Raw genomic sequence first — 222346 nt, forward strand, 5'->3', positions numbered from 1 at the left:
CGCGTCACTCAGGGTATATCCCACCCGCAACACACGGTGTCTTGAAATGACTCGTCCGCGCCGTTCCCCGGGCACCGGTCTGCCCCGCCGCGGATGACCTGATCAGAGGACTGTCCACCTTTGGTGTGACTCGTTACAGATGCGTCTCCGAAGCGACCCAGGCAGGCCACCTGCCACCTGTCCGGTTCAATAGAAAAGGAGAACGCAGCATGGCAATAATTGCCGAGGAATTCGAGTTCGTCGTCGGAGTCGACACGCACGCCCGCACCCAACTTTCACCGCTGTTCATGCCTCAACCGGTGCAGTGGTCGACACCGCCGTGCTCCCGGCCACCTCTGCCGGAATGGACCTTGCGATCAACTGGATCCGGCGGCGCACAGGCGGGGAGAGGGTCTTCGCAGCCGTCGAGGGCACGTCCTCCTACGGTGCCCGGCTCACCCAGGTCTTGCTTACCGCTGACATCGACGTGGGCGAGGTTAGACCACCTACCCGCTCATCGCGGGCCCTCACCGGCAAGTCGGATCCGATCGACGCGGAAGCCGCAGCCCGTTCAGTCCTGGGGCGACCGCGCGATCAGGTGATGGAGCCGCGTGCTGCAGGCACCAGGGCCGCGATCAGGATACTGCTGGCCTCATGGTCCCTGCTGGATCACCAACGCACCGCGAACCGAAACGCCCTCACGGCCCTGCTGCGCGGCACAGATCTCTTAGTTGACGCCCGGGCATCCCTGCGGGACGCACAGATCACCGCCATCGCAGCCTGGCGGACCTCAAACAGTACCGAACCCGTGATCCGAATCGCCCGCGCCGAAGCCAAACGCCTCGCCCTGGCCGCAGGGCCGGCCCCGGATTCCTTACGTTCGGCGATGGCAATCCAGCGCTTGAGCGTCGTGGCCGACAGCCCGAAATCCTTCGCAATCTGCGGCAAAGGCGCCTCGCCCTTGCCGGCCACATCAGTAACATCTTGGAGGAACTCTGGCCCCATAAGCCGTGGGCATGGTCAACATCCTTCCACGAGTACAAGCTCGCTAGGTCAAGGAGTCAATAAAACCGGGGGCAGTCCCGATTAATCGCCTGGGTTCCTTTTACTTGCGATAGTTCGATCAATTGGGCCCAAGATGCCACCTAGCGGCGATTTAGCAGGAAGACATTGAACTGTTCCGTCAAGTCCGCATCACGTTTAATCTCTACGCCGTCCACATGAGTGATGGGAACGCTCATCCGTACACTGGATACGAGCCAAGCGGCGTCGCCGTTGCGTAGCGCGTCCAGTCCGATACGTTCATAAACGCCTCGCAGCCCGAGCTCTTCCGCGTAACCAAAGATGTCACGTTGAGTGGTTCCGTGCAGGATCCCCAGGGCCGGATCAGGAGTCAGCAATTGGTCGCCGCGGCGGACTATGAGAGTCGAGGTCGGGCCTTCAAGCAAGAACCCGTCCGTCGTTGTGAAAACAACTTCTTCGGCATCGCGGCGGTGGGCTTCCCGCAGTGCCGCCATGTGCTGGGCGTAGGAAAGGTGCTTGGCGCCGAACAGTAGCCAAGGTTCTTCCGTGACAAGTGAGCTATGGTAACCCTTGTTCAGAAGGATCACGCGCAGGCCTTCTGTCCGGGCTGTATGGTAGTCCGGCATTTCTGACAGGACAATCCACGCTGCTGGCCGTTCGTGGGTTCCGGGGCCGCCCCGCGTCAGAACCAGCTTGAGCGAGTACTCGCCAGTTGAGCCGGTCATGGCGGCGGTCGCCCTAACAATGCGCCGGAGTTCGTCGATGTTGGGTTTCGGTAAGTCGAGCAGGCGCGCACTCGTCAAAAGGCGATCCAAGTGAGGCTCCAGTGCTTGAGCTTTTTGTCCAACCACACCAAACGTCTCAAATACACCGTCTCCTCGTTCAGCAGCGGAGTTCAGTACCGAGATGGTAGGGGCGGAAACTGGCTGCTGCTGGATTAATGGCGAGGTAGGGGATTGTTCGAGCAACGGACACTCAAAGAAAAATGTGTTTGCTTCCACCGGGAACTCCTAGGGATTAATTCGACGCGTCGATACCACTGGCCAGCGTGCCAGGGTGCCAAGGGCAAGGTTTAGAGCAGGGCTGGTCCTTCCGTCGCAATAGTGGCGGACGAATCCCAACGAGCCAACTAACTCACGCTGCTGCCAATTAGGCTTCCTGCCCCGAAGAAGGCCGAAAAACTCGGCATCTGAAGGCCGCAGCCTGGTGTCTGCATCAATTAGTCGGGAAGCGGTGCGAATTCCGCCTCTCCTGCCTCCGCAATGACTTGTTCCATCGTCTGACCGCGGCGAGCAATGCTCCAGCAGCGTTGTCCGGCATCATTTGTGGAAACGGCATAGACGACCGGACGTGCCAGGGAGTTGTAGGAGAAGTGGCTCGAGAAGTAGTAGCCACCAGTTTCAGCCATCGCGATCAGGTCGGAGGATACGATCTGAGGCAGGTCCCGTCCCACCGCGAGCATGTCGCCGGAAAAACAGGCTGGCCCGGCGATGTCCTGCAGCCTTTTGTCCCCAACACGGGGAAGCCCCGCAGCGTCAAAGATTTCGATGCGCAATGGCCAGTGCTCTGGCATGAACACAGTGCGCGTTGCTACCTGAACTCCTGCATGAGTGATGGCGATGGGCCGCCCCCCGGTCGACTTTGCATATTCGACCCTAGCGACGAGCGTGCCGGCCTTGGCAGTTAGCGCACGCCCAAACTCGGTGATGAGAGTAAAGCGACCACTGAACAGCTCAGGTACCGCATTCTCGAGCGCAGAGCGGTGGTCTTGAAAAGTAGGAGTAACTTCATCCGATAAGAAGTTCACTGAAAGTCCGCCCCCCACGTCGATCCGCCGGACTTGGTCGCGACCGACCTTGTCGGAGATGGCCTCTGCCAGGTCGAGGATCAAGCGAACGCCTTGAGCATTGTGCTCCAATTCAAGACCTTGTGATCCGCTGTGCACGTGCAGCTGATCCAGCCATGGGCGGGCTGCAAACGCTTCGATGAGTTCCTGTCGGTGATCCCGGAGTCCTATTCCAAACTTGGAGGTCTCAGTAGCGGTGCTCATCGCGTCTATCGTCCCCGCTCCCGTCTGCGGGTTAATTCGCACACCGATGTGAGGCTTCGGGCCCTCATGAGCGGCAATGAGCTCGTCGACGCGGGCGAGTTCTTCGAAGTTGTCAACGTTGAAGGACACACCGAGACGGAGCGCCATTTTGATTTCGCGACGGGTCTTAGCAGGCGAATCAAATATGATCCGCTGTGGGGTAAAGCCCGCCGCCAAGGCGAGTTCGAGTTCTCCAGGGCTGGCGACTTCACACCCCAGACCCGCTTTCGCGTAGCGAGCCAGGACGGGCCTCAGGGCAATAGCTTTGGCCGCAATGGTGTGCAGTGCCGGGAGGGACTCCGGATAGGTGGCCTTAAGCGCGCCGACAAGCTCATCCACCGTATCAAGATCAATCACGCCGCAAAGCGGCTCCTCATCAGTTATCAGACCTCGAAGAGCGAGCTCGCCCACAACCTCCTTCCGCCGAAGAGCCAGCGTCTCTGCGGTGGGGAGAACTTCGCTGTCAACGGGAGGGAAGTGTGTCATGGAATTAATCTGTCCGTTCCTTATGTGCTGGGTGATCGTAGGTCTCTGCGGTGTTGGCTCGGTTTCCGACTTGTATTCGATCCAAACGTCGTAACCGTCTGCGCGTTCGAAAAGGCGACGAGGCTCAGCGCCGTCTCCATCGAGCCACAGGATCTGGTCATCGCCCGTCACGGCGTAAACGACCCCACGTCTGATCTCTTCATCCTTGTACTTGACGACGACTTGCTGTCCTGTCAGTGGCTGCCATGTAGGTTGTAGGTGAAATGCCATTTTGTGCCGCCTCCCTGCCGCGCCGTCCTTGAGTGCCCTGTCATTGGGGGCCTGGCAGGCCACCCCGAAGCTTAGATTGTGGCAAGTTCTTGCCATGCCGTTAGCGCATGGCCGTGCGCCTCACTGACCGATTTGTTTGTCACTTTTCCTGCCGCCACATTGAGGCCTGCTGCCAGGGCTGGATAGCGGTCGAAGGCTACCTTGACTCCTAGATTCGCCAAAGCTACGGCGTACCGCAAAGTGACGTTGGTCAGGGCATATGTGGAGGTATTTGGGACGGCGCCGGGCATGTTGGCTACACAATAGAAGGTTGTGTTGTGGACTTTATATGTAGGCTCCTTGTGGGTTGTAGGGCGGGTATCTTCGAAGCAACCGCCTTGATCCACAGCGATATCAACCAGGACTGATCCAGGCTTCATCCGAGCCACGAGCTCGTTGGTGACCAGTTTGGGGGCCTTGGCTCCGGGGATCAGGACAGATCCGATGACGAGATCTGCGTCGATGACTGCCTTTTCGATCTCATAGGAATTGGAAGCAAGCGTCTTTAGGCGCCCCTGGTATTGAGCATCGAGTTCGCGGAGACGGTTGATGTTGATGTCCAAGATAGTGACGTCGGCACCGAGCCCCAGCGCCATGGCTGCGGCGTTGGTACCGGCTACGCCTGCCCCGAGGACTACGACCTTGGCGGGACGGACACCTGGGACGCCTCCAATTATCACGCCCTTACCGCCGGCGGGTGCCATAAGGGAAGTTGCTCCCACCTGCACGGAGAGCCGTCCAGCCACCTCCGACATAGGTGCCAGGAGGGGCAGCGACCGCCCCTCCTGAACAGTTTCATAGGCGATGGCCGTAACGCCGGACTCAACGAGAGCCTGAGTCAGCTCCGGTTCGGCCGCGAGGTGAAGGTAAGTGAAGAGAAGAAGCCCCTCGCGGAAGTGACAGTACTCTGACGCCGTGGGCTCCTTGACCTTCAAGACCAAATCGGCCCGGGCCCAAGTTTCAGCGGCAGTCTTGACGATGTCAGCCCCGGAGAGGGCGTACTCCTGGTCGCTGATGCCGGAACCAATACCAGCGCCAGATTCCACGAGCACCCTATGGCCGTTTGCCTTGAGTTCATGGACCCCGGCAGCCGTGATGGCCACACGGAACTCATTGTCTTTGACTTCCTTGGGAACTGAGATGATCATGACAGGTCCTTACTGAAGATGTTGAGGTCTTTCCTAGAAAGACTGGCAGAAAATGCCAAGAAACCTCGTTGATTCGCAGGATCTGCAAGAATAGATTGATATCTGATCAGAAACTACAAAGAACGGACCGACGCCCATGCCTCCCTCGCAGAAACTGCATCCCTTGGCCTTGGATGAGACGGACCGGAGCCTTCTGAATCTGCTGTCCGACAACTCACGACAAACCAACCAGTCGTTGTCAGAAGCCCTAGGACTTGCTCCGTCCACGTGCCTGGCTCGACTGAAAGCCCTAAGGGACGCCGGGGTGATCAAGCGATTCACGATTGACGTTGATCCTGAAGCATTGGGAATGCCCCTGCAGGCATTGGTAAGCGTGCGCCTACGACCTGGGGCCCGACATCTAATGAATGCCTTCGGCAAGGAACTAAGGGGCCTACCTGAAATCAAACAATTTTTCGTCCTCGGGGGAGCTGATGATTTCCTCATTCACATAACGGCCAGAAACACTGAGCACATCCGACAGTTTGTCCTGGAGCATTTGTCCGCAAATCCTGCTGTGGCCGGAACCCAAACCAATCTGGTTTTCGAGCACGGGAGAGGCGGGGCGGCAGGTCTATGACGGTAAGCCAAGGTCAAAATGGTCAAAAATCCATGGGCGCAGGAGGCGACGCCTCTTTCTACAGGAATGGGTTCGCGCTTCGGAGCGAAACCAGACCGGTTCGATGATGATGATCCACCAGCGGTTAGAGCCGCACTGGCATCACCTGGGGCCGAAGACGAGGACGCTACGTGCGTAGCGACCATCAGCCAAGAGGTTTACGCGTATTCACCATGTAACGTCCGGACTGAGGTCAAAGTGTGGTCGAGCCGCGGACCGTGAGTGATGGCGCAAACGTGAGGCGTCGGCCTTCCCCAGGCTCGTCAAGGATGACCTGAGTGGCCGTAGCCCCCATTTTAATGGTCGGTTGAACGATCACAGACAGGGAGGGAGACAGATACTCTGCCCAGGCAAAATCATCGAGTCCGAGAATGGCGACATCCTCAGGTACCCGGAGCCCTGACTTCGAAAGGGCTTCGTAGGCCCGGAAAGTTGAAATTCCTGTCGTGGCAAAGATCGAGTTTATCTCTCCGTCCTTCCAGCCTTCAAGGATTCGCTGGCGCAGCTCATCACTCGGAGAATTCAAATCGGCCAGCTTGAAGATGTTCCGGTCATCGAGCGTGACTCCGGACCGTCGGGCTGACGCGATCAGACCTTCGGTTCTTTCATTGATTGTCAGCTGACTCCGACCTTGATTGACGATGAGCACACGGGTACGGCCGATTTCCGATAAGTGCTGCCAAGCCAACTGCCCCGCGGCGATATCATCCAAACGTATGCTATGCATTCTAGGATGCATAACGCTCGGAACTTGCGTGATGTAGACACACTCGGTGCCGGCCTCTGCCATCGCCTGAATGACGTCCTCATGGTTGTCGGCCACTGTGGTGATCAAACCGCGTACGCGATGCGAGTCCATCAGTGACAGAATTCCTCGTTCGGTAGAAGTATCCCGATTGCCGGCTGCGAGATAGGCAAGTGTCTGCGCAGCGTTCGCGACTCCAGATATGCCGTCAATCAGGTCGATGTAATACGGGTTCCTCATGTCCGCCAGGAGCACGCCTATGGTGTTGGATCTCCCCATGAAGACCGCACGGGTGAGATCGCTCGGTCTGTAGCTGAGCGATTCAATGGCGGCCTGGACGCGTTCTCGTGTACTTTCACTTACCGGCGCGACGCCGCTAAGCACCCGCGATACCGTCGCCGTGGAGACGCCAGCAGTCTTAGCAACGTTGATGATGGTGGCTCGGCGTGGTGCATTCACACTAGTACCCTACATGGCGTCCAAGTGGGTCTTCCGCCGGAAGTGCGAACTCGAAAAGCGCGCTCACTCCACCTCGCTGCAGCGGAAAGTGACAGTGCGCTCTCGGGCGCCTCGAGCACCACCAGTCGAGTCATACTCTTCGAATAACTCATGCCCTACCCCTTGCGGTTCATAATCGGTTGCTGCATGATGTAACTAGTTACATGATGCAGGTCACAGGTGGCGGTTGCTTGTGAAGGACAAAATTTGTGCAGGCCCCTTAATGCGAATCGAGCGGGAGACCGTCGTGTACTTGCACAATCAACGCTCCCACGTCTGCACCGGTCGGCGAAGCAGCGGTTCGCTTGCAGCATACTGACAATTAGAGCGCCCCTGAGAGGCAGGCAGGGTTACAACTGGCTAGGGCGTCCGCTTCCTCGCCGACGGCAAGTAAGAGCTAAGGACATGAATACCTTATGAAGGAAAATTTGCGAATGGACTCAGACGGCCTGGCCGAGAAGGCATTACTGTCGGTGCGAGATCTATCAGTTCGATTCGGCAGCGGTAACTCCGGGATGGCAGCCGTAAAGGGAGTTTCTTTCGAAGTACCCCGAGGGAGCATTGTGGGGGTGGTGGGGGAAAGCGGCTCCGGAAAATCCGTAACCTCCCTTGCCCTGACCAGGCTCTTCCCGAAATCTGCTAACGCCACTATTGGCGGCGTTATCGAATTCCAAGGACGGGATCTTACGAAGGTGCCTGATGCGAAGTTGCGTTCCATCCGCGGTGCCGGCATCTCCTACGTGTTCCAAGATCCGCTTTCATCCCTGAACCCTGTCCGCCGTTGCGGAGAGCAGGTCGCTGAAGCCATCGAAATCCACGAACCGCGGACTCCTAAAGCACAGCTGAACGAGCGCGTCATTGAGCTCTTCGAGCGCTTGGGATTGCCTCGCACGAAAGAGGTGGCACGTAAATACCCTCATGAGCTTTCCGGCGGAATGCGGCAACGCGTCATGATCGCTATGGCGTTAGCTTGTAAGCCTGCTCTGTTGATCGCCGATGAACCAACGACAGCACTCGACGTCATCGTCCAGAAGCAGATTGTTGACTTGCTCGGCGAGATCGTAGGGGAGTTCGAGACTTCGATCCTGTTCATCAGTCACGATCTGGCCCTGGTCTCAAGCATTGCCGACGATGTCGTGGTCATGCGCAACGGCGAGGTAGTCGAGTCCGGCAAAACCAAAGCTGTATCGCAAAATCCCCAGCACCCTTATACTCAACAACTTTGGCGCTCGACACCGACTCTTTTCGGGCCGACGCGGACAAGACCTGGTCTGGGTTGGGCGGGATCGTCAGAACCCTCCGCACCTCTATTGGAAGTTAGCGGGTTGTCCCATTCCTTCGCGAGCCGACGTCGCGGAACGCCCAGCTATCGGGCCCTTGATGATGTGTCAGTCATCGCCCGGCAAGGTGAGACTGTCTGTGTCGTTGGCGAATCTGGAAGTGGAAAGTCCACCCTGGCCCGCTGCGTCGTCGGCCTCCTTGCCCCCAACGGGGGCCACATAAATTTCAACGGCAAGGAACTCGTCGGAGCCGACCACAAGACCTGGGGCAGCGTCCGACGCGACATCCAGATGGTATTTCAAGACCCCTATGCCTCTCTCAATCCCCGGATGAAGATTTCGGAACTAGTGGCTGAGGGTTTGGTCATCAACAAAGAGACGACGTCGGCCGAGGACGCTCGGCGTAAGGCCACTGAGTTGCTTGAAATGGTGGGCCTGCCGGCACATTTTCGTGACCGCTACCCACACCAATTCTCCGGAGGGCAACGACAACGCATTGCCATTGCCCGGGCACTGGCACTCAAGCCCAAGCTCCTCGTTTGCGATGAGCCGGTAACGTCGCTCGACGTGTCTGTCCGCGCTCAGATCGTTGACCTTCTGGTCGACGTTCAAAAAAAGGAAGGACTCACCTATCTCTTCATCACGCATGACATCGCGCTTGCCCGCCAGATCGGCAACCACGCGGTTGTTATGAGCCAGGGACGGGTTGTTGAATCGGGTCTCGTTATGGACGTTATCGACAATCCGACGCATCCATACACCCGCGCGCTCCGGGCCGCGGTCCCCGAACCCCCCGGCATCGTCCAAGAAACCCTGCGCTCCGCGCCTAATAGTCGAAGCTAAGGGAGCAGGGCCCAATACCGATTCCAACTTCCCCTTGTTCCAACCATCATCCTTAGACCTCCAGAAGAGGAGCATTTAATGTCCCGAACAAGATGGCTCGCAGCCCTCAGCGTCGCTGGCCTCGCCATAAGCACCTCTGCCTGTACCGGTGGGCCCGGTGGTCAATCAGCCGGCCAAACTGGCTGCGGATCAGGAGAGGCCATCACGGTCAATCTTTCGAACTCAACGCAACCAGTTAGCTTGGATGGCAACTACGATACGATCATCCCGTTTCAGCAGATTAGTCGAAACCTATACGACGGCTTGTTTCAGCTCGATGACGAGATGAAGGTTCAACCGTCGCTCGCAACTGACTACTCCCAAGTGAACGACCTCACCTACGAGATCAGCCTGCGTGATGACGTGGTTTTCCACGACGGTTCCTCATTTTCGGCTGCCGACGTAACCTCTACCTTTGATCGAATCGCTAATGATCCAAAACTTGCTTCCAGGCAGCGCACCTACGTAAGCAATGTGGAATCCGTAACCGCGGTCGACGACCATAAGGTGAAGTTCGTCCTTAAACAGCCAGATGCAACATTCATCAAGACACTCGCAAGCACTATCTACATCACCCCTAAGTCAGCAATAGACAAGGTCGGAGACGCTCAATACGGCCAGAGCCCTGTTGGCAGCGGGCCTTTCGTCTTCGACTCGTGGACGCAAGGGGACAACGTCGTGCTCAAAGCGAACTGCAACTATTGGGGGAACAAGCCCATTCCCAGTTCCGTCGAGTTCCGATTCATCTCAGAGCCGGCAACGCAAATCAGTTCACTGCAGAGCGGCGAGATCGACATTGCTACGGGCGTTACACCCGATCTTGCCGCCGGGCTAAAGAACTCAAGCGAAATTTCCGTCAAATCGATTGACGGCAACAACACCATCTGGCTCTCGTTGAACACGCTAGATGGCCCATTCGCTGATCCCCGAGTCCGACAGGCACTAAATTACGCGATTGATAAGAAAGCTCTTACAGGTCAACTCCTGGGTGGATTTGCGACTCCCGTGGGTCAACCTTATGGGCAAAGCATCTTCGGGCACTCAGCAGGAGTCGATCCCTACCCCTTTGACCCTGACCGTGCCCGCAGCTTGCTCAAAGAGGCCGGCTACGGCGACGGGAAACTCAAGGTCGAGTTTGTCCTTTATTACGAGTACCTAAGCGCGGTACAGCAGAGCGTGGCATCCTACTTGACCGATGTAGGCATCGAGGTCACGTCCCGGTCTGACCCTAACTTCTTCAGCGATACCTGGCTCAAGGAGAAAATGTCGCCCAACCAGGTCTTCCTGGCCTCGAATACGAATATCCTGATGGATGCAGATTATCCCCTGGGGCTTTGGTTCGACGGGAAACGGCGTGGTTTGTACTTCCACACGCCAGAGATCGACGCTGCGATCGCTAAAGCCCGGGCTACAGCCGACACCAATGCGCGTCAGGGCATCTACGACTCACTAAATTCCGACTTGCACGAAGCTGCTCCTGTGGGGTTCCTGTACAGCACGGACGCAATCTACGGCACGAGCAATCGTATTGATTGGAAGCCCCGACCCGACGGAGCCATCTACTTGGCCGGGGTCACTAAGACGCGCTAATTGGCGTGTGCGTTGAAACATCATCACATAGAGAGAGGAGGACGGTATGCCCAGACAGTTTATCAATCGTTTTGTGCACAGCATCCTCGTAATTTTAGGTATCTCCGCGTTGACGTTCCTGTTGCTATACCTAGCGGGTGACCCGGCGGTTCTCCTCGCAGGGGACGACGCCACGCCAGCAGAGATCGAAGCAGTACGGGTAGCCCACGGGCTGGATCGACCGATCATAATCCAGTTCTTTGACTGGCTGATTCATGCAGTCCAAGGGGACTTGGGCACCTCATATCGGAGTGGCCGGCCAGCGTTGGCGGTAGTCCTCCAAGCCTTGCCCAATTCCCTTCTGCTGATATTTTCCGCGTTGGCGATTTCGACCGTGCTGGGGATAGTCATCGGGATGCTGGCCGCGGTTTTCCGCGGCGGGTGGTACGACCGGTTCGTCATTGCAGGCTCCGTGTTTTTCCAGTCGCTGCCGACCTTCTGGCTTGGTATTGTCATGATTCTCATCTTTAGCGCAACACTCCGCCTACTACCGACATCCGGGTTCCGGGGACCCGAATACCTCATATTGCCCGCGGTTACACTCGCCGCTTTCCAAGTCGGCACATTTGCTCGGATTGTCCGGTCTTCAATGCTTGAGGTGCTTGATTCGGACTTCGTCCGCACGGCCCGCGCCAAGGGCGCTTCCCCCTCCGTAATCGTTTTTGGTCATGCGTTCCGCAATGCCGCTTTGCCTGTAATCACGATCATTGGCCTGGAACTGGGAGGTCTTTTTGGTGGTGCCATCGTCACCGAGACTGTCTTCGGATGGCCGGGAATCAGCGGTCTTGCGCTGGCCGCAATCAAAGCCCGTGACATGCCAGTAGTTCAAGCCTTTGTACTTATCGTGGGCGTGTTGGTCATCCTGACCAACCTGGTTATAGACATCCTCTACAACCGACTCGATCCCCGAACCAGAGTGGGAGCACACTAATGGTCAACACCTCGCCTGAAGTCGCGTCCGGGACAGCAACGCTACCGATTCCCAAGAGGAGGAAGATCGGATGGGGACTCCTCATACCGGCAATCCCCCTGGCAATAATCGTCATCGCCGCATGTCTTGCTCCGCTAATTGCCCCATACGAACCGAATGCGCAGGATCTATCAGCCAGATTGTTGCCGCCAGTGTGGCAGAGCGGAGGCGGTCCGGCACACCTGCTGGGAACCGATGAGCTTGGTCGTGACATCTTTACAAGAATCCTATACGGAGCCCAGGTATCCCTTGGCGTCGGATCGATTGCTGTATTGTGCCGACTGGTTTCCGGGGTACTAATTGGTCTGGTCGCCGGCTATTTCGGCGGCCCAGTCCAGACCTTCTTTATGCGGCTAGGGGACGTACAGCTCGCGCTGCCTGCCCTGGTGCTTGCAATCGGCATTATCGCGGCACTGGGCCCCAGCCTGACGAACGTCATCATCGTGCTCGCGATCACCGGGTGGATCCTATATGCCCGCCTGGTTATCAGCCAGGTCCTCGTCATCCGCCAACAGGAGTTTGTACACAGCGCACGACTGTTAGGCGCATCCCACTTGCGGATCATCCTGAAGCACATTTTGCCGAACATCCTGCCAACGGTGATCGTCTTCGCCAGCCTCGACCTCGGAATGATGATGCTCACCGAAGGATCACTTTCGTTCCTCGGGCTAGGAGTTCAACCGCCGCAACCGTCATGGGGTGGCATGGCAGCAGAAGGCCGGGCCTTGATAGGTACAGGATGGTGGATCGCGACGCTACCGGGAGCCGCCCTGGTAATCACCGTCGCCCTTGTGAACATATTGGGCGAACGTTTGCGCGATCACCTCGACCCCAGACTTGACACAGCCCGAACCCAATAAGAAAAGGAGCCGCTAGGTCCGGTTCCGGGTCAAGGCTCGGCTCTCTCACCTACAGCAGAAGCCACACGCTGCTCTCGGGCCGGCCATCCCCGGCGATTACCCGCTTAGTGCAGTCCCGCAGCGGAAACGCCCTTCTGGTCCAGAAGAAGCTGCGGGACCCATGCGCCGCTGATTTTCACGGAAAATCGCATGCCTTGCTTTATGTAACTAGTTACATCATACTGTTTGATAACGAATGCAGTACGGATTTGCTGCTTGCCGTAGCTCTTTGCGCGTGACACGGCCTCTCAGACGTAAACCGTATCTCCACAAGCACTGACCTGTGCAGGCAGGCCGACGTGTGTACTGCAAGTACCTGAAAGAAGGAAACGCGTGCTTGTCCTAAAAAATGCCCAGATCATCGTCGGCGATGGCCGCACCAAACCTTTCTCCGGATCGATCCTGATTGAGGAGGGCATGATCGCCGCCGTCACCCCAGGAGATCTGACCGGCGGATCCAACGATTCCGTAATCGATCTTGGAGGCCGCATCGCGGTTCCCGGAGCGATCAACGCCCACGCACACGCGACTGCCCCCGGACCACGCTTCGCCAGCGGCACTCCAGGAGTGTCCCTGGCTGAATCGCTGGGAAACCTGAAAAGGCATCTAATCCAAGGGCACACCACCGTCGTGGACCTTGACGGCTTCAAGGTCCCCCACGAGAACGAGCAGGTCAGGTCCCAGCAGCCGGTAAAGGTCGAAATGACTACGGTACATTTCGAGCCTATGTTCGCCGCTGCAGATGCATCCGATGGTGCCGGGCTAACTGAGCAGCACCGAGTAACGACCGCACGCGACATGGCGGACCAAGGAGCGGTCCTCATCGGCGAAGTCGGGGCAGGTATGACCCTCGGCGGCGGCGGCCAAGACTACCTCTATATCCCGGCTGCAGTGGAGAAAGCCACCGGAACGCAGATCAATCAAGGCCAGGCTAAAGCCTTGAAGTATGCGGTTCTTGGACGTCATATCCGTGTTGGCAACCCGGACCGCACGGCCCTTGCCCGGCTGATCAATGAGTACGGCCTGCAAAAGCTTTCCGTCGGCGAGATGATCTGTCTTATCGAGGAATCCGTCCTCCCCTCGTTCCAGATCGCACTTGACGGTCTGGTCCGTTCGGCCACCCTGGCGGTAGAACTGGGCATTCCTACCTTGGTGCACAACTCGGCGGCCTCAGATGAGGCCGCCCGTGAGGCTGCGAAGATCGCCGGCGAACTCTTCATTGGTGGACACACCAACCACCCAACGTTCAGTGCGGAGGAGTCAGTAGCCAATGCCCGATGGATCCGGGATCAGGGTGGCCACGTAGAAATCGACACTTTTGACGCCTGGGGCCGGCGCGAGCTCAATGAAACTCCAACTCACGTCATCGAGTTGATCAAAGAAGGACTCGTCGACATCATCGCCACAGACTATGCGGCCGGTCACTGGGACGGCATCTGGGAGATGATCGCGGGAATTGTCCAGGTAGGGCTCCTTCCGATTGAGAAGGCCGTGGCCCTGGGAACTGGAAACGTGGGAAGAGCGATCCCCCGCATCGGCGCGGATCGAGGACTCCTCAAAGCCGGTCTCGCCGCAGACATTGTCATCACGTCCCCGAAAACGCTGGCTGACATCGAGCTTGTCCTGATCGACGGTGTGCCCGCCTACTCGAGTACAAGGCAGTCCTTGCTTACGGCCCAGTGAAATCCAGCTTCGCAACATTGACCGGACGCAATGCGCTCCCCAAAGATCACGTCAAATCAAAAGACCCAACCCACGGCTCACACAACATGACGTGTGGTCGTTCGAAGAGGAGGAATAATAATGAAAGCTATCGTAATCGGAGCAGGCGTCCTGGGGGTATCGATAACCTACCAGCTCGCAAAACGAGGCGTCGAAGTAACCGTAATTGACAAAGGCATCCCTGGAGACGCGGCCAGCGCGGCGAGTTTCGCATGGTTGAACTCCAATACTAAGGAGCTCCGTCCCTACCACGACCTGAACGTGATGTCGATGAGCGAGTGGAACGTCATCGAGCGGGAGTTGCCCAAATCATCATGGCTGCACCGGGACGGCAACGTACACGTCGCCAACAATGCAGCAGACGCCGAAGAGCTGATGGCCCGAGTTGACCGCTTGCACTCTTACGGCTACGCGGCAATCCCAATGCTGCCGCGCGAACTCTCTCGGATCGACCCCGTAATCCGCGTGAGGGACGAATACGAGCTTGCAGTATTTTTCCCCGGGGAAGGGCACATCACCGTACCCCTGCTCATTCACGACATGCTCGACGCGGCGAAGTCCATGGGTGCCAAGGTGCTGCACAGTACGACCGTTTCTGAACTGCTTACCCGCGGTGATCGCATCACTGGTGTGGTGTTGGAAAACGGGGAGCGGCTGGAAAGCGACGTGGTCGTAGTCGCCGCGGGCGCCGGCATCGGCCGTCTCCTGGCAACCCAGGGAGTAGACGTCCAGACCGAAGGTAAGCCGGGAATCACGGTCACCACATCACCGGGATCCTCGAACGTGTCCACGATTCTGCATCTCCCCGGGCTGAGCGTGCGCCCAGACACCAGCGGGCGAATCATTGTTCGCTCATCTGCCGCTGATGAGCAGATTGATCAGTCATCATGGACGTTGCCGGACCACGCCGTCCGTCAGCTGTTCGAGCAGACCGCTGCGGGTGTGCTCGACGTCGATCCCGCAACTATGCGGGCAGAACGAATCCAAATCGCAAAGCGGCCATACCCCTTCGATGGGCTCCCCGTCGTCGGCAATTGGGATGGGCTGCCGGGGCTGTACGTCACCACGATGCACAGCGGGGTGACGCTGGGCGCGCTTGTCGGGCGCCTGGCGGCCGAGGAAATCACGAGCGGTGAAAAGGCGAAGTTGCTCGAAGGATTCCGCCCGTCGCGCATCATCGAACCTATTGCCGATGACAGTGCTGAATTTGATCCTTTGGCACTCGAAGGTGAAAAGCGCCTGTCAATCTAGCAGTAGCTTCGGTGTCCTTGTATTGGGGCCGACATTGCCTTCGGCCCCAATACCAGCTTCCGCCGCGACGGCTTTGAGGCCATAAACGGCCTCATAAGTTCAACCGGGAACCACGTGCGACTGCTTTCGAACCAAGAGCAGCGCAACGGATGGATGCAGCCCTTCCTCGGGTTCCCCTGTGCCGTATTCGACTTTTATCGCAGCCGCTGGACAAGTCCAGTGAATCTAGGAGACACGCCAATGACAAGAGGAACAATCGAGGCCGTGCCAGCGCTGCTGGGACCATTGCCCGTCCTGGCAAACGGAATGGGGGAGTAGCCCGTGCTGTCTGTTATCGGCGACGCCCAGGCGATAGCCCACGCAATCTATGCCTCATCCAGCTCAGGTGAGGCTGTGGGGATAAGTACCCCCTCACTCACACATGATGGACCGAAAATACTTGACTACACAGGCGTATCAGGAACGGTTCGGCTTCAACTTGGAATACCTGACGACACGGATCTCTTTGTTATCGTTTCCGAGCATGCCTCGCTTAAAAAAGTGCTGCATAACTTCCGAGAGAAAATCGCGGGGAAACGCGTGTTGTTGGCGCCTGGAGGATTCGCAGGTGTCCTGCGCGTTGAGGCGTGGTTCAGAGAGTGGGAACTCCCCGTCCCGCAGATCGCAGAAGTTACCGGCTTTATAGCTGGAGGCCGACGCTCTCCGGATGGACAGAGTTTTCGGCTAGGAGCGGTTAAAGGAGACCTGCCTTTTGCTTCTTTTGATGATGACCTGACGCGCAAAATGCTGCGCGACTACGTTGCCTATTTTCCGAATATCGAAGCAAGTGACCTTATTACGACATCCTTGTCCAATACCAACCACATGATTCACCCCGGACTGGTTGTGCTTAACGCGGCGCGCATCGAGAATGGGGAGCCATTTCTTTTCTACAGACAGGGCGTGTCCGAAGGCGCCGGGAAGTTCCTCCAGGGGTTGGATGACGAACGAGTTGAGATTGCAAAGGCTCTCGGCGCAACTAGGCTAGGTCTTCGTGAGTGGATGTTGCGCTTCTACGGTGGACAGGGCATGCACGGGACCACGATCGCCGAGTGTCTAACGAATTTTCCGTCCTTTGCTAAGACACAGTCCCCGCCGTCCTTGAACTACCGATACTTCCGGGATGACGTTTGGCTCGGTGCCGCACAGTACCTGGCACTAGCACTCAGGTTGGGTACTCCGAGTGAAAACCTTCAAACCCTCGTTCAGGCCACCGCATGCCTTGCCGGCGACTCCACGGGTAAAATTGATGACGAAGCTAGGCAACTTTTTCAGAGCTTCCTAGAAGCCAAGGGTATTCTGCCAACAGCAGACCGTTCAACCCCCGTAGCCATCGGTCGAGCTTCCTAACAGAGGCAGATTCTCACGCGACTGGATGCTGCCGGATAAGGCTAAAGTTCATGCATGGGCCGCCACTTGAACAGTCGGGCATGATTATCGCAGGCAATGAAATTTGCCTGCTGAGGAGCTGTCAGCGATGGTCGAAAAGTGACCCATTTCGCTGGCGGCGGAATCACAGTTGCAACAATATGGTTCTACCGCGGATGAAGACAGTCTAGCCAGACGTTCTAGAGGACTCTGCCAGCCTAGGATCTCGCGTGGGCGGCGGTTGAGTGAGCTCAGCAGCAACCTTGAAAAGATGTTCTGAGCTGTGGACACTCAAGTCTGTGCCTTTCGGGAAGTACTGCCGGAGCAGGCCGTTGGTGTTCTCGTTCGAACCTCGCTGCCAGGGACTGGCGGGGTCGCAGAAGTAGATGGGAATGAGTGTGCGCCGGGTGAAATCTTGATGGCAGGCCATTTCAGTGCCCTAGTCCCACGTCAAGGAACGCCGGAGATGGGCGGGAAGTGAACCCATTGTGGCTGCCAGCCGGTCGCGGAGATTTTCTGCACCGCGGTTGCCCGCCAGATGCACGAGGACAATAAAACGGGTTGTCCGCTCGACTAAGGTGCCAATGGCAGACCGGCCACCTTTTCCAATGATTAAATCCCCCTCCTTACGGTGTTGTTGTGGTGATTTCGGAGCTGTCGTAGTGTTTCGATCACCCTCGGGTGGCGGGTATGACTCGACCGCTGATTGAGAATTACGACATTGATCGTTGGGTAAGGACGTGTCGGCAGAGTTATCGACAGGGCTAACCGAAATTGGAGCTGATCGAAGGGGACTGAATATGCCGGCTTACTGGGCAGGAATCGACTCGGGCAAAAGAGACTCATCATTGTGTAGTGATCGATCAGACAGGTGCGGTGCTGTTCTCGAAACGGGTCGAGAACGACGAAAATGCACTGCTCGATCTCATAGCCACGGTCGCGGAGATCTCGGCCGGTCGTGCAGCTTCATGGTGGACGTCGACTATCTGGGTTCGGCCAAGTTTGGGGCTGACTGGGGGATCCCCGGGCCGCTCAAAAACGGCCCACAAGCGAAGGTCATCGCCGTGCCGGGAGGCGAAGGTAACCCCGTCGACCGCTGTTGTTTCGTAGAGCCATGCTGCGATGGCCTGGGTCAGCTGCCGAGGTCTGGCATCCTTCAACGCCGCGGTATCAAAGTCAGCCAGCCCGAGACTCAAAGCCGTGGCGATGAAATGCGGATACAGGGCGGCCACGGTTTGCGAGGCGGTGACGGCGCAGTAACCCCCGGAGAGCTCGGCGCGGGTCGCGGCGCGTGCCTCCAGCCATTCACGCGGAACTTCGCCTGGTGGGATGGTCGGGTACAGCACCTGGTCTTCGGCGTCATCGACGATTTCGTCCAGTTCCGCGGCGAGCCGGGCATCGCGCCGGAAACCGGCCAGGACCTCCAGGAGGCATGCTTTCAGGCTGGAGCCGGCGTAGACAGTGCGGAAGTTGCCGTGCAGGTCGTCCCAACGGCCGGGGAAGCGGCCGTCCGTGGCCCATTCCCAGCCGCTCCACGCCCAGGGTTCGGGGCGGAACCCGATGCGCCATACAGTGCCGGCCGCCGGAATGATGGCTAGTTCGTTCTGCTCCATCCGTCAGCCGGCGGCCGCGAAGGCCCGGGCAGCGGCAAGGACAGATTGTGCGGCTTCGTCGATAAGGCCTTCACGCAGCAGCCTCGCCGGCGGTACGTCGTCCAGCTGCGGGTTCATGCCCTGGAACCAGGCCTGAACCACGGTCCGGGAGTCGCGCTCGGCCAGCAACGCCGCGACATGATACGCGTGCCGCAGCCGGGTCATGACTTCTGCGGAGGGCTTCCGCTCACCGTCGGCCCACTGGCGTACGGCGCGGGTTTCTTTCACCGAGCCGATGTAGGCGACCAGTTTCGCTCCCAGGATGTCCCTGAGGTCGCGGACCAGCTCGGCCTCGGGCAACCTGATGGAATCCTGGTGGGCTTTCAGACCTCCGCGAGCTCCTGCAACTGCTGTCATGTCTCCATGCTGCCACGGATGACACATTGTTTCAACGGTTAGAACGCACAACAAATCACACCCGCAATAACAGGTGACCGAACGCCGATAATGGAGATTCTGTAAAGCTAGCGAGGTTCCACTTCAGGAAGCCGTAAGGTGACTGACTGCACTGCCTCAGCCACTGGATGAGCGTAGCTCTTCTCGATCCTCGCTCGGCGCTGAATCGAGAGAGACCTTTTGCAACTCTTTGGATTCGATTCGGGCAGCTAGCCGTCGTTCAGCCGGCGCGAGCCACTGGGTCACAGTGCCTTGCCCGAGCGAGTCGAGAATGGCTAGAACTGCAGCAACCACAGCTGCAACACCTATGGCCCATCCAAGCCAGTCCGGCATGTCCTTGAGCCAGGGAGGATCTATAAGTTTGAGGGCGACCAACGCTATCAAGGGACCCGAGATACACCAGAGAATGACCTTAGTCAGGAGCTTGGCGCGTCCTTCGGCATGCTTTTTGAGAGCCGCCCGGCGCCCGGACTCCATCCTGCGCCGGTTCTCTAGTTCTATCTCGAGGGATTCATTGGTTTCCTTTTGCTTCTGAAGTTCGCCAGCGAGACGATCGACTTCTTCACTGGTCTTCATCCAGGCTGCGGCGGCATTATCGGCTGACGTCGTAGCGAGTGCTTCACTACTTTGACGAGCTCGGAGCTGTTCCAGGACCGGCTCCTTAATCTCGCTGCGGATGCGTTCGAGCACCGCGAGCGGCGATTCAGAGGTCATTTCTGCGTCGATGCCGAGCGTTTCCTCCATGAGAGCGTTGCGCCCAACTGAGGTGGAGCGAAGGACGATGGCATCGTCAGCACTGACACCGCCTCTCCCTTCCAAAACTCCTACTTCATCGACGTAACGCGACCATAGGTGCGCGTCTGGCTGCATACCGGCGTATGCGGCAGCAAGGACCATCTGTCGAGGAAGATCTGTCGCGACTGCCGGGCTACGGGCCCAGAGGATGCCAGCCAAAGCGGAGTCTGTCATTGCTAGCGGCCAGTCGTGACGTTCGTCTTCCAAAAGTTGAACGGCTCGGACCAATTCAGCGTTATCCGTCAGCAGCACGGCCCCGCAACGATCAAGGGTTCCGCGAGAGCTTCCCTTTCGAAGGCGATGGATGGCGGAGAGGCTCTCGACGTCATATCGGCGAGTATTTTCAGATTTGTAATGGACTACGTCCTGAAGAGACTTTTCAAGCTTTTCTTCATCTAAGCCGTATTGACGGTAGTTGTCCGGCTTTGTGAGCGTCTCTATGCCGATGGCTTTGATGGCATCAGGTACAGATTGACGAGCTAGGACGATGTCGGCCGCGTTCCAACCTTGTTCCTGAAAGTGAAGATCAATCCGACGCGCCTCCCGTCGTCCGGCGCTGCGCGAGTAGTTTTCGGCGCTTTGGAGGACTCCGTCCAGTTCCCTCAGAGAGTGCTCGAAGACTTTCAACGAAGCTCCCTGAGCCTGCGCGAGTTCGATCAACTGACTTGTTGCGCGCATAGAGGCTGCGCCGGAATAGCCAAGCAGGTCAATCAGCACTGGCGTATCGAGGTATATCGAAAGGGAGCCGAGGGAGTTCCGGAAGGAAGACGTGTCCAGCATGACGACCGCCGCCAGGATGGCTCCCTTTGCGGATTCCTCGATGTACGAAAACCCCACATCATCTCGTTCATGGAGGTGAGCAACAAAGCGCGCGATCACATACTCAAAACCCGGAGTTTGATGATCAAGCAGCGGCTTGGCGATACCCCTCCCTTTGACCGAGCTAGCTATCAGGGGAACCGCATGACGTTCCAGATACTTGCCAAGCTCCTCGGCCACAGGGGCGGCCAATATGTCTCGATGTTCCGGGAATTCGGAGTTCACGAATTTGACAAAACGATCCTCGAGTTCTCGCTGCTGGCGGAGGTACTTATCTCGCAGGCCTCGAACGGCAGGGGCAGTTTTAAGTCCCAGTTTCGTGAGAACGTACCCAGTTTCGTCACCATCGATATGCTTGGTGTGTTTTGCTCGTTTGAGAATCTTTCCGACTACTAGGTCTGGGATACGAATGCCGAAACTCTCGCTTATTTCGGAGGCGACAGCCTCGCGAGTTAGTGGCTTCGGTTCATTTTCGGCAAGAACACCAAGAACAAAGCCTCGGAAGTTGTCAACGTAACTCGGTGCTTCAGCATTGTAGTTGGCTCTAAGAACGGCAAAACCGACTAGTGCACTCGAGTATTCACCCATGCCATCCCCCTTGCGGCGTCAGATTCTGACACCCGCCACTCATTACTTGGCGCTCCCGCCAAACTTATCCAATCCTAATCCCGACAGTTCTCGTCGCCCTATAAACGCGCCTATGGGGCAAGGGGAGGGACAAACCAGGCCAGGATCGTCTGTGCCCGGGTAGCAGGCCTGAATTCTGAGCTTGGAAAGGTCCGTCTGCGTCTTGCCAGATGGATGACGTGTTCCATCGCGCGGGCGCTATACGTGCCTCCCTGACCACAGTAAAACTTGAGCACTGTTCCGGCAGTCCCTTGGTCCTTTCCTAGCCTTAGCAAAACGCCGATACCGGGCGTTTTATAAGGCCGGCGATCTGAGGAATACCCCTGCATTCGGACAGCAGCGGCGCCGGCACGTCTTGTGTCGGTCGTAGCGGGATCATGACTTGATTTGAGAATTTATGTCTTAGGTCCTGCACATGGGGGAGGGGTTCGCGGGCCTGAGCCTGAAGCAGTTAGAGTCGAGCCGCGGCTGGAGGAGTTTGCCGCTCTTCGTGCACTGAACCAGCCAGCTAGAGCGGAATTGCATTATGCCCTGTGGAGGCCGGCAAAGACCGGGGACTTCACTCTGTCCAGCCGGAGCGCCAGAAAATGCCGAAACCCCGGCCAAATAGCGGGTGGCCGAAGTCCCGGCAACCCTGCAGGGTGAAACTTGGGGTTGGCCGGGAGCGCCTGCCTTAACGTCCGGCGCCCCATAAGTGGGCGCAGGTCAACGCTGTGCCCCAGGGTAGTGGACGGGGTCATTCCTGTGTGGCGTGGCGGATGTACTGGTAGACCGTTTCCCTGCTGATGCCGTAATCGCGGGCGAGAACGACCTTCGGAATGCCATTGCCGGCGCGCTCCACCAGCTCGGCGGCGCGCTCGGGTGTCAGGGTCTTCTTTCTGCCTTTGTAGGCGCCGCGTTGCTGGGCCACGGCGATGCCTTCGCGTTGCCGTTCCCGAATCAAGGAACGCTCGAATTCGGCGAAGGCACCCATGACGGAGAGCATGAGGTTGGCCATAGGGGAGTCTTCGCCGGTGAATACGAGCTGTTCTTTGAGGAACTCCACCCGCACTCCGCGCTTGGTGAGTCCCTGCACCAGGGCGCGCAAGTCATCGAGGTTTCGGGCGAGCCGGTCCATGCTGTGAACGACGACAGCGTCGCCCTCCCGGACGAACCTGAGCATCTCGGTCAGCTGCGGCCGCGCGGTGTCCCTGCCGGAAGCCTTGTCGGTGAAAACCCGGTCAAGGGCAAGCCCCTCGAGCTGGCGCTGCTCGTTCTGGTCAAGGGTGCTGACCCGCACGTAGCCGATACGCTGACCATTCACGGCAGGCTCCAAACTGTGGGCGTGTGAGAACGAGTGTCAGGCCTACCCGCGGACACGTCAAGACCCGCCCGAAGCGGGAACAGGCCCGCCCCGGGGGAAGGGTGGCTGGATTCTTGGACGGGAATACCGTCAGGGTGGTGTAGGTTGCTCTCTGGTCAGGAAACACCCGCCGAATAACTGAAATGAGGACCACCGAGTGGCAGCCGATTACGACGAAGTCCGTTCCGACGTCAAGGAATCCCAGGACAGCTCCCTGGAGGCTCTGAAATCCGCCAGCGCTCCGGATGCCCGCAGCGTCGTCACCGAACTCGACGAAGCCGACGCCCTCGATGAAGGGCTGACTCCCGGCGGGGAAATCGTCTCCGAGGAACTCATCGTCCAAGTGATCCCGCAAGGTGCGGACGAGTTCACCTGCTCATCCTGCTTTCTCGTCCGCCACCGGTCACAGCTCGCACGCGAAGCCAATGGCCAGTCGTACTGCATCGAGTGCGAAGGCTAAATTTATGGGAGCCTGACCCGGGCGGCGGCAGTCCGGTGAGAAGACCGAATGATGCATCCGATGCAATACGCAGCCATCAGCTTTACATAAGGCCAAATATCGGCTTTCTAGAGCCGGGTCTGGCAAGCTGAGTCGAAATTTGGTGCGGCGGGCCAACGTGAATGCGGTACACCGTCGCCGTTCCCGTCGCGCAAGGTCTGACATCTATAGGGAGAAGCTCATGACAACCACTGTGGCCGTCCTGGGAACCGGGATAATGGGCGCCGGCATGGCGCGCAACCTCGCCAACGCGGACTTCGATGTGCGGGTCTGGAACCGCAACAGGGACCGGGCCGAGCCGCTGGCAGATGCAGGGGCCACGATTGCAGGCTCTGCCGCCCAGGCCGTCCAAGGGGCGGATGTTGTCCTGACCATGCTCTTCGACGAGAACGCGGTCACAGAGGTCATGGGGGAGGCGTTGCCCGCCATGCCGAAAGGATCAGTATGGGTGCAGAGCGGGACACTCGGCCTGGAGGCAACGGAGCGGCTCGCCGCCCAGGCAGCTGCTGCCGGCATCGAGTTCGTCGACGCGCCCGTCATGGGCACCAAGCAGCCCGCGGAGGAGGGCAAGCTCATCATTTTTGCGGCCGGGCCAGGCCGGGTACGCGCCGCTCTTGAACCGGTCTTCGAGGCCATCGCTGCACGCACCGTCTGGGTAGGTGAGCGCCCGGGCGACGGGCACCGGCTCAAGCTGGTGGCGAACGCCTGGGTGGTCTCCCTCGTCGCGGCCGCAGCGCAGTCCATCGACCTCGCCGCACGCCTCGGCCTGGACCCCCAGCTCTTCCTGGACACCATCGCCGGCGGTGCCTCGGACAGCCAGTACGCGCAGACGAAGGGCCGGGCCATGCTCGGCGGCAACCTCGCCGCCAGCTTCCCCCTCGAAGGTGCCGCGAAGGACACCCAGCTCATCCTCGAAGCGATGGAGCAGTCCGGAGCCCGCCCGGACCTCATGCAGGCAGTCTCGGGACTGTATGCCGATGCGCTCGCTGCCGGGCACGGCGGGGACGACCTCGCCGCCGTCGTGGCGGCGTTCCGCCGCGGCCACGAAGCGGGGTAGCCTACTTCTTCGTCAGCCGGTACCGCTCGATCTGCCGCAGCCGCCGCAGGAGGCTGTCGCGCCGCGGGTGCGGGACGGCGTCGGCCGGTTCGGCGGTGAGGTCGATGTGCTTGGTGCCGTACTGCCACAGCAGCAGGTCATCCATCAGCCGGTCCGGGCCGGGGGAGTAGCGGTGGTCCAGGGCTTTGCGAACCTCTGTGATGCGGTTGGCGCTGAGCAAACCGGCCAGCTGTACCGTCTGGTTGAGCCCGTGGGCGGCCAGGAGTTCGGCGGCCCAGCCCCAGTCGTCGTCCACCTTGCGGTCCACGTGCGGGAGCAGTGTGCGCCACACGTCCCGGATCCGGTTCGGCGTGAGAGGGGCCGCGCCCTCACCCTCCGTATCCCAGAAGCTTCGCACTTCCTCGTACCGTTCGTGCAGGTCCGCGAACGCTGACTCCACCGTCTCCAGCATTGCCGCGGTGGCAGTGAACTGCCGGTCGAAGTGCGGCGTCCAGGCCCTGGGGTCCTCGGCCTTGAAGCGGATGTCGTGCTCAATTTCGCTCCACGCGTGGGCGAAGATGGTGCGGATCTGGCACTCGAAAAAGTAGCTGCCGTTGGGCTGCAGGTCCGGGTTAAAGACCTGCTGGTACTCCTTCACGGCCTCGTTCTGGATGGTCCGCAGGATCAGGTGCCGGCTCGAGTACCCGTACGTGCCGGACTCGATGGACCCAATGTCCTTCTCCCGGTCGCCGCGGCAGTCGAACAGCTGCCGCTGGCGCTTGATGATGTTGGCCACCGCGGCATTCTCCGCCGGCAGCTTGGTGATCACGCGGATGCCCACCATGTCATTGAGCGTCCGGAACGGATCCGGGAACTTCAGCAGCCGCGGCCCGCCCGGCTCCAGCGGCTCCTCGGTGCGGGAAATCTTCTCCTTGAAAGATTCCACCGTCTTGGTCCGTCCGGTGACGAACAGCGGCGTCACCTCGGTGTCCTTGAGCATGTCGCGCAGGACCAGCAGGACATCCCGGGTAACCAGCTTCAGGGCAGGCCGGACGCGCTCGTAGATCTCCACGTTGTGCTGCACCGACTCGCGCAGCGTCGCATCCAGACTTTCCCAGTTACTCGGCATGATCCCAGCTTACGGCGGGGGTCCGACAGGAGGCCTTACGTTTCGGCCGCCACCGTGGATCCGCGCACCACCAGCGAGCTCTCCAAGGTCAATTCTTCCTGCGCCAGTGCCTGCCCCTCCATCAGCCGGCGCAGCTGCTCCCCGGCCTTCAGTCCCAGCAGCTCTGCGGGCAGGTGCACGCTGGTCAGGCCCGGGCTGCTGGTGGCCGAGTAGGGCAGGTCATCAAAGCCCGCCACGGCCAGCTCCTCGGGAATGCGGAGCCCCTCCACGCGCGCTTCCTGCAGCACACCGTAGGCATGGGTGTCGGTGGCGCAGACGACGGCGGTCACCCCCGCGCGCTGCCAGTCCGGCCAGGCGTCGGCGAAGGCAGCCGCGGCAGCACCGACGTCGATGGTGGTGGCGGGGACGTGTCCGGGGTCCACGGCCATGCCGCGCTCGGCGGCCTCCGCCAGGAAGGCCTCCCGGCGGATGGTGAAGGTCTCCGTTCCCGTGATGCTGTCCAGATACGCCACGCGGCTGTGCCCGGCGTCGGCCAGGTGCGCTGCCAGCTCCCGCGCCCCGTGCGCAACGTCCAGGTTCACCGCCGGCGCGTACTTCTCCAGGCCCGGGGCGTCCAGCAGGACCAGCGGCCCGGCCACGGAGAGGTCGGCCAGAAAGCCGGCGTTCGGCGCGTCCACCAGCAGCCCTGCCGGCCGCAGGGACATGAGCTTGCGCACGTCGTCGGCCTTGGGGAACTCGCCGGAATCCGTGACGGACAGCAACAGCTGGTAGTCCGGGCCCAGCGACTCCCGCACGCCGCCGATCACCTTGGCGAAGAACGGGTTGGAAATGTCCGGCGCCACCAGGATGACAATGGAACTCACCCCGCGGGCCAGCGAACTGCCGATGCCGTCCACCACGTAGCCGAGCTCGGCGATGGCCTCCCGCACCCGGGAGATGTTGTCCTCGGACACCCGGCCCGCGGTCTTGCCGTTGGCCACCAGGGACACCGTGGCCACCGAAACGCCTGCCCGGGCCGCCACCATGGCCGCGGTGATCCGGCGGGGCCGGGCCCGCTGCTGCACCTGTTCCCCGGAATCCATACTTCGATCCTAGTCGCCCCGCGGCTGTCCAGGAGCGGCAGTGCATCAAGCGTTTGACGTGCAGCAACGCCAGGAGCGCGTTAAGCGTTTGACGTAGAGCACAAAACCCTGCCATGATCGCTTCCGGAATACTGAACCCCTGCCGCCCGGGCAGGCCCCAATGACGTGGAGAACCATCGTGGAACCAAATCCGCAGCCGCCAAAAAGCCAAGAGCCCCGGAAGATCATCCTGGACTGCGACCCCGGCCACGACGACGCCGTGGCCCTCCTGCTCGCGCACGGCAACCCCGACATCGAACTGCTGGCCGTCACCACCGTGGTGGGCAACCAGACCCTCGAAAAAGTCACCCGCAACGCCGTGGCCGTCGGCACCATCGCCGGCATCACCGGTGTCCCCTTTGCCGCCGGTTGCCAGCGCCCCCTGGTCCGCAGCATCGAAACCGCGCCGGACATCCACGGCGACAGCGGCATGGACGGCCCCGAACTCCCGCCGTCGAAAATCACGCTGGACCCGCGCCACGCCGTCGACCTCATCATCGACACCGTCATGGCCCACGAACCCGGCACCGTCACGCTCGTCCCCACCGCCGGCCTCACCAACATCGCCATGGCCGCCCGCAAGGAACCGCGCATCGTGGAACGCGTCAAGGAAGTCGTCCTCATGGGCGGCGGCTACCACGTGGGCAACTGGAGCGCCGTGGCCGAATTCAACATCATCATCGACCCCGAGGCCGCGCACATCGTCTTCAACGAGAAGTGGCCCGTGGTCATGGTCGGACTGGACCTCACCCACCAGGCGCTGGCCACCCCTGACGTCGTGGAGAGGATCGCCTCCATCGGCACCACGCCGGCTAAGTTCGTCACCGAGCTGATGGATTTCTTCGCCCACACGTACAAGGACGCCCAGGGCTTCGACTTCCCGCCCGTCCACGACCCCTGCGCCGTCGCCTACGTCATCGACCCCAGCATTGTCAGCACCCGCAAGGTCCCCGTGAACATTGAACTGCAGGGCACACTGACCCTCGGCATGACCGTGGCCGACTTCCGCGCCCCGGCGCCGGCCGACTGCCACACCAGCGTGGCGGTGGACCTGGACCACGCACGGTTCTGGAACCTGGTCACGGACGCGCTGGTCCGCATCGGTGAGCCGGGAACCCAAGGCAGCGCGGCCGACGTCGTACGCCCCGAAAGTGCCCAGCTCACCGCCGGAGGGGTCAAGTAAATGACGACCGCAACCATGGCTGAAACCAAGACCGGCCGCGGCAACATCGCCGCCCTCATGACTGCCCTGCTGGCGGCCTGCGTGGCGTTCCAGCTCAACGCCTCCATGCTCAGCCCCGCCCTGGTGACCATGGGCGAGGAACTCAACACCGACCAGGCCGTCATCGGCCTTTCCCAGACCTGGTTCTTCACGGCCGCCGCCCTGTTCTCCCTGTTCCTGCCCCGGCTGAGCGACATCGTGGGCCGCAAGAAGGTCCTGGTCGGCATGATGGTGCTGATGGCGGCCGGCTCCGTCATCGCGGCCGTCGCCCCGGACGTCACGTGGCTGTTCGTGGGCCGCATCATCCAGGGCGTCAGCGGCCCCACCGTCCCGCTCTGCCTGATCATGCTGCGTTCCGCGGTCAGCAGCCCCCGCAAGTACGGGACCCTGATGGGCCTGATCACGGCTGTCAACGGCGGCGTGGCCGGCGTGGACTCCTTCGTGGGCGGCTACTTCGCCGAGCACTTCGGCTTCCGCAGCATCTTCTGGCTGATGGTGGTGCTGGCCGCCGCGGCGACCGCCCTCATCATGTTCCTCGCCGCCGAAAGCAGGCCAGCCGCCGGAACCCGCATGGACTGGCTGGGCGTGTTCTTCATCGTGGTGGCCGTCGGCGCGCTGCTGACCGCCCTGAACGAGGCCGCCAAGCTCGTTGCAGGATTTAACCCAGGCGTGCTGCTGCTCAGCCTGGCGCTGGTACTGGTGTCCGCAGTGGCCTTCTTCGCCTTCTGGCGGACCGAACAGCGCGCCGCCCAGCCGATGGTGGAGACCGTGCACCTGCGCCAGCGCTCCACCTGGGCGCCGCTGCTGACCACCACCCTCACCATGACCGGCATTTTCGCCGTGATCAACGGCATCGTCCCCGCCTACGTCCAGGCCGCCGTTCCCGGGTTCGGCGTGGGCCCCACCGAGATGTCGCTGGTCATCCTCACCCCGTACGCCCTGCTTGGCTGGGTGGTGGGCCCGCTGAGCGGCAAGCTGGCGCCCGTCCTCGGCTACACCAAGGTGCTGCGCATCGGCCTGCTGGGCAGCATCGCCGCACTCGCCGTGATCGCGTTCCTGGGCCTGGACAGCCTGCCGATGATGATCGCCGGCACGGTCTTGCTGGGCATCATGTACGCCGGTACGGTCAACATCATGCTCAACGGACTCGGCGTTGTCCTCTCGCCCGCCGGCAACCCCGGCTTCCTGCCCGGCATGAACGCCGGCGCCTTCAACCTCGGCGCGGGCCTGAGCTTCCTCATCCTGCCCGCCGTGCTGGTGGCGACGGCGGCACTCGGCGATGCCAGGGCCTCCTACCTCACCGTCGTACTCGTCGGGCTCGCCCTGACCGTCGCTGCGTTCGCGGCCTCGCTGCTGATCCCCAAGCCGGTTGAGGCTGAGGTAGCCCCATGAGCGCCGCCACTGCCGGCGCCGGCCGGATCGTCGTCGTCGGCTCCCTGAACGCCGACCTGACCATCTACTGCGAACGCCTCCCGCATCCGGGCGAGACGGTGCACGGCAACGGGTTCGCCGTGAACCCCGGCGGCAAGAGCGCCAACCAGGCCGTGGCTGCGGGCCGGCTGGGCGGGCACGTCAGCCTGGTGGGCGCCGTAGGCGACGACCCCAACGGCGACATGCTGCTGACCTCCGTGGCCGGCGCGGGCGTGGACGTGGGGCATGTGCGCACGTCCATCGAGCCCACGGGTGTTGCCGTGATCGCCGTCGATGCCAGCGGGGAGAACAACATCATCATCTCCGCCGGCGCCAACGGGACGCTGTCCCCGGCCGATGTGGCCGAGGCGGCGGACGTCCTGGAGGCCGCCGCCGTGGTGAGCCTCTGCCTGGAGGTCGGCATGGAGACGGTGCTGGCGGCGGCGCAGGCAGGGCACGACGCCGGCGCGCAGGTTTTGCTGAATCTCTCGCCGTACGCGGAGATCCCCGACGCCCTGGCCGGCTTGGCGGATGTCCTGCTGGTGAACGCCCACGAGGCCGCGCTGTTCCTGGATTCTACGGTTCCGGGGGCGGACGCGCCCGCCGACGACTGGGATGCCGTACGCGAGCGGTTCGCCGGGCGCGGGATCCAGCAGGTGTTGGTCACCCTGGGTTCGAAGGGTTCCGTGGTGCTGGACTCGGTTGAACGGCTCGTCACCTTCGTCCAGCCCACGCAGGTGCACGCGGTGGACACCACCGGCGCGGGAGATGCCTTCACCGGAGCGGTGGCCGTCCGGCTGGCCGCAGGCGATGCGCTCGCCGATGCCGCCGCGTTCGCTTCCGTGGCCGCGGCGCTGGCGACCACCCGCAAAGGCACCCAGGCGGCATACCCGGAAGCGGCCGACGTCGAACGCCACCTCCGCACGTCCTAGCCAACGCACTCGATGAGCGGGAGCCAGGGCTAAGCGTGCGTGCGCACCTGCACTGAGGCGCGCTCCACCGGCGGGCAGTGGATGCGGGCCGGCCCGTCGGTGGCAGCATCGATGCCCAGGAGCATCCGTACCCCCGCGGCGCCGAGCTCATAGTGCGGCAACGCCACCGTGGACAGCGGCGGGCGGAGGTGCGCGGCGATGACCTCCTGGTTGTCGAAGCCCACCACCGCCATGTCGCCCGGGATGGACAGACCCTGTTCGCGCAGGCCGTCGTACAGGCCCATCGCCATCCGGTCGTTGTAGCAGTACACGGCGGAGGCTCCCCGCTTGAGCAGCGCGGCTGTCGCCAGGTAGCCGCCCTCCTGGTCCGGGTACGCCTCCATCACCAGGTCCGGATCGAACGGGATGCCCGCATTCTCCAGCGCCTCCCGGTACCCCTGCAGCCGCCCGTCCTTGGCCGGGGCCGGAATGGTGGCGTTGATGAAGGCGATCCGTCGGTGGCCGTGGGCCAGCAGGATCTCCGTGGCAGAGCGGCCGCCCTGGACTTCGTCCGGGACCACCGCGCGTGCCCCCTGCTCGCTGGAGAAGCAGTTCACGAGGACAAAGTCCGCTTCCCGCAGCGGCGCGGGGACATCGGCCTGGCGGTGGAACCAGGTGGAGTAGAGGATGCCGCGCACCTTGTACTCCAGCATCATGCTGATGGCGTCCCGCTCCAGCTCGCTGTTCCCCTCGGTGTTGGCGATCAGGAGCGCGTAGCCATGCTTCCACGCTTCATCCTGGGCGCCGTGGATGATCTGCCCGGCGAAAGGGGTGGTGGCGACGCCGTCGGCCACCAGCCCAATGAACTTCGAGGTTCCGCTGACCAGTGTCTTCGCCATGGCGTTGGGCCGGTAGCCCAGCGCCCGGATGGCGTCCTTGACCCGCTGCCGGGTTTCCTCGGCGATCCGCGCGTCCTTCTTCTTGTTGACCACCAGGGACACGGTGGCGGTGGAAACTCCGGCGGCTTCCGCCACCTCGCGGAGGGTGACAGGGTGTGCCCGCTCCGGCGCTTTCGGCGAGGGGCTGCCCGGCCCGGCCGCGGACTTATCCGCGGCATTCTCCTTTGAACTCATCTGCCCTCCTTCAGGAGTATATCCAGCGGCCGGCCTGTCATCCCTTGGTCGCCCCGCTTTCAAGGCCCTGGATCATGGCCTTGTTGAGCACCAGGAACACCAGCAGCAGCGGGGTGATGGTCACGCAGACGGCGGCGAACGTGGCCGTCCAGTCCACCTTGCCCATGGCGCCGATGTAGTTCTGCAGGCCCAAGGGAATGGTCTTCAGCTCCTCTGAGAGGACGAACGTGTTGGCGAAGATGAAGTCGTTCCAGATGAAGATGCTGTTGACCAGCACCACTGTGACAACGGTGTTCAGGGACAGCGGCAGCGTGATCAGCCCGAAGATCCGGTACGGTCCCGCGCCGTCCAGCGACGCGGCCTCGTACGTTTCCTTGGGAATGTATTCGTAGAACGAGGAGAACAGGTAGACGGACATCGGCAGCGAGAACCCGGCCAGCGGGATGATCATTGACTGGTAGGTGTCCAGCAGGTCCACCTTCGAGTAGTCGATGAACAGTGGGACAAGGGCGATCTGGACCGGCACGATAATGCCGATCAGGAACAGCCCGCGGACCAGTTTGCTGAACCGGAACCCCAGCACCTGGATGGCGTAGGCGGCCATCATGCCCAGCAGGACGATGAGGACGTTGGCGCCCATGGTCACCACGAAGCTGTTGAGGATGTTCTGTCCCAGGTTGCCGGTCTCAAACGCCCTGGCGTAGTTCTCCCACGTGAGCGAACTGGGCAGGGCGAACGGGTCCCCGGTGGCGAAGTCGTGCTCGCTGCGCAGGCTGGTGAGGAACAGCCATGCGAGCGGGTACACCTGCACGATCACGATCAGCATGACCAGCACACGGGAGAGGGTGCGGAACAGGTCCGGTCGGCGCTTGCGGCGCTGCGGGGCAGGCCTGGAAGGTACGACGGCGGGCGGCCGGGTGGGCGGGGCTGCCTGGATGGTCATGCGTCTGCCTTCCGCTTAAGCAGGAACAGGATGAGGCCGACGGCCACGAGGCACTCGATCACGATGAACACCGAAATGGTGCTCGCGTACCCGAAGTCCGTGCTGGTGAAGGCCGTCTTGTACATGTAGGTGGTGAGCAGTTCGGAGGACTGGCCCGGGCCGCCGTTGGTCATCAGGTAGGGGATGTCGAAGCCCCGCAGGCCGTAGGTGGTGGCCATGATGGTGGTGGTGATCCAGACCGGGCGGATGTAGGGAAAGCGGATCTTGGTGAACAGGGTCCACCGGGAGGCGCCGTCCAGCACCGCCGCCTCCTCCAGTTCCCTGGGCACCGCGAGCAGCGCCGCGTAGATGATGAGCATGTAGAGCCCGGTGAAGCGCCAGCCCTCAGGCGCCGAGACGGCGGCCAGCACCGTGTTCACGTCCGAAAGCCAGGGGCGTTCCAGGCTGCCCAGGCCAACCCAGGCGAACAGCTGGTTGAGCAGGCCCACCGGTTCCAGCGAGTAGATCCGCACGAACAGGAAGGCGATGGCCACCGTGGAGATCACCGCAGGCAGCAGGTAGAGGGTCTTGACCAGTTCCCGGCCGCGGCGGAGCGAGGTGAGGAGGCTGGCCACCACCAGGGCGCCGCCGAGCTGCAGGACCAGGCAGATGGCGAGGTAGACCAGGGCGTTCGCGAAGGCCCGCCAGAAGATGTCGTCACCGGTGAACATCCGGGCATAGTTCGCCAGGCCGACGAATTCCATATCGCTGATGCCGTTCCAGGAGAAGAAGCTCAGGAACAGGGACTGGAGGATGGGGAACAGGACCGCTGCGCCGTAGAGCAGCAGCGGCGGGAGCAGGAAGACCAGGACGGAGGTCCTCGATCTGTTGGGAAGCATGCGGGTGGGTTGCATGGCGTGCCTTTACGTGAAGGACCGGGCTTACTTGAAGAACTTCGGGGCGTTCTGGGCGATGGTGTTGTCCATCGTGTCGGTGAACTGCTGGGGCGTGATCTCGCCCTGCACCAAGAGGACCAGCTCCTGCTGCAGCCGGGTGTTGGTGGTCGGATCCAGCTGGGTGTCCCATGGCATGGCCTGCTTGGAGCCGAGGTCCTTGGCCTGGTCCAGGGCCTTCCGGTACAGGGGAGTGGCGTTGGCAGGGACGGTGGTCTCGACGTCGGTGGTGGGGGAGAGAGCGCCGGTGGCCGCGTATTCAGCGGGGTACTTCGCCAGGGCGAACTTCAGGAAGTCGCTGACCAGCGGATCGTACGTCTTGGCGTTCACGGCCATGCCGATGCCCGACGGCGAGACGAACTCGTTCGCCGCCGTCACCGATCCGGCGGTGGTGGGCAGGGTGAAGAAGTCGACGTCGTTGCGGACGGCGGGGTTCAGCTTGTCGGTGGCCAAGCTGGACAGCTCCCACGTGCCGATGTTGTACATGGCCGCCTGGCCGGACGTGAACTGGTTCTGCGCGTCGGAGTAGCCCTGGGCGGAGAAGCCGTCCTGGAAGCACTTGGCCTTGCCCAGTTCCGCCATCCAGTTGACCGTCTTCTGCCCGGCGGCGTCCGCGAACTTGGCCTCGCCCTTCTTCAGTTTCTGCACAAACTCCGGGCCGGCCGCGCGGAAGGGCTGGTAGGCGACGTACCTCTCCAGTGGCCACTGGTCCTGTCCGTCGATGGCGATGGGGGTGATGCCTGCGCTGCGCAGTGCGGTGCACATGGCCGGGATGTCGTCGAGCGACTTCGGGACTGGCACGCCGGCCTTGGCGAACAGGGCCTTGTTGTACCAGATGTATTCCAGCTCGTACTGGAACGGGATCATGTAGAGGGAACCGTCGTCGAACCGCTGGTAGTCCAGGGCGCCGGGGCGGTATTTGTCGTAGATGCCCAGCGTCTTCAGGAGCTTTTCGGCGTCGAGCATCTTGCCCTGTTTGGCCAGCTGCTGCGCGAAGGGCGTTGCGTCCGTGTCGAACAGTTCGGGCAGCTTGTTGGCCGCCGCCAAAGTCTCAAGCTTCTGGATGTAGGACGGCCGGTCCGGGGTGGTGATCAGGTTCAGTGCGAAGCCAGGGTGGTCCTTGCCGTAGTCGTCCGCGAGCTTCTTCATGATGTTGATGACGGCGCCGTCGGCGGGGCGCGACAGCAGCCAGGAGATCTCCCGGGGCTTGATGTCGCCGGTGGGGGCCACGTTGGAGGAGTTGGTGGAGCCTCCGCTCCCGCAGCCGGTGAGGGCGAGGGCGGTAACAGCTGCGACGGCGGCAGCGCGGAACAGGTTTTTCATTGCGGCAATCTCCTTTGATTGGAGCGGATCTTTTTCGGACGGGTCGGGTGGAACGGAGGGGTATTCAGTTGTCGGTGCGCTTGCGTACTTCGAAATCGGTGAGGGTCACGGATCCTTCGCCGGCGAAGACGCCTATTCCGCCGGTGGGAAGGTCATAGATCCGGGTGCTGAGGGCCACCTGGCGGTCCACGACGGCGACGCACAGGTCCCCGTCCACCACCACTTCCAGGGTGTGCCGGCCGGGTGGGAGGTGGCAGGGGCGTTCGAGTTCGACGGCGAACGGGACGTCGCCGGATACGTGCCACTGCGCGTTGCCGGTGACGGCCCGGGGCCAGCGGTCGAAGACCAGGCGCCCGCGTTTCGGTTCGAGGCGGAGGATGTAGGAGTGGTCGCCGTCCGGGGTGGAGCGGAGCAGGATCCCGCACTCGGTGGTGCCGGGCGCAATGTCCAGTACTGCCCTGGCATAGAACTGGGTGGGCATGTCGTTTTCCGGGACGACGGCGGCGTACCCGTCCGGGACGTCCAGCCGGAGGGGCAGCCTGCCGGAGAGGGGCCGGTCCTCAACCTGCAGGGGCACCCCGTCCCAGAAGCTGTCCACCAGCTCGTCAGGAAAGCCGAATGCCAGCGTCCCGTCGGCGTTCTGCCGCGCCTCCAAAACGGCCATGGTGCCCGCCCACTGCCAGGCGCCGTCGTCGGAATTCCCTTCCTTGCTGGCGATCCAGCCGAAGAAGAACCGGCGGCCGTCCCGCTCCGCGGTTTTTGCGGCGTAGAAGGCGCGCCCATCGATGCTGTCCAGGGCAGGGACCGTCCACGGGCCGGTGGGACTCTTGGCCATGCGGTACCGGGTGGTGAAGGTTTCGGAGAATTCGGAATAGACCATGTACCACCAGCCGCCCCACTGGAAGACATCCGGGCATTCATGGGTGATGTAGCGGCGGGGATCCCAGAAGGGGTCCGTGTGCGTCCACGCCATGAGATCGGTGGAGACGCACTGGGCGATGACGCCGCGGCGCCTTTCCGGACCTTCCGAATGCCGGGCAGCCAGGAGCATGCGCCACAGGCCGGCCTCCTCGTCGCGGAAGACGAAGGGGTCCCGCCAGTCGGCTGACTCGTATCCGTCCGGGGCGCCGAAGGTGAGTTCCGGGTGTTTGGTCCAGCTGCCCATGCCATCCGTGCTGGTGGCGTGCATGACCAGTTGCAGCGGCAGTCCGTCCGCACCCAGGTTGGCGGGGTTTTGGCCGGTGTAGAAGAGGTGGTGGATGCCGGACTCGTCGGTGACGATGCTGCCGGTGTAGCAGTTGAAGTCCGGATCCTCAGTGGTCCCGTGGGGAAGGGCCACGCCGTGGTCCTGGAACTGGATGAGGTCCTTGGTGGTGACCAGGTTCCATGCGGTGCCCGGTTTGGGCTCGCCGCGGACCTCGTGGAGATAGAAGAGCTGGAACTCTCCGTCTTTCTGGAAGGGGATCAGGTCGCCAACCCAGGCATCGGCGGGCTGGAAGAAGACTGGATAGCTCATCGGCGGTGATGTCTCTCTGCTAAAGCGTTTGATCACCATGAAGGTAGCGCGGAAAAGCGCGGTGATCAAGCGTTTTAGCAAAGATGTTTTTTCATTTGCGGCCGGTAGGTGCCCATTTTGCTGAAACGCTTGACCGGTCCAGCAGGCCCCGGGTATCTTCTCCTGCTTAAGCGCTTAATCAACAGGAGGATTCCGCGGGACCAGTGAGGGTTCCGCCGATCCCGGGCGCCCGGCGATGACGCCATCCCATGAGAGGAAGTCGATGATGACCCATGCCGTATCCCGCCGCCATGTCCTGCAGGGCACCGGAGCAGGAGCCCTCGCCCTGCTCGGCAGCGCCACCAGGCGCCCCGCCCCTGCCAAGGCGCAGAATTCCCTGCGTGCGCACTTCCATATGACGCCACCGTCGGGCTGGCTCTGTGATCCGCAGCGCCCGGTGTACGTTGGTGGCGCCCACCACCTGTACTACCTGCACTCCAGCACCAACAACGGGCAGGGCGGCTGGGACCATGCCACCACCACCGACGGAGTGGCCTTCAGCCACCAGGGCGTCGCGTTGCCGCTGCAGCCGGACTTTCCCGTCTGGTCCGGATCGGCAGTGGTGGACACCGCCAATTGCGCGGGCTTCGGCGCGGGCGCCATCATCGCGCTCGCCACCCAGCCCACGGACGGGATCCGCAAGTACCAGGAGCAGTATCTTTACTGGTCAACCGACGGCGGATACACCTTCTCCGCCCTGCCGGATCCGGTGATTCCCAATACCGACGGGCGGGCCGCCACCACGCACGCGGAGATCGACAACGCGGAGTGGTTCCGCGACCCGAAGATCCACTGGGATGCGGCACGCAACGAGTGGGTGTGCATCATCGGGCGCGCCCGGTACGCCGCCTTCTACACGTCCGCCAACCTGAGGGACTGGCAGCTGCAGCGCAATTTCGACTATCCGAACCACGCGCTGGGCGGCATCGAGTGCCCCGACCTCTTCGAGATGACAGCCGGCGACGGGACGCGGCACTGGGTGCTTGGCGCCAGCATGGATGCCTACAGCATTGGGATGCCCATGACCTACGCCTACTGGACGGGGACGTGGGACGGCGGCCAGTTCCTGGCCGACGACGTTGACAACCCGCAGTGGCTGGACTGGGGCTGGGACTGGTACGCGGCGGTGACATGGCCTTCTGTCGGCGCGCCGGACACGAAGCGATATGCGGTGGCGTGGATGAACAACTGGAAATACGCTGCGCGGGATGTGCCCACCGACGCCACCGACGGGTACAACGGACAGAACTCCATCGTCCGGGAGCTGCGCTTGGAACGCCAGCCCGGCGGCTGGTACAGCCTCCTGAGCAGCCCGGTCAGCGCGCTCGCCGGGTATGCCACCTCCACCACGGTGCTCCCCGACCGGACGGTGGATGGCAGTTCGGTCCTGCCGTGGAACGGGCGCGCCTATGAGCTGGAGCTGGACATCTCCTGGGGTTCCGCGGCGAACGTCGGGGTCTCGGTGGGCCGCTCCGCTGACGGCTCGCGGCACACAAATATCGGCAAGTACGGGGCCGACCTGTATGTTGACCGGGCCTCCTCGGACCTGGCCGGGTATTCCCTGGTGCCGTACACGCGGGCCGCGGCCCCTATTGATCCGGCTGCCCGGTCCATGCACCTGCGCATCTTCGTGGACATGCAAAGCGTGGAAGTATTCGTCAACGCCGGGCATACGGTGCTTTCGCAGCAGGTGCATTTTGCCGACGGTGATACCGGAATCTCCTTCTATACCGACGGCGGTCCGGCAACCTTTTCCGGGATCACTCTCCGGGAGTTCGCGGCGGTGGTTGCCTGACGCGCATCAGCGCAGCGCGTCCAGGGTGACCCCGGTGTGCTGTGCGAGCTGCGCCAGCAGTGCGTCCTGGAACGTGGGGTCGGTGGCGGCCGGGTGCGGCTTCTGCCGGTGCTGGTGGTACCAGTAGCCACCGCTGGCCAGCGCGGCCGGGTCGTCGCTGGTGGCCAGCCACTCCTGGGTGCGGTGGCCCAGTTCCAGGTTGTCCGGTGCCGACCGGCCGCCCATCCGGGTGGGCACCCAGCCGGGGTCGACGGCGTTGCTGGCGACGTGCGGCACCAGGCGGGCCACCGCTGCCGACAGCGCAGTGACGTGGAGCTTCGTGGTGGAGTAGGAGGCCGTCGTCGTCCGTCCTGACCAGTCCAGGCCGTCCAGGCCGGTGTCCCCGCCGCGGTGCATGCCGCTGCTCAGGTAGATGAGGCGGCGCGGCCCGGGGATGAGGGCGGTCAGCAGGTACGGGGCGACGACGTTGACGGGCAGCAGGGCCGGGCCGTCCAGGATTCCGGCGTTGTGGATGACAGCGTCGAGGCCGCCGATCCCGACGGCCTCGTTCGCGATCTGACGGACCTCCTCCTCGATGGCCAGATCCCCCACGACGCACTGCGCCCCCTGGTCCAGCAGGTGCTGCACCGCGGGGATGCGCCGGGAGGACCTGGCGTGCACGATCACCTCATGCCCGTCCCGCAGGAGCGATGCCGCGGCTGCCCGGCCCAGTCCGTCAGTCGATCCGGTGATGAAGACGCGTGCCATGCGGGGCCCTCCCGTTCGTGGATTTGACCCCACGCTACTCCAGGGCGGGCTTAAGGCCGTTTCCGGCGAAGGAACAGCGCCAGCAATACTCCGAAGGCAAGGAACAACAGGCCCACTGCCAGCTTGCCGGTATCGACACCGGGGCTTCCCGGCCCGCTGTCAGCTGCGTTGGCGGCGACACCACCTAAGACCAAGAGGCCGCCTGCGAGGACGGTTCCGAGCAGGTACCTGCGAATGGTGCGATTCATCATGGGAGAGTTCTCCTGAAAAGTTGGTTTGGGCTTATTGGTCAGCCCGGAGTCGGCTCGGTTTCCGCTAGGGACGCGGAGGTGCCGCAACTAGTCAGGAGATGAACCGGGGTCGAAGGACACCGGTGCGGGGGGAGCGAGCAAACGGCCTTGGGCGGCGGTGGTGCCAGCCACTGCAGCAGGGAATCGATGTGAGCACATCCAGGCAGGCGCCGCCGGGTCATTGCCACCGGATGAGTTGCTTCCGCCAGCGGCGCCGGGCAGGGCAGACGGCACGTCCGACGGCATGCGGAACGGGGCGCCGCCCGGGCCCGCCTTTGGGACCAGGGCCGTTGCGGCTGCAGGCTTCAGCCCCGAGTCACAGGCAGGGCCGGGGTTGGACAGCACGCGGTGGCTGAGGGGAGGGGCGGAGGCGATTTCGGGGCCGGCATTCGCCTGCTGCGGTTCGGCGGCCCGGGAAGGCGCGTCCTCACCGGGCAGCGGGATGGCGGCAGGAGGGGCAGGTGCCGCCGTCGGGGGAGCGGCCGGTGTGACCACGGGCAGGGGAACAGTGTTGATGACCGGGTCAAGGACAGGCTGAAGGGGTTCGAGGACTGTATCCGCCAAAGGAACGGCAGTGGCCACTGTCCCGCCGACGACGCTGTTCACGGCGTCAACGGGATCCGCTGCTGCCGCCACCGTTCCTGCCGGCACGGCCGTGGTGACCACCGGAACAGTCTGAACCAGTTGGTCGGCCAAACCGGCGGTGCTGGTGACTGAGCTCAACGTAGTTCCGGCAGTTCCCAGGAGCGGGTCGCTGGAAGTGGAAGAGTCGGCGGACGCGCCCGTGGCGGACAGAGCCACCCACGCGGCTACTGCGGCCACGGCGATCAGAAGGGGGCGAAGAAACGCCCAGGCGCCCGGTTTCGACTTCACTTAGTACGCCTCCCCCCGGGCATAGGTGCAATCAGTGCTATCCACCATAGGCGCAGGTCAGAGGCAGAGTCCAAGCGGCGGGACTACCGGGAGCATGGCGCTCCGAGTGCCCGGCAAGGGTCAGACGGCGTCCGTCGGGGCCGCGCGGTGGTCGATGTCTGCGGCCAGGGTGTCAATGCGGTCCATGGCTGCGTTGAGCTTTTCGACGGCGGCCCACAGCTCGGGCTGCTGCTCCCGGACCTGCTCCAGGCTGGTTCCTGCCGAGCGGAGCGACCCGAGGTCGAAGCTGACGTTGGTGCGCGCACCTGCCACCGCGGCACGGAGGGCGCCGAAGGCGACGACGACGTCTGCAACCAGCGCACGGTTGCCTTTGGTTGCGAGCCAGGCGAGGTCTTCGATGGCCTCGATGGCGCGTTCGCCCAGGACCGCGGAGGATGCGGCGGCTTCCAGGGAGGCGTTGCGGATGGCTTCATCCCGCTCCGGCCCAGGCTCGAGGCGGAACGCGGCCCCGAACGCTTTGGAGGCGGAGGCATCTTCGTCGGCCAGGCGCAGGGCTTCCCGGCGCAGCGCCCGGGCGCGGTCCCGGATCCGGCCAGGCTCCCCGCCGTCGTCCCCGCTGCTGCCTTCGCTGTAGCCGGCGACCATCGAGGTCAGCGACGCCGCCATCGCCAGCATCAGGCCCGTTCCCGCCCCGCCGCCGGGCGACCCGGTGGACTCCGCCAGCGCGCGCGTCCATTCCTCAACCGTCGATTCCTGCGTGGTCACTTCTTCCATGTCCTCAGCCGTGCCCATAAAGGAGGGCCGCTAAACGAAGCGGCTGGAAGGCAACCCTGTAGTCTCGGCACATGGTGCAGCGGCATAGGTATGACTACGGCCCCGACCCCAGCCAGTGGGGCGAGCTGTTCCTGCCGGATATTCCGGCTGGAGCCACGCACCACGGCGTGGTGGTGGTGATCCACGGCGGCTACTGGCGCTCAACTTACGGTGCAGAGCTGGGGGAGCCGCTGGCGAAGGACCTGGCGGAGCACGGCATGGCCGCCTGGAACCTGGAGTACCGCCGGGCGGGCAACGGCGGGGGCTGGCCCGGGACCTTCCAGGACATCCTGGCGGGCATCGACAAGCTCGGAGACCTCGCGGAGTCGCACAACCTGGACCTGGGTAGCGTAGTGGCGCTGGGGCATTCGGCAGGCGGGCACCTTTCCGTGTGGGCCGCGGGGCGGGGCCGGTTGGTTGAGCTGGGCGTCCGGGACATTAGCGACGGCGTCCGGCTCACCGGGGTGGTGAGCCAGTCCGGCGTCCTCAACCTGGCCGAGGCCGAACGCCTTAACCTCAGCAAGGGTGCCGTCCGTAACCTGCTGGGTGGACCGTCGTCGGAATTCCCCGAACGGCACCGCTGCGCCGACCCCATGGCCGCGCTGCCGCTGGACGTCCCGGTCTACGCCGTCCACGCCGAGCACGACGAGGACGTGCCCCTCAGCCTGTCCATGACATACGTGGAAGCGGGCCGGCGCGGGCCCGTCCCGCCGGAACTTGTGGTGGTCCCCGGCGACCACTTCGCCCTGATCGATGTAACAACCCAGGCTTATGCCACATGCCGGGAGCTGGTCCGCGGGCTGCTCCGCTGACACGAACTGCTCCGCGGCCGCTGTTTCTGGCAGAGTATGAGCATGCTCACAGTAATTGGCGAAGGCCTTGTCGACGTTGTCCAGCGCGCCTCCGGGATCGAGGCCCACGTGGGCGGCAGCCCGCTCAACGTCGCGGTGGGCCTGGCCCGGCTTGACCACCCCGTCCAGTTCATCGGCCGCTACGGCCGCGACGCCTACGGGGACGCCGTGGCCGCGCACCTGCGGTCCAGTTCCGTGATGCTGCCGGTTCCGCCGGATGAGCTGCCCACCAGCGTGGCCACCGCACTGATTGACGACGACGGCGCCGCCACCTACACCTTCGACCTCGCCTGGGAACTTCCCGGCCTCACCGACCGGATCGGCTTCATGCTGCAGGGCACCACCCTGCTGCACACCGGCTCCATCGCCACGATGCTGGCGCCGGGTGCCACCGAGGTGCTGGCCGCCGTCGAATATGCGCACCCGTCCGCCACCATCAGCTTCGACCCCAACTGCCGGCCCAGCATCATCACCGACGTGGACTATGCCCGCCGCCAGGTGGAAAAGTTCGTGGCCCTCTCCGACGTGGTCAAGGCCTCCGACGAGGACCTCGCCTGGCTCTACCCCGGGCAGGACGTGCTGGACTCGGCACGTAAATGGCTGGCCATGGGTGGCGAAGAGGGACCGGCGCTGGTGGTGGTCACCCGCGGCGCGGAGGGCCCTTGGGGCGCCTGCCGGGCCGGCGAAGCCTCCGTTCCCGCACCCACCGTGGAGGTGGCCGACACCGTAGGCGCGGGCGACTCGTTCATGGCGGCCCTCCTCTCCGGCCTGGTGGACCGGGAACTCGACGGCGCCCAGAACCGCCAGGACCTGCGCGACCTTCCGGCGGAGACGCTGGCCGAACTGCTGGAACATGCTGCCCGCGCGGCCGCCGTCACGGTCTCCCGCCCGGGCGCCAACCCTCCCACCCGCGCGGAGCTGCACGGAGTGGTGGCCGAAGAGGGCTAGGGCCAAACGATTGCTCCGCAGATGCCGTTTTGAGCGTTCAAAAGGACATTTACGGAGCAATCGATGGGGTGGGCCTACTCCTTTCCGAGTCCCGCTGCCGGTGTCTTCACGTTCGTGACGCTGTTGAGGGCTCGCAGGTCGAAGATGCCGCTGATGTCGGCCTGCTTGGTGGTGCCGGCCGTGACACCGTCGGCGAGGAGCTTCTGGTAGGTCCCGGCCAGCGGATCCACCGTGAACACGATGTTCTTCAAGGACCGGTCAATCACGTCGGCTTTGAGCTCCGCGCCGGCAGCTTCCTTCAGCGCTGCATTGATCACGCCGGCTTTCTCGGAGTCGGACGCCTTATTCAGCCACTCAACCGACTTCACGTGGCCTTTCAGGAGCGCCTTGACGGTGTCCGGATGGTCTGCGGCGAATTTCTGGTTCACGATCAGGATGGTGGTGGGGAACTCGCCCGGTTTGCCGGTCAGCGAGCCGTCCCACAGGTCCTTCTCGTCCACCAGCACCTTCGCTCCCGCGGTCAGTACGAGCCTTGACGCCCACGGTTCAGGCAACCATGCGCCGTCGATCTTTCCGTCCTGAAACAGCTTCAGGGTCTGGGCATTCTCGGTGGGGTTGATGGCCACATCGCCGCTGCCGTCCACGTTGGTCTTGTAGCCCTGCGCGGTGAGCCAGGCGCGGAGTGCCACATCCTGCGTGCCGCCAAGCTGCGGGGAGGCGAGGATTTTGCCCTTGAGGTCGGCCGCCGAGCTGATCTCCGGCTTGACCACCAGCTGGGCGCCGCCGGCGGCAGCGCCGGCGATGATGTTCACCGACTCGCCGCCGCTCTTGACGAACGAGTTGATGGCCGGGTTGGGGCCGATGTAGGTGGCATCAATGGCGCCGGCATTCAGCGCCTCGATAGCGGCGGGGCCGGCGTTGAACACCTGCGTGCTGAGGCTCGTGCTGCCCAGTTCATCGGCGATGAAACCCTTGCTGACACCCACCAGGGCGGGGGCATGGGTGACGTTGCCGAAATAGCCGAGCTTCAGCTCCGCGGCGGGGCTTCCGGATGGAGCAGCCTCCTGGGTGGCGGCCGGGGTGCCGCTGTTGACGGAAGAGGCGACGGCGACGCCCCCGCCAATGAGCGCCAGGACGGCTGCGGCGATGCCGATCTTCAGGCCAACAGGGCGCTTCGGCCGGGCCGGCTCACCGGCGACGATACGGGTGGAACCTTGCTGGTTCCGGGGACTCTTGTCCTGCTGGTTTGCCATGGGGAAATCCTTTGCTGGGGCGGATGCTGAGACGAGGTTACGGAGCACCCATTCGCCCCACAATCACCTCCGTAGCAGGCGTTCACCGGACGACGCGAACGCTCAACGCGGCGTCGCGGAGCGTCAAAAAACGTCGCGCAGCGTCTTCGTCCGGCAGTGGCACGCCTGCCTGTCATTCAAGTGGAAGGCGTCAGCGGGAACCGGCCCTGATTTGTTCGGCGCGGTGGTGGGTACGTACGCGGCATGGGGGCAATGGAAAACTCATCAAGGAGACGCTCATGTTGCTTTGGATCGCTATTATCATCGCCGTTCTCTGGCTTCTCGGACTGCTCGCTAACATCGGCGGCGGCCTTATCCACATCCTTCTGGTCGTCGCGGTTGTCGTCCTGATCTTCCACTTCCTCCGCGGCAGGTCCCGCGTCTAGGCATGGCCAGCGTCCCCGCCGCCAGCCGGTGCGCCGGCGGCGGGACGCCAGCATGTCAGGCCGCCTTCACCAGGGGCAGTTCGTCCCAGTGCGTGGTGTACCGCGGCGAGCACATGTCCCGCTTCATGGTCCAGTCCAGGCCGGACCTGATGCCTGCATGGCCCAGGCCGATTGAGCCGCGCCCAAAACGGCGGCTCACATCCTCCAGCAGCGGCCCGATGCCGCGCTCCTCATGCCGGTTCTCGAACAGCTCCAGCGGCGGCTGGTTGCCGCTGGGCCGCAGGTCAGTAAGCATCAGGCCGGCCTTGGCATACTTGAGCCCGTCCCGGATGCTCGGCAGCAGCGCATGCGCGGCCTTGGTCAGCAGAAGCGGGTCGGCTGTGGGCATCGGGAGGGAAACACACACGGACGGGTAGGCCTGTTCGTGGTTCCTGAAGGGCGACGTGGCGGCGTAAGCGGTCAGGACTTTCGCCTGGAGTCCGTGCTTCGAGAGCCTGGCGCTGGCCTGCTGCCCATAAATGCTGAGCACCTCCCGCAGGCCTGCAGCGGTGGTCACCGGCGTGGCGAAGGAGCGGGAGAAGATCAGCTGGTCACGGCCAATGCGTTCCTCCTCCATGGGAATGCAGGCAGTTCCGCGCAGTTCCAGGACCGTGCGCATCAGCACCACCGAGAACCTGTCCCTGATCGCCACCGGGTCGGCTCGGACGAGGTCCAGCACGGTGAAGATCCCCATGGCGTTCAGGCGTTTGGACAGTGGGCCGGCGATGCCCCAGACCTCGTCCACTGGCAGCCGGGCCATCAGAGCCTCCCGCGCGCCAGGCGGGACGGACTCCCAGAGGCAGACGCCGCCGAACGCGGCATTGTTCTTGGCCCACTTGTTGCACAGCTTGGCGAGCGTTTTGGTGGGGGCGATTCCGACGCAGACCGGCACCCCCACGTTCCGGCGGACAGCATCCTTCATCCTGCGCCCCAGGGCCAGCAGCTGGTCCGGCCCACCTTTGACGCCCAGGAACGCCTCGTCGATGCTGTAGACCTCCAGCCACGCCGAGTACCTCCCCAGCAGTTCCATCACCCGGGCACTGATGTCGCCATACAGCTCGTAGTTGCTGGACCTGGCCACCAGCCCCCACTCCTTGGCCCGCGGTGCGATCTTGAACCAGGGCTCGCCTGTGGCAATGCCAAGCGCCTTGGCCTCGGGGGAGCGCGTGACGGCGCACCCGTCATTGTTCGACAGCACCACCAGGGGCCTGCCCTCCAGGGACGGATCGAACGCGCGCTCCGCGGAGGCGTAGAAGCAGTTGACGTCCACGTGGGCGATCTGCGGCAGCTGCCGCATGATGGCAGGCCTAGCCATTACCGCACTCACACGTGGTGCAGGCACCTGGTGGCAACGCCCCAGATGGTCAGCTCGGACAGTGCGGCCACGCGGATATCCGGATACTTCGGGTTCTCCGCCTGGAGGACGACGCCTGCGGGCGTGATCCGCAGGCGTTTGACCGTCAGTTCGCCGTCAAGGACCGCCACCACCACCGAACCGTCCTTGGGCTCCAGCGCACGGTTCACGATGAGTTCGTCGCCGTCGCTGATGCCGGCGCCCTCCATCGAACTTCCGGTCACCCTCACCACGTAGGTGCTGGTGATGTCCTTGATGAGGTGCGCGTTCAGGTCGATCCGGCCGTCGAAATAGTCCTGCGCCGGGGACGGAAACCCCGCCGCGACAGCCACCGGTGAGATCAGCACCGAGAACAACGAGGCGCCCGCATCTATCACGCGGGGACCGACAATAACGCCCACAACACACCTCTATTCGAAAATATGTTCGATAAGTTCAGTGTAGCTCCGGCCGCTGACAAGGGCACCCCTCCGGCGGGGCTGGAATGGGCGCCGGCGTGCGAAGGGGGCTGGGACGCTTGGGGCTAGGCTGGGACTATTGCCGGCTTTTGGGGGGAAGCGGATGCGAAGTGTGGAATTGTGGCTGGTCCCGGCGGTGCTGCTCGGTGCGTTGACCGGGTGCGAGTACAGCGGCCCGCCGGATCCGCGCGCCTCGGAGCTGGAGGAGATGCGGAACTGGTCCGCGCAGCAGTTGCAGCCCGCAGTGCCGGGCCAGTTCGCCGGTTCCACCAGTTCCAACACCACCGTCAGCTTTGGCTTTGCCGCGAAGCAGGGCAGCTATGAAGTGCACTTCATCTGTGACGGGCCCGCCGAGACCCAACTCTCGCTCGCCACCGACGCCGGCGCCGAGGTCCTCGCCCCGGCACAGGTTCCCTGTGACGGGAACATCTTCAAGGCGCAGGTGGCGCTCGCCGCCCAGGGGGTGGAGTTCATCATGAGCCCCGGCGGCGGCACGGAAGGCAGGTACGCGTTCAGGCTGGTTCCCGCGCAGCAGGAGCTGCCCACCACGTTGCTCCACAGCGCCGGCGGCCAGAAGGCCATCGTCCATTCGGGGCAGTGGTCAGCCCCGCGTGTGCCGGCCCAGCTCAAGGGAACCCTGGGCAACGACGGCGCCGGCTGCGTCATCCTGCTGGCCGAAGGTGGTGACGACTACACGTTGATCTTCCCCGAAGGGTCGCGGTTCGACGGCGAAACCCTGCTCCTGCCCGCCGGGCCGCCGCTCTCCGCCGGAAGCCGCATGTCGCTCGGGGGTGCCCGCGTGGCCGCGAACGAAAGCCTGAGCATGTGCCTGAACTACGGCAGGCTCCTGTCGGTGGATACAGCTGCTGTCCTTCCCTGACGCCCGGACCGCCCGTCCTGCCTTCGTCCACAGCACCGCACTGGAACGCACGACGGCGGCGGAACCCCACGTAGACTTGCAGGATGCGGCTGGTTGCAAGCGATATTGACGGAACGATCCTCGGGCATGACGGAAAAATCAGCCCGCGCACTGTCCGCGCCTTCCACGCCTGCCGTGATGCCGGCGTCGAACTCGTCTTCGTTACCGGCCGGCCGCCGCGGTGGCTGCACCCGCTTGAGGAACAGCTGGACCATACGGGCCGCGTGATCTGTTCCAACGGCGCGGTGGTCTGGGACCTCGAGGCGGACCGCCTGGTCTCCGCCCGCACCCTCGCCCTCGATGCTGTCCTGGAGGCGCGCCGCATCATCAAGAAGCTTCGCCCGGCTGCGCTGTTCGCCGCCGAGACGCTCACCCGGTTCCACCTCGAACCCGGCTTCATCGAGAACGAATCCAGCGAGTTGCTGGCCGAATTCACCCCGGCGCCGCTGGCTGAAACCCTGGCCGGCGACGATGCCGTGGTGAAATTCCTCGCGATCGTCCGCGACGGCACGCCGGACGAATTCCTCGCCGAAGTGGGTCCCGCCGTCGAACACCTGGCTGCCGCCACCCACTCCTCGCCCGGCGTCGCCATGCTCGAGCTGTGCGTGCCAGGGGTCAACAAAGCTGTGACGCTGGCCGAGTACGCCGCGGGGCTGGGAATCGACGCCGCTGACGTGGTGGCGTTCGGCGACATGCCCAACGACATTGAGATGCTGCGCTGGGCCGGACACGGCTACGCCATGGCCAGCGGCCATCCGGATGCCATCCGGGCCGCGGACCGGCAGGCGCCGCATTTTGACGACGACGGCGTGGCCCAGGTTCTGGAGGCCCGGCTCGCCGCCCTCGGCGTCCAGTTTTCCTGATTCTTCCAGCCGGCGCTCACCTGGCGTTTACCTTCCTCCCCTAGCGTGAACCGGAGCAGGCACCGTCCTGCGCTCGAAGGGGGTTACCGATGGCAAGGAATGCCAAGCAGCATGCGGCGGACGTCCCGCTGCGCAAAGCAACGCCCGCTCCGCACTGGAAACAGCTGCGCCAGGGCGACCGGGTCCGCGTCCTGCTCTCCCCGGGCTTTGAGGCGGGCGGCATCGTGGACACCGTCACCGCGGACCACACGGCGGTCTGGGTCCACCTCGACGGAGGCCGGGGCCGGACGCTGCTGCACTGCGCAGACGGCGTGGACATCGTCCCCTGCGGAGAGACCGGCTGCCGGGACTGACCGCCGGGACGGTTTGCTGATAATGGCGCGGCAGGTCCGCGGTACGCTCGCAGTGTGACCCTGCCCTTCTTCCAGCACCCGGACGGCGACGGCCGGCAGCTTCCGATCGCCATGGCCCACCGCGGGTTCTCCGCTGAGGGGCTGGAAAACTCCATGGCTGCGTTCCGCGCCGGCGCCGACCTGGGCTTCCGGTACCTGGAAACAGACGTGCACACAACGGCCGACGGCGTGCTGCTGCTTTTCCACGACGAGACGCTGAACCGCGTTACGGACGGCCGCGGCAAGGTGGCGGAGCTGGCGGCCGGGGACGTGGCGCGCGCCAGGATCAACGGCCGCGAGCCCATTCCGACGTTCGACGAGCTGGTCACCGAACTCCCCGATGCCCGGCTGAACCTCGACGTCAAGGAGTGGGGCTCGGTCCGCAGCACCGCCGCGGCCATTGAGCGGCACCAGGTGCACCACCGGGTGCTGGTCGCCAGCTTTTCGGACCGGCGGCGGCGGGCAGTGCTGAAGCTGCTCAGCCAGCCGGTGGCATCATCGGCGGGGGTGGGCTCCAACGCCCTGTTCACGTTCCTGGGGCCGCTGCTTCCCGGCCCGCTTTTCCGGCCGCTGATGCGGTGGGTCCTCCGCGACGTCCACGCCCTGCAGGTGCCCGTACGCTACGGGCGCATCCCCGTGGTCACCCCCGGCTTCATCCGCCGCGCACATTCCCTGGATCTGGCGGTACACGTCTGGACGATCAATGACACCGAGGAGATGCACCGCCTCCTGCACCTGGGCGTGGACGGCATTGTCACGGACCGGGCGGACCTGCTCCGTGAGGTGCTCATGGAGCGGGGAGAATGGCCGGGCCAGCCATCCGCCTGAATCCGCTCCTGGCCAATACCCGGCCGCCGCTGGTTCCACCCAGCGCCGGCCGGCTTGCCCCGGTCGGCCTAACTCCGTCCCGTGCTGGTGGACGGGTCCTGGTCGCCCTCGGTGGGATCGGCCCGCAGCTCATCCGGATTGCTCTCCGGAAGCCCGCCGGACCCCCGGACGCTGCCTCCTGACCTTGCCGTACCGCCAGGTGCGGCCGCGTCTCCGGCCAGGGCGCCGCCGTCGTTCCCGGCGTCTGTATCTGTCTCATCCGTGTCCCCGCCCAGCGGACTGCTGGACACTGGGCCTGGCGCCGCGCCCGCCTTCAGGCCGGGAGCCTTCTGCTTCTCCGCCTCCATGGCGTTCGAGCCCTCGCTCAGGGACGAGTGGACCTCCACGTCGTCATTGGGGTCCGTGGGATCGGGTACGTCCAATTTCTCCGTGGGCTTGGATGTCCCGGCCAGATCCTCCATGGCGTTCTCCGCTGCCTTGCCGATGCTGTCGCCGATTCCCATGTGACTGCTCCTTCCGAGATCACCGGCCGTCGCCCCAGCGGCGCCCGGCCCTACTCCTCCAGAATTATCAGCATGCTTACAATTAGTCCAGAGCTGGGGCACCGGACCGCAGCCGGAGAGGAAGGACAGAAGCACCGTGAGCACTTACCATCCGGAAAATGATCCGGCGAACCCTGACCGGCCAGGCAAGGACGACGTTGGCGCGGCCCAGTCCGACCTCCACCGGCAGCCCAGCAGGGAGGCGGGCGGCTCGCCCAACCCCGATCCGGCCCAAGGCAACATCACGGGCTTGGAGCCGGGCGGGGGAGTGCCCCCGGGGGAGACGCCGCCGGCGGAGGACCAGATGAGCCGGGACCAGGGCCACTCCGAATAGGTCACCACTACGGGCGGGGGCTTACCGCTCCCGCCCGTAGTACGTCACGATTCTTTGCCCTGCCTGACGGTCCTCAAATCTTCGGGGCCGGGGAGGTGCCGCTTGAGCCCGTCCAGGTCCAGCTTGCTGTTCCAGTTGGCCCAGTCCTCCGGGCGCACCGAGGGGCGGCCCAGCAGGTAGCCCTGGCCGGCGCTGACGCCCAGTTCCGTGAGGACCCTGAGTTCGCCCACGGTTTCGATGCCTTCGGCGACGAGCGTGATGCCGATTTGGTCCGTGAAGTCGACCAGGCAGGCAGCCAGTGCATGCTGCAGGCCGTCGGTGTCGACGCCGCTGATGACGTTGCGGCCCACTTTGAGGAAGTCGGGCCGCAGGTGGATCATCCGGCTGAGCGCGCCCGCCCCGGTGTGGGTGTCGTCCACGGCGATCCGCAGCCCTCTTTCGCGCAGCGGATTAATCGCAGAGATGAACTGCAGGTACTCCTCTTCGGGAATGTCCTCAGTCAATTCGAGGACCACCCGGTTAATGGGGAGTTCAATATGGTCGAATAGCTCGGGAAGCCGTGGGTCCAGGCAGGACGTCGGGGAAATGTTGAGTGACACGTACAGGTTCCCGGGCAGGTTGCGCGCGGCGGCGGCGGCCGATCCCAGCGCCGAGAATTCCAGGTTGGCCCCCAGACCCACCGCATTTGCCTCGGCAAACCACAATTCGGCAGCCGCGCCGTCGTCGCTGACGAAACGCGAAAGGGCTTCGGCCCCCACCACACCTTTTCCTTCCAGGCCGTAAATGGGCTGGAACGCGGTCATCAGCATCTGGTTCTCCAGCAGGGCGCTGATGCGGGACATGCTGCGGATGGCATCAAGCTGCTCCGCGAACTGCGGCGGCAGGGCGGGGGGCGTCAGGCGCGTATCCCGGCCACTCTCCGGTGTCTCCGCGGTATCGGCGTCGCTCCGGCGGGATTCCAGGAGGTACTCCAGCAATGCCCGTTCAGGCACGCCCGGATTCTCATCGAGGCTGTTGCTCAGGCGCTGCCGGACTGCGGCTCCCGCGGGATCCGTGTCCGCCAATACGGCGGCAATAATTCCCCATGCCTGTACTCGAACCGACATTAGCTACGCCCCCAGTTGACGAAGTAATGACCCTATGGCCCAATTAATGTTCAAATTTCCAAACGCCCTATAAAAGTCCGGTGTTACTGCTCGACCTGATTTCCGCGGCGACGAAAACCAGACACCGCACGTTGATCGTATATCGGCCGAACTGAAAGCGCAGTAGTTTGTGCTCTACTGGTTAGCGCTCTCCGGCTGGCCCGCCAGCAGGGCGGGAATCTGCCCCGGGGGCACGGGGCGGCTGAAGTAGTAGCCCTGGGCGCTGAGGCACCCCAGGCCCCGCAGGATCTCTGCCTGCTCCGCCGTCTCCACGCCTTCCCACACGGCCTCCAGCCCGCAGGCGCGCACCAGCTGGAGGACGGCGGCCACGAGGGCCGGCTGGCTGGGGTCCGTTTCCAGCCCGGCGATCAGCGACCGGTCAACCTTGACCCTGTCCACGGGAAGCCGGCGGAGGTAGCTGATGGACGAGTATCCCGTGCCGAAATCGTCAATCTCTATCCCGACCCCCAGCCCCCGGAGGCCGCCCAGTGAGTAGCGGTCCAGCTCGTTGCCCCTGACGATTGCCACTTCCGTCAGCTCCAGGACTACCTGGTGCGGCTTCACGCCGGTTTCCTGCAGCACGTTCCGCACGTCCTCGATGAACTGCAGGCTCTGGAGGTCCGTGGCGGAGATGTTGATGCGCACCGAGAAGCGCTGGTCCACCAGGGACGCGTCGATCCAGGCCCGCAGCTGCTTCACTGCCGTCCGGAGGACCCAGTGGCCAAGATCGGAAATTAGGCCCGCTTCCTCGGCAAGCGGGATGAATTCGTCCGGCATGATGAAGCCGCGGGTGGGGTGGTCCCACCGGACCAGCGCCTCCACGCCCTCGATCCTTCCGCTGCCGAGCTCCACGACGGGCTGGTAGTACAGCGTCAGGGCGTCGTCCTTGATGGCTGCCCGCAGGTCTTCCACCAACTGGCTGCGGAGGCGCCGCATCAACAGCAGCCCCGGCTCGAACCGGTGCAGCCGGTTCTGGCCCTCTGCCTTGGAGGCGTACATGGCGACGTCGGCCTGCATGAGCATGTCCTCGGGGCTCTGGCCGTCATCGGCGATGCTGAGCCCGATGCTGGCTCCGCAGCGCACACTCCTGCCCGGCAGCTCAATAGGGTCGCTCAGGGCGGCCGCGATGCGCGATGCCACGACGGCCGCCTGGTCCGCCGACGCCGATGGCATGACGATCGCGAATTCGTCACCTCCCAGCCGGGCCACGACGTCCGACGCCCGCACCGCGTCGCGGAGCCTTTCGCCCACCGTGACCAGGACCTGGTCGCCGCCGGTGTGCCCCATGCTGTCGTTGATGGACTTGAAGGCATCCAGGTCAATCAGCAGGATGGCCGGCCCTTCATCCGGGGCGGCCTCTTCCGGCGCGGAGTGGCCCGCCAAGGCGGTCTTGAGCGCCTCGATCAGCGCTGAACGGTTGGCCAGGCCGGTGAGCGGGTCCTGCATGGCCATCTTCTGCATTTCCAGGTGTGCCTCGTGCAGGAGCTGGGTGCGGACCTGGACGCGCTGCTCCAGTTCCTGGTAGATGACCTGCAGGTCTTCGGCCAGCAAATTGGTGCCCATGATGATGGCATCGAGTTCGTCCCGCGCGGGGGAGACCTCGATCCGGGAGGTCAGGTCTCCGGAGGCAAGCCGGACTATGCCTTCCAGCAGCTGGGAAAGCCGGGGGTCGTCGTCGGCAAACATCGGCTGTCCTCCTGTCCGCCTAGTTGGACTGGACCCGGTCAGTGCCCAGCGGAAGGCTGACCGTGACCGTGGTGCCTCCGCCCAGGGTGGAGGCCACATTAATCTGTCCGCCGTGGCGGTCCACAATATCTTTGGAAATGGCCAGGCCCAGCCCAGTTCCCGGGATGGCGCCGGACATGGCGTTGGAGGCCCGGTAGAACCGCGTGAACACGTGGTCGATCTCATCGCTCGAGATGCCGATGCCCGTATCGGCAACCCGGACCGTGGCCCATTGGGAACCGTCAGGCGCTGCGTGCGATTCGCTGCCGACCTCGATCCGCCCCCCACTGGGAGTGAACTTGATGGCGTTGGACACCAGGTTGGTGAACACCTGCTGCAGCTGCACTTCATCGCCGAGGATCTGCGGATCCTCGGGCACGGGATCCACATCGATGGTGACGTTCTGCAGCGTGGCAAGGGGGCGCAGTGCCGCGGTCACCAGGCCCAGGGTCTGTCCCAGGTGCACGGGGGCCAGGTGCATGGGACCGTCGTCCGGCCCGTGGCGCGAGACGCTGAGCATGTCCTCCACGAGTGTCCGGAGCCGTTCGGTATTGCGGACCACGATGTCCAGCATCTGGTGGACTTCCTTGGACACCGGGTGCTGGGTGCTTTCCTGGATCATGTCCAGGTACGCCATGATCGAGGTCAGCGGGGTGCGCAGTTCGTGGTTCACGGTGGCCAGGAAGTCCGTCTTGGCTTTGTCGAGCTCCCGCAGCCGCTTGACCACCTGTTGCTGGCTGCTGATCAGGTGGCTCTGGATCAGCCCGTAAGCGGCGTTGCCCGCCACGTGCTGGATGAGGCCAAGTTCGGCGTCGGACCAGCTCCGGGGCCGGTCCATCATGGCGATCCAGATGATGCCGAGGGACGAGTTGCCTTCCCCGATAGGGACGGCAAGCGACGAAACCGCGCCCGCAACCGTTGCGGCGGGTTTGTCGTGCGGGCGTCCCTGCGCTTCGTGACCGTCTGCGGACAGCGTTTCCGTCCCGGCCCAGAGGGCGTCCGCCAGCTGCCGGGCCTCTTCTTCGCCGGGAACGGCGTCCTGGCCCAGTTCCGGCAGCCCGGGGCGCCGCCATGTGGCCACGATCGGGGGCACCCTGGGGTCTTCGAAGGTGGCCAGGACCACGTGGTCGGCGCGGAACGTCCGGCCGAACCCGGAAACGACATGGTCGGCAATTTCCTGGGGGTCGTTGGTGGCGCGGACCGCGGCGGACACTTCGCGCAGTTGCTCCCGCAGGCCCTCGGCCTCCTGCCGGGACGCCCGCCGCCTGGCCGCCTGCTCGATCAGTACAGTGGCGCGGTGCACCAGCTCCCTGGGGACCGGCGGCTTGGTAATGCAGTCGTGGATGCCCGGAGGGTTGGCGGCGGCGATCTCCGCAGGACTGTCCAGGTCCACCATCACCAGGACGGGGGCCGGTGACCTGACTGCCGCCAGGAAGGCGTCGGCCACGATGACAGATGGCTCGGAGGCCCGGAGTGCGGCGGCGAGGCTGTCAGTGTCCCGGGCTTCGAGGACGCTATAGCCGGCGTGGCGCAGCGCCTCGGCGTTGACCGCCAGGCGGCGGGGGTCCGGATCAGCCACGACCGCTGTGCGTGGAGCGCGTACCTCATTCGGCACAGCCGTCACAGTGCCCCCTTCCCTCCCAGTTCTCTACATTCTAGGGGGATCCGGCCCCTGCGGTTCCATAGATTCACCGGCGAATCGGGTGCGGGGAGGGCGCGCGGCGTAATATGGCGCTGCTCCAGCGGCTGTCCCGTCCTGGAACATATATTTGAGCGGTGTCCACCCCAGCGAAACCCCCGGTGCCCGCCTGGCAGAAGTTCCTGATGCTCCCCAGGATCATCAGGCTCGCCCGGCACGCCCCGAAGGACCGGCCCACGGCCTGGGACCGCTACTGGGCGGGCATTACCGCGACGGGCGAGGGCGGCGAGGTGCTGTGGGACTCCGGCAGCGACTCCGAGTTCCTGGGCTACAAAGACACGCTGCTGCGCTACCTGGATCCCGGGCTTCCCGTCGTTGATGCCGGTTGCGGCCACGGCAGCTTCACCCGCGCGCTCGCCGGGATCTTTCCACAGGCCATCGGCGTCGACGTTTCGGAACACGCGGTGGCGCGGGCCCGGTCCGAGTCCCGTGGCATCGGCAACGTCAGGTTTGATGTCCGTGACCTGACGGCGCCCGGGGCGGGTGCCGCACTGGCGGCCGCAGGGCTGGTGGACGACGGCGGGGCCAACGTTTTCATCCGGGGCGTGCTGCACGTGCTGGACGACGACGACCGGGCGGCGCTGGTGGAAAACCTGAAGGCCGTCGCCGGGGCCCGGGGCGCGGTGTTCATGGCAGAAACCAACTTCCAGGGAAATCCGCTGGAATACGTCTCCCATCTTGGTGCCACCAGGCGGGGTATCCCGGCGCCCTTGGAACTGGCCATCCGCGGGCTGCCCATGCCCGGCCACTTCGGCCCCGCAGAACGCCAACGGGTGTTCCCGGCGTCGGCCTGGGAACTGCTTGAAGACGGCGATGTTGCCATCCGGACCAACCCGGTGACCGGCGTTGCGGGCCAGGACCGCGTACCCGGCTACTACGCGGTGGTCCGCCCGCTGCCCTAGCTGTACTGCCCAGGGACACCTAGCGCCCCCTGCAGAACCGCACACTTCCCCGCAGGCTACCCGCACAGTACCGCTGTGCCCCTTGACACGCGGCCGGACCGGGAGGCTCCATGGTAAGTAGACTTACTAAGTAGCAGGGAAAGGACGGTGCCGTGGCGCAGGACAAAGGAAACAACACCGGCGAAACGGGTAAAGGCGGGGATGACGAGGACCTCGGCGCAGGCCCGGAAGGCGGCAAGATCCGCCGCGGACCCGAGTCCTCAAAATCCCTGCAGTACTCACAGGAGGTCACCTCCACCGAGGATGAACCGGAACGGGAGGGCCGCAGCCTGGCCACCACGCACCATGAGGTCATCAGGCAATGGGCGCAGGAGCGCAACGGCGTCCCGGCCACGGTGGAGGGCACCGAGCATGGCGACCACCTTGGAGTGCTGCGCATCGACTTTGGCGGCGACGACGACAAGCTCCGCCACGTCAGCTGGGAGGAGTGGTTTGACACCTTCGACTCCCGGAAACTGAATTTCATCTACCAGGAACAACGCAGCGACGGCACGCAATCGAACTTCTTCCGGTTGGAGAACCCCAACCGCGAAGACGCCTGAGCCGCACCGCCCCAACTTTCGACGCCGGCGCCGGGCCACCCCCGGCGCCCTTCAGTCGACCGCTGGCGCAAGACCTACAGGAAACCCCATGAGCAATCTCATCCCGTCCGGCGCACTTCGCCGGATGCTGCTGCCGCCCACCTACGGCCGGCACGTAACCCCCGCCAGCGAATTCACCATCCTCTCAGTGGAGGTCTGGGCCTCGGGGTTGGTGGTCAACGTCCACTTGGCCTCGGAAGGCGGACCCGCCCCCCGGCTGATTCTGGAGGACCACTTCGGCACCACATATTCGCTGCAGGAATCCGCCGTCGTTGATTCCCGGAACCTGCAGGTCTTCACGCCGTCGGTGCCTCCCGGGACCAGGAGCCTCACCATCCGGGCCGCGGATGATCCAGGGCGTCCCGTGGTGACTTTCGCCGTGCCGCTGATGGCGGTTCCGGAGGCGCCGTCCGTGGCTGCCGTGCCGGAGGTACCTGCCGCACGGGAGGCGGCAGGCCTGCCGGATGAAGGACCCTACCAGCCGGAACTCCGCCGCCCAGCTTGACCCAACCGAAAGGCTGCACCATGCCAGACACCAGCAACTTCGCGCCCACCACCGCCATCGTCACCGGTTCGGACTCGGGAATTGGAAAAGCTACAGCCGTCGCACTGGCCCGCGCCGGAATGGACGTGGGCGTAACTTGGCACTCCGACAAAGCCGGGGCGGAAGCCACGGCCGACGAGGTCCGGGGCGCGGGCCGCAAGGCCGTGGTCCGGCAACTGGACACCACCGAGCTCGGGGCGGCGGCAGGAGTGATCGATGCCCTGGCGGACGAACTGGGCGGCGTGGACGTCTTCGTCAACAACGCCGGCACGGGCGAAGGCACCAAGTTCCTGGATCTGGATATCGACGGCTGGATGCGCACCCTGGACACCAACCTCAACGGCGCCTTCGTCTGCCTGCAGGCCGCAGCCCGGCGGATGGTGAAGGCGGGGAAGGGCGGCCGGCTGATAGCGGTGTCCAGCGTGCACGAGTTCCAGCCCCGGGTTGGCTCATCCGCCTATGACGCGTCAAAGCACGGCCTGGGCGGCCTGATGAAGACCCTCGCCCTGGAGCTCGGAGCCTACGGGATTACGGCCAATACCGTTGCCCCCGGCGAAATTGCCACCCCGATGACCGGGCAGGAGGACCAGGACCCGACGGCGACGGAACGGCCGGGCGTGCCGCTGGGCCGGCCCGGCAACGCGTGGGAAATCGCCGACGTCATCGCCTTCCTCGCTTCCCCGGCATCCAGTTATGTCACGGGTGCCGCCTGGGTCGTGGACGGTGGAATGCTGCAAATGGGGCCGCAGGCGGGCTCCCACATCACCGGCAACGAGTGGCGCGAGGCCTAACCGCGCACAGTCAAGACCCGCGCGGCATCTGCCTTCGTCCGCATAACGGATGAGGCAAGCGCTTTCCGGCGCGTGGCTGGCATGATGGAGCGCATGCGCATTCTTATCGCTCCGGACAAATTCAAGGGCTCCCTCACGGCCGCCGAGGCCGCCGCCGCGATGGCGGAAGGGGCGCTGCGGGTGTACCCGGATGCCGTTACCACCCAGTTCCCCATTGCCGACGGCGGCGAGGGCACCTTGGAGGCGGCTGTGGCCGCAGGCTATGAGGAGCGGCTCAACGCCGTGGTCGGACCGATCCTCGCCCCTCTGGGCGCGGCCTGGGCGATCCGGAAGGCCGGCGACGGAAAGGTCACCGCGGTGATCGAAACCGCACAGGCTTCCGGCCTGGCGGACATGGAGCCGACGCCAGCCAACGCCCTGCGCGCGCATTCCTACGGCTGCGGACAGCTGATCGCGGCCGCTTTGGACGCCGGGGCCACCGAGATCGTGCTGGGTCTGGGCGGCTCGGCGATGACGGACGGCGGCAGCGGAGCGCTGCGTGCCCTCGGCCTTAAGCCCCTGGACGCCGCCGGAAACGTGGTGCCGCTGGGCGGCGGAGCGCTGGCGGACGTCGTTTCGCTGGACACCAGCGCCCTGGACCCGCGCCTGGCCGCCACGACCTTCCGCATCGCCGTCGATGTCCGCAACCCGCTGTACGGGCCATCCGGCGCCGCCCACGTCTTCGCACCCCAGAAGGGCGCGGACCAGGAGGGGGAAGAGCTGCTCGACGCCGGGCTGCGCAACTGGGCTTCCATTCTCCGGGAAGTGACGGGCCGGGACGTGAACGTCCCCGGGGCAGGCGCCGCCGGCGGCTTCCCGGCGTCGTTCCTTGCCTTCACCAGTGCCACGCTGGAAGGGGGCTTCGCGCTCGTGGCGGGCCTGACCGGCCTGGCCGGGCAGCTGGCCGGAGCGGACCTCGTGATCACCGGGGAAGGCTCAATGGACTCCCAGTCGCTTACCGGCAAGGCGCCCATCGCGCTCGCAGACGCTGCCCGGGAGCTGGGCATCCCGGTCATCGTGGTGGCCGGCCGGATCCTCGTGACGCTCGAGGACCTGGCCGGGCACGGGGTGGTGGCCGCCGCGCAGCTGCTGGATGTCGCCGCAAGCCCCGAAGACGCCGTCGCCAACGCCGGCAAGTACCTGGCCTGGGCAACAAGCCAGGTACTTGAAGGGGCCTAGCTGTACAGCTAGCCGACGATGGTGGTGTTGCGGCGCCGCCGGAAGACCAGGACCGCAATCACCACCAGCACAGCGATTCCGCCGATAACCCAGGGGGCGTAGTTCACGCGCGTCGATTCGTTCTGCGCTGATTCGCCTGTGCCCGGGTTGGCGGGGCCGGTGGACGCGGTGTCGCCCGGGGACGGCGTGGGGGAGGTTCCCAGGTCGGCGTGGGCAGGGGCGGCCTGGGTAACGGCGGTTCCTGCCGCCGCTGCCCCCGCGGCGACGGCGGGCATTGCCGGGGCGGTCAGGAGCAGCAGCGCCAAAAGGGCGGTCCGGACAAGTGCTCGCATACAGTTTCTCCTCTTGGTCGACCGGGCCTCAGGCGCCGGTCTCGTAGTGGGGTTCTGCAACAGGTTTCGATTCCGGGGACCCCTTTTCCCGGAGGTAGACCGAGGCGCCCACCAGGACGGCGACGGCCAGGAATTCGCTTTGCCAGTTCTGGAAGGACTCGAACCAGAAACGGCTGGTGCCGAAATATTGCAGGAAGCTGACGGTGGCCTCGCCGTGGCTCTGCTGGTCCTGGTTGTACTCATCCACACCGCCGGCCGCGTGCAGGAGGAACGAGGCCAGGAACAGCACGAAGAACATGATGGACAGGGAATGCTCGTAGAGCTTGAGGACTGCGCCGCCGCGCCTGACCGGCCACGGTGACGCACTGCTGAGCTTGGCTTCGCTCGGATCCTCGTCCTGCGGCGCCTTCCTGCCCATGGGCTTTGACTCGGAGGAGCCCTTCTGGAACAGGAACACCGTCAGGACCACATACATGGCCATCTGCAGGAACTCCGATTCCCAGTTTTCGAACGTAGCCTCCACGAAGGCCCCGGTGGCGAGGAACTGCAGAACGCCGACTGCCGGCTCCCCGTGGGCCTGCTGGTCCTCGCTGTAGGACGCGGCGCCGGAGAGGATCATACCCACGAAGAACGCCAGGAACAGGCCCAGGTTCGCCAGCAGCAGCCCGTGCTCTTTGGCCCATTTACGCATGATTTACTCCTTATCCCGCACCGAAGTGTGGTTCTTGTCGCTGGCCCGCTTATTCAGGTGCAGGGGAACCAGCACCAGCAGGACCACCAGGATTCCCAGCAGTGCCCCGCCCGCGGTCATCCCCGCCGACCGGCCCGCGGTCACGTCAAACACCAGGGCGGCCGTTCCGGTACTGAGCAGCGCGATCCCGGCAAGGGCGATCTTGGTGATGGAATCTGCGCTGGATACCAGGGTTTCCTTGAGCCGCTTCCGGAACAGCCTGCGGTGCACACTGACCGGCAGAAGAATGAAGGCCGTGGTCAAGGCGGCAACAACCACATTGATGAGGTACAGATTGACCTGGAAATCGTCCAGCTCCTCGAACCGCTGCTGGAAAGGCAGCGTCAGCAGGAATCCGGCCAGAATCTGCACCCCGGTCTGCAGGACCCGCAATTCCTGCAGCAGCTCCGCCCAGTTGCGGTCCAGCTGCTCTTCGCGGGTCTCGTTGCGTCCCGACTTGCCCGTGTAGTCCTCCACTTCGGACATCGGCCCTCCTTCCTTGTCCGGCCAGCGTGTGTCCCTTCTTTCTACTCCCCCCGTACCCAGAAACAAGGCTGTCCGTTGCGCGTGCGGCAACATTTGGTAAGTTTACTGATTATTGCCCGTGCCGGTGGACTTCGTCCTTCGGCCGGGATAGCTTCGAAGGGCCGGAGCACGGGCGCTTCTTTACCGACACAGGTCACATGACACACGTCAACCGACACAGGCAGGCGGACTATGAGCGACACGGACAAGCAGACAGACCAGCCGAAGGATCCCCGAGGCGGCTACCACTCGGGACCTTTCCCGGAGCAGGAACAGAAGCAGCCAGGGCTGACCGCGCCAATGGACCCCAAGCCGGACCACGGGGAACTCAGCTATGAGGGGCACGGCAAACTCGACGGCAAAGCAGCGCTGATCACCGGCGGCGACTCCGGCATCGGCAAGGCCGCGGCCATCGCCTTCGCCCGGGAAGGGGCCGACGTCGCGATTTCCTACCTGCCGGAGGAGGAAGATGACGCCCAGGACACCGCGGAATGGATCCGGAAGGCCGGCCAACGCGCGCTGCTGCTGCCGGGGGACGGACGCGAGGAGGAATTCAGCACCCGCATCGTGGAGCAGGCCGTCGCCGAGTTCGGACGCCTCGACGTACTGGTCCTGAACGCGGCCTACCAGAAGAACCGCGAAAGCCTGGAGACCCTTCCCACCGAAGAGTTCGACCGGGTCTTCCGGACCAACCTCTACTCCCTGCTCTGGACCGCACGCGCCGCGGTACCGCACCTCAAGGCCGGGGCGTCCATCATCACCACGGCGTCGATCCAGGCTTTCAACCCCTCGCCCGGACTCATCGACTACGCCATGACCAAGGCGGCGCAGGTGGCCTTCACCAAGGCGCTGGCCCAGGAACTGGGTCCCAAGGGGATCCGCGTCAACGCCGTGGCCCCGGGGCCCATCTGGACGCCGTTGATCCCGGCTACCGAGTGGCCGGACAAGCTGCCCAAGTTCGGCCAGGACACGCCGCTGGAACGTGCCGGCCAGCCTGCGGAGCTCGCGGCGGCCTACGTGCTGCTCGCCTCCGAGGACGGCTCGTACATCTCCGGCGCGGTCCTTCCCGTCACAGGCGGCAAGGGACTCTAGGCAGGAACACCAGACCAGCAACACCGGCAACCCACAACAGGAGGAAGCATGACGCAGGAAAACCAGCAGGCTGAACCCGAGACGGCTCCGGGCGGCTACGGCACCCCCACCGCCGAGCAGGAGGCGGCAGGGACGCAGGCCGGCCAGGGCCAGTCAGGCGGCACGCCGTCGGGGGGAACTTCGGGCGGCGCCGAGACGAACGAACCCCAGGCCGGGGTGGGGCAGGAGCAGGTGCCCCACGACATGGACGTCCCCTCGAGCGCGGCGGAGATCGACGAATCAAACGATGACTCCAAGGGGTCTGCGCCGGTTTCTTCTGAATCTGGCCAGGAGGCTGCGGGCATCCCCGACGGCAGCGGGAACGATCTTCCGAAGGAAGAATCGCCCAACGACGAAGACGAAAGCTTCGACGCCGGGTAATCCGCGCCAGCGCCCCAAGGCCCCCGCCCCGAAGCCATCCGGCAGCAGGAGCGGGGGCCTTTGCCGTGCCTGGATCCCGCGGACTGCCGTCGGCATACATCCGGCGCCGTTGGGTACAGGACAGGACGAAACCAATTCTCCGGCCCCGGCAGCAGCGACTGCCGGACTGCGCCTTCCCGTGCACTGCACCCTTCCGTGCGCTGCGCCTTCCCGGGGCCGGACCCGATGCAAGGAGGGTGGGCTGTGAGCAGGAGAACTTCGGAACAGTGGGCACAGCGACAGGACCGGCCCGGCAACGTGGCCGTGGACGTCCTGGTGCCCACCTGCAACCGTCCGGCGGAGCTCGCCGTCACCCTTGCCGGCCTGGCCGGGCAGGCCGGGCCCGCGTTCGCCGTCGTCATCAGCGACCAGTCAGCCGGCCAGCCGGCGTGGGAACACCCCGCCGCGGCCGCCATGGTCCGGGTGCTCGAAGCCCAAGGCCGTCCCGTCACCCGGCACCGCCACCTGCCGCGGCGCGGGCTCGCCGAACAGCGCCAGTTCCTGCTGGAGCAGTCCACGGCGGACCAATGCCTCTTCCTGGACGACGACGTCTGGCTGGAACCGGGGGCACTGGACCGGCTGAGCCAGGCCCTGGCCAAGCTTGGGTGCGGTTTCGTGGGAATGGCGCCGCAGGGACTGTCCTTCCTGAACGACCGCAGGCCGGAAGAGACGGCAGCCTTCGCCGCGTGGGAGGGGCCCGTGACTCCGGAGCGGGTCCGCCCGGGCACTGCCGAATTCGAGCGGTGGCCCCTGCACAGTGCCGCCAACCTCAGCCACCTCAGCGTTGAACTCGACCTGCAACCGGGCCAGTGGGTGCCCTACCACGTGGCGTGGCTGGGCGGCTGCGTGCTGTACCGCCGCGAGGCGTTGCTCGACGCCGGCGGGTTCAGTTTCTGGACCAGCCTGCCCGCGGCCCATGCTGGCGAGGATGTCGTGGCCCAGTGGCAGGTCATGGAACGGTTCGGCGGGGCGGGCATCCTCCCCTCAGGCGCCGTCCACCTCGAATCTCCCACCACGGTGACGGACCGGCGGGTGGAGGCGTACGACGTCGTCCTCCAGCAGGACCCGGTCTGACCCGGCCGCGCTAATGCCCGGGAGCGGCCGCGAGCTTGAGCCCGACCCCCCGCCTCCGCACCAGGCTCAGTCCTTGGTGCTGAAGGCGGCGTCGAAGCTGGTTTGGGAGGCTGGGAAGTCGTATTTCTTGAGTGCTGCGAGGGCTTCGGGGGCGCCGTGGAGCCGGTCCATGCCGGCGTCTTCCCATTCGATGCTGATGGGGCCGGTGTAGCCGATGGCGGTGAGGGCGCGGAAGGAGGCTTCCCAGGGGACGTCGCCGCGGCCTGCGGAGACGAAGTCCCAGCCGCGGCGGGGGTCGCCCCAGGGCAAGTGGGAGCCCATGACGGTGTTCCGTCCGGTCTGGCGGACCTTGGTGTCCTTGCAGTCCACATGGTAGATCCGGTCCTTGAAGTCCCAGATGAAGGAGACGGGGTCGATGCCCTGCCACATCATGTGGGAGGGGTCCCAGTTCAGCCCGAACGCTTCGCGGTGGCCGATGGCTTCGAGGGTGCGGACAGTGGTCCAGTAGTCGTAGGCGATCTCGGAGGGGTGCACTTCGTGGGCGAAGCGGACGCCGTTTTCGTCGAAGACGTCCAGGATGGGGTTCCAGCGGTCGGCGAAGTCCTGGTAGCCGGCCTCGATGACTTTTTCGGGGACGGGCGGGAACATGGCCACGTACTGCCAGATGGAGGAGCCGGTGAACCCGACGACGGTGTCCACGCCGAGGGCTTTGGCGAGCCGGGCGGTGTGTTTCATTTCCTCGGCGGCGCGCTGGCGGACGCCTTCGGGGTCGCCGTCGCCCCAGACCTTGGAGCGCACGATGGCCTGGTGGCGGAAATCGATGGGGTCATCGCAGACGGCCTGGCCGGTGAGGTGGTTGGAGATGGCCCAGACTTTGAGGTTGTACTTGTCCAGGATCTCGAGTTTGGACTCGACGTAGCCGGGTTCGTCCCAGCGCCAGGCGTCCAGGTGGTCGCCGGAGACTGCGATTTCGAGGCCGTCGTAGCCCCAGCCGGAGGCGAGGCGGGCGACTTCTTCGAAGGGCAGGTCGGCCCACTGGCCGGTGAACAGGGTGAAAGGGCGGGGCATGGGGATTCCTTAGCTGGTGGGCGGTGCTAGTGGCGGACCACGGTGAGGGTGCTTTTGTTGGCCGCGGATTCTTCCACGGCGTCCAGGATGTACTGGACGTTGAGTCCTTCTTCGAACGACGGCGAGGCCTGGGTTCCGTCCTTGATGGCGGTGAGGAAGTCACGGACCTGGTGGGTGAAGGTGTGTTCCCAGCCGATAATGTGCCCCTGCGGCCACCATGCCGCAAGGTAGGGGTGCTCCGGTTCGTTGACCAGGATCCGCCGGAAGCCCTGCTCCCTGACGGGTGCGGTGGCGTCCAGGAAGCCGAGCTCGTTCAGGTTCTCCAGGTCGAACAGGATGGTGCCCTTGTCACCGTAGATCTCGATCTGCAGGGAGTTCTTCCTGCCGCTGGCCACCCGGGAAACCTCCACTGAGGCGACCGCCCCGGAGGCGAGGGACAGCGTGGCCCAGGCGGCGTCGTCGACCGTTACCTCTTCCATGCCGCCCTTGCCGGGGCGCTGGTTGACGAAGGTGTTCAGCCGGCCGGAGACCTCGGTGACCTGGTCGCCGAGAAGGAACAGGACCTGGTCGATGGCGTGGGAAGCGATGTCACCCAGTGCGCCGGACCCGGCGGTTTCCTTGCGCAGCCGCCAGGTCATGGGGGCCTGGGCGTCGGCGAGCCAGTCCTGCAGGTATGCGGCACGGACGTGCCGGACCGTGCCCAGCCGGCCCTCGGCGATCAGTTCCTTCGCGAGGGCGAGGGCGGGGACGCGGCGGTAGTTGAAGCCGATCATCGACTGCACGCCCTTGGCCCGGGCCTTGGTAGCGGCGGCCGTCATGAGTTCGGCCTCGGCCAGGGTGTTGGCAAGCGGCTTTTCCACCAGGACGTGCTTGCCTGCCTCCAGCGCGGCAACGGCGATCTCGGCGTGCATCCAGCCCGGGGCGCAGATGTCGACGATGTCGATGTCGTCCCGGGTGATGACGGTGCGCCAGTCCGTGGCTGATTCGGCCCAGCCGTACTTCGCCGCGGCGTCGGCCACGGCGGTGGCATCCCGGCCCACGAGGACTTTCTGCTCAAAGGCCGGGACGTCGAAGAAGCTGGCCACGTTCCGCCACGCATTGGAGTGGGCCTTGCCCATGAAGGCGTAACCGATGGCGGCCACCCCCAGCGGGCGGGAGGCCGGGCGGGCGGCCTGGGGTTCGGTCGGGTGTGCGGGGGTGGTCATGGTGTGTTCCTGCGTGCTTCCTGCTTGCTGGGCTGGTTTTGCTGAATCAGATGGTGGCGGTTTCCGGTGCCCAGTCCTCGGGGAGGGCCGCGGCTGCCGGTGCCGAGCTTTCGACGTCGACGAACGTGCCGGAGTCGATGGATTCGCTGATGGAGACCATCGTGTCCAGGACGTGGTAGGCGAGGTCGCCGGTGGCGCGGTGGGGGACGCCGGCGCGGATGGAGCGGGCCATGTCCAGCACGCCCATGCCGCGGCCGTTCGCGGGGCCGGTGGCGGGGATGGTGGTCCAGTCCTCGTCGCCTGCGCGCCAGAGCTTGATGTCGCCGGTGAAGTAGTTGGGGTCCGGGAGCGAGAGGGTGGCCTCGGTGCCGGTGATTTCCACGAAGCCCATCCGGGTGCGGGGGGACTCGAAGGAGAAGACGCTGTGCGAGGAGGCGCCGGACTCGAACTGGGCCATGGCGGAAACGTGCGTGGGCACCTCGACGGTGAATTCCTCGCCTGCCCTGGGGCCGGAGCCGATGACGCGCACGTCCTTGGCCTTGGAGCCGACGGCGGCCACCTTGCGGATGGAGCCGAACGCCTGGATGAGGGTGGTGAGGTAGTAGGGGCCCATGTCGAACAGGGGGCCAGCGCCGTACTGGAACAGGAACGCCGGGTTGGGGTGCCAGGACTCCGGACCGGGGGTCTGGAACGTGGTCATCGCGGTCAGCGGGGTGCCGATGTCGCCGCGCTGGATCAGCCGCAGCGCGGTCTGGATGCCGGCGCCGAGGAACGTGTCAGGGGCGCAGCCGAGGCGGATGCCGGCGGAGTCGGCGGTCTTGAGCAGGCCCAGGCCGGATTCCCGGTCCAGGCTGAACGGCTTTTCGGTCCAGACGTGCTTGCCTGCGTTGACGGCGGCGGTGGCTACTTCAACGTGTGCGGCCGGGATGGTGAGGTTGACGATGATTTCGACGTCCGGATGTTTCAGGGCCTTGTCCACGCCTCCCCACTCGGAAATGCCGTATTCCTTGGCCCGGGCTTCGGCGGCCTCTTCGAAGAGGTCGGCGATGACATGGACTTTCAGGTCCGGGAACGCGGTCAGGTTGTCCAGGTACTGCTTGCTGATGACTCCGGCGCCGATGACGCCGACGCCGACAGGTCCTTTGCGGGCGGATGCTGCTGCGGGGGTGCTCACGCGGTGGCTCCTTCGGTGGTGCTGTTGTCTGCGTTGTTGAGGAAGGCCAGGCTCTGGGCGATGCCCTCGAAGATGTCCCCGGAGTAGTCGTCGAACTCCACCACGCCCACTTCGAGGGACTTTGCCGCGGCGATGACGTCCAGGACCGGTACCTTGCCCTGGCCCGCCGGCTGCTGGGCCTTGTTGTCCCTGGTCAACGGGCCGTCCTTGATGTGGATGAACTTCACCCGGTCACCGAGCTTGGCGAGGATGTCCACCGGGTCCTGGCCACCGACGGCAACCCAGTAGGTATCCACTTCCAGGACCAGTTCCGGGTCCAGCAGGCTTTCAAAGTACTCCAGTGCGGTGCGGCCATCAATAATGGACTCCAGCTCCCAGGCGTGGTTGTGGTAGCCCACCCTGATGCCGTACTCGGCTCCCTTCTTCGCCGCGGCGTTGAGCTTGGCGGCCGTGGCCTGGATGTCCTCGGCGTTCTGCCAGTGCTCCGCGGGCAGGTACGGGTCGATCACGGTGGTGATGCCCAGTTCCTTCGCTGCAGCGAAGATCTCGTCCTGGTCCTGGCTCATGAGCGGAGCGTGGCCGGACGGGGCCGTGAGGCCGTTCTCCTTCAGGGCGGCGCCGAGTTCCTTCGCCGTGGCCACGAAGTTGTAGGGCTCAACCTGCGTGTATCCGATGTCCGCCACCTTCCTGATGGTGCCGGGAAGGTCCTCGGAGATGGCGTTGCGGAGCGTGTACAGCTGCAGTGAGTAAGACATCGGGTTCCTTTGGGGTCGTTTCCTTCGAGCAGCGAGGTCGGGCGCTGACGGGTGGTCTTTCGTGCAGGATCACTGCGGCTGATGTCCGGCATTCCTTTAATGGATATGTGCATTCCATCACAACTTAGGACGACTTTTGCCGTGCTTCAAGCAAAAGTCGTTTGTGGCTCATCATACTTCTGTCGGAATGACAGCTGGAAGTAAGAGTGTTATGACTTAGACCATGACTCCAGCGACAGGTAAGCAGGCCGCGAAACACGCCGACGTCGGCAGCCTGTCGCGTGCGGGGGATCTCTTCCAGCTCCTGCGTGACGGCAAGGCCCGGACGCGTGCCGAGCTGGCACTGACCACCGGCCTCGCCCGCTCCACCGTCGCTTCCCGGATCGATGCCCTCATGTCCTCCGGCCTGGTGGGTCCGGCAGGCGAGGCAGTCTCCAGTGGCGGCAGGCCGCCGTCGCGCTTTGCCTTCAACCCGTCCGCCCGCCTGGTGCTGGCCGTGGATGTGGGGGCAACCCACGTGATCGTTGCCGTTACGGACCTCGGCGGAAAGATCCTTGCCGAGCACCGGCTCGAGCAGCAGGTGGCGGACGGACCGGAAGCGGTCCTGGACCAGGTGGTGGCCCAGGGCAAGGAGCTGTTGGCGTCCGCCGGACGCAGCGCGGGTGAACTCGCCGGCATCGGCATCGGGCTGCCCGGGCCCGTGGAGCACGACACCGGCAAGCCGGTGAAGCCGCCGATCATGCCGGGCTGGGACGGCTTCGACGTCGTCAGCTACGTCCAGCGGTCGCTGCCGGTCCACGTGCTGGTGGACAACGACGTCAACATCATGGCGCTGGGGGAGCAGACCGCTTACTGCCCCGAGCACGGCAACTTCTTCTTCGTGAAGGTGGCCACGGGCGTCGGCTCCGGCATCATCAGCAGCGGCGAACTGCAACGGGGCGCCAACGGCACAGCCGGGGACCTGGGGCACGTGCAGGTGGCGCGGGGCGGGGATGTCCTGTGTGCCTGCGGCAACTACGGGTGCCTGGAAGCTCTGGCGTCCGGGCCCGCCGTCGCGCGTTTCCTGCGTGGGCAGGGGCTGGACGTGGCCAAGGGCGCCGACGTGCTCCGGCTCGCCGCCGACGGAAACCTGCAGGCCATCCAGGCGCTGCGCCAGGCAGGCCGGGACATTGGCGAGGTGCTGGCCACCGTCGTGAACCTGCTCAATCCCTCCGTCATCGTGGTGGGCGGCAGCATGGGGGAAACCGGTGAGCACCTCGTGGCCGGCATCCGTGAGGTGGTGTACCGCCGCTCACCGGTCCTGGCCACCTCCCACCTGCGCATCAGCGTCTCGCGAGCGGGTGCCCAGGCGGCGGTCCTCGGGGCCAGCCAGCTGGTGACCCGGCACGTGCTCTCCCCGGCCGTCATCGAAGCCACGCTGACGGCCGCCGCAGCCGGGTAGCGCCGGGTTTCCCGGCGCCACCCCAGGCTTTAGGCTTCGGCCTCCGGCTCAGGCGCCTCGGTCAGCAGCAGCGCGGTGCCGCCGTAGGCCGGCAGTTCGAGGAAGAAGCTGTGCAGGTCATCCACCTGCCCCACGGTCTCCCCCGAGAACAGGTCCTTGACGTTGGCTCCAGAGGGCAGCTCGTTTGACTGGATGCTGCCGGCGATGTCCTGTCCGGAGAAGTTCAGAGCCGTGACCTGCAGCGAACCGTCCTTCAGCCGGTTGACCAGCACCAGTGCCCCGCGGTTGGAGACCTCGGGCACGTCGAGCAGCGTGCCCGTGGCGATGCCGTTGTCCTCCCGCACCGCAAGAATCCGCTGCAGCCGCCGCGCGAACGAGTCCGGATCCTGCAACTGCTCGGGCAGCGGCCCGTAGAGGCTCCGCGCGCGGGGCATGCCTGCCGAGGACGTCGTGGCGTCCGGGCTTGTCCCCATGAGGTCGTGGGCACCGCGGTTGATCCACCGGGTGTCGCCCTGGGCGGTCAGCTCCCGGACGCTGCTGCGGTCCAGGGCCATGATGCCCGTGAGGTCCCAGCCTGACAGCGCGAAGACGCCCGGCTGCAGGGCGTTGTACATGGCCAGGAGCAGGTGGACGTCCCGGATCTGGGCTTCCTGTTCCGGCGTGACGGTGGCCGGATCCTTGATGCCCAGGGCGGCCATGATGAAGCTGACCGTGGTGCAGGCGATGCCGTTGGTGGTGAACACCGCGTTGTACGGCCCGTTCTCGCCGGTCAGCCGCTCGCGCAGGGTCTGCTGGACCTGTTCGGCAAGCTCCCCGCCCGTCAGTTCCTCCCCGTTGAGTTCGAACATCTCGTCCCGGTGTCCGGCGGCGAAGTGCAGGAGCTCGTAGGTGAGTTCGTCATGGTTCTGGAGGGCATGGACCAGCGAGGCCTGGTCCACCCCGATCTCCATGGACAGCCGCAGCGTGAGCCGCAGGAACTCGGTATCCGCCGTGACCAGGGAGTAGTGGTAGGCGGGCCGGGTGATGAAGTCATAGGAGAGGTCCGGGCCTGATTCGGAGGTCGCCTTGATGTCGTCGATGGTGAGGTTCAGTTCCTGGAAGGAGAACCCGCCCACCTTGCGGATCATGGAGCCGATCAGCTGGTTGGCCGCCTCGGACAGCGGGTGGCCCTCGGACCAGCCGGGCTGTTCCTCGGCGCTCTTTTCCACGCCCAGGAACCCGTTGGCGTCCAGCCGGAGTGCACCCGTGCCGAGGTCCACCAGGGAGTGCAGCGCATCGCCCACCACCAGGCGCATGCCCGCGAAGGTGGGGTCCAGCCAGTTGATGGAGGGCTGGCCGGCCTTGAAGTAGTGCAGGTAAACCCAGCGGCGGGTCTTTCCCGTGGTGTCCACGATGGGCCGGGTGGCGCTCCAGTTGGTTTCCTTCACTCCCGGCTCGTAGAAGATGACCCGCTGCAGCCTGCCGATGATGTAACCGGCTTTCTGCAGCGCCTGCTCGGAGTCGGGGCTGAGGTTGACCGAATCGGCACCCTCCGGGACATCCGGAAGCAGGTTCCAGTCCTCTTCCGGGATGTCCACCATGTGGTAGATCCCGGGGTAGTCCCGGAAGTTCATCTCGGCCAGCCGGAAGTCCGCGCCCTTGCCGGTGTGGCCCGGGACGATGTCGTCAATGACCGTGCCCTCGTGCTCGGCCGCCACCTCGCACATCCGGCGGAACTCGTCCTCGGTGCCAAAGACGGGGTCGATGGCCATGCTGATGCGGTCGAAGTGGCCGTCCACGCTGGGCGTGTGGGACCAGCCGCTGATGCCGCCGGCCAGTTTCACTGGTCCGGTGTGGATCCCCCGGATCCCGATTTCGCGGAAGGCTTTCCACATTTCCGGATCGCCCAGGGCGGAGAGGAACGACTGGCCGGTACGGGTGATGAAGGACAGCGGGTAGGCGGTGAACCACACGGAGGCGCGTTCGACGGCGGCCCGCGGATTCGGGTGCGCATAGGAGTTCTGCCACATGCTGGCCTGTCCGGACAGCTGCCGGGCGAGGGTGTTCGCATCTCCAAGCATCGCCTGGTTGCGCAGCCACTCCACGTACGCCGCGTTCCGTCCGTCGAATTCAAAGGACGGCCGGTCACCCACGAACTGGCGCCGGCGCGCGATGGGCCTCAGGGCCTTCGGGCGGGCTGCGAAAAACTGTTCATCGAAAGTGGCATCCAGCTCCGCGGCCGGTTCGGCCGCGTTCTGGTCCACTTCCCCATTACCTGCGGCGGCATCCGATTCAGAAATGCGCTCGCTGGTATCAGGCTCCCGCATAAGCTCCTCTTTCCCTTGCTCGTTTCCGTGCTGGCGTGGATGCTTCCAAACCCCTGTCCAGGCAAACCGTACCCATGTGGACAGGGACTATTCGGTGCTCCCTCTCCCGATGCTACTGCCCGGGCCCGTGGCGGAAGCAAGGATGCAGGGCTCGGCGCGGCCCGTGCGGCGAATCCCCCAATTCCCCCAATTGATGGATTCACGCACCTTCACCCGCTTTCCGGACGTATTCTTAAAAATAGGTTTTGCAGTAGGCCGCCCGCTTTTTACCAAGGCTGGAACATGGCCGCTGAACCTTCGGGGCAGGTTGGCTGGGGACCGCTTCCAGTTCCACCGGAGCCGGTTTACGACAGCAAGGATGTCGAAACCTACCTCTGGGAAGTCGCTCATGACTTCATGAGGGACATCAAGGGTGACCGCCGCAGCATCGGCTGGGCCGCCACCCTCTTCCGGCTTGGAAAAGCGCGCACGCTTGCGGCCAGCACGGAACAGGCGCGCGAGGCGGACCGGGAACAGTGCTCCTTCGCGGACGGGCCGCTGATGGAGGCTCTGCGCAGCGGGGAGTTCGTGGTGGTCTCGGACCTCAGCCGCGACCGGCGGTGGCCCGGTTATGCCAGCGCAGCCGCCGCCCATGGCGTGCAGTCCCTGCTCGCGGTCCCCATCTTCAGCGAAGGCGCAACCAGCGCGGCCATCACTCTCTACGCACCCGTGCCGCACGCCTTCACCAGCGATGACCTGCTCGCAAGCCACAACTACGCCCGCCAGATGGCCCGCGCCCTGCGCGTTGTGGTCCGCGTTGCCGAGCGTGCTGAAGCGACGGCGGGTATCGCCGTCGTCCAAAGCTCCCTGGTCCTGGTGGACCTGGCGGTGCGCAGCCTGATGAATGAATACGGCCTCACCCGGGAGGGTGCGCTGCGGTTCCTGCAGACGCAGGCACTGCACCACGAGGTTGACCTCCGGGACGCGGCCTTGAACGTTGTGGCCCCGGGCGGGTTGAACCCGGGCGGCGGGCAGCCTCCGGGGCCGGGGCAGGAAACGTACGACGGCGTCACGGAGCTACCGCGGCCGTCGGCAGTGGGGCGGGACCTTCCAACCGGAACGTCGCCCCGGAAGGACGGTGCGGCGGAGGCAGAACCCCCGCGCGCCGCGGAAGGGAGGACGGCATGACCATCGAGAAACAGGACGTGCGGGCCGGCGCGGACACGGCGGGCCACCCCTGGCACCGTTTCGTTGCCTTGGGGGACTCCTACACGGAAGGGGTGGGCGACCCTGAGCCGCGGAGCCTGGGCGGCCTTCGCGGCTGGGCTGACCGGGTGGCCGAGGAACTGACGGCCGGGCAGGCGGATTTCGCGTATGCCAACCTGGCCATCCGCGGCCTGCTGCTGCGGCAGATCCTTGACGGGCAGCTGGCAGCCGCGCTGGCGCTGAAGCCGGACCTGGTGGCCATCGCCGCCGGCGGCAACGACATCATCTTCCGGCACGGCGACCCGGACAAGCTCGCGGACAAGCTGGACCAGGCCATCGGCACCCTGGCAGCCACGGGAGCCACCGTGCTCCTGTTCGCCGGCCCGGACTGGGGCAACACCCCTGTCTTCAGCACCATCCGCGGGCGCGTGGCGATCTACAACGAGCACCTGCATTCGATCGGGGCACGCCATCACGCCGTGATGGTGGACCTCTGGTGCCTGCCCGAACTCCAGCACGCGCTGATGTGGGACCCGGACAGGCTGCACCTGTCCCCGCTGGGACACCACGCGGTGGCCATGGCAACCCTCAACGCCCTGGGCGTGCCGCACACCCTTGAGCCACTGCAGCCCCGGCCGCTTCCTGCCCACGGCTGGACGCAGGCCAGGGCCGAAGACCTGGTGTGGGTGCGGCAGTACTTCGTCCCATGGGTCCTGAAACAGTTGCGTCCGCACCCGGCCGCAGCGTCACTTGCGGCAAAGCGGCCGCAGCCGGGCCCCGTGTTCGGCCTGGGCCGGCCGGGCCCCTTCCCGGCAGGGCACCCGGCCGTTGCTCCAGCCACCGTGAAGACGGTCACCCAGGGTACGGGTGCTGGTGGCAGGGGTGCCGTGATGGGCGACGTGGCCTAGGCGGGCTTCAGCGCTTCTTGGGAGTACGCTTGGCGGCGTTCATCGCTGCCCTGACGGCCGGCGGCAGCCCGGACTGCTCGGATTCCGGCTCGGCCACGCTGCCGCGCACCTTCGCGATGGCCCGCATCCCGTGGTAGATCACCAGGGCTGCCGCGGATCCGAGGGCGATGCCGTTGAACTTGAGGTCGCCGACGGTCCACGTGTAGTCCGCAATGCCGATCACCAGGGCCACTGCGGCGGTGGTCAGGTTCACCGGGTTGGAGAAGTTCACCTTGTTCTGCACCCAGATCTTCACGCCCAGGACGCCGATCATGCCGTACAGCATGGTGGCTGCACCGCCCAGCACGCCCGGCGGGACCGTGGCGATCAGTTCGCCGAATTTCGGCGAGAAGCTCAGCAGGATGGCGAAGATGCCTGCCACCCAATAGGCCGCCGTCGAATAAACCTTGGTGGCCGCCATGACGCCGATGTTCTCGGCGTAGGTGGTGGTGCCGGACCCGCCGCCGAAGCCCGCCAGGACAGTGGCGGCGCCGTCGGCCATCAGCGCACGTCCGGAGACGCCGTCGAGGTTCTGCCCGGTCATGGCGGCAACGGACTTCACGTGGCCGATGTTCTCTGCCACCAGCACCAGGACCACGGGCACGAAGAGGCCCAGGACGCCGATGTGGAACTCGGGGGTCTGGAAGTGCGGCAGGCCCACCCAGGCGGCGGCGTCCATCTTGTCGAACTTCACCTCGCCGCGGAGCATGGCCACCAGGTAGCCCACCACCACGCCCACCAGGATGCTGAGCCGGCCCAGAATCCCGCGGAACAGGACGCTGACCAGGATGATGGTTGCCAGGGTGACGACGGCGGTGACCGGCGCGGCGTCGAAGTTCTGCTTGGCTGCCGGGGCAAGGTTCAAGCCGATCAGCGCCACGATGGCGCCGGTGACGATGGGCGGCATGAGCCGGTTGATCCACTCGGCGCCGAACTTCTGCACGACCGCGCCCACCAGCGCCAGGACCACGCCGGCCAGCACCACCCCGCCGAGCGCTCCGGGGACTCCGAACTGCTGCTGGGAGGCCATGATGGGTGCGATGAACGCGAAGCTTGAACCCAGGTAGCTGGGGATCCGGCCCTTGGTGATCACCAGGAAGAGCAGGGTGCCGATGCCGGAGAAGAACAGCGTGGTGGCCGGGGGCATGCCGGTGATGAGGGGAACAAGGAACGTCGCGCCGAACATCGCCACCACGTGCTGCATGCCCACGCCGATGGTGAGCGGCCAGGCCAGCCGCTCGTCCGGCGCCACGACGCCGCCCGGCTTGATGGTTTTACCGGTGCCGTGCAGCTTCCATTTGATTCCGAGCATGCTCATGGGAAGGAATGCCTTTCAGGGGGTGCCTCGAGGGGGCGAAGATCAACTCGCTCCAGAATACTCCCCGGCCTCCCGGCCGGATTCCCTGTGGCCAAGGTCACCGGCCGTCATGGGAAGAGGGTCGAAGCGCTTGAAGTTGCAACTATGGAAAGCAACGAGGCCACCCCCGGAAGGCGGGGCGGCGCAGCGAAAGGTACGCAATGACTATTGCCCATGAAGAAGCGGTTATCGATTCGGCAGCCGTCGACGCCATCTTTGCCCAGGCCCGGACCGCCAACTCCTTTACCGGAGAAGTGACCGAGGAGCAGGCCCAGGCCATCTACGAACTCACCAAGTTCGGTCCCACAGCTTTCAACTCCCAGCCGCTGCGCGTCACTTACGTCCGTTCCGACGAGGCCCGCGCCACCCTGGTCGACGCCCTGTCCAAGGGCAACCGCGCCAAGACCGCATCCGCGCCGCTGGTGGCGATCCTCAGCTACGACACCGACTGGGCCGGCAAGTGGGACGACTTCCTCCCCGGCTACAACGCCCCCAAAGCCATGTACGACGCCGACCCTGAACTGGCCGCCGCCACCGGCAACAACAACGCGCACCTGCAGGCCGGCTACTTCATCCTGGCCGTCCGCTCGCTCGGGTTCGCCGCCGGCCCCATGACCGGCGCGGACTTCAACGCGATCGACGCCGCCTTCTTCCCGGCCGGTGACCAGAAGAGCTTCCTGGTGGTCAACATCGGCCAGCCGGGTGAGGATGCCTGGGGCGAGGCAAAGCCCAAGTTCTCCTACGACGACGCCGTCCGCACCGTCTAACCCCCACCGGAGCCATCACCTCCTGCAAGTTGTTCCGGGACGCCCCATCACGTCCTGCCCGCTATTTCCAAACGCGCCATCACCTAGCGATGGCGCGTTGGGTTTTAACGGCAGGACGTGATGGGGCGTTTGCGGGGGAGGTGGGAGACTGTGGCTATGCCCATGCGGAACCTGATCTTCGTGGCGTTCGTCGAGCCGGTGGCTGACGGCCAAGTGTTCCCGCGCACGAACTGGCCGCTGCACATCACCTTGGTGAGATTCGACGTCGACTCCCCGGCAAGTGCCGACCCCGCCGGGTTCCTTGCGGGGCAGGCGGAGGCGCCGGCCATGGCAGCGCTCGGGGCGGACCTGAGGGTAGGGGAGGACGCAGGTTTCGGGCGGAACGGCTCGGTGCCTGTCAGCCTCGTCGACCCGCACCCGGCCCTGCAGTCGCTGCACGAGAAGTTGGTGCAGGCGGTCGTGGATGCGGGCGGCAAAATCCTGACCCCGCGCCACACGCTGTCCGGCTACCGCCCCCACGTCTCCCACCACGCCGCTCCGGGAGCGGGCATTAAGCGCCTGAGCCAGGGCGACGCCGTCGTGCTTGACTGCATCGCCCTGGTGGACATGGCGCCCGATGGCGACCACACCATACGGCGCGTTCTCCGGCTGTGGCGCCTCGAAGCTCACGAGGTGGGGCCGGAAGCCAGCCTTGGACGCTAGGCGATGACGCTGTCCACCAGCGCCTTGGCTTCGGCCTGCACCTGCTTCAGGTGCTCCTCGCCCTTGAAGGACTCCGCGTAGATCTTGTACACGTCCTCGGTACCGGACGGCCGTGCGGCGAACCATGCGTTCTCGGTGACGACCTTCAGGCCTCCGATGGACGCGCCATTGCCCGGTGCCTCGGTGAGCTTGGCGGTGATCGCCTCGCCCGCCAGTTCGGTGGCAGTGACGTCCGCAGCGGAGAGCTTGCCCAGCTTGGCCTTCTGCTCACGCGTGGCGGCGGCGTCGATCCGGGCGTAGACCGGGGCGCCGAACTGGTCCGTGAGGCCCTTGTACAGCTGCGATGGGGACTTGCCGGTGACGGCAGTGATTTCGGAAGCCAGCAGGGCCAGCAGGATGCCGTCCTTGTCCGTGGTCCAGACGCTGCCGTCCCGCTTGTTGAAGGAAGCGCCGGCGGATTCCTCGCCGCCGAACGCGCCCTCACCGGAGAGCAGACCCGGCACGAACCACTTGAAGCCCACGGGAACTTCCACGAGCTTGCGGCCCAGGCTTTCGGCCACCCGGTCGATGATCGAGGAGGACACCAGGGTCTTGCCCACCACCGAGTTGGGGTTCCAGCCGCTGCGGTTCCGGTACAGGTAGTCGATGGCGACGGCGAGGTAATGGTTGGGGTTCATCAGTCCGCCGTCGGGGGTGACGATGCCGTGGCGGTCCGCGTCCGCGTCGTTGCCCGTGGCCACGTCGAAGGCCGGCTGCCCGGAGGACTTGGCGTCGGACATCCGCTGGATCAGAGACGCCATCGCGGACGGTGACGAGCAGTCCATCCGGATCTTCTCGTCCCAGTCCAGCGTCATGAAGGCCCATTGGGGGTCCACAGTCGGGTTCACCACGGTGAGGTTGAGGTGGTGGCGCTCGGCGATCTCGCCCCAGTAGTCCACGGACGCGCCGCCCATGGGGTCGGCGCCGATCCGCACCCCGGCGTTGCGGATGACGTCCAGGTCCAGGACGGACGGGAGGTCATCCACGTAGCTGCTGAGGAAGTCGAACTTGCCGGTGGTGTCCGCGGCCTGGGCGTCGGCCAGCGGGATCCGCTTGACGCCGCGCAGCCCGTTCTCCAGCAGCTCGTTGGCGCGGTTGGCGATCCATCCGGTGGCGTCGGAATCCGCGGGGCCGCCATGCGGAGGGTTGTATTTGAAGCCGCCGTCGGCCGGCGGGTTGTGGCTCGGCGTGACCACGATGCCGTCCGCCTGCGGGGCGCCGGGCGCAGCCTTCCGGTTGTAGGTGAGGATCGCGTGGCTCAGTGCCGGGGTGGGGGTGTAGCCGTGGCGGGCGTCGACGAGGACCTGGACACCATTGGCAGCCAGCACCTCCAGGGCGGAGTTCTGTGCCGGCTCGCTCAGCGCGTGCGTGTCCTTGGCCAGGAACAGCGGGCCGGTGACGCCCTGCGCCGCCCGGTACTCCACGATCGCCTGGGTGATGGCGACGATGTGCGGCTCGTTGAAGGACGCCTTCAGGCTGGAGCCGCGATGCCCGGAGGTCCCGAACACCACGCGCTGGCCGGGATCGGCCAGGTCCGGTGAGATGTCGTAGTACGCGTCAAGGAGCGCAGTGATGTCAACAAGGTCCTGGGGTTGGGCAACTGTACCCGCGCGGCTAGCCATGGCTACAGCATGCCAGAAGCTGGCACGAGTCAAAACGACGCGCCCAGAATCCGGACCCTGTGACATGCCATGACGTTCGCCAACCAAGTAGTCCACCTGAGTACAGGGCCCGGAAAGTACTTATATACCGGGCGCCCGGCGCGCTGCATACTTTCAAGAAAATCCGGGAAAACCACTGAAGCAACGGACGACGGCGGCCTGCCGCCGCCGTCCTGTCCGGCAGGGAAGCGGGGACGTCCGATGGGGGCAGGAGACGGGGCAGCGGAGCAGTCCAGGCTGGCTGCCGAGAGGGTTGCCAGGCTTAAGCGGCAGCTGGACCAGGCCGAGCGGACCACGAAGGCGTGGGACGCCGGTGCCGCAGGCGAGCGGGTGGTGGCCGACAAACTCAGCGAGTTGGTACCGCGGGGCTGGTACGTGCTGCACGACGTCCACTGGCCGGGGCGACCCAAAGCGAACCTGGACCACGTCCTCGTCGGGCCGGGCGGGGTCGTGGTGGTGGACGCGAAGAACTGGACCGGCGAGGTGCGGGTGGCATCCGGGGTGCTGTGGCAAGGACGCTATGCCCGGACCCAGGCTGTGGAAGGTGCCCTGGCACAGTGCGCAGCGGTGGCGTCGGTGCTGACACCGCCGCACCGCCGGCTGGTGCGGCCGCTGATCTGCATGGCCGCGCAGCCCGAGCTCTTCGGCATCACCAGTTCCGATGTTGCCGTGGCCGGTTCCCAGCGCCTGGTGGGGGCCATCGAAGCCTTGCCTCCCGTGCTGGACCAGCAGGCAGTGATGGGGCTTTACGAGTACCTGGGCCAGCAGCTCACCCATGAACAGGAACCCGGCATCACGGCACTGCGAAATGTCCGGCCCGGAGCCGTGGTCCGGCCGGCAGGTGCCCTGCCGCCCCGCGCGCCCCGCCCGGACGCGTCGAAGGGGTCGGGCCTGGCCGGGGGAGTGGACAGGGCCGGGGCACTGGACAGGAGCCGGAACGGCAGTGCCTCCCGGCATCCGGCGGGCCGTGCCCTGCCCAAAGCGGGCCCATCGGCCGGAGCGGGAGCACGTGCGGGGTCGGGGGCGTCAGGATCAGGACGGGCAGGATCAGGGGTCGGGCGCAGCATGAAGGCACACCAGCATGGCGGCACCAGCGGGGGCAGGCTCGCGCTGCTGGCGGCGTTCGTCATTTTTGCCGTGTATATCCTGCCCTACTTGGGCCACTAGTTCCGCGCACAGGTTCTGACGGGACGGACCCGCCGGCGTGCCCCGACGGCTGCCGGAGTTGCTCTTTCGCGGCGCTGCGGACTGCAGCGGATACCCGGTTGAGCCGATCCGAATCCAACGACCAGGCCTGCCAGTACAGGGGGACGTCCTCGTAGGCAGCATCCTCGAGCCGGACCAGGGTGTTGTCTGCTGTCCCCTGCCCTGCCGTGCGCTGCCCTGTCCTGACGTGCCCTGTCCTGGCGTGCCCATTCCGGCTGCGCCCTTTCCCGAACTCCAGCTTCCCGGCCAGCTGAAGCTCGGGGAGCATCCCCCAGCCCAGGCCCGACGTGACGGCGGCGAGGAACCCTTCCGAGGACGGCACGGTATGCGTCGGCGGGGACTGGGCCACGCCTTTGGAATCGAGCAGCTGCCGCTGCAGGTTGTCCTTCGCGTTGAACTTCAGGACCGGCATGGCAGCCCAATCGATGCCGCCGGAGGCAGAGTAGCGCCGGACGAGTTCCGGGGTTGCCACCGGGAGGTACCTCATGTGGCCCAGCAGTTCCACGCGGCATCCGCTGACGGGGATGGGGTCGGACGTCACGGCGCCCATCACGGTTCCTTCGCGCAGCAGCTGGCTGCTGTAGCCCTGGTCCTCCACGTGGAGGTTAAGGACGGCGTCCGTCCACTCCGCCGCGCGGTGCAGGACCGGGACGAACCAGGTGGCCAGGGAGTCCGCATTGATGGCCAGTGGCAGGCGGGCGCGCGCAGGTGAGGCGGCTCCAAGGGCCGCGGACGTTTCCGCCTCCAGCAGCTGCACCTGCCGGGCCATCCGCAACAGCAGGGACCCGGCGTCGGTGGCTGTGCACGGCAGCCGGCGGCGCACCAGGACCTGGCCCACCGAGGCTTCCAGCGCCTTGATCCGCTGGCTCACGGCGGACGGCGTGATTCGAAGCAGGTCAGCCGCCGCCTCGAAAGTACCCTCGTCGATCACCGCGGTGAGGGCTTTAAGGTGCTCAAGATTCATGAAGAAATTCTAATGAAAGACGAGAATCCGTTATTTGCCTGATCTCCGTCGGCTATCTACCGTCAATGGCATGATGACTGCTGGGATCACCGGGCTGCTGACGGGGTTGGCGCTGATCGTGGCGATCGGCGCCCAAAACGCGTTCGTCCTGCGCCAGGGGATCCGGCGGGAACATGTTGGCTCCGTGGTGGCCGTGTGCATGGCCGGCGACGCGCTGCTGATCGTCGGCGGCACGGCCGGAGTCGGGGCGTTGGTGACACGCTTCCCGCAGGCCCTGGAAGTGCTGCGCTGGGCCGGGGCCGCGTACCTGGTGTGGTTCGCTGTGCGGTCGTTCCGGGCGGCCCTGAATCCCTCTGCCCTGGCGGAGCAGGCACCCCGCTCACGGCACTCGGTGGTGGCCACCACGGCGGCCCTGACGTTCCTCAATCCGCACGTCTACCTGGACACCGTGGTGCTGCTGGGCAGCCTCGCCAACCAGCAGGGCCCGGGGCTGCGCTGGACTTTTGCCGGCGGGGCGGTCACGGGCAGCATCCTCTGGTTCTCGGTACTTGGATACGGTGCCAGGGCCCTTGCCGGAGTCCTTCGGAGTCCCCGCACCTGGCGGTGGATCGATGCGGGCATTGGCGTGCTGATGATCATCCTGGCGGTATGCCTGGTCCTGCACTAACGGCCAGCCCGCCCTGACGTACGCTGGAATCCGAGCCGCAGGGGAGAAACCATGAGCAACCAGCCGTCCCACTACCCCGAGCACCAGCGCCCGGACTACCAGGGCCGGGACTACCAGCGTCCCGAACACCAGCGTCCCGGCTACGGGCCGCAGGGGGCGCCGTGGCCCGACTACCAGGCCCCAGGCGCATACGGGCAGAGTTCCCCCTATGGCCAACTGCCCTACTATGGACAGCCCGCCGGACCGAAGACCCTGAGCATCGCCAGCATGGTGTGCGGCATCGCCTCGGTCATCATGGGCTGGCTGATGATTCCGCAGGTCGCGGCGATCGTCACCGGGCACTTGGCGCTCCGCCGCGAACCCTCCGGGAAAGGCATGTCCATCGCCGGCCTGGTGCTGGGATACCTGTGCCTGCTGGGCTGGGGTGCCATGTGGCTGCTGCTCATTATCGGCCTGGCGCTCGCCGCTACAAACGGCACCAGCGGCACCTTCTAGCGACTCTTCCCCCTCCTGCGCGGCCGCCGGGCACCTGCCTGCGCGGCCGCCGTCGTCCGTTATCCGGCCCGTACCTGTGCTGCCGCCGCAGCTTCAGCCGGGGACTCCGGATAGATGGACTCCGCGGGGGCGCGGTTGGTGGCCTTGGCCCACGGGTAATAGACAGCCAGGGTCGCCACGATGCCCACCAGCCAGGAAATGTCCGCACCGCCCAACAGCTTGGTGACGGGCCCGGTGTACAGTGCCTGCGCCAGGAACGGGATCTGGATAACGACGCCGATTCCGTAGGAAACCAAGGCTGCCACGTTCCAGCGGCCGTAGCGTCCGTCGGGGTTGTAGAGCGCGGGGATGTCCAGCCTGTCCCGCGAGATCTTGTAGTAGTCCACGAGGTTGATCACGGACCAGGGCGTGAACACCATGAGCAGCAGCAGGACGAAATTCTTGAACAGGTTCAGGAAGTCCTTGCTGGCAAATAGGGCAATGAGCACGCTGGCTCCGATGACCGCGATGATGAAGGCAATCCGCACGGTCCTGGACACCGAGTCCCGCCGGTTCAGCGCCGTGCTGATGGTGACTCCGCACATGAAGGCGCCGTAGGCGTTGAGGCAGTTAACCGTGAGTTTTCCGGTGACGATCATCAGGTAGATGAAGACGGCGATCAGGCCGCCGCCGGCCAGGTCGCCCATGTAGCCCACCTGGTTCTTCAGGAAATCGCCACCGAGCTTTGCGGCGGAGAGGCCGCCTGCCAGGGCGCCCAGGGTCATGGCCCACTGCGCGCCGCCCACGGAGCCGGCGAACGTGTACCAGAAGGTCTTCCGTTCCGAGGTGTCGGCCGGGAGGTAGCGTGAGTAGTCGGCCACGTAGGGGCCAAAGGTCAGCTGCCAGCCTGCGCCCAGCGCAACGGCGGTGAGGAAGGTGGGCCATTCGAAGCCCTTCACCATCATCACCTGGGTGACGTCGAACTTCGTGGTGACAGCCAGTGTCAGGTACAGGAAGCCGGCCAGGCCCAGCACGGTGGCGACGCGTCCCAGTGCGTGGATGTACTTGTAGCCCAGAATGGCCAACAATGCTGTTGCGGCCCCAAAGATCAGGATTCCGACGGCGGGAGAGTCCACACCGAGCATGAGGTTGATGGCCTGCCCCGAGAGGACGGTGCCCGTGGAGGCGAACCCTACGTACATCAGAATCACCAGCGCCAGCGGGATCACAGCCCCGTAGACGCCGAACTGGGCGCGGCTGGAAATCATCTGCGGCAGGCCCAGCCGGGGCCCCTGGGCCGAGTGGAGTGCCATCACCGCTCCGCCAAGGACGTTCCCCACGAGCAGGCCGATGATCGCCCAGAAGGCATCGGCGCCGAACACCACGGCCAGGGCGCCGTCCACGATGGCCGTGATTTGGGCGTTGGCGCCAAACCATAGCGTGAACTGTCCGCGCGGGCTTCCGTGGCGCTCGCCCGGCGGAATCATGTCGATTGATCGTGCCTCAACGGCGGTACTGCCTCCGGCCATGCCCAAACTCCTCAGTGATGAAAACGTAGGCTCCATCACATCGGAATCCGTGCCCGGGCAACACCGCCCAGGGTGCCGCAGTGTCCGGGAAACCAGACATTTTGGCGTGTCACTTGCAAGGGTCCCCTCCCAATGGACGGGTCCCCCCGCGCACGACCGGCGGACTGGTCCGCGGAGCGGTGAGTTGTCGAGCTGGTGCGGCTTGGCCGCTGCTAGCGGAGCAGCTCCACGTCCGAGACAAGTTCAATGTGCGCCAGCATGGCCGTGGCGGCAGCATCCGGGTCCTGTGCACGGATGGCGTCGGCGATCTTCTTGTGGGAGGCCAGCGACTGCTCCGGCCTGCCCGGCTGGCCCAGGGACTCCATCCGGGTTTCCAGGATCATCTCCGCGATGAAAGCCATCAGCTGCGCGAGCACCGAGGAGTGGGCCGCGGCGGTGATGGCCTGGTGGAAGAGCTCATCCCCGTGGGCGCCGCGATCGCCGTCGTTGATTTCGCGGGCCATGACATCGAGGGCGTGGTCAATAGCGGCGAGGTCGTCCTCCGTACGGCGTTCCGCAGCCAGCGCCGCGAGCTTTCCCTCCAGCGTGCTGCGGGCCTCGACGATTTCCGGCAACCGGCTCCGGTGTTCGCGCAGCCCCTTGATCACGGAGGCCACGCTGGGGCGCCGCGCCAGGACGGCGCCGGTACCGTGCTGCACGTCGATGACACCCAGCACCTCAAGGGCCACGAGGGCCTGGGCCAGGGTGGCACGGGAGACTCCGAGCCGCTCGGCAAGGTCGCGCTCGGCCGGCAGCAGGTCTCCCGGGCGGAGCTGGGCGGACTCGATGTAGGCAAGGATCTGCTCCACCAGCTGTTCGTAGAGCCGGGGCCGCGTGACCCGCTCCAAACCTGCCCGTGCCGTCTTCTCCACAGTTCCTCCTGAGGTTAACCAGGACCAGAATACCCCGCGCCCCTATTGACAGATAGACTCACTCTCTAAGAGGCTAGTCCAGTGAGCCAGTAACTCACGTCACATTCTTTCTTTCCCCACTGGAGGACCAACGATGTCCGCTCCTGTTTTATCGATCATCATCCTCGCGGCGATGTTCCTGCTCGCCACTGTCCTGCCCCTCAACATGGGCGCGCTCGCCTTTGTGGGCGCGTTCCTGCTCGGCGCCGTGGTGCTGGGCATGTCCACCAACGAGATCCTTTCCAACTTCCCCGGCGGACTCTTCCTCACGATCGTCGGCGTCACCTACCTCTTCGCGATAGCCCAGAACAACGGCACCATCGACCTGCTGGTCCGCGGCGCCGTCAAGCTCGTGGGCAGCCGCGTGGCCCTCATCCCCTGGGTCATGTTCGCCATTACCGCTGTGATCACGGCCGTGGGCGCACTGTCTCCCGCCGCCGTCGCCATCATCGCCCCCATCGCGCTGAGCTTCGCCGGAAAGTACAAGATCAGCCCCCTGCTGATGGGCATGATGGTGATCCACGGCGCCCAGGCCGGCGGCTTCTCGCCGATCGCCGTGTACGGCGTCACGGTCAACGGCATCCTGGCCAAGACCGACCTCGCCTTCAGCCCCACGGCGCTGTTCCTCTCAAGCCTCATCTTCAACCTCGTCATCGCGCTGGTGCTCTTCGTCGTCCTGGGCGGCAAAAACCTCATGTCCTCCAAGGTCGGCCACTTCGTGGAGCAGGCAGCCGAAGCCCGGATGTCCGTCAGCGTCGGAGCCAGGGCCGCCGGCGGCGACGTCCCGTTCAAGGGCTTCGGCTCCGGCATGTACGACCCCCGCGACCCGGCCGGCGACGGCGTTGCGGCCACCAAGGAGCGCAAGGAGCGGATCCCGCAGCTGGTCTCCATCGCCGGCCTGGTCGTCCTCGCCGTCGTCGCCCTCGGTCTGAAGATGGACGTCGGATTCGTCTCCATCACCATCGCCATCGTGCTGGCCCTGGTCTCTCCCGCGGCACAGAAGGGCGCCATCAACAAGATCAGCTGGTCCACGGTGCTGCTCATCTGCGGCATGCTCACCTTCGTCGGCGTCCTGGAAGAAGCCGGCACCATCAAATTCGTCTCCAACGGTGTCGCCGGTTTGGGGATGCCCCTTGTGGCCGCCCTCCTGATCTGCTTCATCGGCGCCATCGTCTCCGCCTTTGCATCCTCCACCGCCATCCTGGCCGCGCTCATCCCGCTCGCCGTCCCCTTCCTCTCCACCGGCGAGATCGGCGCCGTCGGCGTCATCTGCGCCCTCGCCGTCTCCGCCACGATCGTGGACGTCTCGCCCTTCTCCACCAACGGCGCCCTGGTGCTCGCCAACGCCCCCGAAGGCGTGGACAAGGACCAGTTCTACAAGCGGATCCTCGGCTACAGCGGAATCGTCATCGTGGCCGGACCCGTCCTGGCCTGGCTTGCCCTGGTGGTCCCCGGCTGGCTCTAACCGGCGCAACCACCTGAGAGCCGCCCGTCTTTGAGAAAGGAAACCCCGCACATGAGCTCAGCAGAGAATTCCCCAGGCCCGCTGGCCGGGCACACCGTCGTCGACCTCAGCCGCGCACTGGCCGGACCGCACGCCGGCATGATGCTCGCTGACCTGGGCGCCCGCGTCATCAAGGTGGAGAATCCGGGAACGGGGGATGACACCCGGGGCTGGGGTCCGCCCTTCGTTGGTCCCGAGGGCAACCTGCAGTCCACCTACTTCATGTCCTGCAACCGCAACAAGGAATCCATCACCCTGGACCTGAAAAGCGGGGACGGACAGGCGGTACTGCGTGGTCTCCTGGAGCGGGCCGACGTTGTCATCGAGAACTTCCGGCCCGGCGTCATGGACCGGCTGGGCTTCTCCACTGCCGCAATGCATGAGCTCAACCCCCGGCTGGTGATTCTTTCCATCACGGGCTTCGGCCATGACGGGCCCGAGTCCCGGCGCAGCGGCTACGACCAGATCCTCCAGGGCGAAGCCGGCCTGATGTCCCTCACCGGGTCGGGGCCGGACGACCCCCAACGCGTCGGCGTCCCGATCGCGGACCTGCTCTCCGGCATGAACGGGGCGCTCGGTGTGCTGGCCGCGCTGGTGGAGCGGTACCGGACCGGCCAGGGGAAGGTGGTGCGCACTTCACTGCTGGCATCGCTGATCGGCGTCCACGCTTTCCAGGGCACCAGGACCACGGTCGCGGGAGAAGTGCCGCAGGCCCAGGGCAACCACCACCCGTCCATCGCGCCCTATGGGCTGTTCACCTGCAAGGACGGGAGCGTGCAGATCAGCGTGGGCAGCGAGAAGCTGTGGGCCTCGTTTGCCTCGGCCTTCGGCCTGGACCCCGCTGCCCCGGGCTTTGCCAGCAACGCCGAACGGGTGCGGAACCGGGCAGGGGTGATAGCCGACGTCGAACGCGCCTTTGCTGGATACGGCGCGGAGGAACTGCTGCAAAAACTGGACGACGCCGGGATCCCGGCAGGGAAGGTCCGTTCGCTTGACGAGGTGTACGCCTGGGAGCAGGTGGCCTCCCAGGGCCTGGTGGTGGACGTTGAGCATCCGTTGCTGGGCAAGGTGAGCCTGCCTGGCCCGCCGCTGCGGTTCTTCGCACCCGGCGATGCCGCGGAGACGACGCTGACCGAACACGACGCGCCACCGCTCCTGGACGAGGACGGGCCGGCCATCCGGGAGTGGCTGGGCCTGGCCGCGGCCGGTGCAGCCCCGGCCGCGGGGGCCAAGTAGCATGCCGACGGCGGAAAAGGTGCGGCATCTGAGCGCCACCGAACTCCTGGACATCGTGGTGGATGAAGGCTCCTTCGTCTCCTGGGACGCCCCGCCGGAACAGCCCGTGCTTTCCGAGGACTACGCCCGCGACCTGGCCAAGGCACGCGAGCGCAGCGGCACCGACGAGTCCGTGATCACCGGCGCCGGGCTGATCCGTGGCCGCCGGGTGGCGCTGATTGTCAGCGAATTTTCCTTCCTGGCCGGGTCCATCGGCCACGCCGCGGCGAAGCGGATTGTCGCCGCCGTCGAGCGTGCCACCGCGGAGGGACTGCCCTTGCTGGCAGGTCCCGCGTCCGGGGGGACACGGATGCAGGAAGGGACGCTCGCGTTCCTATCCATGGTGAAAATCACCGGCGCCGTCCGGGCGCACCGCCAGGCCGGGCTTCCCTACCTGGTCTACCTGCGGCACCCCACCACCGGCGGGGTCATGGCGTCCTGGGGATCCTTGGGGCACATCAACGTCGCTGAACCCGGAGCGCTGCTGGGCTTCCTGGGCCCCCGGGTCTACGAAGCCCTCTACGGCGAAGCGTTCCCGGACAACGTGCAGGTGGCGGAGAACCTCTTCAACAAGGGGCTGATCGACGGCGTGGTGCAGCCAGAGGACCTTGCGGACCTCGTGGCCCGCGCGCTGGACATCCTGTCCACCACGTGCGGTGCGGGGCTGGCCGTGCCGCCTCCCGAAACATTGGCCGTGCGGCCTGCTGCCGTGGACGCCTGGACATCGATCGGGATTTCCCGCCGGCAGCGGCGCCCGGACCTGCGCCAGCTCCTGAAGTTCGGTGCGGGCGACGCCCTTCCCCTCAATGGAACCGGGCAGGGGGAGAAGGACCCCGGGCTGCTGCTGGCGCTGGCGCGCTTCGGCAGCCAGTCCTGCATCGTCCTGGGCCATGCGCGGCCGCTGCGCAAGGACGCCGCGGGCATGGGGCCCGGTTCACTGCGCGAGGCGCGCCGGGGCATGAAGCTGGCGGAGGAACTGGGGCTGCCGCTGCTCACCGTCATCGACACGGCCGGGGCGGCGCTGTCCCAGGAAGCGGAGGAGGGCGGGCTCGCCGGCGAAATCGCGCGCTCACTGCACGAACTGATCGGCCTGGAATCGCCGTCGGTTTCCGTGTTGCTGGGCCAAGGAGCCGGGGGAGGGGCCCTGGCCCTGCTGCCGGCGGACCGGACCATCGCTGCCCAGCACAGCTGGCTGTCGCCGCTGCCCCCGGAAGGCGCCAGTGCCATCGTTCACCGGACCACGGCCTTCGCGCCCGCCATGGCCGAGGCCCAGGGCGTGAACGTTGCCTCGCTGTACGCGAGCGGCCTGGTGGACCACATCGTGGATGAGCGTGGCGATGCGTCGCTCGAGCCACGCGAGTTCTGTGCCCGCATGGCCCGCGCCATCGAATACGAGCTGGGAGCGGTGGCAGGGGTTCCTGTGCCGAAGCTTGTGGCTGCCCGGGCCCTGAAGTTCGGCAACCTGGGCAGCTGAGGCCGCCGCCTGGCGGGACCTACCTCCGCTGTTGGATCCGTGCCCGGTGTGCATTGGCGCGCAGCTGAAGGATGCGTGCGCCGCCCGCTGCCGCCACCAGCACGCCGCCGGTCACGGCCGCGATAAACAACGCCATTCCGAGCGGAACAGCGCCCTCGAGGCCGAGGAACTTTACCAGGACCAGCTCCTGGTTCTGCAGGATGAAGATGATCAGCAGGATCAGCAGCACCAGGGCGGCAACAACGGCTGCCCAGATGACGCCGGTGCGGGTGACCTTGCGTTCCGGGGCGGCAGGCACCGGGGCCGTCCCGGCCGAGGGTGTCCCCGCGCTGGTGGAGTAGGAAGGCGCGTTGCCGTAGCTTCCGGCAACACCGCCTTCCGGGGCGGGGGCGGTGTCCTGCGGCGTCACTGTTCTGCCCGGTTCCCGCCGGCCCTCGGGTCCTGGCGAGTATTGTCCTGCGCTCATGCTCGTCCCCTTTCCCAGAATGCTAAGCATGCTTATGGTGCAACCTTAGCCGTCCCGATCGCCGGAGCACAACGGACCCGCGGGGCAGGCGGCCATGCGCCGTTATGCCCACCGGCCCGTCGTCGGGGGGTATGCGCCGGAGGCCGGGCATGGCGGAAGGGCCCCTTGGAGGCCCTTCCGTGGCAACAGGCTCAGACCCGTTCTTTGCTCCGCTCGGCCGAAGGCGTGCGGGGCGTTGGCGTCCTGCGCCAGCTGGGGAATGCCCAGAACGTGAAGTCCTGCGCCTTGACCCGTGGCTCCGGTGTCTCCACCGGGGTTTCCTGCTCGGCTTCAGGCCGGCGGTCGGCTTCCTTCTTGTAACCGCGCCCAAAGTCCTTGCTGTATCCGTAGCACATCACAGACCTCCTTATGGTGACTGCCCTTTAATCGTCCTCCTGATAGGCCTAGGAGTCGAGGTTCCCGGCCACCACTTCCTGCGCCTCCTGCGGCTGATGGAATTCGCACGGTCCGTGGTGGCGCAGCGGGAGCAGGCAGGTCCGGCCGGTCGGCAGGTGGACCAGCGCGCAGCGGCCGGCCATGGCCAGGTCCTCCCTGACATTGGTGTTGCTGAGGTCCGGACGGGCTTCCGCTTCAGATGACGCGTCCTCAGTGCTGGGTGCGGGGTGGTCAGGGTTCATCTCGGGCAACTCCTCGTCGGGCTGGTGTCGAGTGGAGGGTGCGGTACCTTTCCAGTCTGCTCCGGCGGGGTTACAGGCGGGTTAATCCGGCGTTAGGTTCAGGTCAACAGGGATGCACGCATCCGACGCTAGTACCCCAACTGGTGCGCTACCTGCAGCAGGAGTGCTTCGGAACCCATAGGACCGACCAGCTGGATCCCCATCGGCAGGCCCTGCCCGCCTGCACTGCCGGTCCAGTGCACGGGGATGGTGATGGCCGGCAGCCCGCAGACATTGACCAGCGAAGACCACGGCGCGAATTCGCACTGCCTGCGGTAGTCGCCGTCGGCGTCCCCCGGCCAGTGCGCCGACGGCCACCGGTCGCCGCCGTGTTCGGTCCCCGTGAACCAGCCCACGGGCCGCGGCGTCTGTGCCAGGGCCGGCATCAGCAGCAGGTCCCACTGCGCAAACTGGGCCACGGTGTCATGCTCGAACTGGCGCAGGAAAGCCAGCGCCTCGGCGAGCTTGGCCGGGCTGCGCTGCTGCGCCCGCCGCCGGAACGTCCGGGTCAGCGGTGCCAGCAGCGCTTCCCGGGAGGGGTTGATCCGCGCTGCCCCCACCCCAGCGGTCCAGGCGGTGGTGAAAGCGTCCGGGTAGCGGTTGTCGTAGCGGATGGATGCATCGCTGAGCACGTGGCCCGCGTGCTCCAGCAGTGCCTCGCCGGTTCGGAGCGCGTCGAGGGCTTCGGGCTCCGGGGTGAAGGGAAAGGTGGCGGCCCACGGGCTGTCCAGTGTGACGCCGATCCGCAGCCGTGGCGGCGACTCGCCGATTGCCGCAAGGAACTGGCCTCCGGGTACCAGGGCGTCCATCATCAGTGCGGCGTCGGCTGCGCTCCTGGCCAGCGGGCCGGGCACCACCAGCCGGGCCGGATCACCCGCGCTTTCCCCGGCGACCACCAGGCCCCGGCCCGGCTTCAACCCCACCAGCCCGCATGCCGCAGCCGGAATACGTACCGATCCGCCGCCGTCGGTCCCGGGTGCGAAGGGCAGCAGGCCGGCCGCCACCGCCGCGGCGCTGCCGCCGGATGAACCTCCCGAACTCCTGCTCAGGGCATGGGGGTTGCGCGACGGCGGTGCGATGCGGTTTTCGCTGTAGGCCGTCAGTCCGAATTCGGGAACCTGCGTCTTTCCCAGGGTGAGCGCGCCGGATTCCTTGAAGAGGGACACCAGGGGTGCGTCTGCCGGCGCCGGCTTGTGGTCCAGGGCCGCGCTGCCGTGGGTGGTCACCACCCCCGCAACATCCGTGAGGTCCTTGAAGGCCAGCGGCATGCCGTGCAGCATGGGCAGGTCCGCCGCGTCTGTCATCCCGTGCAGGGAGTCGGCCGCCCGGGCCTGTTCCATGGCGAGGTCCGCCGTGACGGTGATGAAGGCGCCGAGGAGAGGGTTCTTGTGCTCGATCCTGGCAAGGAAATGGGAGGCGGCCTCAACCGCTGAGACCCCACCATGCCTTAGCTGGTCCCGCAGGGTCACCGCCGAAAGCTCGTTCAGTTCAGTCAAGGAGGCGCCAGTCCAGGATGTGGTTGCGCCCCGGGACGAAAGTCTCGGGGGCAGGCGGGTGGACGTTCGGCTCTGCGGGCAAGGCAACCTCCTCGGCGCTTCCAGCCTAGCCTGCCCTGCGCCGTGCCACCCGGAGGGTGGCACGGCCCCCGCACCACGGAAGGACTAGGCTTAATGCTGACTCTGATCCGCCAAGACAGGACTCCGATGAGCGATTTCCAGACCGTCCCCGTCCACGACATCCCGGCTGACGCCGTCATCCTGGATGTGCGCGAGGACTACGAATGGGTTGCCGGGCACGCCGAAGGCGCCCTCCACATCCCGATGGACCAGATTCCGGCGCGGCTGGGGGAACTCGACCCGGATGAGGATCTCTACGTCATTTGCCGCACCGGCGGCCGGTCGTTCCGCGCCGCGCAGTGGCTGACCGCGCAGGGCTACACCGCCATCAACGTCTCGGGCGGCATGGACCAGTGGCTGGAGGACGGCAAGCCGCTGGTCTCCGACAACGGGCTCAAGCCGATGGTGCTTTAGTGCAGCCTGCTCCCACCTACGCATTCCTGGGGCCGGAGGGGACGTTCACGGAGGCTGCCCTCATGCAGGTCCCCGGCGCCGCGGAGGCCACCCGGGTGCCGGCGTCCAACGTCAATGCTGCGCTGGACCAGGTGCGCTCCGCGTCCGCGGACGCTGCAATGGTCCCCATTGAAAACTCGGTGGAGGGCGGCGTAACAGCCACGCTCGACGCCATCGCCACCGGCCAGGAACTCCGGATTATCCGGGAGGTCCTGGTCCCCATCAGCTTCGTCCTGGTGGCGCGCCCGGGTGTCCCGTTGCAGGACGTCCGGCGGGTCTCCACCCACGGCCACGCATGGGCACAGTGCCGGCTGTGGATGGACCAGAACATACCTGGCGCGGAATATGTTCCCGGCTCGTCCACCGCGGCTGCCGCCCTCGGCCTGCTCGAGGACGAGGGCCACTACGACGCAGCCATCTGTGCACCGCTGGTGGCTGAGGAGAACTCCGGCCTCGAAGTGCTGGCGGAGAACATCGGTGACAACCCGGGCGCAGTGACCCGCTTCGTCCTGGTCAGCCGTCCCGGCACACTGCCTGCCCCAACCGGCGCTGACAAAACCACCCTTGTGGTGCCGCTTCCCGAAGACCGCCCAGGGGCCCTCATGGAGATCCTGGACCAGCTCGCAAGCCGCGGGGTCAACCTTAGCCGCATCGAATCCCGGCCCACCGGGCAGTATTTGGGGCATTACTTCTTCAGCATCGATGCCGAGGGCCACGCCTGCGAGGCGCGCGTGGCCGATGCCCTGGCCGGCCTGCACCGCATCAGCCCGGGGACACGTTTCCTCGGCTCGTATCCCCGCGCGGACAGGCAAACCACCGTGGTGGCTGCACACACCTCCGACGACGCCTTCGCCGCTGCGCGGGCATGGGTTGGTTCGTTGCTCCGAACGGAATTTCCCGCAGGTGAAAGCGGTTCCGCAGCTTCGCCCACAGCGTAGGCGAATGCCCTTCCGAGTACTTCCGCGGGCTGTGGACAATGCGTATGCTTGCTTGATCCACATGGGGGAGGCCCCAACGAAGGGAGCGGGTCATGACCAGCAGCACTGACAACGACGGCCAGGGGATGATCGTCAATCCCAAGCCGGCCAAGGAGAACCAGGACTGGGACGGGGACGACGCCGACCGCGCCGACCGCCTCCGCTTTGAAGAGGAGCAGGCCATGATCCGCGAACAGTCTGAGGCCCACGCCGCCGCCAAAACTGCCGCCGACGCCGCGAAGGAAGCCGGCGCCTGAAGCCGGCGCCTGAAGCGCACAACCTGCGCTGCGGCAAGGCTAGGCCGCGGCCCCGGCTGCGCCGGCAACCTCCCCGCGTACCCGTACCAGCAGTGACCGCGGCTCCACCTGGACCGTGAGCCGCGTTGCCTCTCCCGACGTATCGCCGTCGAGCTGGGTAGGCATGGGCTCGGGGCACTTGATCAAAACCCTGCCTGACCGGTAGACGGTCATGATAGGCAGCTTGCCACTGTGCTTGAACATGATCTTCACGTACAGCAGCAGCCAGCCCAGGGCGCTGCGGGGACTCATCACCACCACATCGAGCATGCCGTCGTCGATCATGGCCTGCGGGATGAAGTCGATGCCGCCGGGCACCAGGCCGCAGTTGGCGAACAGCACGCTGCGGATGTTCCGGACCTGTTCCGGGCTGCCGTCCAGGGAGATGGACACCTTCTTGCGCCGACCCGGCAGGTGGCGCATGCCCGCCTCCGTGTACGCAAGCCAGCCCACGGCCTTCTTCAGGCCGTCGTTCGTGTCGGCGAGGACTTCTGCGTCCATGCCAATCCCGGCAATCACCGTAAACACGTGTTCCGAGTAGGTCCCCGTGCGGGAATTCTCGATCGCCATCCGGGCTGTATCGATATAGCGCTGGCGGCCGAACAGGGCGGTCTGGATGTTGCCGTGCAGGTCGTTGACGTCCAGGTCCACGTTCCTGGCGAGCAGGTTTCCGGTCCCCAGTGGAATGAGGCCCATGGCCACGTTGGTGTGGGCGAGGGCCTCAGCCACCACCCGCACGGTACCGTCGCCGCCGCCCACCAGGACGACGTCGGGCTTTCCCACCAGCGCCGCCTGCATCTGGGTGAAGCCCGGGTCCTCAGCCGTTGTCTCGTAAAAAACCGGTTCGTCCCAGCCGGCACTGCGGCAGGCCCGCTGGATGGCTGCCTTCGCCTCCTCCGCCCGCGCCTTGATGGGATTGATCAGGACGGCCACCCGCTGCTGCGCCAGCCCGGAATCGTAAGCCTCCCCGGCCACCGTGCTGCGCATGTGCAGCGCCTTGAGCCTGCGCACGCCCCACCAGCTGGAGATGGCAAAGGCAAGTGCCACCCCAATCAGCAGGTACAGAATCCAGTCGCTCATGGTGGTTCCACAGTAGCCCGGCGGACGGCACGGTGGGCCCACCGTCCCCGCCGCCCGCCGTCGTGCGCGGTATTGGATACCCTTGTCTGGTGATCGACGTAAAAGACCTCAGCGAAAACCCGGACAAGTTCCGTGCCAGCCAGCGCGCCCGCGGCGCCGACGAATCAGTGGTGGACGCGATCATCTCCGCAGATTCCGCCCGCCGCGCAGCACTGCTCCGTTTCGAGAACCTCCGCGCGGAGCAGAACGTGTTCGGCAAGAAGGTGGCGAAGGCCAAGGGTGAGGAGAAGCAGGCGCTGCTGGCCGAGGTCAAGGAGCTCGCAAACTCGGTCAAGGCCGCCTCCGCAGAGGCCGATGCCGCCCAGACCAAGCAGGAAGAACTGCTGCGCACCATCCCCAACCTCATCGAGGACGGCGTTCCTGAGGGCGGCGAGGACGACTACATTGTGGTCAAGACAGTGGGCACGCCGCGCGAATTCCCGGATTTCGAGCCCAAGGACCACCTGGAGATCGGCGAGCTGATCGGCGCCATCGACATGGAACGCGGCGCCAAGGTTTCCGGTGCCCGCTTCTACTTCCTCAAGGGCGTCGGCGCACGGCTGGAAATGGCGCTGCTGCAGATGGCCATGGACCAGGCCATCGAGGCCGGTTTCATCCCCATGATCACCCCTACCCTGGTGCGTCCGGAGACGATGCAGGGCACGGGCTTCGACGTAAAGCACGACGCCGAGATCTACCGTCTCGCAGAGGACGACCTGTACCTCGTGGGCACCTCCGAGGTGGCACTGGCCGGGTACCATGCCGACGAGATCCTGGACTTCTCAGCAGGCCCCATCCGTTACGCCGGCCAGAGCTCCTGCTACCGCCGCGAGGCCGGCTCCCACGGCAAGGACACCCGCGGCATCATCCGCGTGCACCAGTTCAATAAGGTGGAGATGTTCATCTACACCACCGTTGAAGAGGCCGCCGCCGAGCACCAGCGCCTGCTCGCGTGGGAAGAGGAGATGCTGGCCAAGTGCGAGCTGCCGTACCGCGTGATCGACACCGCCGCCGGCGACCTCGGCACCTCCGCAGCACGCAAGTACGACTGCGAAGCCTGGGTTCCCACCCAGGGCGCGTACCGCGAGCTGACGTCCACCTCCAACTGCACCACGTTCCAGGCGCGCCGCCTGAACATCCGCGAACGCGTGGTCAACGCCGAGGGCGTTTCCAAGGGCACCCGAGCCGTGGCCACCCTGAACGGCACCCTGGCCACCACCCGCTGGATCGTGGCCCTGCTTGAGCACCACCAGAACCCTGACGGCTCGGTCAACGTGCCCAAGGCGCTGCAGAAGTACCTCGGCGGCCTCGAGGTCCTCCCGGTCCTCTAGGTTCCCTTCTTGCTGGTGCACCCGGACACGGACAGTGCACCCCTGAACAGACAGTGCACCCCCGCGCTCGGGGGTGCACTGTCCGTTAACGGGTGCTGGATGGTCTGCTCCGGGTACTCGGCAGGCCTGCCTGCCGCAGGCGTGCCGCAAAGCGGGCAGAGTCAGAGGCCGTTGCCCAGTCCCATCGAACCACCCGGAAACCCGCTGCCCGCAGCCTGTCCTCGCGTCTCTTCTCCGCCAGTACGGCCTGCCGTGCCGTCCGCGTGCCCAGGTAGTCGTCACTGAGATACTTGGCGTCGCCGTCGAACTCCCCGATAAGCCGGTACTTGGGCCAAAAGAAGTCAGTCCGGGCCAGCAGCGAACCTTCCTGCCGGAACTTCGCCTGGAGCATAGGGGCCGGGAAGCCGAGAAGATGCATCTGTGCGCGGCTGAGCGATTCACCTGCCGACTCTGACTCGGACGATGCGAAGTCCAGCACCTGTGCCACCCACTTTCGGCGGGCTCCGGACCGGAGCCGGGCGGCCTTGCTCAGCAGTTCATCCTTGCCGAGCGCAGGTCCCGAAGGGCGGCGGCTGCTGATGGCGTGGTCCGCCAGCACTACTCCCGCCGCAAAGTTCTCCCTCGCAATGACTTCCACGACGGTCTCGGGCAGGGGAGTTACCTGAAGCCCTGCGTGCTCCACTGTGGCAGGTTGACCGGGATGCCTATGAACCCCGTAAGCGGTGATGTGTTCGAGTCCTGTATGACCGGACTTGTTGCACGCTGCGGAGGTGGTGGGTTGCTTCCGGCCGGTGTGTCCCCTGGACGCCCCGGACAGATGGACGTGTCCAGGAACTGCAAGCAGGTCCAAGTTCCAAACAGCAATCGCCGAGTTCAGGCAGAATGTGGAGCCCGGTAGTTCCAAGTCCACGGCGCGGACTGTCTGGAGGTACCTTTCCCACGGAGCCAGCGATACCCACGCTTCTTTCTCGGCGTAGACACCTTTGCGGACGCGGACAAATTCACCCTGCGCATAGCGCCGGCTGAGTGAACGGGTGTCCCCCGTGGTGCGGCGGAGGTCCTGCGCGGAGATCAGATACATGCCACTTATGGTCACCGGCCAATGGGCAGCTGTTGAAGCGGCCGGCCGGGGCATGTGGACAACCAGGAATCTCATATTCGCATCGGCCAATGGACCTGGCACCGGCGCGTGCGGGGGTGAGGTGTCCGCAGGCGGGTGCATAACGGAGACGCCGGCACAGCGCGGGGCATGTGGAAACCCGCCGTGTTTACCAACAGTTCAGTAAACCTGTGTCCTGCGTCCTAGCGCCTGTCAGTTACGTCTGCTTCACTGTTTCAATGACAACGCTGACTGAAACCTCAGTCGCCGGCAACGATGACCGGCGGGATAACAACCAGAACAACACGAACGGCTTCGCCGGCTCCACCAGCGCCTTCGCCAGCATCGACCAGAAACTCATGGTCGCCCTGGACGTGGACGGCACCTTGGTGGACCACGACGGACACATGACGCCGGGCGTGCGGGAAGCAGCGCAGGCGGTGGTCGCGGCGGGCCATGAGGTGATGATCGCCACCGGCCGGTCACTGAACGCCACGCTTCCCATCATCGAAAAGATCGGCATCGAATACGGATACGCCGTCTGCTGCAACGGCGGCGTGACCCTCCGGCTCCACCCGGGCCTTGAGAACGGCTACGAGGTGATCCACAAGGCCACGTTCGACCCCGCCCCGGCCCTGCGCGCCCTGCGTGAACGGCTTCCGTCCGCCAAGTACGCGCTGGAGGACGCCGACGGGAACTTCCTGTCCACCGAGCGCTTCCAGGACGCGAGCTTCGGCGTGGAGGCCGTGGGTGTCGACTTCCACACCATGCTGGAAGCGACCGCCGTGCGCGTGGTGGTGTTCAGCACCGAAAACACGCCCGAGGAGTTCAACGAGGCCATTGACCACGTGGGCCTCGCCGGGGTGACCTACTCCGTGGGCTGGACCGCGTGGCTGGACATCGCCGCCGCTGGTGTGACCAAGGCGAGCGCGCTCGAAAACCTCCGCCTGCGGCTCGGCATCGAACAGCACCTGACTGTGGCCGTCGGGGACGGACGCAATGACATCGAGATGCTCAGCTGGGCGGGCCGGGGCGTTGCCATGGGCCAGGCGCCGGCCGAGGTCATCGCTGCCGCCGACGAGGTCACCCATTCCGTGTTCGACGACGGCGCCGCCCACGTCCTGCGCAGCCTGCTGTAAGGCGCTGCAGGACACCGTCCGCTGCCGCGATTCCGGTGCCCGGACGCGGCCAAGGCAGAATAGAAGCCATGACCCTTACGACGTTCGCCCTCGTCCGCCACGGCCAGACCGACTGGAACGCCGAGCGCCGGCTGCAGGGATCCACCGACATCCCCCTGAACGACGTCGGCCGCGGCCAGGCGCGTGACGCCGTCGCCGTCCTTGCCCCGTACGAATGGGACGCCATCGTCTCCTCACCGCTGGGCCGCGCGGCCGAAACCGCGGACCTGATCGCTGAAGGCCTTGGACTGGCGGTGTCGCGTCGTGTCCCGGAACTGACCGAGCGCAGCTTCGGCCCGGCCGAGGGGATGCAGGCCGGCCCGGAACTCGATGCCCTGCGCGTTCCCGGCGGTTTCAAGGGTGCCGAGAGCGAGGACGAAGCCGCGGACCGCGGCCTGGCTGCACTGGAAGCCCTGGCGGAGGAGTTCCGCGGCCAGCGGCTGCTGGTGGTCACCCATGGGACCCTGCTGCGCGTCACCCTCAGCCGCGCCATCGGCCAGACCCTGGCCAGCGTGGACAACGCCGTGCTCAACCTGGCGCACCACCACGCGATCGATGGCTGGAAGCTGGAGTACTTCAACGGCGAACCCGTGATGGCTGCAACGGGCAGCTAAGCTACGCCGGCCAGGCTTCGCTGCGCCCCATTGACGACGGCGGGCCGCCGGGTTGGAGCCCGCGGCCAGGGCCAGCCGGTTTACCCCGCTTCGAGGATCAGTGCCAGCAACCGGGCGGCGGCCGGGCGGGCCGCGTGTTCTTCGTTCCACTGGGCGCGGGCAACGGCCTTGCTGACGGCCTGCGTGGTGATGCCCAGCTCCTGGGCCACGGCTTTCTGTTGGCCGCGGACTCCGGGGGTGAGCAGGTCCAGCACCCGCCACTCCGCATCGGAGCGCTCGCGCACGATGTGGCCCAGCAGCCGCAGCACGGCTTCGGCGTCGTGGGCGACGTCGGCCAGCGGCCCCTCCACCGCCACCGGAACGCGTTCCTTGCTGCTGCGGAGCCGGTCGACAGCCCGCCGCGCGTAGACCAGGCCATGGCCGGATGCGTCCTTGATCTGGTTGGGCAGCGGCTCGTCCACAGGCCCCACACCGATGCCGACATACCAGGAGCCGCTGCGCAGCGCGATCAGCGCCGCGTCCACCGCCTGGCCCGCACAATCGACAATGCCCTGAACTTCGTCCTCCACCGAGCGGTCAAAATCCAGGCGCGCGGGGATGTGCCGCAGGGCCTTGAGCAGCTGCGGAACCTGGTCGCCGTCGCGCCGGCTGTCCGTCTGGTTGATGGTCAGGGTGAACATTCTGGGTACACACTACCCGGAAGTAGGAACGGTGGGACTGCGAGTATTACGGCTGGTGGGCGGCCCGTGCACTTCCTGGTGGCGGCGCGGCTGAGGGTCCACAACCGGTGCTGCGGACCCTCAGTCAATGCTGGAGGACTAACCTCCGGCAGCCAGCCTTTCCTGCTCAATCACTGGGGCTGCCCGGCTGCCGCGCCGGTTGCCGCGAAACGCTCCCATGCGCGGTGGGCGGCGAGGAGCTCCTGGACCGCGGACGTTACGTCAGCCGCGTCCTGTCCTGCAGCAATGCCTGGCGCTTCGGACGGAATGCCTGCCGCAGCCAGGACGGACGAGCCGGAGCCCCACGTGCCGATGGCCTTCGCGTGACGGTAGGCCTCGGACACCATGAGGGCGACGCGGGGGTCGGAACTTTCAACAGGTTCCCCCGCTTTGGCGTCCCGCCCGGCGGTCGCGTCCGGCGCGGCATGGCGGCCGCCGGCGACGATCAAGGCGTCGAACTCGGTGGACCGCGCCGTCAGGAAGGTGCGCTGCACGGTGACCGAAAGCCCGTCGGAGGAAAGCACGCCCCCTGTTGGTGCGATGACCAGCGGGACCATGCCCCCGCCGTCGAGCGCGTCCCGGACGGCCGCCACCTGTGACAGGTCACTGGACGAATCGATGATGATGCCCACCACGCGCCCGGCAACCGGCCACGTGCCGCCCACCTGGGACAGCGCCGGGCTGGGGTCCCGGTCGGCGACCTCTTCAGAGGCCTTCGGAGCAGGCATGCCAAGGCCGGACGCGACGGCGGCGCAGAGCCCGGCATCGATGTTGGCCAGTGCCAGGAGCTGCCGTTCGCGGATGGCGGTTTCGTAGCATTTGCCGAGCTCGAACGTGTACGCCTGGATGACGTGGTCCTGTTCCACGGCGCTCAGGCTCCGGAAGAACAGCCGGGCCTGGCTGTAGTGGTCATCGAAGGAGGCAGGATTCCGCCGTTCCTTGATGGATTCGGCAACCGCTTCGGGCACGTCCACGAACGCCCCCATGTCCTGGCCGGCCAGGAACGGGCACCCGCCATCCAGGGAGTTGGGCCGGTACGGGGCAACGCCGGCGTGGACCGCTGTTTGGTGCATCCCGTCGCGGAGCATGTCGTTGACCGGAGCGTGCGGCCGGTTGATGGGGATCTGCGCGAAGTTGGGGCCGCCCAGGCGCGAGATCTGGGTGTCCAGGTAGGAGAACAGGCGCACCTGCAACAGTGGATCGTTGGTGACGTCGATGCCCGGAACCAGGTGTCCGGGGTGGAACGCCACCTGCTCGGTCTCCGCGAAGTAGTTCGTCGGGTTTGCGTTGAGGGTCATGAGCCCGATGGGCTGCACCGGCGCCAGTTCCTCGGGAACGAACTTGGTGGGGTCCAGCAGGTCGATGCCCTGGAACATCTGGTCCTCGGTGTCCGGGAACGTCTGGATGCCGAGTTCCCACTCCGGGTAGGCGCCGGCCTCGATGGCGTCGGCAAGGTCGCGCCGGTGGAAGTCCGGGTCCATGCCGTTGATGATCTGGGCTTCTTCCCACACCAGCGAGTGCACGCCCTGTTTCGGCTTCCAGTGGAACTTCACCAGGGTGGTGTCACCGGCGGCGTTGACGAGCCGGAAGGTGTGGACGCCGAAGCCTTCCATGGTCCGGTACGAGCGGGGGATGCCGCGGTCGGACATGTTCCACATGGTGTGGGCCTGCGCCTCGGTGTGGAGCGAGACGAAATCCCAGAAGGTGTCGTGAGCGCTCTGGGCCTGCGGAATCTCCCGGTCCGGATGGGGCTTGGCCGCGTGGACCACATCAGGGAACTTGATGCCGTCCTGGATGAAGAACACCGGAATGTTGTTCCCGACCAGGTCGTAGGTGCCCTCGTCCGTGTAGAACTTGGTGGAGAACCCTCGGGTGTCCCTGACTGCGTCAGCGGACCCGCGGGAGCCGAGCACGGTGGAGAAGCGGACGAATACCGGCGTTTCAACGTCGGGGGCCAGGAAACCTGCTTTGGTGACCTTCGACGCGGTCCCGTAGGAACGGAACACACCATGCGCCCCCGCGCCCCGGGCGTGGACAACGCGCTCCGGAATACGCTCGTGGTCAAAGTGGGTGATCTTTTCCCGCAGGTGGTGGTCCTGCAGCAGGATGGGACCGCGCGCCCCGGCTTTCAGGGAATGGTCGGTGTCCTGCAGCCGAAGTCCCTGGGCTGTGGTCAGGTACTGGCCGGACTGGGCGCGTGCGGTGGCCGGCGCACCGGTAGGGCTGCCGGTAGGCGACACGGCCTCCGGGCCACGCTGGTCCGGCTTGGGCGGCAACGGCTCCCGCGGGGTGGTGGGTTCTTCACGTGCCGGAGGTTCAGCGGAGGGAACCCCGGGAATCACAACGTCGTCTTCGGCTGGCATGTCTATCTCTCCCCACAGTAGATTTGCCCCAGCCCCCCATACCGGGAAGCTAAGCTTACTTACTACCCTACAGGCCGCCCGCGGCGGCACACCCGACGTAAGGATGGTTATGGCCGGCAGCACAGGGCAGGACGAGACGCAGCAGGAAGACATGCGGCAGGACGAGACGCAGCAGGACGGGCTCGAACTCGTGGACCGGTGGTGGCGGGCCGCCAACTACCTCTCCGTAGGGCAGATCTACCTGCGCTCCAACCCGCTGCTGCGCCAGCCCCTGAAACCGGAGGACACCAAGTCCCGCCTGCTGGGCCACTGGGGCACCACCCCCGGACTCAACTTCGTCTACGCCCACCTGAACCGCGTCATCCGCCGCGACTCAACCGAGATGCTCTTCGTTGCCGGTCCCGGCCATGGCGGCCCCGCCGTCGTCGCCAACGCCTGGCTGGAGGGAACGTACTCCGAAATCTATGCCCACGTGGGCAACGACGAGGCAGGCCTGGCCGAGCTGTTCCGCCAGTTCTCGTACCCCGGCGGCATCCCCAGCCACGCGGCTCCCGAAAGCCCCGGCTCCATCAACGAGGGCGGTGAGCTCGGGTACTCCCTGGCGCACGCCTACGGCACCGTGCTGGACAACCCCCAGCTGGTCACCGCCGTCGTGATTGGCGACGGCGAGGCTGAAACCGGCCCGCTGGCCGCCAGCTGGCACTCGCACAACTTCCTGGACCCGGCCGCGGACGGCGCCGTGCTGCCCATCCTGCACCTGAACGGCTACAAGATCGCCAACCCCACCGTCCTGGCCCGGATGCCCCAGGAACAGCTGGAGCAGCTGCTGCGCGGGTACGGCCACGAACCGCACTTCGTCACGGTAGCCGACCCGGACAACACCGAACAGGCGCACCGGGACTTTGCCGCGGTCCTGGACCGCTGCCTGGCGGAGATCCGTGCCATCCAGGACGCCCACCGGGCAGAGGGTGACCGCCGGGAATCGGGGGAGGGCGGACACCGCTGGCCCATGATCGTGCTGCGCTCGCCGAAGGGCTGGACGGGCCCGCGGGAGGTGGACGGGTTGCAGGTGGAAGGGACGTGGCGTGCCCACCAGGTGCCGCTGTCAGAGGTCCGGACCAACGGGGACCACCTCAAGCAACTGGAGGAATGGCTGCAGTCCTACCGCCCGGAAGAATTGTTCGACGGCGACGGCCGGCTCCGTCCCGACGTCGCCAGGGCAGCGCCCACCGGCGACTTCCGGATGAGCGCCACGCCGCACGCCAACGGCGGCCTGCTTCGCCGGGCCCTGAAACTGCCCGCCTACCGGGACCACGCCGTCGAGGTTCCGCGCCCAGGCACCGAACGCGTCAGCCCCATGATCACGCTGGGCGCCTGGATGCGGGACGTCATTGCGCAAAACATGGACAACTTCCGGCTGTTCGGGCCGGACGAGACGGCGTCAAACCGCCTGCAGGACGTCTACGAGGTCACTGACAAAGTGTGGCAGTACCGGATTGACGACGTCGACGAGCACCTTGCGCGGTCCGGGCGGGTCATGGAGGTGCTGAGCGAGCACCTGTGCCAGGGCTGGCTCGAAGGCTACCTGCTCACCGGCCGCCACGGGGTGTTCAACTGCTACGAGGCCTTCATCCACATCGTCGATTCCATGTTCAACCAGCACGCCAAATGGCTCAAGGTGCACCGCACGCTGCCGTGGCGCCAGCCGGTGGCGTCGCTGAACTACCTGCTGTCCTCGCATGTGTGGCAACAGGACCACAACGGCTTCTCGCACCAGGACCCGGGCTTCATCGACCACGCCGTGAACAAGAAGGCGGAGATCATCCGGGTGTACCTGCCGCCGGACGCCAACACCCTCCTGTCCGTCATGGAGCACTGCCTGGACTCCACCGACTACGTGAACATCGTGGTCAGCGGCAAACAGCCATCGCCCACCTGGCTGGGGCCCGCCGACGCCGCGAACCACTGCAGCCGCGGGCTGGGCATCTGGGGGTTCGCCGGATCCGAGGTGCCGGGCGAGGAGCCCGACGTCGTCCTGGCCTGCGCCGGCGACGTTCCCACCGTGGAGACCGTGGCCGCGGCGGAACTGCTCCGCGACGGTGCGCCGGGGCTGAAGGTGCGAGTGGTCAACGTGGTCGACCTGATGCGGCTCCAAGATGCCAGCGAGCACCCCCACGGGCTGCCGGCCAACGATTTCGACGGGATCTTCACCCCGGACAAGCCCATCATCTTCGCGTACCACGGCTACCCGGCCCTGATCCACCGCTTGGCGTACCGGCGGACCAACCAGCAGGGCCTGCACGTGCATGGCTACCAGGAGGAGGGGACCACCACCACGCCGTTCGATATGGCGATGATGAACCGGATCGACCGCTTCACCCTGGCGATCGACGCGATCGACCGCGTGCCGGGCCTCGCGGAACGGTATTCACTCCTGCGCCAGGACCTGCAGGACCGGCGGGACCGCGCCCGCGGACATACGCGGACCCACGGCGAGGACCCGGAGGAGATCCGGAACTGGAAGCTCGGCGGGTAGCTTACTGAAGCCCGTCCAGTCCGCAGGAGGGCAGGTGGATCCAGCCTTCGCTGCGGGCGGACTCCGCATGGGCGGCATCCGGCTGGAGAGTGAGCCCGCGCGCCACGGCGCGTGCCGTGAGGGCGGCGATGACGGCGTCGAACAAGTCGTCCGAGCCGGCCAGGCTGTCCCGGTACCCGCCCAGGTCCAGCCAGGGCGCCTGTTCCTCAAGAGCCGACAACAGGAGGCCAAGGCGTTCCGCTTCGGGCACGCCCCGGCCCTTGTAGCCGCGCCCGTTGAGCCCCCAGATCTTCAGCGAAGCCGCCGGGTACACCTCGGCTAGCCGCCCCGAGCCGTCCCGCGGCTGGGGCCCATGCAGTGACGCGATCTTCGCCTGGATCACCGCGCAGCGCATGGCAGGATGCGCCAGCCTGTCCGCGGATACGCTGAGCGGGATCAGCCCGGTGTGCGCGGTGGTGAACCTGTCGGTGTCGCGGTAGGCGAGCAGCCGCCGGCCCGCGATTCCATCGTGCTCCAGGACCGGCGCGGGGTCGAAGTTGAGGTGGCCGGTGAGGAACGGAATGAGTGCGTCAGGCCAGCCCACGGGACAGTCGACGCCGGCCGTGTCACAGGTGCCGAAGAGGTCCACGATTTCCTGGTCGTCCACGTCCAGGGCCAGGTGGGTGAGCCGGGCCGGGTTGCCGCTCCAGTCGATGACGGCCACCGCGGTCTTCTTCGTGGCCGCCGCGAGGTCCACGCCGAGGGTTCTCACGGGGTACTCAGGCAGCCCGGTACCGCAGCACGCCGGGAATTTCCCCGGACGCGCCCAGGTCCCCGCCCCGCGCAAAGCCGGCCCACAGCGCCCGCAGTTCGCGGCCCGCTGCTTCCACATCCTCCCAGCGGGCACCGTCGATCAGCCCCACGCCGTCCCACGTTTTCCTGGTGCCAAGCAGCAAGGGCAGGTCCACGGTGTGGGCGGCACCGAAGATGTTGCCGGGCGCATGCCAGTCCAGGACGTAGCTGTGTGCCCGTCCCCCTGCCTTGGCGTGCCGGCGGGCGAACCGTCTGGTGGCCCGGCCGTACACGGTCTCGGTGACAGCCCGGTCAATGGCGCGCACGGCGGCGGAACCCACCACCGGGACGCCGGCCAGGCGCATCAGGCGCGGGCTGCGGGGGAGGAAGAGCCGGGCCTCCTCGGAGGTGTGGCCGATCAGCACTTCGATGGCCGCAGCGTTCCGGTTCCAGGCTGCTTCGATGCCCGACTCCTCCGGGAGGGGGTCGTGGCCGTACTGGGTGCCGAAGGGCATGGCGGCCAGCATGCCGAACTTCTTTGCCACCTGGGCAACCCGTGCCTCGAGCGCCACCACGTCCATGGCGGGCGTCTCCTCGGTCACGGAATCCGCGGCGATGCCCATGGCATGGTTCATCTTCGCCCGTCCGCGGGTGATGCCCAAGGGAGCGCTCTGGATGATGGCGCGCTGGAAGAGGGTGGGTGCCTCCGGGGTGGCCATCAGGTGGGCAATCGCGTCACCGCCCGCGGATTGGCCGAAGGCAGTCACACGGCCGGGGTCCCCGCCAAAAGCGGAGATGTTCCGCTGCACCCAGCGGAACGCTTCCAGCTGGTCCAGGAGCCCCAGGTTGCCGGGCCTGCCCGCAGGGGTGGCCAGGAAGCCGAAGAGCCCAAGCCGGTAGGTCACCGAGACGGCGATGACACGGTTTTCGGCCACCAGCCGGGCGGGATCGAAGATTGCCAGATCACCTGAGCCCGTGGTGTAGGAACCGCCGTGGATCCAGACCATGACGGGCAGCTGTTCGCCCGGCCGGAGGTCACCGGGCACCGTGATGGAAAGGTTCTGGCAGTCTTCGCTGCCGGGAAGCTCGCCGTACCTGGTGCCCAGGACGTCGTCGAGGAACGGCACCGGCGCCTGCGGGCAGGCCGGTGCAAGGGAGGTGGCGGAAAATTCTGCTGTCCAGCCGGCGGCAGGGGCTGGCGGCTGGAACCGCTTGGCGGTGGCGTAGGGGATGCCGGTGGCGCGGATAACGTCACCGTCGCGCCAACCGCTGACGGGGCCGCAGGGCGGGTGGAACAGGAGCTGGGAGGTCAGGGCTGGCTCGGAACTCACAGCCCCACCATGCCACAACTTCCTGAAACAACGACGGCGGGTGCCCGGCTTCGAAAAGCCGGGCACCCGCCGTCGAACGTGCTGTTGGTGGGTGGGCCCACGCCGTCAGGGTTCCCTGACCGAGCGAAGCGAGGTTAGGGGGACGGTGGGTGGGCCCACGCCGTCAGGGTTCCCTGACCGAGCGAAGCGAGGTTAGGGGGACGGTGGGGACTAGTGTCCGGACGGCACGTAGCGCTTGATGGAGGCTTCCAGCTCGGCTTCGGCGGCGGCGCGGTCGCCCCAGCCCTCAGCCTTGACCCACTTGCCCGGCTCCAGGTCCTTGTACCGGGTGAAGAAGTGCTCGATTTCCTTGATGAGGAACTCGTTGACGTCGCTGACTTCCTGGATGTGGTCGAAGCGGGCATCCACGGGAACGCACAGGATCTTGGCGTCTCCGCCGCCGTCGTCGGTCATGTTGAAGACGCCGATGGGGCGGGATTCGACGATCACTCCCGGGTGCAGGTCGAAGTCCTGCAGGAGCACCAGTGCGTCCAGCGGGTCGCCGTCCTCGCCGAGGGTGTTTTCGAAGTAGCCGTAGTGCGTGGGGTACTGCATGGACGTGAAGAGGACGCGGTCCAGGCGGACGCGGCCGGTCTCGTGGTCAACTTCGTACTTGACGCGGGACCCCTTGGGGATCTCGATGGTCACGTCGTGCTTCATGGAATGCTCCTCGGCAATAACAGGGGTTCGCGGCACTTCCGACGCTCGGCAAAAAGGAGTGTCGGTGCCGCCGACTATTATTGAGGATATAGCGAGAGGCCCTGGAATCAGGAACTTGTGGGGATATTTCAGGACTTGAGGACCAGCACCAGCATGACCAAAACAACCGGCCCGGAACGCCGGCGCGCCCGGCCCGCGCAGCGTTCCGGCGGCCTTCCCGCCGTGCTCGGGAGGTTGGTGCCGCTGGCCCTCGCCACCCTGCTCCTGGTTGCCCTCGCCATCCCGGCAGCCCTGCTGGTGGCGCCCGGCTTCGTCGGCCCCGAACCGTCCGCGCCGGCCCCTTCGCCACCCGCCTGGCAACAGGTTCCTGCCACCCTTTCGGCCCCGCAGGGGCTGGCGCCCCTGAAGCCCTCGGCCCAGGTGCCCGTAGCCTCAGCCGTGGCGGCCCAGGTGGATCCGGTGCTGAAGGCTGACGGCGGCGGGACGTTCACCGGCGTTGTCCAGGATGCGCTGACCGGCCAGGTCCTCTTTGACCGCGGCGGCGCGGAAAACCGGGTGCCGGCGTCGAACCTGAAACTGCTGACGGCTGTTGCCGCGCTGCGCACGCTGGGGCCGGACCACCGTTTCAGCACCCGCGTGGTGCCTGGCCCGGAGCCCGGACAGGTGGTGCTGGTGGGCGGCGGCGACGTCCTGCTGGCTGCGGGGGAGTCCCAGCCGCAGTCAACGATGGGCCATGCCGGCCTGGCCACCCTTGCCGCCCGCACGGTGGAGACCCTGCAGGCGGCGGGAACCACCGGCAGCATCAAGGTGCTGCTGGATGATTCCCTCTTCAGCGGCCCCGCCCTCAACCCCGCCTGGCAGGCAGGGGATGTGGAGGCTGGGGAGGTGGCGCCGCTGTACCCGCTGGCCCTCAACTCGGCCCGCTTCGACCCCGCCGTCACCACGGGTCCGCGGCCCCAGGACGCCGCCATGGCCGCCGGGGAGCAGTTCGCCGCGCGGCTTCGCGCCGCAGGTGCCGGGGCAGGGCTGACGGTCGCGGCCGGCGTCGAACGTACAGCCCACGCATCACCCCAGCAGGCCGTGCACCCCGCCGTCCTGGCGCAGGTCGATTCGGCCACGGTGGCCGAGCAGGTTGACCTGATGCTGCAGGTATCGGACAACTACCTGGCCGAAACCATGGGCCGGATGGCGGCGGTGGCCTCCGGCCAGCCCGGAAGCAGCGATGCAGCAGTTGGGGCGGTCACGGCCCAGCTGGCGGCGGCCGGCATCCCCGTGGACGCCCTGAAACTCGTGGACGTCTGCGGGCTGGCCATGGAAAACCGGGTGTCCGCCCGGCAGCTCACCGAGGCGGTCCGGGCCATCGCCTCCGGTACGGACAGCCGGCTCCGCGCCGCCCTGGACGGGTTTCCCGTGGCGGGCCTCACGGGCACGCTGGATATGCGGTACGGGGATGCCACTACGTCCGGCGGCGCTGGTCTGGTGCGGGCCAAGACCGGGACGTTGAACACCGTGCTGGCGCTGAGCGGCTATGTCGTTGACGCCGACGGGCGGCTTCTGGTGTTTTCGTTCGTCGGGAATGGGCTGACCCCCGGCGCGGCCGGCAACAAGGAGGCCCTGGACCGGGCGGCCACCGCGCTGGCCGGGTGCGGCTGCCGCTAGCGGGCAGTTCCCCGGTGGGCGAACTTAAAGCCGTTCCCCAGCCTCCTGTGTTCTGATGGGACCTATGGAGTCCACTTCACGCGAGTCCGCACCGATGCTGCCTTCAACGGAAAAGTCCTCAACGGGCCAGTCACCGGCAGCGCCATCCAACGCTGCGCCTTCCCTGATCAACTGGGACCTCGCGGCGTCGGCAGCAGCGCGGCTGGCTCCCGCCGGCCCGGTGCTCAGCCAGGCTGCCATCGGGGAGGCCGTGGACAGCCTGCGCCGGCTCGCGGACGCCTCTGTTCCGCACGTCCATGAGATCACAGGGCTGGAAGCGGCGCGGGACCTTCGGGATTCCTCCGTGCTGGTGGTGGACCGGGCGTCCTGGGCCAAGGCCAACACACAGAGCTTCGCCGTGATGCTGAAGCCCGCCATGCAGAAGATGCTGGACAACCGCCGCGGGACGCTGAGCCCGTCCGCCGCCAACGTCAGTGGCGCCATCACCGGCAGCCAGCTTGGTGCCGTCCTGGCCTTCCTCTCCAGCAAGGTCCTGGGCCAGTACGATCCCTTCGCGGCGCTGGCAGAAAACTCCACGGCACCCGCCGCCGGCAGGCTCCTGCTGGTGGCTCCAAACATCGTCTCGGTGGAGCGGGAACTCAACGTCACGCCGGAGGACTTCCGGCTCTGGGTCTGCCTGCACGAGCAGACGCACCGCGTGCAGTTTGCTGCCGCACCGTGGCTGCGGCACCACATGCTGGAACAGATCGATGAACTCAGCGGCCACCTGCTGGGCAACGTCGACACCCTGATGGAGCGCGCCTCGGCAGCCGCCCGTTCCCTCAAGGACCGCTCCGGCAACGGAAACACTCCGGGCCGCGGCGCCATCCTGGACCTGCTGCAGGACCCCGAGGAAAAGGCAGCCATCTCGCATCTCACCGCCGTGATGAGCCTCCTCGAAGGGCATGCGAACGTCGTGATGGACGCCGTCGACGCCAGCATCATCCCGTCCGTTAAAACCATCCGCCAGCGGTTCAACGACCGCGGCAAGGACCGCGGCGTCATCGAAAAGTTCATCCGCAGCCTCCTTGGCCTGGACGCGAAGATGCGCCAATACTCCGATGGCGCCCGCTTCGTCCGGGCCGTGGTTGACGTGGCCGGCATGGAAGGCTTCAACAAAGTGTGGGAGTCCGCGGACCACCTGCCCACCGAGCCCGAGATCCACGACGCCAAACTGTGGCTTGAGCGGATGGGGCTCTGATTGCCTGACGAGCACGTGCCCGCCAGCGGATCGGACGTCCCCGCATCACGCGGCAGCGGCCGACGGCGGCCCGGCAGGCTTGCGCCCATCGTCGGCACCGCCCGGAAAATGCTGGGTGACGCGTTGGCGCAGGCCGGGTACCCGCGGCACGTGGTGGTGGCCTGCAGCGGAGGCCCCGATTCCCTGGCGCTTGCCGCCATCGCAGCGTACTTCGCCCGCCGCGGCCATGTGGACGGCCACCCCGTGACGGCGGGCGCGGTGGTGGTGGACCACCAGCTGCAGGCCGGCTCCGCCGAGGTCGCCGCCCGCACCGCCCAGGCGCTGCAGGAACTCGGCCTCGCACCCGTGGACATCCGGACCGTCACGGTGGGCGGTGCCGGGATGGGCCCGGAAGCCGCCGCCCGGGAAGCCCGGCATGCCGCCCTGGAAGCCGCGGCAAGGGAACAGAACGCCGGTGCGGTCCTGCTGGGGCACACCCTCGACGACCAGGCGGAGCAGGTGCTCCTGGGCCTTGCCCGCGGTTCCGGAACCCGCTCGCTTGCCGGGATGCGGCCGGCCCGCGTCAGCCCCGGGGATGTCCTCCTGCTGCGCCCCTTCCTGGGCCTGCGCCGCGCGGATACCGAGGAGATCTGTGCGGTGGAGGAGTTGGACCCGTGGCACGATCCCACCAACAAGGACCCGGCCTACGCACGGTCGCGTACGCGGGTGGAAGTCCTCCCGCACCTCGAGGAAAAGCTGGGTCCCGGAGTCGCCGAATCGCTGGCCCGGACCGCCGCCATCCTGCAGCTGGACGCCGACTACCTGGAGGATGTGGCGGAAAGCACGTACGCGTCCCTCGTGGAGCGGGACGACAGGGAACTGGGCCTTCCCGAGGAGGCGCTGCGCGCCCTGGCCCCGGCCATCAGGTTCCGGGTCATTGCCAAGGCAGCGGCCGACGCCGGCGGGCAGCAGCCCAGTTACCGGCGCCTTTTGGCGGCGGAAGCGCTGCTGCGCCGGCAGGGATCTGCAGGGCCGGTGGAGCTTCCCGGGGGCGTCAGCGTGTACCGGTTGTCGCTGGCCCAGCTGGAAGGATCAAAGCCCGGCGCGCAGCCGGGGACGCCGGAGAGCCCCGGATCCGTTCCCCGTGAACGGGCGCGCTGTGGGAAGCTAGTATTCCGGCCGCACAAGCCGCCCGCAAAATAGTCGCACCCCCGCATCTAAACAGGAGCCATTGGTGGATTCAAACGACGTCCAGGCAGACCTCAAGCACGTTCTCTACACCAAGGAACAGATCCAGCAGCGCATCGCAGAACTCGCTGCGGAGATCGACAAGGACTACGAAGGCCGCGAGATCCTCATTGTGGGCGTCCTCAAGGGTGCCGTGATGGTCATGGCGGACCTTGCGCGCGCGCTGCACAGCCACATCTCCATGGACTGGATGGCCGTCTCCTCCTACGGCTCCGGCACCCAGTCGTCCGGGGTGGTGCGCATCCTGAAGGACCTGGACACCGACCTGATGGGCAAGGACGTGCTGATCGTCGAGGACATCATCGACTCCGGCCTCACCCTGTCCTGGCTGAAGACCAACCTTGAATCCCGCGGCACGGCATCGGTGGAGATCTGCACCGCTTTCCGCAAGCCGACGGCCGCCAAGGTGGAGATCGACGTCAAGTACGTCGGCTACGACATCCCCAACGAGTTCGTGGTGGGCTACGGCCTGGACTACGCCGAGAAGTACCGCAACCTGGACTTCGTGGGCACCCTCGCCCCCCACGTCTACGAGTAGGCTGCGCCGCACCATCGTGCCGCCCAACGATTTGCCCAGGAACGTCGGCATCAAGGACGTGGCACGGGCCGCCGGGGTGTCTGCCACCACGGTCTCCCATGTCCTCAATGACGTGTCCTATGCCAGGGTCAGCCCGGAGACCCGGGACAAAGTGAAGGCGGCTGCCGCCGAACTGGGCTACGGCCCCAACCGCCTGGCGCAGGCCCTGCGCAGCCGCAGGTCCGGCGTCCTTGGCCTGGTCAGCGAGGACGTGGCCACCACGCCGCATGCCGGCCGGATGATCCTCGGCGCAGACCAGGCCGCCCGGGCCCGCGGCTACACACTGATGCTCATCAATACGTCAGGCGCGGCCGGCCCGGACCTGCGTGACGCGGACGTCGAGTCGCTGTTGGAACGCCAGGTGGACGGGATCCTTTACGCCACCATGTACCACCGCCGCCTGCAGCCCCCGGCCAACCTGGGCAGGGTCCCGGCAGTCCTGGTGGACGCGGTCACCGCGGATGGCGGATTCCCGGCCGTAGTGCCGGACGAATACGGCGGGGCGGCGGCCGCGGTTGAAGCCCTGCTCGCCGCCGGCCACACCCGGATTGGGTTCCTGAACAACACCGAGGATGTTCCCTCAACGCACCTGCGCCTGCAGGGTTTCCGGGAGACGCTGACCCGCGCCGGAGTGGACGGCGGCTCCGCACCTGTCGTCACGGGGTCGTCCGATGCGGACGGGGGATACGCTGCTGCCGGCCGGATCCTCGACGGCGACAACCCGCCGTCGGGCCTGTTCTGCTACAACGACCGCATGGCCATGGGGGCGTACCGCGCCGCGGCCGAGCGCGGCCTGGCCATTCCCGGAGACCTGTCCATTGTGGGCTTCGATGACCAGGAACTGATCGCCGCCAACCTGCACCCGGGGCTGACCACCGTGGCCCTGCCGCACTATGCCATGGGCGCCTGGGCGGCGGACAGGCTCATCGACGTGATTGAAGCCGGCACCACCGGCCCGGTCCCGGAGCCGGTCCTCCTGGAGTGTCCGCTGGTCAGCCGGGGGTCCGTCGCTGCGCCGGGGGACGTGGCGCCGGCGAGGCCGTGACGCCGTCTTAAAGCGCTACGCCCAAAGGGAACTTTTGCTTTTCACTATGCGTGATGTACTCCGGACGGTGTATAGCTAGAAGCTGACGCAGCACCATCACGCGCGCAGACTACTCGCCGTGCAGCACTACCGGAAGGGACGGGGCCAGCCCCCGAACAGATGAAAGCTAAGAACTTCTTCAAAGGCCCGGGCATCTGGATCGTCGTCGTGGTCGGTCTGCTCCTGGTGGCTTTTGCAACGCTCGCCCCCGGCGGTGCGTCACGGATCGATACCGACAAGGGCCTGGAACTGCTCTCCGGCAACAAGGTGGAGCAGGCGAAGATCTTCGACGGCGAGAACCGCGTTGACCTCACGCTGAAGGACAACCTGAACCTGGACGGGCAGGACAAAGGCAAGAGCGTCCAGTTCTTCTTCGTGGATGCCCGCGCCCAGGACGTGGTGAAGGCTGTCACCGACGCCAAGCCGGCCCAGGGCTTCACCGACCAGCCGATCGAGAGCAACTGGTTCTCCGGCCTGCTGTCCCTGCTGATCCCCGTCATCCTGCTCGGCGCCCTCTTCTGGTTCCTGATGACCCGCATGCAGGGTGGCGGCTCCAAGATCATGCAGTTCGGCAAGTCCAAGGCCAAGATGGTCAGCAAGGACATGCCGCAGGTGACCTTCGCCGATGTCGCGGGTGCCGACGAAGCAGTGGAGGAACTGCAGGAGATCAAGGAATTCCTGCAGGAACCGGCAAAGTTCCAGGCGGTTGGTGCCAAGATCCCCAAGGGCGTGCTGCTGTACGGCCCTCCGGGTACCGGTAAGACCCTGCTGGCCCGTGCGGTTGCCGGTGAAGCGGGCGTCCCCTTCTTCTCCATCTCGGGCTCGGACTTCGTGGAAATGTTCGTCGGCGTCGGCGCCTCCCGCGTCCGCGACCTCTTCGAACAGGCCAAGGCGAACTCCCCGGCCATCATCTTCGTGGATGAAATCGACGCCGTAGGCCGCCACCGCGGCGCCGGCATCGGCGGCGGCAACGACGAACGCGAGCAGACCCTGAACCAGCTGCTGGTGGAAATGGACGGCTTCGACGTCAAGACCAACGTCATCCTGATCGCCGCCACCAACCGGCCCGATGTCCTGGACCCGGCGCTGCTGCGTCCCGGCCGTTTCGACCGCCAGGTCTCCGTGGAGGCACCGGACCTGATCGGCCGCGACCAGATCCTGCAGGTGCACGCCAAGGGCAAGCCGATGGCGCCCGGCGTGGACCTCAAAGCCGTTGCGAAGAAGACTCCCGGGTACACCGGCGCGGATCTCGCCAACGTCCTCAACGAGGCGGCGCTGCTGACGGCCCGCTCCAACGCCAACCTGATCGACGACCGTGCCCTGGACGAGGCGATCGACCGCGTCATGGCGGGCCCGCAGAAGCGAAGCCGCGTCATGAAGGAGCACGAGCGCAAGATCACCGCGTACCACGAGGGCGGCCACGCGCTTGTTGCCGCCGCGTTGCGGAACTCCGCGCCGGTCACCAAGATCACCATCCTTCCCCGCGGCCGCGCCCTGGGCTACACCATGGTGGTTCCGGAGAACGACAAGTACTCCGTCACCCGCAACGAGCTCCTGGACCAGATGGCCTACGCCATGGGCGGGCGCGTTGCCGAGGAGATCGTGTTCCACGATCCGTCCACCGGCGCCTCCAATGACATCGAAAAGGCCACCGGCACCGCGCGCAAGATGGTCACCGAGTACGGCATGAGCGAACGCGTTGGTGCTGTCCGCCTCGGCCAGGGCGGTGGCGAACCCTTCCTGGGCCGGGACGCCGGTCACGAGCGCAACTACTCCGACCAGATCGCCTATGTGGTGGATGAGGAAGTGCGCCGCCTGATCGACCAGGCCCATGACGAGGCGTACGCCATCCTCACGGAAAACCGCGACATCCTGGACCTCCTCGCCCTGGAACTGCTGGAACGCGAGACCCTTAACCAGGCCGAAATCGCCGACATCTTCCGCGACGTCCGCAAGCGCGACTTCCGCGAAGTGTGGCTGTCCAAGGAGACCCGCCCGGTCCTTGCAGGCCCCGTGGAGACCCGCCAGGAGCGGGCTGAACGCGAAGCCCAGGAAGAGGCCAAGAGGGCCAGGCTGGACGAGCCGCTGGACGCCCAGCCCCCGCACGCGCAGGGCGTTTCCGAGGATGCCCCGTTCCGGGGAGGGACCCCCGAGTCGGGTCCTGACACCCTTCGCGGCTAAGCTTTCCCTGTGAATTCCTTCGACGACGACGACGTTTCCGCCTCCGCCGGATCCCTGGCGGAGGTCGGTTCCCCCCATCCCAAAGCCGGCAAAGTGGACAAGCCAAGGATTGAAGCGGCTGTCCGCGAGATCCTTCTGGCTATTGGCGAGGATCCGGACCGCGGCGGCCTGATTGACACCCCGAAGCGGGTGGCCAAGGCCTACGCCGAGGTGTTTGCCGGGCTGCACCACGACCCCGCCGACGTCCTGTCCACCACCTTTGACCTGGACCACGAAGAGCTGGTCCTGGTCAAGGACATCCCGTTCTACTCCACCTGCGAGCACCACCTGGTGCCGTTCCACGGGGTGGCCCATGTGGGCTACATTCCGTCACATGACGGCCGGGTCACAGGGCTCAGCAAGCTGGCCCGGCTGGTGGATATCTACGCCCGCCGCCCGCAGGTGCAGGAGCGCCTGACCACTGAGATCGTCGAAGCGATGGTTCGCCACCTTAAGCCCCGGGGCGCCATCGTCGTTGTTGAATGCGAACACATGTGCATGTCGATGCGCGGTATCCGCAAGCCCGGAGCGAAGACCGTCACCAGCGCGGTCCGCGGGCAGCTTCATGACCCGGCCACCCGTGCCGAAGCCATGAGCCTCATCCTCGGAAGGTAACCACAGACCATGGACTCACTCGCTGCAGCCCCCGGAACGGGGCCCGCAACCTCGCCGTTGCCCATCCTGCGCAAGCCGCGCCCGGCGGCGCGTTTCCAGGACCTCCCCACCGACCGCACCCTGGTCATGGGGATCCTGAACGTCACGCCCGATTCCTTCAGCGACGGCGGCAAGCACGCGACGGCGGACACCGCCATCGCAGCCGGCCTGCGCATGTTCTATGCGGGCGCCGACATCATTGACGTGGGCGGTGAATCCACCCGCCCGGGAGCAGACGACGTCACCCCGGACGAAGAGCAGCGGCGCGTGCTGCCGGTGATCGAGGCGCTGGTGAAGGCCGGAGCCCTGGTCAGCATCGACACCACGCATGCCTCCACCGCAGCCGCTGCACTGAAGGCCGGTGCGGCCATCATCAACGACGTCTCCGGGCTGACCATCGAACCCGAGATGGTGGAGCTCGTGGCAGCGTCCAAGGCGCCCTACGTCCTCACGCACCGCCGCGGGGACGCCAGGACGATGAACTCGCTCGCCGAGTACACGGACGTGGCCGGGGAAGTGGTGGCGGAGCTGGCAGGAGTGCGCGACAAGCTGTACGCAGCCGGCGTCGGGCCGGAACAGATCATCATCGACCCGGGCCTGGGGTTCGCCAAGAATGATGCGCAGAACTGGGAACTGCTCCAGAACCTGGACCAGCTGGACAGCCTGGGCCACAAGGTCCTGGTGGCTGCCTCCCGCAAGCGTTTCCTTGGCACGCTCCTGACCGTTGCCGGCAAGTCTGCCGCTCCCGATGAACGGGACGGCGCCACCGCTGCGATCACGGCGATCAGCGCCTACCGCGGTGCCTGGGCCGTGCGCGTGCACGACGTCGGTTCCAGCCTCGACGCCGTGAAGGTCGCGGCCCGCATGGGAGCAGCACCCAAGGCTGCCGCACCCAGTTCCGAAGCACCCAGAACCACCTAGGGCCGGGGGACCCCATGGACAGGATTACGCTGACCGGTGTGACCGCCGTTGGCCATCACGGTGTGTTTGACTTCGAACGCCGGGAGGGCCAGCCCTTTGTGGTGGATGCGGTGCTACACCTCGACTTCACCAAGGCGGCGGAGTCCGACGACGTCCTGGACACCGCGCACTATGGCGAGGTGGCGCAGCGTATTACTGACTGGATTTCTGGGGAACCCCTGAACCTTATCGAGGCACTGGCTGTGCGCATCGCCGACAGCCTGCTCCGCGAGTTCCCGCTCCTGGCAGTGGACGTCACAGTGCACAAGCCGCAGGCCCCCATTGAGGTTCCGTTCGGCGACGTCGCAGTGACCGTCCATCGCGATGCACCAGGGGTGCGCTCATGAACGGAATCTACACCAAGGCCGTGCTGGCCCTGGGCAGCAACCTCGGGGAACGCAACGAGACCCTGACCGAGGCCGTGGCGGACCTCGTGGATCCTCCGGAAGTCCGTCTCCTTGCCGTTTCGCCGGTTGTCCAGACGAAGGCCGTGGGCGGCCCCGCGGGGCAGCCGGACTTCCTGAACATGGTCATCACCGTGGAAACCTGTCTGTCCCCGCAGGAGCTGCTGGACCACTGCCAGGCGGTGGAAAACAAGCACCACCGTGTCAGGGAGGTGCACTGGGGGCCGCGGACGCTCGACGTCGACATCATCACCTACGGCGACATCCGCAGCGACGATCCCGGCCTCACCCTCCCGCACCCGCGAGCGGCTTCCCGCGCCTTCGTCCTCTATCCGTGGTCACTCATTGAGCCGTCGGCCACGCTGGATGGTGAACGCATCAGCGCCCTTGCGGCCCGGGCGGACGATTTCGGCGACCTTGCCCCGTTTGATGGTTTTGGCGACTTCGACGGCATGCCCACGGCGGGAGCGGTGGAGGAACGATGAAACCGGTCAATCCGCTGCGCCTGATGCTGATCGGCGTCATCCTCGCGGTGGCGGGCTGGTCGGCAACGGTGGTCACCAGCCGCTACGGCATGTCCACGCCGGTGCTGCCCCCCACCGCGCTGGCCACCATGGCCGTGATCGTCATCATCACGCTGGTCCTGGGGATCCGGGTCCTGCGGTGGCGCAACAGCCACAAGCCCGGGAGTAAGGCGAAGAAGACTCAGCTGGACCCGCTTCTGGCCGCCCGGACCCTCGTCCTGGCGCAGGCCTGCGCCTACGCGGGGACCGTGCTGCTGGGCTGGCATGTGGGGATCTTCCTGGACCAGCTGAGGATTTGGAGCCTGCGCAGCGACCAGGGCATCACCTGGCTGGCCCTGGTCATGGCCGGCGGCGGCCTGGTGATGATCGTGGTGGGCCTGGTGGTGGAGCGGTTCTGCCGCATTCCCCCGGAGGACGGAGACGCCACCGGCGTGGAGGGGAAGAAGGGCCGCGCTGCACGTGGTGAGGCCGCCGGGGAAGGCGAGTATGCATACCGAGGCGATTGACCCGCCCGGTATCGCCTGGCAGCGGGTGTCACCCAAATATGTGACGGTGCGGCTGGTGGAGTGGGCCGCTGCCAACCTTGCCACCATCCTGGTCCTGTCCCTTCCGCTGGTTTTCGTACTTCTAGGCTGGTGGTCCTGGCCGCCGCTGTGGCTTGCCATCGCCGTGCCTGCCGTGATGCTGGTCGTCGCGCTGTGGCGGCTGGCGTTGATTCCGCGGCAGGTCCGCGCCATCGGCTACGCGGAGCGCGACGACGACCTCCTGATCAGGAGCGGCATCTTCTTCCAGCGCGCCATGGCCGTGCCGTACGGCCGGATGCAGTACGTCGACATCGCGGTGGGGCCCGTGGAACGCGGCCTTGGCCTCTGCACGCTGAAGCTGCACACAGCCTCGCCCGGCACCAACGCACGCATCCCCGGCCTGCCGGCAGCAGAGGGGGCACGCCTCCGCGAGCAGCTGGCTGCGCGCGGCGAAGCCAGGCTGGCAGGGCTGTGACCGCTGACGGCCAGCTGCCCGCGGTGCCAAGTAAACCGGCCAGCCAGGAAGCGCTGGGAACGCCCGACGACGAATGGCGGCGCGTGCACCCTGCCTCGCCGTTTGTGCGGGGCTGGGTTGCGCTGGCCGCCATCGTGTTCTTCTTCGGCCGGGACATCTTCGAACGCCTCCTGCAGGGACAGCCCATCTTCGAGGAGGGCCTGGCCCGGCGCGCCCCGTGGCTCCTGGCGGGCGGCGGGGCTGTGCTCGCCGTGGCGGTGGCGGGCTTCGTCCTCACCTGGTACTTCACCAAGTACCAGGTGTCCGGAGGCTATGTGCGGGTGGACAGCGGGCTGCTGTTCCGCCAGCACCGCCAGGCCCGGCTGGACCGGGTGCAGGCGATCGACATCGAGCAGCCCCTGCTGGCCCGTATCTTCGGCCTGGCCGAGCTCAAGTTCGAGGTGGCCGACGCCGGGGAATCGGCGGTGCGCCTGGCCTACCTGCGGATCGAGGACGCCCGCCGGCTTCGCGCCACCATCCTCGCCCGGGCCTCAGGCGCCGTTCCCGCAGCGGAGCACCCCGGCAGCCACGCACCCGAGGCGCCGGAATACCAGGTACTCAGCGTGCCGCCGTCGCGCCTTATCGGTTCGCTGCTGCTGAGCGAGCAAAGCTTCTTCGTGGTGCTGGGCGGCGGCGCGTCCGTGGTGCTGTCCGCCGTGACGGACAACCGGGCCTTCTACTTCTATCTGGTTCCTGCAGCACTGGGCCTCGCGGCCAACTATTGGAACCTTTTCAGCAAAGGCTACAACTTCACCGCCGCCATCTCGCCCGACGGGATCCGCCTGCGGTACGGGCTGCTGGACACCCAGGCCCAGACGCTCCCGCCCGGCCGGATCCAGGCGCTGAAGATTGCCCAGCCACCGCTGTGGCGTCCGTTCGGCTGGTACCGGGTGCAGGTCAACGTGGCCGGGTACGGCTTAGCCGGGAGCGCGGCTGCGGGGAACACCAGGACCACCTTGCTGCCCGTGGGCAAGCTCGCCGATGCCCTGAACATCCTCGCGCTCGTGCTGCCGGATCCCGGAACCGCCCAACCGGACACGGTGTTCGGGGCCGGACTCGCCGGAAGGGATTCCGACGGCGGATTCGTCACCACGCCGCGCCGGGCCCGGCTGCTGGCACCGCTGGCATGGCGCCGGAACGGTTTCACGGCGACCGGGACGGCCCTGTTGATCCGCTCGGGCCGCTGGTGGCGTGAGCTGGTGGTGGTCCCGCACCAGCGGACGCAGTCGATGGCACTGCACCAAGGCCCCCTGGCGCGCCGCTTCCGGGTGGCGGACCTGGTCCTGCACACCACGGCAGGACCCGTATCCCCGAGGCTGGTCCACGCAGGGCTGGATGAGGCGAGGCAGCTCTTCGACGACCAGGCCGCCCGCGCCCGGCTGGCCCGGAAGCGGCAGACAACGGAACAATGGCTTCGGCAGGTGGTCCCGCCGGCAGTGGAAGGCCCGCCGGGCCTCCCGGGCGTGGCCGTCGCGGGCACCGCGCCCGCTGCCCCGACCAACCAGCAACAGGAAGGCCCACAGCATGGCTAAGCCCGGACGCCTTGGCGTCGGAATCATCGGCGCAGGAAGGGTCGGCGCCGTGCTTGGCGCTGCCTTGCGCGCAGCCGAGCATGCCGTCGTCGGGGTCTCAGCGGTATCCGAGGCCAGCCGTGATCGGGCCGAGGCGCTGCTGCCCGGCGTCCCCGTCCTGGAGGTCCAGGACATTGTGGAGCGGGCCGAACTGGTGCTGCTGGCCGTGCCGGACGACGCCCTGCCGGACCTCGTGGAGGGCTTGGCGAAGCTGGGGGCCTGGCAGCCCGGCCAGCTGGTTGCGCATACCTCCGGCCGGTTCGGCGTGGGCGTGCTGCGCCCGGTCCGTGCCGCGGGGGCTGTTCCCCTGGCACTGCACCCGGCCATGACATTCACCGGCATGAGCCTGGACCTGACGCGCCTGCTCGACTGCACGTTCGGGGTGACCGCTGACGCGGCGATGCTTCCCATCGCTCAGGCGCTGGTGGTGGAGATGGGCGCCGAGCCGGTGGTCATCGCCGAGGCCGACCGGACCCTCTACCACGCGGCGCTGGCGCACGGTTCCAACCACCTGGTCACCCTGGTGGCCCAGTCATCGCAGTTGCTGCGCGAAGTGGGCGTGGAGCTGCCCGAGCGCATGCTGGGTCCGCTGCTGCGCGCAACGCTGGAGAACGCGCTGGCCTCGGGCGAGTCCGCCCTGACCGGGCCGGTGGCCCGCGGCGACGTGGGAACGGTGCGCGCCCACGCGGAGGCGTTGCGGGAGTACGACGGCGGCGGGCGCGGTGACGTGCTCGAAGCCTACCTTGCGATGGCGCGCGCCACGGCCCGGCGGGCTGAAGGGCGCGGGCTGCTGAAACCCGACCAGCTGCAAGGTTTGCACGAGGCCCTCGATCCGAAGGAAGACTGAATGTCCATTCAACTCGTCACCACAGTGGCCGGCCTGAAGGCAGAGAGCGCCCGCCTCCTCCGTTCCCGTCAGGGCGTCTCGCAGGGGCTGGTGCCCACCATGGGCGCACTCCATGAAGGCCATGCCGCCCTGGCGCGCACCGCCGTCGAACACAATGACGTGGTGGTGGCAAGCATCTTCGTCAACCCCCTCCAGTTCGGCGATGCCGTGGACCTGGACCGCTACCCGAGGACCCTGGAGGCGGACCTGGCTCTGTTGGAGGAACAGGGCGTGGACCTGGTCTTCGCGCCCTCCGTGGAGGAGGTGTATCCGGGCGGCCAACCACTGGTCCGGGTCACCTCGGGCCGGCTCGGGGAGAAGTGGGAGGGGGCCTCCCGGCCGGGCCACTTCGATGGGGCACTGACCGTGGTGGCCAAACTGCTGCACTATGGCATGCCCGCGGCGGGCCTTCCCGAGGGTCGCGACGGGGATGGCGGGGCTGCCCTGCCCGCGTACCGGGCCTATTTCGGACAGAAGGACGCCCAGCAGCTGGCGCTGGTGCGGCGTATGGCGGCAGACCTGAATTTTCCGGTGGAAATAGTGGGCGTGCCCACCGTGCGTTCGGACGACGGCCTGGCCCTGTCCAGCCGCAACAGGTTCCTGTCAGGGGAAGAGCGGGAAGCGGCGCTGGTCCTGTCCCGGGCATTGCGGCTGCTGGAGGAACGGGCCAACGCGCACGAGCCGCTGGACCTCGATTCCGCCCAGGCAATGATCGAGTCCCAGCCCCTGGTGGCGTTGGACTATTTCGACGTGGTGGATCCGGGCAGCCTGGAACCGCTGGCCGAGAACTGCAGGGAAACGCCCTTCCGGGGAGAAGCGCTGGCACTGATCGCCGCGAAGGTGGGCCCGGTGCGGCTGATCGACAACATGCCGCTGAGTTCCTAGCTGCGGAGCGGGCCCCCGTTGGCCCGGAGGCAGGCCAGGGCTGGACGCAGGGCTGGCCTAAATGCAGGGCTGGCCTAGATGCCGGGCCTCTCGCGGCTGGTCATGAGCTGTTCGAGGAGCGCGCGTTCCGGGCGGCCGGGATTGCGGGCGACGCAAAGGCGGAGGCGGTTCCGGACGGGTTCGTCGGCCGGGTCCTTGCTGCACAGCAGTTCATCGATGATTTCCTGCGCCTGCCATCGGAGCGACTCGATGGCGAACTGCCGGATCTCGGCCGGCGTCTCGGTGGACATCCAGGGATCAGGATCCGAGGGCACGGTCTGGAACATCCGCTCTGCTGTCATCGGGGCCTCCTTGCACCAATCCGAAGCGGCCGATGGTTGGCCTCCGCGGCGTTTGAGAGCACTGCGCGTGGTCAACACTACAGCGGGAAAGACCAGTCTGTCTCCCCCGGGAGTAGACTCACGTTCTATGAGTACAGAGGCGAAGGTCCCGTTGTCCTCCGCATCTTCGGAAATGGTGGCGCCGGAAAGCCACACCAACTCTGTGGAGCGGATCCTGGCGGTGGCCTACGACCTGTTCTCACGCCGGGGAATCCGTGATGTGGGCGTCAATGAGCTCATTGAGCGCTCAGGCGTAGCCAAGGCCACCTTCTACAGGCACTTCCCCTCCAAGGACTCGCTTGTCCTGGCATTCCTGGAGCAGCGGGACAAGCTCTGGACCGTCGAAGCGATCGTGACCCAGGCGCGTCGCCGTGGAAGGACTCCGGTTGAGCGCCTGCTGGCGATTTTCGACGTGCTGGGGGAGTGGTTCCAGCGCGAGGACTTCGAGGGGAGTACTTTCATCCACGTTCTGCTGGAGATGGGACCCTCCCATCCGCTGGGCCGGGCCAGCATCGATTATCTGGCAAAGCTGCGCGGGCATGTTAAGGCGCTGGCGGAGGAAGCGGAACTGACAAGCCCCGACGAGTTCGCCCGTTCCTGGCAGATCCTGATGAAGGGTTCGATCATTTCGGCCACTGGCGGCGACCTGCAGGCTGCTAAGCGCGCGCAGCAAATGGCCGGATGGCTGATCGAGCACCATACGGCCCGGCCGGAGGCACGGTAGCGGCGGCCCGGCTACCTTCCGGCCCAGTTGCGCTCGTGCCTGGGCGTTCCTTCCGGGTCATCTGCCGGCCACAGCAAGGTTCCCAACCAGGACGAATGGCTTCTCGAAGAATTCGGCCCATTCTGGGTCGTCCGGGGAGAAATCGTTGAGGTCGATGAGCCCTCCATTATCGGGTTCCCATTGGGCAGGATCGAGGGCCTCCCTCTGGGCAGGAGATTTCACCTGCCCGGGCGGTGCCCACTGGGGCATTCCCCACGGCTTCCAATCTTCGGCGCCAACATAGCCCTCGCCCCTCGCCGCAAAGCTTAGCGACCGCGGCCAGTGGGTTGGTTCTGGGTCGTGTTGTTCGGCTGGGTAGGTGCGGCCGGTGGGTGAGGTCCAGCCGGGTGGTTCGTTGGTGGTGGCGGGGGTGGGGGTCCAGCCGGTGCTGTGTTTCAGCCGGTGGTGCTTCGGGCAGAGTTGTCCCAGGTTGGCGGCGCCGGTGGCGCCGCCGTGTTGCCAGGCGGTGAGGTGGTCGGTGTCGTTGTCGGGGGTGCAGTTGCTGCAGCCGGGGAAGGTGCACTTGCTGTCCCGCATCCTGATCCAGCGTTTGATGGCCTCCGTGAGCCGGTAGCTCTTCCGGCCGATCTCCAAGGGCGCCCCGTCCCTTGGGTCGACGAGGACCCGGTAGAACGAGTCGACGCCGTCGGCGAGAAGTCTGCGGGCCATGGAGGCCGGGATCGGTCCGTGGCCGTCGAGGATCGCGGGTTCCTCGGTGACGCCGAGGAGTGCGAACACCGGCACGGTGACCAGCACATCGGCCCTTGGGACGGGGACCTGGCCGAGGGGCGTGGTTCCTGGTTGCGGGGAACTGCCATCGCCGGAGCCGGTGTCGCCGGAGCTCGTGTCGCCGGAGCTGACGGTTCCGGCGCCGAGGAGCACGCTGGCGACGATGTCGGGGCGGAGCTGGGTGATGGTGCGGGGTTCGTCGGGGCCTTGGAGGCCGCGGGCGATGGCGGTGGTGCGGTTCCAGATCGCGCTGGCGGTGTCGCCGGGGAGGTGGAGCGTTATCCGGGCCATGCCGTCCCGGTCGGGCCGGTACTCCATGCGCCGGTCCGCGGCGCCTTTGGCGTGCCGCTTCTCCAAAGATTCGGGGTGGTGGCGTTCGCGCCAGGCGCGGGCTTTGGCCCTGAACCGTGACGGCACCAGCTTCCCGGGGGCGGCGCTGCGGGCCGGGTTCGGTGCTCCGGGGTCGAAGAAGTGCGCCACCAAAGACGCAGCACCGGCAGGGCTCAGGCCCTCGGTTTCCTCCACGACGACCCTGGCGTGCTGCCACGACACCGCCCCGGCAGCCAGGGCCTCCAGGACCGGCGGCAGCGAGCAGACCTGCTGCGACTGGTGAACGAACGCGCCCGCGGCCGCGGAGCTGATGGTCAGGACCCCGGCAATCTCCTCCACCGCGGACAGCTCGGCGTACGTGCGCTCGGGCAGGGACGCGTCCGGAGGGGTCATCGCCTGCTGGATCCGGATGGAATCGGCCGCGTCCCGCGCCTTCGCCGCGGCAATCATTGCCTCCAGCTTCGAATACCCGGCCAGCCGTTCCAGCCGGATCTCGTACTGCCGCTGCAACACATCCACACCAGCGCCGGCACTGTCACCGTCGGCGTCAGCGGAAGCAAGCGCAGCCTCCTCCAGGAACAGGGAATCAAGGGCAGCAACAGAGGCATGAACACCCTCCATCCCCGCCCCTGATCCGCTCACTGCACCGCCGCTGATTCCCATACGAACATCATCCAGCGAGGCACTGACATTCTGACTTGCGCCGGTCCACCACCCATGCAGGTAAGCCAAAAGACCCGAGCCGCCCCCGCCGTCGTACGCTGCCCAGTGGCTGCGCACCTGCTGCACATTCCAGCTCCAGGACAAATAATCAGCTTGCTTATCACTTTCATACTTCCTAGGCTGGAAACTGTCAGGCAAACAACTCTCGAAGCGGGCCTCCGTGCGCCAAAAAGCGCGGTCCCGCCTCAAGCGAGGAGGAAGAATGTCAGAGCACAGCATCGCAGGCAAGAAGGTCGCATTCCTTTTGACTGACGGCGTCGAGCAGGTGGAGCTCACGAGCCCTTGGCAGGCAGTGAAGGACGCCGGCGGCGAGCCCACCCTGGTGGCACCGAAGAGCGGCAAGCTGCAGGGGTACAACGGTACAGAGAAGGGTGACACCTTCGACGTCGACCTCACCGTGGCAGAGGCCAACGCCTCCGACTTCGACGCGCTGGTCCTTCCCGGCGGCGTCGTCAACGCGGACCACCTGCGGGTGGACAAGGACGCGCAGAGCTTCACCCGCAGCTTCTTCGAACAGCACAAGCCGGTGGCCTCCATCTGCCACGGACCATGGCTGCTGATTGAGGCCGGCGTCATCAGGGGCCGGAACGTTACGTCCTACTTCACCCTTGAAACCGACCTGAAGAACGCCGGGGCCAATTGGACGGACCAGGAAGTGGTGGTTGACCAGGGCCTGGTGACCAGCCGAAACCCGGATGACCTGCCGGCGTTCAACAACAAGCTGGTGGAGGAAATCTCCGAGGGCCAGCACGCCGGCCAGACGGCCTAGAACCCCCGGCTGTTCCCTCAGGGTTTGGAAAAAATACCCGTGCGGAGGAATTACTCCAGCGGGTAGAGTGTTGGCATCTGCAGCGGCGCTGACCGCGCACCACTCACCAAAACCCTGAGGGAACACCCATGTCTACCGAAGCCTCTCCGAACGCCAAGGGCCAGGCCGTCCAGAGCCAAGGAACCGAGGCCGCCGCGCCGGAGAAGATGTCCCGGGAGGCAGTCACCATCATCAGCACGCTGCTGGTGGCGACGTTCGTAGTGATCCTGAACGAGACCATCATGAACGTCGCCCTGCAGCGGCTCATGGTGGACCTCCGGGTGGACCCGCCAACAGTCCAGTGGCTATCCACCGGCTTCATGCTCACCATGGCTGTGGTCATCCCCACCACCGGATTCATCCTCCAGAGTTTGTCCACGCGCGCTGTCTTCATGCTGGCGATGGGCCTGTTTGCCAGCGGCACCGCCCTGGCTGCAGCGGCGCCCGGGTTCGAAGTCCTGCTGCTGGCACGCATCATCCAGGCCGGCGGCACCGCCATCATGCTGCCGCTGCTGATGACCACCATCCTCACCCTGGTTCCGCTGGCCAAGCGCGGGGCGGTCATGGGCAATGTCAGCATCGCGATCTCCGTCGCGCCGGCCATGGGCCCCACCGTCTCAGGCCTCATCCTGGAGCATTTCACCTGGCGGTTCATGTTCGTGTTCGTGCTGCCGGTGGCCCTTGCGGCGCTGGCCATTGGAGCGAAATACCTGACCAACGTGGGCGAGACTGAAAAAGCCCGGCTGGACGCGCTGTCCGTCATCCTTACCGTGCCGGCGTTCGGCGGCCTGGTCTACGGGCTCAGCCAAATCGGCGGCGGCCACGGCGGCCAGGCCGGTCCCGGCGCTGCAGCAATCGCAGCACTGGTCATCGGCGTCGCTGCCCTGGCAGTCTTCGTGCTCCGCCAGGTCCGGCTCCAGAAGGCGGCCGCGCCGCTGCTGGACCTGCGTGCCTTCAACTTCCGGATGTTCACCGTGTCCGTCCTGCTGATGGTGGTGGCCATGATGGCACTGTTCGGCGGGGTCATCCTGCTGCCGCTGTACCTGCAGGAAATCCGGGGCCTCGGCTCGCTGGAGACCGGCCTGGCGCTGCTTCCCGGCGGTCTCGCCATGGGCCTGCTTGGTCCGGTCATCGGCCGGGCATTCGACAAGGTGGGCCCGCTGCCACTCACCGTCAGCGGCTCCATCCTCATGGTGGTGACGCTCTGGCAGTTCTCAATGCTCGACGCCGGCACGGCGGTCTGGTGGATCGTCACCCTCCACGTGGGCCTGAGTTTCGGCCTGGCGCTGCTCTTCACCCCGGCCTTCACCACCGGGCTGAACCCGCTGCCCCCGCACCTCTACTCCCACGGTTCGGCGATCATGAGCACCACCCAGCAGGTGGCAGGCGCCGCTGGCACGGCCCTGCTGGTGTCCATCTTCGCCGTGGTGAGCGCGACGTCGGGACTCGTCGCCGGAATGAGCGCCGCCTTCCTGACCGCAACCGTCATAGCGCTTGCCGCCGTCGTGCTTTCGGCAATGATGCGCAAGACCGAGGGCGCCGGCCACGGTCCTGCGCACTAGCCGGCGAAGAAGTCGCGCAGTTCCTTGATCAGCTTGTCCGGGGCCTTGATGGCGCCGTCATGGCCGAAGCCCGGCAGGATGGTGTAGCTGGATCCGGAGAGCACGTCGTGGATCTGGCCGCAGGCGATGCCGAAGTAGGCCGGACTCTTTTCGCCCACGACGATCAGTGTCTCCAAAGGGAGGTCCAGGAACGGCTCCGCCGGCATGTCGGCGGCAATGATCGCCTTGATTTCGCGGACGCCGGTGCGCATCAGCTCGCGCTGCTGCTTACCCTCAGTAGTGCCGGCGGTCAGCTTGTTGGCCAGGGTCAGCATGGACAGCGGCATGCGTGAGGAGAACGCGCCGCCCGCCTCGAGGCCGCGCTGGATGACCGCAAGGGCGCGGTCGTCATCCTTGGCGGCGATCGCCTTCTCGTACTCGGCGATCCAGTCGGCGGTCACGCTGCCGTTCACTGAGACCGCGGGGTCATAGACGGCCAGCCGTTCCACCGGCAGCGTCCGGGCCGCGTGCAGGGCCACCGCGCCGCCAAAGCTGTGGCCGAAGACGTCGGTGCTCGACGTGTGCTTCATGACGGTATCGAGGTCGCGGATGTCCACATCGAGGGTGTAATCCTCGGGCTGCGGTGATGACGAGCCGCGCCCGCGCCGGTTGAAGGTGTGCACCGGCCGGCCCAGGGAAGAGCTCAGCTTCTGGGCGAACTTGGTGTAGTCGGCGGCCGTCACCATGGAGGGCGGCACCACCACCACGCCCGAACCTGCCGAAGCCAGTTCCGTGCCGGTGGAGAAGAGCTCCACAGTGCCGCCGTCGGGGGTCCTGATGTTCTCTCGCGTCATGGTCCGAGCCTAGCCGAGCAAGCCGGGTAGGGGCATAACGGACGCGGGGACCAGGGGCTAGGCGATCCGGCTGATCAGGGCTTGGCTCGCAGCCCGGATGGCCGGCAGCTGTCCGCCGAGCCCGCAAAGGATGAGCCCGGCGTCAGCGGCCTGCGCCGCAGAGTCGCTGCTGGCCATCCCGTCCGCCCGGAGGTAGATCAGGGACTCGACCAGGCGGAACGTTAAATCTCCGCCGTCCGGGCCGCCGGCGGCGGTGGAAAGGCCGGCGCCCAATTGACCGTATAGACGACGGAGTTCCTGGCGGTCGGCCAGGAACCGGGCAAAGCGGGTGCTCCTGACTTCCGGCAGGTGGTAGAGGACGCCGAGGTTCCAGCGCGCGGTGCACAGCTGGGTGCCGTCGTAAAGCGCGACGGCGTGCAGCCGGCTTCCAGCCGGGCCTTCGCTTTCCGAGCTGCCTGCAGGGAGCCCCGCCACCGCACGCGCGAACTTCAGGCCCCCGGACACAGTCCCCTCCAGGAGGTCCTCGAGGATGTCGTCCTTGGTTTTGAAGTGGTGGTACAGGGACGACTGCCGGATACCCACGGCATCCGCGATGGACCGCGTGGAGGTGCTGGCGAAGCCTTGGGTGGTGAACAGCTCGGCCGCGGCATCGAGGATTTCCTCGCGGGCGGTGGCGCCCGGGCGTGAGGGCTGCTGATGGCGGGGGCGTCCCGGTCCGGCTGAAGTCACGGCATCATTCTTGCACCGCTGCCGCCAGCCGCGAGGCCCGGGTTGTGCTGGTGAGGGGACGGAAATCTGGTCGAAACATGATGTCTATCCGCCTTTTACAGAGGTGAAACTGTTTGGGGACATCCCGCTGGAAAACTATCAATTGACCGGTAATCAGCAGCCTTCGGCCGAGTGCTGCGATACCGGGAGGCTCTGCCCCACAATCCCTTTCCAGCCCGGAGATTCCCGATGACTTCAACCGTTCTCCCCACCGTCCACCAGGACGATGCAGACCTGACGTCCCTTGGCTACCAGCCCACGCTCCACCGAAAGCTCGGCCGCTATGCTTCCTTTGCCGCCGGATTCTCTTTCGTTTCGATCCTGACCACCATCTTCCAGCTCTTCGCGTTCGGCTACTCCTTCGCCGGCCCGGCATTCTTTTGGACCTGGCCCGTGGTCCTGGTGGGGCAGCTGCTGGTTGCCCTGAATTTCGCCGAACTCGCTGCCCGCTACCCCCTGTCAGGCGCTGTCTACCAGTGGGCACGCCGCGTCGGCGGGGAGGGGATCGGCTGGTTCGCCGGCTGGTTCATGGCCATCGCGCAGGTGGTCACCGCCGCTGCCGCCGCCATCGCCCTGCAGGTGGTCCTGCCCCAGCTCTGGGACGGATTCCAGGTGGTGGGCGGCGACCCGGCCCTCAACACCGTCACCGGCGCCGCGAACGCCGTCGTGCTCGGGGCTGTCCTCCTGGTGGCAACCACCGTCATCAACTCCCTCGGCGTCAAGCTCATGGCGCACGTGAACTCGGTGGGCGTGACCTGCGAGATCGTTGGCGTCGCGGCCGTGATCCTGGCCCTGGTCAGCGCCGCGCAGCGTGGGCCGGACGTGGTTGCCGACACCACCCTGCTGCAGGGCTCCGACCTCGGCGCCGTGGGCGCCTTCCTGGTATCGGGCCTGATGGCCGCCTACGTGATGGTGGGCTTCAACTCCGCCGGGGAGCTGTCGGAAGAAACCAAGGACCCGCGCCGGACGGCACCGCGGACCATCCTCTCCGCTCTCCTCATCTCCGGCATCGGCGGTGCGCTGATGATCATCACCGCACTGATGGCCGCACCCAGCCTCGACGACGGCCGGCTTGCCACCGAGGGCCTGCCCTATGTCCTCACCGCCGTGCTGGGCACCTTCTGGGGCAAGGTCCTGCTGGTGGACGTCGCGATCGCCATCTTCGTCTGCACCCTGGCGATCCAGACCGCCGGTTCCCGCCTGGTGTTCTCCATGGCCCGCGACGGCAAGCTCCCGGCGTCGCGCCTCCTCTCCTCCGTCCACCCCAGCCGCGGGACGCCCATGTGGCCCTCCATCGTCATCGGGGCACTGGCCGTGGGCGTGCTGGCCATCAACGTGGGAAACGCGGCCCTGTTCACCACCCTCTGCAGCGTCTGCATCGTGATGGTCTACCTCGCGTACCTCCTGGTCACCGTCCCGCAGCTGGCCAACCGCCTCCGCGGCGACTGGGACCGGGTGGGACAGGCCATGCCCGCGGGCCTCTTCTCCCTGGGCCGCTGGGGCCTGCCGGTCAACATCCTCGCCGTCCTCTACGGCGCCGTCATGGTGGTCAACCTGGCCTGGCCGCGGCCCGAGGTGTACGACCCCTCCGGTGAGAACGGCATCCTCCTGTGGTCCGCGCCCCTCATGGTGGCCGCCGTCCTGCTTCTGGGCCTTTGGGTCCGCCACCGGAACCTGGCAGCCAAGGCCTGAGCCCCAAGAACAACGTTGACCCCAAGAACCAGCACAGGACTGACATGACACAGACCATCGAAACCCCCGCAACCGGCACGGCAGTTACCGGCACGGCCACCACCGCAGGCGCGCGCGCCCACGCCAGGGAACAGCACGGCAAGACCGCCGAGACTATGCGCTTCGTACCGGCGGCGTCGGCCCCGGCCCGCCTTTTGGCCGGAATGCCCGACGGCGCGTCCCCCACATGGGCGGAATCCCTCGCCTTTGGCCGCTACGCCACCATGGCGCTGGCCCGCGGCACCCGGATCCGGCTCACGGACGCCGCCGGCGACGCCTGCGTGCACGCCCTCCTGTACCGAACCGGTGCACCGCACGAACGCCTGAACGCGGCGGACACCGTTAAAGTCCCATGGCAGGCCTACCCCGGTGCCGGGCACCCGCTGCTGTCCGACGCCGGACGCCTGATGGCCACCATTGTCACCGACACCTCCAACCGCCACGACGCACTCACCGGCGCCACCACGCTCGCCGGAAACACCGCCCGCTACGGCGCCGGCACCGCCCACAGCACCTCTCCGGCCGCCCGCGAACTGCTCACCCTCGGCGCACTGAAAAACGGCCTGGGCACGCGGGACGTGGCGCCGTCGCTCTCCTTCTTCAAGGGCATCGCGGTTGACCCCGCCGGGAGCATCACCTTCACCGGAAGCGCCGGGCCGGGTGCCGCCGTCGAACTCCTGCTCCAGGTGGACGCCGTGCTGGTCCTGGCCAACACCGCGCACCCGCTGGACCCCCGCCCGGATTTCACCGGAACAGCAGTGGACATCGTGGCCTGGCACGCACCGCAGGACCTCGCCGCGCTGGAAGCCGGAACCCTCACCGGTCCGCTGGCCCCCGAACACCTGCAGGCCCTCCGCAACACCGAACACGACCTCACCGCAAGGAACGCCCAATGAACACCGCCATGGACACCGCGACCATTCCGGACGCCGCCGAAACCGCACTCACCCCCGGCAGCGTGGTCCTGGACGAATTCGTCGAAGCACGCGGCCCCTGGTCCGCGGTGGTAGCCGCCGGTGACGTCCTGACCATCGTTGACCTGGAAGGCAACCAGGCCGTGGACTGCCTGCTGTACGCCGCGGCGGACACCACCGTCCGCTACTCCGCCCCGGCAACCATCGCGGCCCAGCAGTCGATCGTTCTCACCACGGGCTCGGTCCTGAGGGCCGACACCGGCACGCCACTGATGACCGTGGTGGCGGACGAGGTGGGCGTGCACGACACCATCGGCGGCGCCTGCTCGCAGGAATCCAACACCCTCCGCTACGGCCAGCACACCCGCGAGCAGCACGCCTGCGTGGAGAACTTCCTGATCGAGGGTTCGCGCTGGGGCCTGGGCAAGCGGGACCTGGTGTCCAACATCAACTGGTTCATGAATGTCCCCGTTGATCCGGACGGCGCCCTGGGCATCGTTGACGGACTGTCCGCCGCGGGCAAGCGCGTGGCTTTGAAGGCGGAGGTGGACACCCTGGTGCTCGTCTCCAACTGCCCGCAGGTCAACAACCCCTGCAACGGTTTCAATCCCACCCCCGTCCGCATGATCGTCACCCGGCCGGAGGCTGCGCTGTGAACAAGTTCGACACGCTCCTGGTGGCCAACCGCGGTGAAATCGCCTGCCGGATCATCGACTCCGCCAAGCAACTGGGCCTGCGCACGGTTGCAGTGTTTTCCGAAGCGGACCGCGGCGCCAAGCACGTCCGGCTCGCCGACGAAGCCGTGCTCCTGGGCCCCGCCCCGGCCAAGGAGTCCTACCTCCGGGTCGAGGCAATCCTCGAGGCCGCCAAGTCCACCGGGGCAGGCGCCATCCACCCCGGCTACGGCTTCCTGTCCGAGGACGCAGCCTTCGCCGAAGCGGTCGAAGCAGCCGGGCTGGTCTTCGTGGGGCCCACCCCCGAGCAGTTGCGCATCTTCGGCACCAAGCACACAGCGCGCGACGCCGCTAAGGCCGCCGGGGTGCCCATGATCGCCGGTTCCGGGCTGCTGGAGGACGCGGACGCCGCCGTCGCGGCTTCGGCAACCATCGGTTTCCCGCTGATGCTCAAGGCCACCGGCGGTGGCGGCGGCATCGGCATGACGGTGTGCCGCAACGAGGCCGAACTCGCCGAAAGCTTCCCGCGCGTGGCCCGGCTGGCCGGTGCCAGCTTCGGAACCGCGGGCGTCTTCGCCGAACGGTATGTTGAAAACGCCCGGCACATCGAGGTCCAGGTGTTCGGCGACGGCGAAGGCCGGGTGGTGAGCCTCGGCGACCGCGACTGCTCCCTCCAGCGCCGCCACCAGAAGGTCCTCGAAGAAGCCCCGGCTCCCGGCCTGCCGGATGCACTGCGCGAAGAACTCCACCGCACCTCCCGCGCCCTCTGCGCCTCCCTGAACTACCGCTCCGCGGGAACCGTCGAGTTTGTCTACGACTCCGCCAGGAAGGAAGCGTCGTTCCTGGAGGTCAACGCCCGGCTTCAGGTGGAACACCCCGTCACCGAAGCTGTCACCGGTGTCGACCTGGTGGCATGGATGCTCCGCCTGGCCCAGGGCGGCCTGGAGGCGAAGGCCGTCCTCGCCGAAGTGCCGGATGCCCTTCCCGTGACCGGCCACGCCGTGGAGGCCCGGGTGTACGCAGAGGACCCGGCCCGGGGCTTCCAGCCCAGCGCCGGCACCATCACCAACGCCGCCTACCCGGCCGCACCAGAAGCAAGGGTGGACGCCTGGGCGGAAACCGGAACCGAGGTCTCCACCAACTACGACCCCCTCCTGGGCAAGATCATCACGTCCGGCGCAGACCGCACCGAAGCCTTGGACCGGCTGGCCAACGCGCTCGAAAGCACCCGGATCGATGGCATCGAGACCAACCTCGGGATGCTCCGCGCCGCCACCGCTCTTGACGTAGTCCGCTGCGTCGAGCACTCCACCAGCACACTGGACCACGTGGGTGACCCGGAGCCGCGCATCACAGTAGAGCGCCCAGGCCTGCAGACCAGCGTGCAGGACTGGCCCGGCCGCGCCGGCCTCTGGCAGATCGGCGTCCCGCCGAGCGGTCCCATGGACGATCTTTCCTTCCGGCTTGGCAACACCGCGCTGGGCAACCCGGAAGGCGCCCCCGGCCTGGAATTCACCATGACCGGCCCCAGCCTGGTGTTCACCCACCCCACCACGGTCTGCGTGACCGGCGCGGACGTCACGGTGACAGTTGACGGGAAGGAGGTGCCCGCCTGGACCCCCATCACAGTCCCGGCCGGAGGAACGCTCGACGTCGGCCCGGCCGCCGGCAAGGGCCTGCGCGGCTACATCCTGTTCCAGGGCGGCCTGGACATCCCCGAATACCTGGGCAGCGCCTCCACCTTCACCCTCGGCCAGTTCGGCGGCCACGCCGGCCGCGTCCTGCGTGCCGGGGACGTGCTGCGCACCGTGAAGTCCGCCGCCGAGGATGCAGTGACGGCAGCAGTCCCGCTGGACAGCCGCCCCGCCCTGGCCTCCACCTGGGAACTGACTGTGACGGAAGGCCCGCACGGCGCCCCCGAATTCTTCCAGCGTGAAGACATCGAAGAACTGTATGCCGCCGAATATGAGGTCCACTTCAACTCTGCCCGCACCGGCGTCCGGCTCACCGGCCCCAAGCCGCGCTGGGCCCGGACCGACGGCGGCGAGGCAGGGCTGCACCCGTCCAACATCCACGACACCGCCTACTCGGTGGGCGCGCTGGACTTCACCGGCGACACCCCCATCCTGCTTGGCCCGGACGGACCCAGCCTGGGCGGGTTCGTCTGCCCGGTCACCGTGGTGACGGCCGACCGCTGGAAGCTGGGCCAGCTACGGCCGGGGGACAAGGTACGGTTCGTGCCAGTCAAGGCCAGCCAGGCGGCGTCGGCCAGGGACCTGGGACCCGGCCGGCAGCTGGTGCTTCCGGGCGACGCCGGCTGGTCGGCGAACCCCTCGCTGGGCTCCCCGGCGCGTTCGCTCCGGGGGGATGGCGACGACGGCGTGCTGGGCCGGGTGCCGGAAGGTTCCGGCCGTCCCGCGGTCACCTACCGCCGCTCCGGTGACGACAACCTGCTGGTCGAATATGGCGAGATGGTGCTGGATCTTGGCCTTCGGGCCAGGGTGCACGCTTTGCACCGGCACCTCGAGCAACTCCGGGTGCCCGGGATTGTGGACCTCACGCCGGGCATCCGGTCCCTGCAGATCAAGGTTGACCCGTCCGTCCTGTCCACCACCCGGCTGCTGGACCTGGTCCAGGAAGTCGAGGCCGCCCTGCCCGCGAGTTCCGAACTGGTGGTTCCCAGCCGCACAGTCCGGCTGCCGCTGTCCTGGGATGATCCCGCCACCCGCGAAGCGATTGAACGCTACATGGCCGGCGTCCGCGACGACGCACCGTGGTGCCCGTGGAATATCGAGTTCATCCGCCGGATCAACGGCCTGGACTCCGTCAACGACGTCTTCGACACCGTCTTCAATGCCGAATACCTGGTGCTGGGCCTGGGCGACGTGTACCTGGGCGCGCCGGTGGCCACCCCACTGGACCCCCGCCACCGCCTGGTCACCACCAAGTACAACCCGGCCCGGACTTGGACGCCGGAGAACGCCGTGGGCATCGGCGGCGCCTACATGTGCATCTACGGCATGGAAGGCCCGGGCGGCTACCAGTTCGTGGGCCGCACCACCCAGGTATGGTCCCGCTACGCGGATTCCGCCCCGTTCGAGCCCGGGTCCCCGTGGCTGCTGCGCTTCTTCGACCGGATCTCCTGGTACCCGGTCAGCCCGGAAGAACTCCTGGACCTGCGGGCCGACATGTCCGCCGGGCGTGGCCGCGGCGTCGAGATCGAGGACGGCACCTTCTCCCTGGCCGAGCACGAGGCATTCCTGGCTGCGAACCGCGGGTCGATCGAGCTGTTCCGGGAAAAGCAGGGTGCGGCCTTCGCCGTGGAGCGGCAGGCCTGGGCCGACGCCGGCGAGTTCGACCGGGCGGAGGCGTTGGCTGCCGTGGTGTCGCCGGTTGTGGACGACGTGGAGGTCCCCGAAGGAGGCTCGCTGGTCTCGGCACCGTTTGCCGCGAGCGTCTGGAAGGTGGACGTGGCGGAAGGCGACCGGGTGGCCAAGGGCCAGCCGCTGGTTTCCCTGGAGGCGATGAAGATGGAAACCGTCCTTGAAGCACCGTGCGACGGCGTGGTGCTCCGCGTCCTGCCGGCCGCCGGATCACAGGTGGTTTCGGGCGAGGCTGTGGTGGTCCTGGGCGGAATCGACGCTGCAACTGCGGAGCTGGAAGCACTGGATCTGGAAGAAGCAACGGTATGAGCACCACCATCACCGGCAGCGCCACCCGCCGGCTCGAGGCAGCGCTGGCAGGCATCGACGCCGTGGACCGCCCCGAAATCTGGATCACCCTCCGCGGCGCCGACGAACTCCTGGCCGAAGCTGCCGGAATCGATGCCGCGGTGGCAGGCGGCGCGGTCCTGCCGCTGGCCGGGCTGCTGCTCGCCGTCAAGAACAACGTGGACGTGGCCGGCATCCCCACCACGGCGGCCTGCCCGGGCTTCGCCTACACGCCGGACGAGGACGCCGAAGCCGTGGCCCGGCTCCGCGCCGCCGGCGCCCTGGTCCTGGGTGCCACCAACCTGGACCAGTTCGCCACCGGCTTGGTGGGCACCCGCAGCCCCCACGGCGCGGTCCGGGACTCCCGCCGGCCCGGGTTCATCTCCGGCGGTTCCAGTTCCGGTTCAGCGGTAGCCGTGGCACTTGGCCTCGCGGACATTGCCATTGGAACCGACACGGCCGGCTCGGGCCGGGTGCCGGCCGGCCTGCAGGGAATTGTGGGCATCAAACCGACCCTGAATGTGGTGTCCACTGCAGGCGTGGTGCCCGCCTGCCGGTCCTGGGACGCCGTCACGATCTTTGCCCGGAACCTGGCCACGGCAGAGCTCGCCATGGGCGTGATGGCTGGAGGATCCCGTGCCTGGCCGGCGGACGTCCGGCTGGCTGCCCCGGAAAGGCCGCGGGTTGCCTACCCCGCCACCCTGCCGGCGCTTCCGGAAGCCTGGGCCGCGGAATTCCACCGCAACGTGGACCGCCTGAAGGCGCTGGGCGTGGAAGCAGAGGCCATTGAGTTTGACGAGTTCCTCCAGGCAGCCCGCCTGCTCTACGATGGGGGACTGGTGGCAGAGCGTTTCGCCGCAGTTGGCAGCTTCCTGGCGAAGCACGACGGCGTCACCGACGTGGAGGCGGGCATCGACCCCACCGTAGCGGGTATCGTCCGCGCGGCGGGCACAGTGCCCGCGCACCAGTACGTGGCAGACACCGCCCGGCTGGAGGAACTAAAGGGCAAGGCCATGGCCAGGCTTGAGGGCTTTGATGCCCTGCTGGTTCCCACCGCGCCGTTCCACCCCACCCTTGAAAAAGTCGCCGCGGACCCGGTGGGCGTGAACTCCCTGATGGGCACTTACACGAACTTCTGCAACCTGTTCGACCTGTGTGCCGTGGCAGTGCCTGCCGGGGAAGTGGACGGTGCCCAGTTCGGACTCACGGTGGTGGCCCGGACGTTCGACGACGCTGTTGCCGCCGATATTGCCCGGCGGGTCGAAAATACCCCCGCGGTGCCGGGACTCTTCGCGGCCGGGGCAGCACCGGAGGCAAAGGCGGAAGCCGGCCAGCCGCCGTCGTCCGTTCCCTGGCCGCTGGCGGCGGGTGCCGTGGCCGTGCCCCTGGTGGTGGTGGGCGCGCACCGCAAGGGCCAGCCGCTGGCGCCGCAACTGGAGGAGCTCGGGGCTCTTTGGGACGGTCCGGTACGCACGGCGGCGCGCTACCGCATGGTGGCACTGGACACCGTGCCGCCGAAACCGGGCGTGTACCGGTCTGACGACGGCGCAGAGCTGGCAGGGGAGCGGTGGCTGCTGTCCCCGGCGGCCTTGGGGACGTTTTTGGCATCCCTTCCCGAACCCATGCTGCTCGGTTCCGTGCAGCTGGCGGACGGCACCTCCGCCGTCGGATTCGCTTGCGACGCTGTTGCTGCTGCGGGCGGGGAGGACATCACCGCCTGGGGCGACTGGCTGGCGGACCGAAGCGTGCAACCGAGGCCCCGTACGGTGTGGCAGGACCTTGGGGAAGCGGCGCTGGCAGGATTCAGCCGCGGGGACCGGGGATAGCGTCAGCCTGCTCCGGTCGGGAATCACCGTCCGGGCGGGAGTCCCCGTCCGGACGTCCGTCCTTGAAGTAGGCAGCGATAGCCTCCACCAGTTCCTTCACTGCCGCCGGGATGGACCCGTGGAAGCACTTGGGGGAGAGCTGGAAAGTGCTGCCAGGGACCGCCGCGTGCAGCCGCTCGGCCGTCACCCGGTAGTAGCCGGGACTCTTGCCTCCGGCCATGAAGAGGGTCCCGGGAGGCAGCACGCTGAAGTCCCGGGCGTGGTCCTTTTCGTCATAAGCCGCGCGTAGTTCGCCCACACCGCTGGGCATCACCTGCCGGAAGATCCTGTTCACCTTCGTCCGGGACAGGACCGCCATCAGGCCGGCCAGGACCGGCTCGGGGATCCTGGCCATGGCCGACCCCGGGCTGGTGGCCTTCTTCATGTGTGCCAGGGCGTGGCCCACATTCCCTTTGTTGACAGCTTCCTCGAATCCGTCCAGCCACCTGGTGTCGATGCTGCCATCGATGTTCACGGCCGCGTCGTACACGGCCAGCTTGTCCGGAACCAACGGGGTCCCGGTGAACTCCTGCACCGCGTTCAGCGCCACCGATCCGCCAAGGCTGTGGCCCAGGATGTTCCGGGCGCCAGTGGCGGTGAGGACAGTGCGGACATCCTCGATCTCCGTAGCCATGGAGTAGTCGGCGGGCTGCTCGGAGGAACTGCCGCGCCCCCTGCGGTCATAGACGTCAACTGCCCAGCCGTCGCCCAGGGCCTTCGCCAGCGCAAGGGAGAACGGACGGTAGATCAGGGCCGTGAGGAACGCGCCGCCGATCAGCAGCACCCTCTTGTCGCCCGGCGCATCCTCGGTGCCGTAGCTGTACAAAGCCAGCCTGCCGCCGTCGTGCGTTGGAAGTACCCGTTCTTTCACCCTCCCCATCCTAGGCAGGCACGGCTCCCCGCCTCTGCCCGGTAAACTTGGTGCTTGTGACTTCCCAAAACACCCCCGCGCCCAAGAACGCCCCAGAGCCCGTCGACGCCAGCGAGCAGATGCGGATCCGTATGGAAAAGCGCGCCAAACTTCTTGAGCGCGGCGCGGAGGCGTACCCCGTGGGTGTGGAGCGCACCCATTCCCTCGCTGAGATCCGGGAGAAGTACGCCCACCTCGAGGCGGATGACACCACGGGCGACATCGTGGGCGTTACCGGCCGCGTCGTCTTCGTCCGCAACACCGGAAAGCTCTGCTTCGCCACCCTGCAGGAAGGCGGCACCGACGGCAAGGCAACCCGCCTGCAGGCCATGCTGAGCCTTGCCAACGTCGGGGAGGAAGCGCTCGCCGACTGGAAGGCCCTGGTTGACCTCGGCGACCACGTCTTCATCAAGGGCGAGGTCATCTCGTCCCGCCGCGGCGAGCTGTCCATCATGGCGGATTCCTGGTCCATGGCCTCCAAGGCCCTGCGCCCCCTGCCCGTGCTGCACGCGGACCTGAACGAGGAAACCCGTGTCCGCCAGCGCTACGTGGACCTGATGGTCCGCGACGAGGCCCGCGAAATGGTCTACACCCGCGCTGCCATCACCCGCTCCATCCGCGAGACCCTGTTCCGGCACCGCTACGTGGAAGTGGAAACACCCATCCTGCAGCTGGTCCACGGCGGCGCACTGGCCCGTCCGTTCGAAACCCACATGAACGCCTTCGACCAGAAGATGACCCTGCGCATCGCCACCGAGCTGTACCTCAAGCGTGCAGTGGTGGGCGGGATCGACCGCGTGTACGACATGGGCCGCGTTTTCCGCAACGAAGGCGTGGACTCCACCCACAGCCCCGAGTTCACCACGCTTGAATGCTACGAGGCCTGGGCGGACCAGTTCGTCATGGCCCAGCGGATCAAGGAGATCATCCTCGACGCCGCCGACGCCGTCGGTGCCGGGCGCGTCCTGCAGACCGAGGCGGGGGAGATCAACCTCGACGGCGAGTGGACCTGGCTGGCCGTCTACCCCGGACTTTCCGACGCCGTCGGGCAGGAGGTCACGCCGGACACACCCGTTGAGGTGCTTCGGGAGATCGCCGCCAAGCATGAGGTCAAGGTGGATCCCAAGTGGGATGCCGAAAAGCTGGCCGTTGAACTGTTCGGCGAAATCGTCGAGCCCACCCTGCTGAACCCCACCTTCGTCTACGACTACCCGCCCTCCGCCCAGCCGCTGGCCCGCCCGCACCGCGAGGATGGCCGGCTGATCGAGGCCTGGGACCTCATCATCGGCGGCATGGAACGCGGCACGGCCTTCTCCGAACTGATTGACCCCGTCATCCAGCGCGAGCGGCTCACCGAGCAGTCAATGCACGCGGCGGCCGGCGACGTCGAGGCCATGCAGCTTGACGAGGACTTCCTGCGCGCCCTGGAATACGGCGCTCCGCCCATGGGCGGCATCGGCCTCGGCATCGACCGGCTGGTGATGCTCTTCACCGGCGCCGGAATCCGTGAAACCATCCTGTTTCCCCTGTTGAAGCCCGAAGGGCACTGATCATGGAATACGTAGCAGTTCTTCTTCCCTCCCTGGTGGTGGGCCTGCTGTTCTGGTTTGCCATGAAGGCCATCTTCAACGCGGATAAAGCCGAGCGGCAGGCCGAGGCGCGTGCCCAGGCCGAAGCTGATGCGCTCGGAGCAGCTGCTCCCCGTAAGCCGGCACAGCCCGCTGAGGGTCCGGGCCCCGATTCAAAATAGAAAAACCCCTGCTTTCCGAGTTTATCCCCAAGGAACCATTAGGCGCTTTGACGCGTTGCCAGCATAAGAGTCATACTTTTTTTGGGAAACATCCTGCTTTTCTGAAAACCGACTTTCCAGCAAGAGGAAGACTTTAATGGCACAGAAAGTAAACATCATCCTCGTGGATGATCTGGATGGGGGATCCGCAGACGAGAACGTTAAGTTTGGCCTCGATGGGGTCAACTACGAGATTGACCTCTCGGCAGCCAACGCCGCAGACCTCCGGTCTTCACTCGAGCGGTTTATTGGCGCTGCACGCAAGGCATCCGGTGGCCGTGTCCAGCGGGGCAAGGCACCAACCGGCGGCCGCAGCCACGACTCGGCGCAAATCCGGCAATGGGCACGGGATAACGGCTACACGGTTAACAGCCGCGGCCGAATTCAGGCCGAAATCCAGGAAGCCTACCAAAAGGCAAATTCCTAGGACCGTCTTTAGCCGGACCGAAACCCCGCTTACCGCCGCCAGGCGGGGCGGGGTTTTTCAATTTCCAAAACCGGGGCCGCCACTGTGCCTCCGCGTCGCCTATTTCGGCTTTTTCAAGCACTGGCGTCCCAAGGCTGTTTGTCCCGCCGCGCCGGAAGCTTCCGGGAATCTTCACCCTTGCCAACACGCCCGGGCCGGTCACCGCGGGGCGCCATCGCGGATATTCCCGCGGGCGCCCCGGTTTCCCCTGTGGCGAACACGCTCCACATCGCCGGACCGGCCACGTAGCATCAAAGTACGTCGTAGCTAGGAGTGTGGCGAAATGTTTGAGCGATTTACGGACCGTGCCCGTCGCGTAGTTGTGCTTGCCCAAGAAGAGGCACGCATGCTGAACCACAATTACATCGGTACCGAACACATCCTCTTGGGTCTTATCCATGAGGGTGAGGGCGTTGCCGCCAAAGCTCTTGAGTCCTTGAGCATTTCGCTCGACGGCGTTCGCGAGCAGGTGCAGGAGATCATCGGGCAGGGCCAGCAGGCCCCCTCCGGCCACATCCCCTTCACCCCCCGTGCCAAGAAGGTACTGGAGCTCTCGCTGCGCGAAGCCCTGCAGCTGGGCCACAACTACATTGGCACCGAGCACATCCTGCTCGGCCTGATCCGCGAGGGTGAAGGCGTTGCCGCGCAGGTCCTGGTCAAGCTCGGCGCCGACCTCAACCGGGTCCGCCAGCAGGTCATCCAGCTCCTCTCCGGCTACCAGGGCAAGGAAACCACCGGCGCCGGCGTCGGCGGCGGACAGCCCGAAGGCGCTCCTGCCGGTTCCGTGGTCCTGGACCAGTTTGGCCGCAACCTGACCCAGGCTGCCCGCGAGAACAAGCTGGACCCGGTCATCGGCCGCGAGCAGGAAATGGAACGCGTCATGCAGGTCCTTTCCCGCCGCACCAAGAACAACCCGGTCCTCATCGGTGAGCCCGGCGTCGGCAAGACCGCCGTCGTCGAGGGCCTGGCCCAGGCGATCGTGCGCGGCGACGTCCCGGAGACCATCCGCGACAAGCAGCTCTACACACTCGACCTCGGTTCCCTGGTGGCAGGCTCCCGCTACCGCGGTGACTTCGAAGAGCGCCTGAAGAAGGTCCTCAAGGAGATCCGCACCCGCGGCGACATCATCCTGTTCATCGACGAAATCCACACGCTCGTGGGTGCCGGTGCCGCCGAAGGCGCCATCGATGCAGCCTCGATCTTGAAGCCCATGCTGGCCCGCGGCGAGCTGCAGACCATCGGTGCCACCACGCTGGACGAGTACCGCAAGCACATCGAGAAGGATGCAGCCCTGGAACGCCGCTTCCAGCCGATCCAGGTCAAGGAACCCTCCGTGGCGCACGCCATCGAGATCCTCAAGGGCCTTCGCGACCGGTATGAGGCACACCACCGCGTCACCATCACGGACGGTGCCCTGGCCTCCGCCGCCAGCCTCGCCGAGCGCTACATCTCGGACCGCTTCCTGCCGGACAAGGCCATCGACCTGATCGATGAGGCCGGCGCACGGCTGCGCATCCGCCGGATGACTGCTCCGCCGGAGCTCAAGGCCATGGACGAGCGCATCGCCAAGCTGAAGATGGAGAAGGAATCCGCGATCGACGCGCAGGACTTCGAAGGTGCCGCCGCGCTCCGCGACAAGGAGCAGAAGATGATCTCCGAGCGCGCCGAGAAGGAACGCCACTGGAAGTCCGGCGGCATGGACGACATCTCCGAGGTGGATGAGGATCTCATCGCCGAGGTGCTGGCCAACTCCACGGGCATCCCCGTCTTCAAGCTGACCGAGGAAGAGTCCTCGCGCCTGCTGAAGATGGAAGAGGAACTGCACAAGCGCGTCGTCGGCCAGGACGAGGCCATCAAGGCACTCTCGCAGGCCATCCGCCGGACCCGTGCAGGGCTCAAGGACCCCAAGCGCCCCGGTGGCTCGTTCATCTTCGCCGGCCCCACCGGCGTCGGCAAGACCGAGCTCGCCAAGGCACTCGCCGAGTTCCTGTTCGGTGAAGAGGACGCCCTCATCACGCTGGACATGTCCGAGTACTCCGAGAAGCACACGGTCTCGCGGCTCTTCGGCGCCCCTCCGGGCTACGTGGGCTACGAAGAAGGCGGCCAGCTGACCGAGAAGGTCCGCCGCCGTCCGTTCTCCGTGGTCCTGTTCGACGAAGTGGAAAAGGCACACGCGGACCTCTTCAACTCGCTGCTGCAGATCCTGGAAGACGGCCGCCTGACCGACTCCCAGGGCCGCGTAGTGGACTTCAAGAACACCGTGATCATCATGACCACCAACCTGGGCACCCGGGACATCTCCAAGAGTGTCGCCACCGGCTTCCAGTCCGGCACCGACACGCAGACCGGCTACAACCGCATGCGTGCCCGTGTCACGGAGGAACTCAAGCAGCACTTCCGCCCCGAGTTCCTGAACCGTGTTGACGACGTCGTGGTGTTCCCGCAGCTCACCCAGGACGAGATCATCGAGATCGTGGACCTGTTCGTGACCCGCCTCGAGAAGCGCCTCAAGGACAAGGACATGGGCATCGAACTGACCAAGGCCGCCAAGGTGCTCCTGGCAACCCGCGGCTACGACCCCGCCATGGGTGCCCGGCCGCTGCGCCGGACCATCCAGCGCGAGATCGAGGACCAGCTGTCCGAGAAGATCCTGTTCGGCGAGATCCACCCCGGCGACATCGTCGTCGTGGATGTCGAAGGCGAAGGCGACGACGCGAAGTTCACCTTCGCCGGCAACGCCAAGCCGCGCATCCCGGAAATCGCCCCGAGCGTCTAAGCGCTACAGCCAAGGCCCCGCCACTCCAAAAAGGAGCGGCGGGGCTTTCGCTTTGCCCTCTTCATCCTGTCAGTGGTTCAGTACGGCGGCGGGCGGCAGAGATTTACCGGCGCCTGCTCGTTCCTCGCTTTGACGGCGCCTACATAAATCCCTGCCGTCCGCCACCTCGTGCACTGGCGGGCGTCAAGCGAAGCGCAGGTGCCGGGGTCATTTGTGTAGCTTGCGTCAAAGCGAGGAACGAGCAGCAAGCGGCAAATGGCGCCGGTGGCGGCGCGCCCCAGCCCCACCGGATCCAACGCATCAGCGTGTCGGCTTCAGCAGGTTTGTGACGGGCAGCACAAAACGTGTTGAATCGGGGACATGGCTAATCAGAATCCGGCGATCCCGGACGAGCAACCACTGACCCCTTTCCACGACCTCGACCACTACCTGTCCATCCCGCGGGTAAGCGGCCTGGCCCTGAGCCCGGACGGTTCCCGGCTTGTCACCACCGTCAGCACCCTGAACGGCAAGGGCACCGAGTTCGCCACGGCGCTGTGGGAACTGGACCCGGCCGGGCAGAAGCATGCCCGGCGCATCACCCGCAGTGCCAAAGGTGAAGCGGGAGCAGCCTTCGCTGCCAACGGTGACGTCTACTTCACGTCCGCGCGCCCGGACCCGGACAGCCCCGACGAGGAGCCGGTCAACGCCCTGTGGCTGCTTCCGGCCGACGGCGGCGAAGCCCGGGTGGTGCTCAACCGGCCGGGCGGGGTCGGCAAGGTAATTACGGCCAGGTACGCGGACGCGGCCTTCGTGACAGCCGAGGTGCTGGCAGGTTCCACCGATGAGCAGGACGACGCAGAACGGCGCAAGTCCCGCAAGGACAAGAAGGTTTCGGCCATCCTGCACAGCGAATACCCGGTCCGCTACTGGGACGCGGACCTGGGCCCGGGCCAGCCGAGGATCTTCGCCGTGGAACAGGGCGAGGACAAGTCGCCTGGCAAACCGGCAACCGTGGATGCCGCCGCGCCACTGGTCCTGCGGAACCTTACGACCGACGCCGGACCGCGGCTGCGGGAAGCGGAAACGGTAGTCAGCCCGGATGGAAAGACGGTCTACACGAGCTACACCAAACCCTTGGCGAAGGCGGACAGCCGTTCGGTGCTCGTGGCCGTGGACGTCAGCTCCGGCAGCCTCAAGGTGCTGCTGGACCGGGAGGGTATGAGCTACTTTCCGGGCCCCGTCAGCCCCGACGGCCGGACGCTCGTCGTGGTCAGCGAGAGCGATTCCACACCGCTGCAGGCCCCGGAGATCAGGATGCACCTCCTGGACGTCTCCGGCGAGACCGCCGGGGATGCCCGGCTGCAGCCCCTGGCCCACGACTGGGACCGCTGGCCCAAGCCGGCAGCCTGGCTTCCGGACGGCTCCGGCGTCCTGGTCACGGCGGACGACGACGGCGCGTCGCCGGTTTTCCGGGTCAGCGTTCCGTCGGCTGCCGCTGAAGTAGGCGTCACCAGGGTGACGCAGGACGCCGCCGCCTATTCCGACGTCGTGGTTTCCCCTGAGGGGAGGCACGCCTATGCGCTGCGAAGTTCCTACGCTTTCCCTCCGGAAGCCGTGCGCATCGACCTGGCAACAGGGGAAGCTACCCGCCTGCCGGCACCCGCTGAACGGCCGCACTGCCCGGGCCGGCTGGAACGCATCGCCGCAACCGCTGCTGACGGCGCCCGCGTCCCGGCCTACCTCGCACTGCCGGAAGGTGCTTCGCCTGATGGGCCCGCACCATTGCTCCTGTGGATCCATGGCGGCCCGCTCGGGTCCTGGAATGCCTGGACGTGGCGCTGGAACCCGTGGCTGCTGACGGCCAAGGGCTACGCGGTGCTGCTGCCGGACCCTGCGCTGTCCACCGGGTACGGGCAGTCGTACATCCAGCGCGGCTGGGGAGCATGGGGCAAAGCGCCTTTCAGCGACCTCATGGCAGTGGCCGATGCAGCCGTGGAGCGCGCGGATATTGACGGGACCCGGACCGCGGCGATGGGCGGCTCCTTCGGCGGCTACATGGCCAACTGGGTGGCGGGCAACACGGACCGCTTCAAGGCCATCGTGACGCACGCGAGCCTCTGGGCGCTGGACCAGTTCGGGCCCACCACCGATGCCTCCCAGTACTGGCTTAAGGAAATGACCGAGGAGATGGCGCTGGAGAACTCCCCGCACCTGCATGCGGAGAACATCGGCACGCCCATGCTGGTGATCCACGGCGACAAGGACTACCGGGTTCCCATCGGTGAGGGCCTGCGGCTCTGGTACGAACTCCTCGCCAAATCCCGGCTGGCGGCAGACCAGGACGGGCAGACTCCGCACCGCTTCCTGTACTTCCCGGATGAGAACCACTGGGTCCTCCAGCCCCAGCACGCGAAGGTCTGGTACCAGGTGGTGGAGTGGTTCCTGGCGAGGCACGTGCTGGGCCAGGAGAACGAACTGCCGGCTGAGCTGGGGCTCTAGCCGGGCCGTAGGATGGCTTTGTGACCGATTCCTTCCACATCCGCCCCGCACGCACCAGCGACGTTCCTGCAATCAAGAGGCTCGTGGCGCCCCTGGCCGAAGAGCGGATCCTGATGGCCAAGGAAACGGTGGCGTACTACGAGAGCCTCCAGGAGTTCCGGATCGCCGAGTCCAGCGACGGCGAAATGATCGGCTGCGGCGCACTGCACGTCATGTGGGAAGACCTTGCTGAGATCCGCACCCTTGCCGCGTCCGGGGAGTGGCGCGGCAAAGGGGTGGGGCACGTCTTGGTGGAGAGCCTGCTGGATGAGGCGCGGGCACTGGGAGTGACGCGCGTCTTCTGCCTCACCTTCGAGGTGGATTTCTTCAAGCGCCACGGCTTCGAGGTGATGGCGGACCAGTCTGCGGTTGATCCGGAGGTGTACTCCGAGCTCCTCCGCTCCCACGATGAGGGCGTGGCGGAATTTCTGGACCTGGCGAGGGTGAAGCCCAACACCCTCGGCAACACGCGGATGATCCGCGTCCTCTGACCCCATCCCCAGGCTGGCGGCAGACAGCCATGTTGGCATTACTCGATTTGATGGATAAACTGTTTCCGGCCGGATGTGGGGGGCCTCAGGAAAGGGACAGTCATTGGGGGCTGTCCCTTTGCTGCATCCCGTTCCCGCGGCCGGGCCGCCTACCAGCGTTTCGGGGCCAAAACCGCAGGCCGGACGAACCTACCGTTAGCTGCGGCGGCGGTAGTAGGGTCGGACACACATCCTTCAGGAGCACAGCCAGGAGCACCGCCATGAAGAAACTCATCAACGATCCCAAATCAGTCGTCCAGGAATCTGTGCAGGGCTTTGGCCTGGCCCACGCGGGACTGGTGACCGTCAGCGAAGACCCCATCTACATCACGCGCAAGGATGCGCCGGTGGCCGGCAAGGTGGGGCTCGTCTCCGGCGGCGGCAGCGGGCACGAACCACTGCACGCCGGTTACGTTGGAAAGGGAATGCTGGACGCCGCCGTGCCGGGGGCTGTGTTCACTTCGCCCACGCCGGACCAGATCCTCCCTGCCACCCTCGCTGTGAACTCAGGTGCCGGCGTCGTGCACATCGTCAAGAACTACACCGGCGACGTCCTGAACTTCGAAACTGCCGCGGAACTGGCCGAGGCCGAAGGCGTCAGCGTCCGTACTGTGCTGGTCAATGACGACGTGGCAGTGGAAGATTCCTTGTATACGGCCGGTCGGCGCGGAGTGGGCGGCACCGTCCTCGTGGAGAAGATAGCGGGTGCAGCTGCGGAGCGGGGCGACGGCCTGGAAGCCGTTGCCGCCATCGGCGAGCGGGTCAACGCCAACGTCCGGACCATGGGGGTCGCGCTGACTGCATGTACGGTGCCCCACGCCGGCACCCCCAGTTTCGACCTCGACGAAAACGAGATCGAGATTGGCATCGGCATCCATGGTGAACCCGGGCGGCACCGCATCCCGATGGAGAACGCGGACGGCATCACGGACCGCCTGCTGGAACCCGTCCTGGCCGACCTGAGAATCACTGGCGGGGACAGGGTGCTGCTCTTCGTCAACGGCATGGGCGGCACCCCGCTCAGCGAGCTGTACATCGTCTACCGCCGTGCAACACAGGTGCTCGCGGACGCCGGGGCAACCGTGGACCGCTCCCTGGTGGGCAACTACATCACCTCGCTGGAGATGCAGGGCTGTTCCATCTCGGTGCTCCGGCTCGACGACGAGCTTACGGCACTGTGGGACGCGCCGGTGCATACGGCCGCCCTGCGGTGGGGCCTGTGACCGTGGTCCTGGACGTCAACTGGACGGTGAAGTGGCTGACCCTCTGCGCGCAGGCCATGGCTGAACACCGCATTGAGCTGATCGAGCTTGACCGGGCCATCGGAGACTCCGACCACGGCGAAAACATGGACCGCGGGTTCCAGGCCGTCCTGGCCAAGCTTGATGAGGCCACCCCGGAAACGCCCGGAGCTGCGCTGAAGATGACGGCGATGACGCTCATGGCCAAGGTTGGCGGCGCCGCCGGTCCGCTCTACGGCACGGCCTTCCTGCGTGCGGCCACCGCTGTGGGGGACGCGGCCGAGGTGGAACCCGCCGCCTGGGCGCTCGCCTTGGCGGCTGCACGGGATGGCATTGTGGCGCGGGGGAAGGCGGAACCCGGGGACAAGACCATGGTGGATGCCTGGACCCCGGCCGTTGACGCGGCGCGTGCAGCCGCCGACGGCGGAAGCCCGGACGTCCTCGGCGTCCTGGTGGCCGCGGCGGAGGCAGCGGAGGCCGGGGCGGTGGCCACCGATCCGCTCATTGCACGCAAAGGCCGCGCCAGTTACCTGGGTGAGCGCAGTGCCGGGCACCGGGACCCCGGCGCGGTCTCCACGGCCCTGATCCTGCGCGCTGCTGTCGGGGCGGCTGCGTGAGCGTAAGCATCGTTGTGGTCTCCCACAGCGAAAAGATTGCCGACGGCGCCGTGGAACTTGCCGCCCAAATGGCGCCCGACGTCGTCATCCTGCCTGCCGGGGGCACCGACGACGGGAGGATCGGCACCAGCCTGGAAAAGGTCCTGGCCGCCCTTGAACAGGCACTGCAACAGGCTGGCGGGGGCGGCGCCGTGGTCATCACCGACCTCGGATCGGCGGTCATGACTGCTGAAGCGGCGCTTGAGTTCATGGGAGACCCGCCGGATGCGGTGCTGGCGGAAGCCCCGCTGGTGGAGGGACTGGTGGCCGCCGCGGTAGCTGCCCAGGGCGGGGCGGACGTCCAGGCGGTCAAACGTGCCGCGGAGGCGGTTCGTGGTCCTGCCGGCCGTCCGGAGCCCTCCCCGCCTGAGGTGGTCCCGGAAGGGCCTGCCACCGGAGCTGCGCCTAAGTGCAGCGGAGACTTCGAGCTGGTGAACCAGGCGGGCATGCACGCCCGGCCGGCTGCCAAGATCGCCGGCGGACTGGCTTCACTTGACGCCGAAGTAACAGTCAACGGGGTCGACGGTGCCTCCATGACGGCGCTGATGATGCTCGCCGCGGGCAAGGGATCCGTGCTGCACGTTGAGGCGTGGGGCGTGGACGCGGAACGTGCCGTGAACTACGTGGGCGGCCTGGTCCAGGCAGGGTTCGGCGAACCCTGACTGCTTCCCGGAGCGGTGGCTGTGCCCGATTCAGGGACCGGCGGTGTGTTCCGGGCACCACCGCGGCCTTCTGCGCATAAGCTCGATGCCATGGAACGGCCCCACCCCGAAGACAACGCCCAGGAAATTGAAGTACTGGACGGGCAGACGTCCGTGGAGGAGCTGCTGGCCGACCTTGGCTTCGAATGGAACCCGGATTCCGCAGCGGGCGACGCCGGTACCGGTACGCCGGCCGGCGACTTGTTCAACCAGCCGGCTCTCTTCTAGCATCAGCCGCTTTCCCGCAGCCCCGTGCTGTCCAGGGTGACCGACGCCGTGAGGAACTTGCCGCACTGATCGCCGAACGGGTAGACAGCCCGCGGCTTGAACTGCAGGGTGCGGACCGGCAACGCTGATCCGTCAGGGCCGGTGCCGGATGCCGTGACCGTCATGGCGGATTCCGTCAGCGCGTCAAGCATCAGCGTCCCAACGCGGGTGCCGTCGGGTGAGGCGGTGGCGGAACAGGCGCCCTCGGGATTGCAGCCCTGATCCACTGAGGCGGTCCCGGGACGCAATTCCAGGTCCCCTTCCTTGCAGTTACTGTCCTGGCAGGCCCGCAGATGAAGGGTTCCTACCTGGGACGCGTAGCTGGCGGTGACGGTGACCGAAACCGCGGTGGCCTGCGCGATTGCCGGGCAGGCGCTGGCGCCGGGCCCGCAGCCGGAGACGAGCGCCGTCGTCGCGATCCATGCCAAAAGCAGCCCCTGCCTGCGCATACTCCCAGCGTACGGCCGCCGAAGGCGGGGCGGTTGGGAAGCCGAAAAGTGACACCGGCATTGTTACCTGCCCGGTGAACGCGGGCGTCAGCCGATGGGGAAGATGCTGATGAACCAGAACAGTGCGACGGCGAAGACCGCGAAAAACGCAATCAGGCAGCCCACGGCTGTGCGCGGCTCGGAAGACACCTGGAGCGACTCGCTCGGGTTGGCGGGGTTGTAAGCGACCTCGATGAGCGAGCCCGGCAGCGGCTGCTCCACTCCGGAGATCTCGGATTTGCCCATGAAAAGGGTGCCGTGCGGGTCAGTGAACTGGTAGGTGGGGTAGTAGCGCAGGTTTCGGTTTGAGCCGCCCACGCCGCTGGTCCACCCGGTGGTGCTGCCGGTGACGGTTGCCTGGGCCTTGGGCCAGCCCGACATCAGCTGCGCCTGGCGTTTCGTCCTGCGCGTGGCCCGGACCAGCGAATAGATCGTGCCCGCAACGAACAGCGCCCACACAATGTACAGAATGATCTTCATGGCTTCCCCCGGTTCCGGTCACCAAGAAGTATGCCATCCGTGCCCGCACCCGCCGGAGGGTCAGGCTGGAAGCCGGTAGCCGCCGTCGTGCATCTCTGCGAGCCCGTCCGCCAGCAGTCCCGCCAGCGCGCGTTCCAGCTGCTCGGGAGCGGTGTTGAGCCCGTGCAGGGCGGCAAGGGGCACCCCGATGCCGTCCGCGGCGAAGCCGAGATCAGCGGGTTCGCGGTGGAACATGTCAGGCGGCACGGGCGTGTCCGCCAGCCTCAGCACGGCCATGACAGCGCCGCGGACCTGGCGGTCGGTGCCGTGCCAAGCCTGCCCCTTGGGGACATACGACGGCGGCGGCTCACCCGCCGCGAGCCAGGCACAGGAGTCTTTCACGGGGCAGTCGCCGCACTTTGGGGCGCGGGCGGTGCATACCAGGGCCCCGAGCTCCATGACCGCAGCGTTCCACTGGACGGAGGTGGCGTCGTCGTCTGGCAGGAGGGAGGCGGCAAGGCGCATTTCCGCCGCGGTCAGCGCCGCTGCCGGAAGCGCGGTACCGGAAAAAAGCCGGGCTTGCACCCGCCGGATGTTGGTGTCCACCACTGTTTCCCGGCGGCCGTAGGCGAAGGCCGCCACCGCCGCTGCCGTGTAACTGCCCACGCCGGGAAGGGCCAGCAGTTCGGCATAGGTGTCCGGCACCTTTCCCCCGTGGTCCTGCACGATCGCGGCGGCCGCGGCATGCAACCGCAGGGCCCGCCGCGGATAACCGAGACGGCCCCAGGAACGCACCGCCTCGCCGGCAGGTTCACCCGCGAGGCCCGCGGGGGTGGGCCAGCGCTTGAGCCACTCGTGCCAGACCGGCAGGACCCTGACAACGGGAGTCTGCTGCAGCATGATTTCGCTGACGAGCACGCCCCAGGCCGAGCAGGAGGGCTCGCGCCAGGGCAGGTCCCGGGCAGTTTCTGCGAACCAGGTGTTGATCCGGGTGTGGAGCGACGGCAGCTCATCCGGGGTGACGGGCGGCGCGGTCAGGAGGGAGGTTTGAGTGTCGATCCCAACACTGTAATGGATGCCGTCCGGCCCGCGGAAAACCGGATGTGATCCACGCGTTGGCCGCCCGGCGGCGTGGTGGCGGGGAAGAACCGAAGGTGTTCCCTAGCCTAGGAGGATGGGCAGGCAGGGCGATTCATCAACACGCAAGGCATCCGGTTCCAGCAGCGTCCGGAAGCCGAGCGCGGCCGTGTACCGTCGGCGCCGGCTGGTGGTTGGCGGGGCGCTCCTGCTGGTGATCGCGCTGGTGGTCGGCGGTTTCGCCATAGCCGGGGCCTTCAAGGCCGGCTCGGAGCAGGCGTCGTCCACCCGGACCAGTTCCCCTGACCCCGCTGCACCCTCTGCTTCAGCCAGCCCGGCTGCGGCCACCCCTTCTGCGTCAGCTTCCGCAACCCCCTCCGCCACGCCGTCGCCCAGCCCCTCCGTCACGCCGGCCTGCAACCAGAACCTGGTGACTGTCGCGGCTTCCACGGACAAACCGGCCTACGGTGCCGGGGAGAACCCCATGCTGACCTTGAAGGTGACCAACGGCGGCACCGTCCCCTGCGAAGTCAACATCGGGACCTCGCAGATGGAGTTCCTGGTGACCAGCGGCTCGGACCGGATCTTCTCGTCGAAGGACTGCCAGGCGTCCAGCGATGACCTGGTGAAGGTGATCGCACCGGGCGCCAGCGAGACGGCCAACTTCCCCTGGTCACGGACGCGGAGTGCGGAGGGCTGCAAGGCAGTTACCGCGGCACCGGGCGGCGGCGGGGCGTACTACATCTTCACCGCGAAACTCGGTTCGCGGGCAAGCCCAAAGGCAGTCTTCCAGCTGAACTGAGGGCCCAACACCCATCGATTGCTGAGTATATGCCGTTTTCAGGGTTCAAAACGGCATTTACGGAGCAACCGATGGGGTGATTCTTACAGGAAGCGGTCCAGGAGGCTGGCCTCGGCCATCCGGCTCAGGCCCTCGCGGACGGTGCGGGCACGCTGGTCGCCGATGCCGTCAACGGTCATGAGGTCGTCGATGGTGGCCGCCATGAGGAACTGCAGGCCGCCGAAGTGGTCCACCAGGCGGTCCGCGACCGCCTTCGGAACCGCCTTCAGGCCGGACAGCAGGCGGTAGCCGCGGGGCTGCACCACGGCGTCCAGATTCGCTTCACCGCCGGCGAAGCCCACGATTCCGGAGATCTTGCCCAGGTCGATCAGCTCGGTGGGCCCCAGGTTCACCAGTTCGCTGACCGCTTTGTCGATGTCCTCCGCCGAGGTGTTGGGGCTGGCGTAGTCGCGGATGATGACGTCGCTGCCCGGCCCCCTGCCCACGGTGAGTTCATCGAGCTGGAGCGAGAGGAGCCGGCCGTCCTCGCCCAGTTCCAGCACATACTGTGAAATCTCTTCCGAAATGCGGCGCACCATTTCCTGGCGCTGCAGGGTGACGGCCACGTCCCTGACTGTCACCATGGCTTCGATTTCCAGGGCGGAAAGGGAACTGGTGACCTGGTCCAGGCGGGCGCGGTAGCGTTCGAGGGTGGCGAGGGCCTGGTTGGCGCGCGCAAGGACGTTTTCCGAACCCTCCAGCACGTGCCGCAACCCGTTCACATACAGCGCGATGATCTGCATGGACTGGCTCACCGAGATCACCGGCACGCCGGTCTGCTTGGCCACGCGCTCGGCGGTGCGGTGGCGGGTTCCGGACTCCTGCGTTTCAATACTCGAATCGGGAACCAGCTGCACGGCGGCGCGGAGGATGTTCCCGGCGTCCTTGTCGCAGATGATGGCGCCGTCCATCTTGGCCAGCTCGCGCAGGCGCGTGGGCGAGAACTCGATGCCGATATCGAAGCCGCCCGAGCAGATCGAATCGATGGTGCGGTCCGAGCCCAGGACGATCAGGGCGCCGGTGCGGCCGCGGAGGATCCGCTCCAGTCCGTCGCGAAGGGGTGTTCCGGGTGCCACCCGGCCCAGAGTGGCCCTCAGCGATTCTTCGGGGCTCCGCGCCATAGGTGTATCCCTTCAAAGGTGCGGACCGCCGCCCGCAGAAAATGCCGGCTCGCACAGGTGGCCGGCAGGATCAAAAAGTGCTCTGATTCCCGCAAGCTCAATGATAGGGGCAAGAATCGCAACTTCCGCACGGGCAAGCCCCAAAGTGCCCCATTAGGGGGTGCCCGTAAGCCCCTTCGGAATGCGTTCGACGGCGGGTGGTGAAGCAGGCACTTTGGCTTCCGTTTCATTGCTGTCCGGCCTTGCTGCCGGCCCGGGCGCGCCGAGCGGCGTGACGGTCTTGGTGCCGCTGTCCCACAACCGCACACCGGTGCATTGTCCTTCAAAGCGCAGGTCCAGCAGGTCCATGGCCGCGCCCAGCTGTTCCGTCGGGATGCGGCGGGCAAGGGTTACGTGCGGGGTCCACGCGCCGGGGAGCGTGAGGGGAAGTGCGCCGGAGACTTCCATGTGAAGGCGGCGGTGCAGCTCAAGCAGGGACGTGGCCAGGACCACCGACCGGGCCAGGACGTACTTGCCCGTACCTGCCGGAAAGAGCACCGCCCCGGAGAACTCGATATCCAGGGGCAATGCCCGCCAGGCATCGTCGGAAAAGCTGAACTGAAGTCCGGGGCCGGCCGCCAGGGTGATGTGCGGGCTGTTGCTCGGCGAGGAATGCGCGGCCAGGCTGGGCAGCCCGGCGTCTGCGAGCCTGGCCCAGTCGGCCCTGAGGATGGAATCGGTGAAGTCATCAAAGACCAGCTCGATGCTGCGCATGGAACCATCATGCCGTCCCCGCGCGGCGGGCTGCGGAACCTCAGCGCCTGCGCTCCCGCAGCATCCGTTCGAGGTCCTTGCTGACCTTCGACAGGGACGCGGCCCGCAGGGCCTTGTGCTCTGCGGCCGTCTGGACCCCGCGTTTCCGGGCCGGTACCGGAGGAAGGACGGAGCCGGAATCCGGTGCACCCGTGGGGGAGGCGAGGTTGGTGGCCAGCGGATCAAAGAAGAGATTGCCGGAGAAGGTGAGACCTTGCATCATGGGCCCAAGCTAGCTGCCCGGCATTTCGCGGCCTTGAACGTTCGGTTTCGCGGGCGTTAAGCGCACTGCGGCGGGTTTGCTGCCCTGCGATAAACTTGTACCTTGGCTGATTGCCACAGTCCCGGCCCTCGAGCCGCAGCCCGATACTCAAAAGACCAGGGCAGCCACAACCGCAGCGAAAGTAGCACCGTGTCCCAAGACGTCCTGACCCCCGCCCGGATCAATGCGATTCATAAGGAGGCGGGCCGCCGCAGGACCTTCGCCGTCATCTCGCACCCCGACGCCGGCAAGTCCACCCTGACCGAGGCGCTTGCCCTGCACGCAAAGGTCATCGGCACCGCCGGTGCCTCCAGCGGCAAGGCCAACCGCAAGGAAACGGTCTCGGACTGGATGCAGATGGAAAAGGACCGCGGCATCTCCATCAGCTCCGCCGCCCTCCAATTCTCCTACCGCGACACCGTCATCAACCTCCTGGACACCCCGGGCCACGCCGACTTCTCCGAGGACACCTACCGGGTGCTTGCCGCCGTCGACTGCGCCGTGATGCTCGTGGACGCCGCCAAGGGCCTGGAAACCCAGACCATGAAGCTCTTCGAGGTCTGCAGGCAGCGGAACCTGCCGATCATCACGGTCATCAACAAGTGGGACCGCCCCGGGCTGGACGCCTTGGCGCTGATGGACGAGATCACCGAACGCACCGGGCTGCAGCCCATGCCGCTGACCTGGGCCGTGGGGATCTCGGGCGACTTCCGCGGCGTCTGGGATCTGCGCAACGACCGCTTCGCCCGGTTCCAGCGCAACAACGCCGGAGCGCAAATTGCCATCACCGAATACTTCACCCCGGAGGAAGCTGCGCAGGACCAAGGCAGCAACTGGTCCGACGCCGTGGACGAGGCCGGGCTGGTGATCGAGTCCAACCTCGAGTTCGACGTCGACGCCTTCCACGCAGGCAAGGCCACCCCCATCCTGTTCAGTTCCGCCGCCCTCAACTTCGGGGTGAAGGAACTGCTGGACGCGCTGGTGGATTTTGCGCCGCCGGCGGCACCCCGGCCGGACATCGACGGAAACCCCCGCCCCGTCGAGGCCCCCTTCTCCGGGTTCGTCTTCAAGGTCCAGGCCGGCATGAACAAGGCGCACCGTGACCATGTGGCGTTCATCCGCGTGTGCTCCGGCGTCTTCGAGCGCGGCATGGTGGTCACCCAGACCCGCACCGGCAAATCCTTCGCCACGAAGTACGCACAGCAGGTCTTCGGCCGCGAACGCGAAGTCATCGACGAGGCTTATCCCGGCGACGTCGTCGGGCTGGTCAACGCCTCCTCGCTGCGGGTGGGGGACAGCCTGTTCCTGGAGGAGTCCGTGGAGTACCCGGCCATCCCGCTGTTCGCCCCCGAGCACTTCCAGGTGGCCCGCTCCAAGGACCCCAGCAAGTTCAAGCAGTTCCGCCGCGGCATTGAACAGCTCGAGCATGAGGGCGTCATCCAGCTGCTCCGCTCCGACCTCCGCGGCGACCAGGCGCCGGTGCTTGCCGCCGTCGGCCCCATGCAGTTCGAGGTGGTGGAGGACCGCATGGCGCACGACTTCAGCGCCCCCATGCGGCTGGAGCGCCTGCCGTACTCGCTCGCGCGGATTTCGACGGCGGACGCCATGCCGGCGCTGGCCAACGTTCCCGGCGCCGAGGTGCTTCTGCGGTCCGACGGCGAATACCTTGCCCTGTTCAACGACGTCTGGGCGCTGCGGCGGATCGAGAAGAACCACCCGGACCTCACCCTGGTGCCCATCGGCACGCACAACCCTGCGAAGTAAGGCACCATGACTGCATCCCAGACCCGTGTTCTCGTTACGGGCGCCGGCACCATCAACCCGCTCGGCTCCACCGTCAAGGAGACCTGGGAAGCCCTGCTCGCCGGGGAGTCAGGCATCGCGGAGCTGGCTGAAGAGTGGGCGTCCCAGTTGCCGGTGAAGATCGCCGGGCAGGTCAAGGCGGACCTGGCGCAGCACCTCAGCACCCGCGAGATGAAGCGGATGGACCGCTGCGGCCAGCTGGCGCTCGTTGCCGCACGGGAAGCATGGGTGCAGGCAGGAAGCCCCGACGTTGATCCCGAACGTTTCGCCGTGGTCATTGGCTCTGCCTACGGCGGCCTCGGTTCCACCATCGAGCAGGACCGCACGCTTGCCGCGTCCGGGCCCCGCAAGGTTTCGCCACACACCCTCACGAGGCTCATGGCCAACGGGCCGGCGGCCTGGGTGTCCATCGACCTCGGTGCCCGCGGCGGCGCCCGGACGCCGGTCAGCGCCTGCGCCTCCGGGGCTGAGGCAATAGTCCAGGGAGCCGAGATGATCCGCTCGGGGGCTGCCGACGTCGTGATTGCCGGCGGCGTGGACGCCTCCGTGAACGACCTGGTGATCAGCGGCTTCTCCCAGATCCGCGCCCTGTCCACGCGCGCCGGTGAACCGCGGCAGGCCTCGCGGCCGTTCGACGGCGGCCGGGACGGCTTTGTGCTGGCCGAGGGCGCCGGCGTGGTGGTGCTGGAAAGCGAGGAGCACGCGCGTGCACGCAGCGCCGCCGTCCTTGGGGCTGTGGCCGGGGGAGCGGTAACCTCCGACGCGAACGACATCGTGGCTGCGGACCCCGTGATGCAGCGGCGCGTCATGCAGAAGGCACTCGAATCCGCCGGACTGGCCGCGGGGGACATTGGCTTTGTCCACGCCCACGCAACCTCCACCCCCGTGGGCGACCGGCTGGAAGGCCAGGCCATCAATGCCGTCCTCGGCTCCGAGGTTCCCGTCACCTCCACGAAGGGGCACACCGGACACCTGCTGGGCGGCGCAGGTGCGCTGGCCGCCGTCGTGGTCCTTGAAGCACTCCGCACGGGCCGGCTGCCCGGGACGCTGAACGTGGAGGCGCTGGACGCCGAAGTGGACCTTAACGTGGTCACCGAAGCCGCGCACCAGCTGCCGCCGGGTTACGCCCCTGCCGGACTGGTGAATGCCTTCGGTTTCGGCGGCCACAGCGTGGCCCTGGTGATCACGGGGGCGTAAACCGTCCGAGACGCCGGAAGGGTGCGGGGACGCCGGAACGTTACGGCGTCCCCGCACCGTTCCGGCGATCTGGATGAAGCGATCCGGATGAAGCGACCGGGAGGACAGCGGGTTGGATGAGGTGCGGTATCAGACGCGGGTGGGGACTGCCGCCTCGACGTCCGGCTCCTGGGAAAGGGCGTCCGCCGTGCCGCTCGTGCGGCGCTCCTTGAGGAAATAAACCAGTCCCGCTGCCACGGCGGAGGCCGCGGCCAGGGCGAAGAGCCCGGGGACCACGCTGCCGGTCTGCTCCTTGATGATGCCGAACCCGAACGGTGCGACGAATCCGCCCAGGTTGCCCAGCGAGTTGATGATGGCGATGGCTGGGGCGAGGACCATCGGATGCAGGCCGGATTGCGGGATGGTCCAGAACAGCGGGGAAGCGCTCTTGAACCCCATGGCCGCGATGGCCAGGAAGACCAGCGCCAGCACCGGCGAGGCCACCGCAGCCGCATAGGTTCCGACGGCGGCGACCAGCAGGGCGGCCACCAGCAGGGGCTTCTTGGACTTGGCTTTGTCCTGCCACTTCGCCGCGAAGTACATGGCGAAGACGGCGCAGACCCACGGGATGGAGGACAGGAAGCCGGCCGAGAGGTCGGTGGTTCCCGGGATCCGCTTGACGATGCTCGGCAGCCAGAAAGTATTGGCGTAGATGGACAGCTGGATGGCGAAGTATATGCCGCACAGGAGCAGGATCTGCGGGTTCAGGAGCATCTTCCAGCGGTTGACCTTCCCGGCGTCCGCCCTGGTGTGCGCTGCGTCTTCGGCGCTGATCGCCTGGGACAGGGCGTCCTTTTCGGCCGGGGACAGCCACTTTGCGTCCTGGATCTTTGCATCGAGCAGGAAGAACACCACGATGCCCACCAGCACGGAGAGGATGCCTTCGAAGCCGAAGAGCCACTGCCAGCCACGCATCCCCAGGGCGCCGTTCAGGCTCAGCAGCATGCCGGCGATGGGGCCGGAGATGGCGGCGGCCACGGAGGAGCCGGCAATGAAGACTGCCGTGGCCTTGCCGCGCTGGCCTGCCGGTACCCAGCGGGCGAAGTAGAAAATGACCGCGGGGAAGAACCCGGCCTCGGCCGCGCCCAGCAGGAAGCGCAGGATGTAGAACATGGTTTCGTTCTGCACGAACGCCATGAGGAAGGAGACGGTGCCCCAGCTGACCATGATCCGCGTCAGCCAGACTTTCGCGCCGTACTTTTCCATCATCACGTTGCTGGGCAGTTCGAAAATCGCGTAGGCGATGAAGAACAGGCCGGCGCCGAAGCCGTAGGCGGCCGCACCGATGCCGACGTCAGCCTGGAGGTGGTCCTGGGCATAGCCGATGTTGGACCGGTTGAGCTGGTTGCAGACCAGCATGACCAGCATGACGGGGAGGACGCGCTTGAAGAATTTCCTGGTGGCGGATGCCAGGTCCAGGACGGCGTTGTCCACAGACTTCATTGGTTATTTCCTTAGGAGGGGATAGGGCAAGGCGGAGGCCTTGGAAGAATTTACCGGGAAGCTGTCCTAGCGGACCAGGCAGGGCCGCTTGGGGTCGAACGACCATCCGTCGATGTAGTACTGCATGCCGATGCTGTCGTCCCGCGCATCCAGGCCGTGCTCCAGGTACAGCTGGTGCGCCCTGTCCAGCGCTTCACGGTCCAGTTCGATGCCCAGCCCGGGCGCGGCCGGGACCTCGATCGCGCCGCCCTTGATCTGCAGCGGGCTCTTCGTCAGGCCTTGCCCGTCCTGCCAGATCCAGTGCGTGTCCAGCGCGGTGATTTCGCCCGGGGCCGCGGCGCCGGTATGGGTGAACATTGCCAGCGAGATATCGAAGTGGTTGTTCGAGTGCGAGCCCCAGGTCAGGCCGAATTCATTGCACAACTGCGCCACCCGGACCGAGCCGTGCATGGTCCAGAAGTGCGGGTCGGCAAGCGGAATGTCGACGGCGTTGCTCCGGACGGCGTGCGACATTTCCCGCCAGTCGGTGGCGATCATGTTGGTGGCGGTCTTCAAGCCCGTGGCGCGGCGGAATTCGGCCATGACCTCGCGGCCGGAGAAGCGGCCTTCGGCGCCGCAGGGGTCCTCGGCGTAGGCCACCACGCCCTGCATCCGCTTGCCCAGCCGGACGGCTTCCTGGAGGAGCCAGCCGCCGTTGGGATCCAGGGTGATGCGGGCGTCCGGGAAACGCTTGGCCAGGGCCGTGACCACATCCACTTCGGCGTCGCCGGACAGGACGCCGCCCTTGAGTTTGAAGTCGCTGAACCCGTAGCGTTCCTGGGCGGCTTCGGCAAGGCCGACGACGGCTTCCGGAGTCATTGCCTCCTGCTGGCGGAGCTGCTCCCAGCGGTCAGCCGGGTTGTCCTCCACGAGGTACGGCAGGTCCGTACGTGCGTGGTCGCCGATGAAGAACAGGTACCCGAGCATGGGCACCGAGGTTCGCTGCTGGCCGTCGCCGAGTAATTCAGCCACGGGAACACCGAGGAACTGCCCGTGCAGGTCCAGCAGGGCGGACTCGACGGCGGTGACCGCGTGGACCGTGGTGCGCAGGTCGAAGGTCTGCAGGCCGCGGCCCCCGGCGTCACGGTCGGCGAACCCGGCGGCGATCTCCCGCAGGAGCGAACGGTAGCGTGCCACCGGCTTGCCTTTGAGCAGGGCGCCGGCCTCCTCGATCGTGGTGCGGATCTTCTCGCCGCCGGGAACTTCGCCGAGGCCGGTCCGGCCATCAGAGTCGGTGATGATCACGATGTTGCGGGTGAAGAAGGGCCCGTGTGCGCCGCTGAGGTTCATCAGCATGCTGTCGTACCCGGCGACGGGCACCACTTCGATGCCGGCAATGGTGGGGTGGGTGCTCATGCGCTGACTTCTGCTTTCTCGGCTGCGGGGATGACTTCGCCGTCGATGCGGCGGTTCAGGTGCCAGGGGTTGGCGTCCCGGAGGGGCTGTGGGAGGAGCTCCTGGGGGAGGTTCTGGTACGCGACGGGCCTCAGGAACCGGTTGATGGCGAGGGTTCCGACGGAGGTGGTGCGGGAGTCGGAGGTGGCGGGGAAGGGGCCGCCGTGGACCATTGCGTGGCCGACTTCGACGCCGGTAGGCCAGCCGTTGACGATGATGCGGCCCACCTTCTGTTCCAGCACGGGGATCAGGGGTGCCGCCGTCGGGTAGTCCTCCTCCGCGAGGTGGAGGGACGCGGTGAGCTGGCCTTCAATCCGGGACGCGGCCTGGACCAGGTCTTCGGTGCTGTTGTAGCGGATCACCAGGGATGCTGCGCCGAAGATTTCCTCGTGCAGGACGTGGTTGGCGGTGAACTGCTCAACCTCGGTGCCGAAGATGGCAGGTGCGGGGGCGTTTTCCGTGGTGCCGGGCGTGCCCTGGCCGATCAGTTCGACGCCGGCTGCGGTGCTGAGTGCCTTGGTTCCGGCGTTCCAGGAGTTGGCGATGCCTTGGGTGAGCATGGTTTGTCCGGGGCAGGCTGCGATGGCGCGTCCGACGGCGGCGGCAAGCTTGTCCCCTGCCTCGCCTGTGGGGGCGAAGAGCAGGCCGGGGGAGGTGCAGAGCTGGCCGGAGCTGCCGGTGACGGCTGTGACATACTGCTGCGCCAGCGCGTCAACGTCGCCTTGAAGGGCGCCTTCGAAGACGAAGACCGGGTTGAGGGAGGACATTTCGGCGTAGACCGGGATGGGCTCGGGACGTGCGGCGGCTGTGCGCATCAGGGCGATGCCGGCGGACTGGGACCCGGTGAACCCGACGGCCTTGATCGCGGGGTCGGCGACGAGGGCCTGGCCGATGCTGGAGCCGGGGCCGTAGATCAGGGAGAACACCCCGGGGTGCAGGCCGTGATCCTGAACGGCCTTGGTAACGGCGCGGCCGACCAGTTCGCTGGTGCCGGGGTGGGCGTTGTGGGCCTTGAAGACCACGGGGCAGCCTGCGGCGAGGGCCGAGGCGGTGTCTCCGCCCGCGGTCGAGAAAGCCAGCGGGAAATTGCTGGCGCCAAACACGGCCACGGGGCCCAACGGAATCTGGCGCTGGCGGATATCGGCGCGGGGCAGTGGTGCGCGGTCCGGGATGGCGGGGTCTATGCGGACGCCGCGGAAGTCGCCCTGCCGGACCACGTCGGCGAAGAGCCGCAGTTGGCCGGTGGTGCGGGCACGCTCACCGGTCAGCCGGGCTGCGGGAAGGCCGGTTTCCTGCCCCGCGCGGGTGATCAGTTCGTCGCCGATCGCCTCGATGTTGTCCGCGATGGCTTCGAGGAAAGCTGCGTGGGTTTCCGGGTCGAGGGTGCTGAACGAAGCGAATGCTTCCGCTGCGGCGCGGGTCGCCGTCGTGAGCTGCTCCTCGGTGAGCAGGGAGTATGCGGGCTCCAGGGCCTCATTCGTGGCCGGGTTCAGGCCGAAGGTGGTTTTGCCTTGGCCAACGACCGTTAGGCCGGCGATGAGTGAGTGTCCAGTAAGTGTCATGGGATGGGCTCCTGTGTCTGCGGTGACGGCTAGGAAACAGTGGCAATCAGGGCTTTGAGGTCCGCCAGGTCCTGCGGTGCCATGTTCTGCAGCGGGGTGCGTACGGGCCCTGCGGAACGGCCGATGGCGTCGAGGCCGCCCTTGACGATGGACACAGCGTAGCCCTTCACGCGGTCGCGGATGTCAAGGTACGGGATGACGAAGTCATTGAGCTTTTTGTTCACGGCCGCGCGGTCGTTGTTGCGGACGTCCTGGTAGAAGTCCAGCGCGAACTGCGGGACGAAGTTGTACATGGCGCTGGAGTAGGTGCTCATGCCCAGCTGCAGCAGTGGCAGGGCGAAGGTCTCGGCGGTGGGCAGGCCGCCCAGGTAGAACAGCCGGTCGCCGAGCTTGGCGTAGACGCGGGCATCGTGTTCCAGGTCGCCCACACCATCCTTGAAGCCGATCAGGTTTTCGTGCCGGTCCGCCAGGGTGGCCACCGTGGTGTCCTTGTAGATGGCGTTGGCGCGGTTGTAGATGATGACACCCAGGGATGTGGCACTGCAGACGGCGCTGACGTGCTCCACCAGGCCGTCCTGGTCCGCTTCGGTCAGGTAGGGCGGCAGCAGCAGGATGCCTTCGGCGCCCGCGGCTTCAGCTGCCTTTGCGTTCTCAATGGCCTGGGCGGTGGAGCCGCCGGCAGAGGCGAGAACCGGCACATGGCTGCCCACTTCCTCGACGGCGGTGCGCACCACGCGCTCGGACTCTGCGGGGGTGAGGGAAAAGCCTTCACCGGTCCCGCCAGCCGCGAAAAGACCGGCAACGGGGAAGCTCGCCTGCCACGCCAGGTGCTTGCGGTAGTTCTCCTCGTCGAACTGCAGGTCCGCGCCGAAAGAGGTTACGGGGAAGGACAGCAAACCTTCCTTGAGCGTGTCCGCGAGTTCCTGGGGTGTGTACTTAGCCACGGTGTGGTCCTTCGATGTGTGCGCCGCGGGCGGCAGGGGCTGATGGTTCCTTCCCAGAGTAGGATCCGCTCTGATGCCTGTCTAAGTGCATTTTTATATGTATTGATACCTTCAGGGCATAGTCGGGCCGCGTCTTTTGGCTACTCCATCGCGAACTCCAGGTCCCGCAGGAGGCGGGACAGCGCGGGGTTGGTAATTCGGCGGTTCCAGAGCGCGTGGAGTTCGACCTGCTCGCGGTCGCCGCCCTCGAGCGGAAGGAACTCCACCCCGCGGATGCCCAGGAGTGTGGCCGAGTGGGGCACGAACGCGAGTCCGCGCTTGGCGGCCACGAGCGAAACCATGGTGAGGATCTGGCTGACGGTATGCACCACGTTGGCATGCCGGACGGGAAACATCCGGACCACCAGATCGTAGAAATAGCGGGCCTGCGTGGGGGAGTGCATGATGAGGGGCTCATCCCGGAAGTCCTCCGCCGTGATGTCCCGGCCCAGCACTGACAGGGGGTGGCCCTCCGGAACGGCCAGGACCATCGACTCCCGGTAGAGGAGATGGGAATCGAATGTCTCGCGATCGAACGGGGGCCGCGCCAGGCCAAGGTCCAGTTCCCCGGTCAGCAGCCCGGCCAGCTGGTCTCCGGTGACCAGTTCCTCCAGCTCGATGTCGACCTCCGGGATGATGTTGGAAAGTTCCTCCAGCAGCGGGCCCAGGATGCTGAAGCCGCTTGCTGCGGTAAAGCCGATGCGCAGCATCCCGGCCCTGCCGGACGCGATCCGCCTGGCTGCCACCGGCGCGCGTTCGGCCAGGACCATGAGCCGGCGGGCCTCGTCAAGGAATGCGTGCCCGGCTGAGGTCAGTTCCACTTTGCGGTTGTCCCGTTCCAGCAGCTCGGCGCCCACGATCTTCTCCAGCTTCTGGATCTGCCGGCTCAGTGGGGGCTGGGTCATATTCAGCCGGTCGGCGGCCCTGCCGAAGTGCAACTCCTCGGCGACGGCGATAAACCCGGCCAGTTGGTCGAAAGTAAACATGATGCCTTCCGGGTATCAAATGATGCAGATATGGGCTTAGACAGGCATCATAGCGGCTCCCTACACTCGACAAAGCGAAGCGGGGTGACCCCCTTCACAAAAAGCTTCGGGCCCAGGCGGCCCCTCTGCCCTAGGAGTTCCAATGATGCACTTCCCGTCCCGCCGCGCCGTCCTCGGAACGGCATCGGCCTTCACCCTGCTGGCGCTGACCGCCTGCGGCGGCAATGTTGCCGGCGGAGCGGCAGCCGGCGACTCGTCGAAGTATCCGTCGGGGCCGGTGACCCTTACAGTGGGCCAGGCGGCCGGCGGCAGCACGGACCTGATTGCACGGGCACTGGCAGACGGAGCCGCGAAGACCCTTGGCTCGCCGATGCCCGTGGTCAACAAACCGGGAGCCAACGGCGCACTGGCCACGAAGGAAGTCGCCGGCAAGCCGGCCGACGGCCAGGAGCTGGTCCTGCTTACCGCCTCACTGGTGACCATCACGCCCCTGGCCGTCAGCAAGGATGAAGCTGTCAACCTCGACGATCTGGACATCATCACCGGCCTCTCCCAGGACGACTACGTGCTGGTGGCCAGCCAGGCTTCCGGCTTCAAGAGCTTCACCGACGTTACCGGAGCCGGACGCAATGTCACTTTCGGCACCACTGGCGTGGGCACAGGCAGCCAGTTGGCGCAGACGGTCCTGTTCAAGCAGGCCAACGTGCAGGGCACTGACGTCCCGTTCGACAGCGGCAAGCCCGCACTGACCGCTGTCCTGGGCAACCAGGTGGAACTGGCCACCATCCAGCTGGGCGAGGCCATGGCCCAGATCCAGGCCGGAAAGGTGACGCCGCTGCTGGTGTTCTCCGAGGAACGCAACAGCTTCCTGCCGGATGTCCCCTCCGCCAAGGAAGCAGGCTATGACGTTCCCGTCGCCCAGTACCGTGCGGTAGCCGTCCCCAAGGGAACCCCGCAGGACGTCAAGGACAAGCTGGCAGCCGCCTTCAAGGACACCTTCAAGACCGATGCCTACCAGGAGTTCAACAAGAAGAACCTCCTGACTCCCAAGGAGATCTCCGGCGAGGAAGTGGCCACTCAGTGGAAGGACTACGCCGCGAAGTACAAGTCCCTGGTGGAGAAGTATAGCATCAGCCTCGGCGGGAACAAGTAATCCGTGGAGACGACTCCAGCAGTGGCCGGCGGGAAGGGCGGCAGCTCCGCCCTTCCCGTCGGCGGGGACGTGTCCTCCGGCGACAAGGAAGACCTGCCCGAAGCGCTGACCCCGGAAGAACTCGCCGCGCAGTGGGAGGAGGAAAAGCCTCCTTCCGCGGGGCCGCTCGCCAACGCGGCGTCCTCCCTGGTGGTGCTCGCCGTCGGAATCGGAGCCCTGGTGCTGTCCGTTGCCATGGGCCTTGGCACCCCGGAGAAGCCGGAGCCCGGGCTGTGGCCCTTCCTGACCAGCTGCGTGATGGTGGCGCTGGCGCTCTTCCAGCTGGTGTGGGGCAGGCATAACCGGGACGCGGAGAAATTCACCCGGATGTCATTCGCCCCGCTGACCGGCCTGGTCACGCTGGCAGCGATGGTGGCCCTGATGCCCCTCGTGGGCTTCGAGATCCCCTCCGTCATCCTGTGCATCATCTGGATGAAGTTCCTCGGCAGCGAAACCTGGCGTTCCACCCTCCTGGTCAGTGCCATCGTGGTCGCGGCGTTCTACGGGATTTTCGTCCTGGCGCTCGGCACCTCCATTCCCCACCTCTTCTAGGAGACCACCGTGGATTTCCTCAATCCCGTCCTTAACGGTTTCTCGGTCGTCCTGGAACCGATGAACCTGCTTTACTGCCTCATCGGCGTGGTGATCGGCATGCTGATCGGCGTGCTGCCCGGGCTGGGGCCGGCAGCGACCATCGCCATCCTGCTCCCGCTGACCTACAGCGTGGAACCTGTCACGGCCATCATCATGCTGGCCGGCATCTTCTACGGCGCCCAGTACGGCGGCACCATTACCTCAGTCCTGCTGCGGCTTCCCGGCGAGGCGTCATCGGTGGTCACCGTTTTCGATGGTTACCAGATGGCCAGGCAGGGCAAGGCCGGAACCGCCCTCGGCCTGGCCGCCATCGGCTCCTTCATCGGCGGGACCGCCGCCATCATCGGCCTGACCTTCCTGGCTCCGGTGGTATCGGGGTTCGCCCTGGATTTCGGACCCGCGGAATACTCGGCCCTGGCGATGCTCGGCATCCTCCTGGTGGCCACCATCAGCGGCGGTTCCAAAGCCAAGGCACTCATCGCGGCCGCCGTCGGACTCCTGCTCGCCACCGTGGGCCGGGACGTCTTCACCGGCGAAAGCCGCTTCACCTTCGGTAGCCTCCAGCTGGCCGACGGCATCGACTTCGTGCCGATCGCCATGGGCCTTTTTGGCCTGGGGGAGATCCTCTACAACCTTGAGGAGCGGCACCGGGCCGCAAAGGCGCCGTCGAAAGTGTCCAATGTCTGGCCCTCCAGGACGGACCTCAAGCAGGCTTCCGGCGCCATCAGCCGCGGCTCCGTCCTGGGTTTCTTCCTCGGCATCCTGCCCGGCGGCGGTGCCACCATCGCCTCCATGGCCTCGTACGCCATGGAAAAGAAGCGGGCCAAGCGGCCGGAACGGTTCGGCAAGGGCGCGCCGGAAGGCGTGGCGGGCCCGGAAACAGCGAACAACGCGGCAGCAACGTCGTCGTTCATCCCGCTGCTGACCCTCGGTATTCCTGCCAACGCCACCATGGCACTGATGTTCGGCGCCCTGCTGATCCAGGGCGTGACGCCCGGCCCGCAGCTGGTGGAGCAGAACCCGGACCTGTTCTGGGGCGTGGTGAACTCCATGTACATCGGCAACATCCTGCTGCTGATCATGAGCCTGCCCCTGGTGGGGATCTTCGTACGGATCCTTCGTGTCCGCGCGGCCATCCTGGCCCCGATCACCGCCCTGATCACGCTGCTGGGCGCCTACACCATCAACAACAGCATGTTCGACGTGACCCTGGTGGTGTTCTTCGGCGTCCTGGGCTACCTGATGAAGAAGTTCGGCTTCGAACCGGGGCCCCTGGTCCTGGCCTTCGTCCTGGGCGAGCTGCTGGAAAGCTCGCTGCGGCGCTCGCTGCTGGTCTTCGGCGGCGACCCCACCGGCTTCTTCACCCGGCCCATCTCGGCAACCCTGCTGGTGGTCTTCGTCCTGGTGGCCGTGCTGCCGGGCGTCCGCAGCATGATCACCAGGCGCAAGAGCACGACGGCGGTACCCGCCTCTGCCGGGAACGGCACCAACCAGAACATTAAGGAGAAGGTATGAGCATCATTGTCGGGTTCGTTCCCACCCCGGCCGGCGAGGCAGCCCTTGCCGCCGGCATCGCCGAGGCGCAGCTCCGGCAGAAGGACCTCTACATCGTGAACTCCGCACGGCAGGGTGCGCTCGTGGACAAGTCGGTGGCCCCGGAGGACGTCCTTGCCCGGGCTGCGAAGAAGGCCACCGACGCCGGCGTCACGGCCACCGTCATCCAGCCGCCGTACGAGCACGACCTCGCGGACGAGTTCCTGGACGTCGCACGGGAGGTGGACGCGTCCCTGATCGTGATCGGCCTCCGGCACCGCACCCAGGTGGGCAAGTTCATCCTTGGCAGCCACGCCCAGCAGATCCTCATGCAGGCGGACCGGCCGGTACTGGCGGTTAAAGTTGACGGCAACAAATCCTGAGCCTGGCCCTGCCGTTGCGAGGGCCGGTGATCCCGCGGGGTCGCCGGCTCTTTGCTCATTCGGCCCGGACGTGGTCAGCCAGTGCATCAAGGACGGGCAGTTGGCCCTTGACCAGTTTGAGCCGGGCTTCATGCTCCGGGAACCAGCGGGCGTCATCGACCTCCGGGAAGTCCTGGATCCGGCCGGACCCCTTTGGCCACTCGAGGGGGAATGTGTTGCTGTTGATGCTGGCCGGCTGGAAATCAGCCTCTGCGGCAAAGACGGTGATGACTTTCCCTGATGGTTGCCGGAATTCGCCGAGCTGCCGGTATTCGGCGTCAGGGGCTGCGCTGCCCATCTCCTCGGCAAATTCACGCAATGCCGCAGCCAGCGGGTCCTCGCCGTCGGCAAACTCACCCTTGGGAAGGGACCAGGCGTGGGTGTCCTTGCGCGCCCAAAACGGGCCGCCCATGTGGGCGATCCAGACCTGCAAGCCGTCCTTTGCCCCTGCCGGGCTGCCAGGGACCCGCCGGTACAGCAGCACGCCTGCGCTTCGAACGGGCATTGGTCCTCCATTACGGTCACTGATGAACTGCAATCGCCGTCTGCCGTTTACGTGGAGTTCACGGGACTGCTTTAGGTTATTCCTTCAGGCACTCTGCCCGGCAATCTGTCCGGCGCTTGCTCGAAGGGAATGGGACCCGTCATGGCCAACATTGCTGATGTTTTGGGACGGCTTACGCCGGAGGAACGTGATGAGCTCCGGGGCCTTGGCCCGCAAGGCCACCTGCCGCGCCACCTGGTTGATGCCCTTGACCGGGCCGCAGGCGGGTCGGGTTCAGGGCGCGGCTACTACGTACCCAACGGCAACGTCAACGCCACCGGGGGGCAGCTGCTGGTGCTTCGCAGCGACGTCGCCGGCTGGCTGATGGGCGGCGTGGGTTCCTGACGCCGCCCGAGGCCTTGCCGGCCGAAGCCAGGGTCCTATCGGATCAGCACGGCCCTACCCGATCAGGAGGCTGAGCGCCTCCGTCAGGTGCTCCACCTCCCGGACGGAGAATCCGGCCGGGACTGGTCCAGGGCCGGTGTGGCTGGCCGGCACCACGGCGTGGGTGAACCCAAGCCGGTGGGCCTCCTGGATGCGCTGGTTGATGCCGGGCACGGGCCGGACTTCACCGGCGAGGCCTACCTCGCCGAAGGCGATCAACCGGATGGGCAGGGGCTTGCGGGCCTTGGCTGACGCTACTGCAAGGGCTACGGCAAGGTCGGTGGCCGGTTCGCTGAGTTTCACCCCGCCCACAGTGGCCACGTAGGAGTCGTCCTTGTGGAGCAGTGTTCCCGCGCGCTGCTGCAGGACGGCCAGCAGCATGGACACCCGCGAGCTGTCCAGGCCGCTGGTGGCCCGCCGCGGCTGCGAGTTGGGGCTTTCGGCGAGCAGCGACTGCACTTCCGCCAGCAGGGGGCGGCGCCCCTCCATGGTCACGGTGATGCAGGTTCCCGAGACCGGGTCCTTGGTCCGGCTGACGAACAGCCCGCTGGGATCGGTGAGGCCTTCGATGCCGTTCTCATTCAGGTCGAAGCAGCCGACGTCGTCCGTGGGCCCGTACCGGTTCTTGACCGCGCGGAGCAGCCGCAGCCGCGAGTGCCGCTCGCCCTCGAACTGGCACACCACGTCCACCAGGTGCTCCAGCAGCCGCGGACCCGCGATGGACCCGTCCTTGGTCACGTGGCCCACCAGCAGGGTGGTCATGTTGCGCCGCTTGGCCGCTGCGATGATGGAGGCCGCCACCTCGCGGACCTGCGAGACGCCGCCGGCGCTGCCGTCCACATCCGCGCTGCTGAGGGTCTGGACCGAGTCCACGATCAGCAGGCGCGGCTCGATCTTCTCCACCTGTCCCAGCGCCTGGCCCAGGTCCGTTTCTGCCGACAGGTAGAGGGATTCGGCGACGGCGTCGATCCGTTCGGCGCGCAGCTTCACCTGCGCGGCCGACTCCTCCCCGGTGACGTAGAGGACATCCTGGGCCGTCCGGGCGAACTTGGCGGCGACGTCCAGCAGCAGGGTGGATTTGCCGACGCCGGGCTCGCCCGCCAGCAGGATGACGGCCCCCGGAACCAGGCCGCCGCCCAATACCCGGTCCAGCTCGTCAACGCCGGTGGGGAGGAATGCTGCCGTGGTGGCGTCCACGTCCGCGATCTTGCGCGCCGGCTCCACGACTGTCGTGGCCGCCGTCGTACGCGCCACTGCGGCGCCAGTTTCCTCCACCGTGCCCCACGCCTGGCACTCGCCGCACCGCCCCACCCACTTGACGGTGGTCCAGCCGCATTCGGCGCATTTGTAGCCGGGCGCCTTGGCAGCCCGGGAAGTTTTTGTTGCCATGCGTTCAACCCTAGCCGGGGGCACTGACACTACAGTGCGGGGAGCACATCCCTTGCTTCCCGCGCATCCATCCCGGTGGCCTCCAGCAGGTCCACCATCAACGGCCGGAACAGCATCACCACCGTCTCGCCCTCCAGCCGCTGCACCTCCAGCAGCTTGGGGTGCAGCCGCAGGGCGATTTCGCTCAGGTCGCGGCGGGCCGTGCGCAGGTGGGCCCGCCGGACGCCGTCGTGTGTTTCCCCAAGGCCCAGCGAGAGCTCGTCAATCGCGGCAGCGGTCTCCTGCAGCACCTCGGCGATACTGTCCGTCGCCTCGTCCGACAGGGCGGTGTGGTTGATGGCGCTGGTCAGCCGCCGCGCGAACACGCGGCTGTTGCGCAGCGCCAGGTCGATAAAGTCCAGCGACTGCTTCAGCCGGTCCAGTTCGTCGCGGTGCCGTCGGTAGGCGGGGGCCAGCGTGGCCACCTCCCCGGACGCGCGGAGGGACTGCCGCATCCCGTCCACCAGGGGCTGGCAGTTCCTGCCGCGGATCAGCGCGTGCCAGGCCTGGGTGGAATCGCTGTTGACCAGCGCACCCGCACATTCGCGCAGCACCTCGGCCAGTTCGTGCAGCAGTTTCTGCACGTCCCGGCGCGGCTCCCGCCGCGGGTCCTTCGGCATGAGGATGGTCACCAGCAGCGCGAACAGCCCGCCCACCACGGCGTCGATGCTGCGGGTGAACGGTCCGCCGGACGGCGCCGGCAGCAGCACCACCAGCAAGGACTGCAGGGCCAGCTGGGTGGTGAAGATGTTTCCGCTGTCCAGGAACCGGGCCAGCAGGATGGAGGTGAGAAGCACGACGGCGGCCACCCAGATGTCGCCGCCCAGCCAGTGCAGGAGCAGATCACCGACGACGATGCCCAAGGTGCAGCCCAGCCCCACTTCCATGACCCGCCGCAGTCTTGGCTCGCGGGAAAAACCCAGCGCGATCAACGACGACGTAGCAGCGAAGAGCGGCCCGTTGTGGCCCAGGATGTGCTCCGCGAACGCGTAGGCGCCCACCGCGCAGACGGTCATCTGGATGGCGGGGATAAACGAGTTGCGGCTCCGGATCAGTCCGGTGCGTACGCGGCTGCGCAGGAACCGCCTGGTTGCCGAGAATCCTGCTTCGATGGCCATGGCTCCAAGTCTATTCAGTGGCGGCCCGCAGCCCGGCGCGTCCACTACGGCGGCAGATGTGATCTGCGCAATGGGAACCCGGCATTTGTCAACGAATATCCCGCCGTCGTTAATCCTCCGTTCACTTTGGACAGGCCATCCCGTTACCTGCGGCCCATAACTTTCTTGAAGGTACACAACGTACGCATCGCGCTGCAGGGTTTCTCCGTCCCTGTCCCGCACCTGAATAACCCTGGAAGGGGTACATCTAGTGAAGGCACTCCGCATCGGCCGCCACGCGGCTATCGCTGTTATCGCAGCCGGCGCACTCGCGCTTAGCGCCTGCGGTTCAGACAACGCCACGGGCACCAAGCCTGCCGGCGACTCAGCCTCGGCCGGCACCAAGGTCACCGGCACGCTCACCGGCATCGGCTCCTCCGCGCAGGGCGCGGCAATGGATGCCTGGAAGACCAACTTCGCTTCCGCCAACTCCGGCGCCACCGTGCAGTACTCACCGGATGGCTCCGGCGCTGGCCGCAAGGCGATCCTCGACGGCTCGGCCCAGTTCGCAGGCTCGGACGCTTACCTGAAGGACGAGGAACTCGCCTCCTCCAAGACCGTCTGCGGCCCCGAAGGTGCCATCAATGTCCCGGTCTACATCTCCCCGATCGCCGTGGCCTTCAACGTGCCCGGCGTCACCGACCTGAAGCTGGACGCCACCACCGTGGCCAAGATCTTCCGTGGCCAGATCGCCAAGTGGAACGACCCCGCAATCGCTGCCCTCAACGAGGGTGCCACCCTGCCTGACCTGAAGGTCACCCCGGTGAACCGCTCCGACGACTCGGGCACCACGCAGAACTTCACGGACTACCTGTCTGCCGCCGCTCCTGAGGTATGGACCGACAAGGCCGCCGGTGTGTGGCCCGCCAGCCTCCAGGGCGAAAACGCCAAGGGCACTTCCGGCGTGGTCAAGACCGTCACCGACACCCCGGGCGCGGTGACGTACGCCGATGACTCCGCCGTCAGCGGCAAGCTCGGCGTTGCCCAGATCAAGGTGGGCCAGTCCTTCACCAAGATCTCCGCCGAGGCCGCCGCCAAGGCAGTGGACGCGGGCAAGCCGGTGGAAGGCCGCTCCGCCAACGACCTGTCCATCAAGCTGGACCGCAAGACCACCATCGAAGGCGCCTACCCGATCGTCCTGGTGTCCTTCCACGTCCTGTGCAGCACCTACGACAAGCAGGAGACCGTTGACCTGGTCAAGGCCTTCGAGCACTACGTAGTTTCCGAAGAGGGCCAGAAGGCTGCTGCGGACTCCGCCAAGTCGGCACCGCTGTCTTCCGACCTCGCGGCCAAGGCTGCCAAGGCCGTCGACTCGATCAAGGTCAAGTCCTAGCCGCACCGCGAAACCAGGTTCCCCGCCTGCCGGAAGGCAGTGCGGGGATCTTGGCTTTGCACCCCGCATCCGTCACACCAGTAATCGATCGAAGGGCCGTCGAATGACCGCCACCCCCTTGACCAGCACCCAGGGCGCAGGGCGCACCGGGGACAAAGTCTTTTCCGGCGCCGCGCTGGCCGCAGGTTGCCTGATCCTCGCCGTTCTTTTCGGCGTCGCACTCTTCCTGGTGGTCCAGGCCGTTCCCGCGCTGACCGCTCCCGCGGACAAGATCCAGGGCGGGCAGGGCTTCTTCGCCTACATCTGGCCCATCGTGATCGGCACGCTCATCGCCGCCGTCATTGCGCTGGTGATCGCCACCCCCATCGCTATTGGAGTGGCGCTCTTCATCTCGCACTTCGCCCCCCGCAGCCTCGCCTCCGGACTCGGCTACGTCGTCGACCTGCTCGCCGCCATCCCCTCCGTGGTCTACGGCGCCTGGGGTGCGGCCTTCCTGGCCAGGGAGATTGCGCCGGCGTATGGCTGGCTTGCCGACAACATGGGCTGGCTGCCGATCTTCGAAGGCCCGGCCTCCACCACCGGCAAGACCATCCTGACCGCGGGCATCGTCCTGGCGGTCATGGTCCTGCCCATCATCACCTCGCTGTCCCGCGAAATCTTCCTTCAGACCCCCAAGCTGCATGAAGAGGCCGCCCTGGCACTGGGTGCCACCCGCTGGGAGATGATCAAGATGGCCGTGCTGCCCTTCGCCCGCCCGGGCATCATCAGCGCCGTCATGCTGGGCCTGGGCCGCGCGCTGGGCGAGACCATGGCCGTTGCCCTGGTGCTGTCCTCCGGCGCCCTGACCGCCAGCCTGATCCAGTCAGGAAACCAGACCATCGCTGCCGAGATTGCCCTGAACTTCCCCGAAGCCAGCGGGATCAAGGTCAGCACGCTGATCGCCGCCGGCCTGGTCCTGTTCGTCATCACCCTGGCCGTGAACATGATCGCCCGCTGGGTCATCACCCGGCACAAAGAATTCTCGGGAGCCAACTAAATGACCTCCACGCTCACCCCGGTCCGCAGCAAGCGGTCGGCGCTGACCAAGGGCCAGCTGCCCAAGTACGCACCCTATGCCGTACTCGGTGCAGCACTGATCGTCGGCGCGGCTATCCTCGCCCTGATCGGCTTCAACGCCTTCGGCTGGGGCCTGGTTTCCGCGATCCTGTTCGCCATCGGCCTGGTCTCCTGGAGCGCGGCCGTTGAGGGCTCCCGCAAAGCCAAGGACAAGCTGGCCACCTGCCTGGTGGTGGGCTCGTTCCTGGTGGCGCTGCTGCCGCTGGTTTCGGTCATCTGGACCGTGCTGGTCAACGGCATTCCCGGGCTCCTCAACCCCGGATTCCTCACTAACTCAATGAACGGTGTCACCGGCGCCTACGACAACAAGGCCGTGGAGAACGGCACCCCGGTCCTGGGCGGCATCTACCACGCCCTCCTGGGCACCGTGCAGATCACCCTGCTGGCCACGGTCATCTCCGTCCCCGTGGGGCTGCTCACCGCCATCTATCTGGTGGAATACGGCCAGGGCGGCCGGCTGGCCAAGGCCATCACGTTCTTCGTGGACGTCATGACCGGCATCCCCTCCATCGTTGCCGGCCTTTTCGCCGCCGCCTTCTTCTTCGTGGTGATGGGGCCGGGCACCAAGACCGGTGCCGTTGCCGCCGTCGCCCTCTCGGTGCTGATGATCCCCGTGGTGGTCCGCTCCAGCGAGGAAATGCTCAGGATCGTCCCGAACGAACTGCGCGAGGCCGCCTACGCACTGGGTGTGCGCAAGTGGCGCACCATCCTCAAGGTGGTTATCCCGACGGCGATCTCCGGCATCGCGTCCGGCGTCACCCTGGCGATCGCCCGGGTCATCGGCGAAACGGCGCCCATCCTGGTCACGGCCGGCTTTGCCACCAGCATCAACTCCAACGTGTTCGGGGGCTGGATGGCATCGCTGCCCACGTTCATTTACACCCAGATCCTCAACCCCACCTCGCCCTCCAACCCGGATCCGTCCTCCCAGCGGGCCTGGGGCGCGGCGCTGGTGCTGATCATCCTGGTCATGCTCCTGAATCTGGTGGCACGCCTGATCGCCAGGATCTTCGCCCCCAAAACCGGCCGCTGACGGCATCCCGCTCCGGGCCTAAACTCTATTTCTACCCAGTAAGTGAAGGAACACCATGTCTAAGCGCATCGACGTCAAGGACCTGAACGTGTACTACGGCGATTTCCTCGCCGTCGAGGACGTCAGCATCAACATCGAAGCCAAGTCCGTTACCGCTTTCATTGGCCCCTCCGGCTGCGGCAAGTCCACCTTCCTGCGCACCCTGAACCGGATGCACGAGGTTATCCCCGGCGCGCGCGTGGAGGGTGAAGTCCTGCTCGACGGCGACAACCTCTACGGCCCGGGCGTGGACCCGGTTGCGGTCCGCTCGCAGATCGGCATGGTCTTCCAGCGCCCCAACCCGTTCCCCACCATGTCCATCCGCGACAACGTGCTGGCAGGGGTCAAGCTGAACAACAAGAAGATCTCCAAAGGCGAGGCCGATGTGCTCGTGGAACGCTCGCTGAAGGGCGCCAACCTCTGGAACGAGGTCAAGGACCGGCTGGAAAAGCCCGGTTCGGGCCTTTCCGGTGGCCAGCAGCAGCGGCTCTGCATCGCCCGTGCCATTGCCGTGGAACCGCAGGTCATCCTGATGGACGAGCCCTGCTCCGCCCTGGACCCCATTTCCACGCTGGCCATCGAGGACCTCATCAATGAGCTCAAGGACCAGTACACCGTGGTGATCGTGACGCACAACATGCAGCAGGCCGCACGGGTTTCGGACCGGACGGCGTTCTTCAACATTGCCGGCACGGGCAAGCCCGGCAAGCTCATCGAGTACGGAGACACCCATACCATCTTCAGCAACCCGGTCCAGAAGGCCACCGAAGACTACGTGTCTGGCCGTTTCGGGTAGGTCGATTTTCCTGCTGGTCTTAATCCAACGTATTTAGTACGCTGAACTAGATACTTCAGGAACTAGTAGTAAGCCAGCTTAGGAGCTTTGCAAATGACGCAGACAGCCAACAGCCCCAGAAGCCATCAGCTTACGGTTTCCGGGCACGCGCCCGCCATCAGGTTTCCGCACCCTGACCTTCCGGTGCAGGAATTCGCTGGCGCCGGTCCCGCAGGTACCCTGCAGGACATCATGGAGCTGCCCGCGGTTGACCAGGGCCCGGTGGCTCCCGGCGACGTCCTGTCCGCCGTGTGGCGGACCAGTTCCTACGTGGAAACAGTCCAGTGGGAGCTGGACTCCGCCCAGGAGTCCCTGCTGCATGCGGTCCGCAGGGCGGCGATGTGCGGCGTAGCCCAGGATGACCTCTGCGCGGCAGCCAACCTCACGCCCGAGGAGCTGTCGGACGTGCTTCTGGAAGCACCGGCAGGTCCTGCAGCCATCGCAATCTAGCAGCACGACGCGGCGCGGGGCGGTACGCAGGCGTCCCCGGAAGTGCAGCTAGTCAGGCACCTCGAGCTGGAACCCGCATCGGCAGCGCAGTACCCGGGTGGGCAGGCATACGGCGTTGAAACCGCCGCCGGCGTTGGTGATGCGGTAGCAAAGACGTTCGACTTCGAAGCCGGCTTCTTCCATGGGGAAACCGCAGTGGACGTAATCGTCGCCGAAGATGATGACCTTGGCCATCCAGCGGACCTGGTGGAGCGCCGCGGCCACGTCTGATGCATACGCCAGATGTTCCTGGAACAGGTTGCAGTCATTGCAGGTGTAGGACACCGTCACCAGGTCGCCGCCCGCGGTTCCGATGGCCGTGACGGCGTGGATGGTCAGCTGGTGCTCGGTTCCGCAGGTCTCGCATTGCAGCTGCCGCGGCTGCGGAAGGGGACGCCGGGAATTCGAGGGAGACATAACGCCTGCTCTTTTCCGCGTTGTGCAGCGGGGCCGCCGTGAGTCTGCAGCGGCGCTGTCCGCGGCCCTGCACCCGGCGGCGGACGCACGTCCCCGGGCAACAGCGCCCAAGGGATGTACTTTCGAATCTACGTCACCGGGGTCCGGGTGTATAGGGAAGATGGTCCCGGCCGGGAGCCGGGGGCCGGAACAAGGCGCCGGAACAGGGGTCCTATCCGGTGGCGGGGGAGAGCGCCAGTGCCAGCACGAAGGCCAGGGCGCACGTGGCCGCCGGCGTCAGGGCCCACAGCCAGAGGATCCGTATCACCAGCAGCCGGTTGGTCACGGAAAAATGCTGGTTTTCGCCTGCTCCCAGCGCGCCGGCCGTGACGGTGTGGGTGGTGGAGATCGGCCAGTGCAGCGCAATGGCGCCGACGAAGAGCATCAGTGCGCTGAAGGTCTGCGCCACGGAACCCCGCAGCGGATCAATCCTGGTGATTCTGTATCCGATGGTGTGCGAGATCCGCCAGCCGCCGAACAACGTCCCGGCCGTCATCATCACTGCCGAAAGCAAGGCAACCCAGGCGGGGATCCCGCCGTCGTCATAGCCTGCCGCCAGAAGTGCCAGCAGGAGCACCGCGCTGACCCGCTGCCCGTCCTGCAGGCCGTGGCCAAAGGCCACTGCGGCGGCGGCGATGGCCTGCGCCCTACGGAAGCGCTGGTTCACCACGTTGGCCTGGGTGTAGCGGGCCCCCCAGGTGGCGGGAAACACCAGGAGGAAGGAGCCGCTGTAGGCCACCAGCGGAGACAGCACCAGCGGCAGCACCACCTGGAACAGCAGCGACTGGTCCACGCCCGCCACGCCGGGACCGCCCACGGCCAGGCTGGCCAGCCCTGCTCCCGCGAGCCCGCCCACCAGCGCGTGGGTGGAGGACGCCGGGATGCCGCGCCACCACATCAGCAGTCCCCATGCGCAGGCGCTGGCCAGTCCGGCAACGAGGATGGTGAGGCCTCCCGCCCCGGCGGGAAGGTGGATCCAGGTCTGGCTCACGGCGGCGGCGAGCAGTGCGCTGAGCAGGGCGCCCACGAAGTTGAAGAAAGCGGCAAGCAGAACGCCCACGCTGGGGGTGAGGGCCCTGTTGCGGACCGCCAGCGCCACGGAGTTGGAGGCGTCGCGGAAGCCGTTCAGGAAGGCAAACGCCGCAGCCAGCAGGACCACCGCGCCGAAAATGACTGCCGCCACGTCAGGATTCCTTGACGATGATGCTGCCCACTTGGGTGGCCACCCGGCGCATGTCCTTGGTGACCTCTACGAGTTGGTTGGCGATATCCCGGTTCCGGGAATACTGCGGCCACTTCATGTCGGCGATCATGTCGGCCACCCATACCCGGTGCGTCCGTTCGGCCCGCTTGGCCAGGCGCAGGATCTCGATCCAGTAGTCTTCCAGGTCGTCCAGGTCGTTCAGCCGGCGCATCGCGTCGACTGTCAGTTCTGCCTGCCGGCTGATGATCTCCAGTTGGTCCGCTGCACGCCGTGGCAGACGGTCCAGTCGGTACAGGGCCACCAGTTCCGCGGCGGCGTCCATCTTCTCCATGGCTTCGTTCAGGTACCGGGACAGGGCGTACATGTCCTCACGGGGAAGCGGGTTAACGAAGCTGGTGCGCATGTGGGTCAGGAGCGCAAAATGCAGTTCGGCGGACTTGGCCTCGTGGTTGTGCATGTCTTCGACGAGCCTGTTGTGTTCCTCTGCGGGAACACCGAGGATCTCCGCAAGGGTGCCGCTGGCCAGCACGATCTGTTGTGCCATCTCCGAAAGGAGGTTCAGCCCTGCGGGCTCCTGGGGAAAAAGGCGCAGCTTCACGTGTTTACCGGTCTCCGGGGACATAACAGGGCGGGGATTGCCGCCGTGTGACTTGACCCGGCCGTGCAACTGTCGCTTACTCTACCGGCCCGCCGATGCGCCGCAGAAACCCACCCCGCCGGACGCGGGCACAAAAATGGTGCCGAACCGGATACGCCTCTCGGCGGTAGGCCGCTCTAGGCGGCTAATTGTTGAAGCCCGGGGGTTTCGCGGCTCGGCACCGGTTTCAGTCTTCTACTTCGATTCGCGCAAGTCAATCTTGACAGTGGGGGCGTGAACGGTCAGTGAATACGGGACTTTGTCCTGGGCTGCGGTCAGTCGAGCTCGCCGAGGCGCCACGCATTTGCTGCGTGTTCCAGGTCCTCTGCGGTCTTCACCAGCTGGTGGGAATTGCGGGTCAGCTTGCTGGCATGCGCCTCGTTGCCGTGCTCGGCGCCGTCGGCGAGTGTTGCCTGGCCGAGCGCCACGACGCGGCAGAACGCGGCGGAGCGTTCCAGTGCGACGTCGAACTCGCCATCGAACGCGCCGGACAGGATGGCGTCCGCCATGCTCCGCATCTCGTCAGCGCCCGGCGGTTCGGCCGCCCCGGCCACCACGTTGGACACCTGAGCCGTGTCCCTACCCGCGCGGAAGTAGACAGAGATGCGTTCCGGGTCCTGGACGGTTGCGGCCCGCAGCGCGTAGAGCCGCCAGAGTGCGCCGGGGAGGGAGCGCGCGGGGCTCTCGGCCCACATCTCGGCAATGGCGTCCAGCCCCTGCTCGTCGGCAAGCTTTACCAGCCGCTCGGTGACAAGGGGGTCGTCGCTGTCGCGGCCGTGCCGCACAAGCGCCTGGGCGGCAAGGTGGGCAGCCTCCGAGACGCGGGCGGGATCGGCGCCGCCGGCAAACGGTTCGAAGTCCATCGGCGCGAAGGGCTTGGGCTTGTGGTGCCGGTTGCTGCCGCCGTAATGGCTGGTTCCTGCTTGCTCGCTCATGCCCCCACGCTACTCCTGTGCCGGGGCGTTATCGAGCATCCGTACGGCCTGCAATGCGCGTGCGGGAGGGGTCTTTAGGCCTCGGGGAAACGTACGACGGCGGGGTCCCCGGCCTGGTGCAAATACGGCGGAACCATGGGTTAGAGTATTAACGTCCAGAAATGGATTGGGCCGGGATGGGCGGACACAGGGTGTTTGACCACCGGCAGGGGCCTTTAGCTCAGTTGGTAGAGCATCGGACTTTTAATCCGTGGGTCGTGGGTTCGAGCCCCACAGGGCCCACCCACCATGATCCGGCCGCGCACAGCGCGCCCTTGCGGCGCAGCATGGCCGCAGGCACTCTCGCCCACGCTTGGGATTCCTACCCCGGGACGCTGGCTGCTTATACGGAGATGACCGTCCCGTTGTGCGGCAGCCCATCCGGAAAGGTGATGGGAACGGCTGCGGCCCGCGCCGGGTCCACGGAATCCATGGCCTGCACGTGGAGGTGCGGCTCCGTGCTGTTACCGGAATTTCCGCAGGCGCCCACCACGTCCCCGGGCGCAACATGCTGGCCCGGCCGGACGCAAATACTCCCGCGCTGCAAGTGGCACAGTGCGATGAACACACCGCTGCGCTCCAGCACCACGTAATTGCCCGCGAGACCGGCCCATCCCCGTCGCAGGCGGCTCGCCTGGGTGGCTGCGTAGCCGATCGACGGCAAGCCCCGGAAGCTGCCGTGGTCCGGCTCTGCATCATGGCAGGCGCGGATGGTCCCGGCTGCCGGGGCCGTGACCGGCCGGCCAAACCCCACGAAGTTCTCCGGTTGCTCGGACCGCAGGAATGAGGCCGGCGTGAACGCAGCGGAGCGTCCGTGCCTGTCCACGGGGGTGAAGTCGATGGCATAGCTGGTGGCCAGAAGCCGGGTTCCATGGCTGGGTACCCGGTCCGCGGGCGAATTCTGCACCAGCCACGTTCCCGCGAACGGGTACTCCAGGCCCACTGTCCCGCCAGCCGGGGCGCGGTACGCGGTCATTCCGGCATTCCTCCTCCGATCAGCCGCCTTCATCCTCGCGAACCGGCCGCTGCCGTGCAAGGAAGAATTTTTTCCATGAATCTGCATCCAAATCAGCGTCCCTGCCGGTAGTAGGGGTGTAAGCAAAAACGCCCGCACGGCGGGCCACCCAAGGAGATGGACATGCGCAACAAGATCTTCACTGCAGGCGCGGGGGCGGCAGCCATTGCCGCCGCAATCGCACTGGCCGGTCCCGCCCAGGCGGCTGACGGAGATGCCCAGCTTTCCGTGCTGCACGGGGTACCCGGGCTGACCGTGGACGTTTGGGTCAATGGTGACCGCACACTGGATGACTTCGCACCGGGAACCCTTGCCGGGCCGCTGGCGCTTCCGGCAGGAGCCTATGAACTGGCCATCACGGCCTCGGATGCCGCGGACGCCTCCTCGCCCGTTATCGGCCCGGTGACCGTGACCCTGGCCGCCAACGGCAACTACACCGCCGCAGCCCACTTGGACGCCGCGGGCAAGCCGGCGGCCAACCTCTTTACCAATGACGTAGCCCAAATCCCCGCCGGCAAGGGCAAATTGACTGTCCGCCATGCTGCCGCCGCACCCGCGGTGGATGTCCTGGCGGCCGGCACCGCCGTCGTCACCAACCTGGCGAACCCGAATGAGCAGACCCTTACGCTGGACCCCGGTACCGTTCCCGCCGCGGTCGCCGCAGCGGGCACAACGACCCCCGTGCTTGGCCCGGCGGACGTGACGGTCGCCGAAGGCACGCACACGATCGTCTACGCGTGGGGCAGCCTGGCTGACCAGAACCTGAAGCTCGCGGTACAGACCATCGAGGGCCTCCACTCCTCACCCGCGTCCGTACCGGGCGCCCGTGACGGCTCTGCCGAGAGCGGCGGAGCCGGATCTGCTGCTGCCGCCGGCGTCGCAGCCTTGGCTCTCCTGGCGGGGGTGTGGGGCGTGGCCCGGGTAGTGGCAGCACGGCGCGCGGAGGCGTAACGGGCGGCAGTGCCCGCTCCCCAGGCGCAGGGGCCGCCGGTCAACCCCGGCCGGCCCTTGCGCCAGCCCCTGAGCCGGGCCCTGTGCCGGCCGCGTGCCGGCCGCGTGCAGAAGTCCGGTCCCATCCCGGCCCGCTTCGGGTATCTCCCGGGCCGAAACGAGTAACCCGCATCGCGTAAGGTGCCGGAAGGAAGGCAGCAGCCATGGAGGCAAACCCGACGACGGCAGGGCAGCCCCGCCGTCGTGATTCCTTGCACCGTGCCCACCGCTGGGGCGCGGCAGCCGCCGTGGTGGCCATGCTCGTTCTTCCCAGCTGTGCTTCCCCCGGCCCGGGGGAAGCAGCGCCCACGGCGACTGCTATCCAGCCCGGCAGTGCCACTTCCCCGGACCCCGCCCCGCCTGCGCAGGCCACACCGACAACCGCCGCTTCCGCCGTCCCGCCTGCTGCGGCGGCTCCTTCCCCTGCCGGCGTCCCCGTCCATCCCGCAACGGCCAAGCCGGCTGCAGCAGTGCCGCCGCCCACCTGGCTTACCGTGCCGGGGACGTCGATCGACATGGACGTGGTTCCCGGCGGAGTGTCAGCCGGGGGAGCGATGGAAATCCCTGACGCCTTCGACCGGGCCGCGTGGTACCGGTACGGCCCGGCCCCTGGTGCGGCGCAGGGGTCCGCCGTCATCGCCGGCCATATCGACACCACCTCCGACCGGGCTCCGTTCTCGGCGCTGAAGTCGCTTCCGGCGGGCGCCGTGATCCGCGTGGGGCGGGACGGTGCCCCGGCGCTCACCTACCGGGTAGTGAAGGTGGACCTGATGGCCAAGGATAGATTCGACGGCGCATCGCTGTTCCGCCGCTCCGGGCCGCATGAACTCAAGGTGGTCACCTGCGGCGGCCGGTGGCTGGACGAGCGCCTGGACTACAGCGACAATGTGATTGTCACCGCGGTCCTTGAGTAAGCAGTGGCCGAAGTGTTTCTCGTCGCCGATGCCGGGAAGGAGCTGCCCGTGACATCCTCCGGGCCCGCCTTCCGCGGATGGGATGACGGGCAGACCGCGTCCTTCCTTGCCGGTGATGAGAATGCGCTGGCAGCGGCCTACCGCGAATTTGCCCCGCTGGTACACACGCTGGCCCTGCGGTCCCTGGCCGATCCGGCGGCGGCGGACGACGTCACCCAGGAGGTCTTCATCCGGGTGTGGCGCTCCAGCGCCGCGTTCAATCCGGCGGTGGCCAGGCTCCCTGCGTGGATCGTGGGTATTGCCCGCAATGTCATCCTGGACGCGCAGTCAGCGGCGTCCCGCGAGGCGCGCAAGGCCCATGCAGCTGCCGGAGCCGGGTTGGCATGGGACGGGGAAACCGGGGTTGAAGCGGCGGAAGCCCTGGCGGACAGGCTGCTGCTGGACGGGGAACTGGAGAGGCTGGGCGAGCCCCAGGGGTCCATCATGAGGCTGGCCTTTTACGAGGATCTGACGCACGAGCAGATATCGCGCCGGCTGGACCTCCCGCTTGGTACGGTCAAGAGCCACATCCGCCGCAGCCTGTCGCACCTGAGAAGCAGATTGGAGGTAGACCATGCCGCATCTTGATCCGGACGAGTTAAGCCTCCTTGCGCTCTACGACGACTGGGTGGACGACGACGGTCGGGAGCACCTGCGCGTCTGTCCTGCCTGCGCGGCGGACTACGCGGCGTTGCGGCGCACCGTGAGTGCCGTGAAATCCAGCCCCGATCCCAGCGGCCTTTCGATTCCAGGTCCCCAGGTGTGGGCCGGCATCCACCGCGAGCTGGGACTTTCCGCCTCTCTTGAGCAGGATCCGCTCGCGGCTGCCGCCCCGGAGGCCGGACCGGCCCAGCCCGTGAAGGGACCTGCCGCTGTCCGCCGGCTACCTCTGGGCGGACCAAGCGGCTCCCAAGGAGCGGAAGCGCGGTCTGTCAAAGGACGCGGCCGGGCAGGGCGGCGTGCCGCCTGGTGGCAGCGCCCTGGCACGTGGATGACCGCCGCGGCAGCCGCCGTCCTGGTGGTTTTCGGCGCCCTGTGGGTGGCCAACCGTGAGCCCCGGGAACTGGCTGGTGCCGAGCTCGCCCCGGTTGCGCAGCATTCGGCGACCGGCTCGGCCAAGGTGGTACAACAGCCCGACGGCTCCCGCCGGCTGGAGGTCAGGCTGGACAAGGACGAGGCTCGGGGGTACCAGGAGGTGTGGCTCATCGCGCCCGATCTGTCCCGGCTGGTCAGCGTGGGTGTGATGAACGCCGAAACCGGGACATTCGACGTGCCCGCCGGGCTGGACCTCACGGAATATCCCATCGTGGACGTTTCGGACGAGCCCATGGACGGCAATCCCGCCCACTCCAGCGACAGCATCGCCCGCGGCACGCTGTCTTCCTGACCCGGAACCGGCCACCGAATGGGCCTGCGCAGGCCGATTCGGCCGCGTTCACAACCTTTTGTGGAGTTGCAGCTAGCGGCTGAAGTGCGGGCTCGGTGCGCCTTCGGGCAGTCCCTGCAGTATGTCCTCGGCGACCCGCCGCACCTTGATGTTGCGGTGGCTGGAGGCTTTGGCCAGGATGGCGAAGGCCTCTTGGTAGGAGCACCTGTTCTGGGCCATGATCACCCCGCAGGCGATGTTGATGGAGGTGCGGCTGTCCAGGGCGGACCGGAGGTCGGTGGCAAGGGAGCGTGCGGCATGCATCCCAATGGCCATCTGCAGGCTCCTGGCCGCCAGGACGGCGAAGGAGCGTGCCTCGGCGATGACCTGCAGCGGGAATGCTTTTTCATCCTGGGCGAAGAATGCCAGCGCCGCGGTTGCCGGGCCGGGGTCACTGCCGGTTCCGGCAGCGCCCCTGCCGCCGGCATCGAGGCGGAGCCTGACGGCCAGGGCGCTCCCAAAGCCGGCGACCTGCAGCTGGCCGGAGTACTGCTGCCAGCGGAAGTCCCCGTTCCGCTGGAGGACTGCCACGGGATGCCCGCCGGACAGTACGTCGATGACGGGTCCCTCCGCCGCTTCCTGCTCCCAGTCCAGCAGGGCTACCACCTGTTCGCTGGTGCCCGTGACGGCGGGGCTTCGCTTGTGCTGGCGCAGCACCACGCCGCACCCCACGTCGGATCCCGCGGTCCGGACCACATGGTCCATGGCGGCGGCAGAAAGCAGGTCCAGGGATTCGTCCAGGGTGTCGGCGCCGGTCACCAGGTCGATCAGGATCGGCGGCGTTGCGGGGAGGGGTGGCTGGTTTCCGCGCACCTTCGAAGACGGGAGAGGGCCGGCGACGGCTGGGGGAGAGTCCTTGGTCTCAAAGGACTCCTCGTCGCCGGCCCCGCTTACTACCCGGGTCCGGTGGACCGGGAAGCCTGAGTTTGCGTGCGATGCGTGCATTGCCAGTCTCACACCCCCTCGTGAGCCAAGTACCGCGGGCCGGATCAGGTCTTGCCTCTGGTAAGAAACCTATGTGCCGTGACGGTCCGGGTGTATGCGTAGGCGGTACCTGTTTTTCGGATTAGGTAGTACTTGCGCACGGGCCACGTCCACACCCTTGACTCCTGCCTCAGCATCGCCAACACTGTTTCTATAACGTTGTAAAAATCCGAAGCAAGGATGTATTCGTGACCGCGACAGAACCCGTAACGCCGGCCAGCGCCTCCCTCACCATCGATCCCGCCTTCGCGGTGGGGCCCGTGAGGCGGCGCACGTTCGGCGCCTTCGTCGAGCACCTTGGCCGCTGCGTCTACACCGGCATCTTCGAGCCGGAGCACCCGAAAGCGGACGAGGACGGCTTCCGCACCGACGTGCTCGGGCTGACCCGCGAGCTGGGCGTCTCCACCGTGCGGTACCCGGGCGGCAACTTTGTGTCCGGCTACCGCTGGGAAGACGGGGTTGGTCCCAGGGGCCAGCGCCCGGTCCGCCTTGACCTGGCCTGGCACTCCACCGACCCAAACTCCGTTGGCGTTGACGAATTCGCCAAGTGGTCCGCCAAAGCAGGCGTGGAGCCCATGATGGCCGTGAACCTGGGAACCCGCGGGGTCCAGGAAGCGCTGGACCTCCTGGAATACTGCAACATCGACGGCGGTACGGCCCTTTCGGAGCAGCGGCGTGCCAACGGAGCAGCGGAGGGCTACGGCATCAGGATGTGGTGCCTGGGCAACGAGATGGACGGCCCCTGGCAGATCGGCCACAAGAATGCCCTGGAGTACGGCAGGCTCGCAGCGGACACTGCCCGCGGAATGCGCATGATCGAGCCGGACCTGGAGCTGGTTGCCTGCGGCAGTTCCGGGCCCACCATGGCGACCTTCGGCGAGTGGGAACGGGTGGTCCTGTCCGAAACCTACGAGCTGGTGGACCTGATCTCGGCACACCAGTACTTCGAGGACTTCGGTGACCTGCAGGAACATCTGGCCGCCGGGCACAAGATGGAAGCCTTCATCCGGGACATCGTGAGCCACATTGACCATGTGAAGTCCGTGAAGAAGTCCACCAAACAGGTGAACATCTCCTTCGACGAGTGGAACGTCTGGCACATGAGCCGTGACGCATCCAAGGTGCCCACGGGCAAGGACTGGCCGGTGGCTCCGGTCCTGCTGGAGGACACCTACACGGTGGCCGACGCCGTTGTGGTGGGTGACCTCCTGGTCACGCTGCTGCGCAACACGGACCGGGTCCATTCCGCCAGCCTCGCGCAACTGGTGAACGTCATCGCCCCGATCATGACCGAGCCCGGCGGCCGCGCCTGGAAGCAGACCACGTTCCACCCGTTCGCCCTGACCTCCCGGCACGCCTCCGGCACCGTGCTGCAGCTTGCCGTGGAATCCCCCCTGGTGAGCGGCGGCAAGACGGCCGGCTTCGCTGCCCTGTCCGCCGTCGCAACCCATGACGCGGACAAGGGTGAGGCCGTGGTGTTCGCGGTGAACCGTTCGGCTGACCAGGCGCTCACGCTGGATGCCGCCGTGGCCTCACTGGGGAATGTGCGGGTGGTTGAGGCGGTGACCTACGCCAACAAGGATCCGTACTGGCAGGCCAGCGCCGACGATTCCACGTCCGTCCTGCCGTCCGAGAACGGCACGGTCAAGGTCGACGGCGGACGCCTTACCGCGGAGCTTCCGGCAGTGTCCTGGTCCATGATCCGGCTGGCCGTCACTTCCTGACCGGGCCGGCTGGAAGGGCGAAGGCGTCCTTATGACGACGGCGGGCCGCAGGTGGGAGGATGGACGGCATGGAACTGCACATCACGGGGGACCCCGCCGCGGACAAGTTGTTGAGTGAGGACGCCTTCGCCCTGCTGACCGGCATGCTGCTGGACCAGCAGGTCACGATGGAATCGGCGTTCGCCGGCCCGGAAAAGATCCGGACGCGGATCGGGTCGCTGAAGCCCGAAGCCATTGCCGCCCACGACCCCGCGGCCTTCGTGGAAATGTTCAAGGAACGCCCCGCCGTCCACCGCTTCCCCGGCTCCATGGCTGCGCGGGTGCAGGCGCTCGCCGAGGCGGTCCAGAACGAGTGGGACGGCGACACCGCCGCAATCTGGACCAAGGGTTCGCCCGACGGCGCCGAGGTGCTGCGCCGGCTCAAGGCCTTGCCCGGTTTCGGCGAGCAGAAGGCCAAAATCTTCCTGGCGCTGCTGGGCAAGCAGCGGGGCCTCGAAGCTCCGGGATGGCGGGAGGCCGCAGGGCACTACGGGGAGGAAGGTTCCTACTTGTCCGTGGCCGACATCGTTGACCCGGAATCCCTCGCCAAGGTCCGTGCCAGCAAGCAGGCGGCCAAGGCTGCCGCGAAAGCAGGGAAAGAACGCTAAATGGCAGTCACCATGAACGACGTCGCGAGGGCAGCGGGCGTTTCCCTCAAGACTGTCTCCAATGTCCTGAACGACTACGAGTTCATCCGCCCCGCCACCAAGCAGCGGGTGCAGGACGCCATCGCGGAACTGGGCTACGAAGCCAACCTCACCGCGCGCAGCCTCCGTTCCGGCAAGACCTCCATGCTGGGGCTGGTCCTGTCAGACCTCTCAGCGCCGTACTACGCCGAGCTGGCGTCCAGGCTGATGAAGGCTGCCTCCCGCCACGGTTACCGTGTGCTGGTGGAGCAGTCCGACGCCGATCCGTCCGTGGAGCTCGGCACCCTGCAGGGGACGTTCCGGCAGCTCACGGACGGGCTGCTGTTCACCCCTCTGGCCATCGACGCCGACCAGATCGCTTCCCGGGCCGGCAGCAAGCCCGTCGTCCTGCTGGGCGAGCACATCATGGATCCCCGCTTCGACCTGGTCACCATGAAGAACGAGGAGGCCGCAGCCGCCCTCACCGCGCACCTGCTGGCAGCCGGCCGCCGTCGGATCGCCGTGATTGGTGCCCGCCCGGATGAGTCAGACGGGAGCGCCGGGCTGCGCCTGAACGGATACCGCAAGGCGCTGGATGATGCGGGCCTGGCGTTCGACGCCGGGCTGGTCGCCCCCGCTGAATGGCGCCGGGACGCCGGGGCTGCTGCAGTTGCCGGACTCCTTGACGCCGGGGTGGAGTTCGATGCCGTGTTTGGCCTGAACGACGTGCTCGCCCTCGGCGCCCTGCATGAGCTGCTGATCCGCGGCGTCAAGGTGCCCACGGACGTGGCGGTTGCCGGCTTCGACGACATCGATGAGGCCCGGTTCGCCTCCCCGTCCCTGACCACGGTCTCCCCGGGCATGGACGAAATCGCGGAGCGCTCCATAGCTCTGCTGCTGGACAGGGTGGCCGGGCGTGAAACCGCAGAGACGGGTGTGCACGTGAAGGCAGAATTCGAGCTGAAAATCCGAGAGTCGGCGCCCTGATACGTCCCCAAACCGGGGTTCGTCCCATACCCCGGTTTTGTCCGCGCGCGAACGGGTACCTTTTCCGCACCGGATCAACGACGAAAGGTGCCACGTGATTGCCCTCCTGGTCATCGATATGCAGAACGCATTCTTCGAAGCCCCCGAACTGGCGGCCCAGCAGGATCGGGTGGTCAGCGAGTGCAACAAGCTGCTGGAAGGGTTCGAGGCAGCCGGGCACAAAGCGCTCCTGGTGGGCACCGAACACGAGCGGGACAAGTCCACCTGGACCCTCAGCATGCTCGATGACGACCAGGGATTCATCTTCCGCGGCAGCGACCAGGCCCAGTCCGTGCCCGGCCTCATCACCGACGGGCTGCCCCAGCTGAACAAGACCAGGGACAGCGCCTTCGTGGGGACCAACCTGCTGGCCCGCCTGCGGAACTGGGGTGCGGAGGAGGTGGTGCTCGCCGGCGTCTCGACCCATAACTGCATCGCCCAGACCGCCGCGGATGCGTTTGCACACAACATCCGGGTGACCTACGCGAAGGATGCCATGGCCTCCGAAGCCGACCAGGACGCCGCCGACATGCTCCGCATCCTCTCCACCACCTACCGCCAGCCCGTCCAGTCCAGCGAGGAGATCCTCGCCCGGCTCACCGGCACGCGCTGAGTCCGGCCCCCTGATACTCCGGAAACGTGGTGGAAACCTTCCCGGCCTACGCTGGTCGCACGCCCCGCCGTCGAAGGGAATCCCATGCATCTGATGCCGCGTGAGCAGGAAAAGCTCCTGATCGTGGTGGCCGCCGACCTTGCCCGCCGACGGCAGGCGCGCGGCCTCAAACTGAATTACCCCGAGGCCGTGGCCATCATCAGCTACGAACTGATCGAGGGAGCCCGCGACGGCCGTACCGTGGCCGACCTCATGAGCTACGGCACCACCCTGCTCACCCGCGAGGACGTCATGGAAGGCGTGCCCGAGATGATCCACGACGTGCAGATCGAGGCCACCTTTCCGGACGGCACCAAGCTCGTCACCGTCCACAGTCCCATCCGCTAGGGAGCACCGCCATGATTCCAGGGGAGTACGTCCTTCGGCCGGAACCCATAACGGCTAACGCCGGGCGGGAGGCCATCGAGGTTGCCGTGACCAACACCGGAGACCGGCCCGTCCAGGTGGGTTCGCACTTCCACTTCGCCGAGGCCAACGCCGCCCTGGCCTTTGACCGCGCCGCCGCTTACGGGCGCCGCCTGGACATCCCGGCCGGAACGGCGGCACGGTTCGAGCCGGGGGACTCACGGAGCGTGCGGCTGATCGAACTCGCCGGGTCGCGTGAAGTGTACGGCCTCAGCAACGCAGTCAACGGAAAGCTCGACGGCGGCACCCGCCAGGTCGGGTCGGTCACGGAAGGGGACAGCCAGTGAGTTTCGAGATTCCCCGCCGGCAGTACGCCGACCTGTACGGACCGACCAGCGGCGACAAGATCCGCCTGGCAGACACCGAACTGTTCCTTGAGATCGAGCAGGACCTCACCGTCTACGGCGAGGAGGTGGTGTTTGGCGGCGGCAAGGTGATCCGCGATGGCATGGGCCAGAACGGCCAGGCCAGCCGTGACGAAGACATTCCGGACACCGTCATCACCAACGCGGTCATCCTGGACTTCACCGGCGTCTACAAAGCCGACGTCGCGCTGAAGGACGGCTACATTTTTCGGATCGGCAAAGCGGGCAATCCGCAGATCACCGACGGCGTGGACATCGTGATCGGCGCCAGCACCGAGATCATCGCCGGCGAACGGAAGATCCTCACCGCCGGCGGCGTGGACACCCACATCCACTTCATCTCCCCGGACCAGATTCCCACGGCGCTTGCCAGCGGCGTGACCACCATGATCGGCGGCGGCACGGGCCCGGCCGAAGGCACCAAAGCCACGACGGTCACGCCTGGAAAGTGGCACATCCAGCGGATGCTGCAGGCCGCCGAGGCGTTCCCCATGAACATCGGGCTGTTCGGCAAAGGGCACGCGTCCGCCGTCGAACCACTCGCCGAGCAGATCCGCGCCGGTGCCATTGGGCTGAAAGTCCACGAGGACTGGGGGTCCACCACCTCCTCCATCGACACATCGCTCACGGTGGCCGACGAGTACGACGTGCAGGTGGCCATCCACACCGACACCCTGAATGAGTGCGGGTTCGTGGAGGACACCATCCGCGCCATCAACGGCCGGGTCATCCACACCTTCCACACCGAAGGTGCCGGCGGCGGGCACGCGCCGGACATCATCAGGATCGCCGGCATGCCCAATGTCCTGCCGGCCTCGACCAACCCGACGCTGCCGTACACGCGCAACACCATCGAAGAGCACCTGGACATGCTGATGGTCTGCCACCACCTCAACCCGGACATCCCCGAGGACGTGGCCTTCGCCGATTCCCGCATCCGCGCCGAAACCATCGCTGCCGAGGACGTCCTGCAGGACCTCGGCATCTTCTCCATCACCTCCTCCGACTCCCAGGCCATGGGCCGCGTGGGCGAGGTCATCACCCGCACCTGGCAGGTGGCGGACAAGATGAAGAAGCAGCGCGGGGTGTTGGAAGATGACGACGGCGGCGCCCACGGCAGTGCGGGCAGCGACAACTTCCGCCTCAAGCGCTACGTGGCCAAGTACACCATCAACCCGGCCATCGCCCAGGGCATCGCCGACTCCGTCGGCTCCGTGGAGGTGGGCAAGTTCGCCGACCTGGTGCTCTGGGACCCCGCGTTCTTCGGCGTCAAACCTGAGCTCGTCCTCAAAGGCGGGCAAATCGCCTACGCCCTGATGGGCGACGCCAACGCCTCCATCCCCACGCCGCAGCCGCGAACCATGCGCCCCATGTTCGGCGGATTCGGCAAAGCCATCCAGCAGTGCTCCATCACGTTCCTGTCCAAGGCCGCGATCGACGCCGGCGTTCCTGAAGAGCTGGGCCTGGAGAAGGTCATCCGGCCGGTCTCCGGCATCCGGAACCTCACGAAGGCCGACCTGAGATACAACGACGCCACGCCCGACATCCAGGTTGACCCGGAAACCTACCAAGTGACGGTCGACGGCGAAGACGTCACCTGCGAGCCGTCCGACGTGCTGCCCATGGCCCAGCGCTACTTCCTCTTCTGACCTTCTGGAGCCCCCGTGATCATCGAACGCGTCCTCGGCAACCTGCACGACCTGCCGGACACCGACCTCGGCGCCTACGCCGGACTGCACCGCGAGAAAGTCGTCCTCCCCAGCGCCCAGTTGGTCAAGCGGATCCAGCGCGCCACCACGGACCACGGCAAGGAGATCGGCATCCGCCTCCCCGCCGGATCCGGGGACCTGCGCGACGGCGACATCCTCCACATCGAAGAAACCAACATGATCGTGGTTTCCGTCCTGCCCACCGACGTCCTGGTCATCGTACCCCGCACCATTCATGAAATGGGGGTCACCGCACACTCCCTCGGCAACCGGCACCTCCAGGCCCAATTCTTTGACGCGGACAGCGAGTACAAAGCCGCCGTCATGGTGTGCGCCTACGACCACACCGTCGAGGACTACCTCCGCCACCATGCCGTGCCCTACTCCCGCCAGGAACGCGTCCTCCCTGTGCCTTTCCGCCATGCTGAACACTCACACTGACTCTTCCGCGCTGCGCGACCCTCGAGGTGTCCGGGTTGGCTGCGCCGCCCGGGGATGGGGGCCGTGCCCGCTTCGCGGTGCCCGCCACGCCGCGGCCCCCATCCCCGGGCGTCGCTTGGGTTCGTCACCTTTGGCGGGCGTTCAGTGAGCGGGTATCAGCTGGCTCTTCAGCAGCTTGTTGATTCCGCTTTGCCTACTGGGGCCTTTGCGCACTCTTTTGGGTTTGAGACGTACCTCGAGCGGGAGCTCGTTCTTGATGAAGAGTCCTTCGGAATCTGGCTCTCGGCTTTTGTCTCGCAGTCGCTTGCCTACTCTGACGGGTTGGCTGTTCGGTTGTTTTATGAGGGGGTTGATCTGGGGGAGCTGGATGGGCTGCTCTCTGCTTCTCTTTTGCCCCGGCAGGTTCGGGAGGCCTCCCTCAAGATGGGGTCTCGGCTGCTTGAGATTGGTGGGGAGGTCTTCCCTTCCCCTGAGCTGGGACTGTACCGGGACCTGGTGGCCAGTGGCCGGGCCGCCGGGCACCAGCCGCTCGCGTTCGCCGTCGTCGCCCGCTCCCTGGGCGTGCCGCTGCAGGAGGCGCTCGCCGCCTACCTCTTCGCCACCGTCACCTCCCTCACGCAGAACGCCGTCCGCGCCATCCCGCTCGGCCAGAACGCCGGGCAGCGGGTGCTCCGGAAAGCGCACGACGACGTCGCTGCCGCCATCGAGGCGATCGCGCACCTCACGCCGGACGACTTTGGGGCCGTCAGCCCCGGACTGGAAATCGCACAAATGCGGCACGAACGCCAGCGTGCCCGGATGTTCATGAGCTAGCCATGCTTCACGTAGGAGGAACACCATGACTGAACCCATCAAGATCGGCATCGGCGGGCCCGTCGGCGCCGGCAAGACCCAGCTCGTCGAGCGGCTCACGCGGCACATGAGCGGTGACATCTCCATGGCCGCCATCACCAACGACATCTACACCATCGAGGACGCCAAAATCCTCGCCGCCAACGGCATCCTCCCCGTGGACCGGATCATCGGCGTCGAAACCGGCGGCTGCCCGCACACCGCCATCCGCGAAGACACCTCCATGAACACCGCCGCCATCGAGGAACTCAAATCACGGCACCCCGACCTGCAGGTCATCTTCGTCGAATCCGGCGGCGACAACCTCTCCGCCACCTTCAGCCCCGAACTCGTTGACTTCTCCATCTACATCATCGACGTGGCCCAAGGCGAGAAGATCCCGCGCAAAGCCGGCCAGGGCATGATCAAGTCCGACCTCTTCATCATCAACAAAACCGACCTCGCTCCCCACGTCGGCGCGGACCTCGCAGTCATGGAGCGGGATTCCAAAGAGTTCCGCGGCAACAAACCCTTTTGCTTCACTAACCTCAAAACCGACGAAGGGCTCGACAAGGTCATCGATTGGATAAGGCACGACGTCCTGATGCTGGATTTGGCGCAATGACCTTCAAAAGTTCCGTCGCTGAGGCACCTTGGGCGGCGCCCGCGGATGAAGGGGGCCGTGCCCGCTCCGCGGTGCCCGCCACGCCGCGGCCCCCTTCATCCGCGACCGCTGACCGCCCAGTGCGAGGCCGTTTGGAGTTGGGTATTGAAACGCGCCGCGACAGGTCCATTGCTTCCCGTCAGTTCCATGAGGGTGCCTTGCGGGTGCTTCGCCCTCATTACCTGGATGACTCCGGGCAGGTTTGTTATGTCGTCGTGAATCCTGGCGGGGCTTATCTAGGGGCGGACCTTTTCCTCATGGACGTGGAAGTCCAGGACGGGGCTGACCTATTGCTGACGACCCAGTCCGCCACCAAGGTGTACCGGACTCCGGGGTCTTTTGCTGAGCAGCGGATGACTGTGCGTTTGGGGGAGGGGTCACGGTTGGAGCTGATGCCCGACCAGCTGATCGCCTACCGCGAGGCCAGCTACCGGCAACGGACGCACATCACCGTGCGGCCTTCGTCGACGCTGGTCATGGCCGAAGTGGTGACCCCCGGCTGGTCGCCGGACGGTGCCTCGTTCCGGTACGAGGAAGTCCGGCTGCGCAATGAAATCCGTGTCCAAACGGACCACGGCACGCAACTGTTGGCGCTCGACAACCTGCTGATCCGACCGCCGCTGGGCGACGTCACCGGGCTGGGATTCATGGAAGGCCACAGCCATGTGGGCTCGCTCGTGGTGGTGGACGCGCGGGTTGACCAGGCGCTCGCCGACGAACTGCACCACTTGGCAGCCCCCCATGATGCCGTAACCGGCCTTTCCCTGACCCGCACGGTCGAAGGAACCACTGGGCTGGTGCTGCGCTCGCTGTCCAACAGCACCGGGGAACTGAACCGCCTCCTCGGTGCCTGCGCCAACCTTCTTCGGGGACGTTGGCACGGGCAGGGGCCGCTGGACCTGAGGAAGCACTGATGACGGCACTCACGAGCATCGCTGCCCTCTACCGGGACCGGGAAACCCTGCCGCTGCGGCTTTTGGGGGCACCGACTACACAGCGGCGGGAGTGCCGCAGCTGTGCGCCGCCCCGGGGCTACGCCGCCAGCCCGCCCCTGGCTTTCCGGTGCGGCCGGTGCGTTGCCCGGACGGAGGTGGTGCGGACGCGGGCAAGGACTTCAGCGCCGTCGGGCACCGTGCTGTCCGCATCCAGGTGGGCGCCGTGCTCAATCAGCACGCCCGAGCCAATCCTCGTGTGGCTGCCGACGTGGACGCGGTTGCCAATGACGGTGCCGCGCCCGATGCGCACACCGTCGCCAATGACGGTCCGGTTGCCGATCCTGGCGTCCCGGTCTATCCAGCTGCCGTGTCCGATCCGGCACCCCGGACCCACCTGCGCGCCGTGTTCCACGTAGGTCATGGGGCCGATCCGGGCGCTGTCAGCCACGATGGCACCCGGAGCGATCAGCCCGCCGCCGTTGTCGTGGCGGCTGTAGCGGGTGACCTTTCCGGCGTCGTCCTCAACTGAGACAAACTTTGCGGTCATACCATCCCTCGTTAACGCTGCGGCAATTTACCGCGCAGTAAGTTAACGGTCCACAGCCCACAGGGATTCCCGGCGGCTCCGGCGGAGTTAGGCCACCAGGTTGGCCGCGGCGGTGTCCATGTGTTCCAGGATGGTCTTGCGGGCCAGTGCGGCGTCACCAGTATCGATGGCAGCCATGATGTCCTTGTGCCGGTCGACGCTCATGTTGCTGACCCCCTTCTCCAGTCCCGCGAACATGATCGACATCCGGATGGAGCCCTCCAGCGATTCCCAGGAATGCAACAGCGTTTCGTTGCCGGTGAGCCTGCAGAGGGTGCGGTGGAATTCGAGGTCCGACTCGATCCGTTCCTCCAGTGTCCCGGCGGTGGCGTCCTCCATGGCGTCGATGGCCTTGTGCAGGGATTTGGTCACGTGCTGCCGGTCCGGCAGTTCGCACAGCGTCCGCGCGGCCAGGGATTCCAAAGCGGCGCGGACAGCGTAGATGTCCCGGATCTCCTTCTCATCCAGGTGCCGGACCGAGAGGCGGCCGCGGGGCCCGGCGGACAGCAGCCCCTCCTGCTCAAGCTGGCGCAGGGCTTCGCGAAGGGTGCCCCGGCTGATCTGCAGCATCTCGGACAGTTCGGTTTCCACCAGGTGCCGGCCGGGTTCCAGCTCACCACTGGTGATGGCGGTCCGCAACGCCGAGAGTGCCTGCTCGCGCAGGCTTTTCTTTTCCAGTCCCAGCAGCGGGGCGGTCAATCCGGCCATGGCTTGTCCTCAATGTCATAAGTCGACTGTTTACAGTCGGTAGTGAATTCGATATTACGGCAGAAAGCACGGCATCGGCCTAGGACCGGTGCCGTGCTTTCTGCATAGTTAGGGGCTCTAGCCGAGCTCGGCCAGCACCTTGGCCACAATGCGGTCCACGGCGAGGCCGTAGCGGTCGTGCAGTGTGGGCAGGGCGCCGGCGTCCAGGAACTGGTCCGGCAGCGCCACGGGCACCACGCGCTTGCCCACGCCGGCGGTGACGACGGCGGACGCAACGGTCTCGAACAGGCCGCCCACCACGGAGTGGTTTTCCAGGGTAACGGCGAGGCGGTCGGTATTGACCTCCTTGAGGACGGTTTCGGCGTCGAAAGGCTTGATCGTGGGGGTGTGCACGACGGCGACGTCCACGTTGTGTGCCTCAAGGGCCTTGGCTGCCTGCAGGGCACGCATGGTCATCAGGCCGGAGGAGATGAACACGACGTCGTTGCCGCCGCGCAGGACCTTGGCCTTGCCGAGTTCGAAGGTGTAGTCGTACTCGTCCAGGACGGTGGGAACGTTGCCGCGCAGCAGCCGCAGGTAGGTGGGGCCGTCGGAGGCCGCCAGCTGCGGGACGGCCTGCTCGATGTCCACCGAGTCGCAGGGGTCCACGATGGTCAGGTTGGGCATGCCGCGGAAGATCGCCATGTCCTCGGTGGCCTGGTGGCTGGGGCCGTATCCGGTGGTCAAGCCGGGCAGGCCGCCCACGATGTTGACGTTCAGGTTCGGTTCGGCCGCGTCCAGGCAGAGGAAGTCGTAGGCGCGGCGGGCAGCGAACACGGAGTAGGTGGAGGCGAACGGCACCAGGCCGGACTCGGCCAGGCCGGCGGCTGCACCGAAGAGCAGCTGCTCGGCCATGCCCATCTGGAAGAACCGCTCCGGGAAGGCCTTGGCGAAGATATGCATGTCCGTGTATTTGCCCAGGTCAGCGGTCAGGCCCACGATCCTGTCGTCCTCCTGGGCGGCCTTGACCAGCGCGTGCCCGAACGGCGCGGAGGAAGTCTTCTGGCCCGGGTCGGCGAACGAGGCGATCATCGCCGAAGTCTTCAGCTTCGGCTTGGCCGTTGTTGCAGCGGCTGCCGCCGTATCGGGGGCCTCGGTGGTGGTGCTCATGCTGAAGCCTTTCCTTCATAACCGGCGGTGAGCTGCTCGCGGCAGATCTGCCATTCGTTTTCTTCGATGCGCATGAAGTGCGCCTTTTCGCGATCTTCCAGCAGCGGGACGCCGCGGCCCACCTTGGTGTCGCACAGGATGACGGAGGGACGTCCGACGGCGGCCGCCTGGGCAGCTGCGTTGTCGAACGCTGCCAGCAGCGCGCCGACGTCGTTCCCGTCCACCCGCTGGGTGTACCAGCCGAACGATTCCCACTTCTCCGTCACCGGCTCGGTGCGCAGCACCGTGTCGGTCTTGCCGTCCGCCTGCAGGGCGTTGACGTCCACCATGGCGGTGAGGTTGCCCAGTTGGTGGTGGTGCGCGCCCATGGCCGCCTCCCACGTGGACCCCTCGTCCAGTTCCCCGTCGGAGAGGAAGTTGAACACCCGGGCGTCCGAGCCCTGGTAGCGCAGGCCCAGGGCCATGCCGACGGCGATGGTCAGGCCGTGGCCCAGGGAGCCGCCGGAGATCTCCATGCCCGGGGTGTAGGTGGACATGCCGGACATCGGCAGGCGGGAATCGTCCGAGCCGTAGGTTTCCAGCTCCTCCACCGGGACGATGCCGGCCTCGGCCAGTGCGGCGTAGTGGCCAATCGCGTAGTGCCCGGTGGAGAGCAGGAACCGGTCGCGGGCTTCCCAGTGCGGGTCCTCGGCGCGGAAGCGGAGCTGGTCCCCGTATACCGTAGCGAGCATGTCGGCAGCACCCAGGGCCTGGCCAACATACCCCTGGCCCTGCACCTCGCCCATATTCAGGGCGTGGTGCCTGATCCGGTACGCGGCGGCGTTAATCTTCTCCAGCCGTTCCGGGGTCACTGCGGTCCGCAGTTCGGTGTCCTGGACGGTTTCTGTAGGCATTACGTGCTCCGTGGTCGTTTCGTGCGTGGCTGTCATTCAGGCGTTGACGGTGTTGGGGGTGCTTTTGGTGGCTTCGTCGGCCAACTCGCGCTCCCGCTTGCCCCAGGTTTCCCGGGTGGCGACGGCGGCCCAGAGGCCGATCAGGGCGTAGGTGCCGAAGAGCAGCGCGGGGCCCATCCAGCCGAAGCTGACGAACAGCAGGGTGGTGATGAAGGGGGTGAAGCCGGACACCATGGCGGAGATCTGGTAGGCCAGGCTGGCGCCGGAGGCACGGGTCTTGGCCTGGAAGAGCTCCGGGAACCAGGCACCCTGGGCGCCGGCCAGCGAGTTCTGGCACACGGCGTAGGAGATGACGATCGTGAGGATGATGGCGATGAACACGCCGGTGTTGACCAGCAGGAACATGGGGATGGCGAACAATGCGGCGAAGGCAGTGGACCAGACGTACAGGGGACGGCGGCCGATGCGGTCGGTCAGGGCGGCCCAGGCCTGGGTGGCGAAGATGCCGATGGCCGAGGCAATGCAGAGGGCAATCAGCGTCTGGCTCTTGTCCGCCAGGTGCTGGCTGTTGATGTAGGAAATCATGTAGGTGATGGACACGGCGTAGCCGGCGGTCTCTGCAATGCGGAGGCCGATGCCCTTGACGATGTTGCGCCAGTCGGTCTTGATGACCTCCACGATGGGTGCCTTGACGATGGCGCCGCTGTCCTTGACCTCGTCGAAGACGGGGGACTCGGGGACCTTGGAGCGGATGATCAGGCCGACCGCCACCAGCAGGATGCTGGCCAGGAACGGGATCCGCCAGGCGAGCTCACCGCCCAGGCCCACGCTGAACAGGAAGGTCAGGTTGGCCAGCAGCAGGCCCACCGGGAAGCCTGCCTGGACGATGCCGGTGTACTTGCCCTTGGCCTTCCACGGAGCGTGCTCGTAGCTCATCAGGATGGCACCGCCCCATTCAGCGCCGAAGGCCAGGCCCTGAACGATGCGGACGAAGACCAGCAGCGCCGGAGCGAGTAGGCCGACAGCGGCGTAGGTGGGCAGCAGGCCGATCGCGAAGGTTGCCAGGCCCATCAGGATCAGGGATGCGACCAGGACGGGCTTGCGGCCTACCTTGTCGCCGAGATGGCCGCCGATGATGCCGCCGAGGGGGCGGGCTGCGAAGCCGACGCCCAGGGTTGCAAAGGAGGCGAGCGTGCCGGTAACCGGATCGCTCCCGGGGAAGAAGGCAGTTCCGAAATACAGTGCGGCAGCGGTGCCGAAGCCGATGAAGTCATACGTCTCAATCACGGCCCCCACGCCGGATCCGATGGCAACTCGCCGGGCGTCCTTGGTGCCGTGGACGGGGCCGCGCATGGTCAGAGCATCTTTGCTCATGGAGGTTCCCTTTCGAAAAGCGGCTTTGGAAGTCCGCTGTCGACTGTTAACAAATGATACGCCCCTAGTGTGACCGAGATCATTTTCACTGTCAACAGTCGACTTTTAGAGTTGACTGTTGACAGTTAACGCAAGTACTGTGGTCGCCATCACTACTGCTTGGCACGAACCAAAGGATCAACGATGTTCCACTCCCGACTCGGGTGTTCCTCCATCAGCTTCCGGCACCAGGAACTGGGCGAGGCCCTCCGCACCATGAAGGAGCTGGGGTTCGAAGAGATAGACCTGGGCGCCCTGCCCGGGGTCTGCAACCACGTTCCCTATGAGCTCGATGCTGCGGCCGTTGAAGCCGTATCGGCCGAGGTCAACGCGTCGGGCCTCCGGGTGCGCTCCGTCAACGGAGACATCGGGGACCTGAATGCAGTACTCGACGCTGATGCCCAGGCGGCGCGCCGGCGCCACCTGGACGCACTGCTCACCCTCACCTCGAACATCGGTGCCAAGGCTCTCGTCCTGCCCTGCGGGGCCCTCAACCACGAACCCGTGGGCAGTGAAGACGAGGACCTGGACCTCATCGCCGCCCAGCTGATCGGTGCCGGACGGCGTGCGGCGGAGTTCGGCGTCGAACTCTGGACCGAATCCCTGCACTTCCTGCGCTTCTGCTGGAACCTGGACCGTGCGGCAAAGCTGGCGGACCGTCTGGCCGGATCCGGCGTCGGCATCGTCATGGACTTCAGCCACATCGTGGCCGCCGGCGAGGACGTCCAGGCCTACCTGGACCGGCATGCCCGCCGGATCAGCCACGTCCACCTCCGCGATGCCGTGCCGGGGAACATCAACCTCAGCATCGGCAACGGAAACGCCGACTTCGCCGGCGGCCTGAAGCGGCTGGCCGCGGACGGCTACGCCGGCCACTTCTCCCTCGAACTCGAAACCCGGGACGTTACGCACGACGAACGGCCCGCGGCCGCCGCCAAGGCAGCCAGCTTCATCACCGACCTTCTCTAACCATCGATTGCTCCGTAACTGCCGTTTTGACGCCTCATAAGGGCCGCTACGGAGCAATCGATCCACCAAAACAATTCAAGGAGCACCACCATGACCACCATCCAGCGCACCGCCGTCCTCACCGGAGCAACCTCGGACCGGGGCATCGGCATCACCACAGCCCGCCGCTACGCCCGCGAAGGCTGGGGCATCGTCATCCTGGACCTCGACGGCGAGAAGTCCGCCAAGGTCGCAGCTGAAATCGGCAACGAGTTCAACGTTCCCGCCTTCGGCCACGAGATCGACGTCGCCAACGAAGCTTCCGTCACCGCCGCCCAGGCCGCGGTCGCTGCCGAAGTCGCTGCCGGCAACCTCCCGCCCGTCGGTGCCCTTGCCAACATCGCCGGCATCACCTCGCCCATTCCGTTCCTGGAGACCACCCTCGAGCTGTGGCACAAGGTCATGGACGTCAACGCCACCGGCACCTACCTGGTGACCAAGGCCTTCCTGCCCGGCATGATCGAGAACGGCTGGGGCCGGATCGTGAACATGTCCTCCGTGTCCGCGCAGCGTGGCGGCGGCGTCTTCGGCAAGGTTCCCTACTCCGCAGCAAAGGCTGCCATCCTCGGCTTCACCAAGGCCCTGGCCCGCGAACTCGGCACCACCGGCGTCACCGTTAACGCCATCACTCCCGGCGCCGTGGACACCAACATCCGTGTGGGCAGCACCGAGGAGCAGGAAGCCGCCATCAACGCCGGCATCCCGCTGGGCCGCAACGCCACCACCGAGGAAGTGGCCTCCGTCATCACGTTCCTGTCCTCCGAGGAATCCGCCTACCTGACCGGCACCACCGTTGACATCAACGGTGGAAGCCACATGCACTAGCAGCGGTCCCCGACAACCAAGCCCTGACAACACCCCGGACGCCGGAGAACCCACCATGACCAAGATCTTCAACGACCCCTCAGAGTTCGCCGAGGAGGCCCTGGCAGGCTTCTGCGACGTCCACTCGGACCTGGTCCGCCAGGTCCCCGGGGGCGCCGTCCGCCGCTACCGGCCGGCCCAGCCCAAGGTCGCCGTCCTTACGGGCGGCGGCTCCGGCCACTACCCGGCGTTCGCCGGACTGATCGGCACCGGCTTCGCCGACGGCGCGGTGGTGGGCAACATCTTCACCTCGCCGTCGGCCCAGCAGGCCTACTCGGCGGCCAAGGCTGCCGAGTCCGGCGCCGGCGTCGTCTTCACCTACGGCAACTACGCCGGCGACGTGATGAACTTCGGCATGGCCAGCGAACGCCTCGCCGCCGAGGGCATCGCCGTGGAGAACGTGCTGGTCACGGACGACATCGCCAGCGCCCCGCCGTCGGAATCCGCCAAACGCCGCGGCATCGCCGGCGACTTCACCGTCTTCAAGGTGATGGGCGCCGCCGCCGAAAACGGAGCGGACCTCGCCGAGGTGGTCCGCCTGGGCCGCAAGGCCAACGACCTGACCCGCACCATCGGCAGCGCGTTCGCCGGCTGCACCTTTCCCGGCGCCGAAGCCCCGCTGTTCACCCTTCCGGAGGGGCAGATGGGCCTCGGCCTGGGGATCCACGGCGAACCGGGCCTGCACGACACGGACCTGCCCTCCGCCAAGGAACTGGGCCAGGAACTGGTGGCACGGGTGCTCTCCGAAACACCGCCAAACGCCGGCCACCGGATCGCTGTCATCCTCAACGGGCTCGGCTCCACCAAGCATGAGGAGCTCTTCGTCCTTTGGGGGACCGTGGCGCCACTGCTGCGCGCGGCCGGCTACACGCTGGTCATGCCCGAAGTCGGCGAACTGGTCACCAGCCTTGACATGGCCGGCGTCTCACTGACCATCACCTGGCTGGACGACGAGCTTGAGCCACTGTGGACCGCTCCCGCTGAGACCCCCGCCTACCGCCGCGGCAACGCGGCCCGCGAAGCCGGGGCACTGTCCGGTGAGGAAGCGTACGACGGCGGCGCCTCCGTGGCGGCGTTCGTCGCCACGGACGCCTCCCGCGGATACGCCGCTGCGTGTGTCGGCGCGATCCAGGCAGCACGGGCTTCGCTGCACGAGGCCGAGGAGCGGCTGGGCCGCATGGACGCGATCGCCGGCGACGGCGACCACGGCCGCGGCATGGTCCGCGGAGTGGATGCCGCCGCTGCGGCGGCCTGCGCGGCCCTGCAGGACGGTGCAGGGGCCGGCGACGTGCTGGCCGCCGCCGGGGATGCCTGGGCAGACAAAGCCGGCGGCACCTCCGGTGTCCTGTGGGGTGCCGGGCTGCGGGCCTTCGGCGAAACCGTGGGCAACAGCGCGGCGCCGGAAGCTGCCGCCCTTGCGGCAGCCGTGACTGCGTTCGCGGACCGGATCGTGCAGCTGGGCAAGGCGGAGATTGGCGACAAGACGATGGTGGACGCCCTGCTGCCCTTTGCCGCCACCTTTACCCGTGAAGTGTCCGGCGGGATAGCTCCCATCCAGGCGTGGGAGACCGCGGCCCGGGAATCGGCCGCAGCGGCGGAAGCCACCGCTGACCTGCTGCCGTTGAAGGGCCGCGCCCGTCCCCTGGCGGAAAAGAGCCTGGGCACCCCGGACCCCGGAGCCACCTCCCTGGCCATGGTGTTCGCCGTCATGGGGCCGTATTTCACCGGAACCGCTACCGCGGACGACAGGCTGCCTGCTGTGGCACCGGCAGGAGCACAGCAATGACGACGGAAGGACAAACCATGGGACTCCGGCTTATTGTCGGCGCGGATGAGGCGGGTGTGGACTACAAGGACAAGGTCCTTGCCGACCTCCGCAACGATCCCCGCGTCAGCGAGGTCATCGACATAGGAGTCAACCGGAGCGACGCCCCGGACGACTTCACCAGGCCCTACCCCTACGTGGGAATCACAGCCGGTGAGATGATCCGGGACGGCGCCGCGGACCGTGCCATCCTGTTCTGCGGTACCGGAATCGGCGTGGCCATCGCCGCGAACAAGGTGGACGGCATCCGCGCCACCGCCGCACACGACTCCTTCTCGGTGGAACGCTCCATCCTGTCCAACGACTGCCAGGTGCTCACCATGGGCCAGCGCGTGGTGGGCATCGAACTCGCCCGGCGGCTGGCGAAGGAATGGATCGGCTACACGTTCGACCCGTCGTCCGCTTCCGCAGGAAAGGTCAAGGTCCTCACCGACTTCGAGGGCTGCTAGCAGGGGGAGCACCATGAAGCCGTACCCCTATCCCGACTGGAGCCGCCTGATCGGGGTGCCGGTGGAGATCCGGAAGGACTTCGAAGTGGTCCGATCCGGCGTGGTCGAGGACGCCATGCCCGACCCGCCCGCGCTATGGCTCGCCGCCGACGTCTCGGCCGGCAGGGCCCTGTTCACCGCCGCGGAAGGCTACGAGGCGTGGATCCTGCCCCAGGAACTGGGCGGAAAGCTGTGCTACAAAATGGCTGCCGTGCAACTGCGGGGCAGGGCCGGGGGCTGGGCTTCGGGTCACCCCGTTCCTACACTGGGGTGATGATCACGGTCACCGGAAGTGTGGAAACCAACCTGTCCGCCGAGAAGGCCTTTGCCTTCCTGAGCCAGTTCGAGAACACGAGCAAGTGGGATCCCAACACTCCGGTGATGGACAAGCTCACGCCGGGGCCGGTGGCGGTGGGCCACCGGTACCACGCGGAGTCAGAGTTCCGGGGAAAGCGGCAATCCCTGGAATACGAGGTCATTGAACTGACCGAAAACCACCTCAAACTGCGGGGCGAGAACAAGAGTGTGACCGCCTTCGACTCCGTGGACGTCAGCCCGAACGGGACCGGCTCGGTGGTGAAGTACACGGCCGAGTTCAGCATCAAAGGCCCCGCCAGGATCATCCAGCCCCTCCTGAAGCCTGCGTTCATGTCGCTGCGGGACCCCGCCCTGAAGGGGATCCGCAACACCCTCAACGCGTTGGCAGCCGGCTGACGGCTGCGAAGAACCCGCAGGTCTCCCGCCGCGGGTCGTCTGCCCGCCTGTTGTTGATGGATACCACCACGGCGCCGCCGCTGCGGCAGTGGAGGGGACCGTCATGGTGACAGGTTGCGGCTTCAACGCAGGTAGGCTGGCATCACCGTTCGGCAGTGGGCGGCCATGATGCTGTGGCCTGTCACAAACCCGCCGGAGGGAGACCCTTGCTCAACGCCGAAGCCCCGCATGACGATCTCTTCGCCGATGTTGCCCGGCGCCTGCAGGATTCTTTCCTGAAAAATCCCGCAGTGGAGGCGTGCCTTCAGGAATTGGCTCCCTACGCGGCAGCCAGGCTGGGCAGCGACGACCGGCAACTGCTGTGCGCAATGACCGTGCTCCGACCCAAACACCCCGCAGCAACGGCAGCCAGCAGTCCCTGCGCCCGGGCGCTCAGCTCGCTGGAGCAGAAGTACGGGGACGGCCCGGGAACCACCGCGATGCGGACCGGCGGCACCGTGCTGATAGGGGACGCCCGGCAGGATCGGCGGTGGGCCGAGTACGCGCACGCCGTTGCGGGACTGGGCTGCATGTCCGTCCTCAGCATTCCCGTGGACCTTGAGGGCGCCGACGGCGTGCTGAGCCTCTACAGCGGGCAGGCCGGGGTATACAACGCCGAAGTGGTGGCCCAGGCCGAGGCATTCGTCCGGCAGGCAGCCAAAGGGCTGACGCTCGCCTTGCGGATGGTGAAACTGGAGGAAACCAGGGATGGCCTGACCGCGGCCATGCAGACGCGCACCGTGATCGACCTGGCTACGGGGGCCATCATGGCGCAGAACCGCTGCGGTCAGTCCGATGCCTTCACGCTGCTTCGCAAGGCATCCAACGCAAGGAACATGAAACTTCGTGACGTTGCCGCCGCGGTGGTGTCCTCTGTGGCCGGGGCAGAAGGCGTTTCCACCTACTTCGACGAGTAGGGGTCCGGCCGCTGGGGGTTCAGCCGGAACAGCAGCGAGTCGCTGAACGGCGCACGAAGCGGCAGGCCTTCCGCGGCGCAGTGTTCATTGACAGCCTGAGCAAGGGCATCCCGTTCCTTGGGCGGGAGGCTGGTTTCACCTGCGCAGTAGTCCCTGATGACGCCCTCGGAAGCGTCGCCGCCCAGCGAGACGAACTCCAGCCACAGCTGTCCCAGGTCCAGGTGGTGTTCCCTGATGACAGCGCCCGTCAGGGCCTGCTGATCTGCCTCGTTCATTGTCCCCTCCCGCGTTGGGTCCAGTTTCTCTGTGGAGAGTTCGGAGCGGGACGCGCGGGGGGATGGGTGCGGGCGAACATTTTTTTGGGCGGCCTCCGGTACCGGCCGGTAACGCCCTGAGGACCTTTGCCCCTAGGCAGGAACTAAGGGAAGGAGCCAACCTGAGTGTCTGGAGTAACAGGAATCAGGAGGAAATGAGCATGGGTGCTTGCGATGTCTGCGGCAGCAGCGAGGGGAGGATGTTCACCGTCACCATGGGCAGCCAGACCGGGACGTTCGACAGCTTCGAATGTGCCATCCACATGATGGCGCCGGCCTGCGAGCACTGCGGTTGCCGGATTCTTGGACATCCGATCGACAGCGAAGCCGGGGTCTACTGCTGCCTGCACTGCGCGCGGGAGGCAGGGAACCCGCACAAGGCGGCCAAAGCCGAACACTCCACCGTGGCGGTGCCGGCGCAGGGTAGCGCTGCGGGCCAGGCCTGACGTTGCCGGGGCCCAACGTGCCGGGACCCAGGGAGCGGGAAGAGGAGAACCATGGCGGGTAGTGGACGCTTCAGGATAGTGGTGGGGGTGGACGGTTCGGACCAGTCCCGCGCGGCAATGGACTGGGCCATCGAGGAGTCCAGGCTGCGCGGCGGCGAGGTCCTGGCGCTGACGGCGTGGAGCTTCCCCTATATCAGCGACGCCCTTGGCACAGCCTGGGACTACGAGATCTTCGAGAAGGACGCCCAGGCCATCCTTGAAGCGGAGCTTGCCCGCGTGAAGGACCAGGGCGGGAACGTGACCGGCCGGGTGGTGGAGGGCAATCCCGCCTCGGCCCTGGTGGATGCCTCCAAGGACGCCGACCTGGTAGCCGTGGGCTCACGTGGCCACGGGGGATTCACCGGCATGCTGCTTGGCTCGGTGTCCCACCAGACGATCCACCTGGCGCACTCCCCGGTGCTGGTGTTCCGTGAACCCCGGGCTGAGTAGCACCCGCGCAGGCCCCTGCTGATTGGCCTTGGGTCCCGTGACAAATCACGGGCCCCGGCGAGCACAGGCCGGCCTGGACGGCGTCCTTCAACCCGGCGTGGCACGACCTCCAGGCCGCACAGGGCCCGTGACCGTTCAGGCCGGAATGAACCGGGCGAAGCCGGCATGGGCCTCGTGGACAATGACGGAATCCGTCCCGAGGAGCCGGGCCTTTGCCCGGAGCTGGGCCAGGAGATCAGGTGACGGGCGGCCGAAGACCTCGATGCTCTTCATCGTGATCAGCGGGGCAACCGGAGGGAACCTAGCGCCGGCCACCTTCAGGTGCAGTTCCAACGAGGCAAGATCGGTGTGAAGGTGCAGGACCTTCATGGTGGCTCCATCCTCCGAGAAATAGACGCAATACGAGAGGATCTGGGGCTCGTTCTGTTCGACAAACTCCTCCAGCCCTGCCATGGCTTCCTTGAGCTCCTCCAGTTTGCCCGGATGGACCTCGGAAGTATCCAGATACGCGATGAAATTTGCCATCCCGTCTCCTTGTGGTTCTTAAACGTGATCTACTGACCGGCCCCTTGCGGGATGCGCGGCGCGGCGCGGATCTGCAAGGATGTGTGCCGAAGACCATCCCAGGAGGACTTATGCCGTACACCGTGGATTTCAAGAACGTGTCCACCACTGGTTTGGAGTCCTCGCCGGTTGCGGCGGCGCTCGCCGGCCTGCGGGCCAACGAGGCCCGTTACTACAAGAACAAGTACGACCACGATTTCACTGTCACGCCGGCGGAGGACGACCCGGCGACGCTCGAGTACGTCCACCACATCCTGTCCGCCGAGCGCAACATGGTCATCTCCTCCAAGCCCCTCGAGGTGTCCTCCTTTGAGGTGGACGGGCTGCGGATGACCTATGTGTTTTACGAGTCCGGGCTGTCAGTCAACGTCATGTACGGCATCGACGAGGGCGGGAAACGGGCCGTGGGGTTCAAGCTTTCGGACGGCATGGACATCCCGGCGGAGCTGGCTCCGACGTTCAAGTTCGCCCGCCAGAAGTCCAAGCTCGCTGGCACCATCCGGGGCTCCTACTTTGTCATCAAGGGCGAGTACTGACTGCGACCACCGGAAACCGTCCCCTACTTCTGCTCGGGAATCCAATATGGCGCAGCCGCCCCGGCACCTGTCAGGTTGTCGCAGCGGACAAGCTGCACGCCGATGCGTTCGAGCGGACAATCGACATAGGTGGTGAAGGCGTCGGAGCCACTGGCCGTCCAAGGTGCAAGCGCTCCATCCGGAACAAGTGTGAAGAAGGCGGCAGCAATCATCGCCAAACTGCGAGCGAACATTATGTCTCCTGCAAAAGACACGAATTCATGACCGCCCCAAGCGGGCGGAATCAGCTGCCCAGCGAGCCTTGAGTGCGCTGCACCGGCGTTTTTATCTGCGCCTGCAGGGGTCAGCGTACGCTGGCCCTGGAGCCCCTGTAAGGGTGCGTCCTACCCCATTTCCGCCGCGGGTGGAGTGGGTATTTGCCAGGGGGTACCCCCTGGACCCCGCTGTCTCCCCTTGCCTTCTAGGAGCCCCAGTAGGAGGCACGCCACGTGATACCGGCTAAGGTGGCCTGGCCCTTCAGGCTCGGGTGGAAATAATCCAGCACGCTGACATCGCTTGAGGAGAAGGAATAGTTGTAGACGGCGCCGCCATCAAAGCGGCAGATCTGCGAGTACTTGCCGCAGACTGCTTCGAGGGCCTGGTTGAAGGCTACCTCCCGCTGCACCACCAGTTGTCGCTGATCCTCCGTGATGGAGCTGGACAGCATACTCTGGCAGATGTTGGCGCTCGACCACACCCACTGCGCCACCGAGTTGGTGTGCAGCACCTTCCATAGCTGGTAGATGTTCGGGATGCTGCTGACAAATACCCGCGGCCGCGGGCTCGTCTGGTTAAGTTTCGCCAGCGACTGGTCGATATACGCCGTGAAATCTGCCACCGGAGTCATCTCCGGCGCCGAGGACGTGCAGAGATCGTTGGCCCCGATCAGGATGGTGACGTATTCGGCCCCCTGCGAGGCGGCTGTTTCCGCCTGGCCGGGCAGGTCCCTGGCTTTGGCGCCGCTCCTGGAGTCGTTGAAGTTGTTTCCTTTGATGGCTGGCTTCAGCGGGAGCAGCCGTTCATAGTGGCTCTGGATCCCGTCGTAGGCACCGTTTCCGGTGGACCAGGACTGGGCCGGATGGTCACCGTACCAGCAGCAGACATCCGCTGCCCGGGAAATGGAGTCGCCCAGGGCCGCCATGCTCTTGGGATAACTGGCCGCCGCGGCCGGCTGCGCGGCGGCGACCGCGAAGAGAAACAACAGGGGCAGAAGCAGGAACCTGGCAACCTTGCGCATCTGAACCTCCCAGCACGGGCCCGCTCAGCAATGGGCGGGCTTCCACGAAAAGATCTGTGGCCAACAAGGTACACCCGGATGCGGAAGAAAGCTCCCGTTTCCTCAGGATGCTGCGGGTGCCTCAGGATGCTGCGGGATCTGCGGGTCCACCGCCCGCGGGGCTCTCACCGCCGGCGGCATGGCTGCTGGACCAGATGTCACCCATTTCCTCAGTGGACTGCTCCACGATCCTGCTCATTGCGGTGTGGGCTGCCCCCGCCTGGCCGCGTTGGATGGCGCTTGCCACGTCCACGTGCAGCTGCAGTGCCTCGTGGTCCGGAAGATGGGGCATCAAACCGTGTTGGGTGCGCCCCGCCAGCACTTCTGCCACGAGTTTATGCAACTGCGAAAACATCAGGTTGCCGGAGGCATTGAGGACCGCGGCATGGAATTCGATGTCCAGGCGCAGGAATTCGTCCTGGTCCCCCCGTTGCCCCGCGGCCCACAGCCGTGCTGCCATGGAGACAAGGTCGCTGGCCTCATCCAGGGACGCACGTTCGGCGGCGAGGCGGGCGGCCTGCGGCTCGATGGCCCCCCGCAGCTCATTCAAGGCCCGCAACTGCTCCAGCCGCTTGGCCGATGCCAGCCTCCACCGGATGACCTGTGGATCGTAAAGGTTCCAGCTGGCCTCCGGCTGGACCACCGTTCCGAGCCGCCGGCGGGACTCCAGCATGCCCATGGACGCAAGCACGCGGGTGGCTTCCCGTATCACCGAGCGGGACACCCTGTGCTGGGCCTCAAGCTCGTCCAGCCGCAGGATCGAGTTCGGCGCCAGCGTTCCCTCGGCAATGGCGAGTCCCAGGTTCTCGACCAACGACGAATGCAGGTCGGGGGAGAACGCCGCCTTTGGGATCGTCATGGATAAATCATATGGGTTGCGAGTCAGCTCTTGTATATGTCTGTCTTATTTGTCTATGCTCGCCTGACAGAGCAGACGTAAAGAGGCGTTTGTGGCCGGTCCGCAGACGAGCGGGCCCTAAAGCAAAGGGAGTCGTAATGAAGCGGCGTTCAATTGTGAAGTACGCGGCAGTAGCCGCGGCGATGTCGCTGGGGCTCACGGCCTGCAGCGGCGGCGGAGGTGGCAGCGACCAGGCCAAGGAGTCGGGCACCGTCCGCGTCACCCTGGCCAACCACGTGTGGACGGAAGGCATCAAGGCCGCCATTCCGGAGTTTGAAAAATCCAGCGGCCTGAAGGTCGAACTGACCCAGCTGGGCGAAGACCAGCTCTCAGACCAGTACAACGTCAAGCTCAACGCCGGCAGCGACGAGATCGACGTCATGATGTACCGCCCGCTCCAGGAGGGCAAGGCCTTCGCCAAGAATGGCTACCTGGCGGACCTGACCAAGAACGTCTCTTCCGACTCGGGATGGGACTGGAAGGACTACCAGGAAGGCCCCGTCAAGGCCACCACCGTTGACGGCAAGGTGGTTGGCGTCCCGATCATCACCGAGCGTGAAGTCCTGTACTACCGCAAGGACCTGCTCCAGGCAGCCGGGTTGCAGGTTCCCAAGACCATGGAGGAACTCGAGGCGGCAGCCAAGGCCATCAAGGCGTCCAACCCTGACACCGCCGGCTTCGTGGCACGCACGGGCAAGTCCGCGGCCGTCACCCAGTTCTCCAGCTTCCTGTACAGCTTCGGCGGCGACTTCGTCGACTCCAGCGGCAAGGCCTCGCTCAACACTGATGCCGCCAAGAAGGCCTATTCCTTCTACGGCGGTCTGATCAAGAACTACGGTCCGGCCAACGTCAGCACGGACATGAGCTGGCCGGAGGCAATGGCCATCTTCACCCAGGGCGGCTCCGCCTTCTACACCGAGGCCGATTCCCTCTACAAGAACGCCACCGACCCCGCCAAGTCCAAGGTCGCGGACAAGGTCGGGTTCGCGGCGCTTCCTGCCGGGCCCGCCGGTTCGAAGCCCTACAACATCCCGAGCTGGGCCCTGGGTGTGAACCAGAACTCCAGCAACCAGGACAACGCCTGGAAGTTCATCCAGTGGGCAACCAGCAAGGAACGCACCCTGGCAGCCCAGAAGGCCGGCGTTCCCGGCCCCCGGGCGTCCGTCTGGTCGAACCCGGAGGGAACCTCCACCTACCCGAAGGACCTGGCCGAAGCGATCGCCGCGAGCGCCAAGAACGGCGTGGGCCATGACCGCCCCGAGGTTGTCACGGTAGGCAAGGCCCGCGAGATCGTTGGCGCCCCGATCGTCGCCACCATCACCGGTGCGGACCCGGCCGCCGCGGCCAACGACGCACAGAACGCCTTCCAGACCTTCCTGGACAGCGAAAAGAAGTAGGACGCAGGCGCCGGAAGGTGCCACACCAGCCCGCCGGGACGGCCCCAAAGCCGTCCCGGCGCGGCCCCGCTTCACCCCCCAACTCATTAGGTGAACCATGTCTGTCTTGAATCCTCCCCGCAGCGCACAGCCCCGCAGCGCCAGGGGTCCCGCCGGGGCAGGAGGAAACTTTTCCGCCTGGGCCAACCGGCACCGGAAGTGGCTCTTCGCTGCACCGGCCATGATCTTCGTCGGCGTCCTGATCGTCTTCCCACTGGCCTGGACCCTGTACCTGAGCCTTACGGACTCCCAGGGCTCCGTCCGGGCTGCCACCGAGTTCATCGGCCTGCAGAATTACCTCACCGTGCTGACTGATACGGACCGCTTCTGGCCCGCCGTGGGCCGCACCCTCTCCTTCACCGGCCTGGCGCTGGCCTTCGAGGTGGTCCTCGGCATGGGCATCGCCCTGCTGCTCTGGCGCCCCTTCCGTGGCGAAAAGTGGGTCCGCGTGGCCATCCTGCTCCCGCTGGTGGCCACCCCTGTTGCAGTGGGCATGATGTGGCGGCTGATCTTCGATCCCAACATCGGCTTCGTCAACCAGCTCCTGGGCATGGTGGGCATCCCGCCCCAGCCGTGGCTGTCCGGCCAGGACACCGCCCTGGGAACCACCATCTTCATGGACGTGTGGCAGTGGACCCCCATGGTGGTCCTGATCCTGCTCGCCGGCCTGACCTCGCTGTCCGACGAACCGGACGAAGCGGCCCGCGTGGACGGTGCCAACGCCTTCCAGCGGTTCTTCTACATCACCCTGCCGCTCATGATGCCCACCGTGATCGTGGCCATCCTGCTCCGGGGCATCGACGCGTTGAAGACCTTCGACATCCTGTACGCCACCAAAGGCAAGGGCGGCGGCTCCTTCCACGAAGTGGAGACGCTGAACGTGTACGCGTACGGGCTGAGCTTCGACTACAACCAGTACGGCCTCTCCTCCGCGGTGCTGATCCTCTTCTTCATGATCATCATCGGCACCATGTGGCTGCTCACCATGCGCAAGAAAGCGGCAAGCAAATGACCGTGCTGAATGAAAACACCCCTTCCACCGTAACCGGCCGCCGTCCCGCACAGCGGCGGAAGCCGCTGGCCACCCGGGCGTACAAGGTGTTCCGGGTGGTTGCCCTCATCGTCGTGGTGCTGTTCCTGCTGGCACCGCTGTTCTGGATGCTGCTGGCCTCGCTGAAGACCAACGTGGACATTTACGACACCGCCAAGGCCTTCGTGTTCTCGCCCACCTTCGAGAACTACGCCAACGTGCTGCAGCGCAACAACTACTTCGTCTTCGTGGTCAACAGCTTCTGGGTGGCCTTCGTCTCCACGGTCCTGTCGATCATCCTCGGGGTTCCGGCCGCCTACGCCATGAGCCGCTTCACCATGCACCGCTCCGCGTTGGTGGTGCTGATGGCCCGCGTCATCCCGGGGGTCTCGCTTCTGGTGCCCTGGTACTACGTCTTCTCCAACCTCCGGATGGTGGGCAAGTTCGAAGTGCTGATCCTCAGCCACATGTTCGTCGCCCTCCCGCTGATCGTCTACATCATGATGAGCTACTTCGACTCACTGCCGCTGGAGCTTGAGGAATCGGCGGAAGTGGACGGACTCACGCCGATCGGCGCGTTCCGGCTGATCACGCTGCCCCTGGCAGTGTCCGGCATCGCCACCGCCGGGATCCTGTCCTTTATCTTCTCGTGGAACAACTTCATGTTCGCGCTGGTGCTCTCCGGAGCCAAGACCAAGACCCTGCCGGTGGCGATCTTCGACTTCGTCTCCTACGCCAGCATCGACTGGGGCGGCCTGATGGCGGCGGCGACGGTGGTCACCATCCCGATCATGATCATTGCGCTCTTCACGCAGAAGTACATCGTCTCCGGCCTGACCGCCGGCGCCACCAAGGGTTAGGAACCGCCCCGTGACCGTCATCAGCCGAATCGAAACATTCCTCGTCCCGCCCCGCTGGCTCTTCGTCCGGATCGAAACCGAAAGCGGAATCGTGGGGTGGGGCGAGGCCACCTGCGAGGGCCGCAGCGAGACGGTGCGCGCCGCCGTCGGGCAACTCTCGGAACTGCTCATCGGCAGGGACGCCCTCCGCATCGAAGACCACTGGCAGGTGATGACCAAGGGCTCCTTCTACCGCGGTGGGCCCATCCTGGCCAGCGCCGTCTCGGGCGTGGACCAGGCGCTGTGGGACATTGCCGGCAAGCACTTCAACACCCCCGTGCACCAGCTCCTCGGCGGCCATGTCCGCGACCGGATCCGGATGTACGGCTGGGTGGGCGGCGACGAACCGAGCGAGGTGGCCGACCAGATCAGCGCACAGCTCGAAGTGGGCCTCACAGCCGTCAAAATGAACGCCAGCGGACGGATGAGCCCGGTGGGGTCCGTCGCGGAGATCGACGGCGTCATCCGCCGTGTTGCGGCGGCCCGCCAGGTCCTGGGCGACCACCGGGACGTCGCCGTCGACTTCCATGGCCGCTTCAGCCTCGCCAACGCCAGGCGGGTGGCGCCCCTGCTGGAACCGTTCCGGCCCTTCTTCCTCGAAGAGCCCGTGGTCCCGGAAAATACCCACCTGCTTCGGGAGTTCACCTCCTCCACCACCACGCCCGTGTCCACAGGGGAGCGGCTCTACAACCGGCAGGAGTTCCTGCCCGCCCTGCAGGCAGGCATCGCAGTGGCGCAACCCGATCTCTCGCACGCCGGTGGCATCACCGAGGTCCGCAAGATCGCTGCACTGGCCGAGGTCTACGATGTCCAGCTGGCGCCGCACTGCCCGCTCGGACCGCTGGCGCTGGCCGCCTGCCTCCAAGTCGGATTCGCCACGCCAAACTTCCTCATCCAGGAACAAAGCATCGGCATCCACTACAACCAGGGCGCCGAAGTCCTTGACTACGTGGTGGACAAGGCGCCATTCAAGTTCGTGAACGGCCATATCGAGCGGCTCACGGGCCCCGGGCTGGGCATCGAAATCGACGAGGCCGTGGTCCGGGCAGCGGACAAGCGCGGCCACGCCTGGCGCGGCCCGGTATGGCGCCATCCCGACGGATCCTTCGCAGAATGGTGAACCCCATGACGTCCAAAAATTCAGCCATTACCCCCGCCGGCCTGCTGGCAGGCATCCGGGAGGCGCGCCTTGTGGGCATTGTCCGCGGGAACGACGGCGGTGCTGCCGCCAAGGCCGCACTGGCCGCGATGGAGGAAGGCTTCCGGTACGTGGAGATCGCCCTCACCACGCCCAATGCGCTGGAAGCGATCCGCGAAGTCCGCGCGGCTGCCCCGGCCGGCTGCCTGGTAGGGGCCGGCACCGTCCTCAGCCAGGCCGACGTCGAACACGTCACCGCCGCCGGCGGCCAGTTCATCGTTACCCCCTCGCTGGCACCCTCGATCAGCGAGGCGGCCAGCGCCGGGATCCCCGTCCTGGCGGGGGCGCTGACCCCCAGCGAGGCCTACGAGGCGATGGAACGCGGCGCCACCGCCATCAAGCTGTTCCCCGCGTCCATCGGCGGGCCCCGCTATTTGAAGGCTGTCCGGGACCCGTTCCCGGACATCCCTTTCATCGCCGTGGGCGGCGTGGGGCTCGACGAAGCCACAGGCTACTGGGAAGCAGGTGCCATCGCCGTGGGACTGGGCGGCCCCCTGTTCGGCACCGCGGCCTCCGGCGGCGACCTCTCCGACATGCGGGACCGTGCGCGAAGCTTCCTGGGCCTCGCCGCCGAATTTGCCGCCCGGGCCGGTCAGCAGGCATGAGCACTGATGATGGGGGCCGGCGCAACCCGGCCCCGCACCAGGTGGACCTGCTGACCTTCGGTGAGGCCATGGTCTCGCTCCGCTCCGCCGGCCCACTGGCAAACGGCGGGCCAGTGAACATGCAGGTGGCCGGGGCGGAATCGAACGTTGCCATCGGCGTGGCACGCCTCGGCCATTCGTCGGCCTGGGTCGGGTGCGTTGGTGCTGATCCGCACGGTGAGTTCATCGTGAGGCAGCTGCGCGGCGAGGGCGTCCAACTGCACCATGACGTGCATCCGGAGCGCAGCACCGGGGTGATGTTCCTGGAACAGCGCACCGCCGACATCAGCAGGGCCTTCTACTACCGCGCGGGATCGGCCGGGGCCACGATCTCGCGCGGACAGGTGGGTGCAGCCCTCGATGGAGGCGCCCGGATCCTGCACCTGACCGGCATCACCGCCGCGCTCAGTCCCGAGGCGCGGGACGCGGTGGAGTACGCCGCCGAACGTGCTGCCGCTGAAGGAATGGTGGTCTCCCTTGACGTGAACTACCGCAGCAAGCTCTGGTCCCGCGACCAGGCTCGGGCCGTCCTCGTCCCATTGGCGCGGCATGCCACGATCGTCATTGCGTCCGACGACGAACTTGACCTGGTTGCCCCACCCCAGGATGGGAGCGGGGCAGCAGGGCAGCCAGCCGATGAGGGCTGCTTCGCCGAGAAGCTGCTGGCCACCGGAGTCCGTGAAGTAGTGGTGAAACGCGGCGCCGCAGGCGCGGGACTCTACACAGCAGAAGGCCGTCATGAAGCCGGCGCCATCGCCGTGACGTGCGTGGACACCATCGGAGCAGGTGACGCGTTCACCGCCGGCTACCTCTCCGCCATGCTCGAAGGCGGCGGCGTTGCCTCCCGGCTCAACCGCGGCATCCTCGCCGGCGCGTTCGCCGTCAGCACCCGCGGTGACTGGGAAGGGCTGCCCCGCGCCGATGAACTTGCGCTGCTCGATGCGGCGCCGGGCAGCACCCAGCGCTGACCGTCAGGCCATCCACACCACGGGGCTCAAGCAACCCTTCCCGCCAGTCCGGCGGACACCAGGCGCCTGCGCGGGTGATCAGGTCAAGGCCCACATGGCGAGCGCGCCCACCAGTCCCATGGCCATGACGGCGAATCCCGTGGCCACGATCACCCTGCCGGGAAAGGCTCCGCGGACCATAAGCATCGAGGGCAAGCTGAGGGCCGGCAGGGTCAGCACCAGTGCCCCCAAGGGGCCCATTCCAACTCCCGCGGCCATCAGGGCGCCGATGATGGGAACTTCCGCGGCAGTCGGGATCACGAACAGGGTTCCGGCGACGGCGAGCAGGATGGCCGCGAGCACACCCCACGACGCGAGCGCGGTGCCCTCGGGGAACAGCCAGCCCCGGAAGCCGCCAAGGAGCATCACGACGACGGCGTACTCCGGCAGGAGGCGCATTGCCAGCCGGACGAGAGCCTTGGCGAACCTGCGTACAGCACCGGCCGCTGTCCCGGTTTCGATGGGATCGTCCTCCGGATCGATAGTGCTGGGGCCTTTCGCCAGGCGGCTAACGAGCAGTGTGACGCCGAAAACGAGGATCACGCCGGTGCCGATGCGGACGGCGACGAACTGCCAGGGGAGCACGAAGGCCATGAAGGCCAGTGCTGCCGGATTGAGCACCGGGTTGCCGAGCCAGTAAGCAAGCGCGGAGCTGACCGGAACCCCTCTGCGGCGGACGTTCAGGGCAACGGGGGCCGCGCAGCACGTGCACATCATCGACGACATTGACAGGAGCCCGCCACAGGCCGTGCTTGCCAACAGGCCACGCCTCGCCTGGAACAGTGCGAGCAGCCGGCGGGCCGGAAGGAATGCCTCTACGGCCGCGGCAACGAGCAGGCCCGCCACAAGTGCCTGCCAGATTGATGCGGCGTAGGCGAGTGCGTAGTCAACGGCCGCGTTCCAGGACGGGGACGGCGGCGCACCCGCGCTGCCCGACAGGACGGAGTTCCCCAACGAGTGGCTGCCTGCCACGACCGGAATTTTGAGCGTGTAGGGGTACCACTTGGCCCACGCGAGGGTTGCGATGGCTATCACGGCGGTGGCCAGCGTTCCCAGGAGCATGTTGCGCCGGCGACGCTGCCCCGGGTCCGCGGGAGGCTCCAGGTTCAGCTGCCCGTTGTCTTGGGGTTCCATGCCGACGGCAAGGTCTTTCATGCGCTTCCCTGAACCTTCCGCGTCCGGCCGGGCTGGAGCCGGCTCTGTACCCGACCATCAGACCACAGCCGCTGCGGCTTACTCCGCAGCGCCCCACAGCGCCTTGCGCAGCAGCCGCTTCAATTCCTCCGATTCGTCCCCGGACAGCGCGGCGAGCTGGCTGAGCTCGGCCGCGTCCAGCGCGGTGCGGGCCTTCGTGTGCATCTTCCGCCCCTCGGCGGTGGAGACGATGATCTTGGCGCGCCGGTCCTGCTTTCCCTGCGCCCGCTCCACCAGGCCGCGCCGCTCCAGGTCGTCCACCAGCGTGACCACCTGGCTCGGGTCCAGGCTGAGGAAGTCGGCCAGCTCCCGCTGGGTCGGCTCCAGCCCGCTGCACGCGAGGGTCAGCACCGAGAAGGAGCGCTCCCGCAGCCCAAAGTCGGCCAGGGCCTTGTTGTTCAGCAGCGACCCCGCGGCGTGCAGCTTGGCGAGCAGCAGGCCCACGTCGCTGCCGATCCTGGCGGCCGCAAGGCGCGGCGTCTGAACTTCGGTGCCCAAGGTGGCCATCACAACTCCGGTGTAAAAAACAATCGTTGACTTTTTCAATGATCCATAATTTCATTGATCCCAACAAGGATCTCACACCGCAGTGGGACCAATCCCACCGGCTTCCGCCGGCCGCATGCAAAGGAGCAGGCCATGAGCTTGAACGGCAAGGTTGCAATCGTTACCGGCAGCGGGCAGGGCCTCGGCCTCGCCTACGCAAGGGAACTGGCACGCCAGGGCGCCGCCGTCGTCATCAACGACGTGAACGCGGAGACCGCCGCGAAGGCCGTCGCGCAGATCGAGGCCGACGGCGGCCGCGCCACCGCCGTCGTGGTTCCGGTCGGCACCACCGACGCCGCCAAGGCCCTGGTGGCCGGAGCCGTGGACACCTTCGGCCGTTTGGACATCCTGGTCACCAACGCCGGCATCCTGCGCGACAAGTCCCTGCTGAAGATGACGGACGAGGACTTCGACCTGGTCATCAACGTCCACCTCAAGGGCACTTTCACCTGCGTCCGCGAGGCCTACGCCTACTTCAAGGAAAACAACGTCCAGGGCCGCATCATCACGATCGGTTCCCCCACGGGGCAGCGCGGCAACTTCGGCCAGACCAACTACGCCGCCGCCAAGGCAGGCATCGTGGGCATGGTCCGTACCTGGGCGCTGGAAATGAAGAAGGCCGGCGTGACGGTCAACAGCGTCATCCCCGTGGCGGCAACTGCCATGACCAAGACCGTGCCCTACTTCCAGAAGGCGGTGGAGGCGGACGAGCGCGGCGAGGCCATGCCGGCCTTCTTCCGCCACGACCTGGGCTTTGGAACGGCCGACGACGTCGCGGGACTGGTTGCGTTCCTCGCCTCCGATGAGGCGGCCGGCATCACCGGCCAGGCCATCGGTGCCGGCGGGGACCGCCTGCAGGTGTGGACCCACCCGGAGGCCGCCACCACCGAGTACCGCGAGGGCGGCTGGAGCTACGAGGCGCTGGTTGAGAACGCCGGCCAGCTGTTCACCGCCGAAACCCTGCAATCCTACGGCGAGGAATTCCTCCCGCTGCCGGAGGACCTGAAGCCCGCTCAGCCGGCCGAGGCCCGCTGACCATGGCCGGCCGTTACGAACCGGGCGTCGACACCACCAGGCTCGATGCGATCGACATGCACGTCCACCTGGAGGTGGACAGCTGCGGGCACGGCTCCCTGCCGGAGGCGCTCACGGAGGCATCGGCCAAGTACTTCAAGGCTGAAGACCGCACCCCGTCCCTGAACCGGATCGCCGACCTCTACCGCGAACTGAACATGGCCGCCGTCGTTTTCACCGTGGACGCCCGTACCCAGCTCAAGCACGAGCCCAACAGCATCCCGGAACTCATCGCCGGCGCCGCCCGCAACAACGACGTCCTGATCCCGTTCGGCAGCGTGGACCCGCGCACCGGCGAGGACGCCATCGCCGGAGCCAAGCACCAGGCCATTGAGCTCGGTGCCCGCGGTTTCAAGTTCCACCCCTCCCTGCAGGGCTTCGACCCGTCCAGCGAGCGCTTCTACCCGCTGTGGGAGACGCTCCAGGAACTGGGCCTGCCCGCCATCTTCCACACAGGCCAGAACGGCATGGGCGCGGGTCTTCCCGGGGGCTACGGCATCAAGCTTGCCTACTCCAACCCGCTGCTGCTGGACGCCGTGGCCGCCGACTTCCCTGGGCTGCAGATCATCATGGCCCACCCCTCGGTGCCGTGGCAGGACGAGGCCAACTCCATCGCCACCCACAAGGCCAATGTCTTCATCGACCTCTCCGGCTGGTCGCCCAAGTACTTCCCGGAGTCCCTGGTGAAGGGTGCCAATTCCTACCTGCAGGGCAAGGTGCTGTTCGGCACCGATTTCCCGTTGATCACCCCGCAGAAATGGCTGGGTGCCTTCGCGGACCTGCCGCTGAAGGACGAGGTCCGGCCCAAGATCCTCAAGGACAACGCGGTGCGCCTCCTCGGGCTGGGCGGCTGAGATGGCCACGACGGCGGAGGCCGCCTTGGGTGCCCGGCTCTACGAAGCAGCGGACTGGTACGACGCCGAGTCCCTGCTGACCGATGGCGAGCGCCGGGTCCTGGCCCGGCTGCGGTCCTTCCTGGACTCGGACGCCAAGCCGCTGCTGGCCGAGTACTGGGAACGCGGCGAGTTCCCGGAGCAGCTCGCCCGGCCGCTGATCGACCTGGACCTGATGGAGCCGGCGGATCTCACTGGCGCCCCGGGTGCAGAACACCGTCCGGCCCGGGGCATCTACCAAGGCTTCCGGATCTTCGAACTTGCCCGCACCGACGCCTCGCTGGCTACCTGGTACACCGCCCAGGCCGGCCTGTTCCGCACCGCCATCCGGGTGGGAGCGTCCGCGGAGCAGCAGCGCGAGTGGATGCCCAAGGTCATTGACTTCTCCCTCAAGGGCGTGTTCTCACTGACCGAACCCGAATCTGGATCGGATATCGCCGGAGGCCTGTCCACAACCGCCCGGAGGCAGGCCGATGGCAGCTGGATCCTTGACGGCGCCAAGCGCTGGATCGGCGGCGCAGCCACCGCAGATGTCCTGGCCGTCTTCGCCCGGGACACCGCCGACGGGCAGGTCAAGGCCTTCCTGGTGGATCGCACTGCCTCGGGAGTCAGCCTGGAAAAGATTCAAGGAAAGACCTCGCTGCGGATGATGCAGAACGCCCACATCACCCTCGCCGGCGTCCGCGTCCCCGAAGCGATGCGCCTGCACAACGTGAACTCGTTCAAGGACGTCGCGGCAATGCTCCGGGCCATGCGCTCGGATGTTGCCTGGATTGCCACCGGCATCGCTGCAGGTGCCTTCGAGGCAGCACTCGCCTACGTCAACGAACGCCGCCAGTTCGGCCGCACCCTGGGGTCCTTCCAGCTGGTCCAGGAAAAACTGGCCCGCATGCTGGGGAACGTCACGGCCAGCCTGTCCCTGGTGGTCCGGTTGACCGAACAGCAGGCCAGAGGCATCTACCGGGACCAGGACTCGGCCCTGGCCAAGATGCAGACATCCCTCTTCATGCGCGACACGGTGGCCCTGGCCCGCGAAGTAGTGGGCGGCAACGGCATCACCCTCGCCGCCGACGTGGCCCGCTTCCACGCGGACGCGGAGGCCGTGTACTCCTACGAAGGCACCCACGACATCAACGCCCTCATCATCGGCCGCGCCCTCACCGGAGAAAGCGCCTTCACCCGCTAGCACCAGTAACACCACACGAAACCACCCCAACAAGCCCAGGAGGCAACGATGCCCAATCTCGTCGTCGATTTCGACACCCTGCTCACCCTGTCCGGCAAGGACCTCGGCACCACCGACTACCGCCAGATCACCCAGGAGCAGATCAACCTGTTCGCGGACGCCACTGACGACCAGCAGTGGATCCACACCGACCCCGAACGCGCCAAGGACGGTCCGTTCGGCGCCCCCATCGCCCACGGCTTCCTCACCCTCTCCCTGATCATCCCGTTCTGGGGCGAGCTGTTCGACGTCGAGGGCGTCACCACCAAGGTCAACTACGGCCTGGACAAGGTCCGCTTCACCTCCCCGGTCACGGTGGGATCCAAGGTCCGCATGCAGGCCACCATCGCCGATGTCACCGAGGTGAAGGGCGGCGCCCAGATCAAGGTCAACGCCACCATCGAGATCGAAGGCCAGGAACGCCCGGCCGTCGTTGCCGAATTCCTGGCACGTTTCTACAAGTAAGCAGCTTTCCCGGCAGCACCCCCCCACAACACCGGCGGCCCGCCGCACGAGGCGCCGCCTCCTCAGGCAACCCCCAAAACTCCCATTCCTCCGTCCTTAGGAACAGCCATGTCCGGACACACCACGCTCGCACCTGCGGGCACGGCCGCCAAGCGCAAGGAAGCGCGCACGGTCATCCTGTCCAGCTATCTGGGCAGCACCATCGAGTTCTACGACTTCCTGCTGTACGCCACGGCGGCGGCAGTAGCCTTCCCGAAGGTCTTCTTCGCCGGAACGGACGAATGGGTGGGCGTCGTCGCCGCCTACGCCACTTTCGCCGCCGGGTACGTGGCCAGGCCGCTGGGCGGCGTCATCTTCGGCCACTTCGGCGACAAAGTGGGCCGCAAGGGGATGCTGATCATCTCCATGGCCATGATGGGCATCGCATCGACGCTCATCGGGCTGATCCCCGGCGCCGGCGTGATCGGGCCGTGGGGCGCCGTCATCCTGGTGCTGCTGCGGGTGTGCCAAGGCATCGCCGTCGGCGGTGAATGGGGCGGCGCCGCCCTCATGGCCCTGGAGCACTCCCACCCCAAGCGGCGCGGCTTCGCCGCCTCGTTCGTCAACGCCGGCGCCCCCACCGGCGCCGTACTGGGCACACTCGTGATGGGCGCTTTCTCAGCACTGCCGCAGGACGCTTTCCTGGCCTGGGGCTGGCGCGTGCCGTTCCTGCTGTCCTTCGTGCTCCTGATCGTGGGCATGTTCGTCCGCCTGCGCGTCTCTGAAAGCCCCATCTTCGCCGAGGCCGTGGCCAAGGAAAGCGCGCAGGGCGCCAAGCGCAAGATCCCGCTGCTGGAGGTGCTGCGCCGCCCCAAGGCCCTGATCATGATTATGTTCGCCGGTGCCGCCGGGTTCGGACTCCAGGTGGTGCTGCCCACCTTCTCCGTCACTTACGCGGTGTCCAAGGGAGCGCCGCAGCAGGGCGTGCTCTATGCCTTCGCGGGCGCCTCGGCCATTTCCATCATCTTCGTCCTCCTGGGCGGCCGCCTGTCCGACCGCTTCGGCCGCCGGCCGGTGATGATCGCCGGACTGGCGCTGTTCATCGCCTACCTGTTACCCATGTTCGGGATGCTCGGCTCCGGCAACGTAGGCCTGGTTTTCCTCGCCTTCACCGTGGCCCTCATCCTGCATTCATCCCTGTACGGGCCTCTGGCGGCCTTCGTCTCGGAACAGTTCGGCACCACCTCCCGCTACACCGGTGCCGCGGTGGGCTACCAGCTGGCCACGCTCATCGGCGCAGGCTTCACCCCGGGTATCGTCGCCGGGCTCTACAAGGATTCCGGGCAGAACATCCTCCCGGTGGTGGTGTTCCTGTCGGCCATGGCACTCGTCTCGATTGTCTTCATCGCCCTGACGCGGGAATCTAAGAACAACGACCACACTACGGTCCGTTAGGAGAACCATGGACAACAACGGAGTTGGCTCCTGGCTGCAGCGCCGCCGCCGGAAGTCAGGTGCCAAGGCTGCCCTTCTGTCAGCAGACGGCATCCTGAGCTACGAGGAGCTCGCCGAACGCACCGACCGCCTGGCCAACGTACTCCGGGACAGGGGAGTGGCCAAGGGTGACCGGGTGGCCTACCTGGGGGAGAACCACCCGTCCTTCGTGGAGACCTTCTTCGCCTGCGGACTCCTGGGCGCCATCTTCGTGCCGCTCAACACCCGGCTCGCGCCACCCGAGCTGCAGTTCCAGCTGCAGGATTCCGGGGCCCGGCTCCTGGTCAATGCCGGTGCCCTGGAGGCGCCTGCCTCCGCCGCCCTGGAAGGGACGGAAGTGACGCACCGCCTCGTGGTGGCGGCCGACGGCGGGACGGAACCTTCCGCCGCCACGTCGCCGGCCGCCGTCGAACGTTATGAAGAGGTGCTGCAGGCAGCGGCGCCGGACGCCCTCGACGTGCCGGTAGGGCATGATGACGGCGCGATGATCCTCTACACCTCGGGGACAACCGGCAAGCCCAAGGGTGCGCTGCTGACCCACGGGAACATCACCTGGAATTGCATCAACACCGTGGTGGACATGGACATCAACCGCAATGATGTGGCGCTGATGATCTCGCCGCTGTTCCACGTGGCGTCCCTGGACATGGGACTGCTGCCGATGCTCCTCAAGGGCGCCACCGTGGTGCTCGAGGCGAAGTTCGATCCCGCCCGCGTCCTGGAGCTGGTCCAGGAGCACAAGGTCACCACCCTCAACGGGGTGCCCACCACGTTCCAGATGCTGTGCGAGGATCCGGGATGGGCCACGGCGGACCTCAGCTCACTGGACAAGCTCACCTGTGGCGGCTCCGCCATTCCCCGCCGGGTCCTGGACGCGTACGAGGACCGCGGCATTGGCTTCACCAGCTGTTACGGCATGACCGAGACGGCGCCCGGGGCCACCATGCTTCCCGTGTCACGGTCCAGGGACAAGGCAGGCTCTGCCGGCCTCCCGCATTTCTTCACCGACGTCCGGATCGCCGAGCCCATGGGCGGGGTGGCCGCCCCGGGAGAGGTGGGGGAAATCCAGATCTGCGGCCCCAACGTGATCAAGGAGTACTGGAACCGGCCGGAAGCCACAGCTGCCAGCTACGCGGACGGGGCCTGGTTCCGCTCCGGGGACATGGGCTACCGGGATGAGGAGGGCTTCCTTTTCGTCTCGGACCGGCTCAAGGACATGATCATTTCCGGCGGGGAGAACATCTATCCTGCCGAGGTGGAGGCGGTCATTTCCGAGCACAGTGCCGTGGGCAGCGTGGCGGTCATCGGCGTTCCCGATGACAAGTGGGGCGAGGTTCCCCAGGCGATCGTGACCCTGCGCGAGGGCGCATCACTGACGGCGGAGCAGCTGCGCAGCTTCCTGGACGGGCGGCTTGCGCGCTACAAGATCCCCAAGTCCCTGGTGGTGGTTGAAGACATGCCCCGGACGGCCAGCGGCAAGATCCGCAAGATGGAGCTCCGAAA

General features: G+C 66.3%; 218 protein-coding genes, 1 tRNA gene and 4 pseudogenes (1 of these 223 cut by a window edge). 134 read left to right on the plus strand and 89 right to left on the minus strand.

Annotated elements, in window-relative coordinates; all coding sequences use genetic code 11:
* Positions 1–229: 229 nt before the first annotated feature.
* A pseudogene (locus tag AC3IMC_RS10120) lies at positions 230–685 on the plus strand (IS110 family transposase); the annotation flags it as partial.
* 143 nt (positions 686–828) lie between these two features.
* Here the strand turns inward: AC3IMC_RS10120 and AC3IMC_RS10125 are convergent.
* From AC3IMC_RS10125 to ald, 4 genes and pseudogenes are all read right to left on the minus strand, one after another.
* A pseudogene (locus tag AC3IMC_RS10125) lies at positions 829–997 on the minus strand (transposase); the annotation flags it as partial.
* Positions 998–1124: 127 nt separating this feature from the next.
* Positions 1125–2003, minus strand: a complete 879-nt coding sequence (locus tag AC3IMC_RS10130) for an aminotransferase class IV (protein ID WP_490918408.1) — start codon at positions 2001–2003, stop codon at positions 1125–1127.
* Positions 2004–2221: 218 nt separating this feature from the next.
* Positions 2222–3847: a type III PLP-dependent enzyme domain-containing protein gene (locus AC3IMC_RS10135; protein WP_490918410.1), complete on the minus strand. Its 1626-nt coding sequence runs from the start codon at positions 3845–3847 to the stop codon at positions 2222–2224.
* A 71-nt stretch (positions 3848–3918) separates the two neighbouring features.
* Entirely contained in the window at positions 3919–5034 is a 1116-nt protein-coding gene (gene ald / locus AC3IMC_RS10140) for an alanine dehydrogenase (protein WP_490918411.1), read from the minus strand.
* A 136-nt stretch (positions 5035–5170) separates the two neighbouring features.
* On the opposite strand from ald, the gene AC3IMC_RS10145 reads away from it, so the two are divergent.
* A complete protein-coding gene (locus tag AC3IMC_RS10145) occupies positions 5171–5653 on the plus strand; it encodes an Lrp/AsnC family transcriptional regulator (protein ID WP_490918412.1) in 483 nt (160 codons plus the stop codon).
* A gap of 232 nt (positions 5654–5885) precedes the next feature.
* Here AC3IMC_RS10145 and AC3IMC_RS10150 read toward each other — a convergent pair whose 3' ends face one another.
* Positions 5886–6896, minus strand: coding sequence for a LacI family DNA-binding transcriptional regulator (locus AC3IMC_RS10150; RefSeq protein ID WP_490918413.1), 1011 nt, complete (start codon positions 6894–6896; stop codon positions 5886–5888).
* A 473-nt stretch (positions 6897–7369) separates the two neighbouring features.
* Here AC3IMC_RS10150 and AC3IMC_RS10155 point away from each other — a divergent pair, with 473 nt between their 5' ends.
* From AC3IMC_RS10155 to AC3IMC_RS10185, 7 genes are all read left to right on the plus strand, one after another.
* Complete coding sequence (locus tag AC3IMC_RS10155; protein ID WP_490918414.1) at positions 7370–9058, plus strand: ABC transporter ATP-binding protein; 1689 nt, start codon at positions 7370–7372, stop codon at positions 9056–9058.
* A 240-nt stretch (positions 9059–9298) separates the two neighbouring features.
* Complete coding sequence (locus AC3IMC_RS10160; protein ID WP_490918415.1) at positions 9299–10687, plus strand: ABC transporter substrate-binding protein; 1389 nt, start codon at positions 9299–9301, stop codon at positions 10685–10687.
* Between the two features lie 46 nt (positions 10688–10733).
* Positions 10734–11657: an ABC transporter permease gene (locus tag AC3IMC_RS10165; protein ID WP_490918417.1), complete on the plus strand. Its 924-nt coding sequence runs from the start codon at positions 10734–10736 to the stop codon at positions 11655–11657.
* The gene (locus AC3IMC_RS10170) at positions 11657–12556 is read left to right on the plus strand and encodes an ABC transporter permease (RefSeq protein ID WP_490918418.1); all 900 of its coding nucleotides are present in this window, start codon (positions 11657–11659) and stop codon (positions 12554–12556) included. Before AC3IMC_RS10165 ends, AC3IMC_RS10170 begins: the two co-directional genes overlap by 1 nt.
* A 372-nt stretch (positions 12557–12928) precedes the next feature.
* Positions 12929–14278: an amidohydrolase family protein gene (locus AC3IMC_RS10175; protein WP_490918419.1), complete on the plus strand. Its 1350-nt coding sequence runs from the start codon at positions 12929–12931 to the stop codon at positions 14276–14278.
* A gap of 120 nt (positions 14279–14398) precedes the next feature.
* A complete protein-coding gene (locus AC3IMC_RS10180) occupies positions 14399–15568 on the plus strand; it encodes an NAD(P)/FAD-dependent oxidoreductase (RefSeq protein ID WP_490918420.1) in 1170 nt (389 codons plus the stop codon).
* A 321-nt stretch (positions 15569–15889) separates the two neighbouring features.
* Positions 15890–16957 (plus strand): NAD/NADP octopine/nopaline dehydrogenase family protein, encoded by a 1068-nt coding sequence (locus AC3IMC_RS10185; protein WP_490918421.1) that lies wholly within the window; start codon positions 15890–15892, stop codon positions 16955–16957.
* Positions 16958–17158: 201 nt separating this feature from the next.
* Here AC3IMC_RS10185 and AC3IMC_RS10190 read toward each other — a convergent pair.
* Positions 17159–17600, minus strand: a pseudogene (locus AC3IMC_RS10190) (IS30 family transposase); the annotation flags it as partial.
* A 251-nt stretch (positions 17601–17851) separates the two neighbouring features.
* Between AC3IMC_RS10190 and AC3IMC_RS10195 the strand changes: the two are divergent.
* Positions 17852–18085, plus strand: a complete 234-nt coding sequence (locus AC3IMC_RS10195; RefSeq protein WP_490918687.1) for a hypothetical protein — start codon at positions 17852–17854, stop codon at positions 18083–18085.
* Here AC3IMC_RS10195 and AC3IMC_RS10200 read toward each other — a convergent pair.
* The 4 genes and pseudogenes from AC3IMC_RS10200 to AC3IMC_RS10215 all read right to left on the minus strand — a co-directional run.
* Positions 18019–18588, minus strand: a pseudogene (locus AC3IMC_RS10200) (RES domain-containing protein); the annotation flags it as partial. The gene AC3IMC_RS10195 and the pseudogene AC3IMC_RS10200 overlap by 67 nt on opposite strands.
* Before the next feature lie 3 nt (positions 18589–18591).
* The gene (locus tag AC3IMC_RS10205) at positions 18592–18984 is read right to left on the minus strand and encodes a hypothetical protein (protein ID WP_243541680.1); all 393 of its coding nucleotides are present in this window, start codon (positions 18982–18984) and stop codon (positions 18592–18594) included.
* Between the two features lie 156 nt (positions 18985–19140).
* Positions 19141–21225 carry a hypothetical protein gene (locus tag AC3IMC_RS10210; protein ID WP_490918422.1) on the minus strand — a complete coding sequence of 695 codons (2085 nt, stop codon included), beginning with the start codon at positions 21223–21225 and terminating at the stop codon, positions 19141–19143.
* Positions 21226–22000: 775 nt separating this feature from the next.
* Positions 22001–22567, minus strand: coding sequence for a recombinase family protein (locus AC3IMC_RS10215; protein WP_490918423.1), 567 nt, complete (start codon positions 22565–22567; stop codon positions 22001–22003).
* 196 nt (positions 22568–22763) lie between these two features.
* Between AC3IMC_RS10215 and AC3IMC_RS10220 the strand changes: the two genes are divergently transcribed.
* Positions 22764–23066 (plus strand): DUF4193 domain-containing protein, encoded by a 303-nt coding sequence (locus AC3IMC_RS10220; RefSeq protein ID WP_490918425.1) that lies wholly within the window; start codon positions 22764–22766, stop codon positions 23064–23066.
* A 157-nt stretch (positions 23067–23223) separates the two neighbouring features.
* The gene (locus tag AC3IMC_RS10225) at positions 23224–24162 is read left to right on the plus strand and encodes an NAD(P)-dependent oxidoreductase (RefSeq protein ID WP_490918427.1); all 939 of its coding nucleotides are present in this window, start codon (positions 23224–23226) and stop codon (positions 24160–24162) included.
* Position 24163: 1 nt separating this feature from the next.
* On the opposite strand, the gene AC3IMC_RS10230 is transcribed toward AC3IMC_RS10225, so the two are convergent.
* Both AC3IMC_RS10230 and AC3IMC_RS10235 read right to left on the minus strand, forming a co-directional pair.
* Positions 24164–25270, minus strand: coding sequence for a GTP pyrophosphokinase (locus AC3IMC_RS10230; RefSeq protein WP_473694478.1), 1107 nt, complete (start codon positions 25268–25270; stop codon positions 24164–24166).
* Positions 25271–25305: 35 nt separating this feature from the next.
* Positions 25306–26352 carry a LacI family DNA-binding transcriptional regulator gene (locus tag AC3IMC_RS10235; RefSeq protein ID WP_490918429.1) on the minus strand — a complete coding sequence of 349 codons (1047 nt, stop codon included), beginning with the start codon at positions 26350–26352 and terminating at the stop codon, positions 25306–25308.
* A gap of 160 nt (positions 26353–26512) precedes the next feature.
* Here AC3IMC_RS10235 and uriH point away from each other — a divergent pair, with 160 nt between their 5' ends.
* Genes uriH through AC3IMC_RS10250 form a run of 3 tightly spaced genes read left to right on the plus strand, consistent with a single transcriptional unit; the run spans position 26513 to position 29955 of the window.
* The gene (gene uriH, locus AC3IMC_RS10240) at positions 26513–27574 is read left to right on the plus strand and encodes a uridine-preferring nucleoside hydrolase UriH (RefSeq protein WP_490918431.1); all 1062 of its coding nucleotides are present in this window, start codon (positions 26513–26515) and stop codon (positions 27572–27574) included.
* Complete coding sequence (uriT, locus tag AC3IMC_RS10245) at positions 27575–29005, plus strand: uridine transporter UriT (protein ID WP_490918433.1); 1431 nt, start codon at positions 27575–27577, stop codon at positions 29003–29005.
* Entirely contained in the window at positions 29002–29955 is a 954-nt protein-coding gene (locus AC3IMC_RS10250; RefSeq protein WP_490918435.1) for a ribokinase, read from the plus strand. Before uriT ends, AC3IMC_RS10250 begins: the two co-directional genes overlap by 4 nt.
* A gap of 29 nt (positions 29956–29984) precedes the next feature.
* Here AC3IMC_RS10250 and AC3IMC_RS10255 read toward each other — a convergent pair whose 3' ends face one another.
* The 5 genes from AC3IMC_RS10255 to AC3IMC_RS10275 all read right to left on the minus strand — a co-directional run bounded on the left by AC3IMC_RS10255 (position 29985) and on the right by AC3IMC_RS10275 (position 35781).
* Positions 29985–31067: a LacI family DNA-binding transcriptional regulator gene (locus AC3IMC_RS10255; RefSeq protein ID WP_490918437.1), complete on the minus strand. Its 1083-nt coding sequence runs from the start codon at positions 31065–31067 to the stop codon at positions 29985–29987.
* Between the two features lie 37 nt (positions 31068–31104).
* Positions 31105–32010 (minus strand): carbohydrate ABC transporter permease, encoded by a 906-nt coding sequence (locus tag AC3IMC_RS10260; protein WP_490918439.1) that lies wholly within the window; start codon positions 32008–32010, stop codon positions 31105–31107.
* Entirely contained in the window at positions 32007–32888 is an 882-nt protein-coding gene (locus AC3IMC_RS10265; RefSeq protein WP_490918688.1) for a carbohydrate ABC transporter permease, read from the minus strand. The genes AC3IMC_RS10260 and AC3IMC_RS10265 overlap by 4 nt, the downstream gene beginning before the upstream one ends.
* Before the next feature lie 42 nt (positions 32889–32930).
* Positions 32931–34265, minus strand: a complete 1335-nt coding sequence (locus AC3IMC_RS10270) for an ABC transporter substrate-binding protein (protein WP_490918440.1) — start codon at positions 34263–34265, stop codon at positions 32931–32933.
* Positions 34266–34329: 64 nt separating this feature from the next.
* Positions 34330–35781, minus strand: a complete 1452-nt coding sequence (locus AC3IMC_RS10275; protein ID WP_490918441.1) for a family 43 glycosylhydrolase — start codon at positions 35779–35781, stop codon at positions 34330–34332.
* A 265-nt stretch (positions 35782–36046) separates the two neighbouring features.
* Here AC3IMC_RS10275 and AC3IMC_RS10280 point away from each other — a divergent pair, with 265 nt between their 5' ends.
* Positions 36047–37615: a glycoside hydrolase family 32 protein gene (locus AC3IMC_RS10280; RefSeq protein ID WP_490918689.1), complete on the plus strand. Its 1569-nt coding sequence runs from the start codon at positions 36047–36049 to the stop codon at positions 37613–37615.
* Positions 37616–37621: 6 nt separating this feature from the next.
* Here AC3IMC_RS10280 and AC3IMC_RS10285 read toward each other — a convergent pair whose 3' ends face one another.
* From AC3IMC_RS10285 to AC3IMC_RS10300, 4 genes are all read right to left on the minus strand, one after another.
* Complete coding sequence (locus AC3IMC_RS10285; RefSeq protein ID WP_490918443.1) at positions 37622–38362, minus strand: SDR family NAD(P)-dependent oxidoreductase; 741 nt, start codon at positions 38360–38362, stop codon at positions 37622–37624.
* Between the two features lie 50 nt (positions 38363–38412).
* The gene (locus AC3IMC_RS10290; protein ID WP_490918444.1) at positions 38413–38610 is read right to left on the minus strand and encodes a hypothetical protein; all 198 of its coding nucleotides are present in this window, start codon (positions 38608–38610) and stop codon (positions 38413–38415) included.
* Between the two features lie 90 nt (positions 38611–38700).
* Positions 38701–39525: a hypothetical protein gene (locus tag AC3IMC_RS10295; RefSeq protein ID WP_490918445.1), complete on the minus strand. Its 825-nt coding sequence runs from the start codon at positions 39523–39525 to the stop codon at positions 38701–38703.
* A gap of 120 nt (positions 39526–39645) precedes the next feature.
* Positions 39646–40299 carry a cyclodeaminase/cyclohydrolase family protein gene (locus AC3IMC_RS10300; RefSeq protein ID WP_490918446.1) on the minus strand — a complete coding sequence of 218 codons (654 nt, stop codon included), beginning with the start codon at positions 40297–40299 and terminating at the stop codon, positions 39646–39648.
* Positions 40300–40370: 71 nt separating this feature from the next.
* Between AC3IMC_RS10300 and AC3IMC_RS10305 the strand changes: the two genes are divergently transcribed.
* A complete protein-coding gene (locus AC3IMC_RS10305; RefSeq protein ID WP_490918448.1) occupies positions 40371–41150 on the plus strand; it encodes an alpha/beta hydrolase in 780 nt (259 codons plus the stop codon).
* A 42-nt stretch (positions 41151–41192) separates the two neighbouring features.
* The gene (locus AC3IMC_RS10310; protein ID WP_490918449.1) at positions 41193–42137 is read left to right on the plus strand and encodes a carbohydrate kinase family protein; all 945 of its coding nucleotides are present in this window, start codon (positions 41193–41195) and stop codon (positions 42135–42137) included.
* Positions 42138–42211: 74 nt separating this feature from the next.
* On the opposite strand, the gene AC3IMC_RS10315 is transcribed toward AC3IMC_RS10310, so the two are convergent.
* Positions 42212–43390, minus strand: a complete 1179-nt coding sequence (locus tag AC3IMC_RS10315) for an ABC transporter substrate-binding protein (RefSeq protein WP_490918451.1) — start codon at positions 43388–43390, stop codon at positions 42212–42214.
* A gap of 278 nt (positions 43391–43668) precedes the next feature.
* On the opposite strand from AC3IMC_RS10315, the gene AC3IMC_RS10320 reads away from it, so the two are divergent.
* Positions 43669–43815: a lmo0937 family membrane protein gene (locus tag AC3IMC_RS10320; RefSeq protein WP_221384591.1), complete on the plus strand. Its 147-nt coding sequence runs from the start codon at positions 43669–43671 to the stop codon at positions 43813–43815.
* A 55-nt stretch (positions 43816–43870) separates the two neighbouring features.
* Here AC3IMC_RS10320 and AC3IMC_RS10325 read toward each other — a convergent pair whose 3' ends face one another.
* Both AC3IMC_RS10325 and AC3IMC_RS10330 read right to left on the minus strand, forming a co-directional pair.
* Positions 43871–45169: a Y-family DNA polymerase gene (locus AC3IMC_RS10325; protein WP_490918452.1), complete on the minus strand. Its 1299-nt coding sequence runs from the start codon at positions 45167–45169 to the stop codon at positions 43871–43873.
* A gap of 8 nt (positions 45170–45177) precedes the next feature.
* Positions 45178–45609: a LexA family protein gene (locus AC3IMC_RS10330; protein WP_490918453.1), complete on the minus strand. Its 432-nt coding sequence runs from the start codon at positions 45607–45609 to the stop codon at positions 45178–45180.
* Positions 45610–45769: 160 nt separating this feature from the next.
* Here AC3IMC_RS10330 and AC3IMC_RS10335 point away from each other — a divergent pair, with 160 nt between their 5' ends.
* From AC3IMC_RS10335 to AC3IMC_RS10350, 4 genes are all read left to right on the plus strand, one after another.
* Positions 45770–46546 (plus strand): hypothetical protein, encoded by a 777-nt coding sequence (locus AC3IMC_RS10335; protein ID WP_490918454.1) that lies wholly within the window; start codon positions 45770–45772, stop codon positions 46544–46546.
* 83 nt (positions 46547–46629) lie between these two features.
* Complete coding sequence (locus AC3IMC_RS10340) at positions 46630–47448, plus strand: HAD family hydrolase (RefSeq protein WP_490918456.1); 819 nt, start codon at positions 46630–46632, stop codon at positions 47446–47448.
* A gap of 89 nt (positions 47449–47537) precedes the next feature.
* Entirely contained in the window at positions 47538–47801 is a 264-nt protein-coding gene (locus AC3IMC_RS10345) for a hypothetical protein (protein ID WP_490918457.1), read from the plus strand.
* Positions 47802–47855: 54 nt separating this feature from the next.
* Positions 47856–48668, plus strand: coding sequence for a glycerophosphodiester phosphodiesterase family protein (locus AC3IMC_RS10350; RefSeq protein ID WP_490918459.1), 813 nt, complete (start codon positions 47856–47858; stop codon positions 48666–48668).
* A gap of 68 nt (positions 48669–48736) precedes the next feature.
* Here the strand turns inward: AC3IMC_RS10350 and AC3IMC_RS10355 are convergent, their stop codons facing one another.
* Positions 48737–49171: a hypothetical protein gene (locus tag AC3IMC_RS10355; RefSeq protein WP_490918461.1), complete on the minus strand. Its 435-nt coding sequence runs from the start codon at positions 49169–49171 to the stop codon at positions 48737–48739.
* 136 nt (positions 49172–49307) lie between these two features.
* Between AC3IMC_RS10355 and AC3IMC_RS10360 the strand changes: the two genes are divergently transcribed.
* On the plus strand, positions 49308–49544 hold the full coding sequence (locus tag AC3IMC_RS10360; protein WP_490918462.1) for a DUF6480 family protein: 237 nt from the start codon (positions 49308–49310) through the stop codon (positions 49542–49544).
* Between the two features lie 44 nt (positions 49545–49588).
* On the opposite strand, the gene AC3IMC_RS10365 is transcribed toward AC3IMC_RS10360, so the two are convergent.
* The 3 genes from AC3IMC_RS10365 to AC3IMC_RS10375 form a co-directional block, all read right to left on the minus strand.
* Positions 49589–50650, minus strand: a complete 1062-nt coding sequence (locus AC3IMC_RS10365) for an EAL domain-containing protein (RefSeq protein WP_490918464.1) — start codon at positions 50648–50650, stop codon at positions 49589–49591.
* Positions 50651–50824: 174 nt separating this feature from the next.
* Positions 50825–52375, minus strand: a complete 1551-nt coding sequence (locus AC3IMC_RS10370) for a putative bifunctional diguanylate cyclase/phosphodiesterase (protein WP_490918465.1) — start codon at positions 52373–52375, stop codon at positions 50825–50827.
* Positions 52376–52394: 19 nt separating this feature from the next.
* Positions 52395–53993, minus strand: coding sequence for an ATP-binding protein (locus tag AC3IMC_RS10375; protein WP_490918467.1), 1599 nt, complete (start codon positions 53991–53993; stop codon positions 52395–52397).
* Positions 53994–54238: 245 nt separating this feature from the next.
* On the opposite strand from AC3IMC_RS10375, the gene AC3IMC_RS10380 reads away from it, so the two are divergent.
* The 5 genes from AC3IMC_RS10380 to AC3IMC_RS10400 all read left to right on the plus strand — a co-directional run bounded on the left by AC3IMC_RS10380 (position 54239) and on the right by AC3IMC_RS10400 (position 58209).
* The gene (locus AC3IMC_RS10380; RefSeq protein WP_490918690.1) at positions 54239–55015 is read left to right on the plus strand and encodes a class I SAM-dependent methyltransferase; all 777 of its coding nucleotides are present in this window, start codon (positions 54239–54241) and stop codon (positions 55013–55015) included.
* A 152-nt stretch (positions 55016–55167) separates the two neighbouring features.
* Entirely contained in the window at positions 55168–55617 is a 450-nt protein-coding gene (locus tag AC3IMC_RS10385) for a Rho termination factor N-terminal domain-containing protein (RefSeq protein ID WP_490918468.1), read from the plus strand.
* Positions 55618–55705: 88 nt separating this feature from the next.
* On the plus strand, positions 55706–56161 hold the full coding sequence (locus AC3IMC_RS10390) for a hypothetical protein (protein WP_490918470.1): 456 nt from the start codon (positions 55706–55708) through the stop codon (positions 56159–56161).
* Positions 56162–56181: 20 nt separating this feature from the next.
* Complete coding sequence (locus AC3IMC_RS10395; protein ID WP_490918471.1) at positions 56182–56991, plus strand: SDR family oxidoreductase; 810 nt, start codon at positions 56182–56184, stop codon at positions 56989–56991.
* A gap of 93 nt (positions 56992–57084) precedes the next feature.
* The gene (locus tag AC3IMC_RS10400) at positions 57085–58209 is read left to right on the plus strand and encodes a glycerate kinase (RefSeq protein WP_490918472.1); all 1125 of its coding nucleotides are present in this window, start codon (positions 57085–57087) and stop codon (positions 58207–58209) included.
* 8 nt (positions 58210–58217) lie between these two features.
* Here the strand turns inward: AC3IMC_RS10400 and AC3IMC_RS10405 are convergent, their stop codons facing one another.
* The 3 genes from AC3IMC_RS10405 to AC3IMC_RS10415 are packed head-to-tail and all read right to left on the minus strand — an operon-like array spanning position 58218 to position 59757.
* Positions 58218–58541: a LuxR family transcriptional regulator gene (locus AC3IMC_RS10405; RefSeq protein ID WP_490918473.1), complete on the minus strand. Its 324-nt coding sequence runs from the start codon at positions 58539–58541 to the stop codon at positions 58218–58220.
* A 28-nt stretch (positions 58542–58569) separates the two neighbouring features.
* A complete protein-coding gene (locus tag AC3IMC_RS10410; protein WP_490918475.1) occupies positions 58570–59232 on the minus strand; it encodes a DUF6766 family protein in 663 nt (220 codons plus the stop codon).
* A gap of 3 nt (positions 59233–59235) precedes the next feature.
* Positions 59236–59757 carry a DUF6328 family protein gene (locus tag AC3IMC_RS10415; RefSeq protein WP_490918476.1) on the minus strand — a complete coding sequence of 174 codons (522 nt, stop codon included), beginning with the start codon at positions 59755–59757 and terminating at the stop codon, positions 59236–59238.
* Between the two features lie 231 nt (positions 59758–59988).
* On the opposite strand from AC3IMC_RS10415, the gene AC3IMC_RS10420 reads away from it, so the two are divergent.
* The 3 genes from AC3IMC_RS10420 to AC3IMC_RS10430 all read left to right on the plus strand — a co-directional run bounded on the left by AC3IMC_RS10420 (position 59989) and on the right by AC3IMC_RS10430 (position 62421).
* Positions 59989–60888, plus strand: coding sequence for an SDR family oxidoreductase (locus tag AC3IMC_RS10420; protein ID WP_490918477.1), 900 nt, complete (start codon positions 59989–59991; stop codon positions 60886–60888).
* A gap of 48 nt (positions 60889–60936) precedes the next feature.
* Positions 60937–61308 carry a hypothetical protein gene (locus tag AC3IMC_RS10425; protein WP_490918478.1) on the plus strand — a complete coding sequence of 124 codons (372 nt, stop codon included), beginning with the start codon at positions 60937–60939 and terminating at the stop codon, positions 61306–61308.
* Positions 61309–61551: 243 nt separating this feature from the next.
* Positions 61552–62421 (plus strand): glycosyltransferase, encoded by an 870-nt coding sequence (locus AC3IMC_RS10430; protein ID WP_490918479.1) that lies wholly within the window; start codon positions 61552–61554, stop codon positions 62419–62421.
* 66 nt (positions 62422–62487) lie between these two features.
* Here AC3IMC_RS10430 and AC3IMC_RS10435 read toward each other — a convergent pair whose 3' ends face one another.
* The 4 genes from AC3IMC_RS10435 to AC3IMC_RS10450 are packed head-to-tail and all read right to left on the minus strand — an operon-like array spanning position 62488 to position 66623.
* Entirely contained in the window at positions 62488–63489 is a 1002-nt protein-coding gene (locus AC3IMC_RS10435; RefSeq protein WP_490918480.1) for a sugar phosphate isomerase/epimerase family protein, read from the minus strand.
* Between the two features lie 26 nt (positions 63490–63515).
* Positions 63516–64694, minus strand: coding sequence for a Gfo/Idh/MocA family protein (locus tag AC3IMC_RS10440; protein ID WP_490918482.1), 1179 nt, complete (start codon positions 64692–64694; stop codon positions 63516–63518).
* 46 nt (positions 64695–64740) lie between these two features.
* Positions 64741–65868 (minus strand): Gfo/Idh/MocA family protein, encoded by a 1128-nt coding sequence (locus AC3IMC_RS10445; RefSeq protein WP_490918483.1) that lies wholly within the window; start codon positions 65866–65868, stop codon positions 64741–64743.
* Entirely contained in the window at positions 65865–66623 is a 759-nt protein-coding gene (locus tag AC3IMC_RS10450) for a sugar phosphate isomerase/epimerase family protein (RefSeq protein ID WP_490918484.1), read from the minus strand. The genes AC3IMC_RS10445 and AC3IMC_RS10450 overlap by 4 nt, the downstream gene beginning before the upstream one ends.
* 223 nt (positions 66624–66846) lie before the next feature.
* On the opposite strand from AC3IMC_RS10450, the gene AC3IMC_RS10455 reads away from it, so the two are divergent.
* The gene (locus AC3IMC_RS10455; RefSeq protein ID WP_490918485.1) at positions 66847–68064 is read left to right on the plus strand and encodes an ROK family transcriptional regulator; all 1218 of its coding nucleotides are present in this window, start codon (positions 66847–66849) and stop codon (positions 68062–68064) included.
* 29 nt (positions 68065–68093) lie between these two features.
* On the opposite strand, the gene treS is transcribed toward AC3IMC_RS10455, so the two are convergent.
* A complete protein-coding gene (gene treS, locus AC3IMC_RS10460) occupies positions 68094–70370 on the minus strand; it encodes a maltose alpha-D-glucosyltransferase (RefSeq protein ID WP_490918486.1) in 2277 nt (758 codons plus the stop codon).
* A gap of 282 nt (positions 70371–70652) precedes the next feature.
* Between treS and AC3IMC_RS10465 the strand changes: the two genes are divergently transcribed.
* Both AC3IMC_RS10465 and AC3IMC_RS10470 read left to right on the plus strand, forming a co-directional pair.
* The gene (locus AC3IMC_RS10465) at positions 70653–71537 is read left to right on the plus strand and encodes a GAF domain-containing protein (RefSeq protein ID WP_490918488.1); all 885 of its coding nucleotides are present in this window, start codon (positions 70653–70655) and stop codon (positions 71535–71537) included.
* Positions 71534–72463, plus strand: a complete 930-nt coding sequence (locus tag AC3IMC_RS10470; RefSeq protein WP_490918489.1) for an SGNH/GDSL hydrolase family protein — start codon at positions 71534–71536, stop codon at positions 72461–72463. The genes AC3IMC_RS10465 and AC3IMC_RS10470 overlap by 4 nt, the downstream gene beginning before the upstream one ends.
* A 7-nt stretch (positions 72464–72470) precedes the next feature.
* On the opposite strand, the gene AC3IMC_RS10475 is transcribed toward AC3IMC_RS10470, so the two are convergent.
* Positions 72471–73820 carry a uracil-xanthine permease family protein gene (locus AC3IMC_RS10475; protein WP_490918491.1) on the minus strand — a complete coding sequence of 450 codons (1350 nt, stop codon included), beginning with the start codon at positions 73818–73820 and terminating at the stop codon, positions 72471–72473.
* A gap of 200 nt (positions 73821–74020) precedes the next feature.
* Here AC3IMC_RS10475 and AC3IMC_RS10480 point away from each other — a divergent pair, with 200 nt between their 5' ends.
* Both AC3IMC_RS10480 and AC3IMC_RS10485 read left to right on the plus strand, forming a co-directional pair.
* Complete coding sequence (locus AC3IMC_RS10480; protein WP_490918493.1) at positions 74021–74626, plus strand: malonic semialdehyde reductase; 606 nt, start codon at positions 74021–74023, stop codon at positions 74624–74626.
* A gap of 162 nt (positions 74627–74788) precedes the next feature.
* A complete protein-coding gene (locus AC3IMC_RS10485) occupies positions 74789–75328 on the plus strand; it encodes a 2'-5' RNA ligase family protein (protein WP_490918691.1) in 540 nt (179 codons plus the stop codon).
* On the opposite strand, the gene pgm is transcribed toward AC3IMC_RS10485, so the two are convergent.
* Positions 75325–76989: a phosphoglucomutase (alpha-D-glucose-1,6-bisphosphate-dependent) gene (gene pgm, locus AC3IMC_RS10490; RefSeq protein WP_490918494.1), complete on the minus strand. Its 1665-nt coding sequence runs from the start codon at positions 76987–76989 to the stop codon at positions 75325–75327. The genes AC3IMC_RS10485 and pgm overlap by 4 nt on opposite strands.
* A gap of 240 nt (positions 76990–77229) precedes the next feature.
* Between pgm and AC3IMC_RS10495 the strand changes: the two genes are divergently transcribed.
* Positions 77230–78195, plus strand: coding sequence for a nuclease-related domain-containing protein (locus AC3IMC_RS10495; protein ID WP_490918495.1), 966 nt, complete (start codon positions 77230–77232; stop codon positions 78193–78195).
* Here the strand turns inward: AC3IMC_RS10495 and AC3IMC_RS10500 are convergent.
* Positions 78155–79198: a LysR family transcriptional regulator ArgP gene (locus AC3IMC_RS10500; RefSeq protein ID WP_490918496.1), complete on the minus strand. Its 1044-nt coding sequence runs from the start codon at positions 79196–79198 to the stop codon at positions 78155–78157. The genes AC3IMC_RS10495 and AC3IMC_RS10500 overlap by 41 nt on opposite strands.
* 70 nt (positions 79199–79268) lie before the next feature.
* Here AC3IMC_RS10500 and AC3IMC_RS10505 point away from each other — a divergent pair, with 70 nt between their 5' ends.
* Entirely contained in the window at positions 79269–79865 is a 597-nt protein-coding gene (locus tag AC3IMC_RS10505) for a LysE/ArgO family amino acid transporter (RefSeq protein WP_490918497.1), read from the plus strand.
* Positions 79866–79916: 51 nt separating this feature from the next.
* Positions 79917–80360 (plus strand): DUF4190 domain-containing protein, encoded by a 444-nt coding sequence (locus AC3IMC_RS10510; protein WP_490918498.1) that lies wholly within the window; start codon positions 79917–79919, stop codon positions 80358–80360.
* A gap of 59 nt (positions 80361–80419) precedes the next feature.
* On the opposite strand, the gene AC3IMC_RS10515 is transcribed toward AC3IMC_RS10510, so the two are convergent.
* Both AC3IMC_RS10515 and AC3IMC_RS10520 read right to left on the minus strand, forming a co-directional pair.
* Positions 80420–81868 carry a purine-cytosine permease family protein gene (locus tag AC3IMC_RS10515; protein WP_490918499.1) on the minus strand — a complete coding sequence of 483 codons (1449 nt, stop codon included), beginning with the start codon at positions 81866–81868 and terminating at the stop codon, positions 80420–80422.
* Between the two features lie 212 nt (positions 81869–82080).
* Positions 82081–82779: a FadR/GntR family transcriptional regulator gene (locus AC3IMC_RS10520; protein ID WP_490918500.1), complete on the minus strand. Its 699-nt coding sequence runs from the start codon at positions 82777–82779 to the stop codon at positions 82081–82083.
* 133 nt (positions 82780–82912) lie between these two features.
* Here AC3IMC_RS10520 and AC3IMC_RS10525 point away from each other — a divergent pair, with 133 nt between their 5' ends.
* Genes AC3IMC_RS10525 through AC3IMC_RS10535 form a run of 3 tightly spaced genes read left to right on the plus strand, consistent with a single transcriptional unit; the run spans position 82913 to position 87071 of the window.
* Positions 82913–84283, plus strand: coding sequence for an SLC13 family permease (locus AC3IMC_RS10525; protein ID WP_490918501.1), 1371 nt, complete (start codon positions 82913–82915; stop codon positions 84281–84283).
* A 51-nt stretch (positions 84284–84334) separates the two neighbouring features.
* Positions 84335–85558 carry a CaiB/BaiF CoA transferase family protein gene (locus AC3IMC_RS10530; RefSeq protein WP_490918502.1) on the plus strand — a complete coding sequence of 408 codons (1224 nt, stop codon included), beginning with the start codon at positions 84335–84337 and terminating at the stop codon, positions 85556–85558.
* 1 nt (position 85559) lies between these two features.
* On the plus strand, positions 85560–87071 hold the full coding sequence (locus AC3IMC_RS10535) for a carboxyl transferase domain-containing protein (RefSeq protein ID WP_490918503.1): 1512 nt from the start codon (positions 85560–85562) through the stop codon (positions 87069–87071).
* A 19-nt stretch (positions 87072–87090) separates the two neighbouring features.
* On the opposite strand, the gene AC3IMC_RS10540 is transcribed toward AC3IMC_RS10535, so the two are convergent.
* From AC3IMC_RS10540 to AC3IMC_RS10555, 4 genes are all read right to left on the minus strand, one after another.
* Entirely contained in the window at positions 87091–87537 is a 447-nt protein-coding gene (locus AC3IMC_RS10540) for a LapA family protein (RefSeq protein ID WP_490918504.1), read from the minus strand.
* Positions 87538–87728: 191 nt separating this feature from the next.
* Positions 87729–87932 carry a hypothetical protein gene (locus AC3IMC_RS10545; RefSeq protein ID WP_490918505.1) on the minus strand — a complete coding sequence of 68 codons (204 nt, stop codon included), beginning with the start codon at positions 87930–87932 and terminating at the stop codon, positions 87729–87731.
* A gap of 48 nt (positions 87933–87980) precedes the next feature.
* Entirely contained in the window at positions 87981–88214 is a 234-nt protein-coding gene (locus AC3IMC_RS10550; protein WP_490918506.1) for a hypothetical protein, read from the minus strand.
* A gap of 128 nt (positions 88215–88342) precedes the next feature.
* Positions 88343–89749 carry an amidase gene (locus AC3IMC_RS10555; protein ID WP_490918507.1) on the minus strand — a complete coding sequence of 469 codons (1407 nt, stop codon included), beginning with the start codon at positions 89747–89749 and terminating at the stop codon, positions 88343–88345.
* 207 nt (positions 89750–89956) lie between these two features.
* On the opposite strand from AC3IMC_RS10555, the gene AC3IMC_RS10560 reads away from it, so the two are divergent.
* The 3 genes from AC3IMC_RS10560 to AC3IMC_RS10570 all read left to right on the plus strand — a co-directional run bounded on the left by AC3IMC_RS10560 (position 89957) and on the right by AC3IMC_RS10570 (position 91556).
* Entirely contained in the window at positions 89957–90283 is a 327-nt protein-coding gene (locus AC3IMC_RS10560; protein ID WP_221384635.1) for a rhodanese-like domain-containing protein, read from the plus strand.
* Positions 90283–91260, plus strand: coding sequence for a prephenate dehydratase (gene pheA / locus AC3IMC_RS10565; RefSeq protein ID WP_490918508.1), 978 nt, complete (start codon positions 90283–90285; stop codon positions 91258–91260). The genes AC3IMC_RS10560 and pheA overlap by 1 nt, the downstream gene beginning before the upstream one ends.
* A gap of 92 nt (positions 91261–91352) precedes the next feature.
* The gene (locus AC3IMC_RS10570) at positions 91353–91556 is read left to right on the plus strand and encodes a hypothetical protein (protein ID WP_490918509.1); all 204 of its coding nucleotides are present in this window, start codon (positions 91353–91355) and stop codon (positions 91554–91556) included.
* 39 nt (positions 91557–91595) lie between these two features.
* Here the strand turns inward: AC3IMC_RS10570 and AC3IMC_RS10575 are convergent, their stop codons facing one another.
* Positions 91596–92675: a diacylglycerol/lipid kinase family protein gene (locus AC3IMC_RS10575; RefSeq protein ID WP_490918510.1), complete on the minus strand. Its 1080-nt coding sequence runs from the start codon at positions 92673–92675 to the stop codon at positions 91596–91598.
* 89 nt (positions 92676–92764) lie between these two features.
* Here AC3IMC_RS10575 and serS point away from each other — a divergent pair, with 89 nt between their 5' ends.
* On the plus strand, positions 92765–94045 hold the full coding sequence (gene serS, locus AC3IMC_RS10580) for a serine--tRNA ligase (protein ID WP_490918511.1): 1281 nt from the start codon (positions 92765–92767) through the stop codon (positions 94043–94045).
* 85 nt (positions 94046–94130) lie between these two features.
* Here the strand turns inward: serS and AC3IMC_RS10585 are convergent, their stop codons facing one another.
* A complete protein-coding gene (locus AC3IMC_RS10585) occupies positions 94131–95126 on the minus strand; it encodes a hypothetical protein (RefSeq protein WP_490918512.1) in 996 nt (331 codons plus the stop codon).
* 257 nt (positions 95127–95383) lie between these two features.
* Between AC3IMC_RS10585 and AC3IMC_RS10590 the strand changes: the two genes are divergently transcribed.
* Both AC3IMC_RS10590 and AC3IMC_RS10595 read left to right on the plus strand, forming a co-directional pair.
* Positions 95384–96283, plus strand: coding sequence for an HAD family hydrolase (locus tag AC3IMC_RS10590; RefSeq protein WP_490918514.1), 900 nt, complete (start codon positions 95384–95386; stop codon positions 96281–96283).
* A 68-nt stretch (positions 96284–96351) separates the two neighbouring features.
* Positions 96352–96936, plus strand: a complete 585-nt coding sequence (locus AC3IMC_RS10595) for a histidine phosphatase family protein (RefSeq protein ID WP_490918515.1) — start codon at positions 96352–96354, stop codon at positions 96934–96936.
* Positions 96937–97016: 80 nt separating this feature from the next.
* Here AC3IMC_RS10595 and AC3IMC_RS10600 read toward each other — a convergent pair whose 3' ends face one another.
* Both AC3IMC_RS10600 and AC3IMC_RS10605 read right to left on the minus strand, forming a co-directional pair.
* Positions 97017–97616 carry a hypothetical protein gene (locus AC3IMC_RS10600; RefSeq protein ID WP_490918517.1) on the minus strand — a complete coding sequence of 200 codons (600 nt, stop codon included), beginning with the start codon at positions 97614–97616 and terminating at the stop codon, positions 97017–97019.
* Positions 97617–97786: 170 nt separating this feature from the next.
* Positions 97787–100018, minus strand: a complete 2232-nt coding sequence (locus AC3IMC_RS10605) for a catalase (RefSeq protein ID WP_490918518.1) — start codon at positions 100016–100018, stop codon at positions 97787–97789.
* A 109-nt stretch (positions 100019–100127) separates the two neighbouring features.
* Here AC3IMC_RS10605 and AC3IMC_RS10610 point away from each other — a divergent pair, with 109 nt between their 5' ends.
* Positions 100128–102554: a phosphoketolase family protein gene (locus AC3IMC_RS10610; protein WP_490918519.1), complete on the plus strand. Its 2427-nt coding sequence runs from the start codon at positions 100128–100130 to the stop codon at positions 102552–102554.
* Position 102555: 1 nt separating this feature from the next.
* Here AC3IMC_RS10610 and AC3IMC_RS10615 read toward each other — a convergent pair whose 3' ends face one another.
* The 3 genes from AC3IMC_RS10615 to AC3IMC_RS10625 form a co-directional block, all read right to left on the minus strand.
* Positions 102556–103305, minus strand: a complete 750-nt coding sequence (locus AC3IMC_RS10615; RefSeq protein WP_490918521.1) for a DUF429 domain-containing protein — start codon at positions 103303–103305, stop codon at positions 102556–102558.
* Positions 103306–103312: 7 nt separating this feature from the next.
* Positions 103313–104656, minus strand: a complete 1344-nt coding sequence (locus AC3IMC_RS10620) for a carboxylesterase family protein (RefSeq protein ID WP_490918523.1) — start codon at positions 104654–104656, stop codon at positions 103313–103315.
* Between the two features lie 210 nt (positions 104657–104866).
* Positions 104867–105355 carry an inorganic diphosphatase gene (locus tag AC3IMC_RS10625; RefSeq protein ID WP_236800566.1) on the minus strand — a complete coding sequence of 163 codons (489 nt, stop codon included), beginning with the start codon at positions 105353–105355 and terminating at the stop codon, positions 104867–104869.
* Between the two features lie 153 nt (positions 105356–105508).
* On the opposite strand from AC3IMC_RS10625, the gene dacB reads away from it, so the two are divergent.
* The 15 genes from dacB to AC3IMC_RS10700 all read left to right on the plus strand — a co-directional run bounded on the left by dacB (position 105509) and on the right by AC3IMC_RS10700 (position 120284).
* Positions 105509–107014: a D-alanyl-D-alanine carboxypeptidase/D-alanyl-D-alanine endopeptidase gene (gene dacB, locus AC3IMC_RS10630; protein WP_490918524.1), complete on the plus strand. Its 1506-nt coding sequence runs from the start codon at positions 105509–105511 to the stop codon at positions 107012–107014.
* Between the two features lie 94 nt (positions 107015–107108).
* Positions 107109–108254, plus strand: coding sequence for a zinc-dependent metalloprotease (locus AC3IMC_RS10635; protein WP_490918692.1), 1146 nt, complete (start codon positions 107109–107111; stop codon positions 108252–108254).
* 108 nt (positions 108255–108362) lie between these two features.
* Positions 108363–109436: a tRNA lysidine(34) synthetase TilS gene (tilS, locus tag AC3IMC_RS10640; RefSeq protein WP_490918693.1), complete on the plus strand. Its 1074-nt coding sequence runs from the start codon at positions 108363–108365 to the stop codon at positions 109434–109436.
* 31 nt (positions 109437–109467) lie between these two features.
* Positions 109468–110019: a hypoxanthine phosphoribosyltransferase gene (gene hpt / locus AC3IMC_RS10645; RefSeq protein WP_131132307.1), complete on the plus strand. Its 552-nt coding sequence runs from the start codon at positions 109468–109470 to the stop codon at positions 110017–110019.
* 16 nt (positions 110020–110035) lie between these two features.
* Complete coding sequence (locus AC3IMC_RS10650; RefSeq protein WP_490918525.1) at positions 110036–111103, plus strand: LacI family DNA-binding transcriptional regulator; 1068 nt, start codon at positions 110036–110038, stop codon at positions 111101–111103.
* A gap of 159 nt (positions 111104–111262) precedes the next feature.
* Positions 111263–113323, plus strand: coding sequence for an ATP-dependent zinc metalloprotease FtsH (ftsH, locus tag AC3IMC_RS10655; protein ID WP_490918526.1), 2061 nt, complete (start codon positions 111263–111265; stop codon positions 113321–113323).
* 9 nt (positions 113324–113332) lie between these two features.
* On the plus strand, positions 113333–113977 hold the full coding sequence (gene folE, locus AC3IMC_RS10660; protein WP_490918527.1) for a GTP cyclohydrolase I FolE: 645 nt from the start codon (positions 113333–113335) through the stop codon (positions 113975–113977).
* Positions 113978–113986: 9 nt separating this feature from the next.
* Complete coding sequence (gene folP, locus AC3IMC_RS10665) at positions 113987–114937, plus strand: dihydropteroate synthase (RefSeq protein ID WP_490918528.1); 951 nt, start codon at positions 113987–113989, stop codon at positions 114935–114937.
* A 14-nt stretch (positions 114938–114951) separates the two neighbouring features.
* Complete coding sequence (folB, locus tag AC3IMC_RS10670; protein ID WP_490918529.1) at positions 114952–115323, plus strand: dihydroneopterin aldolase; 372 nt, start codon at positions 114952–114954, stop codon at positions 115321–115323.
* The gene (folK, locus tag AC3IMC_RS10675) at positions 115320–115865 is read left to right on the plus strand and encodes a 2-amino-4-hydroxy-6-hydroxymethyldihydropteridine diphosphokinase (protein ID WP_490918530.1); all 546 of its coding nucleotides are present in this window, start codon (positions 115320–115322) and stop codon (positions 115863–115865) included. Before folB ends, folK begins: the two co-directional genes overlap by 4 nt.
* Positions 115862–116410: a DUF3180 domain-containing protein gene (locus AC3IMC_RS10680; protein WP_490918532.1), complete on the plus strand. Its 549-nt coding sequence runs from the start codon at positions 115862–115864 to the stop codon at positions 116408–116410. Before folK ends, AC3IMC_RS10680 begins: the two co-directional genes overlap by 4 nt.
* Positions 116391–116903, plus strand: coding sequence for a PH domain-containing protein (locus AC3IMC_RS10685; protein WP_490918533.1), 513 nt, complete (start codon positions 116391–116393; stop codon positions 116901–116903). Before AC3IMC_RS10680 ends, AC3IMC_RS10685 begins: the two co-directional genes overlap by 20 nt.
* Entirely contained in the window at positions 116900–118474 is a 1575-nt protein-coding gene (locus AC3IMC_RS10690; RefSeq protein WP_490918535.1) for a PH domain-containing protein, read from the plus strand. The genes AC3IMC_RS10685 and AC3IMC_RS10690 overlap by 4 nt, the downstream gene beginning before the upstream one ends.
* Positions 118467–119360, plus strand: coding sequence for a Rossmann-like and DUF2520 domain-containing protein (locus AC3IMC_RS10695; protein ID WP_490918537.1), 894 nt, complete (start codon positions 118467–118469; stop codon positions 119358–119360). The genes AC3IMC_RS10690 and AC3IMC_RS10695 overlap by 8 nt, the downstream gene beginning before the upstream one ends.
* The gene (locus AC3IMC_RS10700) at positions 119361–120284 is read left to right on the plus strand and encodes a 4-phosphopantoate--beta-alanine ligase (protein ID WP_490918539.1); all 924 of its coding nucleotides are present in this window, start codon (positions 119361–119363) and stop codon (positions 120282–120284) included. It abuts the gene before it with no gap.
* Positions 120285–120358: 74 nt separating this feature from the next.
* On the opposite strand, the gene AC3IMC_RS10705 is transcribed toward AC3IMC_RS10700, so the two are convergent.
* Entirely contained in the window at positions 120359–120625 is a 267-nt protein-coding gene (locus tag AC3IMC_RS10705; protein ID WP_490918540.1) for a hypothetical protein, read from the minus strand.
* 172 nt (positions 120626–120797) lie between these two features.
* Here AC3IMC_RS10705 and AC3IMC_RS10710 point away from each other — a divergent pair, with 172 nt between their 5' ends.
* On the plus strand, positions 120798–121388 hold the full coding sequence (locus AC3IMC_RS10710; protein ID WP_490918694.1) for a TetR/AcrR family transcriptional regulator: 591 nt from the start codon (positions 120798–120800) through the stop codon (positions 121386–121388).
* A 57-nt stretch (positions 121389–121445) separates the two neighbouring features.
* Here AC3IMC_RS10710 and AC3IMC_RS10715 read toward each other — a convergent pair whose 3' ends face one another.
* Positions 121446–123149, minus strand: coding sequence for an HNH endonuclease signature motif containing protein (locus tag AC3IMC_RS10715; protein ID WP_490918541.1), 1704 nt, complete (start codon positions 123147–123149; stop codon positions 121446–121448).
* 262 nt (positions 123150–123411) lie between these two features.
* On the opposite strand from AC3IMC_RS10715, the gene AC3IMC_RS10720 reads away from it, so the two are divergent.
* Together AC3IMC_RS10720 and AC3IMC_RS10725 are read left to right on the plus strand one after the other, a co-directional pair.
* Positions 123412–123978: a type 1 glutamine amidotransferase domain-containing protein gene (locus AC3IMC_RS10720; RefSeq protein ID WP_056337507.1), complete on the plus strand. Its 567-nt coding sequence runs from the start codon at positions 123412–123414 to the stop codon at positions 123976–123978.
* A 128-nt stretch (positions 123979–124106) separates the two neighbouring features.
* Positions 124107–125579, plus strand: a complete 1473-nt coding sequence (locus tag AC3IMC_RS10725; protein ID WP_490918542.1) for a DHA2 family efflux MFS transporter permease subunit — start codon at positions 124107–124109, stop codon at positions 125577–125579.
* Here AC3IMC_RS10725 and AC3IMC_RS10730 read toward each other — a convergent pair.
* Entirely contained in the window at positions 125576–126412 is an 837-nt protein-coding gene (locus AC3IMC_RS10730) for an alpha/beta fold hydrolase (RefSeq protein WP_490918543.1), read from the minus strand. The two genes, AC3IMC_RS10725 and AC3IMC_RS10730, sit on opposite strands and share 4 nt — an antisense overlap.
* Positions 126413–126469: 57 nt before the next feature.
* The gene (locus tag AC3IMC_RS10735) at positions 126470–127141 is read right to left on the minus strand and encodes a TetR/AcrR family transcriptional regulator (protein ID WP_490918544.1); all 672 of its coding nucleotides are present in this window, start codon (positions 127139–127141) and stop codon (positions 126470–126472) included.
* A gap of 228 nt (positions 127142–127369) precedes the next feature.
* Here AC3IMC_RS10735 and AC3IMC_RS10740 point away from each other — a divergent pair, with 228 nt between their 5' ends.
* The 5 genes from AC3IMC_RS10740 to atzF are packed head-to-tail and all read left to right on the plus strand — an operon-like array spanning position 127370 to position 136035.
* Positions 127370–128872 carry an amino acid permease gene (locus tag AC3IMC_RS10740; protein WP_490918545.1) on the plus strand — a complete coding sequence of 501 codons (1503 nt, stop codon included), beginning with the start codon at positions 127370–127372 and terminating at the stop codon, positions 128870–128872.
* Between the two features lie 44 nt (positions 128873–128916).
* Entirely contained in the window at positions 128917–129807 is an 891-nt protein-coding gene (locus AC3IMC_RS10745) for an urea amidolyase associated protein UAAP1 (protein ID WP_490918546.1), read from the plus strand.
* Positions 129804–130481, plus strand: a complete 678-nt coding sequence (locus AC3IMC_RS10750; protein WP_490918547.1) for an urea amidolyase associated protein UAAP2 — start codon at positions 129804–129806, stop codon at positions 130479–130481. The genes AC3IMC_RS10745 and AC3IMC_RS10750 overlap by 4 nt, the downstream gene beginning before the upstream one ends.
* A complete protein-coding gene (gene uca, locus AC3IMC_RS10755) occupies positions 130478–134191 on the plus strand; it encodes an urea carboxylase (protein WP_490918548.1) in 3714 nt (1237 codons plus the stop codon). Before AC3IMC_RS10750 ends, uca begins: the two co-directional genes overlap by 4 nt.
* Positions 134188–136035: an allophanate hydrolase gene (atzF, locus tag AC3IMC_RS10760; protein ID WP_490918549.1), complete on the plus strand. Its 1848-nt coding sequence runs from the start codon at positions 134188–134190 to the stop codon at positions 136033–136035. The genes uca and atzF overlap by 4 nt, the downstream gene beginning before the upstream one ends.
* Here atzF and AC3IMC_RS10765 read toward each other — a convergent pair.
* Complete coding sequence (locus tag AC3IMC_RS10765; RefSeq protein ID WP_490918550.1) at positions 136013–136945, minus strand: alpha/beta fold hydrolase; 933 nt, start codon at positions 136943–136945, stop codon at positions 136013–136015. The genes atzF and AC3IMC_RS10765 overlap by 23 nt on opposite strands.
* Positions 136946–137001: 56 nt before the next feature.
* Between AC3IMC_RS10765 and lysS the strand changes: the two genes are divergently transcribed.
* The 10 genes from lysS to AC3IMC_RS10815 all read left to right on the plus strand — a co-directional run bounded on the left by lysS (position 137002) and on the right by AC3IMC_RS10815 (position 147891).
* Positions 137002–138534, plus strand: coding sequence for a lysine--tRNA ligase (gene lysS / locus AC3IMC_RS10770; protein WP_490918551.1), 1533 nt, complete (start codon positions 137002–137004; stop codon positions 138532–138534).
* Between the two features lie 2 nt (positions 138535–138536).
* The gene (locus AC3IMC_RS10775; RefSeq protein WP_490918552.1) at positions 138537–138734 is read left to right on the plus strand and encodes a hypothetical protein; all 198 of its coding nucleotides are present in this window, start codon (positions 138537–138539) and stop codon (positions 138732–138734) included.
* Between the two features lie 136 nt (positions 138735–138870).
* Entirely contained in the window at positions 138871–139200 is a 330-nt protein-coding gene (locus tag AC3IMC_RS10780; RefSeq protein ID WP_221384706.1) for a histone-like nucleoid-structuring protein Lsr2, read from the plus strand.
* A gap of 322 nt (positions 139201–139522) precedes the next feature.
* The gene (locus AC3IMC_RS10785; RefSeq protein ID WP_490918553.1) at positions 139523–142015 is read left to right on the plus strand and encodes an ATP-dependent Clp protease ATP-binding subunit; all 2493 of its coding nucleotides are present in this window, start codon (positions 139523–139525) and stop codon (positions 142013–142015) included.
* A gap of 360 nt (positions 142016–142375) precedes the next feature.
* Positions 142376–144496: a S9 family peptidase gene (locus tag AC3IMC_RS10790; RefSeq protein ID WP_490918554.1), complete on the plus strand. Its 2121-nt coding sequence runs from the start codon at positions 142376–142378 to the stop codon at positions 144494–144496.
* Between the two features lie 20 nt (positions 144497–144516).
* Positions 144517–145026: an amino-acid N-acetyltransferase gene (locus AC3IMC_RS10795; RefSeq protein WP_490918555.1), complete on the plus strand. Its 510-nt coding sequence runs from the start codon at positions 144517–144519 to the stop codon at positions 145024–145026.
* 260 nt (positions 145027–145286) lie between these two features.
* Positions 145287–146288: a dihydroxyacetone kinase subunit DhaK gene (dhaK, locus tag AC3IMC_RS10800; protein WP_490918556.1), complete on the plus strand. Its 1002-nt coding sequence runs from the start codon at positions 145287–145289 to the stop codon at positions 146286–146288.
* Positions 146289–146290: 2 nt separating this feature from the next.
* A complete protein-coding gene (gene dhaL / locus AC3IMC_RS10805) occupies positions 146291–146923 on the plus strand; it encodes a dihydroxyacetone kinase subunit DhaL (protein WP_490918695.1) in 633 nt (210 codons plus the stop codon).
* A complete protein-coding gene (gene dhaM / locus AC3IMC_RS10810) occupies positions 146920–147624 on the plus strand; it encodes a dihydroxyacetone kinase phosphoryl donor subunit DhaM (protein WP_490918557.1) in 705 nt (234 codons plus the stop codon). Before dhaL ends, dhaM begins: the two co-directional genes overlap by 4 nt.
* A gap of 90 nt (positions 147625–147714) precedes the next feature.
* Positions 147715–147891 (plus strand): hypothetical protein, encoded by a 177-nt coding sequence (locus tag AC3IMC_RS10815; RefSeq protein WP_490918558.1) that lies wholly within the window; start codon positions 147715–147717, stop codon positions 147889–147891.
* Positions 147892–147893: 2 nt separating this feature from the next.
* Here AC3IMC_RS10815 and AC3IMC_RS10820 read toward each other — a convergent pair whose 3' ends face one another.
* The 3 genes from AC3IMC_RS10820 to AC3IMC_RS10830 form a co-directional block, all read right to left on the minus strand.
* Complete coding sequence (locus AC3IMC_RS10820; RefSeq protein ID WP_490918559.1) at positions 147894–148379, minus strand: hypothetical protein; 486 nt, start codon at positions 148377–148379, stop codon at positions 147894–147896.
* Between the two features lie 87 nt (positions 148380–148466).
* On the minus strand, positions 148467–148898 hold the full coding sequence (locus AC3IMC_RS10825; RefSeq protein ID WP_490918560.1) for a DUF3592 domain-containing protein: 432 nt from the start codon (positions 148896–148898) through the stop codon (positions 148467–148469).
* Positions 148899–148958: 60 nt separating this feature from the next.
* Positions 148959–149795, minus strand: coding sequence for an A/G-specific adenine glycosylase (locus tag AC3IMC_RS10830; protein ID WP_490918561.1), 837 nt, complete (start codon positions 149793–149795; stop codon positions 148959–148961).
* Positions 149796–150051: 256 nt separating this feature from the next.
* On the opposite strand from AC3IMC_RS10830, the gene AC3IMC_RS10835 reads away from it, so the two are divergent.
* Positions 150052–150756, plus strand: coding sequence for a hypothetical protein (locus AC3IMC_RS10835; RefSeq protein WP_490918562.1), 705 nt, complete (start codon positions 150052–150054; stop codon positions 150754–150756).
* Positions 150757–150839: 83 nt separating this feature from the next.
* Here the strand turns inward: AC3IMC_RS10835 and disA are convergent, their stop codons facing one another.
* The 3 genes from disA to AC3IMC_RS10850 all read right to left on the minus strand — a co-directional run bounded on the left by disA (position 150840) and on the right by AC3IMC_RS10850 (position 152931).
* Entirely contained in the window at positions 150840–151916 is a 1077-nt protein-coding gene (disA, locus tag AC3IMC_RS10840; protein WP_221385160.1) for a DNA integrity scanning diadenylate cyclase DisA, read from the minus strand.
* A gap of 153 nt (positions 151917–152069) precedes the next feature.
* Positions 152070–152669, minus strand: coding sequence for a 2'-5' RNA ligase family protein (locus AC3IMC_RS10845; protein WP_490918563.1), 600 nt, complete (start codon positions 152667–152669; stop codon positions 152070–152072).
* A 40-nt stretch (positions 152670–152709) separates the two neighbouring features.
* Positions 152710–152931, minus strand: a complete 222-nt coding sequence (locus AC3IMC_RS10850; protein WP_490918564.1) for a hypothetical protein — start codon at positions 152929–152931, stop codon at positions 152710–152712.
* Positions 152932–153120: 189 nt separating this feature from the next.
* On the opposite strand from AC3IMC_RS10850, the gene AC3IMC_RS10855 reads away from it, so the two are divergent.
* Positions 153121–154734 (plus strand): peptide chain release factor 3, encoded by a 1614-nt coding sequence (locus AC3IMC_RS10855; protein WP_490918565.1) that lies wholly within the window; start codon positions 153121–153123, stop codon positions 154732–154734.
* A 6-nt stretch (positions 154735–154740) separates the two neighbouring features.
* Positions 154741–155970: a beta-ketoacyl-[acyl-carrier-protein] synthase family protein gene (locus AC3IMC_RS10860; protein WP_490918566.1), complete on the plus strand. Its 1230-nt coding sequence runs from the start codon at positions 154741–154743 to the stop codon at positions 155968–155970.
* Positions 155971–156099: 129 nt separating this feature from the next.
* Here the strand turns inward: AC3IMC_RS10860 and AC3IMC_RS10865 are convergent, their stop codons facing one another.
* The 5 genes from AC3IMC_RS10865 to AC3IMC_RS10885 all read right to left on the minus strand — a co-directional run bounded on the left by AC3IMC_RS10865 (position 156100) and on the right by AC3IMC_RS10885 (position 162417).
* The gene (locus AC3IMC_RS10865; RefSeq protein WP_490918567.1) at positions 156100–157452 is read right to left on the minus strand and encodes an MFS transporter; all 1353 of its coding nucleotides are present in this window, start codon (positions 157450–157452) and stop codon (positions 156100–156102) included.
* Between the two features lie 66 nt (positions 157453–157518).
* Complete coding sequence (locus AC3IMC_RS10870) at positions 157519–158847, minus strand: enolase C-terminal domain-like protein (protein ID WP_490918568.1); 1329 nt, start codon at positions 158845–158847, stop codon at positions 157519–157521.
* Positions 158844–160448, minus strand: a complete 1605-nt coding sequence (locus tag AC3IMC_RS10875; RefSeq protein ID WP_490918569.1) for an aldehyde dehydrogenase (NADP(+)) — start codon at positions 160446–160448, stop codon at positions 158844–158846. Before AC3IMC_RS10875 ends, AC3IMC_RS10870 begins: the two co-directional genes overlap by 4 nt.
* A 29-nt stretch (positions 160449–160477) precedes the next feature.
* On the minus strand, positions 160478–161392 hold the full coding sequence (kdgD, locus tag AC3IMC_RS10880; RefSeq protein ID WP_490918570.1) for a 5-dehydro-4-deoxyglucarate dehydratase: 915 nt from the start codon (positions 161390–161392) through the stop codon (positions 160478–160480).
* Between the two features lie 140 nt (positions 161393–161532).
* Positions 161533–162417 carry a LysR family transcriptional regulator gene (locus AC3IMC_RS10885; protein WP_490918571.1) on the minus strand — a complete coding sequence of 295 codons (885 nt, stop codon included), beginning with the start codon at positions 162415–162417 and terminating at the stop codon, positions 161533–161535.
* Positions 162418–162559: 142 nt separating this feature from the next.
* Here AC3IMC_RS10885 and AC3IMC_RS10890 point away from each other — a divergent pair, with 142 nt between their 5' ends.
* The 4 genes from AC3IMC_RS10890 to AC3IMC_RS10905 are packed head-to-tail and all read left to right on the plus strand — an operon-like array spanning position 162560 to position 166119.
* Positions 162560–163570, plus strand: coding sequence for a tripartite tricarboxylate transporter substrate binding protein (locus tag AC3IMC_RS10890; protein ID WP_490918572.1), 1011 nt, complete (start codon positions 162560–162562; stop codon positions 163568–163570).
* Positions 163571–163573: 3 nt separating this feature from the next.
* Complete coding sequence (locus AC3IMC_RS10895) at positions 163574–164161, plus strand: tripartite tricarboxylate transporter TctB family protein (protein WP_490918573.1); 588 nt, start codon at positions 163574–163576, stop codon at positions 164159–164161.
* A gap of 9 nt (positions 164162–164170) precedes the next feature.
* Entirely contained in the window at positions 164171–165718 is a 1548-nt protein-coding gene (locus AC3IMC_RS10900) for a tripartite tricarboxylate transporter permease (RefSeq protein WP_490918574.1), read from the plus strand.
* Positions 165715–166119 carry a universal stress protein gene (locus tag AC3IMC_RS10905; RefSeq protein WP_490918575.1) on the plus strand — a complete coding sequence of 135 codons (405 nt, stop codon included), beginning with the start codon at positions 165715–165717 and terminating at the stop codon, positions 166117–166119. Before AC3IMC_RS10900 ends, AC3IMC_RS10905 begins: the two co-directional genes overlap by 4 nt.
* Positions 166120–166174: 55 nt before the next feature.
* Here the strand turns inward: AC3IMC_RS10905 and AC3IMC_RS10910 are convergent, their stop codons facing one another.
* Entirely contained in the window at positions 166175–166663 is a 489-nt protein-coding gene (locus AC3IMC_RS10910) for an NUDIX hydrolase (protein ID WP_490918576.1), read from the minus strand.
* A gap of 141 nt (positions 166664–166804) precedes the next feature.
* On the opposite strand from AC3IMC_RS10910, the gene AC3IMC_RS10915 reads away from it, so the two are divergent.
* Positions 166805–167047 (plus strand): hypothetical protein, encoded by a 243-nt coding sequence (locus AC3IMC_RS10915; protein ID WP_490918577.1) that lies wholly within the window; start codon positions 166805–166807, stop codon positions 167045–167047.
* A gap of 54 nt (positions 167048–167101) precedes the next feature.
* Here AC3IMC_RS10915 and radA read toward each other — a convergent pair whose 3' ends face one another.
* Positions 167102–168475, minus strand: a complete 1374-nt coding sequence (gene radA, locus AC3IMC_RS10920) for a DNA repair protein RadA (protein WP_454482973.1) — start codon at positions 168473–168475, stop codon at positions 167102–167104.
* Positions 168476–168504: 29 nt separating this feature from the next.
* Positions 168505–169632, minus strand: a complete 1128-nt coding sequence (locus tag AC3IMC_RS10925) for an FUSC family protein (protein ID WP_490918578.1) — start codon at positions 169630–169632, stop codon at positions 168505–168507.
* Positions 169633–169882: 250 nt separating this feature from the next.
* Between AC3IMC_RS10925 and pstS the strand changes: the two genes are divergently transcribed.
* From pstS to AC3IMC_RS10950, 5 genes are all read left to right on the plus strand, one after another.
* Positions 169883–171004 carry a phosphate ABC transporter substrate-binding protein PstS gene (gene pstS / locus AC3IMC_RS10930; protein ID WP_490918579.1) on the plus strand — a complete coding sequence of 374 codons (1122 nt, stop codon included), beginning with the start codon at positions 169883–169885 and terminating at the stop codon, positions 171002–171004.
* Between the two features lie 103 nt (positions 171005–171107).
* Positions 171108–172040 (plus strand): phosphate ABC transporter permease subunit PstC, encoded by a 933-nt coding sequence (gene pstC, locus AC3IMC_RS10935; RefSeq protein ID WP_490918580.1) that lies wholly within the window; start codon positions 171108–171110, stop codon positions 172038–172040.
* The gene (gene pstA / locus AC3IMC_RS10940) at positions 172041–173153 is read left to right on the plus strand and encodes a phosphate ABC transporter permease PstA (protein WP_490918581.1); all 1113 of its coding nucleotides are present in this window, start codon (positions 172041–172043) and stop codon (positions 173151–173153) included.
* Positions 173154–173208: 55 nt separating this feature from the next.
* Entirely contained in the window at positions 173209–173988 is a 780-nt protein-coding gene (gene pstB, locus AC3IMC_RS10945; protein WP_221385182.1) for a phosphate ABC transporter ATP-binding protein PstB, read from the plus strand.
* 93 nt (positions 173989–174081) lie between these two features.
* Positions 174082–174477 (plus strand): hypothetical protein, encoded by a 396-nt coding sequence (locus AC3IMC_RS10950; RefSeq protein WP_490918582.1) that lies wholly within the window; start codon positions 174082–174084, stop codon positions 174475–174477.
* 48 nt (positions 174478–174525) lie between these two features.
* Here AC3IMC_RS10950 and AC3IMC_RS10955 read toward each other — a convergent pair whose 3' ends face one another.
* The 4 genes from AC3IMC_RS10955 to AC3IMC_RS10970 all read right to left on the minus strand — a co-directional run bounded on the left by AC3IMC_RS10955 (position 174526) and on the right by AC3IMC_RS10970 (position 177748).
* Positions 174526–174933, minus strand: a complete 408-nt coding sequence (locus tag AC3IMC_RS10955) for a hypothetical protein (RefSeq protein WP_490918583.1) — start codon at positions 174931–174933, stop codon at positions 174526–174528.
* A gap of 211 nt (positions 174934–175144) precedes the next feature.
* Positions 175145–176155, minus strand: coding sequence for an inorganic phosphate transporter (locus AC3IMC_RS10960; RefSeq protein ID WP_490918584.1), 1011 nt, complete (start codon positions 176153–176155; stop codon positions 175145–175147).
* Between the two features lies 1 nt (position 176156).
* Entirely contained in the window at positions 176157–176774 is a 618-nt protein-coding gene (locus AC3IMC_RS10965; protein WP_490918585.1) for a DUF47 domain-containing protein, read from the minus strand.
* 314 nt (positions 176775–177088) lie between these two features.
* Complete coding sequence (locus AC3IMC_RS10970) at positions 177089–177748, minus strand: hypothetical protein (protein ID WP_490918586.1); 660 nt, start codon at positions 177746–177748, stop codon at positions 177089–177091.
* Between the two features lie 209 nt (positions 177749–177957).
* On the opposite strand from AC3IMC_RS10970, the gene AC3IMC_RS10975 reads away from it, so the two are divergent.
* Positions 177958–178030 (plus strand) — tRNA-Lys (locus AC3IMC_RS10975).
* Positions 178031–178130: 100 nt separating this feature from the next.
* Here the strand turns inward: AC3IMC_RS10975 and AC3IMC_RS10980 are convergent.
* Positions 178131–178763 (minus strand): M23 family metallopeptidase, encoded by a 633-nt coding sequence (locus AC3IMC_RS10980; RefSeq protein ID WP_490918587.1) that lies wholly within the window; start codon positions 178761–178763, stop codon positions 178131–178133.
* A gap of 162 nt (positions 178764–178925) precedes the next feature.
* On the opposite strand from AC3IMC_RS10980, the gene AC3IMC_RS10985 reads away from it, so the two are divergent.
* The 4 genes from AC3IMC_RS10985 (at position 178926) to AC3IMC_RS11000 (ending at position 182132) form a co-directional block, all read left to right on the plus strand.
* A complete protein-coding gene (locus AC3IMC_RS10985; protein ID WP_490918588.1) occupies positions 178926–179753 on the plus strand; it encodes a DUF4397 domain-containing protein in 828 nt (275 codons plus the stop codon).
* 203 nt (positions 179754–179956) lie between these two features.
* Positions 179957–180706: a class F sortase gene (locus AC3IMC_RS10990; RefSeq protein ID WP_490918589.1), complete on the plus strand. Its 750-nt coding sequence runs from the start codon at positions 179957–179959 to the stop codon at positions 180704–180706.
* Positions 180707–180754: 48 nt separating this feature from the next.
* Positions 180755–181333 carry an RNA polymerase sigma factor gene (locus AC3IMC_RS10995; protein ID WP_490918590.1) on the plus strand — a complete coding sequence of 193 codons (579 nt, stop codon included), beginning with the start codon at positions 180755–180757 and terminating at the stop codon, positions 181331–181333.
* Entirely contained in the window at positions 181320–182132 is an 813-nt protein-coding gene (locus tag AC3IMC_RS11000) for an anti-sigma factor (protein WP_490918591.1), read from the plus strand. Before AC3IMC_RS10995 ends, AC3IMC_RS11000 begins: the two co-directional genes overlap by 14 nt.
* Positions 182133–182204: 72 nt before the next feature.
* Here the strand turns inward: AC3IMC_RS11000 and AC3IMC_RS11005 are convergent, their stop codons facing one another.
* Positions 182205–183116 (minus strand): ANTAR domain-containing protein, encoded by a 912-nt coding sequence (locus tag AC3IMC_RS11005; RefSeq protein ID WP_490918592.1) that lies wholly within the window; start codon positions 183114–183116, stop codon positions 182205–182207.
* A 227-nt stretch (positions 183117–183343) separates the two neighbouring features.
* On the opposite strand from AC3IMC_RS11005, the gene arfA reads away from it, so the two are divergent.
* From arfA to AC3IMC_RS11060, 11 genes are all read left to right on the plus strand, one after another.
* On the plus strand, positions 183344–184879 hold the full coding sequence (gene arfA, locus AC3IMC_RS11010) for an arabinosylfuranosidase ArfA (RefSeq protein WP_490918593.1): 1536 nt from the start codon (positions 183344–183346) through the stop codon (positions 184877–184879).
* Between the two features lie 59 nt (positions 184880–184938).
* Positions 184939–185526 (plus strand): HhH-GPD-type base excision DNA repair protein, encoded by a 588-nt coding sequence (locus tag AC3IMC_RS11015; RefSeq protein WP_490918594.1) that lies wholly within the window; start codon positions 184939–184941, stop codon positions 185524–185526.
* Positions 185527–186531 (plus strand): LacI family DNA-binding transcriptional regulator, encoded by a 1005-nt coding sequence (locus tag AC3IMC_RS11020; RefSeq protein WP_490918595.1) that lies wholly within the window; start codon positions 185527–185529, stop codon positions 186529–186531. It begins immediately after the preceding gene.
* Between the two features lie 94 nt (positions 186532–186625).
* The gene (locus AC3IMC_RS11025) at positions 186626–187183 is read left to right on the plus strand and encodes a cysteine hydrolase family protein (RefSeq protein WP_490918596.1); all 558 of its coding nucleotides are present in this window, start codon (positions 186626–186628) and stop codon (positions 187181–187183) included.
* Positions 187184–187267: 84 nt separating this feature from the next.
* On the plus strand, positions 187268–187570 hold the full coding sequence (locus AC3IMC_RS11030; protein ID WP_490918597.1) for an urease subunit gamma: 303 nt from the start codon (positions 187268–187270) through the stop codon (positions 187568–187570).
* Positions 187571–187581: 11 nt separating this feature from the next.
* On the plus strand, positions 187582–187935 hold the full coding sequence (locus tag AC3IMC_RS11035; RefSeq protein ID WP_490918598.1) for an urease subunit beta: 354 nt from the start codon (positions 187582–187584) through the stop codon (positions 187933–187935).
* Positions 187932–189662: an urease subunit alpha gene (ureC, locus tag AC3IMC_RS11040; protein ID WP_490918599.1), complete on the plus strand. Its 1731-nt coding sequence runs from the start codon at positions 187932–187934 to the stop codon at positions 189660–189662. Before AC3IMC_RS11035 ends, ureC begins: the two co-directional genes overlap by 4 nt.
* A gap of 15 nt (positions 189663–189677) precedes the next feature.
* The gene (gene ureE, locus AC3IMC_RS11045; RefSeq protein WP_490918600.1) at positions 189678–190163 is read left to right on the plus strand and encodes an urease accessory protein UreE; all 486 of its coding nucleotides are present in this window, start codon (positions 189678–189680) and stop codon (positions 190161–190163) included.
* 144 nt (positions 190164–190307) lie between these two features.
* Entirely contained in the window at positions 190308–190976 is a 669-nt protein-coding gene (locus AC3IMC_RS11050; RefSeq protein WP_490918601.1) for an urease accessory protein UreF, read from the plus strand.
* Positions 190977–191001: 25 nt separating this feature from the next.
* Entirely contained in the window at positions 191002–191619 is a 618-nt protein-coding gene (gene ureG, locus AC3IMC_RS11055; RefSeq protein WP_490918602.1) for an urease accessory protein UreG, read from the plus strand.
* On the plus strand, positions 191616–192572 hold the full coding sequence (locus AC3IMC_RS11060) for an urease accessory protein UreD (RefSeq protein ID WP_490918603.1): 957 nt from the start codon (positions 191616–191618) through the stop codon (positions 192570–192572). The genes ureG and AC3IMC_RS11060 overlap by 4 nt, the downstream gene beginning before the upstream one ends.
* A 118-nt stretch (positions 192573–192690) precedes the next feature.
* Here the strand turns inward: AC3IMC_RS11060 and AC3IMC_RS11065 are convergent, their stop codons facing one another.
* The 5 genes from AC3IMC_RS11065 to AC3IMC_RS11085 all read right to left on the minus strand — a co-directional run bounded on the left by AC3IMC_RS11065 (position 192691) and on the right by AC3IMC_RS11085 (position 197303).
* Positions 192691–193140: a transferase gene (locus AC3IMC_RS11065; RefSeq protein ID WP_490918604.1), complete on the minus strand. Its 450-nt coding sequence runs from the start codon at positions 193138–193140 to the stop codon at positions 192691–192693.
* A gap of 87 nt (positions 193141–193227) precedes the next feature.
* A complete protein-coding gene (locus tag AC3IMC_RS11070; protein ID WP_490918605.1) occupies positions 193228–193887 on the minus strand; it encodes a GntR family transcriptional regulator in 660 nt (219 codons plus the stop codon).
* A 117-nt stretch (positions 193888–194004) separates the two neighbouring features.
* Positions 194005–195036: a transketolase family protein gene (locus AC3IMC_RS11075; RefSeq protein ID WP_490918606.1), complete on the minus strand. Its 1032-nt coding sequence runs from the start codon at positions 195034–195036 to the stop codon at positions 194005–194007.
* The gene (locus AC3IMC_RS11080) at positions 195033–195929 is read right to left on the minus strand and encodes a transketolase (RefSeq protein WP_490918607.1); all 897 of its coding nucleotides are present in this window, start codon (positions 195927–195929) and stop codon (positions 195033–195035) included. The genes AC3IMC_RS11075 and AC3IMC_RS11080 overlap by 4 nt, the downstream gene beginning before the upstream one ends.
* 36 nt (positions 195930–195965) lie before the next feature.
* Positions 195966–197303: an MFS transporter gene (locus AC3IMC_RS11085; protein ID WP_490918608.1), complete on the minus strand. Its 1338-nt coding sequence runs from the start codon at positions 197301–197303 to the stop codon at positions 195966–195968.
* Between the two features lie 183 nt (positions 197304–197486).
* On the opposite strand from AC3IMC_RS11085, the gene AC3IMC_RS11090 reads away from it, so the two are divergent.
* From AC3IMC_RS11090 to AC3IMC_RS11120, 7 genes are all read left to right on the plus strand, one after another.
* Positions 197487–198311 (plus strand): sugar phosphate isomerase/epimerase family protein, encoded by an 825-nt coding sequence (locus AC3IMC_RS11090; RefSeq protein ID WP_490918609.1) that lies wholly within the window; start codon positions 197487–197489, stop codon positions 198309–198311.
* Positions 198312–198401: 90 nt separating this feature from the next.
* On the plus strand, positions 198402–199175 hold the full coding sequence (locus AC3IMC_RS11095; protein ID WP_490918610.1) for an SDR family NAD(P)-dependent oxidoreductase: 774 nt from the start codon (positions 198402–198404) through the stop codon (positions 199173–199175).
* A 55-nt stretch (positions 199176–199230) separates the two neighbouring features.
* Positions 199231–201000 carry a dihydroxyacetone kinase family protein gene (locus AC3IMC_RS11100; protein WP_490918611.1) on the plus strand — a complete coding sequence of 590 codons (1770 nt, stop codon included), beginning with the start codon at positions 199231–199233 and terminating at the stop codon, positions 200998–201000.
* Entirely contained in the window at positions 200997–201488 is a 492-nt protein-coding gene (locus AC3IMC_RS11105; protein WP_490918612.1) for an RpiB/LacA/LacB family sugar-phosphate isomerase, read from the plus strand. The genes AC3IMC_RS11100 and AC3IMC_RS11105 overlap by 4 nt, the downstream gene beginning before the upstream one ends.
* A 13-nt stretch (positions 201489–201501) precedes the next feature.
* Positions 201502–201801, plus strand: a complete 300-nt coding sequence (locus AC3IMC_RS11110) for a hypothetical protein (RefSeq protein ID WP_490918613.1) — start codon at positions 201502–201504, stop codon at positions 201799–201801.
* Entirely contained in the window at positions 201801–202241 is a 441-nt protein-coding gene (locus tag AC3IMC_RS11115; protein ID WP_221385221.1) for an SRPBCC family protein, read from the plus strand. Before AC3IMC_RS11110 ends, AC3IMC_RS11115 begins: the two co-directional genes overlap by 1 nt.
* A gap of 206 nt (positions 202242–202447) precedes the next feature.
* Entirely contained in the window at positions 202448–203197 is a 750-nt protein-coding gene (locus AC3IMC_RS11120) for a GAF and ANTAR domain-containing protein (protein ID WP_490918614.1), read from the plus strand.
* Here the strand turns inward: AC3IMC_RS11120 and AC3IMC_RS11125 are convergent.
* On the minus strand, positions 203182–203472 hold the full coding sequence (locus tag AC3IMC_RS11125; protein WP_490918615.1) for a hypothetical protein: 291 nt from the start codon (positions 203470–203472) through the stop codon (positions 203182–203184). The genes AC3IMC_RS11120 and AC3IMC_RS11125 overlap by 16 nt on opposite strands.
* A gap of 200 nt (positions 203473–203672) precedes the next feature.
* Here AC3IMC_RS11125 and AC3IMC_RS11130 point away from each other — a divergent pair, with 200 nt between their 5' ends.
* Positions 203673–203957 carry a hypothetical protein gene (locus AC3IMC_RS11130; RefSeq protein ID WP_490918616.1) on the plus strand — a complete coding sequence of 95 codons (285 nt, stop codon included), beginning with the start codon at positions 203673–203675 and terminating at the stop codon, positions 203955–203957.
* A 51-nt stretch (positions 203958–204008) separates the two neighbouring features.
* A complete protein-coding gene (locus tag AC3IMC_RS11135) occupies positions 204009–204446 on the plus strand; it encodes a universal stress protein (protein WP_490918617.1) in 438 nt (145 codons plus the stop codon).
* A gap of 135 nt (positions 204447–204581) precedes the next feature.
* Here the strand turns inward: AC3IMC_RS11135 and AC3IMC_RS11140 are convergent, their stop codons facing one another.
* Complete coding sequence (locus AC3IMC_RS11140; RefSeq protein ID WP_490918618.1) at positions 204582–204971, minus strand: hypothetical protein; 390 nt, start codon at positions 204969–204971, stop codon at positions 204582–204584.
* Positions 204972–205081: 110 nt separating this feature from the next.
* Here AC3IMC_RS11140 and AC3IMC_RS11145 point away from each other — a divergent pair, with 110 nt between their 5' ends.
* A complete protein-coding gene (locus AC3IMC_RS11145) occupies positions 205082–205546 on the plus strand; it encodes a DUF8821 family protein (protein ID WP_490918619.1) in 465 nt (154 codons plus the stop codon).
* Between the two features lie 23 nt (positions 205547–205569).
* Here AC3IMC_RS11145 and AC3IMC_RS11150 read toward each other — a convergent pair whose 3' ends face one another.
* The 3 genes from AC3IMC_RS11150 to AC3IMC_RS11160 form a co-directional block, all read right to left on the minus strand.
* Positions 205570–205779, minus strand: coding sequence for a hypothetical protein (locus tag AC3IMC_RS11150; protein WP_490918620.1), 210 nt, complete (start codon positions 205777–205779; stop codon positions 205570–205572).
* Between the two features lie 227 nt (positions 205780–206006).
* A complete protein-coding gene (locus tag AC3IMC_RS11155) occupies positions 206007–206822 on the minus strand; it encodes a GDSL-type esterase/lipase family protein (RefSeq protein ID WP_490918621.1) in 816 nt (271 codons plus the stop codon).
* A gap of 121 nt (positions 206823–206943) precedes the next feature.
* Positions 206944–207720, minus strand: coding sequence for a FadR/GntR family transcriptional regulator (locus AC3IMC_RS11160; RefSeq protein WP_490918622.1), 777 nt, complete (start codon positions 207718–207720; stop codon positions 206944–206946).
* Between the two features lie 137 nt (positions 207721–207857).
* On the opposite strand from AC3IMC_RS11160, the gene AC3IMC_RS11165 reads away from it, so the two are divergent.
* From AC3IMC_RS11165 to AC3IMC_RS11190, 6 genes are all read left to right on the plus strand, one after another.
* The gene (locus tag AC3IMC_RS11165; RefSeq protein ID WP_490918623.1) at positions 207858–209156 is read left to right on the plus strand and encodes an ABC transporter substrate-binding protein; all 1299 of its coding nucleotides are present in this window, start codon (positions 207858–207860) and stop codon (positions 209154–209156) included.
* A 97-nt stretch (positions 209157–209253) separates the two neighbouring features.
* Positions 209254–210207 carry a carbohydrate ABC transporter permease gene (locus AC3IMC_RS11170; protein WP_490918624.1) on the plus strand — a complete coding sequence of 318 codons (954 nt, stop codon included), beginning with the start codon at positions 209254–209256 and terminating at the stop codon, positions 210205–210207.
* Positions 210204–211085 carry a carbohydrate ABC transporter permease gene (locus tag AC3IMC_RS11175; RefSeq protein WP_490918625.1) on the plus strand — a complete coding sequence of 294 codons (882 nt, stop codon included), beginning with the start codon at positions 210204–210206 and terminating at the stop codon, positions 211083–211085. The genes AC3IMC_RS11170 and AC3IMC_RS11175 overlap by 4 nt, the downstream gene beginning before the upstream one ends.
* A 10-nt stretch (positions 211086–211095) precedes the next feature.
* Positions 211096–212244, plus strand: coding sequence for a galactonate dehydratase (gene dgoD, locus AC3IMC_RS11180; protein WP_490918626.1), 1149 nt, complete (start codon positions 211096–211098; stop codon positions 212242–212244).
* 5 nt (positions 212245–212249) lie between these two features.
* Complete coding sequence (locus tag AC3IMC_RS11185) at positions 212250–212927, plus strand: bifunctional 4-hydroxy-2-oxoglutarate aldolase/2-dehydro-3-deoxy-phosphogluconate aldolase (protein WP_490918627.1); 678 nt, start codon at positions 212250–212252, stop codon at positions 212925–212927.
* Positions 212924–213934: a sugar kinase gene (locus AC3IMC_RS11190; protein WP_490918628.1), complete on the plus strand. Its 1011-nt coding sequence runs from the start codon at positions 212924–212926 to the stop codon at positions 213932–213934. Before AC3IMC_RS11185 ends, AC3IMC_RS11190 begins: the two co-directional genes overlap by 4 nt.
* A gap of 78 nt (positions 213935–214012) precedes the next feature.
* Here AC3IMC_RS11190 and AC3IMC_RS11195 read toward each other — a convergent pair whose 3' ends face one another.
* Complete coding sequence (locus AC3IMC_RS11195; protein ID WP_490918629.1) at positions 214013–215128, minus strand: permease; 1116 nt, start codon at positions 215126–215128, stop codon at positions 214013–214015.
* 78 nt (positions 215129–215206) lie between these two features.
* Positions 215207–215674, minus strand: coding sequence for a MarR family winged helix-turn-helix transcriptional regulator (locus AC3IMC_RS11200; RefSeq protein ID WP_490918696.1), 468 nt, complete (start codon positions 215672–215674; stop codon positions 215207–215209).
* 132 nt (positions 215675–215806) lie between these two features.
* Between AC3IMC_RS11200 and AC3IMC_RS11205 the strand changes: the two genes are divergently transcribed.
* The 6 genes from AC3IMC_RS11205 to menE all read left to right on the plus strand — a co-directional run.
* Positions 215807–216748, plus strand: a complete 942-nt coding sequence (locus AC3IMC_RS11205) for an SDR family NAD(P)-dependent oxidoreductase (protein WP_490918630.1) — start codon at positions 215807–215809, stop codon at positions 216746–216748.
* A gap of 2 nt (positions 216749–216750) precedes the next feature.
* Positions 216751–217641, plus strand: coding sequence for an amidohydrolase family protein (locus AC3IMC_RS11210; protein WP_490918631.1), 891 nt, complete (start codon positions 216751–216753; stop codon positions 217639–217641).
* A 1-nt stretch (position 217642) separates the two neighbouring features.
* On the plus strand, positions 217643–218866 hold the full coding sequence (locus AC3IMC_RS11215; RefSeq protein ID WP_490918632.1) for an acyl-CoA dehydrogenase family protein: 1224 nt from the start codon (positions 217643–217645) through the stop codon (positions 218864–218866).
* A gap of 48 nt (positions 218867–218914) precedes the next feature.
* Positions 218915–219370 carry a MaoC family dehydratase gene (locus tag AC3IMC_RS11220; RefSeq protein WP_490918633.1) on the plus strand — a complete coding sequence of 152 codons (456 nt, stop codon included), beginning with the start codon at positions 218915–218917 and terminating at the stop codon, positions 219368–219370.
* Between the two features lie 108 nt (positions 219371–219478).
* A complete protein-coding gene (locus tag AC3IMC_RS11225; RefSeq protein ID WP_490918634.1) occupies positions 219479–220804 on the plus strand; it encodes an MFS transporter in 1326 nt (441 codons plus the stop codon).
* Between the two features lie 7 nt (positions 220805–220811).
* On the plus strand, positions 220812–222346 hold the 5' portion of the coding sequence (menE, locus tag AC3IMC_RS11230; RefSeq protein ID WP_490918635.1) for an o-succinylbenzoate--CoA ligase. The gene runs 10 nt beyond the window's last position; only the first 1535 of its 1545 coding nucleotides appear in the window; the start codon lies at positions 220812–220814; its stop codon lies beyond the right edge, outside the window.

This window comes from Arthrobacter sp. E70 (assembly GCF_058266945.1).

What these genes read in the sequence shown, in the direction of transcription:
- AC3IMC_RS10135 (WP_490918410.1), bottom strand. Translation starts at nt 3,847, where the DNA reads ATGGCATTTCACCTACAACCTACATGGCAGCCACTGACAGGACAGCAA.
- ald (WP_490918411.1), bottom strand. Translation starts at nt 5,034, where the DNA reads ATGATCATCTCAGTTCCCAAGGAAGTCAAAGACAATGAGTTCCGTGTG.
- AC3IMC_RS10145 (WP_490918412.1), top strand. Translation starts at nt 5,171, where the DNA reads ATGCCTCCCTCGCAGAAACTGCATCCCTTGGCCTTGGATGAGACGGAC.
- AC3IMC_RS10155 (WP_490918414.1), top strand. Translation starts at nt 7,370, where the DNA reads ATGGACTCAGACGGCCTGGCCGAGAAGGCATTACTGTCGGTGCGAGAT.
- AC3IMC_RS10165 (WP_490918417.1), top strand. Translation starts at nt 10,734, where the DNA reads ATGCCCAGACAGTTTATCAATCGTTTTGTGCACAGCATCCTCGTAATT.
- AC3IMC_RS10170 (WP_490918418.1), top strand. Translation starts at nt 11,657, where the DNA reads ATGGTCAACACCTCGCCTGAAGTCGCGTCCGGGACAGCAACGCTACCG.
- AC3IMC_RS10180 (WP_490918420.1), top strand. Translation starts at nt 14,399, where the DNA reads ATGAAAGCTATCGTAATCGGAGCAGGCGTCCTGGGGGTATCGATAACC.
- AC3IMC_RS10205 (WP_243541680.1), bottom strand. Translation starts at nt 18,984, where the DNA reads ATGACAGCAGTTGCAGGAGCTCGCGGAGGTCTGAAAGCCCACCAGGAT.
- AC3IMC_RS10210 (WP_490918422.1), bottom strand. Translation starts at nt 21,225, where the DNA reads ATGGGTGAATACTCGAGTGCACTAGTCGGTTTTGCCGTTCTTAGAGCC.
- AC3IMC_RS10230 (WP_473694478.1), bottom strand. Translation starts at nt 25,270, where the DNA reads ATGCCGAGTAACTGGGAAAGTCTGGATGCGACGCTGCGCGAGTCGGTG.
- AC3IMC_RS10235 (WP_490918429.1), bottom strand. Translation starts at nt 26,352, where the DNA reads ATGGATTCCGGGGAACAGGTGCAGCAGCGGGCCCGGCCCCGCCGGATC.
- uriH (WP_490918431.1), top strand. Translation starts at nt 26,513, where the DNA reads ATGACGTGGAGAACCATCGTGGAACCAAATCCGCAGCCGCCAAAAAGC.
- uriT (WP_490918433.1), top strand. Translation starts at nt 27,575, where the DNA reads ATGACGACCGCAACCATGGCTGAAACCAAGACCGGCCGCGGCAACATC.
- AC3IMC_RS10250 (WP_490918435.1), top strand. Translation starts at nt 29,002, where the DNA reads ATGAGCGCCGCCACTGCCGGCGCCGGCCGGATCGTCGTCGTCGGCTCC.
- AC3IMC_RS10255 (WP_490918437.1), bottom strand. Translation starts at nt 31,067, where the DNA reads ATGAGTTCAAAGGAGAATGCCGCGGATAAGTCCGCGGCCGGGCCGGGC.
- AC3IMC_RS10260 (WP_490918439.1), bottom strand. Translation starts at nt 32,010, where the DNA reads ATGACCATCCAGGCAGCCCCGCCCACCCGGCCGCCCGCCGTCGTACCT.
- AC3IMC_RS10265 (WP_490918688.1), bottom strand. Translation starts at nt 32,888, where the DNA reads ATGCTTCCCAACAGATCGAGGACCTCCGTCCTGGTCTTCCTGCTCCCG.
- AC3IMC_RS10270 (WP_490918440.1), bottom strand. Translation starts at nt 34,265, where the DNA reads ATGAAAAACCTGTTCCGCGCTGCCGCCGTCGCAGCTGTTACCGCCCTC.
- AC3IMC_RS10275 (WP_490918441.1), bottom strand. Translation starts at nt 35,781, where the DNA reads ATGAGCTATCCAGTCTTCTTCCAGCCCGCCGATGCCTGGGTTGGCGAC.
- AC3IMC_RS10280 (WP_490918689.1), top strand. Translation starts at nt 36,047, where the DNA reads ATGACCCATGCCGTATCCCGCCGCCATGTCCTGCAGGGCACCGGAGCA.
- AC3IMC_RS10285 (WP_490918443.1), bottom strand. Translation starts at nt 38,362, where the DNA reads ATGGCACGCGTCTTCATCACCGGATCGACTGACGGACTGGGCCGGGCA.
- AC3IMC_RS10290 (WP_490918444.1), bottom strand. Translation starts at nt 38,610, where the DNA reads ATGAATCGCACCATTCGCAGGTACCTGCTCGGAACCGTCCTCGCAGGC.
- AC3IMC_RS10300 (WP_490918446.1), bottom strand. Translation starts at nt 40,299, where the DNA reads ATGGAAGAAGTGACCACGCAGGAATCGACGGTTGAGGAATGGACGCGC.
- AC3IMC_RS10305 (WP_490918448.1), top strand. Translation starts at nt 40,371, where the DNA reads ATGGTGCAGCGGCATAGGTATGACTACGGCCCCGACCCCAGCCAGTGG.
- AC3IMC_RS10310 (WP_490918449.1), top strand. Translation starts at nt 41,193, where the DNA reads ATGCTCACAGTAATTGGCGAAGGCCTTGTCGACGTTGTCCAGCGCGCC.
- AC3IMC_RS10315 (WP_490918451.1), bottom strand. Translation starts at nt 43,390, where the DNA reads ATGGCAAACCAGCAGGACAAGAGTCCCCGGAACCAGCAAGGTTCCACC.
- AC3IMC_RS10320 (WP_221384591.1), top strand. Translation starts at nt 43,669, where the DNA reads ATGTTGCTTTGGATCGCTATTATCATCGCCGTTCTCTGGCTTCTCGGA.
- AC3IMC_RS10325 (WP_490918452.1), bottom strand. Translation starts at nt 45,169, where the DNA reads ATGGCTAGGCCTGCCATCATGCGGCAGCTGCCGCAGATCGCCCACGTG.
- AC3IMC_RS10335 (WP_490918454.1), top strand. Translation starts at nt 45,770, where the DNA reads ATGCGAAGTGTGGAATTGTGGCTGGTCCCGGCGGTGCTGCTCGGTGCG.
- AC3IMC_RS10340 (WP_490918456.1), top strand. Translation starts at nt 46,630, where the DNA reads ATGCGGCTGGTTGCAAGCGATATTGACGGAACGATCCTCGGGCATGAC.
- AC3IMC_RS10345 (WP_490918457.1), top strand. Translation starts at nt 47,538, where the DNA reads ATGGCAAGGAATGCCAAGCAGCATGCGGCGGACGTCCCGCTGCGCAAA.
- AC3IMC_RS10355 (WP_490918461.1), bottom strand. Translation starts at nt 49,171, where the DNA reads ATGGGAATCGGCGACAGCATCGGCAAGGCAGCGGAGAACGCCATGGAG.
- AC3IMC_RS10365 (WP_490918464.1), bottom strand. Translation starts at nt 50,650, where the DNA reads ATGTCGGTTCGAGTACAGGCATGGGGAATTATTGCCGCCGTATTGGCG.
- AC3IMC_RS10370 (WP_490918465.1), bottom strand. Translation starts at nt 52,375, where the DNA reads ATGTTTGCCGACGACGACCCCCGGCTTTCCCAGCTGCTGGAAGGCATA.
- AC3IMC_RS10380 (WP_490918690.1), top strand. Translation starts at nt 54,239, where the DNA reads ATGCTCCCCAGGATCATCAGGCTCGCCCGGCACGCCCCGAAGGACCGG.
- AC3IMC_RS10390 (WP_490918470.1), top strand. Translation starts at nt 55,706, where the DNA reads ATGAGCAATCTCATCCCGTCCGGCGCACTTCGCCGGATGCTGCTGCCG.
- AC3IMC_RS10395 (WP_490918471.1), top strand. Translation starts at nt 56,182, where the DNA reads ATGCCAGACACCAGCAACTTCGCGCCCACCACCGCCATCGTCACCGGT.
- AC3IMC_RS10400 (WP_490918472.1), top strand. Translation starts at nt 57,085, where the DNA reads ATGCGCATTCTTATCGCTCCGGACAAATTCAAGGGCTCCCTCACGGCC.
- AC3IMC_RS10405 (WP_490918473.1), bottom strand. Translation starts at nt 58,541, where the DNA reads ATGCGAGCACTTGTCCGGACCGCCCTTTTGGCGCTGCTGCTCCTGACC.
- AC3IMC_RS10410 (WP_490918475.1), bottom strand. Translation starts at nt 59,232, where the DNA reads ATGCGTAAATGGGCCAAAGAGCACGGGCTGCTGCTGGCGAACCTGGGC.
- AC3IMC_RS10415 (WP_490918476.1), bottom strand. Translation starts at nt 59,757, where the DNA reads ATGTCCGAAGTGGAGGACTACACGGGCAAGTCGGGACGCAACGAGACC.
- AC3IMC_RS10420 (WP_490918477.1), top strand. Translation starts at nt 59,989, where the DNA reads ATGAGCGACACGGACAAGCAGACAGACCAGCCGAAGGATCCCCGAGGC.
- AC3IMC_RS10425 (WP_490918478.1), top strand. Translation starts at nt 60,937, where the DNA reads ATGACGCAGGAAAACCAGCAGGCTGAACCCGAGACGGCTCCGGGCGGC.
- AC3IMC_RS10435 (WP_490918480.1), bottom strand. Translation starts at nt 63,489, where the DNA reads ATGCCCCGCCCTTTCACCCTGTTCACCGGCCAGTGGGCCGACCTGCCC.
- AC3IMC_RS10440 (WP_490918482.1), bottom strand. Translation starts at nt 64,694, where the DNA reads ATGACCACCCCCGCACACCCGACCGAACCCCAGGCCGCCCGCCCGGCC.
- AC3IMC_RS10450 (WP_490918484.1), bottom strand. Translation starts at nt 66,623, where the DNA reads ATGTCTTACTCACTGCAGCTGTACACGCTCCGCAACGCCATCTCCGAG.
- AC3IMC_RS10455 (WP_490918485.1), top strand. Translation starts at nt 66,847, where the DNA reads ATGACTCCAGCGACAGGTAAGCAGGCCGCGAAACACGCCGACGTCGGC.
- treS (WP_490918486.1), bottom strand. Translation starts at nt 70,370, where the DNA reads ATGCGGGAGCCTGATACCAGCGAGCGCATTTCTGAATCGGATGCCGCC.
- AC3IMC_RS10465 (WP_490918488.1), top strand. Translation starts at nt 70,653, where the DNA reads ATGGCCGCTGAACCTTCGGGGCAGGTTGGCTGGGGACCGCTTCCAGTT.
- AC3IMC_RS10470 (WP_490918489.1), top strand. Translation starts at nt 71,534, where the DNA reads ATGACCATCGAGAAACAGGACGTGCGGGCCGGCGCGGACACGGCGGGC.
- AC3IMC_RS10475 (WP_490918491.1), bottom strand. Translation starts at nt 73,820, where the DNA reads ATGAGCATGCTCGGAATCAAATGGAAGCTGCACGGCACCGGTAAAACC.
- AC3IMC_RS10480 (WP_490918493.1), top strand. Translation starts at nt 74,021, where the DNA reads ATGACTATTGCCCATGAAGAAGCGGTTATCGATTCGGCAGCCGTCGAC.
- AC3IMC_RS10485 (WP_490918691.1), top strand. Translation starts at nt 74,789, where the DNA reads ATGCGGAACCTGATCTTCGTGGCGTTCGTCGAGCCGGTGGCTGACGGC.
- pgm (WP_490918494.1), bottom strand. Translation starts at nt 76,989, where the DNA reads ATGGCTAGCCGCGCGGGTACAGTTGCCCAACCCCAGGACCTTGTTGAC.
- AC3IMC_RS10495 (WP_490918495.1), top strand. Translation starts at nt 77,230, where the DNA reads ATGGGGGCAGGAGACGGGGCAGCGGAGCAGTCCAGGCTGGCTGCCGAG.
- AC3IMC_RS10500 (WP_490918496.1), bottom strand. Translation starts at nt 79,198, where the DNA reads ATGAATCTTGAGCACCTTAAAGCCCTCACCGCGGTGATCGACGAGGGT.
- AC3IMC_RS10505 (WP_490918497.1), top strand. Translation starts at nt 79,269, where the DNA reads ATGATGACTGCTGGGATCACCGGGCTGCTGACGGGGTTGGCGCTGATC.
- AC3IMC_RS10510 (WP_490918498.1), top strand. Translation starts at nt 79,917, where the DNA reads ATGAGCAACCAGCCGTCCCACTACCCCGAGCACCAGCGCCCGGACTAC.
- AC3IMC_RS10515 (WP_490918499.1), bottom strand. Translation starts at nt 81,868, where the DNA reads ATGGCCGGAGGCAGTACCGCCGTTGAGGCACGATCAATCGACATGATT.
- AC3IMC_RS10525 (WP_490918501.1), top strand. Translation starts at nt 82,913, where the DNA reads ATGTCCGCTCCTGTTTTATCGATCATCATCCTCGCGGCGATGTTCCTG.
- AC3IMC_RS10530 (WP_490918502.1), top strand. Translation starts at nt 84,335, where the DNA reads ATGAGCTCAGCAGAGAATTCCCCAGGCCCGCTGGCCGGGCACACCGTC.
- AC3IMC_RS10535 (WP_490918503.1), top strand. Translation starts at nt 85,560, where the DNA reads ATGCCGACGGCGGAAAAGGTGCGGCATCTGAGCGCCACCGAACTCCTG.
- AC3IMC_RS10540 (WP_490918504.1), bottom strand. Translation starts at nt 87,537, where the DNA reads ATGAGCGCAGGACAATACTCGCCAGGACCCGAGGGCCGGCGGGAACCG.
- AC3IMC_RS10545 (WP_490918505.1), bottom strand. Translation starts at nt 87,932, where the DNA reads ATGTGCTACGGATACAGCAAGGACTTTGGGCGCGGTTACAAGAAGGAA.
- AC3IMC_RS10550 (WP_490918506.1), bottom strand. Translation starts at nt 88,214, where the DNA reads ATGAACCCTGACCACCCCGCACCCAGCACTGAGGACGCGTCATCTGAA.
- AC3IMC_RS10560 (WP_221384635.1), top strand. Translation starts at nt 89,957, where the DNA reads ATGAGCGATTTCCAGACCGTCCCCGTCCACGACATCCCGGCTGACGCC.
- AC3IMC_RS10570 (WP_490918509.1), top strand. Translation starts at nt 91,353, where the DNA reads ATGACCAGCAGCACTGACAACGACGGCCAGGGGATGATCGTCAATCCC.
- AC3IMC_RS10575 (WP_490918510.1), bottom strand. Translation starts at nt 92,675, where the DNA reads ATGAGCGACTGGATTCTGTACCTGCTGATTGGGGTGGCACTTGCCTTT.
- AC3IMC_RS10585 (WP_490918512.1), bottom strand. Translation starts at nt 95,126, where the DNA reads ATGTATCTGATCTCCGCGCAGGACCTCCGCCGCACCACGGGGGACACC.
- AC3IMC_RS10590 (WP_490918514.1), top strand. Translation starts at nt 95,384, where the DNA reads ATGACAACGCTGACTGAAACCTCAGTCGCCGGCAACGATGACCGGCGG.
- AC3IMC_RS10595 (WP_490918515.1), top strand. Translation starts at nt 96,352, where the DNA reads ATGACCCTTACGACGTTCGCCCTCGTCCGCCACGGCCAGACCGACTGG.
- AC3IMC_RS10600 (WP_490918517.1), bottom strand. Translation starts at nt 97,616, where the DNA reads ATGTTCACCCTGACCATCAACCAGACGGACAGCCGGCGCGACGGCGAC.
- AC3IMC_RS10605 (WP_490918518.1), bottom strand. Translation starts at nt 100,018, where the DNA reads ATGCCAGCCGAAGACGACGTTGTGATTCCCGGGGTTCCCTCCGCTGAA.
- AC3IMC_RS10610 (WP_490918519.1), top strand. Translation starts at nt 100,128, where the DNA reads ATGGCCGGCAGCACAGGGCAGGACGAGACGCAGCAGGAAGACATGCGG.
- AC3IMC_RS10625 (WP_236800566.1), bottom strand. Translation starts at nt 105,355, where the DNA reads ATGAAGCACGACGTGACCATCGAGATCCCCAAGGGGTCCCGCGTCAAG.
- dacB (WP_490918524.1), top strand. Translation starts at nt 105,509, where the DNA reads ATGACCAAAACAACCGGCCCGGAACGCCGGCGCGCCCGGCCCGCGCAG.
- AC3IMC_RS10635 (WP_490918692.1), top strand. Translation starts at nt 107,109, where the DNA reads ATGCTGCCTTCAACGGAAAAGTCCTCAACGGGCCAGTCACCGGCAGCG.
- tilS (WP_490918693.1), top strand. Translation starts at nt 108,363, where the DNA reads ATGCTGGGTGACGCGTTGGCGCAGGCCGGGTACCCGCGGCACGTGGTG.
- ftsH (WP_490918526.1), top strand. Translation starts at nt 111,263, where the DNA reads ATGAAAGCTAAGAACTTCTTCAAAGGCCCGGGCATCTGGATCGTCGTC.
- folP (WP_490918528.1), top strand. Translation starts at nt 113,987, where the DNA reads ATGGACTCACTCGCTGCAGCCCCCGGAACGGGGCCCGCAACCTCGCCG.
- folB (WP_490918529.1), top strand. Translation starts at nt 114,952, where the DNA reads ATGGACAGGATTACGCTGACCGGTGTGACCGCCGTTGGCCATCACGGT.
- folK (WP_490918530.1), top strand. Translation starts at nt 115,320, where the DNA reads ATGAACGGAATCTACACCAAGGCCGTGCTGGCCCTGGGCAGCAACCTC.
- AC3IMC_RS10680 (WP_490918532.1), top strand. Translation starts at nt 115,862, where the DNA reads ATGAAACCGGTCAATCCGCTGCGCCTGATGCTGATCGGCGTCATCCTC.
- AC3IMC_RS10685 (WP_490918533.1), top strand. Translation starts at nt 116,391, where the DNA reads ATGCATACCGAGGCGATTGACCCGCCCGGTATCGCCTGGCAGCGGGTG.
- AC3IMC_RS10695 (WP_490918537.1), top strand. Translation starts at nt 118,467, where the DNA reads ATGGCTAAGCCCGGACGCCTTGGCGTCGGAATCATCGGCGCAGGAAGG.
- AC3IMC_RS10700 (WP_490918539.1), top strand. Translation starts at nt 119,361, where the DNA reads ATGTCCATTCAACTCGTCACCACAGTGGCCGGCCTGAAGGCAGAGAGC.
- AC3IMC_RS10705 (WP_490918540.1), bottom strand. Translation starts at nt 120,625, where the DNA reads ATGACAGCAGAGCGGATGTTCCAGACCGTGCCCTCGGATCCTGATCCC.
- AC3IMC_RS10710 (WP_490918694.1), top strand. Translation starts at nt 120,798, where the DNA reads ATGGTGGCGCCGGAAAGCCACACCAACTCTGTGGAGCGGATCCTGGCG.
- AC3IMC_RS10715 (WP_490918541.1), bottom strand. Translation starts at nt 123,149, where the DNA reads ATGGGAATCAGCGGCGGTGCAGTGAGCGGATCAGGGGCGGGGATGGAG.
- AC3IMC_RS10720 (WP_056337507.1), top strand. Translation starts at nt 123,412, where the DNA reads ATGTCAGAGCACAGCATCGCAGGCAAGAAGGTCGCATTCCTTTTGACT.
- AC3IMC_RS10725 (WP_490918542.1), top strand. Translation starts at nt 124,107, where the DNA reads ATGTCTACCGAAGCCTCTCCGAACGCCAAGGGCCAGGCCGTCCAGAGC.
- AC3IMC_RS10730 (WP_490918543.1), bottom strand. Translation starts at nt 126,412, where the DNA reads ATGACGCGAGAGAACATCAGGACCCCCGACGGCGGCACTGTGGAGCTC.
- AC3IMC_RS10740 (WP_490918545.1), top strand. Translation starts at nt 127,370, where the DNA reads ATGACTTCAACCGTTCTCCCCACCGTCCACCAGGACGATGCAGACCTG.
- AC3IMC_RS10745 (WP_490918546.1), top strand. Translation starts at nt 128,917, where the DNA reads ATGACACAGACCATCGAAACCCCCGCAACCGGCACGGCAGTTACCGGC.
- AC3IMC_RS10750 (WP_490918547.1), top strand. Translation starts at nt 129,804, where the DNA reads ATGAACACCGCCATGGACACCGCGACCATTCCGGACGCCGCCGAAACC.
- atzF (WP_490918549.1), top strand. Translation starts at nt 134,188, where the DNA reads ATGAGCACCACCATCACCGGCAGCGCCACCCGCCGGCTCGAGGCAGCG.
- AC3IMC_RS10775 (WP_490918552.1), top strand. Translation starts at nt 138,537, where the DNA reads ATGGAATACGTAGCAGTTCTTCTTCCCTCCCTGGTGGTGGGCCTGCTG.
- AC3IMC_RS10780 (WP_221384706.1), top strand. Translation starts at nt 138,871, where the DNA reads ATGGCACAGAAAGTAAACATCATCCTCGTGGATGATCTGGATGGGGGA.
- AC3IMC_RS10785 (WP_490918553.1), top strand. Translation starts at nt 139,523, where the DNA reads ATGTTTGAGCGATTTACGGACCGTGCCCGTCGCGTAGTTGTGCTTGCC.
- AC3IMC_RS10790 (WP_490918554.1), top strand. Translation starts at nt 142,376, where the DNA reads ATGGCTAATCAGAATCCGGCGATCCCGGACGAGCAACCACTGACCCCT.
- dhaK (WP_490918556.1), top strand. Translation starts at nt 145,287, where the DNA reads ATGAAGAAACTCATCAACGATCCCAAATCAGTCGTCCAGGAATCTGTG.
- AC3IMC_RS10815 (WP_490918558.1), top strand. Translation starts at nt 147,715, where the DNA reads ATGGAACGGCCCCACCCCGAAGACAACGCCCAGGAAATTGAAGTACTG.
- AC3IMC_RS10820 (WP_490918559.1), bottom strand. Translation starts at nt 148,379, where the DNA reads ATGCGCAGGCAGGGGCTGCTTTTGGCATGGATCGCGACGACGGCGCTC.
- AC3IMC_RS10825 (WP_490918560.1), bottom strand. Translation starts at nt 148,898, where the DNA reads ATGAAGATCATTCTGTACATTGTGTGGGCGCTGTTCGTTGCGGGCACG.
- AC3IMC_RS10835 (WP_490918562.1), top strand. Translation starts at nt 150,052, where the DNA reads ATGGGCAGGCAGGGCGATTCATCAACACGCAAGGCATCCGGTTCCAGC.
- disA (WP_221385160.1), bottom strand. Translation starts at nt 151,916, where the DNA reads ATGGCGCGGAGCCCCGAAGAATCGCTGAGGGCCACTCTGGGCCGGGTG.
- AC3IMC_RS10845 (WP_490918563.1), bottom strand. Translation starts at nt 152,669, where the DNA reads ATGCGCAGCATCGAGCTGGTCTTTGATGACTTCACCGATTCCATCCTC.
- AC3IMC_RS10850 (WP_490918564.1), bottom strand. Translation starts at nt 152,931, where the DNA reads ATGATGCAAGGTCTCACCTTCTCCGGCAATCTCTTCTTTGATCCGCTG.
- AC3IMC_RS10860 (WP_490918566.1), top strand. Translation starts at nt 154,741, where the DNA reads ATGACTGCATCCCAGACCCGTGTTCTCGTTACGGGCGCCGGCACCATC.
- AC3IMC_RS10865 (WP_490918567.1), bottom strand. Translation starts at nt 157,452, where the DNA reads ATGAAGTCTGTGGACAACGCCGTCCTGGACCTGGCATCCGCCACCAGG.
- AC3IMC_RS10870 (WP_490918568.1), bottom strand. Translation starts at nt 158,847, where the DNA reads ATGAGCACCCACCCCACCATTGCCGGCATCGAAGTGGTGCCCGTCGCC.
- AC3IMC_RS10875 (WP_490918569.1), bottom strand. Translation starts at nt 160,448, where the DNA reads ATGACACTTACTGGACACTCACTCATCGCCGGCCTAACGGTCGTTGGC.
- AC3IMC_RS10885 (WP_490918571.1), bottom strand. Translation starts at nt 162,417, where the DNA reads ATGTTTACTTTCGACCAACTGGCCGGGTTTATCGCCGTCGCCGAGGAG.
- AC3IMC_RS10890 (WP_490918572.1), top strand. Translation starts at nt 162,560, where the DNA reads ATGATGCACTTCCCGTCCCGCCGCGCCGTCCTCGGAACGGCATCGGCC.
- AC3IMC_RS10905 (WP_490918575.1), top strand. Translation starts at nt 165,715, where the DNA reads ATGAGCATCATTGTCGGGTTCGTTCCCACCCCGGCCGGCGAGGCAGCC.
- AC3IMC_RS10910 (WP_490918576.1), bottom strand. Translation starts at nt 166,663, where the DNA reads ATGCCCGTTCGAAGCGCAGGCGTGCTGCTGTACCGGCGGGTCCCTGGC.
- AC3IMC_RS10915 (WP_490918577.1), top strand. Translation starts at nt 166,805, where the DNA reads ATGGCCAACATTGCTGATGTTTTGGGACGGCTTACGCCGGAGGAACGT.
- radA (WP_454482973.1), bottom strand. Translation starts at nt 168,475, where the DNA reads ATGGCAACAAAAACTTCCCGGGCTGCCAAGGCGCCCGGCTACAAATGC.
- AC3IMC_RS10925 (WP_490918578.1), bottom strand. Translation starts at nt 169,632, where the DNA reads ATGGCCATCGAAGCAGGATTCTCGGCAACCAGGCGGTTCCTGCGCAGC.
- pstC (WP_490918580.1), top strand. Translation starts at nt 171,108, where the DNA reads ATGACCGCCACCCCCTTGACCAGCACCCAGGGCGCAGGGCGCACCGGG.
- pstA (WP_490918581.1), top strand. Translation starts at nt 172,041, where the DNA reads ATGACCTCCACGCTCACCCCGGTCCGCAGCAAGCGGTCGGCGCTGACC.
- pstB (WP_221385182.1), top strand. Translation starts at nt 173,209, where the DNA reads ATGTCTAAGCGCATCGACGTCAAGGACCTGAACGTGTACTACGGCGAT.
- AC3IMC_RS10950 (WP_490918582.1), top strand. Translation starts at nt 174,082, where the DNA reads ATGACGCAGACAGCCAACAGCCCCAGAAGCCATCAGCTTACGGTTTCC.
- AC3IMC_RS10955 (WP_490918583.1), bottom strand. Translation starts at nt 174,933, where the DNA reads ATGTCTCCCTCGAATTCCCGGCGTCCCCTTCCGCAGCCGCGGCAGCTG.
- AC3IMC_RS10970 (WP_490918586.1), bottom strand. Translation starts at nt 177,748, where the DNA reads ATGAGCGAGCAAGCAGGAACCAGCCATTACGGCGGCAGCAACCGGCAC.
- AC3IMC_RS10980 (WP_490918587.1), bottom strand. Translation starts at nt 178,763, where the DNA reads ATGACCGCGTACCGCGCCCCGGCTGGCGGGACAGTGGGCCTGGAGTAC.
- AC3IMC_RS10985 (WP_490918588.1), top strand. Translation starts at nt 178,926, where the DNA reads ATGCGCAACAAGATCTTCACTGCAGGCGCGGGGGCGGCAGCCATTGCC.
- AC3IMC_RS10990 (WP_490918589.1), top strand. Translation starts at nt 179,957, where the DNA reads ATGGAGGCAAACCCGACGACGGCAGGGCAGCCCCGCCGTCGTGATTCC.
- AC3IMC_RS11000 (WP_490918591.1), top strand. Translation starts at nt 181,320, where the DNA reads ATGCCGCATCTTGATCCGGACGAGTTAAGCCTCCTTGCGCTCTACGAC.
- AC3IMC_RS11005 (WP_490918592.1), bottom strand. Translation starts at nt 183,116, where the DNA reads ATGCACGCATCGCACGCAAACTCAGGCTTCCCGGTCCACCGGACCCGG.
- AC3IMC_RS11015 (WP_490918594.1), top strand. Translation starts at nt 184,939, where the DNA reads ATGGACGGCATGGAACTGCACATCACGGGGGACCCCGCCGCGGACAAG.
- AC3IMC_RS11020 (WP_490918595.1), top strand. Translation starts at nt 185,527, where the DNA reads ATGGCAGTCACCATGAACGACGTCGCGAGGGCAGCGGGCGTTTCCCTC.
- AC3IMC_RS11030 (WP_490918597.1), top strand. Translation starts at nt 187,268, where the DNA reads ATGCATCTGATGCCGCGTGAGCAGGAAAAGCTCCTGATCGTGGTGGCC.
- AC3IMC_RS11035 (WP_490918598.1), top strand. Translation starts at nt 187,582, where the DNA reads ATGATTCCAGGGGAGTACGTCCTTCGGCCGGAACCCATAACGGCTAAC.
- ureG (WP_490918602.1), top strand. Translation starts at nt 191,002, where the DNA reads ATGACTGAACCCATCAAGATCGGCATCGGCGGGCCCGTCGGCGCCGGC.
- AC3IMC_RS11060 (WP_490918603.1), top strand. Translation starts at nt 191,616, where the DNA reads ATGACCTTCAAAAGTTCCGTCGCTGAGGCACCTTGGGCGGCGCCCGCG.
- AC3IMC_RS11065 (WP_490918604.1), bottom strand. Translation starts at nt 193,140, where the DNA reads ATGACCGCAAAGTTTGTCTCAGTTGAGGACGACGCCGGAAAGGTCACC.
- AC3IMC_RS11070 (WP_490918605.1), bottom strand. Translation starts at nt 193,887, where the DNA reads ATGGCCGGATTGACCGCCCCGCTGCTGGGACTGGAAAAGAAAAGCCTG.
- AC3IMC_RS11075 (WP_490918606.1), bottom strand. Translation starts at nt 195,036, where the DNA reads ATGAGCACCACCACCGAGGCCCCCGATACGGCGGCAGCCGCTGCAACA.
- AC3IMC_RS11080 (WP_490918607.1), bottom strand. Translation starts at nt 195,929, where the DNA reads ATGCCTACAGAAACCGTCCAGGACACCGAACTGCGGACCGCAGTGACC.
- AC3IMC_RS11085 (WP_490918608.1), bottom strand. Translation starts at nt 197,303, where the DNA reads ATGAGCAAAGATGCTCTGACCATGCGCGGCCCCGTCCACGGCACCAAG.
- AC3IMC_RS11090 (WP_490918609.1), top strand. Translation starts at nt 197,487, where the DNA reads ATGTTCCACTCCCGACTCGGGTGTTCCTCCATCAGCTTCCGGCACCAG.
- AC3IMC_RS11095 (WP_490918610.1), top strand. Translation starts at nt 198,402, where the DNA reads ATGACCACCATCCAGCGCACCGCCGTCCTCACCGGAGCAACCTCGGAC.
- AC3IMC_RS11100 (WP_490918611.1), top strand. Translation starts at nt 199,231, where the DNA reads ATGACCAAGATCTTCAACGACCCCTCAGAGTTCGCCGAGGAGGCCCTG.
- AC3IMC_RS11105 (WP_490918612.1), top strand. Translation starts at nt 200,997, where the DNA reads ATGACGACGGAAGGACAAACCATGGGACTCCGGCTTATTGTCGGCGCG.
- AC3IMC_RS11110 (WP_490918613.1), top strand. Translation starts at nt 201,502, where the DNA reads ATGAAGCCGTACCCCTATCCCGACTGGAGCCGCCTGATCGGGGTGCCG.
- AC3IMC_RS11115 (WP_221385221.1), top strand. Translation starts at nt 201,801, where the DNA reads ATGATCACGGTCACCGGAAGTGTGGAAACCAACCTGTCCGCCGAGAAG.
- AC3IMC_RS11125 (WP_490918615.1), bottom strand. Translation starts at nt 203,472, where the DNA reads ATGAACGAGGCAGATCAGCAGGCCCTGACGGGCGCTGTCATCAGGGAA.
- AC3IMC_RS11130 (WP_490918616.1), top strand. Translation starts at nt 203,673, where the DNA reads ATGGGTGCTTGCGATGTCTGCGGCAGCAGCGAGGGGAGGATGTTCACC.
- AC3IMC_RS11135 (WP_490918617.1), top strand. Translation starts at nt 204,009, where the DNA reads ATGGCGGGTAGTGGACGCTTCAGGATAGTGGTGGGGGTGGACGGTTCG.
- AC3IMC_RS11140 (WP_490918618.1), bottom strand. Translation starts at nt 204,971, where the DNA reads ATGGCAAATTTCATCGCGTATCTGGATACTTCCGAGGTCCATCCGGGC.
- AC3IMC_RS11145 (WP_490918619.1), top strand. Translation starts at nt 205,082, where the DNA reads ATGCCGTACACCGTGGATTTCAAGAACGTGTCCACCACTGGTTTGGAG.
- AC3IMC_RS11150 (WP_490918620.1), bottom strand. Translation starts at nt 205,779, where the DNA reads ATGTTCGCTCGCAGTTTGGCGATGATTGCTGCCGCCTTCTTCACACTT.
- AC3IMC_RS11155 (WP_490918621.1), bottom strand. Translation starts at nt 206,822, where the DNA reads ATGCGCAAGGTTGCCAGGTTCCTGCTTCTGCCCCTGTTGTTTCTCTTC.
- AC3IMC_RS11160 (WP_490918622.1), bottom strand. Translation starts at nt 207,720, where the DNA reads ATGACGATCCCAAAGGCGGCGTTCTCCCCCGACCTGCATTCGTCGTTG.
- AC3IMC_RS11165 (WP_490918623.1), top strand. Translation starts at nt 207,858, where the DNA reads ATGAAGCGGCGTTCAATTGTGAAGTACGCGGCAGTAGCCGCGGCGATG.
- AC3IMC_RS11170 (WP_490918624.1), top strand. Translation starts at nt 209,254, where the DNA reads ATGTCTGTCTTGAATCCTCCCCGCAGCGCACAGCCCCGCAGCGCCAGG.
- AC3IMC_RS11175 (WP_490918625.1), top strand. Translation starts at nt 210,204, where the DNA reads ATGACCGTGCTGAATGAAAACACCCCTTCCACCGTAACCGGCCGCCGT.
- AC3IMC_RS11185 (WP_490918627.1), top strand. Translation starts at nt 212,250, where the DNA reads ATGACGTCCAAAAATTCAGCCATTACCCCCGCCGGCCTGCTGGCAGGC.
- AC3IMC_RS11190 (WP_490918628.1), top strand. Translation starts at nt 212,924, where the DNA reads ATGAGCACTGATGATGGGGGCCGGCGCAACCCGGCCCCGCACCAGGTG.
- AC3IMC_RS11195 (WP_490918629.1), bottom strand. Translation starts at nt 215,128, where the DNA reads ATGAAAGACCTTGCCGTCGGCATGGAACCCCAAGACAACGGGCAGCTG.
- AC3IMC_RS11200 (WP_490918696.1), bottom strand. Translation starts at nt 215,674, where the DNA reads ATGGCCACCTTGGGCACCGAAGTTCAGACGCCGCGCCTTGCGGCCGCC.
- AC3IMC_RS11205 (WP_490918630.1), top strand. Translation starts at nt 215,807, where the DNA reads ATGAGCTTGAACGGCAAGGTTGCAATCGTTACCGGCAGCGGGCAGGGC.
- AC3IMC_RS11210 (WP_490918631.1), top strand. Translation starts at nt 216,751, where the DNA reads ATGGCCGGCCGTTACGAACCGGGCGTCGACACCACCAGGCTCGATGCG.
- AC3IMC_RS11215 (WP_490918632.1), top strand. Translation starts at nt 217,643, where the DNA reads ATGGCCACGACGGCGGAGGCCGCCTTGGGTGCCCGGCTCTACGAAGCA.
- AC3IMC_RS11220 (WP_490918633.1), top strand. Translation starts at nt 218,915, where the DNA reads ATGCCCAATCTCGTCGTCGATTTCGACACCCTGCTCACCCTGTCCGGC.
- AC3IMC_RS11225 (WP_490918634.1), top strand. Translation starts at nt 219,479, where the DNA reads ATGTCCGGACACACCACGCTCGCACCTGCGGGCACGGCCGCCAAGCGC.